The organism is Pseudomonas sp. JL3, assembly GCF_031570575.1.
In the GTDB taxonomy this organism is placed as follows: Bacteria; Pseudomonadota; Gammaproteobacteria; order Pseudomonadales; family Pseudomonadaceae; genus Aquipseudomonas; species Aquipseudomonas cucumis.
In genome coordinates this window covers 460,906-687,796 of the sequence record NZ_JAKWJK010000001.1, presented here as the reverse complement: position 1 = coordinate 687,796, position 226,891 = coordinate 460,906, and the positions used below count along the sequence as shown (strand labels likewise).

General features: G+C 58.9%; 209 protein-coding genes and 8 pseudogenes (1 of these 217 cut by a window edge). 111 read left to right on the top strand and 106 right to left on the bottom strand.

Annotated features, from left to right (window positions below):
* The 3 genes from MMG91_RS02965 to MMG91_RS02955 all read left to right on the top strand — a co-directional run.
* A protein-coding gene (locus MMG91_RS02965) for a cytochrome c biogenesis protein DipZ (RefSeq protein ID WP_310658682.1) crosses the window boundary here: on the top strand, positions 1-1,013 show its 3' portion. Its footprint begins 199 nt before the window's first position; only the last 1,013 of its 1,212 coding nucleotides appear in the window; the start codon falls outside the window, past its left edge; it ends in the stop codon at positions 1,011-1,013.
* 188 nt (positions 1,014-1,201) lie between these two features.
* Entirely contained in the window at positions 1,202-1,474 is a 273-nt protein-coding gene (locus tag MMG91_RS02960) for a DUF4242 domain-containing protein (protein ID WP_305449244.1), read from the top strand.
* A gap of 38 nt (positions 1,475-1,512) precedes the next feature.
* Positions 1,513-2,325, top strand: coding sequence for a class I SAM-dependent methyltransferase (locus MMG91_RS02955; RefSeq protein WP_310658681.1), 813 nt, complete (start codon positions 1,513-1,515; stop codon positions 2,323-2,325).
* Positions 2,326-2,399: 74 nt separating this feature from the next.
* On the opposite strand, the gene MMG91_RS02950 is transcribed toward MMG91_RS02955, so the two are convergent.
* The 3 genes from MMG91_RS02950 to pcsA all read right to left on the bottom strand — a co-directional run bounded on the left by MMG91_RS02950 (position 2,400) and on the right by pcsA (position 4,646).
* The gene (locus MMG91_RS02950) at positions 2,400-3,326 is read right to left on the bottom strand and encodes a universal stress protein (RefSeq protein ID WP_310658680.1); all 927 of its coding nucleotides are present in this window, start codon (positions 3,324-3,326) and stop codon (positions 2,400-2,402) included.
* A gap of 199 nt (positions 3,327-3,525) precedes the next feature.
* The gene (locus tag MMG91_RS02945; protein ID WP_305449247.1) at positions 3,526-3,912 is read right to left on the bottom strand and encodes a DUF488 domain-containing protein; all 387 of its coding nucleotides are present in this window, start codon (positions 3,910-3,912) and stop codon (positions 3,526-3,528) included.
* Between the two features lie 11 nt (positions 3,913-3,923).
* Positions 3,924-4,646 carry a phosphatidylcholine synthase gene (gene pcsA / locus MMG91_RS02940; protein WP_007895999.1) on the bottom strand — a complete coding sequence of 241 codons (723 nt, stop codon included), beginning with the start codon at positions 4,644-4,646 and terminating at the stop codon, positions 3,924-3,926.
* A 274-nt stretch (positions 4,647-4,920) separates the two neighbouring features.
* Here pcsA and MMG91_RS02935 point away from each other — a divergent pair, with 274 nt between their 5' ends.
* Complete coding sequence (locus MMG91_RS02935; protein ID WP_310658679.1) at positions 4,921-5,703, top strand: tellurite resistance TerB family protein; 783 nt, start codon at positions 4,921-4,923, stop codon at positions 5,701-5,703.
* Between the two features lie 38 nt (positions 5,704-5,741).
* Here the strand turns inward: MMG91_RS02935 and MMG91_RS02930 are convergent, their stop codons facing one another.
* Complete coding sequence (locus tag MMG91_RS02930; RefSeq protein WP_310658678.1) at positions 5,742-6,194, bottom strand: cupin domain-containing protein; 453 nt, start codon at positions 6,192-6,194, stop codon at positions 5,742-5,744.
* A gap of 193 nt (positions 6,195-6,387) precedes the next feature.
* Here MMG91_RS02930 and MMG91_RS02925 point away from each other — a divergent pair, with 193 nt between their 5' ends.
* The 4 genes and pseudogenes from MMG91_RS02925 to MMG91_RS02910 all read left to right on the top strand — a co-directional run.
* The gene (locus tag MMG91_RS02925) at positions 6,388-7,773 is read left to right on the top strand and encodes an iron-containing redox enzyme family protein (protein ID WP_310658677.1); all 1,386 of its coding nucleotides are present in this window, start codon (positions 6,388-6,390) and stop codon (positions 7,771-7,773) included.
* A 27-nt stretch (positions 7,774-7,800) separates the two neighbouring features.
* Entirely contained in the window at positions 7,801-8,802 is a 1,002-nt protein-coding gene (locus MMG91_RS02920; protein WP_310658676.1) for a class I SAM-dependent methyltransferase, read from the top strand.
* Entirely contained in the window at positions 8,774-9,940 is a 1,167-nt protein-coding gene (locus tag MMG91_RS02915; protein WP_310658675.1) for a carboxylate-amine ligase, read from the top strand. Before MMG91_RS02920 ends, MMG91_RS02915 begins: the two co-directional genes overlap by 29 nt.
* An 82-nt stretch (positions 9,941-10,022) precedes the next feature.
* Positions 10,023-10,142 (top strand): annotated as a pseudogene (locus tag MMG91_RS02910) (hypothetical protein); the annotation flags it as partial.
* Between the two features lie 91 nt (positions 10,143-10,233).
* On the opposite strand, the gene MMG91_RS02905 reads toward MMG91_RS02910, so the two are convergent.
* The 5 genes and pseudogenes from MMG91_RS02905 to tnpB form a co-directional block, all read right to left on the bottom strand.
* Entirely contained in the window at positions 10,234-10,623 is a 390-nt protein-coding gene (locus MMG91_RS02905) for a DUF1850 domain-containing protein (protein WP_310658674.1), read from the bottom strand.
* Positions 10,620-12,647 carry a TRAP transporter permease gene (locus MMG91_RS02900; protein ID WP_310658673.1) on the bottom strand — a complete coding sequence of 676 codons (2,028 nt, stop codon included), beginning with the start codon at positions 12,645-12,647 and terminating at the stop codon, positions 10,620-10,622. Before MMG91_RS02900 ends, MMG91_RS02905 begins: the two co-directional genes overlap by 4 nt.
* 81 nt (positions 12,648-12,728) lie before the next feature.
* A complete protein-coding gene (locus MMG91_RS02895) occupies positions 12,729-13,682 on the bottom strand; it encodes a TAXI family TRAP transporter solute-binding subunit (RefSeq protein WP_052965149.1) in 954 nt (317 codons plus the stop codon).
* Positions 13,683-13,825: 143 nt separating this feature from the next.
* Positions 13,826-14,744, bottom strand: a pseudogene (locus MMG91_RS02890) (transposase).
* 81 nt (positions 14,745-14,825) lie between these two features.
* Positions 14,826-15,161 (bottom strand): IS66 family insertion sequence element accessory protein TnpB, encoded by a 336-nt coding sequence (gene tnpB / locus MMG91_RS02885; protein WP_310658672.1) that lies wholly within the window; start codon positions 15,159-15,161, stop codon positions 14,826-14,828.
* 283 nt (positions 15,162-15,444) lie between these two features.
* Here tnpB and MMG91_RS02880 point away from each other — a divergent pair.
* A pseudogene (locus MMG91_RS02880) lies at positions 15,445-15,525 on the top strand (universal stress protein); the annotation flags it as partial.
* Positions 15,526-15,595: 70 nt separating this feature from the next.
* Here the strand turns inward: MMG91_RS02880 and nhaA are convergent.
* Entirely contained in the window at positions 15,596-16,783 is a 1,188-nt protein-coding gene (nhaA, locus tag MMG91_RS02875) for a Na+/H+ antiporter NhaA (protein ID WP_310658671.1), read from the bottom strand.
* A 330-nt stretch (positions 16,784-17,113) separates the two neighbouring features.
* Here nhaA and MMG91_RS02870 point away from each other — a divergent pair, with 330 nt between their 5' ends.
* The 5 genes from MMG91_RS02870 to ligD all read left to right on the top strand — a co-directional run bounded on the left by MMG91_RS02870 (position 17,114) and on the right by ligD (position 27,704).
* On the top strand, positions 17,114-19,258 hold the full coding sequence (locus MMG91_RS02870; RefSeq protein WP_405046514.1) for an LTA synthase family protein: 2,145 nt from the start codon (positions 17,114-17,116) through the stop codon (positions 19,256-19,258).
* 400 nt (positions 19,259-19,658) lie between these two features.
* Positions 19,659-22,391, top strand: coding sequence for a cation-transporting P-type ATPase (locus MMG91_RS02865; protein ID WP_310658669.1), 2,733 nt, complete (start codon positions 19,659-19,661; stop codon positions 22,389-22,391).
* A gap of 127 nt (positions 22,392-22,518) precedes the next feature.
* Positions 22,519-22,953: a universal stress protein gene (locus tag MMG91_RS02860; RefSeq protein ID WP_310658668.1), complete on the top strand. Its 435-nt coding sequence runs from the start codon at positions 22,519-22,521 to the stop codon at positions 22,951-22,953.
* A gap of 622 nt (positions 22,954-23,575) precedes the next feature.
* The gene (locus tag MMG91_RS02855) at positions 23,576-24,952 is read left to right on the top strand and encodes a nodulation protein NfeD (RefSeq protein ID WP_310658667.1); all 1,377 of its coding nucleotides are present in this window, start codon (positions 23,576-23,578) and stop codon (positions 24,950-24,952) included.
* Between the two features lie 139 nt (positions 24,953-25,091).
* The gene (gene ligD, locus MMG91_RS02850; RefSeq protein ID WP_310658666.1) at positions 25,092-27,704 is read left to right on the top strand and encodes a DNA ligase D; all 2,613 of its coding nucleotides are present in this window, start codon (positions 25,092-25,094) and stop codon (positions 27,702-27,704) included.
* Positions 27,705-27,748: 44 nt separating this feature from the next.
* Here ligD and MMG91_RS02845 read toward each other — a convergent pair whose 3' ends face one another.
* The 6 genes and pseudogenes from MMG91_RS02845 to MMG91_RS02820 all read right to left on the bottom strand — a co-directional run bounded on the left by MMG91_RS02845 (position 27,749) and on the right by MMG91_RS02820 (position 31,783).
* On the bottom strand, positions 27,749-28,030 hold the full coding sequence (locus MMG91_RS02845; protein ID WP_305506154.1) for a DUF3303 domain-containing protein: 282 nt from the start codon (positions 28,028-28,030) through the stop codon (positions 27,749-27,751).
* A 211-nt stretch (positions 28,031-28,241) separates the two neighbouring features.
* Positions 28,242-28,643 (bottom strand): hypothetical protein, encoded by a 402-nt coding sequence (locus MMG91_RS02840; RefSeq protein ID WP_095635167.1) that lies wholly within the window; start codon positions 28,641-28,643, stop codon positions 28,242-28,244.
* Between the two features lie 100 nt (positions 28,644-28,743).
* Positions 28,744-29,055, bottom strand: a complete 312-nt coding sequence (locus MMG91_RS02835) for a GFA family protein (RefSeq protein WP_310658665.1) — start codon at positions 29,053-29,055, stop codon at positions 28,744-28,746.
* Entirely contained in the window at positions 29,052-29,828 is a 777-nt protein-coding gene (locus MMG91_RS02830) for a nucleotidyltransferase domain-containing protein (RefSeq protein ID WP_310658664.1), read from the bottom strand. Before MMG91_RS02830 ends, MMG91_RS02835 begins: the two co-directional genes overlap by 4 nt.
* Positions 29,829-29,947: 119 nt before the next feature.
* Positions 29,948-30,707, bottom strand: a pseudogene (locus MMG91_RS02825) (transposase); the annotation flags it as partial.
* 158 nt (positions 30,708-30,865) lie between these two features.
* On the bottom strand, positions 30,866-31,783 hold the full coding sequence (locus MMG91_RS02820; RefSeq protein WP_305449276.1) for a LysR family transcriptional regulator: 918 nt from the start codon (positions 31,781-31,783) through the stop codon (positions 30,866-30,868).
* A gap of 115 nt (positions 31,784-31,898) precedes the next feature.
* Between MMG91_RS02820 and MMG91_RS02815 the strand changes: the two genes are divergently transcribed.
* The 3 genes from MMG91_RS02815 (at position 31,899) to fabV (ending at position 36,439) form a co-directional block, all read left to right on the top strand.
* The gene (locus tag MMG91_RS02815) at positions 31,899-33,092 is read left to right on the top strand and encodes a serine hydrolase (RefSeq protein ID WP_258700223.1); all 1,194 of its coding nucleotides are present in this window, start codon (positions 31,899-31,901) and stop codon (positions 33,090-33,092) included.
* Positions 33,089-34,279, top strand: a complete 1,191-nt coding sequence (locus tag MMG91_RS02810; RefSeq protein WP_310658663.1) for an MFS transporter — start codon at positions 33,089-33,091, stop codon at positions 34,277-34,279. The genes MMG91_RS02815 and MMG91_RS02810 overlap by 4 nt, the downstream gene beginning before the upstream one ends.
* Positions 34,280-35,242: 963 nt before the next feature.
* Entirely contained in the window at positions 35,243-36,439 is a 1,197-nt protein-coding gene (gene fabV / locus MMG91_RS02805) for an enoyl-ACP reductase FabV (RefSeq protein WP_310658662.1), read from the top strand.
* Positions 36,440-36,595: 156 nt separating this feature from the next.
* On the opposite strand, the gene MMG91_RS02800 is transcribed toward fabV, so the two are convergent.
* Positions 36,596-38,455: an ABC transporter ATP-binding protein gene (locus tag MMG91_RS02800; RefSeq protein WP_310658661.1), complete on the bottom strand. Its 1,860-nt coding sequence runs from the start codon at positions 38,453-38,455 to the stop codon at positions 36,596-36,598.
* A gap of 448 nt (positions 38,456-38,903) precedes the next feature.
* Positions 38,904-39,803 carry a LysR family transcriptional regulator gene (locus MMG91_RS02795; RefSeq protein WP_310658660.1) on the bottom strand — a complete coding sequence of 300 codons (900 nt, stop codon included), beginning with the start codon at positions 39,801-39,803 and terminating at the stop codon, positions 38,904-38,906.
* 190 nt (positions 39,804-39,993) lie between these two features.
* On the opposite strand from MMG91_RS02795, the gene MMG91_RS02790 reads away from it, so the two are divergent.
* Positions 39,994-41,022, top strand: coding sequence for an alpha/beta hydrolase (locus MMG91_RS02790; protein ID WP_310658659.1), 1,029 nt, complete (start codon positions 39,994-39,996; stop codon positions 41,020-41,022).
* Positions 41,023-41,068: 46 nt separating this feature from the next.
* Entirely contained in the window at positions 41,069-42,319 is a 1,251-nt protein-coding gene (locus MMG91_RS02785; protein WP_310658658.1) for an MFS transporter, read from the top strand.
* On the opposite strand, the gene phnE is transcribed toward MMG91_RS02785, so the two are convergent.
* The 5 genes from phnE to MMG91_RS02760 form a co-directional block, all read right to left on the bottom strand.
* On the bottom strand, positions 42,257-43,024 hold the full coding sequence (gene phnE / locus MMG91_RS02780) for a phosphonate ABC transporter, permease protein PhnE (protein WP_305506189.1): 768 nt from the start codon (positions 43,022-43,024) through the stop codon (positions 42,257-42,259). The two genes, MMG91_RS02785 and phnE, sit on opposite strands and share 63 nt — an antisense overlap.
* The gene (locus tag MMG91_RS02775; RefSeq protein ID WP_310658657.1) at positions 43,021-43,848 is read right to left on the bottom strand and encodes an ABC transporter permease subunit; all 828 of its coding nucleotides are present in this window, start codon (positions 43,846-43,848) and stop codon (positions 43,021-43,023) included. Before MMG91_RS02775 ends, phnE begins: the two co-directional genes overlap by 4 nt.
* Positions 43,842-44,639 (bottom strand): ATP-binding cassette domain-containing protein, encoded by a 798-nt coding sequence (locus MMG91_RS02770; protein WP_310658656.1) that lies wholly within the window; start codon positions 44,637-44,639, stop codon positions 43,842-43,844. The genes MMG91_RS02775 and MMG91_RS02770 overlap by 7 nt, the downstream gene beginning before the upstream one ends.
* Positions 44,636-45,487, bottom strand: a complete 852-nt coding sequence (locus tag MMG91_RS02765; RefSeq protein WP_310658655.1) for a putative selenate ABC transporter substrate-binding protein — start codon at positions 45,485-45,487, stop codon at positions 44,636-44,638. Before MMG91_RS02765 ends, MMG91_RS02770 begins: the two co-directional genes overlap by 4 nt.
* Before the next feature lie 235 nt (positions 45,488-45,722).
* Positions 45,723-45,941 carry a hypothetical protein gene (locus MMG91_RS02760; protein ID WP_305449287.1) on the bottom strand — a complete coding sequence of 73 codons (219 nt, stop codon included), beginning with the start codon at positions 45,939-45,941 and terminating at the stop codon, positions 45,723-45,725.
* A gap of 258 nt (positions 45,942-46,199) precedes the next feature.
* Between MMG91_RS02760 and MMG91_RS02755 the strand changes: the two genes are divergently transcribed.
* Positions 46,200-47,213, top strand: coding sequence for a GlxA family transcriptional regulator (locus MMG91_RS02755; RefSeq protein ID WP_192343501.1), 1,014 nt, complete (start codon positions 46,200-46,202; stop codon positions 47,211-47,213).
* A 97-nt stretch (positions 47,214-47,310) separates the two neighbouring features.
* On the opposite strand, the gene MMG91_RS02750 is transcribed toward MMG91_RS02755, so the two are convergent.
* Together MMG91_RS02750 and MMG91_RS02745 are read right to left on the bottom strand one after the other, a co-directional pair.
* A complete protein-coding gene (locus tag MMG91_RS02750) occupies positions 47,311-47,691 on the bottom strand; it encodes a RidA family protein (RefSeq protein ID WP_310658654.1) in 381 nt (126 codons plus the stop codon).
* A 32-nt stretch (positions 47,692-47,723) separates the two neighbouring features.
* On the bottom strand, positions 47,724-48,365 hold the full coding sequence (locus MMG91_RS02745) for an NAD(P)H-dependent oxidoreductase (RefSeq protein ID WP_310658653.1): 642 nt from the start codon (positions 48,363-48,365) through the stop codon (positions 47,724-47,726).
* Positions 48,366-48,459: 94 nt separating this feature from the next.
* On the opposite strand from MMG91_RS02745, the gene MMG91_RS02740 reads away from it, so the two are divergent.
* A complete protein-coding gene (locus MMG91_RS02740; RefSeq protein WP_310658652.1) occupies positions 48,460-49,314 on the top strand; it encodes a LysR family transcriptional regulator in 855 nt (284 codons plus the stop codon).
* 25 nt (positions 49,315-49,339) lie between these two features.
* Here MMG91_RS02740 and MMG91_RS02735 read toward each other — a convergent pair whose 3' ends face one another.
* On the bottom strand, positions 49,340-50,377 hold the full coding sequence (locus MMG91_RS02735; RefSeq protein ID WP_305449292.1) for an AraC family transcriptional regulator: 1,038 nt from the start codon (positions 50,375-50,377) through the stop codon (positions 49,340-49,342).
* A gap of 9 nt (positions 50,378-50,386) precedes the next feature.
* Positions 50,387-51,301 (bottom strand): GGDEF domain-containing protein, encoded by a 915-nt coding sequence (locus tag MMG91_RS02730; RefSeq protein WP_305449293.1) that lies wholly within the window; start codon positions 51,299-51,301, stop codon positions 50,387-50,389.
* Between the two features lie 438 nt (positions 51,302-51,739).
* On the opposite strand from MMG91_RS02730, the gene MMG91_RS02725 reads away from it, so the two are divergent.
* The 13 genes and pseudogenes from MMG91_RS02725 to MMG91_RS02665 all read left to right on the top strand — a co-directional run bounded on the left by MMG91_RS02725 (position 51,740) and on the right by MMG91_RS02665 (position 68,906).
* The gene (locus MMG91_RS02725) at positions 51,740-54,268 is read left to right on the top strand and encodes a TonB-dependent receptor (RefSeq protein WP_310658651.1); all 2,529 of its coding nucleotides are present in this window, start codon (positions 51,740-51,742) and stop codon (positions 54,266-54,268) included.
* Positions 54,269-54,331: 63 nt separating this feature from the next.
* Positions 54,332-56,245: a phytase gene (locus MMG91_RS02720; protein ID WP_310658650.1), complete on the top strand. Its 1,914-nt coding sequence runs from the start codon at positions 54,332-54,334 to the stop codon at positions 56,243-56,245.
* 96 nt (positions 56,246-56,341) lie between these two features.
* A complete protein-coding gene (gene tolQ, locus MMG91_RS02715; RefSeq protein WP_305449296.1) occupies positions 56,342-57,052 on the top strand; it encodes a protein TolQ in 711 nt (236 codons plus the stop codon).
* 13 nt (positions 57,053-57,065) lie between these two features.
* Entirely contained in the window at positions 57,066-57,512 is a 447-nt protein-coding gene (tolR, locus tag MMG91_RS02710) for a protein TolR (RefSeq protein WP_310658649.1), read from the top strand.
* Positions 57,509-58,303 (top strand): TonB family protein, encoded by a 795-nt coding sequence (locus MMG91_RS02705; RefSeq protein ID WP_310658648.1) that lies wholly within the window; start codon positions 57,509-57,511, stop codon positions 58,301-58,303. The genes tolR and MMG91_RS02705 overlap by 4 nt, the downstream gene beginning before the upstream one ends.
* A 317-nt stretch (positions 58,304-58,620) precedes the next feature.
* Complete coding sequence (locus MMG91_RS02700; RefSeq protein WP_310658647.1) at positions 58,621-59,343, top strand: DUF2238 domain-containing protein; 723 nt, start codon at positions 58,621-58,623, stop codon at positions 59,341-59,343.
* A 469-nt stretch (positions 59,344-59,812) separates the two neighbouring features.
* A complete protein-coding gene (locus MMG91_RS02695) occupies positions 59,813-61,201 on the top strand; it encodes a diguanylate cyclase domain-containing protein (RefSeq protein WP_405046508.1) in 1,389 nt (462 codons plus the stop codon).
* A 3-nt stretch (positions 61,202-61,204) separates the two neighbouring features.
* Positions 61,205-62,533 (top strand): glycosyltransferase, encoded by a 1,329-nt coding sequence (locus MMG91_RS02690; protein ID WP_310658645.1) that lies wholly within the window; start codon positions 61,205-61,207, stop codon positions 62,531-62,533.
* Position 62,534: 1 nt separating this feature from the next.
* Positions 62,535-63,497, top strand: coding sequence for a hypothetical protein (locus MMG91_RS02685; RefSeq protein WP_310658644.1), 963 nt, complete (start codon positions 62,535-62,537; stop codon positions 63,495-63,497).
* A gap of 6 nt (positions 63,498-63,503) precedes the next feature.
* Positions 63,504-64,619, top strand: coding sequence for an efflux RND transporter periplasmic adaptor subunit (locus MMG91_RS02680; protein WP_310658643.1), 1,116 nt, complete (start codon positions 63,504-63,506; stop codon positions 64,617-64,619).
* Between the two features lie 7 nt (positions 64,620-64,626).
* Complete coding sequence (locus MMG91_RS02675; protein WP_310658642.1) at positions 64,627-65,574, top strand: NAD-dependent epimerase/dehydratase family protein; 948 nt, start codon at positions 64,627-64,629, stop codon at positions 65,572-65,574.
* Positions 65,575-65,687: 113 nt separating this feature from the next.
* Positions 65,688-66,017 (top strand): annotated as a pseudogene (locus MMG91_RS02670) (glycosyltransferase); the annotation flags it as partial.
* Positions 66,018-66,035: 18 nt separating this feature from the next.
* Positions 66,036-68,906: a glycogen debranching N-terminal domain-containing protein gene (locus MMG91_RS02665; protein ID WP_310658724.1), complete on the top strand. Its 2,871-nt coding sequence runs from the start codon at positions 66,036-66,038 to the stop codon at positions 68,904-68,906.
* Between the two features lie 50 nt (positions 68,907-68,956).
* Here MMG91_RS02665 and MMG91_RS02660 read toward each other — a convergent pair whose 3' ends face one another.
* Positions 68,957-69,226 (bottom strand): hypothetical protein, encoded by a 270-nt coding sequence (locus MMG91_RS02660; RefSeq protein WP_310658641.1) that lies wholly within the window; start codon positions 69,224-69,226, stop codon positions 68,957-68,959.
* A 468-nt stretch (positions 69,227-69,694) separates the two neighbouring features.
* Here MMG91_RS02660 and MMG91_RS02655 point away from each other — a divergent pair, with 468 nt between their 5' ends.
* Positions 69,695-70,768, top strand: a complete 1,074-nt coding sequence (locus tag MMG91_RS02655) for a hypothetical protein (RefSeq protein WP_310658640.1) — start codon at positions 69,695-69,697, stop codon at positions 70,766-70,768.
* A 16-nt stretch (positions 70,769-70,784) separates the two neighbouring features.
* Positions 70,785-71,138: a DUF1428 domain-containing protein gene (locus tag MMG91_RS02650; protein ID WP_305421770.1), complete on the top strand. Its 354-nt coding sequence runs from the start codon at positions 70,785-70,787 to the stop codon at positions 71,136-71,138.
* A 13-nt stretch (positions 71,139-71,151) separates the two neighbouring features.
* On the opposite strand, the gene MMG91_RS02645 is transcribed toward MMG91_RS02650, so the two are convergent.
* Entirely contained in the window at positions 71,152-71,346 is a 195-nt protein-coding gene (locus MMG91_RS02645; RefSeq protein ID WP_305421769.1) for a hypothetical protein, read from the bottom strand.
* A 126-nt stretch (positions 71,347-71,472) separates the two neighbouring features.
* Between MMG91_RS02645 and thpR the strand changes: the two genes are divergently transcribed.
* On the top strand, positions 71,473-72,012 hold the full coding sequence (gene thpR / locus MMG91_RS02640) for an RNA 2',3'-cyclic phosphodiesterase (RefSeq protein ID WP_310658639.1): 540 nt from the start codon (positions 71,473-71,475) through the stop codon (positions 72,010-72,012).
* Positions 72,013-72,190: 178 nt separating this feature from the next.
* Here the strand turns inward: thpR and MMG91_RS02635 are convergent, their stop codons facing one another.
* The 5 genes from MMG91_RS02635 to MMG91_RS02615 all read right to left on the bottom strand — a co-directional run bounded on the left by MMG91_RS02635 (position 72,191) and on the right by MMG91_RS02615 (position 77,378).
* Entirely contained in the window at positions 72,191-73,288 is a 1,098-nt protein-coding gene (locus MMG91_RS02635; RefSeq protein ID WP_310658638.1) for a polyamine ABC transporter substrate-binding protein, read from the bottom strand.
* A 112-nt stretch (positions 73,289-73,400) separates the two neighbouring features.
* Positions 73,401-74,285 (bottom strand): ABC transporter permease subunit, encoded by an 885-nt coding sequence (locus tag MMG91_RS02630; RefSeq protein WP_305449310.1) that lies wholly within the window; start codon positions 74,283-74,285, stop codon positions 73,401-73,403.
* On the bottom strand, positions 74,282-75,163 hold the full coding sequence (locus MMG91_RS02625) for an ABC transporter permease subunit (RefSeq protein ID WP_305449782.1): 882 nt from the start codon (positions 75,161-75,163) through the stop codon (positions 74,282-74,284). Before MMG91_RS02625 ends, MMG91_RS02630 begins: the two co-directional genes overlap by 4 nt.
* Positions 75,164-75,192: 29 nt before the next feature.
* Entirely contained in the window at positions 75,193-76,335 is a 1,143-nt protein-coding gene (gene potA, locus MMG91_RS02620) for a polyamine ABC transporter ATP-binding protein (RefSeq protein ID WP_305449311.1), read from the bottom strand.
* A 281-nt stretch (positions 76,336-76,616) separates the two neighbouring features.
* Entirely contained in the window at positions 76,617-77,378 is a 762-nt protein-coding gene (locus tag MMG91_RS02615) for a gamma-glutamyl-gamma-aminobutyrate hydrolase family protein (RefSeq protein WP_305506228.1), read from the bottom strand.
* A 51-nt stretch (positions 77,379-77,429) separates the two neighbouring features.
* Here MMG91_RS02615 and MMG91_RS02610 point away from each other — a divergent pair, with 51 nt between their 5' ends.
* The 5 genes from MMG91_RS02610 to MMG91_RS02590 all read left to right on the top strand — a co-directional run bounded on the left by MMG91_RS02610 (position 77,430) and on the right by MMG91_RS02590 (position 82,886).
* Positions 77,430-77,582: a hypothetical protein gene (locus MMG91_RS02610; RefSeq protein WP_310658637.1), complete on the top strand. Its 153-nt coding sequence runs from the start codon at positions 77,430-77,432 to the stop codon at positions 77,580-77,582.
* Positions 77,583-77,657: 75 nt separating this feature from the next.
* Positions 77,658-79,034, top strand: coding sequence for a glutamine synthetase family protein (locus MMG91_RS02605; RefSeq protein ID WP_038983837.1), 1,377 nt, complete (start codon positions 77,658-77,660; stop codon positions 79,032-79,034).
* A 209-nt stretch (positions 79,035-79,243) separates the two neighbouring features.
* Positions 79,244-80,734: an aldehyde dehydrogenase gene (locus tag MMG91_RS02600; RefSeq protein WP_310658636.1), complete on the top strand. Its 1,491-nt coding sequence runs from the start codon at positions 79,244-79,246 to the stop codon at positions 80,732-80,734.
* A 52-nt stretch (positions 80,735-80,786) separates the two neighbouring features.
* Positions 80,787-82,070 carry an FAD-binding oxidoreductase gene (locus MMG91_RS02595; RefSeq protein WP_310658635.1) on the top strand — a complete coding sequence of 428 codons (1,284 nt, stop codon included), beginning with the start codon at positions 80,787-80,789 and terminating at the stop codon, positions 82,068-82,070.
* Between the two features lie 267 nt (positions 82,071-82,337).
* A complete protein-coding gene (locus MMG91_RS02590) occupies positions 82,338-82,886 on the top strand; it encodes a cupin domain-containing protein (RefSeq protein ID WP_008011722.1) in 549 nt (182 codons plus the stop codon).
* Positions 82,887-83,001: 115 nt separating this feature from the next.
* Here MMG91_RS02590 and MMG91_RS02585 read toward each other — a convergent pair whose 3' ends face one another.
* Entirely contained in the window at positions 83,002-84,828 is a 1,827-nt protein-coding gene (locus MMG91_RS02585) for a di-heme-cytochrome C peroxidase (protein ID WP_310658634.1), read from the bottom strand.
* 272 nt (positions 84,829-85,100) lie between these two features.
* On the opposite strand from MMG91_RS02585, the gene MMG91_RS02580 reads away from it, so the two are divergent.
* From MMG91_RS02580 to MMG91_RS02570, 3 genes are read left to right on the top strand one after another with little or no spacing between them, the layout of a single operon-like run.
* On the top strand, positions 85,101-86,096 hold the full coding sequence (locus tag MMG91_RS02580; protein ID WP_310658633.1) for an isocyanide synthase family protein: 996 nt from the start codon (positions 85,101-85,103) through the stop codon (positions 86,094-86,096).
* Positions 86,093-86,812 (top strand): HAD-IA family hydrolase, encoded by a 720-nt coding sequence (locus MMG91_RS02575; protein ID WP_310658632.1) that lies wholly within the window; start codon positions 86,093-86,095, stop codon positions 86,810-86,812. Before MMG91_RS02580 ends, MMG91_RS02575 begins: the two co-directional genes overlap by 4 nt.
* A 27-nt stretch (positions 86,813-86,839) precedes the next feature.
* Positions 86,840-88,600, top strand: coding sequence for an L-tyrosine/L-tryptophan isonitrile synthase family protein (locus MMG91_RS02570; protein WP_310658631.1), 1,761 nt, complete (start codon positions 86,840-86,842; stop codon positions 88,598-88,600).
* A 281-nt stretch (positions 88,601-88,881) separates the two neighbouring features.
* On the opposite strand, the gene MMG91_RS02565 is transcribed toward MMG91_RS02570, so the two are convergent.
* The 3 genes from MMG91_RS02565 to MMG91_RS02555 form a co-directional block, all read right to left on the bottom strand.
* Positions 88,882-90,423, bottom strand: coding sequence for a DNA polymerase (locus MMG91_RS02565; RefSeq protein WP_310658630.1), 1,542 nt, complete (start codon positions 90,421-90,423; stop codon positions 88,882-88,884).
* Positions 90,416-92,272: an RNA-directed DNA polymerase gene (locus MMG91_RS02560; protein WP_310658629.1), complete on the bottom strand. Its 1,857-nt coding sequence runs from the start codon at positions 92,270-92,272 to the stop codon at positions 90,416-90,418. Before MMG91_RS02560 ends, MMG91_RS02565 begins: the two co-directional genes overlap by 8 nt.
* Before the next feature lie 349 nt (positions 92,273-92,621).
* Positions 92,622-92,915, bottom strand: a complete 294-nt coding sequence (locus MMG91_RS02555) for a fructose-bisphosphate aldolase (protein WP_310658628.1) — start codon at positions 92,913-92,915, stop codon at positions 92,622-92,624.
* 591 nt (positions 92,916-93,506) lie between these two features.
* Between MMG91_RS02555 and MMG91_RS02550 the strand changes: the two genes are divergently transcribed.
* Together MMG91_RS02550 and MMG91_RS02545 are read left to right on the top strand one after the other, a co-directional pair.
* A complete protein-coding gene (locus tag MMG91_RS02550; RefSeq protein ID WP_310658627.1) occupies positions 93,507-93,896 on the top strand; it encodes a hypothetical protein in 390 nt (129 codons plus the stop codon).
* 15 nt (positions 93,897-93,911) lie between these two features.
* On the top strand, positions 93,912-94,334 hold the full coding sequence (locus tag MMG91_RS02545; RefSeq protein ID WP_305449325.1) for an HD domain-containing protein: 423 nt from the start codon (positions 93,912-93,914) through the stop codon (positions 94,332-94,334).
* A 32-nt stretch (positions 94,335-94,366) separates the two neighbouring features.
* On the opposite strand, the gene MMG91_RS02540 is transcribed toward MMG91_RS02545, so the two are convergent.
* On the bottom strand, positions 94,367-94,807 hold the full coding sequence (locus MMG91_RS02540) for a hypothetical protein (protein ID WP_305449326.1): 441 nt from the start codon (positions 94,805-94,807) through the stop codon (positions 94,367-94,369).
* Positions 94,808-95,045: 238 nt separating this feature from the next.
* On the opposite strand from MMG91_RS02540, the gene MMG91_RS02535 reads away from it, so the two are divergent.
* Positions 95,046-95,249, top strand: coding sequence for a hypothetical protein (locus tag MMG91_RS02535; RefSeq protein ID WP_305449327.1), 204 nt, complete (start codon positions 95,046-95,048; stop codon positions 95,247-95,249).
* Between the two features lie 177 nt (positions 95,250-95,426).
* Here the strand turns inward: MMG91_RS02535 and MMG91_RS02530 are convergent, their stop codons facing one another.
* Positions 95,427-95,645, bottom strand: coding sequence for a PLD nuclease N-terminal domain-containing protein (locus MMG91_RS02530; protein WP_305449328.1), 219 nt, complete (start codon positions 95,643-95,645; stop codon positions 95,427-95,429).
* 693 nt (positions 95,646-96,338) lie between these two features.
* Entirely contained in the window at positions 96,339-96,731 is a 393-nt protein-coding gene (locus tag MMG91_RS02525; protein ID WP_305506248.1) for a VOC family protein, read from the bottom strand.
* 244 nt (positions 96,732-96,975) lie between these two features.
* On the opposite strand from MMG91_RS02525, the gene MMG91_RS02520 reads away from it, so the two are divergent.
* Positions 96,976-98,304 carry an alkaline phosphatase D family protein gene (locus tag MMG91_RS02520; RefSeq protein WP_310658626.1) on the top strand — a complete coding sequence of 443 codons (1,329 nt, stop codon included), beginning with the start codon at positions 96,976-96,978 and terminating at the stop codon, positions 98,302-98,304.
* A 421-nt stretch (positions 98,305-98,725) separates the two neighbouring features.
* Here MMG91_RS02520 and MMG91_RS02515 read toward each other — a convergent pair whose 3' ends face one another.
* Positions 98,726-99,559, bottom strand: coding sequence for an NAD(P)H-dependent oxidoreductase (locus tag MMG91_RS02515; RefSeq protein ID WP_310658625.1), 834 nt, complete (start codon positions 99,557-99,559; stop codon positions 98,726-98,728).
* 70 nt (positions 99,560-99,629) lie between these two features.
* On the opposite strand from MMG91_RS02515, the gene MMG91_RS02510 reads away from it, so the two are divergent.
* From MMG91_RS02510 to MMG91_RS02490, 5 genes are all read left to right on the top strand, one after another.
* The gene (locus MMG91_RS02510) at positions 99,630-100,538 is read left to right on the top strand and encodes a LysR family transcriptional regulator (protein ID WP_310658624.1); all 909 of its coding nucleotides are present in this window, start codon (positions 99,630-99,632) and stop codon (positions 100,536-100,538) included.
* A gap of 111 nt (positions 100,539-100,649) precedes the next feature.
* Positions 100,650-101,438, top strand: a complete 789-nt coding sequence (locus MMG91_RS02505; RefSeq protein WP_310658623.1) for a DeoR/GlpR family DNA-binding transcription regulator — start codon at positions 100,650-100,652, stop codon at positions 101,436-101,438.
* A gap of 60 nt (positions 101,439-101,498) precedes the next feature.
* Positions 101,499-101,735: a hypothetical protein gene (locus MMG91_RS02500; RefSeq protein WP_305449332.1), complete on the top strand. Its 237-nt coding sequence runs from the start codon at positions 101,499-101,501 to the stop codon at positions 101,733-101,735.
* A 129-nt stretch (positions 101,736-101,864) separates the two neighbouring features.
* On the top strand, positions 101,865-102,107 hold the full coding sequence (locus MMG91_RS02495; protein WP_310658622.1) for a hypothetical protein: 243 nt from the start codon (positions 101,865-101,867) through the stop codon (positions 102,105-102,107).
* Positions 102,108-102,179: 72 nt separating this feature from the next.
* A complete protein-coding gene (locus tag MMG91_RS02490) occupies positions 102,180-102,578 on the top strand; it encodes a DUF5329 domain-containing protein (protein ID WP_310658621.1) in 399 nt (132 codons plus the stop codon).
* A 15-nt stretch (positions 102,579-102,593) separates the two neighbouring features.
* Here the strand turns inward: MMG91_RS02490 and chrA are convergent, their stop codons facing one another.
* Positions 102,594-103,952, bottom strand: a complete 1,359-nt coding sequence (gene chrA, locus MMG91_RS02485) for a chromate efflux transporter (RefSeq protein ID WP_310658620.1) — start codon at positions 103,950-103,952, stop codon at positions 102,594-102,596.
* Positions 103,953-103,987: 35 nt separating this feature from the next.
* On the bottom strand, positions 103,988-104,839 hold the full coding sequence (locus tag MMG91_RS02480) for a CAP domain-containing protein (protein WP_310658619.1): 852 nt from the start codon (positions 104,837-104,839) through the stop codon (positions 103,988-103,990).
* Positions 104,840-105,028: 189 nt separating this feature from the next.
* Between MMG91_RS02480 and MMG91_RS02475 the strand changes: the two genes are divergently transcribed.
* From MMG91_RS02475 to MMG91_RS02460, 4 genes are all read left to right on the top strand, one after another.
* Complete coding sequence (locus MMG91_RS02475) at positions 105,029-105,649, top strand: cell wall hydrolase (RefSeq protein WP_310658618.1); 621 nt, start codon at positions 105,029-105,031, stop codon at positions 105,647-105,649.
* Positions 105,650-105,788: 139 nt separating this feature from the next.
* Positions 105,789-107,504 carry an amidase gene (locus tag MMG91_RS02470; RefSeq protein WP_310658617.1) on the top strand — a complete coding sequence of 572 codons (1,716 nt, stop codon included), beginning with the start codon at positions 105,789-105,791 and terminating at the stop codon, positions 107,502-107,504.
* 823 nt (positions 107,505-108,327) lie between these two features.
* A complete protein-coding gene (locus MMG91_RS02465; RefSeq protein ID WP_310658616.1) occupies positions 108,328-109,656 on the top strand; it encodes a potassium transporter TrkG in 1,329 nt (442 codons plus the stop codon).
* Positions 109,646-110,341, top strand: a complete 696-nt coding sequence (locus MMG91_RS02460) for a TrkA family potassium uptake protein (protein WP_310658615.1) — start codon at positions 109,646-109,648, stop codon at positions 110,339-110,341. The genes MMG91_RS02465 and MMG91_RS02460 overlap by 11 nt, the downstream gene beginning before the upstream one ends.
* A 48-nt stretch (positions 110,342-110,389) precedes the next feature.
* Here MMG91_RS02460 and MMG91_RS02455 read toward each other — a convergent pair.
* The 3 genes and pseudogenes from MMG91_RS02455 to MMG91_RS02445 form a co-directional block, all read right to left on the bottom strand.
* A pseudogene (locus tag MMG91_RS02455) lies at positions 110,390-110,524 on the bottom strand (twitching motility protein PilT); the annotation flags it as partial.
* A gap of 20 nt (positions 110,525-110,544) precedes the next feature.
* Positions 110,545-111,024 (bottom strand): VOC family protein, encoded by a 480-nt coding sequence (locus MMG91_RS02450; RefSeq protein ID WP_310658614.1) that lies wholly within the window; start codon positions 111,022-111,024, stop codon positions 110,545-110,547.
* A gap of 109 nt (positions 111,025-111,133) precedes the next feature.
* Complete coding sequence (locus MMG91_RS02445; protein ID WP_310658613.1) at positions 111,134-111,433, bottom strand: hypothetical protein; 300 nt, start codon at positions 111,431-111,433, stop codon at positions 111,134-111,136.
* 149 nt (positions 111,434-111,582) lie between these two features.
* Here MMG91_RS02445 and MMG91_RS02440 point away from each other — a divergent pair, with 149 nt between their 5' ends.
* On the top strand, positions 111,583-111,975 hold the full coding sequence (locus tag MMG91_RS02440; RefSeq protein WP_310658612.1) for a GFA family protein: 393 nt from the start codon (positions 111,583-111,585) through the stop codon (positions 111,973-111,975).
* 115 nt (positions 111,976-112,090) lie between these two features.
* Here MMG91_RS02440 and MMG91_RS02435 read toward each other — a convergent pair whose 3' ends face one another.
* From MMG91_RS02435 to MMG91_RS02425, 3 genes are all read right to left on the bottom strand, one after another.
* Complete coding sequence (locus MMG91_RS02435) at positions 112,091-113,017, bottom strand: sugar ABC transporter substrate-binding protein (RefSeq protein WP_052962983.1); 927 nt, start codon at positions 113,015-113,017, stop codon at positions 112,091-112,093.
* 98 nt (positions 113,018-113,115) lie between these two features.
* Complete coding sequence (locus MMG91_RS02430; RefSeq protein ID WP_305449344.1) at positions 113,116-113,904, bottom strand: TIM barrel protein; 789 nt, start codon at positions 113,902-113,904, stop codon at positions 113,116-113,118.
* Positions 113,901-114,923: a Gfo/Idh/MocA family oxidoreductase gene (locus tag MMG91_RS02425; protein ID WP_305449345.1), complete on the bottom strand. Its 1,023-nt coding sequence runs from the start codon at positions 114,921-114,923 to the stop codon at positions 113,901-113,903. The genes MMG91_RS02430 and MMG91_RS02425 overlap by 4 nt, the downstream gene beginning before the upstream one ends.
* Positions 114,924-115,123: 200 nt before the next feature.
* Here MMG91_RS02425 and MMG91_RS02420 point away from each other — a divergent pair, with 200 nt between their 5' ends.
* Entirely contained in the window at positions 115,124-117,145 is a 2,022-nt protein-coding gene (locus MMG91_RS02420) for a sigma 54-interacting transcriptional regulator (protein WP_310658723.1), read from the top strand.
* 16 nt (positions 117,146-117,161) lie between these two features.
* On the opposite strand, the gene MMG91_RS02415 is transcribed toward MMG91_RS02420, so the two are convergent.
* Complete coding sequence (locus MMG91_RS02415) at positions 117,162-118,211, bottom strand: LacI family DNA-binding transcriptional regulator (protein ID WP_310658611.1); 1,050 nt, start codon at positions 118,209-118,211, stop codon at positions 117,162-117,164.
* A gap of 182 nt (positions 118,212-118,393) precedes the next feature.
* On the opposite strand from MMG91_RS02415, the gene MMG91_RS02410 reads away from it, so the two are divergent.
* From MMG91_RS02410 to MMG91_RS02390, 5 genes are all read left to right on the top strand, one after another.
* A complete protein-coding gene (locus MMG91_RS02410) occupies positions 118,394-119,506 on the top strand; it encodes a fatty acid desaturase family protein (protein ID WP_310658610.1) in 1,113 nt (370 codons plus the stop codon).
* Positions 119,507-119,542: 36 nt separating this feature from the next.
* Positions 119,543-119,863, top strand: a complete 321-nt coding sequence (locus MMG91_RS02405) for a MocE family 2Fe-2S type ferredoxin (protein ID WP_123359818.1) — start codon at positions 119,543-119,545, stop codon at positions 119,861-119,863.
* Between the two features lie 18 nt (positions 119,864-119,881).
* Positions 119,882-121,123: an FAD-dependent oxidoreductase gene (locus MMG91_RS02400; protein ID WP_310658609.1), complete on the top strand. Its 1,242-nt coding sequence runs from the start codon at positions 119,882-119,884 to the stop codon at positions 121,121-121,123.
* A 1-nt stretch (position 121,124) separates the two neighbouring features.
* On the top strand, positions 121,125-121,973 hold the full coding sequence (locus tag MMG91_RS02395; protein WP_305449349.1) for a sugar phosphate isomerase/epimerase: 849 nt from the start codon (positions 121,125-121,127) through the stop codon (positions 121,971-121,973).
* A gap of 110 nt (positions 121,974-122,083) precedes the next feature.
* Complete coding sequence (locus tag MMG91_RS02390; protein WP_310658608.1) at positions 122,084-122,905, top strand: AraC family transcriptional regulator; 822 nt, start codon at positions 122,084-122,086, stop codon at positions 122,903-122,905.
* A 57-nt stretch (positions 122,906-122,962) separates the two neighbouring features.
* Here the strand turns inward: MMG91_RS02390 and MMG91_RS02385 are convergent, their stop codons facing one another.
* Both MMG91_RS02385 and MMG91_RS02380 read right to left on the bottom strand, forming a co-directional pair.
* Entirely contained in the window at positions 122,963-123,472 is a 510-nt protein-coding gene (locus tag MMG91_RS02385; protein WP_310658607.1) for a DUF417 family protein, read from the bottom strand.
* Between the two features lie 709 nt (positions 123,473-124,181).
* The gene (locus MMG91_RS02380; protein WP_310658606.1) at positions 124,182-125,009 is read right to left on the bottom strand and encodes an AraC family transcriptional regulator; all 828 of its coding nucleotides are present in this window, start codon (positions 125,007-125,009) and stop codon (positions 124,182-124,184) included.
* 96 nt (positions 125,010-125,105) lie between these two features.
* On the opposite strand from MMG91_RS02380, the gene MMG91_RS02375 reads away from it, so the two are divergent.
* Positions 125,106-126,062: a threonine dehydratase gene (locus MMG91_RS02375; RefSeq protein WP_305449353.1), complete on the top strand. Its 957-nt coding sequence runs from the start codon at positions 125,106-125,108 to the stop codon at positions 126,060-126,062.
* A 390-nt stretch (positions 126,063-126,452) separates the two neighbouring features.
* Here the strand turns inward: MMG91_RS02375 and MMG91_RS02370 are convergent, their stop codons facing one another.
* Complete coding sequence (locus MMG91_RS02370; protein ID WP_310658605.1) at positions 126,453-126,935, bottom strand: cupin domain-containing protein; 483 nt, start codon at positions 126,933-126,935, stop codon at positions 126,453-126,455.
* A gap of 113 nt (positions 126,936-127,048) precedes the next feature.
* Here MMG91_RS02370 and MMG91_RS02365 point away from each other — a divergent pair, with 113 nt between their 5' ends.
* A complete protein-coding gene (locus MMG91_RS02365) occupies positions 127,049-127,192 on the top strand; it encodes a hypothetical protein (RefSeq protein ID WP_310658604.1) in 144 nt (47 codons plus the stop codon).
* Between the two features lie 13 nt (positions 127,193-127,205).
* Here the strand turns inward: MMG91_RS02365 and arsN2 are convergent, their stop codons facing one another.
* The 5 genes from arsN2 to MMG91_RS02340 form a co-directional block, all read right to left on the bottom strand.
* The gene (gene arsN2 / locus MMG91_RS02360; protein WP_305449355.1) at positions 127,206-127,676 is read right to left on the bottom strand and encodes an arsenic resistance N-acetyltransferase ArsN2; all 471 of its coding nucleotides are present in this window, start codon (positions 127,674-127,676) and stop codon (positions 127,206-127,208) included.
* A 63-nt stretch (positions 127,677-127,739) separates the two neighbouring features.
* Positions 127,740-128,927 (bottom strand): MFS transporter, encoded by a 1,188-nt coding sequence (locus MMG91_RS02355; protein ID WP_310658603.1) that lies wholly within the window; start codon positions 128,925-128,927, stop codon positions 127,740-127,742.
* A gap of 61 nt (positions 128,928-128,988) precedes the next feature.
* Positions 128,989-129,687, bottom strand: a complete 699-nt coding sequence (locus MMG91_RS02350) for a dienelactone hydrolase family protein (RefSeq protein ID WP_310658602.1) — start codon at positions 129,685-129,687, stop codon at positions 128,989-128,991.
* A 47-nt stretch (positions 129,688-129,734) separates the two neighbouring features.
* Positions 129,735-130,250 carry a DoxX family protein gene (locus MMG91_RS02345; protein ID WP_310658601.1) on the bottom strand — a complete coding sequence of 172 codons (516 nt, stop codon included), beginning with the start codon at positions 130,248-130,250 and terminating at the stop codon, positions 129,735-129,737.
* A gap of 124 nt (positions 130,251-130,374) precedes the next feature.
* Positions 130,375-131,004: a ferric reductase-like transmembrane domain-containing protein gene (locus MMG91_RS02340; RefSeq protein ID WP_310658600.1), complete on the bottom strand. Its 630-nt coding sequence runs from the start codon at positions 131,002-131,004 to the stop codon at positions 130,375-130,377.
* A 229-nt stretch (positions 131,005-131,233) separates the two neighbouring features.
* Between MMG91_RS02340 and glsB the strand changes: the two genes are divergently transcribed.
* From glsB to MMG91_RS02320, 4 genes are all read left to right on the top strand, one after another.
* Complete coding sequence (gene glsB, locus MMG91_RS02335) at positions 131,234-132,142, top strand: glutaminase B (protein ID WP_305449359.1); 909 nt, start codon at positions 131,234-131,236, stop codon at positions 132,140-132,142.
* Between the two features lie 88 nt (positions 132,143-132,230).
* Positions 132,231-133,349 carry a DUF3616 domain-containing protein gene (locus MMG91_RS02330; protein ID WP_310658722.1) on the top strand — a complete coding sequence of 373 codons (1,119 nt, stop codon included), beginning with the start codon at positions 132,231-132,233 and terminating at the stop codon, positions 133,347-133,349.
* Positions 133,350-133,430: 81 nt separating this feature from the next.
* Complete coding sequence (locus MMG91_RS02325) at positions 133,431-134,933, top strand: aldehyde dehydrogenase family protein (RefSeq protein WP_310658599.1); 1,503 nt, start codon at positions 133,431-133,433, stop codon at positions 134,931-134,933.
* Between the two features lie 153 nt (positions 134,934-135,086).
* A complete protein-coding gene (locus MMG91_RS02320; RefSeq protein ID WP_305449361.1) occupies positions 135,087-135,419 on the top strand; it encodes a BON domain-containing protein in 333 nt (110 codons plus the stop codon).
* 72 nt (positions 135,420-135,491) lie between these two features.
* Here MMG91_RS02320 and MMG91_RS02315 read toward each other — a convergent pair whose 3' ends face one another.
* Both MMG91_RS02315 and cynS read right to left on the bottom strand, forming a co-directional pair.
* Positions 135,492-136,151 carry a carbonic anhydrase gene (locus MMG91_RS02315; RefSeq protein WP_310658598.1) on the bottom strand — a complete coding sequence of 220 codons (660 nt, stop codon included), beginning with the start codon at positions 136,149-136,151 and terminating at the stop codon, positions 135,492-135,494.
* 105 nt (positions 136,152-136,256) lie between these two features.
* The gene (cynS, locus tag MMG91_RS02310) at positions 136,257-136,724 is read right to left on the bottom strand and encodes a cyanase (RefSeq protein WP_305449363.1); all 468 of its coding nucleotides are present in this window, start codon (positions 136,722-136,724) and stop codon (positions 136,257-136,259) included.
* 117 nt (positions 136,725-136,841) lie between these two features.
* On the opposite strand from cynS, the gene cynR reads away from it, so the two are divergent.
* Positions 136,842-137,747, top strand: a complete 906-nt coding sequence (cynR, locus tag MMG91_RS02305) for a transcriptional regulator CynR (RefSeq protein ID WP_310658597.1) — start codon at positions 136,842-136,844, stop codon at positions 137,745-137,747.
* On the opposite strand, the gene MMG91_RS02300 is transcribed toward cynR, so the two are convergent.
* From MMG91_RS02300 to MMG91_RS02285, 4 genes are all read right to left on the bottom strand, one after another.
* Positions 137,733-138,032: a hypothetical protein gene (locus tag MMG91_RS02300; protein ID WP_305449365.1), complete on the bottom strand. Its 300-nt coding sequence runs from the start codon at positions 138,030-138,032 to the stop codon at positions 137,733-137,735. The genes cynR and MMG91_RS02300 overlap by 15 nt on opposite strands.
* Before the next feature lie 126 nt (positions 138,033-138,158).
* Positions 138,159-138,488: a hypothetical protein gene (locus tag MMG91_RS02295; protein WP_310658596.1), complete on the bottom strand. Its 330-nt coding sequence runs from the start codon at positions 138,486-138,488 to the stop codon at positions 138,159-138,161.
* Positions 138,489-139,030: 542 nt separating this feature from the next.
* Positions 139,031-139,567: a GNAT family N-acetyltransferase gene (locus tag MMG91_RS02290; RefSeq protein WP_310658595.1), complete on the bottom strand. Its 537-nt coding sequence runs from the start codon at positions 139,565-139,567 to the stop codon at positions 139,031-139,033.
* A gap of 240 nt (positions 139,568-139,807) precedes the next feature.
* Positions 139,808-141,757 (bottom strand): DNA topoisomerase III, encoded by a 1,950-nt coding sequence (locus tag MMG91_RS02285; protein ID WP_310658594.1) that lies wholly within the window; start codon positions 141,755-141,757, stop codon positions 139,808-139,810.
* A 229-nt stretch (positions 141,758-141,986) separates the two neighbouring features.
* On the opposite strand from MMG91_RS02285, the gene MMG91_RS02280 reads away from it, so the two are divergent.
* Positions 141,987-142,349, top strand: a complete 363-nt coding sequence (locus MMG91_RS02280; protein ID WP_205888645.1) for a DUF427 domain-containing protein — start codon at positions 141,987-141,989, stop codon at positions 142,347-142,349.
* A gap of 66 nt (positions 142,350-142,415) precedes the next feature.
* Here the strand turns inward: MMG91_RS02280 and MMG91_RS02275 are convergent, their stop codons facing one another.
* Together MMG91_RS02275 and MMG91_RS02270 are read right to left on the bottom strand one after the other, a co-directional pair.
* Positions 142,416-144,038, bottom strand: a complete 1,623-nt coding sequence (locus MMG91_RS02275) for an MFS transporter (RefSeq protein WP_310658593.1) — start codon at positions 144,036-144,038, stop codon at positions 142,416-142,418.
* 154 nt (positions 144,039-144,192) lie between these two features.
* On the bottom strand, positions 144,193-145,842 hold the full coding sequence (locus MMG91_RS02270; protein ID WP_310658592.1) for a GMC family oxidoreductase N-terminal domain-containing protein: 1,650 nt from the start codon (positions 145,840-145,842) through the stop codon (positions 144,193-144,195).
* Between the two features lie 133 nt (positions 145,843-145,975).
* Here MMG91_RS02270 and MMG91_RS02265 point away from each other — a divergent pair, with 133 nt between their 5' ends.
* Complete coding sequence (locus MMG91_RS02265) at positions 145,976-146,860, top strand: LysR family transcriptional regulator (RefSeq protein ID WP_305449369.1); 885 nt, start codon at positions 145,976-145,978, stop codon at positions 146,858-146,860.
* 159 nt (positions 146,861-147,019) lie between these two features.
* Here the strand turns inward: MMG91_RS02265 and MMG91_RS02260 are convergent, their stop codons facing one another.
* From MMG91_RS02260 to MMG91_RS02230, 7 genes are read right to left on the bottom strand one after another with little or no spacing between them, the layout of a single operon-like run.
* Positions 147,020-148,438, bottom strand: a complete 1,419-nt coding sequence (locus MMG91_RS02260) for an ATP-binding protein (protein ID WP_310658591.1) — start codon at positions 148,436-148,438, stop codon at positions 147,020-147,022.
* A complete protein-coding gene (locus MMG91_RS02255; RefSeq protein WP_305449373.1) occupies positions 148,435-149,097 on the bottom strand; it encodes a response regulator in 663 nt (220 codons plus the stop codon). The genes MMG91_RS02260 and MMG91_RS02255 overlap by 4 nt, the downstream gene beginning before the upstream one ends.
* A gap of 11 nt (positions 149,098-149,108) precedes the next feature.
* Positions 149,109-149,753 (bottom strand): tetratricopeptide repeat protein, encoded by a 645-nt coding sequence (locus MMG91_RS02250; RefSeq protein ID WP_305449374.1) that lies wholly within the window; start codon positions 149,751-149,753, stop codon positions 149,109-149,111.
* Positions 149,750-150,559 carry an SDR family oxidoreductase gene (locus MMG91_RS02245; protein ID WP_310658590.1) on the bottom strand — a complete coding sequence of 270 codons (810 nt, stop codon included), beginning with the start codon at positions 150,557-150,559 and terminating at the stop codon, positions 149,750-149,752. Before MMG91_RS02245 ends, MMG91_RS02250 begins: the two co-directional genes overlap by 4 nt.
* Positions 150,546-151,220 carry a TenA family transcriptional regulator gene (locus MMG91_RS02240; protein WP_305449376.1) on the bottom strand — a complete coding sequence of 225 codons (675 nt, stop codon included), beginning with the start codon at positions 151,218-151,220 and terminating at the stop codon, positions 150,546-150,548. Before MMG91_RS02240 ends, MMG91_RS02245 begins: the two co-directional genes overlap by 14 nt.
* The gene (locus MMG91_RS02235; protein ID WP_310658589.1) at positions 151,217-152,698 is read right to left on the bottom strand and encodes an AMP-binding protein; all 1,482 of its coding nucleotides are present in this window, start codon (positions 152,696-152,698) and stop codon (positions 151,217-151,219) included. Before MMG91_RS02235 ends, MMG91_RS02240 begins: the two co-directional genes overlap by 4 nt.
* Complete coding sequence (locus tag MMG91_RS02230; protein WP_305449378.1) at positions 152,688-153,365, bottom strand: thermostable hemolysin; 678 nt, start codon at positions 153,363-153,365, stop codon at positions 152,688-152,690. The genes MMG91_RS02235 and MMG91_RS02230 overlap by 11 nt, the downstream gene beginning before the upstream one ends.
* Positions 153,366-153,552: 187 nt before the next feature.
* On the opposite strand from MMG91_RS02230, the gene MMG91_RS02225 reads away from it, so the two are divergent.
* Positions 153,553-154,125 carry a cytochrome b gene (locus tag MMG91_RS02225; RefSeq protein ID WP_310658588.1) on the top strand — a complete coding sequence of 191 codons (573 nt, stop codon included), beginning with the start codon at positions 153,553-153,555 and terminating at the stop codon, positions 154,123-154,125.
* Here MMG91_RS02225 and MMG91_RS02220 read toward each other — a convergent pair.
* From MMG91_RS02220 to MMG91_RS02210, 3 genes are all read right to left on the bottom strand, one after another.
* The gene (locus MMG91_RS02220; protein ID WP_310658587.1) at positions 154,106-155,212 is read right to left on the bottom strand and encodes a DNA alkylation repair protein; all 1,107 of its coding nucleotides are present in this window, start codon (positions 155,210-155,212) and stop codon (positions 154,106-154,108) included. The two genes, MMG91_RS02225 and MMG91_RS02220, sit on opposite strands and share 20 nt — an antisense overlap.
* 135 nt (positions 155,213-155,347) lie before the next feature.
* Positions 155,348-157,156, bottom strand: coding sequence for a monovalent cation:proton antiporter-2 (CPA2) family protein (locus MMG91_RS02215; RefSeq protein WP_310658586.1), 1,809 nt, complete (start codon positions 157,154-157,156; stop codon positions 155,348-155,350).
* Positions 157,157-157,273: 117 nt separating this feature from the next.
* A complete protein-coding gene (locus MMG91_RS02210) occupies positions 157,274-158,164 on the bottom strand; it encodes a LysR family transcriptional regulator (protein WP_007895093.1) in 891 nt (296 codons plus the stop codon).
* A gap of 168 nt (positions 158,165-158,332) precedes the next feature.
* Here MMG91_RS02210 and MMG91_RS02205 point away from each other — a divergent pair, with 168 nt between their 5' ends.
* The 6 genes and pseudogenes from MMG91_RS02205 (at position 158,333) to MMG91_RS28880 (ending at position 165,323) form a co-directional block, all read left to right on the top strand.
* Entirely contained in the window at positions 158,333-159,415 is a 1,083-nt protein-coding gene (locus tag MMG91_RS02205) for a 4-oxalomesaconate tautomerase (RefSeq protein ID WP_305449382.1), read from the top strand.
* A 47-nt stretch (positions 159,416-159,462) separates the two neighbouring features.
* On the top strand, positions 159,463-160,782 hold the full coding sequence (locus MMG91_RS02200) for a dicarboxylate/amino acid:cation symporter (RefSeq protein WP_310658585.1): 1,320 nt from the start codon (positions 159,463-159,465) through the stop codon (positions 160,780-160,782).
* 134 nt (positions 160,783-160,916) lie between these two features.
* On the top strand, positions 160,917-162,221 hold the full coding sequence (locus MMG91_RS02195) for a CitMHS family transporter (protein WP_305449384.1): 1,305 nt from the start codon (positions 160,917-160,919) through the stop codon (positions 162,219-162,221).
* 94 nt (positions 162,222-162,315) lie between these two features.
* Positions 162,316-163,569, top strand: coding sequence for an OprD family porin (locus MMG91_RS02190; protein ID WP_310658584.1), 1,254 nt, complete (start codon positions 162,316-162,318; stop codon positions 163,567-163,569).
* A gap of 80 nt (positions 163,570-163,649) precedes the next feature.
* A pseudogene (locus MMG91_RS28885) lies at positions 163,650-164,465 on the top strand (cache domain-containing protein); the annotation flags it as partial.
* Between the two features lie 36 nt (positions 164,466-164,501).
* Positions 164,502-165,323, top strand: a complete 822-nt coding sequence (locus MMG91_RS28880) for a methyl-accepting chemotaxis protein (RefSeq protein ID WP_405046513.1) — start codon at positions 164,502-164,504, stop codon at positions 165,321-165,323.
* A 10-nt stretch (positions 165,324-165,333) separates the two neighbouring features.
* Here the strand turns inward: MMG91_RS28880 and MMG91_RS02180 are convergent, their stop codons facing one another.
* Both MMG91_RS02180 and MMG91_RS02175 read right to left on the bottom strand, forming a co-directional pair.
* A complete protein-coding gene (locus tag MMG91_RS02180) occupies positions 165,334-166,398 on the bottom strand; it encodes a sensor domain-containing diguanylate cyclase (protein WP_310658582.1) in 1,065 nt (354 codons plus the stop codon).
* 216 nt (positions 166,399-166,614) lie between these two features.
* Positions 166,615-167,076: a hypothetical protein gene (locus tag MMG91_RS02175; RefSeq protein ID WP_310658581.1), complete on the bottom strand. Its 462-nt coding sequence runs from the start codon at positions 167,074-167,076 to the stop codon at positions 166,615-166,617.
* 272 nt (positions 167,077-167,348) lie between these two features.
* Here MMG91_RS02175 and MMG91_RS02170 point away from each other — a divergent pair, with 272 nt between their 5' ends.
* A complete protein-coding gene (locus tag MMG91_RS02170) occupies positions 167,349-167,687 on the top strand; it encodes an FKBP-type peptidyl-prolyl cis-trans isomerase (RefSeq protein ID WP_018929733.1) in 339 nt (112 codons plus the stop codon).
* 246 nt (positions 167,688-167,933) lie between these two features.
* Here the strand turns inward: MMG91_RS02170 and MMG91_RS02165 are convergent, their stop codons facing one another.
* A complete protein-coding gene (locus MMG91_RS02165; protein ID WP_310658580.1) occupies positions 167,934-168,269 on the bottom strand; it encodes a hypothetical protein in 336 nt (111 codons plus the stop codon).
* Positions 168,270-168,509: 240 nt separating this feature from the next.
* On the opposite strand from MMG91_RS02165, the gene MMG91_RS02160 reads away from it, so the two are divergent.
* Complete coding sequence (locus MMG91_RS02160; RefSeq protein WP_217854637.1) at positions 168,510-168,785, top strand: metal/formaldehyde-sensitive transcriptional repressor; 276 nt, start codon at positions 168,510-168,512, stop codon at positions 168,783-168,785.
* Positions 168,786-168,796: 11 nt separating this feature from the next.
* Positions 168,797-169,726: a CDF family Co(II)/Ni(II) efflux transporter DmeF gene (gene dmeF, locus MMG91_RS02155; RefSeq protein WP_310658579.1), complete on the top strand. Its 930-nt coding sequence runs from the start codon at positions 168,797-168,799 to the stop codon at positions 169,724-169,726.
* A gap of 8 nt (positions 169,727-169,734) precedes the next feature.
* Here dmeF and MMG91_RS02150 read toward each other — a convergent pair whose 3' ends face one another.
* The gene (locus MMG91_RS02150; RefSeq protein WP_310658578.1) at positions 169,735-170,841 is read right to left on the bottom strand and encodes a cytochrome P450; all 1,107 of its coding nucleotides are present in this window, start codon (positions 170,839-170,841) and stop codon (positions 169,735-169,737) included.
* A gap of 81 nt (positions 170,842-170,922) precedes the next feature.
* Here MMG91_RS02150 and MMG91_RS02145 point away from each other — a divergent pair, with 81 nt between their 5' ends.
* Positions 170,923-171,687, top strand: a complete 765-nt coding sequence (locus MMG91_RS02145) for a metalloregulator ArsR/SmtB family transcription factor (RefSeq protein ID WP_310658577.1) — start codon at positions 170,923-170,925, stop codon at positions 171,685-171,687.
* Here MMG91_RS02145 and MMG91_RS02140 read toward each other — a convergent pair.
* A complete protein-coding gene (locus MMG91_RS02140; RefSeq protein ID WP_310658576.1) occupies positions 171,684-172,292 on the bottom strand; it encodes a LysE family translocator in 609 nt (202 codons plus the stop codon). The two genes, MMG91_RS02145 and MMG91_RS02140, sit on opposite strands and share 4 nt — an antisense overlap.
* 105 nt (positions 172,293-172,397) lie before the next feature.
* Between MMG91_RS02140 and MMG91_RS02135 the strand changes: the two genes are divergently transcribed.
* Positions 172,398-173,324: a LysR substrate-binding domain-containing protein gene (locus tag MMG91_RS02135; protein ID WP_310658575.1), complete on the top strand. Its 927-nt coding sequence runs from the start codon at positions 172,398-172,400 to the stop codon at positions 173,322-173,324.
* On the opposite strand, the gene MMG91_RS02130 is transcribed toward MMG91_RS02135, so the two are convergent.
* The 6 genes from MMG91_RS02130 to MMG91_RS02105 form a co-directional block, all read right to left on the bottom strand.
* Positions 173,314-173,655 carry a hypothetical protein gene (locus MMG91_RS02130; RefSeq protein ID WP_310658574.1) on the bottom strand — a complete coding sequence of 114 codons (342 nt, stop codon included), beginning with the start codon at positions 173,653-173,655 and terminating at the stop codon, positions 173,314-173,316. The genes MMG91_RS02135 and MMG91_RS02130 overlap by 11 nt on opposite strands.
* A gap of 135 nt (positions 173,656-173,790) precedes the next feature.
* Positions 173,791-174,810: a branched-chain amino acid aminotransferase gene (locus MMG91_RS02125; protein WP_007937620.1), complete on the bottom strand. Its 1,020-nt coding sequence runs from the start codon at positions 174,808-174,810 to the stop codon at positions 173,791-173,793.
* Positions 174,811-174,978: 168 nt separating this feature from the next.
* Complete coding sequence (gene lpdA, locus MMG91_RS02120; RefSeq protein ID WP_310658573.1) at positions 174,979-176,361, bottom strand: dihydrolipoyl dehydrogenase; 1,383 nt, start codon at positions 176,359-176,361, stop codon at positions 174,979-174,981.
* A gap of 3 nt (positions 176,362-176,364) precedes the next feature.
* Positions 176,365-177,633, bottom strand: coding sequence for a dihydrolipoamide acetyltransferase family protein (locus MMG91_RS02115; RefSeq protein WP_310658572.1), 1,269 nt, complete (start codon positions 177,631-177,633; stop codon positions 176,365-176,367).
* On the bottom strand, positions 177,634-178,692 hold the full coding sequence (locus MMG91_RS02110) for an alpha-ketoacid dehydrogenase subunit beta (RefSeq protein WP_033054499.1): 1,059 nt from the start codon (positions 178,690-178,692) through the stop codon (positions 177,634-177,636).
* A 1-nt stretch (position 178,693) separates the two neighbouring features.
* Positions 178,694-179,929, bottom strand: coding sequence for a 3-methyl-2-oxobutanoate dehydrogenase (2-methylpropanoyl-transferring) subunit alpha (locus MMG91_RS02105; protein ID WP_008071303.1), 1,236 nt, complete (start codon positions 179,927-179,929; stop codon positions 178,694-178,696).
* A gap of 185 nt (positions 179,930-180,114) precedes the next feature.
* Between MMG91_RS02105 and bkdR the strand changes: the two genes are divergently transcribed.
* Entirely contained in the window at positions 180,115-180,603 is a 489-nt protein-coding gene (gene bkdR, locus MMG91_RS02100; RefSeq protein WP_017339472.1) for a Bkd operon transcriptional regulator BkdR, read from the top strand.
* 101 nt (positions 180,604-180,704) lie between these two features.
* Here bkdR and MMG91_RS02095 read toward each other — a convergent pair whose 3' ends face one another.
* Positions 180,705-181,568: an MBL fold metallo-hydrolase gene (locus MMG91_RS02095; RefSeq protein WP_305506356.1), complete on the bottom strand. Its 864-nt coding sequence runs from the start codon at positions 181,566-181,568 to the stop codon at positions 180,705-180,707.
* Positions 181,569-181,731: 163 nt separating this feature from the next.
* Between MMG91_RS02095 and MMG91_RS02090 the strand changes: the two genes are divergently transcribed.
* From MMG91_RS02090 to nahK, 4 genes are all read left to right on the top strand, one after another.
* Positions 181,732-182,538, top strand: a complete 807-nt coding sequence (locus MMG91_RS02090) for a sulfite exporter TauE/SafE family protein (RefSeq protein WP_310658571.1) — start codon at positions 181,732-181,734, stop codon at positions 182,536-182,538.
* A 209-nt stretch (positions 182,539-182,747) separates the two neighbouring features.
* A complete protein-coding gene (locus tag MMG91_RS02085; RefSeq protein WP_305449402.1) occupies positions 182,748-183,932 on the top strand; it encodes a porin in 1,185 nt (394 codons plus the stop codon).
* A gap of 271 nt (positions 183,933-184,203) precedes the next feature.
* A complete protein-coding gene (nosP, locus tag MMG91_RS02080; protein ID WP_310658721.1) occupies positions 184,204-185,367 on the top strand; it encodes a nitric oxide-sensing protein NosP in 1,164 nt (387 codons plus the stop codon).
* Positions 185,336-187,930, top strand: coding sequence for a hybrid sensor histidine kinase/response regulator NahK/ErcS' (nahK, locus tag MMG91_RS02075; protein WP_310658720.1), 2,595 nt, complete (start codon positions 185,336-185,338; stop codon positions 187,928-187,930). The genes nosP and nahK overlap by 32 nt, the downstream gene beginning before the upstream one ends.
* Positions 187,931-188,082: 152 nt before the next feature.
* Here the strand turns inward: nahK and MMG91_RS02070 are convergent, their stop codons facing one another.
* From MMG91_RS02070 to MMG91_RS02045, 6 genes are all read right to left on the bottom strand, one after another.
* Positions 188,083-188,748 (bottom strand): response regulator transcription factor, encoded by a 666-nt coding sequence (locus MMG91_RS02070; protein WP_030129370.1) that lies wholly within the window; start codon positions 188,746-188,748, stop codon positions 188,083-188,085.
* A 57-nt stretch (positions 188,749-188,805) separates the two neighbouring features.
* Complete coding sequence (locus MMG91_RS02065; protein ID WP_310658570.1) at positions 188,806-189,363, bottom strand: PQQ-dependent catabolism-associated CXXCW motif protein; 558 nt, start codon at positions 189,361-189,363, stop codon at positions 188,806-188,808.
* A gap of 240 nt (positions 189,364-189,603) precedes the next feature.
* Entirely contained in the window at positions 189,604-190,395 is a 792-nt protein-coding gene (locus MMG91_RS02060; protein ID WP_310658569.1) for an ABC transporter permease, read from the bottom strand.
* Positions 190,392-191,129 (bottom strand): ABC transporter ATP-binding protein, encoded by a 738-nt coding sequence (locus tag MMG91_RS02055; protein WP_310658568.1) that lies wholly within the window; start codon positions 191,127-191,129, stop codon positions 190,392-190,394. Before MMG91_RS02055 ends, MMG91_RS02060 begins: the two co-directional genes overlap by 4 nt.
* Positions 191,126-192,085 (bottom strand): YVTN family beta-propeller repeat protein, encoded by a 960-nt coding sequence (locus MMG91_RS02050; protein ID WP_310658567.1) that lies wholly within the window; start codon positions 192,083-192,085, stop codon positions 191,126-191,128. Before MMG91_RS02050 ends, MMG91_RS02055 begins: the two co-directional genes overlap by 4 nt.
* Before the next feature lie 37 nt (positions 192,086-192,122).
* A complete protein-coding gene (locus MMG91_RS02045; protein WP_310658566.1) occupies positions 192,123-193,307 on the bottom strand; it encodes an ABC transporter substrate-binding protein in 1,185 nt (394 codons plus the stop codon).
* 160 nt (positions 193,308-193,467) lie between these two features.
* Between MMG91_RS02045 and MMG91_RS02040 the strand changes: the two genes are divergently transcribed.
* The 13 genes from MMG91_RS02040 (at position 193,468) to MMG91_RS01980 (ending at position 206,891) form a co-directional block, all read left to right on the top strand.
* Entirely contained in the window at positions 193,468-193,596 is a 129-nt protein-coding gene (locus MMG91_RS02040) for a hypothetical protein (protein WP_305449409.1), read from the top strand.
* A 103-nt stretch (positions 193,597-193,699) separates the two neighbouring features.
* Entirely contained in the window at positions 193,700-194,161 is a 462-nt protein-coding gene (gene pedF / locus MMG91_RS02035) for a cytochrome c-550 PedF (RefSeq protein ID WP_052963467.1), read from the top strand.
* 3 nt (positions 194,162-194,164) lie between these two features.
* Positions 194,165-195,043, top strand: a complete 879-nt coding sequence (locus tag MMG91_RS02030) for an ABC transporter substrate-binding protein (RefSeq protein WP_305449410.1) — start codon at positions 194,165-194,167, stop codon at positions 195,041-195,043.
* The gene (locus MMG91_RS02025; protein WP_310658565.1) at positions 195,040-195,789 is read left to right on the top strand and encodes a quinoprotein dehydrogenase-associated SoxYZ-like carrier; all 750 of its coding nucleotides are present in this window, start codon (positions 195,040-195,042) and stop codon (positions 195,787-195,789) included. Before MMG91_RS02030 ends, MMG91_RS02025 begins: the two co-directional genes overlap by 4 nt.
* Positions 195,790-195,804: 15 nt before the next feature.
* Positions 195,805-196,743: a quinoprotein relay system zinc metallohydrolase 1 gene (locus MMG91_RS02020; protein WP_310658564.1), complete on the top strand. Its 939-nt coding sequence runs from the start codon at positions 195,805-195,807 to the stop codon at positions 196,741-196,743.
* A gap of 261 nt (positions 196,744-197,004) precedes the next feature.
* Positions 197,005-198,780, top strand: a complete 1,776-nt coding sequence (locus MMG91_RS02015; protein WP_305506380.1) for a PQQ-dependent methanol/ethanol family dehydrogenase — start codon at positions 197,005-197,007, stop codon at positions 198,778-198,780.
* A 170-nt stretch (positions 198,781-198,950) separates the two neighbouring features.
* Complete coding sequence (locus tag MMG91_RS02010) at positions 198,951-200,471, top strand: aldehyde dehydrogenase family protein (RefSeq protein ID WP_310658563.1); 1,521 nt, start codon at positions 198,951-198,953, stop codon at positions 200,469-200,471.
* A gap of 256 nt (positions 200,472-200,727) precedes the next feature.
* Entirely contained in the window at positions 200,728-200,799 is a 72-nt protein-coding gene (gene pqqA, locus MMG91_RS02005; protein ID WP_010455123.1) for a pyrroloquinoline quinone precursor peptide PqqA, read from the top strand.
* Positions 200,800-200,853: 54 nt separating this feature from the next.
* Positions 200,854-201,768 (top strand): pyrroloquinoline quinone biosynthesis protein PqqB, encoded by a 915-nt coding sequence (pqqB, locus tag MMG91_RS02000; RefSeq protein ID WP_310658562.1) that lies wholly within the window; start codon positions 200,854-200,856, stop codon positions 201,766-201,768.
* Positions 201,769-201,895: 127 nt separating this feature from the next.
* Positions 201,896-202,648, top strand: coding sequence for a pyrroloquinoline-quinone synthase PqqC (gene pqqC / locus MMG91_RS01995; protein WP_310658561.1), 753 nt, complete (start codon positions 201,896-201,898; stop codon positions 202,646-202,648).
* Positions 202,645-203,778, top strand: coding sequence for a pyrroloquinoline quinone biosynthesis protein PqqE (pqqE, locus tag MMG91_RS01990; protein WP_310658560.1), 1,134 nt, complete (start codon positions 202,645-202,647; stop codon positions 203,776-203,778). The genes pqqC and pqqE overlap by 4 nt, the downstream gene beginning before the upstream one ends.
* Before the next feature lie 238 nt (positions 203,779-204,016).
* Positions 204,017-205,180 carry an alcohol dehydrogenase-like regulatory protein ErcA gene (gene ercA / locus MMG91_RS01985; RefSeq protein ID WP_310658559.1) on the top strand — a complete coding sequence of 388 codons (1,164 nt, stop codon included), beginning with the start codon at positions 204,017-204,019 and terminating at the stop codon, positions 205,178-205,180.
* Positions 205,164-206,891 carry a NahK/ErcS family hybrid sensor histidine kinase/response regulator gene (locus tag MMG91_RS01980; protein WP_305449419.1) on the top strand — a complete coding sequence of 576 codons (1,728 nt, stop codon included), beginning with the start codon at positions 205,164-205,166 and terminating at the stop codon, positions 206,889-206,891. Before ercA ends, MMG91_RS01980 begins: the two co-directional genes overlap by 17 nt.
* Here MMG91_RS01980 and MMG91_RS01975 read toward each other — a convergent pair.
* The 7 genes from MMG91_RS01975 to MMG91_RS01945 all read right to left on the bottom strand — a co-directional run bounded on the left by MMG91_RS01975 (position 206,876) and on the right by MMG91_RS01945 (position 214,048).
* Positions 206,876-207,751 (bottom strand): aldose 1-epimerase, encoded by an 876-nt coding sequence (locus MMG91_RS01975; RefSeq protein ID WP_310658558.1) that lies wholly within the window; start codon positions 207,749-207,751, stop codon positions 206,876-206,878. The two genes, MMG91_RS01980 and MMG91_RS01975, sit on opposite strands and share 16 nt — an antisense overlap.
* Positions 207,752-207,871: 120 nt before the next feature.
* Complete coding sequence (locus MMG91_RS01970) at positions 207,872-209,152, bottom strand: TRAP transporter large permease (protein WP_310658557.1); 1,281 nt, start codon at positions 209,150-209,152, stop codon at positions 207,872-207,874.
* Positions 209,153-209,680, bottom strand: coding sequence for a TRAP transporter small permease (locus MMG91_RS01965; RefSeq protein WP_305449422.1), 528 nt, complete (start codon positions 209,678-209,680; stop codon positions 209,153-209,155).
* Positions 209,681-209,756: 76 nt separating this feature from the next.
* Complete coding sequence (locus tag MMG91_RS01960; RefSeq protein ID WP_310658556.1) at positions 209,757-210,740, bottom strand: TRAP transporter substrate-binding protein; 984 nt, start codon at positions 210,738-210,740, stop codon at positions 209,757-209,759.
* A gap of 59 nt (positions 210,741-210,799) precedes the next feature.
* Entirely contained in the window at positions 210,800-211,693 is an 894-nt protein-coding gene (locus MMG91_RS01955) for an SMP-30/gluconolactonase/LRE family protein (RefSeq protein ID WP_310658555.1), read from the bottom strand.
* 46 nt (positions 211,694-211,739) lie between these two features.
* A complete protein-coding gene (locus tag MMG91_RS01950) occupies positions 211,740-212,552 on the bottom strand; it encodes an NAD(P)-dependent oxidoreductase (protein ID WP_310658554.1) in 813 nt (270 codons plus the stop codon).
* Between the two features lie 200 nt (positions 212,553-212,752).
* Entirely contained in the window at positions 212,753-214,048 is a 1,296-nt protein-coding gene (locus MMG91_RS01945) for an OprD family porin (protein ID WP_310658553.1), read from the bottom strand.
* A 239-nt stretch (positions 214,049-214,287) separates the two neighbouring features.
* Here MMG91_RS01945 and MMG91_RS01940 point away from each other — a divergent pair, with 239 nt between their 5' ends.
* Complete coding sequence (locus tag MMG91_RS01940; protein ID WP_007899508.1) at positions 214,288-214,908, top strand: TetR/AcrR family transcriptional regulator; 621 nt, start codon at positions 214,288-214,290, stop codon at positions 214,906-214,908.
* A gap of 111 nt (positions 214,909-215,019) precedes the next feature.
* Here MMG91_RS01940 and preA read toward each other — a convergent pair whose 3' ends face one another.
* The 3 genes from preA to hydA all read right to left on the bottom strand — a co-directional run bounded on the left by preA (position 215,020) and on the right by hydA (position 219,194).
* Positions 215,020-216,294: an NAD-dependent dihydropyrimidine dehydrogenase subunit PreA gene (gene preA, locus MMG91_RS01935; protein WP_310658552.1), complete on the bottom strand. Its 1,275-nt coding sequence runs from the start codon at positions 216,292-216,294 to the stop codon at positions 215,020-215,022.
* Positions 216,295-217,662, bottom strand: a complete 1,368-nt coding sequence (locus tag MMG91_RS01930) for an NAD(P)-dependent oxidoreductase (protein ID WP_310658551.1) — start codon at positions 217,660-217,662, stop codon at positions 216,295-216,297. It abuts the gene before it with no gap.
* Positions 217,663-217,754: 92 nt separating this feature from the next.
* Positions 217,755-219,194 carry a dihydropyrimidinase gene (hydA, locus tag MMG91_RS01925; protein WP_310658550.1) on the bottom strand — a complete coding sequence of 480 codons (1,440 nt, stop codon included), beginning with the start codon at positions 219,192-219,194 and terminating at the stop codon, positions 217,755-217,757.
* Positions 219,195-219,814: 620 nt separating this feature from the next.
* On the opposite strand from hydA, the gene MMG91_RS01920 reads away from it, so the two are divergent.
* Together MMG91_RS01920 and MMG91_RS01915 are read left to right on the top strand one after the other, a co-directional pair.
* Positions 219,815-221,299, top strand: coding sequence for an NCS1 family nucleobase:cation symporter-1 (locus MMG91_RS01920; protein WP_310658549.1), 1,485 nt, complete (start codon positions 219,815-219,817; stop codon positions 221,297-221,299).
* Positions 221,300-221,428: 129 nt separating this feature from the next.
* Entirely contained in the window at positions 221,429-222,712 is a 1,284-nt protein-coding gene (locus MMG91_RS01915; RefSeq protein ID WP_310658548.1) for a Zn-dependent hydrolase, read from the top strand.
* A gap of 41 nt (positions 222,713-222,753) precedes the next feature.
* Here MMG91_RS01915 and MMG91_RS01910 read toward each other — a convergent pair.
* A pseudogene (locus tag MMG91_RS01910) lies at positions 222,754-222,879 on the bottom strand (DUF6691 family protein); the annotation flags it as partial.
* 76 nt (positions 222,880-222,955) lie between these two features.
* On the opposite strand from MMG91_RS01910, the gene MMG91_RS01905 reads away from it, so the two are divergent.
* The 4 genes from MMG91_RS01905 (at position 222,956) to MMG91_RS01890 (ending at position 226,396) form a co-directional block, all read left to right on the top strand.
* On the top strand, positions 222,956-223,390 hold the full coding sequence (locus MMG91_RS01905) for a carboxymuconolactone decarboxylase family protein (RefSeq protein WP_310658547.1): 435 nt from the start codon (positions 222,956-222,958) through the stop codon (positions 223,388-223,390).
* 3 nt (positions 223,391-223,393) lie between these two features.
* On the top strand, positions 223,394-224,287 hold the full coding sequence (gene sigJ / locus MMG91_RS01900; RefSeq protein ID WP_310658546.1) for an RNA polymerase sigma factor SigJ: 894 nt from the start codon (positions 223,394-223,396) through the stop codon (positions 224,285-224,287).
* A 169-nt stretch (positions 224,288-224,456) separates the two neighbouring features.
* Complete coding sequence (locus MMG91_RS01895) at positions 224,457-225,953, top strand: helix-turn-helix transcriptional regulator (RefSeq protein ID WP_310658545.1); 1,497 nt, start codon at positions 224,457-224,459, stop codon at positions 225,951-225,953.
* 194 nt (positions 225,954-226,147) lie between these two features.
* Positions 226,148-226,396 carry a DUF1652 domain-containing protein gene (locus tag MMG91_RS01890; protein ID WP_310658544.1) on the top strand — a complete coding sequence of 83 codons (249 nt, stop codon included), beginning with the start codon at positions 226,148-226,150 and terminating at the stop codon, positions 226,394-226,396.
* The last annotated feature ends 495 nt before the right edge of the window (positions 226,397-226,891 follow it).

Sequence of the window (226,891 nt, the reverse complement as noted above, 5' to 3'; positions counted from 1 at the left end):
CCGGTCGCCATGTGGCGCTGATCGTGATGGTGCTGTTTGCCCTGTCGCTGATCTCCGCCCGCATTGGTGGCTGGCTGGCGCGCCCGTTCGTACTGCTGGGCAATCGCATCGATCCCAACACTCGCAAGATGTCTGGCCCGTTAGGCTCGGTAATGATCGGCGTCGCCACGGGCCTGCTCTGGGCGCCGTGTGCCGGGCCGATCCTCGGGGTGATCCTCACCGGCGCCATGCTGCAAGGCGCCAACGCTCACACCAGTCTATTGCTGTTGGCGTACGGCCTGGGCAGCGCGTTGTCCCTGGGGACTTTGATCTTCGCCGGTCGCGGCCTGGTCAATCGCTTGAAACCGTCGATACCGGTCACTGGTTGGCTACGTCGCGGCACGGGGGTTGCGGTGTTGGCCGCTGCGGCGGCTATCTCCACCGGCGCCGATAACACACTACTCGCTGGCACCTCATCCGAAGGCGTCACCACGGTTGAACAGCATGTGCTGCAAACCGTACCGAAAGTAGTCGATTATTTCATCAGCAAGGTCAAGGCCGACTCAACCATGGATTCAGCCAAAGGCCGGATGCCGTCACTTTCCGGCGCGGTCGAATGGCTCAACTCGCCAGCGCTGAGCAACGATTCCCTGCGCGGCAAAGTGGTGCTGGTGGACTTCTGGACGTACGACTGCATCAACTGCCAGCACACCTTGCCCTACGTAAAGGACTGGGCGAAGAAATACGAAAAGGATGGCTTGGTCGTGATTGGCGTGCACACCCCGGAATACGGGTACGAACGCATCATCGACAATGTCCGCGATCAGGTGAAAAAACTCGGCATCACTTACCCGGTGGCGATCGACAACAACTACGCGATCTGGCGCGCCTTCGACAACCAGTACTGGCCCGCTCACTACCTGATCGATGCCAAAGGCCAGGTGCGTTACACCCACTTTGGCGAGGGACGGTACGAGACTCAGGAGCAGATGATTCGGCAATTGCTGGAAGAGGCCAAAGCGCCTGCCGCGTAACCCGTTTTCGGCGACGCAAGGCGATCTGTTAATGCGGCGTTACAGCTAGGTGACCACGCATCGGAGAATGCCATATTTGGGGAATTCTCCGGACGATCGGCAGGACGCCAGCGTATCCGGGAGCGATAGTTTGTGGACGACGGGATCACTGTCGACCCTGTCATCACAAACAAGAAAAGGAAGTTGCCATGCCTAAATACATTATTGAACGCGAGCTTCCAGGTGCTGGCGGACTGCCGCAACAGGAACTCAAAGCGATCTCGCAAAAGTCCTGCGATGTGTTGCGCGAGATGGGGCCAGAGGTGCAATGGCTGGAGAGCTACATCACTGGCGACAAGATTTACTGCGTGTACATCGCGCCGAATGAGGGCCTGATCAGGGAGCACGCCAAAAAGGGTGAATTTCCCATCAACAGCGTTTCCCGGGTGATGAACATCATCGATCCCACCACGGCGGAGTAAGCCGGGGACGCGTTCCAACCCGTAACGGAGCAGACTTAATGAGTACCCCCATTGACCTCACTGCCCTGAAAAACCGTCAAATGGCCTCGTGGGCCAGCGGCGACTACGCCGTGATCGGCACCACCTTACAGATCGTCGGCGAACAACTGGCCGAGGCCTGCGACCTGCTCTGCGATGAGCGCGTGCTGGATGTCGCCGCCGGCAACGGTAACGCAACGCTCGCCGCCGCGCGCCGGGGATGCAAGGTCACGTCCACCGACTACGTGGCCAAGCTGCTTGAACGCGGCGAAGACCGCGCACGGGCGGAACACCTGGACGTGACCTTTCAGGTGGCCGATGCCGAGGACTTGCCGTTCGAGGACGCCAGTTTCGATGCGGTGCTTTCAACCTTTGGTGTGATGTTTACGCCGGATCAGCCCAAGGCTGCAGCGGAACTGGCGCGGGTGTGCCGTCCTGGCGGGCGGATCGGCCTTGCCAACTGGACGCCTGAAGGTTTCATCGGCCAACTGTTCAAAACCCTGGGCCGCCACATGCCGCCACCCATGGGTGCTCAACCACCGTCGAACTGGGGCTCCGAAGCCTGGTTGCACTCACAGTTCGATCAGCGCGACTTTCAGATGCAGGTGACACGGCGGTTGTTCAACTTCCGTTATCGCTCCGCCGCGCACTTCATCGACACTTTCCGCAGTTGGTATGGCCCGATTCACAAGGCCTTTGCGACCCTGCCTCCCGAAGGGGTCGCAGCCCTGGAAAAAGACCTGACTGAACTGCTGAATCGCCTGAACCGGGCGGGGGAGCGGTCACTGGTGGTGCCCAGTGAATACCTGGAGGTGGTGATTACATGGCGTTGAAACGACAACACAAATCCCTTGTGGGAGCGGGCTTGCTCCCACAGGGGTATGTGCAGACTATCTGACCAGCCCAATCACTCATCCAGCCGCTCGGTGTACACCACCCACACACTGCACGGCATTTTGTACAGCAGATGCTCCACTGTGCTGCCGAGCAGCCGGCCCATGCCGCGATGGCCGACCCGGCCCATGACAATCACGTCGACATCATGGGTATCGGCGTAGCGGGTCAGCACCTTGGTCGGGCTGCCCATCAGCATGTGCCGTTGCTCCGGGGCGATGCCGTTGCGCGCGGCCAATTCGTTGAAGGCATCCTCCTGGAAATTGAACAGGGTCTTGGCCTTGTCCGAAGCGAAAAACGCCGAACCGTTTTCGAAGCTGAACTCGTCCGAGCTGATAGACGAAAGATCATAGGCGTAGACCACGTCGAGCTCGGCATTGCAGGCACTCGCCAGTTTTGACGCTTCGTGCAGGATCCGGTCGTTGAAGCTTTTGTATTGATCATCGTTATGGAAGGGGTCGACCGCCGCAACGATCTTGCGCGGCAACGCATGCTTGGCATGGCTGACGAAGTGCAGCGGTACCGGGCATTCGCGCAGCAGATGCACGTCGAGGGGGGTAAACACCAGCCGCGACAGCCGTGATTGGTGTTCCAGCGCCTTGATCAGCACATCCATCGGCTGTTCTTTGAGGTGAGTCAGGATTTCTTCCAGCGGATTCTCGACCCAAGTCACCTCCGTGGTGACGTGAACACCGATCTTGCGCAAGGGGCGGGCCTGGTCCTCAAGCCACTGGCGGTGGCGCTCGACGTACCCCAGACGCATCTGCTCCAGGGCCTTTTCATTGACCATGCCGGCAGTCGCCAGGCCTTCCAGATAGTCGAAAGCCACGATATGCAGGGCCGCATCCTCGGCCTTGGCCAGCGCCGCGGCCCGGTCGAAGGCAGGGCTGTGTTCCATCAGGGGCGAGGCGACCAGCATGAAACGTGCTTGACCAGACATGACAAACCTCCCGTGGGTAAACGAGCAGACGACGGTCTCCCTGAGGTTGCGATGGGAGAGCGCCTGTGCGCCCGACGTATGGTCATTCGAAAGCCATTCAATCCTCTAAGTATTGACCATGTTCAACCTCTCGTCCGCAGGCCGGTGCGGGCTGAAGTTAGTGCTCAGAGATGTCACACAGGGGATTTGGGTGTTCACCCTAAACAACCTTTGCACCCCGGGCCTCCAGCAATTCCCGTAATACGGAACGGTGGCAGTGTGCTTCTTCCTCGCAATAACACCCCACGGCCAGTGACGTTTGATGGGAGAGGGCGGCAAGCAGGTCGAGCATCTGACTGGGCGCGGGGTGGTTCATCTCTGCCTTGAATTTGCGCTTGAAGGCTCCCCAGGCTTTGGCATCTTCAGCTGCTTTGGCTTCGGCGACCAATTCGGGGCTGGGGGACAGCAGCGGTTGCCACACGTCGTAAAAATCCCGACTGGCAAATTCGGCTTTCGGCACACCCCGAGGCGGGCGGCGTACCGTGCCCAGGCGCAGCCCTTCATTCGCGGTGCGGGGTGAGCCGAGCTGGACGATGTGGATGGGCATGATCGCAGTGCCTATTTGAGCCGCGAACCGTCGAACCACTCCAGCGCCGTGCGCCAGAAGCAGATCCCCAGGAAGTACGCCGACATCAGCAGCCACAAGCCCATCACCAGCGGATTGATGACCGGGTGGTTGACCACCAGCGACAAGCTGCACAGCAGCCAGATGGCGGTCACGGCAATGTTGATCGGCATGAACCGGCGTACGCGGAATGGGTGCAGGAATTTCATTCGGGTCACGGTCAACAGCGCCAGGCCGATGACGGTGAGTAAGGTGATCCACGGCGATGGGTCGATGATGTACAGGCACAGCGCAACCACGTTCCATGCGGCGGGGAAGCCCTGGAAGTAGTTGTCCTTGCTCTTCATGTTGACGTTGCAGAAGCAAAACAGCGACGACACCAGAATCAGCGACACAGTCAGCAGCAGGGTGTAGTCCGGCAGCGGGATGTAGCGGTAGATGAACAGTGCCGGGATAAACACATACGTCAGGTAGTCGATCACCAGGTCGAGGATCGAGCCGTCGAAACTCGGCAGCACCGACTGCACATTGACCTTGCGTGCCAGCGCGCCGTCCAGACCGTCGACGATCAGCGCCACGCCCAGCCACAGCAGGCAATTGGTGGGCTGGTTCTCCAACAAGGCGAGGGTCGCGAGGAAGGCTGTGACCACGCCAGTGGCGGTAAAACCATGGGCACCCCATGCTTTGAGCCTGGCAATGTGTACGGTGGATATCACGGGGGTGTTCTCCAGAAAGTGAAGCAAGCCAGTTATCACCCTCCTGTTGAGGGCGTCGGCAAACCGGGTCGGGTTGCAGGTATCGACCGGATTTTCGGGAATAAGGTTCACCACCTATGAATCTTAGCCGCCGCGCAAAAAAATACCCCGCAAATTCCTGGCTAGCCTCGCTCTCACAAGTTGCGCAAGTTAACTGACGGGTATTAGGGAGTGTCAGCTTCTGTCAGGAGTATAAATGGGCACCTTTTAACGTCAGCCAGACGGAGTTGGCGGAATGTCGGGCGAAGACTATCGTTGCCTGACTGAGTTTCTGCCCATTATTGAGGACGTCGTTATGAACACCAGCGATTTGCTTGAGCAATTACTGCGGGCCGGCCGGGGCTCACAGGCGCAACAAGGTGGCGGTGCGGCGTCAGCTCAAGGAGGCTTGGGCGATCTTGGCGGGTTGCTTGGTGGTCTGTTGGGGCGCGGCGCGGGTGCCGGTGCGGGCGGCGGAGGCTTGGGTGGTTTGCTCGGTGGTCTGCTGGGCGGCGGTTCACCCATGGGCGGTTCGACGCCAACGCGTTCGGGCGGCACAAACTACGCGGCGTTGGCTTCTTTGGGAATGATGGCGTTCCAGGCGTATCAGGCCTGGCAACGCAGCCAGGCCTCGGCACCGCAACAGGCACCGCGCACCGTTGACTTGTTGTCTGGCCCGGAAATCGAGGACCACAGCCACGCCATCCTTCGCGCCTTGATCGCCGCCGCCAAGGCCGATGGCCGCATCGATGATGCCGAGAAACAGCTGATTAGCACCGAAATCGGCCGCCACACCGACGATTCGCAACTGCAGCAATGGCTCGATGACGAAGTTGCCCGGCCGCTGGATGCCGCCGATGTGGCGCAGTCCGCCCAAGACTCGGGCATGGCCGCCGAGATGTACCTGGCCAGCGTGATGTTGGTGGACGATCAGCAGGACGCCGAACGCAATTATCTGGATGAATTGGCCGCTGCGTTGAAGATCGATCCAGCGTTGCAGCTGCATCTGGAGCAGCAGGCCAAGGGCGGTGCGGCCTGAACATTCCTCCTGTAGGAGATGGCGTATGCGGCCAGCTCCTACGTGTGTTCTGGTGATTTCGTCAGCAGAAACGTAACGCCGAAGCCTTCGGATATCTCCAGTATCCGAGGCAGGTCTTCGGGCACTTTGAGCTGATCCAACGCCGCAAAGAACTGACCGCCGCGTGGATCGGAAACCACGCCGATCATTTTCGCGGTAGGGCTGATGTTCTTGTAGGCATGGATCGACCCTGCGGGGATGTGTATGTAACCCCCGGTCGAGAGGGTGGTGGATTGCCCTTCGACGGTCACTTCAACCTGCCCATCGATGACATAGAACGCTTCGTCCCAAGGGTGAAAGTGCAGCGGTGGCCCGCCACCCTGCACACCTTCCTGGATGTGCATCTCAAAGGGTTTGGTCAGATCGCCACCGGCAAGAATAGTGATGGTCTCTCCAACAACTTTGACCGGCGTGGGCGTTTTCCCGGCTTCGATGACGTGAACCGTTCGCATGATTTGCTCTCCGAGGCATGAATCCCCCTGCGCTGAGTATATTCCCTGCGCCACGAGCCAGTGCCGCGGCGCTGGCCCGTCTGTCCGGCCAATTTCAACGCCAATGGAATTTTTTTCAGGCACCGCCGCTCTGCTGATAGAGACGTGCTGATCCAGCGTCCTGCCACTGGCTTCAGAGCGAGAAAATTATTTTATGACTGCCCTGACACGACTTGAATCCCGGCCTGCCCACGAACACGCGATAACTGCCGCTGACGGCGTAAAGTCGCTCTACGAACAGTTGTTGCTGAGCGACGATGACGCGCAAAAACACGCGCTCGCCCGGCGCTTTCTGCAAGAGCAACTGGAGCAAGCGGCGCTCCTGCCTGAACAGATGCCACAGGACCTCTCGGCCCTGCAACACTGGGTCGAACAGCACAGCGTCGACGTGGCCCGGCAGTACGCCGATTACCTTCAGCAGCGCAAGGCGGGCGGGGCGCGACAGTTCTTCAGCAACAAGGCCCATGCGCTGTTTTTCCTGCAGGCGGTTGCCCCGACCAAACTGGTGGACGGCGCCTGGCTTTATGGCCTGTTGCGGCACTGGCGCGACCCACGTTTTGACGGCCTGTTGTGCACTTATCTGGAGGAGTTGGGCGAGGGCAATCCGGCGCAGAATCATGTGGTGATCTACCGCAAGCTGCTGGCTGAACATGGCCTGCAAGACACCGCTGCGATCGCCGATGAGCGCTACCTGCAAGGGGCGATTCAACTGGCGCTTGGCTATTGCGCCGACGAGTGCTTGCCTGAAGTGATCGGCTACAACCTCGGCTATGAGCAGTTGCCGCTGCACTTGTTGATCAGCGCTTATGAACTCAGCGAACTGGGCCTCGATCCGCTTTACTTCACGCTCCACGTGACCATCGACAATGCCAGCACCGGGCATGCTCACAAGGCGGTGCAGTCGGTGCTGCAGTTGCTCCCGGTGGAAGGCGACCGTGATGACTTTTTGCGTCGGGTGGCGCTGGGTTATCGGCTCAATGATGTGGGGCAGGGCAGCCGGGCGATTATCGAGTCGTTCGACCTCGACGGTGAAGTACTGGGCATGCTTGAACGCAAACGCCCGTTCGGCCAGCACATGCATTCCGATTACAGCCGCTTTGAAGGCAAGACCGTCAATCAATGGCTGTCTTCGCCGGAACAGTTGCCAGGCTTGCTGGCGGCCATGGAAAACAAAGGCTGGATCAAGCGCCACCAGGATCCGCAGGCCAGCCGTTTCTGGCAATTGATCGACGGCGCCGGAGCGGCGATGTTCGGCGTATTCAGCCCCTACGAAAAACAGTTGCTGCATGACTGGATTGCCGGCAACTGGAAGCCGGAGTATCCAGTTGCTGCGGTACGGCGCGGCAGCAGCGTTACGGCGCAGATATCAGTGCCGGACAGCGACCCGGATATTCAGCGCCTGCAAACCGCGCTGAATGGTCTGAGCGGGCACGAGCAGATGTCGGTGTTGTTGCCGTGGCTCTCGCCCCATCGGCATGCTCATCCTGCTGGTCTGTTGGCGACGCGCCGGTTTATCGAACTCAAATCCAGCCTTCTCTAGAACGCCATTTATCAACGGGAGCGGTTTATGAGTCAGGAAGAACAACTGTCTGCCGCCGACCTGGCGCTGGTGCAACTGGGACGGCGCTTGCAGGCTGACGGTTATCGATTCATCACCCCAACGCCTTTGACCCATCAGCGGGTCAACACCCGCGCCGAAGGCCGGCGGGCCGAGAACCTGCGCGATGTTTTTGGCTGGTCGCGGCCGTTTGAACCCGGGCTATTGTCAGCGGATGAACAACGCCAGTTGCAACAGGCGCAGGTGCTGGAGGAGTGCAGCGGGCGGCTGAAAAGTCGGGTGCGCTGGTCCAGCCTCGACGACTTGCTGTTCGTGCATTCGGCCTTTCCGACGGAGGCCGCCGATTCGGTGTTTTTCGGTCCAGACACTTATCGTTTCGCGCAACTGATTCATGCCCATCTGCAGCAGAATTTCGCCCTGATCAGGCGCGCCGTGGACATCGGCTGCGGCGCCGGTGTCGGTGCCATTCTGATTGCCCGCGCCCGTCGCGAAGCCGAAGTGTTGGCGCTGGACATCAACCCGGAGGCGCTGCGCATGACGGCCATCAACGCCGCGCTCGCCGAAGTGGCCAACGTCAGCGTCGAGGCCAGCGATCTGTTGCAGGATGTCGACGGATACTTTGACCTGATCGTTGCCAACCCACCCTACATGGCCGACCCGGCCGAGCGTGCTTACCGGCATGGCGGTGGCGCGTTGGGCGCGGAGTTGTCACTGCGGATTGTCGAGCAGGCACTCGGTCGGTTGGCGCCGGGCGGCTCGTTGCTGCTGTACACCGGCGCGGCAATGGTCGATGGCCGCGACCCATTTCTGGAGGCCCTCGCTCCGCGTCTGGAGGCACCGGGGTTCGGCTGGACGTATCGCGAACTCGATCCCGATGTGTTCGGTGAAGAGTTGTTGACCCCAGGTTATCAACGGGTGGAACGGATTGCCGTCGTCGCGCTGACCGTGACGCGTCTCGGCCCAGGCATTGGGGGAAACGTTGATGAGCAGGCGCCTGAACTTCGGGATTGAAGAAGAATACTTCCTCACTGACCTCGTCACTCGGCGTATGCCCGGGCAACCCGATGCCCAGGCGATCGAGGCGTGCAGGGCGGCGTTGGGCCAGTCGTTCGCCTATGAAATGTTCCAGGGGCAGATTGAAGTCGCCTCACCGGTTTTCAGCAGCTTGCCGGACGCCGCCGATTACCTGGCCACCACCCGCAGTGCCCTGAGACGTGCTCTGGAGCCGTTCGGCCTGGGCCTGCTCTGCGCCGGCAGTCACCCCTTGGCGGATTGGCGGATTCAGCAACCGACCGACCAGGCGCATTTCCATCAGCTGTTCGATGATTACCAACGAGTGGCCCGGCGCAGTGTGTTGTCCGGGCTGCACGTGCACGTCGAAGTGCCCGGTCATCTGGACCGTATCCGGGTCATGAACGAAGTCTTGCCGTGGGTACCACTGTTGTTGGCGCTCAGTACCTCTTCACCGTTTTGGGAGGGTGAGGACAGCGGTTTCATGAGCTATCGCCAAGTCGCCTGCGACGAGTGGCCGCGCATGGGCATTCCGGAGTTTTTCGAGGATCAGGATGCGTTCGATGACTACGTCGCGCTGATGACCCGGACCGGCTCGATCCGGCAACCCAGCGACTGTTGGTGGAGCGTGCGCCCGGCCTCGCGGTTTCCCACGCTGGAGCTGCGCATCACTGATGCCTGCCCACGGCTGGATGACGCGCTGTGCATCGCTTCGCTGTTTCGCCTGATGGTCGCTGACGCCATCGCGCAGCCGCTGCCCGGGGCGAAGTTCACTCGCGCGGCTTACTGGGTCCTCAAGGAAAACCGTTGGCGCGCCAAGCGCTACGGCATTCACGGCACCTTCATCGGCAAGGACCACGAACCGACGATCTCGGTCGAGCAATGGCTGGCCCTCGCGCAAGTGACGTTTGCCGAAACCGCGCAGCAACTGGGCGTGCAAGACGTCTTCAAACAGGCCCGGCGCATGCTGATCGAAGGCACCAGCGCGGATCGGCAACGGTACGCGGTGGAACAGGCATTGCGCGACGGACGCTTGATGCCCGAGGCGTTGGCGCGAGCTGTCGATCAACTGCTGATGGAAACCGGCGAGCAACCTTGCGCCAGCCCGCTCCCGCAACGAGCGGTAGGTGAGCCATGAACAAGAACCTGGACGATTACAACCGGATGCGCGATTTCTCGGCGACCTCGGAACCGTGTTAGAGGCGGGCCTGACACCGGTGATGTTCCTGCCGGCAATGATCAGAGCCGCCATGCCTTGGCTGATGATACTGTTCCTGTTCCTGATTACCTACGTGCCTTGGATCTCCCTGGCTTTACCAAACTGGCTGGGCATGAGCTGATGCCTCCCTGTCAGGGTGCTGGATATTGGTCATCACTAGAATAGGGCTTTCACTTAGACAACTTTCTGTCTTCTGGTCACTCTTATTGTTTTCACGAGCCTGTCCAGCAAACCCATAGATCCACTGACGAGGGATTGCTGGCGGGTGGCCCTAGCCACTCGCTCATCTCGTGACAATGCTGATCGAAGCATAACTGGTAGTCACCTGCTTCCGGGGTACGTCCCAGACTCAACGGTTGCATGGGCGGCAGGTGGCGCTGATAGTGCCAGCTACCTTTTTCCAATCTAGCCTCTGCGGGAATTTCCATGCCTGCGCCATTTCCTTTGACCCTTGCCTCCATAAGAACGAGCCCTTGCTCCGAGACACGGTAATCTTCTTCCCAACGAACTTTTTCGATTGTGTGATTCCAAGCCAGTGTAAAGCTTGAGATTGGGAGTTGGGCCCAGGCAACTCCCGCCAGACCCAGGCACAAGCCGATCATGCTCTGGCCAGTCCGCCACGGCGAGACCGCCAGACATGCTGAAGTATCAGCAACACACCCAGCACAAAACCGATTTCGTCGGTCAACGGCAGCGCAACGACCAACAAAGCACCTGCCGCAAAGCACAATAAACGCTCCCAAACCGGCATTTTCTGTTGCAGATAACCTGTGGACGCCATTCCCCAAAGGCCAACGGCCAACATCGTCTTGACCAACATATAGGCAGTCATCCACAAATTGTCGCCTTGCATCATGAGCGCAGGGTTGTAGACCGCCATGAACGGAATGACAAAGCCAGCCAGTGCAATACGAACCGCCCACAGACTGATCTTGAATCCTGTTTCCTTGGCGATGGGCGCTGCGGCAAAGCATGCCAAGGCAACCGGTGGGGTAAGGTCTGCAAGAATTCCGAAATAGAAAACGAACATGTGCGACACGATCAGCGGCACACCCAACTCAAGCAAAGCGGGTGCTGCAATTGAACTGGTGATGATGTAGTTGGGAATCGTCGGGATACCCATACCCAACACCAGGCACGTAACCATCGTCAGTATGAGTGACAACAACAAGTTATCCCTCCCAATAGCCAGTATGTAACCGGCGAAGGTCGAGGCTATGCCCGTCAATGACACTACACCGATGATGATTCCCACCAGCGCGCAAGCAATCCCGACCGGCACAGCATGACGAGCACCTTCGACCAAAGCATGCAGGCAAATACTCAGGGTTTCTCGTCCTCCCTGGCTGAACCAGCAGATGACCACTAACGTGGCGATCACCGCAAAGATCACGCCGATACCCAGCTGGAAAAAACCGACGCAGAGCACACCAAGCGCGATCCAGAACGCGCACCGCATCGCGAAACTGGACACCCGAAGAATGATTGCCGAACCGAGAATAACGATGGCTGTCAGCGCCAGGCCCACCATTCCTGAGAATAGAGGGGTACGTCCGGAAAACAGCAGGTAGACCAGGACAAAAAGCGGAATCAGCAAATACCAGCTTTCCTTTACCGCACCCCATGCGCTGGGACATTGGTCTTTGGGCAACCCCTTAAGGTCAGAGCGTTTTGCCTCAAGGTGAACCATCCAGAACACCGAACCGAAATACAGCATGGCTGGTACTAAAGCAGCTTTGGCGATCTCTACAAACGGGACATTAATTGTTTCCGCCATAATGAAGGCGACAGCCCCCATCACAGGCGGCATCAGTTGGCTGCCCATGCTCGAAGTCGCCTCTACGCCGCCAGCAAATGCTGCCTTGTAGCCGAAGCGCTTCATCAATGGAATCGTGAACTGTCCTGTCGTAACAACGTTGGCAATGCCTGAGCCTGTAATCGTCCCCATCAAAGCCGATGACGCGACCGATACTTTTGCCGGCCCCCCGAGTTTGTGGCCAAACAGTCCCATTGCGAAATCTGTGAACAATTTGATCATGCCCGCCTGTTCGAGAAAGGAACCGAACAAAATGAACAGGAAAATATAGGTAGCGGAAACGTAGGTTGGTGTCCCGTAGAGACCTTCGGTGCCGAATGACAACTGGTTGACGATTTGATCGAAACCGTAGCCTCGATGTGCCAAGTCGCCTGGGAGGTACTCACCCAATAGACCGTATGCCAAAAACAGTCCACAGATGACAGGCAATGCGATACCCATCACCCGACGAGCCGCCTCAAACACCAATGCGATCAATACCAGCCCAACCACCATGTCTGCAGATGTCAGGTCACCTGAACGCTGGATCAAATCAGCCTCGAAGAACCATTGATACAAGGCAGTGGTAATCCCAGCGAGGCTCAATATCCAGGCCAACGGCTGCCAAGGACGTGCTCTGCCATACGCCGGGTAACTCAGAAACACCACCCACAGCAGGAAACCAACGTGCACCGCGCGCAGCACCTGGCTGGAAACAGGCGCAAACGCAGCGGTGATAATCTGGAAAACTGAAAACAACAACGCCACGTAGAACAGCGTCTTAGGCCAGTCGCGTGGGGTGGCGGCTATGCCATGATGATCTTCGCTCATTGGGTACCTGCCTCAAAACTACATAGAAGGGTACGAACCGCTCTATCGCTCTAGCGACCATCCCCGTGGCGCATTTTTTTATTACAGCGCTCCAGCTTCCTTGTAGTAGCGCTCGGCGCCGGGGTGAAGTGGAATGGGCAGATTCTTGGCAGCGTTTTGCAACTTGATATCCTTGGCCGCTGAGTGAGAATTACCTAAGCGAGTGAGGTTTTCGAACATCAGCTTGGTCATCTGGTAGGCAACGTCATCCGAAACGTCCTCGCGTGTCACCAAAATATTAGTGATCGCCACCGTAGGCACTGATTCGGGCTGTCCGTCATAGGTGTTGGCTGGAATTTGTGCAGGCTGATACGCGGCATTGCCGATTTTCGAAACCACATCAGGAGGGATGGAGACGTAGTTCAATGGCATGGTTGAGGAAAGGTCGCGGATGGCCGCCATTCCTAACCCAGAGGATTGGAGCGTGGCATCCAATTGACGGTTTTTGATCAGCTCGACAGACTCCGCAAAGGGTAGGTATTGGACTTTGCTCATGTCTTCGTATGTCAATCCCGCAGCTTTGAAGATCGCACGCGCGTTCAGTTCGGTACCGGATTTCGGGGCGCCGACGGAGATGGTTTTCCCTTTCAGATCCGCCAGGGTTTTGATGCCGGACTCTTTATTCGCAACAATTTGAATGTAGTTCGGATAGGCTCCTGCGATTGCTCGCAACTTTGTCAGCGGGGCCTTGAATCCGGCATCTTCCACGCCGTTTTTTGCATCAGCCACAGAGTCCCCAAGCGCTAGAGCGAGCTCCCCACGACCGACTTGTAGAAGGTTGAGATTTTCCACCGAGGCTTTGGTCGCTTGTACAGAAGTCTTCGCCCCGGGGATCCCATCGCTGTAGATCTGTGACAGCCCAACCCCAATAGGATAATAAACCCCGCTCGTACCACCTGTAAGGATGTTTATGAATACAGGTGCGGCGTTAGCTGCGCACGAGACTGTCAACGCAGCGGTGGCGGCAAAGACGCTAAAACGTTTGTTTACTCGCATGGAAAATTCTCCGTCTTGTTATGGCTTTATGCAGAGTCTTTCTACTGTAGTCGAAATCAACGCCTTGAGTGGGAAGCTGAGTTGGCCTAATAATTTTGGGCATCTCAATCGGCGTATGCGTCTGGGCATCCCGTCTTGCGCAACTAAACCGGTCGCCACCTATGCGGCAGCAGTTGCGCAATCTCACTTGCCCGCTGCGTCGGCAGGCGCGTGAGGACGTCCTTCAAATAAGCGTACGGATCATGCCCGTTGAGTCGCGCCGACTGGATCAAACTCATGATCGCCGCTGCCCGTTTGCCGCTGCGCAGTGAACCTGCAAAGAGCCAGTTCTTGCGACCCAACGCCCAGGGTCTGATCTTGTTCTCGCACCAATTATTCCATTGGGCCAGAGTCGAGCGGGCGATGGCCAAACCGGCTCGACCGAAAATCGATTCCTGGCGGTAGAGCGGTAAATGATCCGCGAACTTGGCGATCATGACATGGGCCAACAGCCCTGCGGTCGGGATGCCCTTGTCGATGACTTGCGCCGGTACCGGTGCCTGGATCAGGGGTTCGCACTGATCGCAGACCCATTTGCCGCGGATGTGCCGTTCAACGGTGAACACGCCGGGCGTGTAGTCGAGTTTCTCGCTGACATCCTCGCCGATACGCTTGAGAGCGCAGCCGCACTGGCAGTGGCTGTTATCGGGTTCGTGGTGGATCAGAGTGCGCGGAAACTGCGGCGGCAAGGCGGTGCATTTAGGTTTTTGCCGAACCTCAGTCGAAGCGGGAGCAAGTTTCAGCGCTTCAAGTTCAGCTTCGATGGCCGCAATGTCGGTGTCGATCAGGTCATCAAGCAGGTTGGCTTGATCCGGGCTCAGTTGCTCGCTGCGCTTGGCAAACTTGAAGCGCTTGCTGCGCAATCTCGTGGGTCAGCTTTTCGATAACCGTTTGGTCGCGGTGGATTTTCTTGCCCATTGTCTCGACTTTCTGATCGAGACTCTCGACACGCTGCCTCAACTGCGCCACCAGAGCGCGCAGCTGTTCAGGGTTTAGTTGGTCGAGATTGGGTAACGAAGTCATACCGCCGATTTTGCCAGAGCAGGCTAAAACCGACGATAGGCTCATCGGACAATTACACGGCCAGGGTGGTCATGGCAGATGTTATACGATGGAAATCGCGTTGCCAGGCCCGACTCTTTGCCATGGCAAGCCCAGTACCAGGGCATGTAGTTGTTCGGCACCCAATTCCATCTGAGCGCCGTGCCGAGAACCCGGCCAGAAGAACTTGCCCTGGTGCAGGCGGCGGGCCGCCAGCCAGATGCCCAGCCCGTCGTGCACCAGCACTTTCATCCGATTGGCGCGGCGATTGGCAAACAGATAAGCACTGTGCGGCTGCGCCGCACCGAACACCGCCACCACCCGCGCCATCGCGGTGTCGGTGCCGGCGCGCATGTCCATGGGCTCGGTGGCGAGCCAGATGGTGTCGATGCGGATCATCGCAGCAGATCTCGCAGAAAGGTGGCGCAGGCGACAGCGCTTTCGGTCGGCCAGTTCACTTTGACGGTGCCGCGCGGGTGTGGGATTTCCAGACAGATAGTTGATGACGCGTAATCCGACTTTGTCCCGATAGCCTGCAAGGGCAGAGGAGTGAAAGCAGGTTGCAGCGTCATGGCTTTCTGCGTTTGCACTCGAATCCATTTATGGACGAGGTTCGCGTTGAGGCTGTGGCTCAGCGCAACGCTGGCAATCGAGGCCCCGGGCAGGGCTCACTCTTGAATGACGCATTCGTCAGTTTCTGGTCGGCAGTACGACTACGACGATGCTTCGAACAGCTACCATGCCTGTGTTGTTGCTTCGCTAAGACCGTTCTCTAACCACAGTATTTCTTTGCTTCGAGAAATACGGTGGTCATCTCAAGCGAGGCTATTTGGCTACGGCAGCACCCGCTTGGACGCTGCTGCGGCGAGGACTATAACGCCACCAATCGCAGCCAGAATCGAACCGATCAACACCCCAACTTTAACTTCATTGATCAAATGAGGTGATCCAGGGAACGCCAGATTGCCAATAAACAGGCTCATGGTGAATCCGATTCCGCACAAGAGCGCCACGCCGTACAGCTGCAACCAGTTACTACCCTCTGGCATCTTGGCCAAGCCCATACGAATAGCCAGTGCAGCCAATAGAAAAACACCGACCTGCTTGCCCACCAACAAGCCCAGCGCTACACCCAGCGGAACCGGGTCGACCAGGTTCTCCATGGAAATACCGGCCAATGAAACACCCGCATTGGCGAAGCCAAAAATAGGTACTACGGCAAACGCTACCCATGAGTGCAGCTTCTCTTCGAGGAACAGCAACGGGGAACGAGCTTCTTCTTCCGGCGTCCCCATGGGAATGCACAGTGCCAGTGCGACACCCGCTAGCGTGGCATGTACCCCCGATTGCAGAACGAAGAACCACAACACGCCCCCGACCAAGAGATACAGAAACAGTCGTCTTACGCCCAATCGATTCATTGCTATCAGAATGACCAGGGTCGTTAGCGAGGCCAGCAACATCGGCATGGAAAGGCCCGATGTATAGAAAAAGGCAATGATCACCACAGCACCGAGGTCGTCAATAATCGCCAAGGCCGCGAGGAACACCTTCAGCGAAATAGGGACTCGCTTGCCCAACAGCGACAAGACACCCAAGGCAAAGGCGATATCGGTAGCCGCAGGGATGGCCCATCCGCCCATGGTCTTAGGATTACCCCAGTTGATCGCGATGTAAATGAGGGCGGGAACAACCATGCCGCCCACAGCAGCAAAACCCGGCAAGGCGCGCTGGCTCCAGGTGGAAAGTCCACCGGCCAGCGCTTCTCTTTTAATCTCGAGGCCAACCATCAGAAAAAAGATTGCCATCAGGCCGTCATTAATCCAGTGCTCGACGGACAGGCCAGACCAGACAGTGTGCAGGAGCGCGAAGTAATTCTCGGATAGAGGCGAGTTAGCAACAATCAGAGCCGCTAGAGCAGCCGCCACCAACACAAGGCCTCCAGCGGCTTCCGAGGAGAGGAAACGGGCCAGAATTGCAGCTGCCCTAGGGGTTACGGCTGTAGTTTGATGCTTGGTCATCAACGTCCTTGGGATCACTTAAAAAGTAATATATTAACATCTGGTCTATACAAACAAGGCTGAGTTAAACAGCCTGAACAGTGATCAACGCTGCTACCAGGTAATACATGCTTCTCCAGCGCTCAGGAATGAGGCCTAAGACCAACAGCTATCTGCATGCGTAAAAATACCGCAGGTCTCCTTTGAATATCCGGGTCAGTCTCCCCATCAGTTGATACCATCCAGCACACTTATATGAAGATACAATGACTGGAAGGTCTTTTTGTGAACATCATCCGGCACTGGTTACGCCAACCCCACACACGCCTTATCGCCCTGATCGGATTGGTAATGATCGTGCCTTTGTGTCTGCGCGCGGCACTGGGCTGGTCGCATCCACTCGGTTACCTTTCAGATTTGGGCATTGCGAGCCTGCTCATCGTACTCCTGCATCGCCGTCCTTGGTGGTTAGCACTTCCAGTGTTGCTGGCTTGGGGACTTATGACGCTGGCGACTGCCGAACTGGTCAGCGCCGTGGGTAGGCTTCCAAACGTTTCAGACCTGTACTACCTGATCGACCCTCAGTTTTTGGAAAACTCTACCGGTGGTGGTTTCGCCCAGCCGTGGCTAGCCGCCACCCTGTGCCTTGGACTGGTGATTTGGCTGATAACGCATTGGGTGGGGAACTCCACTCCTGCTCCGGGCTTACCACGAAGCGTGTGGGCAACACCGCTGCTGCTATTAATCGCCCATTGGGGCGCTCAGCACCTATATCCCTCCGAAGAAGACCAGTGGCGCTTGTTCAACCTCCCGCATCAGTTGCTGGCCGCGAGCATTGGCGATGTGCAAATGCGTGCAGAAGAATGGTTGGAGGGCGATGTAGTCGAAGTCCCCCCACAAATGGCGGGGCTCACTCAACTCGATCTGGACGGACAGCAACTACTTGCGGCAGCGGGGCGTGCGCGCAACGTGTTGATCATCGCGCTGGAAGGTGTGCCTGGTGCTTACGTCGGCATTAACCGCCAGGCCCTGCACAGCAGCTATCAAGAAAATCTTATGCCCAATCTCAGTCGCTGGGCAGAACGCGGCATGAATACACCGGACTATGTGCTGCACAGCCACCAAACCATTCGTGGCCTGTACGCAATGCTCTGCGGTGATTACGACAAGCTGGACAACGGCACGCCCAAGGGGGTCGAAATGTTGACCCAGAACGAACGCAACCAAGCGTGCCTGCCGGCCCAGTTGCGAAAAAACGGGTTTGCCACGCACTACCTCCAGGGTGCGGGCCTGCGCTTCATGGCCAAAGACAAGATCATGCCGCACATCGGCTTCGATACTACCCATGGCTTGGAATGGTTCACTAACAGCAACTATCTGGAGTTTCCCTGGGGCAAAGATGACAAGGCGTTCTTCGAAGGGGCACTGGACTACGTCGGCCAGCTGAAAAAGCAGAAAAAACCGTGGATGCTGACGCTGCTCACCGTTGGCACCCACCAACCCTATTCAGCCCCTGAAGACTACCTGCAGCGCTATGACACCCCCAAGCAGGCCGCAGTCGGGTATCTGGATGATGCCCTTGGGCAATTCCTCAACGGCCTGGAGCGTCAGGGCATCTTGAAAGATACCTTGGTGGTGATTACCTCGGACGAATCCCACGGCATTGAGGGTGTGCGCCTGGCATCCTCCTGGGGCTTCAACCTGATGCTAGCGCCCGAGCAGGGTCAGTTGCCCAAGGTGAAGTCTGGGGTCTACGGTCATGTCGATCTGAGTACCTCTATACTCGACTATTTCGCCTTGCCAGTCCCCTCCGCCTTGAGCGGTCGCTCCCTATTTCGTGACTATGAAACGGGCCGCGAGATCATGTCTTTCACCAACGACAAGCTTCGCTATCACGATGGCCAGGGAACGTTGACCGAATGCGACTTTCAACAGCGCTGTCGGTTTTACGCCAGCAAAGGCTTTATTGCCGAGCGTGCGGCCTTGACTGGTCAGTACGGCGGTAAACGCGCCCGACAAATCACAGCAAGAGCGACGGCGCTGGATCATTCGTTGCTCCGGACACCGTTGAACCAGCACTACCAGTTCGGCAGCCCCACCATCATCCCGCTTCAAGCGCAGATCAAGGATGACTGGGCCGATAACCTGATCGGTGCTCAGTATCTGGAAATGCCTAAGGGCTCGCACACTCGCGTTCGCCTGACCGTGCGCTCGGTAGATCCACAACAGAACGCCTACATATTGCTCAAGGCCAAGGAGCTGGAGCAGGATGTCCAGCTGGGCCTGCCAGCCGAAATGGTCGTCACTGCAGACCAGCCACTGGAGATGGACTTCAGCTTTGACAATCCGCAGTCGCGTAAGGCGTTTTCGTTCCACTTGTTGGGCTATGGATTGGGGGCCGTTGAAGTGAGCGACTTCAGCGTGATTACCGAGTTGCCAGAAGCACTAGAGGTACTGGATGAGAACCCGGGCGACAGCAGTGCTCAATCAAGCTAGGTGCCGCCGTATGGTTGCACTCCTACTTTGAGTGCAACCAATATGCGGACTGTAACGCGATGATTTATCAAAGTATTACAGTAACTGCATTCCAAACTTTTAACAGATCAAAACTTACTAAAAACAATATCAGGGCGCTGACACCATAAATCACAAGAGACTTAGATCGAAGAATAGATTGCTTGGTAAATATCTTGTCACACTACCGACTGCCAACAATTTGATTTAAGTCAATAATCATCAAGCGCTTGGTTGCATAGGTCTTTTAGTTCGTATCAGCTAGATGGCAGAGAGAATGTAAGAACGACGAACGAGCTTTCAGCATTCTGATATAGCCACGCCCGCTCATGACCACCTCAGCCCGTTTCAGTTGAGCTGTGCGCACAGGAGATAATCATTGATGAATCAGGTGGTCGACGCAGCAGCTGAGCAAACACCAATCCCCCCGCATTCCGTGGCCTGGCACTCCCTGCCTGCAGAGCAGGTGACGAACCTGCTTGAGGTCAATGAGCATGTCGGGCTGGACGCCGCCGAAGTTCAAGCCCGGCTTGACCGCACTGGTTTCAATCGCTTGCCAGAAGCAGCACGGCGACCCGCATGGCTGCGATTCTTGCTGCAATTTCACAACATTCTGATTTACGTGCTTCTAGGATCCGCTGCGATTACCGCGATGCTGCAACATCTGTGGGATACGGTGGTGATTCTGGCGGTGGTCATTGCAAACGCAATCATTGGCTACGTCCAGGAAGGCAAAGCGGAAAAAGCCATGGACGCTATCCGGCAGATGTTGGCACCGCATGCAGCAGTGCTTCGTGCAGGCGAACGCCTGAGTATTGTGGGCGAGGAGTTGGTGCCTGGCGATATCGTATTGCTGGAGGCGGGAGACAAAGTCCCAGCTGATCTGCGCCTGCTGCACGCGAACAGACTACAGATTCAAGAAGCCATTCTTACCGGTGAATCCGTACCAGTAGAAAAACACACCGAACCGGTGCCCCTTGCTGCAGCACTGGGTGATCGTACCTGTATGGCGTTCAGCGGTACGCTCGTGAGTTGCGGACAAGCAAAAGGGATTGTAGTTGCGACCGCTGCAGCAGCCGAAATTGGACGCATCAGCAGCCTGCTGTCTGGAGTAGAAACGCTGACCACACCGCTGGTGCAGCAAATGAACGTATTTGCCCGCTGGCTGACGATCCTGATCCTGTTAATCGGTGGTCTGTTGCTCGTGTTCGGCCATTATGTCGGGCACTACGCATTCACCGAGATATTCATGGTCGTGGTGGGGATGTCGGTAGCGGCGATACCTGAAGGGCTACCCGCCGTCCTTACTATTACGCTGGCTGTCGGAGTACGGGCAATGGCTCACCGCAACGCCATCGTGCGTCGCCTGCCTGCCATCGAAACGCTAGGTTCGGTATCCGTCATCTGCACTGACAAGACTGGCACGCTCACCCGCAACGAGATGATGGTGGCGTCGGTAGTGACCAGTGATCTCAACTTCACGGTCGACGGTGCAGGTTATCAGCCTGCGGGAAACATGAACCTCGCTGATCAGTTGATCGACACAGCGAATCACCCGACGTTGGCAGAATTAGGGCTGGCCGCCAGTCTCTGCAACGATGCCGTGCTGAGCCTGCATGAAGACTTATGGAAGGTCGAGGGGGACCCGATGGAGGGTGCCTTGCTGGCGTTTTCCGCAAAAACCGGAATCGATAGCGATGAAGAGCGTCGCACCTGGACCCGCACCGATGCCATCCCATTTGACGCGAAACATCGCTTTATGGCGACGTTGCATCACAACCATGATCGGCATGCCTCCATTTACGTGAAAGGCGCGCCGGAGCAGATTCTGGCTATGTGCACGCAGCAGCGGGTCAACGATGGCGGGACTGACCTGCTCGATGCTGACTATTGGCACGAACAGGCGAATACCATCGCTAGCAAAGGGCAGAGGGTATTGGCATTTGCAATGAGATCGGTACGGCCCGAACACACCGTGCTGGAGTTTGGTGACGTACATAAAACATTGACCTTGCTAGGCATGGTCGGAATGATTGACCCGCCTCGACCAGAGACGATACAGGCTGTCAGGCAATGCCAGGCGGCGGGCATTGTCGTGAAAATGATCACCGGGGATCACGCCGGCACCGCCTCCGCCATTGGCGGTCAGATTGGTTTGGAAAATCCCGAGAAGGTACTGACCGGCATCGATCTGGACACCATGAATGATGTCGTCCTCAAGGAAGCGTTAAAGGACGTCAATATCTTCGCTCGCACCAGCCCGGAACATAAACTCAGGCTGGTGATGTTGCTGCAATCGAACGGCATGACAGTCGCCATGACCGGCGATGGCGTCAATGATGCACCAGCACTAAAGCGAGCCGATGCCGGTATCGCCATGGGTGGAAAAGGCAGTGAAGCCGCCAAGGAAGCCGCAGACCTGGTGCTGGCCGATGACAACTTCGCGTCGATCGTGGCTGCGGTTCGCGAGGGGCGGACGGTCTACGACAACATCAAGAAAGTGCTGAGCTGGACGCTACCCACCAATGCTGGCGAGACCATGACCATCATCGTCGCGCTGCTTTTGGGTATTACGCTGCCGGTGACGCCGATCCAGATTCTGTGGATCAATCTGATTACCGCAGTGACGCTAGGCATCGCGCTGGCGTTCGAACCCACCGAAGAAAACACCATGCGCAGGCCACCCCGTTCACGGCAAGAGCCCCTTATAAGCGGTGCTTTAGTCTGGCATATGGTGCTTGTTTCTGTTCTGTTTCTCTGCGGCGTGTACGGTATTTTTTCGTATGCGCTCGACCGTGGCTACTCCGTGGAGTTGGCCCGAACCATTGCGGTCAACACGTTGGTTGTGATGGAAATATTCCATCTATTCTTCATTCGCAACCTCTACGGCACGTCGCTTACCTGGAAGGGCGTTCGAGGAACAAGAGTCGTGTGGATGACTGTCGCGGTGATTACCTTCGCTCAGTTCGCCATCACATATGCACCCCCGTTGCAAAAGGTTTTTGCAACTGAAGCGATCCCCTTCGTTGATGGCCTACTGATCATCGGCGTGGGTGTTGCGCTCTTTGCCATTATCGAGATCGAAAAACAGATTCGAATCCGTTTATCTGAGTAGTACTCGGTTGCAAACTGGTTCCATACTATTGGAGCGGGATCTGAAATGTCCCCCAAGCTCCAAGCTGGTTTGCATGGGGACAGCTGGAGGACAAGCCTCTTCAGGCCTCTGAAAAAAGGATCTAGCAATGCATAAAATTCTTATTGCTGTCGACGGTTCCGAGCATTCAGAGCGCGCGGTGCGTTACCTCATCGGACTGATCCAGGATGGTGGATTGCTGGGGGGAAGTGTTGAGGTACATCTGGTGAATGTGCAGCCACTGTTACCGACACGAGTTGCACAAGACATGGCAGGGGATGAACTGGATCGCTACTACGATGAAAAAAGTGCTGAAGATTCACAAAAGGCAATCGCTCTTCTGAAGCAAGAAGGCATTGCGTTCACATTCCACACGCTGCGGGGTGACGCGGCCAGCAAAATCGTAGTCGCCTCACAATCTTTAGGATGTGACAGCATCATTTTAGGTTCACATGGTAACGGTTTCCTGGCAGGAATCTTTCTGGGGTCCGTTGCGGCTAAAGTGGTTCAGCTCTCGAGCATTCCTATCACGCTAGTAAAATAAGGGTTCGTGAGTTGCTTGATCACTCGGTGCCTTAGCCAGGCTTTCAAAAACCGGCTTAGGGAAAAGCTATTGATCGGGCCTAACCCGCAGGACCATAAATCCTTTTGCTCATCGGAAATCTGGTTGACAACTTTTGAATTGAATGCGGAATCGACAAAGTCTTTACAGCGACCAGCCATCAACTAGCCTAGAAATAAGGTTCCAGGTCCTCTGTGTTATGGGCGAAGTCGCATCGGGCACCCGAAAGGGTGGCCGGCCCTCGTGGTCGGTACGCCAACCTTCGCGGCTTTGCCCCCCATTTGCCTGGAGAGCAGCGCTCTGTATTTTCGATAGAGTTCCATGAGCGAACGATCCTCTGTAATACCTCAATATCTGTGAAAGCAACGTCCAGCCGCGGCTGATGCCACAGTCTGCGCTAGCCAGCCAGGCGAACTGTAGCCGCGACGTTTATCAGTTAACGCCGACGAGTCAGCAGCATGATCGCTCTGATCGATCTAATGTTCAGAATCGCCCCTATCTGCATAGGCAACGGACTAACCGTTGCTCCTGCATCGCCCATGACTGACTCAACTACGCTTTAAGTGAGGGTTGCAGGCTGTCATCCCCGCAACTGGGAGGTCCCATGAACAGTCACTGGTGGTGCCGCCTGCTCTTGTTAATGGTGCTGATCGGGTTACCGACGGGTTCGACGACGGCTGCAGGCAGTGTCGTGGTATTGACCGTCAACGATGCGATTGGTCCGGCCAGTGCCGACTATGTGGAGCGCGGCTTGGCGCGTGCGGTCACCGAAGGCGCGCAGTTGGTCGTTATCCGCCTCGACACCCCCGGCGGGCTGGACACTTCGATGCGCTTGATCATCAAGGCGATTCTGGCCAGCCCTCTGCCAGTGGCCAGTTTCGTCGCCCCCAGTGGCGCACGTGCGGCCAGCGCCGGCACCTATATCCTATATGCCAGCCACATTGCCGCCATGACCCCGGGCACCAATCTGGGCGCAGCTACGCCGGTGCAGATCGGCGGCCTGCCCGGGACCGCGCCCGAATCGCCGGACCCACCCACCACCGACAAGAATTCTCCGCGGGAGCTGCAGGACACCTTGACTCGAAAACAGATCAACGATGCGGCGGCTTACATCCGTGGCCTTGCGCAACTACGCGGACGCAATGCCGACTGGGCCGAACAAGCTGTACGGGAATCGCTCAGCCTGTCGGCCCACGAAGCGCTCAAACTCAAGGTGGTCGATTATGTGGCCAATGACGTGGCAGACCTGCTCAAGCAACTGGACGGCAAGAGCCTAAATGTTGCCGGTCAAACGCTGAGGCTGAGCACCGCCGGGGCTGCGCTCATCGACCATCCGCCTGATTGGCGCACACAACTGCTGGCGGTGATCACCAACCCCAGCGTGGCGTTGCTGCTGATCATGTTCGGGGTCTATGGCTTGATATTCGAGTTCATGAACCCTGGGTCGGGCGTTGGTGGGGTGCTAGGTGGCATCTGCCTGTTGCTGGGGCTGTATGCCCTGCAACTGTTGCCCGTGAATTACGCCGGGGTCGGACTGATTCTGCTAGGGATCGCCTTCATGATCGCCGAGGCGTTTCTACCGAGTTTCGGTGTGATCGGCTTCGGTGGGGTGGTTGCTTTTGTAGTCGGCGCAGTGATTTTGATAGACACCGATGTACCGGGCTTCGGCATTCCGTTGACGCTGATCATCGGCATGGCACTGATCAGCGCCCTGTTGCTGATGACTCTGGTCGGCATGGCGCTCAAGGCCAGACGCCGTGCTCTGGTCAGCGGCGATGCAGGCTTGGTCGGCAGCCTGGCGACGGTGACGGGGCTGCTGCCGGGTCTGCCCATGAGCGGCTGGGTGCAACTGCAGGGCGAAAAATGGCAGGTTCAGAGCAACTTGCCCCTGCACTTGGGCCAACAGGTCCGAGTGGTGGCGCGCACCGGGGTGATGCTGGATGTCATTGCGCTGGATGAAACGCCACCGCGAGAAGGTTAATTCAAGTCCCTCGAAGCGGGCTTTGGCGTGCTGCCAGCCCTGCGCTGCATCCGCCAAGGGCGGCGGAACCTTCTCATACCTGACAAGGGTCACAAGCAAATAGCAGATCGAATTTTGTCTTCACTCCCGTGGAGCTCACATGGAAAAGCCACTCGAAAAGTACCGTGACATGAGAGACTTCGAAGAAAGTCCCGAACCCCCCGGTATTGCCAAACCTGCGAGAGGCAAACGCAAGGGCCAAGCGCACGCGCTACAGTATTGCATTCAAAAGCATGACGCCTCACACCTGCATTATGACTTTCGCCTGGAACTCGATGGCGTGCTGAAAAGTTGGGCCGTGCCCAAGGGTCCATCGCTGGACCCCAAGGTCAAGCGCCTGGCCATTCACGTCGAAGACCATCCGCTGGATTACGCCACGTTCGAGGGCTCCATTCCCGAAGGGCATTACGGCGCCGGTGATGTGATCGTCTGGGACCGTGGGGTGTGGATTCCCCAGGACGATCCGACCAAGGCGTACACCAAGGGCCGGCTGAAATTCGAGCTGAAAGGAGAAAAGCTTGGCGGCCTGTGGAACCTCGTGCGCACGCACATGCCGGGCAAGCAGGAACAATGGTTTCTGATCAAACATCAGGACAGCGCCGCCAGACCCGACAGCGAATACGACGTGGTCACCGCCGAGCCGGACAGCGTGCTCAGCGACCGCACCATCGTGGAAAAAAAGCACGCCGCTGAAAAGCCCAAACCGATCAAAAAAGCCCCGGCCAAGGTGCGTAAGGAAAAGTCGACACAACTGACGGGTGCGCGCAAAGCCAAGCTGCCGGAGCTGCTCAAACCTGAACTGGCAACGCTGGTCGAATCCGCGCCGAGCGGCGAGTGGAGCTATGAGATCAAGTTCGACGGCTACCGGGTCATGGCGCGCATTGACCACGACGAGGTCAAACTCTTTACCCGCAACGGTCACGACTGGACCCACAAACTGCCGAAACAGGCCCAAGCGCTGGCGGCGTTGGGCCTGGAATCGGCGTGGCTCGACGGCGAAATGGTGGTGGCCAACGAGCAGGGCGTTCCGGATTTTCAGGCGCTGCAAAACGCGTTCGATTCCGGCCGTAGTGGCAACATTGTTTACTACCTGTTCGATTTGCCCTACCTCAACGGAGTGGACCTGCGCGAAGTGCCTGTCGAGGAGCGCAGGGCGGCGCTGGCGACCGTGCTCAAGCCCAATGAAAACCCGCTGTTGCGATTCTCCGACGCCTTCGGCGAATCCCCGGAGGCTTTGCTCAACAGCGCCTGTGAAATGCAGATGGAGGGGCTGATCGGCAAACGCCTGGGGTCACCTTACGTGTCTCGGCGCACGAGTGACTGGATCAAACTCAAGTGCAAGCATCGGCAGGAATTCATCGTGGTCGGCTTCACCGACCCCAAAGGCGCGCGCAGTGCTTTTGGCGCGTTGCTGCTGGGGTTGCACGACCGCGACAGCGGTGAGTTGCGCTACGCCGGCAAGGTTGGCACCGGGTTCAACGAGGCAACCCTTACGCGCATTTACGAACAACTGAAGCCCTTGCAGACGAAAAAACCATCGGTGGTCAATCCGCCCAGCGGTTTTGAAGCCAAAGGTGTGCATTGGCTCAAACCCACACTGCTGGCGGAAGTGGCCTTTGCCGAAATGACCAAGGAAGGCTCGGTGCGCCACGCCGTATTCCATGGTTTGCGTGATGACAAGCCTGCCGAAGACATCACCGAGGAGTTGCCGAAAACCGTGAACACTTCAGTCTCGAAAGCAGCGAAGAAGAAATCCGTCGCTGAGAAGCCTGACACCGCCGACCCAAAAACCGCCCCGTCGACTGCTGCGCCGTCGCAGATCGGCCTGGCCGGTGGCAAGGTGCGCATCACGCACCCGGACCGGGTGATCGATGCCAGCAGCGGCACCACCAAGATGCAACTGGCGGAGTACTACGCCAGCGTCGCCGAATGGATTTTGCCGCAACTCAAGGACCGGCCCGTGGCGCTGGTGCGCGCGCCGGACGGCATCGCCGGCGAACTGTTCTTTCAAAAGAACGCCGAACGCCTGGCCATTCCAGGGATCGTTACCCTGGACAAGGAGCTGACGGGCCAACCGGTGATGATCATCAACAACGCCAAAGCACTGATCGGCGCGGTGCAGATGAGTACGGTGGAACTGCACACCTGGAATGCCACGTCAGTCGATTTGGATAGACCTGATCGCTTTGTCCTCGATCTCGACCCGGATCCGGCGTTGCCCTGGAAAAGCATGATCGAAGCGACTCAGCTAACCCTCACGGTGCTGGATGAACTGGGCCTCAAGGCGTTTCTCAAAACCAGCGGCGGCAAGGGGATTCACCTGATCGTACCGCTGACCCGCAAACACGGCTGGGACGAGGTCAAGGACTTCAGCCACGCGATTGTCAGTCACATGGCCAAATTACTGCCGGATCGCTTTTCTGCAGTGTCCGGACCGAAAAACCGCGTCGGGCGTATCTTCATCGACTACCTGCGCAACGGTCTGGGCGCCACCACTATTTGCGCCTACGCCGCGCGCGCACGTGAGGGGTTGCCGGTGTCGGTGCCGATCTTCCGCGAGGAGGTGGCCGAGCTCAAGGGCGGCAATCAATGGAACGTGCACAACGTGCATGAACGCCTGGCCGAGATCGGTGACGAACCCTGGGCCGACCTGAAGAAAACCCGACAGACGATTACCGCCGAAATGCGGCGGCGGGTGGGGATGAAAAAGTAGTGATTCAGAAGGAAGGCGGCGAGGGTCGCTCGCCGCCTCGACGACTACTGTTTGCCGACTGCGGCAGCCAGCAGCGGAGCCACCTGTTCATCGGTCAATGCCGCGTGGACTTCCATGCTCATGAGGTCGCTCCATTCCAGCACCCACTTCTGTATCGACACCGGATCACTGGCCTCAGCAACGCCAAAACCGCTCGCGCCGCCGACGGCATGCCAGCGCCCCAGCATCTTGACGCCTTCGGGTGGCGCGCCACCGGTCTTGAGAAAACGTTCAATCGTGTTGTTACGATGCTGCGGACTAATGGACCAACTGACGATGAATAACATTTGCCACCTCCTGCTACGGATTGGCACCTTTATGTTCGCGTACCTGGCTGGCGCCGGGGCCACGGTCACGCGTTTTTTTTCAGCTCCATCCTGGCTGGCCTGAAACGCTTGCTCCCATGAAAAGGCATAGCAGCGGCCCGCGCTTGGCGTACGACCGCTGATCCTCTTTCAGGCATTTGAAACGAACATATCGGGATAACAGCGCAAACCATCAGGCATCACGCAGCAAGTCGTTGGCATTGAGCAGTTCGTAGGCAATCTCCGGGCGCTTCTCCAGCCCTCGACGAATCGCTGCCGGAATCGACTGACGGGTTTTACGACACAGACCCGGCAGCTCGCCGAGGGTGATGTTGATGCCGCGCATGGTGCGCACTTCATTGAAGCCCGGGACAATCTCCACACGCAGACCCAACTGTTCGTACATCCGCCGTTGCAGACGCTCCAGATCGCTCAGGCTCTGGAGATTCTCCAGGCGTTCGATCAGGCGCTTTTCCTCCGACCGGGTCAGGCTCAGGATGCGCAAATCCGCGCCCGGGGTTTCCAGCAACGGCTCACGCTCACAGATGCAGGCACCGGGCGGGCAGGGTTGGCGGATAGGAAGAGAGGTCGTCATGGGGTTCAATCATAGAGCGCTATGGTCGGGTTTGCCCATGGGGTTGTTGTGCCGTTGAGCGCGATGTCCACATCCCGGGCTTGCTGGCCTCGGCTATGTGTTATCGCGGCTCTTGTATTTCGTACAAAGACGCTTTCGAGGATACGCAGGCATGTTTCTGCTTTTCGGCCAGGAATGGCGTATCCAGCGTACCTATCGCGACCGAAATCCAGTCCGGAAACGATCCTTTCGAATCAGACCAGAGCAGCGAGGAGCCACAGTTGGAGCAGAACTGTTGCGTAACGCCTTCGGACGATTGATAACCCTTGAGCGTCTCTGCGCTCGCCATGATCGAAACCGCTGACCTGGGAACGCTGGCATACAGATAGGAGGGTGGGGTTTGGGGAATGGTTGCTTTCGACTGTGGATTCAACCGGTTTCTGAAGCCATCCAGATCAAAAAATTACGCAACTGAGCCGTAAACTCTTTTGGCTTGGCGTACGGGTTCCTTGCCTGGGACAAGAAAAAAAACATCTGCATTCTCATACACGGGTAATGCTGAACAAACAGCTCGACATGTTCTTCCAGTGTTTGCGGCCACATCAGCTCCTGTTCAGAGCGAAGTACTTGAGTTGACCGGATGAGTTTGCGCGAGGCTTCGCGTTGCAAGCGTAGCGATTGCGTCGGTGTCGCCGCCTGATCGATAAGATCGGCATACCGGGTCAGTACGGATTCGAAGTCACCATTTATGGCAATGGCGATATCACGCGACGGCTTGAACCGGTCGAAGCGCCTGGTCAGATCATTGCCCCATAAGCAACGACAGTGATGCTTGAGCCAATACCCCCAGCTCAATCGATTGTCAGCCGCCAATACTTCAGAACGACTACCGATATCGAAATCGATCTTGATGATTTCGGTATGCCGACTTTCCAGCGTGCGCCTTTTCGACTCCAGCATTTCCAGATCCTGCGACGCAGGAGGGCTGTGCAGGATAAGGGTTAGATCCAGGTCGGAAACCCCCGGCACGGCGTCGCCTCTAGCGACGCTGCCATAAAGATAAATCCCGTCGAGCAGAGGTTCCGACCGAGTGAGCGTCATGCAAACATCCGTCAGCAAATCCTGAAACTGTGACTGCACTTCGACGTTGGGCACGGTGAGGATATAACCGTCTGCATCAATGCCACCAGGATGGAATCGTTCCATGAAGCCGTCCGTGAGTTGTGTTCAGAGAGGTATTTTAACAGAGCCAATAGTGTCGGCTTCTGGCCCAGAGTGTGTAAAAACGCTCATGGCCTCATCGTCTTGGATCATCGACCTTCGTTGGTCCGCTGTCTGCACGTTGTAGCCGACGATTCCGGTGCCGCGCGTCATTATGGAGCGAGCGTCTGGATCGGTCAGTGAGACCTGTTTATCCGGGGATTCGTTGAGCTGGATTTCGATCGCTTGAAGCTCCTTCATTTGAGTTTTGAGCTTGGCGATTTTCTCTTCCAGCCGCACGGTGCTGGGCTCAGTAGCTGTGGGCTCCTGTCGATCGGCAGCATCGAGTGCCGCCAGGTAACGGTTGATACTCGATTCAATTTCTTCCATCCGCCGCTTTAGTTTGGCGCTGGTGAAATTGCGGTCACGGTTGTTGACTGCCTTGAATTTGCTGCCGTCGATGGCCACCAGATTTTCTCCGAACAATCCCAACCGCTGACACAGCACAACGAACTGGCGACAGACGCCTCGGATGGCCTTGCTGTTGTCTTTTCGGAAGTTCGCGATGGTCTTGAAGTCCGGCATCAAACGCCCGGTCAACCACATCAGCTCAATGTTGCGTTGAGCTTCTCGTACCAGCCGCCGGCTCGACTGAATGCGGTTGAGGTAGCCGTAGATGTAGATCTTCAGCAGGATTGCAGGGGGGTAAGCCGGCCGGCCTGTGTCAGCAGGAATAGCACCATCAAAACCCAGATTGACCAGGTCGAGTTCATCGACAAAGACGTCGACTACGCGCACCGGATTGGTATTGTTGACGTAGTCGTCGAGGCTTTCGGGAAGTAAGGTGCTTTGGCCTCGATGTTCACCTTGGATAAAGCGCTTCATGGGCGATCTTTGCGATGAAATCCCCAGAAATCATAGCAAGGGTTCAAGAAAGCGTTTTTACACACTCTGGGCCGATTGCGGCCTGTCGTGAAGGGCTGCAAACGACTGTGGATTCAACCGGTCGATGCAACAGATTGGCTAAATCGTTCAGCGGACGTTTAGATTAGTGAAAATAAATCCGTCCCCTTTCTCCCCGGAAAAACCCGGGCGCAGAGGAAGTCGACGAATACCCGCACCTTAGGAGAAGGGTGTTTACTGGAAGGCCAGAGTAAATGAAACTCGCCATTGCGCTCTGTGTGCTCTGGCAAAACGGTCCACAGCTGCCCCTCGGTGAGCGCCTGCCTCACGGAGAACTCCGGCAGATAGGCGATGCCCAGTCCCCGCAAGGCAAAGCATAAACGGGTTTCGATGGTGTTGCAGATCATCGAAATGGGCAAGGATAACTCGGGCTCCTCAGCAGTACGACGCAAGGCCCAGGTTTCCAGCTTGCCGCTATTGGGGAAACGGTAGTGCAAGCAGCTGTGCTGCAGCAGATCGGTTGGTACTTTTGGCGTACCACGCGCTGCCAGGTAGTCCGGCGAGGCGACCAGCAACGAACGGAATGAACCGAGCTTACGGGCCGATAAACGCGAATCCGTAGGCGCGCCGGTTCTGACCACGACGTCGAAACCTTCCTCGATCACATCGACCAGGCGGTCGCTGAAGTCTAGGTCCAATTCAATGGCCGGGTACTCACGCATAAAGTCGCCGAGCACCGGATGTACCAGCGAACTGACCAAGGGCAGGCTGACCCTCAAGCGTCCACGTGGAGCGACGCTGGCTTGCGACAGTTCCAGTTGAGCCGCCTCGATTTCTGCCAGAATCCGACGGCTGCGCTCCAGAAACAGCATGCCTTCGGCAGTCGGCGTGACGCTGCGCGTGCTGCGGTGAAACAGGCGAACACCGAGCTTCTCTTCCAGCCGCGCCACGCTCTTGCCGATGGCCGACGCCGACACCCCCAGCATTCGGCCGGCCGCAACGAAACTGCGATTTTCAGCGACCTGCACAAACACCACAAAGCCATTCAAGCTGTCCATGCTGCCCTCCATTGCGGATGTTCTGCTCCGCATAAAATGGAACTCTACCCCAGTTTTTCTTTAATCCTAGACTTTCTATCGTGGCGGGGCTCTCCACTCTCAGAAGGAACTGCGCATGACCCTCCCCGAAATCGCTTTATCCACGGGCACGCTTTCACGTCAATTGTCCGCGCGCATTGAAGCAACGGTCCAGCAAGCGCTGGAGCAGCAGCGACTGGTTGGCGCGGTGGTATTGGTGGCCCGCGATGGCGAGTTGGTCCATCGCCAGGCGGCCGGCTGGGCCGACCGCGAGAAGCGGTTGCCGATGAGCGTAGAGGCGGTGTTTCGCTTGGCATCGGTCAGCAAACCTATTGTCTCGACGGCGGCCCTGGTGTTGGTAGCGCAAGGCCGTCTCGGTCTGGATGACAGCGTTGAGCGGTGGTTGCCCGAGTTTCGGCCACAGTTGGCTGATGGACGTGCTGCCCGCATCACGGTGCGGCATTTGCTTAGTCACACGGCGGGGCTTGGCTATCGCTTTTTCGAAGCCGATGCGCATGGCCCCTATGCACAGGCCGGTGTCTCGGATGGTATGGATGCGTCCACCGTCAGCCTCACCGAGAACCTGAGCCGCATCGCCAGCGTGCCGCTGCTGTACGAGCCCGGCACGGCCTGGGGCTATTCGGTGGCAACCGATGTACTAGGTGCGGTGATTCAGCGGGTGCAGGGCGAGCAACTGGCTGATGCGGTGCGCCAGCTCGTGACTGATCCGCTGCGCATGACCGATACCGGCTTTGCCGCGCTGGACCCATCGCGCGTGCCTACCGCCTACGTCAGTGCGACTCCCGAGCCCCATGCGCTGGCCGAAGGCGAAATCGTTTCTCCGTTCGAGGGGGCGATCGGCATCCCGTTCAGCCCCGCCCGCATCTTCAACCCGCAGGCGTTTGCGTCGGGTGGTGCCGGTATGGCCGGAACAGCCGAGGACTTCCTGCGCCTCCTTGAAACATTGCGTCGCGGCGGCGGTGAGCTGCTGTCCACGGCACTCGTCGAGGAGATGGCACTCGATCAAACCGGCGGCCGGGAATTACCCGCTGCACCGGGGTTCGGCTTTGGTCTGGGGTTCTCGATACTGCGCGATCCGGCCTTGGCGGTCACCCCCGAGTCGCCAGGCACCTGGCGTTGGGGTGGCGCCTATGGCCATTCGTGGTGTGTGGATCGACAGCAGAAGCTGAGTGTCGTCGCCTTCACCAACACGTTGTACGAGGGCATGTCGGGACGGTTCGTAACCGACCTGCGGGACGCGGTATACGGCGTCGCGGAGCTAGGCCAATGAACTCGGAAGTGCAGGATCGCATGCCTTATGCACCCTTGTTGGCGCTGGCAATGGCCGCCTTCATCACCATCCTTACCGAAGCACTGCCGGCTGGTCTGCTGCCGCAGATGGCACAGGGGCTGGCCGTCTCCGAGGCGTGGGTCGGGCAAACCGTCACCGCCTATGCCATTGGATCGCTAATGGCCGCCATGCCGTTAACGGCGGCCACACAAGGATTTCGTCGCCGTCCCTTGCTACTCGCTGCCATCGCCGGCTTTGCCATTGCCAACACGGTCACGACGTTTTCGACCAGCTTCACGTTGACGATCGCGGCGCGCTTTCTGGCCGGCGTTGCGGCGGGGCTACTGTGGGCGTTATTGGCCGGCTATGCCGCGCGCCTGGTGCCCGAACACCGCAAAGGCCGCGCCATCGCGATTGCGATGGTGGGCACACCCCTGGCGCTCTCGTTGGGCATCCCGGCCGGAACCTTTCTGGGCAACGTCCTGGGATGGCGCATGTGCTTCGGCATCATGAGCCTGCTGGCCGTGCTGCTGATGGCATGGGTGCGCTTCAACGTGCCGGACTTCGCCGGAAAGGCTGAACAAAAACGTCTGTCGCTGCGCTATGTATTCACACTGTGGGGCATTCGCCCCGTGCTCTTCGTGGTACTGGCGTTCGTCCTTGCGCACAACATTCTCTACACCTACATCGCCCCGTTTCTGCAAGTGGCCGGCCTGGGGGCGCAGACGGATGTAGTACTGCTGGTCTTCGGAATCACATCGCTGCTGGGAATCTGGATTGTTGGGCTGTTAATCGACCAGTACCTGCGTGCGCTGACCCTGGCGAGTACCGCATTGTTTGGCATTTCAGCGATGGTGCTGGGTATAGCAGCCACCGAACCCGTTGCCGTTTTCGTAGCGATTGGCGCGTGGGGATTAGCCTTTGGCGGTGCCGCAACGTTGTTTCAAACGGCATTGGTCCGAACTGCTGGCGATGCGTCAGATGTCGCACAATCCATGCTCGTGACTGCTTGGAACATCGCAATTGCTGGCGGGGGCATTGTGGGAGGTCTACTACTCGACCGACTCGGCGTAGAAGCATTCCCTCCTGCATTACTGGTGCTGTTGGTGGCCACGCTGATGGTGACGTGGTCGGCCAAGTTGCGCGGGTTTCCCGTGGTGCAGGGGGTGAAAACCGATGCAATTTGAATGTGCTGATGTGGTAGCAGGCAGCGGCGAACCTCGTTAACAGCGCATCCCAAAGCTTTTGGACGGAAGTGGGCCGGCATGACAGCTATCGCCAACCTTTGCCGCGTGGCTCGAAAAGGTCTGCATAGCCCCTTGAGTAGTGTCTGTGCGAGATCTGCAATCCATACCCAGTGTCTGCTTCTGGCCGATAGTTGCTCGTCAGAAAGGGCCGAAATCGACCCGGAGCAGTCATTCGCAAGGTTGAAAAAATTGGCCGGTTGTAAGTGGGAAATATACAGAAGAGGGGGGGGCGCCGAGTGCATTAGAAAGCTGCATCGTGAGCGTCCATAGCTTCCGTCAAGCACCGATACCCATCGCTCCGATCGCGCGGCGAAACCTCGATAAATAGCTCAATCAACTGACTATCAAGGAAGGTTTGATTAGAGGTGTCCAATGGCAGGTTAAAAAAATCAGCGCTTTGTACTGTGTACAGTGAGGTTTGGAGATTCAAAAAACAGACGTATCTCACTGCTGCCGAATCGCTGAGCCGGCGCCATGTGATGATTTGCTGGTAGGTGTCTCCACGAAAGCCCATGTTCATTTACCCTCTTACTATGCTGGAACGCAGTAGGTGAAGGTATAGCAGTTACATCTCACTCTTTGCTCTGGCTACGCGTAAGTCTGTAGATCCTTGGGCATCGATGGCGGTTTCTGGCCGTAATCGGCGAAGTCTGAATAACCGCTTTTTTGGCCGTTTTCTGCCTGTCACCAAGGGCTGTATCCGACCCAACTCGGACATTCAACACTGAGTCTGTAACTGCCGAAGACGACGTCCTGCCACGATACGACGGTGTGTGCGGACGCAGCCGGCGGTAGGGGCACCAACCGCAGCAGATCATTCACCGTGACGCTTCAGCTTTCCAGGCGTCTATGACTTTTATAGCCAGTGTTGGCTCTCTACATTTTGGAAGAGGGAGATCTTTTATGATCATCAAACCGCGCGTTCGCGGCTTTGTCTGTGTGACTACTCACCCCACTGGCTGCGAAGCCAACGTCAAGAATCAGATCGACTACGTTACCGCAGAAGGATTGATCTCCGGGGGGCCAAAGAACGTACTGGTGATTGGTGCGTCGACCGGATACGGACTTGCTGCGCGGATAACGGCAGCTTTTGGTTGTGGCGCCAGCACTCTCGGTGTGTTTTTCGAACGTGAAGGCGAGGAGGGCAAGCTCGGCACCGCCGGCTGGTACAACACAGCGGCCTTTCACACGTTTGCCGAGTCCGAAGGCCTCTACGCCAAGAGCATCAACGGCGATGCTTTTTCCGATGAGATCAAACAGAAGACTATCGACGTTATCAAGCGCGACCTCGGGAAGGTCGACCTGGTTGTTTACAGTCTTGCCGCACCGCGCCGGACACACCCCAAGACGGGTGAAGTATTCAGTTCTACTCTCAAGCCGCTCGACAAGGCCGTGACCTTGCGGGGCCTGGATACGGATAAGGAAGTGGTCAAGGACACCACGCTACAACCCGCGGCCCAAAGCGAAATCGATGGCACGGTGGCCGTGATGGGCGGCGAAGACTGGCAGATGTGGATCGATGCCCTGCACGAAGCGGGTGTTTTGGCTGATGGGGCGAAAACGACCGCGTTCACTTACCTGGGCGAAAAGCTGACTCATGACATCTACTGGAATGGCTCCATTGGTGCGGCCAAGAAGGACCTGGATCAGAAAGTCCTTGGTATCCGTGAACGATTGGCTGTTCTGGGGGGCGACGCGCGGGTCTCGGTATTGAAAGCGGTGGTTACCCAGGCAAGTTCAGCTATCCCGATCATGCCGCTGTATCTGTCATTGTTGTTCAAAGTCATGAAGGAGCAGGGCACACACGAGGGATGCATCGAGCAGGTCTACGCGCTCTACAAAGACAGCTTGTACGGCCATTCTCCAGTTATGGATCAAGAGGGCCGCCTGCGCGCGGACTACAAGGAACTGGCTCCCGAAGTCCAGGACCGGGTCAAGCAACTCTGGGATCAGGTCAGCAATGACAACCTTTATGAACTTACTGATTTTGTCGGTTACAAGGCGGAGTTCCTGCGTCTCTTCGGTTTCGGGATCGAAGGAGTGGACTACGAGGCTGAGGTAGATCCGGATGTCAAGATCTCCAACCTGTTCCAGGCTTAGGTCGTAAGTATGGATAGCTGCCTCGATGCCCCATGCAGAGGCAGCTGCTGCCCAAGAGGGGTTGTAACGGGATGTCTGTTTTTGGCCGATTGCTGACTGTCGCGAGGGGCAGCAATCGACCCAGCCGCTTGCAGATCATCCCCGGGCTGTTCACGCTCATACCTGATCCATAGCCTCGGTCATCCCCCGATCCTCACCCAGGAACCCGCCACTCTGATGGTGCCACAGCCGCGCATAGATGCCGTTCTTAGCGAGCAATTCGGTGTGGGTGCCCTGTTCGATGATGCGTCCATCGTCCATGACAATAAGTCGATCCATTGCCGCAATCGTGGACAGCCGATGGGCGATGGCGATTACGGTTTTTCCCTCCATCATTTCATCGAGGCTTTCCTGAATGGCCACTTCGACTTCCGAGTCCAGCGCGCTGGTAGCCTCGTCAAGTAGCAGGATCGGGGCGTTCTTGAGCATCACTCGGGCAATCGCGACGCGCTGGCGCTGGCCGCCAGAAAGCTTGATGCCGCGCTCGCCCACCAGGGTGTCGTAGCCGGTATGACCTTGCCGGTCGCTCAGTTGGCTGATGAACCCATCAGCTTGAGCATTGGCCGCGGCACTGCGGATTTGTGCGTCGCTTGCATCGGGTCGGCCGTAGGCGATGTTGTCGCGAATGGAACGGTGCAGCAGGGAAGTATCCTGGGTGACCATGCCGATGGCGCTACGCAGGCTGTCTTGCGTCACGTGCGCAATGTCTTGCCCGTCAATGCGAATCTGCCCGCTGTCGACGTCATAGAAGCGCAGCAGCAAGTTGATGAGCGTGGATTTGCCCGCGCCGGAGCGGCCCACCAGACCGATTTTTTCCCCCGGACGAATGTTCAGGCTCAGGCCATCGAGCACTTGGCGTTCGCCATTGTAGTTGAAGCTCACGTTGTCGAAGGTTACCGCCCCGCCGGAGGTCACCAGGACGCCCGCGTCCGGCGCATCCTGCACCTTGGGGCCGCGGGTAAGGGTTGCCATGCCATCCTGTACGGTGCCGATGCTCTCGAACAGCGAGGTCATTTGCCACATGATCCAGTGCGACATGCCATTGATACGCAACGCCATGGCAGTGACTGCCGCCACGGCGCCTGCGCCGACCTCACCCTGGTGCCATAGCCACAGCGCATAACCACCTGCTGCCATGATCAACGCCACCACCAATGCCTGGTTGACGATCTCGAACTGGCTGACCAGGCGCATCTGACGGAAGCCGGTTTGCTTAAAGTCCTCCATCGCTGCACGCGCGAAGTGCGCTTCTCGATTGGAGTGGGAGAACAGCTTCACCGTAGTGATGTTGGTGTAGGCGTCCGAGATACGCCCGGTCATCATCGACCGCGCATTGGCCTGTTCCTGCCCGACTGCCCCCAAGCGAGGCACGAAGTACAGCATGGCCAGCCCGAACAACACGATCCACGCAACGAAAGGCAGCATCAGTTTCAGTGCGAAGCCGCCGGCCAGTGCAATGATTGCGATGAAATACACCCCGATCCCGGGTGCGATTTCGATAAGGGTGAACAGCACGTCGCGCACGGCCAGCGCAGTCTGCATCACCTTGGTGGTGACCCGGCCGGAGAACTCATCGGAAAAAAACGAAAGGCTTTGCCGCAGCATCAGGCGGTGGAAGTCCCAACGCAGCCGCAACGGCAGATTGATCGCCAATATCTGGTGCTGCACCATGGTACGCAACGCCACCAGTCCGATGCTGGCCACCATTACGATGCCCATGCCCCACAACACGCGACTTTCCTGCGCGGCCGCATCACCACCTGCCTGCCAGGTCGAGAGCAAATCCACGACCTGCCCAAGGAAAGAAAACAACCAGGCTTCGTAGATCGACACACCGGCACTGAGCAGCGCAAACGCAAGGATATAGCGGCGGGCGCCCCGTGTGCACGCCCAAAGGAACCGAGCCAGGCCCTCGGGTGGCGGTGGTACCTCGTCGGGCGGGAAGGGGTCGAGTCTTTGTTCAAATGCGCGAAGCATGGTGGTCTCCGAAACGATCAAGTTAAGGAGATTCTGCCATCTAAAGGTTACTTTGAGGGGGATGTGGAGTAGCGGGCATGGCTCTACAGGCATGTTGCCCTGAAAGTTGGATTGCCGAGTGGGGGAACTCAGACAATGTTTAAATCCAAGTCGGCGAGGCCAAGACGGGCGGTCTCGGAGCGCCGCTCTCGACTCAAGTGAGTCATTCGTGACAGGCAGAAATCGGCCAAAAAGCAGACACTGGCCAGACACACAACGCTGTAGGCGCGTTGCGCCCACGCCGCGGGGATAAGGTAAATATTCCTAACCATTGCAGCCTTTCAGACTGCGCAAAGCTCGACTCAAAGGGGCCCCGCCGCGATTTTGTGGCGCTTCGCACCGTCGGTGGCGGTCATCCAAACGACTCTCAGATAATGGAGATCCATATCCCTCCATCCCATGCGCTGCGTTAAAAGAAAGCCTCACCTCGAAGAGCCTTCAGAACAAGCGAAAAGGCCGGAGTTGGCAAACGACGACTTGGGTAGTACAGGTGATAACCCGAGAACAAAGGGCACCAGTCTTCCAGTACCCGCACCAAGCGGCCATCCTCAATGTGCGGGGCAAATTCTTCTTCCGGTAAATAGGCGATGCCTAAGCCGTTAACTGCCGCAGCCGGGACGTGTGCGCTTGTGTTCACAATGACCTGGCCAACGACACGCACGTTGACCTTGCGACCGCGTTTTTCGAACTCCCAGGCATCAAGTCCGCCAAGGGTTGGATAGCGTATGTCGATACAGCTGTGATTCACCAGATCCTGCGGCTTCTTTGGCGCACGGTTGCGTGCGAAATAGGAGGGCGATGCCACTGCAGCCATCCGTACTTCGGGCCCGATTGGAACGGCGATCATATTTTTATCGACGGTGTCGCCAAATCTGATGCCCGCATCGAAGCGGTCAGCAACGATGTCTCGGAAGCCATAGTTGATATCGAACTCAACCTTGATATCGGGGTATTCAAGGAGCAAAGGCGTGAGCCGCGGAAGGAGGATTGTCTTCAGGACAAAATCACCGCAGGTAATGCGCACCGTGCCTGCAGGCTTGTCACGAAGCTCAGTCAAAGCATCCAGCTCGGCCTCGATCTCGTCGAAACGATGACCAATGGCTTGCATCAGGCGTTCACCCGCGCTGGTCGGCGAAACGCTACGAGTGGTGCGCGTCAGTAGACGAATCTTCAGCCGCTTTTCAAGCCCGGAAACGGTCTGGCTCAGCGCGGACTGTGTGACACCCAAGTGGGCAGCCGCTCGGGTAAAGCTTCCCTCCCTGGCGACCGTCACAAAGGCCAGAAGGTCGTTCAGATTATGTCGTGGCATCAAAGGCGCCTGGATAAATTGATTAGCTATGCTTATAACTTCAACAAGCTTTCATTAGATTATCAAGCATGACGTATTCCCTGAGAATAGGGCAAGTCTCACCTGTAATCACAGGCATGGCTCATACCACTCGCTGATCCAGACCCGGCAACCAGGTTGATCAGCACCTATTCACGGATGGGAGCACCTCATGAAAAAACTCGTTATCTTGCTCGGCCTTCTGATGGCGTCGCTCTCCGCACTGGGAGCAGACATGTCTAACGGAGCTGATAATTTTTTCAAAAGCGAGAAGGTCACAATGCAGAAGGTGACCTTCAAAAATCAGTACCAGATGAAAACGGCAGGGAATCTGTTCGTCCCTAAAGATCTGAAGCCCGGTAGCAAAAGCGCAGCGATCATCGTTGGTCATCCCATGGGCGCGGTCAAAGAGCAGAGTTCGAACCTGTATGCCCAGAAACTGGCGGAGCAAGGTTTCGTGACCCTTGCCATCGATCTGTCGTTCTGGGGCGAAAGTGATGGGCAACCGCGCAACGCGGTTTCGCCGGAAATCTATGCTGAAGACTTCAGTGCCGCCGTGGATTACCTCGGCACACAGACCTTCGTTGATCGGAACCGGATTGGCGTCCTGGGCATTTGCGGTAGCGGGAGCTTCGTCATCAGCGCTGCCAAGATCGACCCTCGGATGAAGGCCATTGCCACGGTCAGCATGTATGACATGGGCGCGGCCAACCGAAACGGCTTGAAGCATTCCGTCACTGTCGAGCAGAGGAAGCAAGCTATCGCCGCTGCTGCCGAGCAGCGTTATGTCGAGTTCACCGGTGGCAAAACTGAGTACACCAGCGGAACTGTCCATGAGCTGACGGACAAGTCCAACGCTATCGAGCGCGAGTTCTATGATTTCTACCGCACGCCACGCGGTGAGTTCACTCCCAAAGGCCAGTCACCGTTGCTGACCACTCACCCGACGCTGACCAGCAACGCCAAGTTCATGAACTTCTATCCGTTCAACGATATCGAGACGATCTCGCCGCGGCCAATGTTGTTCATCGCCGGTGAGAATGCTCACTCGCGTGAGTTCAGTGAAGAGGCCTATCGACTGTCGAGTCAACCCAAAGAGCTTGTCATCATTCCAGGTGCCGGCCACGTGGATCTCTATGATCGGGTCGATCTTATCCCGTTTGCCAAGCTGTCTTCGTTCTTCCAGACCCACCTTAAGTGACACCGCGAATTCAAGCGTTGGGGCTTCACGTATTGGAGGACATTAGATGAGCAGCACCACCTTACCTCTTCAAGCAGCGAGCCGACAGGTATGGGGAGCCGTCCTGGCGATGTCGCTGTGCGCCTTCGCCCTGGTGACTTCGGAGTTTCTGCCGGTGAGCTTGCTCACACCGATTGCGACCGATCTCGCGCTGACAGAGGGGCAGGCCGGGCAAGCGATTTCAATTTCTGGCCTCTTCGCGGTCGTCACCAGTCTTTTCATCTCTTCAGTCATTCGCCAGCTCGACCGGCGGCCCGTTTTGCTTTTCCTGACAGCCTTGATGATTGCCTCTGGCACGCTCGTCGCCTTTGCCCCGAACTACTCGACACTGATGGTGGGTCGAGCCATTTTGGGGATCGCTATTGGTGGCAGTTGGTCAATGTCGACCGCCGTCATGATGCGGATTGCCCCCGAGAGTTTTGTGCCTAAAGCCATCGCTTTGATCCAGGGCGGTACCGCACTTGCCACTGCGGTCGCAGCACCCATTGGCAGTTTCATGGGCGGGCTGATCGGCTGGCGAGGTGCATTTTTCTGCGTGGTTCCGCTCGCCGCTCTGGCGCTCTGTTGGCAAGCATTCACGTTGCCGAAAATGCCTGGTCAAAATGAGTCTGGCTCTGCACTTGAAGTGTTTCGGCTGTTAGGTAATGCCAAAGTCTCGCTGGGCATGGCGGCAGTGGCATTTTTGTTTATGGGGCAGTTCACGTTATTCACCTATCTGCGTCCGTTCCTGGAGTGGGTGACCCGCGTTGATGTGTCTGGGCTCTCCCTGCTATTGCTGATTATCGGTATGGCCGGATTGGTGGGCACGACGGTGATCGGACCGGTGTTGAACAAAAGCCTTTATCGAGTGCTGATGATCATTCCACTCCTGATGTCGGGGATTGCTGCGGCTCTACTTGTTTTCGGCAGCTCGATATGGGCGACAGCCGTTTTACTGGGTGTGTGGGGCCTGATTGCTACGTGCGCGCCTGTGGGCTGGTTCACATGGCTATCACGCACGCTTCCACAAGATGCCGAAACGGGAGGCGGTCTGATGGTGGCGGTGATTCAGTTGGCTATCACACTCGGCGCGACGGTAGGTGGGTTGCTATATGACGGCGTTGGCTACCAGGCTACGTTCATCGCGAGTGGAGTATTTCTTCTGGTGGCTGCCGTGCTTGCACTGTTCGTATCGCGAGCGGATCTGCCCCCCATTTCAGGCCTTGACCCAGCGCTGACGGCTCCAGCTGCTCAATGTATCGACGGCAAATACCAGTAACAGCATGGCCAGAATCACCGTGCTGGCTTGCGCTTCCTGGAACAGGCTGAGGCTGACATAGAGCATCTGCCCCAAACCTCCGGCGCCGACGAAGCCAAGCACACTGGCCATGCGGATATTGTTTTCCCAGCGGTACAGGATGTAGGCCAGTAACTGTGGCAACAGGTTGGGCAGTGTGCCGTAGCAGAAAGCCCAGACGGCGTTGCCGCCCTGCAGGCGGATGGCTTCGGCCGGTTCTGGTGGGGTGTTTTCCAGTGCTTCGGCGAACAGCCGGCCGAGCACGCCGGTGGTGTGCAGGGCTAGTGCCAGGGTGCCGGCATTGGGGCCGAGCCCGGCGGCAAGGACCATCAGCGCGGCCCACACCAGTTCCGGAACCGCGCGCAAGGCGTTGAGCACCAGGCGCGACGCGCTCTGCAGTGGCCAGCCGAAACGCCCCGCCGCGGGCAATGCCAATAGAAGACCGAATACCGCCGCGAGCAGGGTGCCCAGGGCGGACATGGCAATGGTTTCCAGGGCGCCGTGGCCGATCGCTCGCAGATGACCCGGGCTCAGGTCCGGGCTGAGAAAGCGCTGCGCATAAGCGCCCATCTGCTTCAGGTTGCCGCTGTCGCCGAGTTCGCCGAGGTTGATGCCCAGGTAGTCGAACGAGGCGACAACCGCTGCACCGATGCAGAGCAGCAGTGCCAGGTTGATCAGGCGATTCATGTCAGCCTCCAGCGCAGCAGACGGCTGAGTTGATCGGCGAGCAGCACCAGCACGAGGAACGTCAGTAACAAACTGGCCACTTCACCGCCAGCGAACATGCGCAACGACAGATCCATTTGCTGGCCCAGACCGCCGGCACCGACAAAGCCCATCACCACCGAGGCGCGGATGGCGCATTCCCAGCGGTACACCGTGTACGAGAGCAACTCCGCAGCGACATTGGGCAGGATCCCGTAGCAGAAGGCTGCGAGCCGACCGCTGCCCGATTGCAGTAGCGCATGGGCAGGGCGCTGGTCGACCGACTCGAAAATTTCCGCGTAGACCTTGCCCAACATGCCGCTGTAAGTAATGGCAATGGCCAGCACCCCGGCCGTCGGGCCGAGGCCGACGGCGCGCACGAACAGCAGGGCCCAGACGATTTCCGGCACGCTGCGCAGGAAAATCAGTAAACCGCGTATGGGCCAACGCAGCAGTTGGCCCCAATAGCTCGGGTGGCCGGCACGGGAGGCAGCAGACAGCGACAGAGCACGACTGGCCAACAGGCTGGCGGGGACTGCCAACAGCAACGCCAGGGCCATGCCGGCCGTGGCGATGGCCAGAGTCTGCAGGGTGGCTTGCAACAATAGCTCAATGAACTCTTCGCCATGGGCCGGTGGCCAGAAGGCGGATACAAATCGGCCCATCTCGCTCTGACTGTCACTCGCCACCAGCACGCCGAGGTCCAACTCGCTGAAGTGGATGCCCGGCCACAGCAAGGCAAGGGCCAGCAAGGTGAGCAGCAGCCGGGGCAGGGTGGCGGGATCACGGGTATCACGGGTCAGCATCGGGGAATCTGCACACTCAAGGGTGCCGGAGCAATCGGTGGGGACAGCAATTGTTCGTTGGCGTAGAGCTTGTCGAGCAACTCACGGTCGACTTCGCTGGCCTGAAGGTCGAACAGGATCTGTCCATCACGCAAGCCGATGATGCGCGAAAAATGCGCCAGGGCCAGCTCCACCGCATGCAGGCTGGCGACCAGGGTGACGTTGTGCTGCCGGGCATGGCGACAGAGCACCGAAAGCGTGTGCTGGGCCAACACGGGGTCCATGGCCGATACCGGCTCATCGGCCAGCAACACCTCGGGCGCTTGGTACAACACGCGGGCAATACCCACGCGCTGCAACTGTCCACCGGACAGTTGCAGGCATTGCGCGAACAACTTGTCACTCAGGTCCAGCCTGGCCAATGCCGCGCGTGCGCCCGGAATATCCAGTGGATGCAGCAGGTTCAACAGGCTCCTGCCCAAACCCCACTGCCCCAGCTTTCCGGCCAGAACCGCAGTGATCACGCGCTGGCGCGGTGGTAGGGGAGGCGACTGATGGATCAGGCCGATGCGCGCGCGCAGACGCTGACGCTGACGGGCAGAAAGCTGCCAGGCGTGCTCACCGAGCACCTGCAGCTCGCCGTTGCCCGGCCGCAGGGCGGTGGCCAGCAGGTTGAGCAGGCTCGACTTGCCCGCGCCAGACGGGCCGATGATGGCGACCTGTTCGCTGGCACCAATGTGCAGGTCCACGCCACGCAACGCCTGGACGCCGTTGGCGTGGGTAAGGCTGACCTGGGTCAGACGCAATGTCATTTGAGCAGTTCGGCGGCGAGGGCGGCTTCCTCGATGCCCTTATAGTTCTCAGGCTTGGTTTCGATGAATCGGCTGGCGGCTTGCAGATCCAGAATCTCCTTGTCCGCAGGCTTCGCCGGATCGAGCGCCAGGAAGGCTGCCTTGATCTTGGCCGCCAGCGCCGGGTCGAGGGTTCCGCGCACCGTCCAGTTGTAGTCGAAGTAGGCCGGGGTGGTCGCAAACACTTTGACCTTGGTGGTGTCGACCTTGCCGGCGGCGACCAGTTTTTCCCACACGCTGGCGTTCAGTACGCCGGCGTCGACCTTGCCGGCCTGGACCCAGGCGACAGTGGCGTCATGGGCGCCGGAGTAGCCGACGCGACTGAACCAGGTTTCAGGCTTGATGCCGTCCTTGAGCATAAAGTAGCGCGGCATGAGACTGCCCGACGTGGAGGACACCGAGCCGAATGCAAAGGTCTTGCCCTTGAGGTCGGCGAGGGATTTGACGGCAGGGTCGGCGGTGATGAATTTGCTGGTGAATTGGGCGTCCTGTTCGCGCTGTACCAGCGGAATGGCATTGCCGGTTTTCAGGCGTGCCTGTACGAACGTGAAGCCGCCCAGCCAGGCCAGGTCGATGCGGTCGGTGGCCAGTGCCTCGACCACGGCCGGGTAGTCGCTGACGGGCACGAACTCAACCTTCATGCCCAACTGTTGTTCCAGATAGGCACCAAGCGGCTTGAACTTGCGGAGCAGTTCGGTAGGGGCTTCATCGGGAATCGCGCTGACTTTCAGCGTATCGGCGGCCTGCGCCAACAGGGTGCAAAATGACAGGGTCAAGCCGATGGCCAATGCCAGGGTACGCTTGAGCATGGAAGATCTCCGGTGTATTAACGAAAGAATGTCGAGGCGCCAAGCATGACTGGCGCTTTGTGAGGGTAGACGAAAGGAGCGATATTGACCGGTTTTGGCCCAATTGCAATCTGTTGCATCGACCGGTTGAATCCACAACCCGAAACGGTCAATTATCGGAGCGCATAACCCCGTTTGTGAGATCACCCTCGGCCAGCATTTGCATCATGATGTTTCTCGCCCCTCCGGCATTTGGTTAATTACCGTCCGCCACTTTACGCTCTATCTCCGCTATTTTTCGCCTGAGCTCTTCAGCCTCCTGCTCCTGGTTTTGCGCTTCATCCAGACTTTCGGCGTCACTGTCGCGGTCCTCAAGCTCGCTTTCGACCACATCGTCGGGTTTGCCAGCCGTATCGGCAGGCGGGACGTTCGAGGTCGTTTCTGATTCGTCGTCATTAACATCGTCATTGTTCATTTCGCTCACCTCCATTGGCCTACACATTAGATACAGCGGTATGAAGGGAGTTCGGGTTTTCAAGAATTTGTGGCTGGGTCCGGATCACCGGCCACAACACCATTTTCGTCGATGATAAAGATCCGCTTCGTCACGGCTTTCAACTGGCCTGATCGGTCGCATAATGGTGCTAGGGCTTTTTCAGCTTCTGCAGGTAGCATGACGCTTTATAAGCGCACCAAATGACAGATTGGCTAACGTAACCGAGTGGGTCGAACATTGATCGAACGACGTCAATTCAGCGGAGGCATGAAAGGGAAAAACCTCCGCTATCTGAACGAAAATCCTGGCGAGCCTGCTCGAATGACTCGAGCAGGCTTTTTGCTGCTCGAGCATTTCTCGCTGCCCGCGTTCACGCAAGCGCTGGACACGATTGTCACCGCGAATCTTTTGCGCCCCGGCTTGTTCTCTTCCCGGACGTTCGGCTTGAATGAGGGGGAGGTCATCAGCGACCTGGGCCTGGTGATTCGGCCGGATGCACGCATCGATTCTTCCGCCATTCACAATCTGGACCTGCTGGTGATTTGCGGCGGCTACAGGACAGAACTGAAGGCGACTGATGAGTTCATCAGCCTGTTGCGAGCGGCGGCAGATCAAGGTGTCATTCTGGCCGGGTTGTGGAATGGTGCATGGTTCTTGGGCAGCGCAGGTTTGCTCGATGGATACCGTTGCGCCATTCACCCCGAACATCGTCCCGCACTCGCGGAAATCTCCAAGGCGACGCATGTCACCAGTGAGCCCTATGTCATCGATCGAGACCGGCTCACCGCTTCCAGTCCCTCTGGGGCATTTCATATGGCGTTGGACTGGATCAAAGAACTGCACGATAAAGCTCTGGTCGAGGGTATCGAGGACATTCTTGCTTTCGAGGAGTCTCGCTACCGGCGCATCAAACCGGCTGAAAATATTTGTGTGAGCGCGCCATTGCGAGAGGTGGTCAAGCTGATGGACGCCAACCTCGAAGAACCTCTGGAGCTGGAGCAACTGGCGGTCTACGCGGGCCGTTCCCGGCGACAACTCGAACGCTTGTTCAAGGAACAGCTCGGGACAACCCCGCAGCGATATTACATGGAGCTGCGCATCACCGAAGCGCGTCGACTCCTTCAGCACACAGAGCTGTCACAGGTAGACGTGCTGGTTGCCTGTGGCTTTGTGTCGCCCAGTCATTTCAGCAAGTGCTATAGCTCGTATTTCGGCTACAGGCCTTCCAAGGAAAAACGGCTCGTTAAATAATCACTGCTTTTTTGCGTACCGGTGAGGATCTCCCTGAATGAGTGATGCCCGGTGGCGAACGCTCGTTGGAGCAGGGCCACCGGACATGTCCGCAGATTCAGCCCTTGGCCGCCATCGCGGTCACTTCCACGCGCATGCCTTCGACCGCTAGGGACGCCACGCCAACGGCGGCGCGAACCGGCCATGGCTTGGCGAAGAAGCGCTTGTAGACTTCGTTGAAAGCGGCGCGGTCGGCCATGTCAGTCAGGTAGATGGTCAGATGCAGCACCCGGTCCATGGAACTGCCGGCAAGCTCCAATGCCACCTTGAGCGCTTGCAGGGTGCACTCGCTCTGCTCGGTGATGCCACCCAGCTCCAGACTGCCGTCGGCGCGGGTAGGGATTTGAGTAGAGACCAACAGGCCGCCGAAACCGGCGACGTCGGAGGAGATGGAGTCCGGGTCTGGGTCGGGAAGAAAGGTGATGTCGTGGTTTGCCATGGGGGATCTCTTGTTTGAGGTGGTAGGTCAGTTTACAGCACGAGACTATCTGCCAGCCTCATGGCCTGTTGAGTCGCAGTTTTACGCGCACTCAGGTCAACGTCTTCCCCCAGAATGGTCTTCTCGACAATCACCGAGTGCACATCGCTCACACCGATAAATTGCAGCCAGGCTTCCACGTAGGGTTTCTGAAAGTCGAAGCGCTCTGCTGGCGTGATCGACTGCGCCGAAAAATCCAGGCCGCGGGCGTACATCACCACGGCGGTTTTGTTGTACAGCATGCCTTCCAGACCGCGTTCCGGGTCGAAGCTGAATAAAATGTCTTTCTGCGACACCAGGTCGATGAAGTGTTTGAGTTTGTACGGGATGCTGAAATTCCACAGCGGTACGGACATCACCAGGACGTCTGCGCGGTGCAGGAACGCGGCCAGATCTTTCAAGGTGTTCCAGGCGTCTTGCTGCGCCGGAGTCAAGGGCGTGCCATTGAGCCCGGCGTATTTGGCGTCCATTGCCAGCTCGTCGAACTCCGGCAAAACCATGTTCCAAAGATCGAGGGTGATGATTTCGGTGTCCGGGGTGTTTTCTTGATAACGCGCAATGAAGCTGCGGGCGACTTCAAGTGAGGCCGAGCGCTGTTTGCGCGGGGAACATTCGATATGCAGAAGGGTGGTCATGGCATGTCTCGGGCGGGGAAGTTGGATCATTGCAACATAGTTTTATTTGGAATATAAATCGTGAATAAATAAGCCATTAATCACGAATAGAACTATGTTCGATATTCTGTTGTTAAAAACCTTTGTCACCGTCGTCGATGAAGAGGGTTTCAGCCGCGCAGCCGAAAAGCTGCACCTGACCCAATCTGCGGTCAGCGGTCACTTGCGGCGACTGGAAGAACAGGTCGGTAAACCGCTGTTGAAGCGTACGACCCGTTCCCAGCAACTGACGCCCGATGGCGAGCGCCTGATCGCTTATGCGCGCACGATCCTCGCGCTGAACCGTGATGCCTGGGCGCAACTGACGCGCACACCGTTTCACGGGCGGGTGCGAATCGGGGTATCGGAGGATTTTGTCGAACCGCGATTGCTGCGAGCTTTTCAGGATTTCGCGGCGCAGTACCCGGGCATGGAAATCGACGTGCAGGTGGGTATTCCTGGCACGTTGCTGAACCTGATGAAGCAAGGCCATCTGGAGCTGGTCATTGGTTCGCTATGCGAAACCAGCGAAGCGGGGTTGCTACTGTGGCAAGAACCGTTGGTGTGGGCCTGGTCGGCGCAACCCGTCACCCAGTTACCGACACCGTTGCCGCTGGCGCTGTTCCCTGAGCCCTGTCCTTATCGTGAGATAGCGCTGAGGCGGTTGGCGCAGGCGGGGATCGCCCAACGTGCGGCGATGTCATGCACCAGCACCGCCGTGTTGCGGGCGGCGGCGTTGGCTGGTTTCGCGGTGGCGCCCATGACGGTCAGTCAATTGGGGCAGGGACTGGCGGCTCTGGGTGCGGAACAAGGGTTGCCGGATTTGCCGGATGCGCAGTTTCGGTTGTTCACCTCTGCTGACGCGGATCAGACGATTGTGGCAGCGCTCACTCAGCTCATCGTGGAATATTGCTCCACGCGAAGGGCTTGACCGTCTGGGTCGATCGCATGACGCCTCAGCCGGTATTGAACAACTGACGGATCAGATTGGGCGTGCTGCCGGTCCAGCGCTTGAACGAGCGGCGGAAGTTTGCCGCATCGTTGAAGCTCAGGTACTCGGCCACGGCTTCATTGCTGAACCCCTTGATCTGGTACAGGTACAGGGCCACGTGTTTGCGCACCAAATCTACCTGCTGCTGAAAACCGGTGTCGTGTTTTTGCAGTTTGCGCTTGAGGGTGGCAGGGCTCATGGCGAAGGCCTGGGCGGCTTGTTCCAGGCTTGGGGTATGGCGCACGTGGCGCTGTAAATAGCGGTACATGCCGTCGAGAAAACTCGACGTGCAGCCCAATTGTTGCAGTTGCCCCTGAGCTTCCTGACGGGCGACCTGGCCAGCAATGGCCGACGCATCGGGCCATCGCCGGGCGAGAAATTCCCGGGGGATGCGCATCAGGTCCAACGGCCGGTTGAACTGAGTGTGCTCGCCCAAATGCACCCAATATTGCTCGACGTAACGGGGCTCGGCATGGCTGAAACTGCATTCCCACGGCAGACGCTGGCCGCTCAGCGCGCGACTCATGGCCACCAGCGAGGTCATGCTCGCTTCCAGCAGAAAACGCCATTGCTCGCCGGCCCCGCAACTGTCCAGCCAATAGAGATAGGCGTGTTTTTCATCCAGCACCAACCGCGGCGTCATTAGCGGGCTGAGCAGCGCCTGTTGCTGCACCAGGGTGTCGAGAGCCTGGTGCAGGTTTTGTGCATGGCGCAGGGCGTGACTGGCGGCGCCGTAGTGTCCAGGCAGCAGGCGTTGACCGAACAGAAAACTGCTGTCGTCGGCATCCAGCAAACGTCGGCTGTTGCCGATCAGCGCGAAAAACTGCAGGGGGCTGAGGCGGGTCTGACCAGCCAGAATGTCTTCATGGAACAGACCGGTGCCGCGCAGCAGACGATGACTGTCGATGTCCCGGGACAACGCCAGATCGATCAGGGTTGCCGGTTGATAATGCCCGGGGATGAAACGGCTGTCGGTTTCGTACCACGTGGTTTTCAGGGTCATGGCCGGGCCTCAAGCCGTTCTGGCCAGAGGCTGCTTGGCCCGGGCCAACGCCAGGTTAAGGCGCTTGAGCAGGGCGTCCGGCGACTCGTTCAGTGCCATCACCACCGCCGTGCTCGCCGACAGTTGCAAGCGCTCGCCGTGCTGTCGGGTTTTGTGTGCCAAACCCTGAACCGCTTGTTGCAGTTCCAGCGCCAGCAACCGTGCCTGGCTCTCGCCGGTATTGGGCAGCAGCACCACAAAACGGTCGCCGGCCAATCGGCAGAGCAAGTCCTGGCGTCGCAGATTGAGCAGCAGCAAATGACTGAGCGCTTGCAGCACGGCGTCGCCTTCGGCATGCCCGAAGGCCTGATTGATGGCCGAGAAGTTGTCCAGGTCCAGCGCCAACAGCGACAGCGGCTGTTGTTGGCTATGACTTTCCTCAAGGCTGCCGGCCAGTTGGCGCTTGAGGTAATCGGCGCCACCCAATGGCGTGAGTTTGTCGAACAAACGGTGCTCGCGGAACAGCCGCTCGCGTTTCTCCATCTGCGCGCTGATCGCCAGTTGCTCGCGGTGCCAGTGATAGATGCCGATGGTCAGCAGGATCATGCCGACCGGCATCGGCCCGGACTCGAGCCAGTGATCCCAGGTGATGCTGTCGGGCAGGCGAATGAACTCGTCGAGGCTGTCGATCCACCAGGAAAAAAAGATTCCGCTCAAACCCAGCGCCAGATAATTGGTGACGCGCCCGGCCGGCCGACTCTTGAGCACCAACCCCAGCCAGACCAACGCCAGCAGCGCCGAACCGCCTTCACCGACGATATCCAGCCAGACCCATTCGCTGACCGGTTTCACTTCGCCGCAGGCCAGATGCAGAAGCAACCCCAGGTTGGCGGCCAACAGCAGCAGGGCGAGTTTCCAACGGTGAGGTTTGAGCACTGAGAACATGGCCGCGATCCTTTGGCGAAGAAGCAATGCGCGCCAGCACAGCAGATGTTTGTGACAGTCGGGTGACTGGGTGGGAATGGGGCAGGGAGGTCGAATCAGCTCATGGTCCTGTGGGATTTTCTGGCGAGTGAGGACCTGTGGCGAGGGAGCTTGCTCCCGCTGGAGTGCGCAGCGCTCCCCAACTTCGGTGGATCAGGTAAAACCCATACGGCCGCTGCGCGACCGAGCGGGAGCAAGCTCCCTCGCCACAGAGTCCGTGCCGATCGGATGCAAACAAGTCATTTAAGCTCACTTCCCGCCCCGAAACCCCGCAAAACCCCGGTTTAGCGCACCTCCCGCCAACCCCTGTCACAGAACCGTCATCCCCCATCCCTAGCGTGCCCTCCCAGTTGCCGGGCCTCTTGCCTGGCGTTAACGGACTCTTGGGGGAGGACATTCATGTACAAGCGCAACAGCACCGCCGGAGTCGTCGGCTTCACGCTCACCGCCCTGGCCATGGCGATCGCCAGTGAACGCCTGAGCGCCGCCGAAACCGTGGCGAACACCGAACACGTCGAAGTGGTGGGCCAGGCGGCGAGCATTGATCAGGCGCTCAAGGAGCAGCGCAGTTCCGACAGCATCAAGAGCGTGGTGCATGCCGACGGCGTGGCGCAGTTGCCGGACGAAAACGTTGCCGAAGCGGTGCAGCGCCTGCCGGGCGTCAGCGTCGAGCGCGACCAGGGCGAAGGGCGGTTTGTCAGCGTGCGCGGCCTCGGTCCGGATCTGAACAGTGTGACCATCAACGGCACATTGGTGCCATCGCCGGAAAGCGAACGCCGGGCCGTGGCCCTCGATGTGTTGCCCTCGGAGTTGGTGCAATCCTTGTCGGTGATCAAAACCCTGACCCCGGACATGGACGCCAACTCCCTGGGCGGCACCGTGGATGTGAAAAGCCTATCGGCCTTCGACCACAAAGGGCTGTTCTACACCGGCAGCAGCGAAGCCAGTTACGACAAAAATACCCACCAGACCAGCCCGAAATTTTCCGGCGCCATCAGTGATCGTTTCAGCCTTGGCGACGGCATCGACAACTTCGGCGTCGCTGCGGCGCTGAGCTGGCAGAAGCGCGACTTCGGCTCGGACAACGTCGAAACCGGCGGCGCCTGGGACTTCGAGCAAGGCGCCAAATTGCAGGAGTTCGAGCAACGCGACTACGACATCAGCCGTGAGCGCGCCGGTGGCGGCCTGAACTTCGATTACAAACCCGACGACCTCAGCAGCTATTACCTGCGCACCCTGTACAGTCGGTACAAGGACAGCGAGACGCGCAATTCCACCAGCCTCGAATTTGCCGACCCGTTGGCGGCGGGGGAGTTGGGCGACGCCGAAGGCTCACGCAAACTCAAACAACGGGAAGAGACCCAGGAAATCCAGTCCTACGTATTGGGCGGCGAGCGTATGTTCGGCCTCTGGACCCTCAGCGGCCAGGCCGGCTACAGCCGCTCCAGTGAAGACAGCCCGGGCCACATCGCCAACGCCGCGTTCAATGGCACCGACGATTTCGCCGACAGCGGTTTCTACGACAACGACAAGCCTCGGTCCATCATCGGTCAGAGCTTCTACAACCCGGACAACTTCAGTCTCGACAAGGTCGACTGGGAAAAACAGAAAACCACCGACACCGAGAAAAACCTGCGCCTGGACCTGGCCCGCGACTACGACCTCAGCGGCTATGCGTCCCAGGTCAAATTCGGCGGCAAGGTCAGCCGCCGCAACAAAGACAACAACCTCGACGCCTGGGTCTATGAAGATTTCGACGATCTGGGTTTCAGCGACGAGCAGCTCAACCTCAGCCGATTCCAGAAAGGCACCGTGGATTATCGCCTCAGCCAGTTCGGCCCGGGCATCAGCGGCAGCGCCATCAAGCAGTTGATCGGTGGCCTGAATCAAGCGGACTTCTATGACGAGACCGAATCGCGGGTCAACGACTTCAAGATCAGCGAAGACATCAACGCCGGCTACCTGATGAACACCATCGATATCGATGACTGGCGTTTCATTGCCGGCCTGCGCTACGAAGGCACCGAGTTCGAAGCCAAGGGCACCGGCGCCACCGATGGCGAGTTCCAGTCGACCGAGACCAAACGCCGTTATCACCACTGGCTGCCGGGCCTGCATGCGCGCTATCAACTGGACAAGAACACTCAGGTGCGCGCGGCCTGGACCAAGTCCGTGGTGCGCCCGACGTTCGGCCAACTGGCGCCGGGGTTTGTCATCGATGATGACGAGGCGACTTTCGGTAATCCGGACCTCAAGCCGCTGGAATCCAGCAACCTCGACCTGGGCATCGAGCATTACATGGGCCACGCCGGCACGGTCTCGGCGTTCGTGTTCTACAAAGACATCAAGAACTTCGTCTACAACACTGACCTGGCGGGCACCGGCGCCTGGGCCGATTTCTCCGAGGCCCATACGTTTGCCAACGGCGACAGTGCCAAACTCTATGGCCTGGAACTGGCCTATTCGCAGAAATTCGACTGGCTGCCGGCGCCCTGGAATGGCCTGCTGCTCGGCGCCAACACCACCTTCAGCCGCTCTGATGCCGAGATCGAAGGCTTCGACGCCGCCAGTGGTATCAACCGCAAGCGCAGCATCGATTTGCCCAATCAGTCCGACACCGTCGGCAACCTGATGCTCGGTTGGGAAGACGACAAGTTGAGCCTGCGCCTGTCGGCCAACTACAAGTCCGATTACCTCTTTGAGCTGGCCTCGATCAACGACAAGGCCCATGACCTGCACGTCGATGCCCAGACCTTCGTCGATTTCAGCGCGCGGTATTCGCTGACCAAAAACCTGCAAGTCAGCTTCGAGGCGCAGAACCTCACCGACGAGCCGTACTTCGTCTACACCGGCAGCCGTTCCTACAACGGCCAGTACGAAGAATACGGCCCGACCTACAAGCTCGGCCTGACCTTCACCCACTTTTAAGCCCCGGGGCGGCAGCCCGGTGCTGCCGCCATGATGGATGCACGACAAGGACTTTGCCTGTTCATGAGTATTTCGTGGTTACCCAAACACGGTCTGCTGACCACCCTGATCAGCTTGACCATCGGCCAGGCCATGGCGGCCGCGCCGAACCTGAGCCTCACACCCTGGGCGCCGAACCTGGTGGTCGACGCGGTCGCGTTCTTGCCCGTCGACCTGGGCCCCGAACGCCTGGCCGCCAGCGAGCGTGACGGCTTGCTGCTGCTCGACGCCCAAGGCAAAGAGCTGGCGCGGCTGAAAGGTTCGTTCAGCAGCCTGGACAGCCGCGCCGCCGGCCAACAAATCCTGGTGGCCAGCCTCGACAACGCCCGTCAACAAGCGCTGCTGGTCAGCCTCGATCCGGCCAAGCGCAGTTGGGGGCAACCGGTGTATCTGCCGACGCGGGATTACCCGGTGAACGGCTTGTGCCTGTACCGCGACGAAGCCAGCAACCTGTTCCTGTTTCTGGTGGGCGAGGAGGGCAAGGGTGAGCAATGGCTGGTGGGCAACGGCGCCACTTTGAATCCGCAACCGCAACGGGTGCGCGGTCTGCCGCTGCCGCCGTCGGCACAGTTCTGCCAGGTCGACGATGGCGCTAATCAATTGGTGGTCAATGAGGAGAACGTCGGTTGGTGGGCCTACCCGGCGCATGCCGAAGCCGATGTAACGCGCACACCGGTGGCCATGCGCGAACCGTTCGGCGAGATCAAACAGGCCGCGGGTGCAATGGCCCTGGTGCCGGGTGGCATCGTCGCACTCGATCCGAAAGCCGCGCAGTTGCATCTTTATCAGCAGCAGGGCGAACGCTGGGCGGCGCAGGCCACTTTGACGTTGCCAGGTATGAAGGAGCCGGAAAACCTTGCCCTGCGCCCAACAGCCAAAGGCTTGCAAGTACTGCTGCGCGACGATGATGACGGCCGCCTGTATCAGGGCGAACTCGACTGGCAAGCCACGCCGGTGCCCTTGGCGCCGGTGCTGGCGAACGTAAAAGCAATCAGCCAAAGCGACCCGGTCGGGCGCCAGGGCGATGCCGCGGATGATCCGGCGATCTGGATTCACCCGCAGCAACCCGCCCTGAGTCGAGTGCTGGGCACCAATAAAAAGCAGGGGCTGATGGCGTATGACCTGCAAGGCAAGCTGTTGCAGGAATTGCCGGTGGGGCGGCTGAACAACGTCGATATACGACCGAACTTCAAGCTCGGTCAGCAGACCGTCGACCTCGCGGTGGCGAGCAATCGCGATCACAACAGTCTCAGCCTGTTCAGCATCGACCGCACCAGCGGCGAACTGCGCGAAACCGGCGAGATTCCCACGCCGCTCAAGGACATCTACGGCATCTGCCTGTTTCAACCGGCCAGCGGCGAAATCTATGCGATCGCCAACGGCAAGGACGGCACCTTCCTGCAATACCGTTTGAGCGCGCCGGATGGCAGCGTACAGGGCGAGTTGGTGCGCCAGTTCAAGGTCGACAGCCAGCCCGAAGGCTGTGTTGCCGACGACCAGCGTCAGCGCTTGTTTCTCGGTGAAGAGGACGTCGGCGTCTGGGCCGTGGACGCCCGTACCGATCAGCCGGCGACGCTCAGCAGCGTGATCAAGGTCGGTGCGCAATTGCAGGCGGATGTGGAAGGGCTGGCGCTCTATCAAAGCGCGACGCAGGACTATTTGGTGATCTCCAGCCAGGGCAACGACAGCTATGTAGTGCTCGATGCCGAACCGCCGTTCGCGTCTCGCGGCGCATTCCGCGTCGGGCTGAACGCTGCGGCGGGTATCGACGGCGCCTCTGAGACCGATGGCCTGGAAGTCACCTCGGCCAACCTGGGCGGGCCCTGGAGCCACGGCATGCTGGTGGTGCAGGACGGCCGCAAACGCATGCCCGAGCAAACCCAGAACTTCAAATTCGTGCCCTGGGCCGAGGTCACCAAGGCGTTGAAATTGCCCTGATTCGGCCAGTCATCAACCTGTCATCACCATTTCATCGAATAGCTCAACGGCCGTCGCGCATCGACGGCCCGAGAGCGCCAGACAAGGAGTTTCACCATGCAAGCGACACTGGAACACATGACCATCTGGGGCCTGATCAGTGACGCCAGCCTGCTGGTCAAAGCTGTCATGCTCATCCTGTTGCTGGCGTCGGTGCTCAGCTGGTACCTGATCATCCAGCGCAGCGGCGTGCTGCAACGTCGCGAGCGGCAGCTCGACAACTTCATGCAGCGCTTTCGCAGCACTGCGGACCTGTTGCCGCTGTACCGCGAGACCGCACAGGGCACGGACAGCGAAGCCGGGGTCGAGCCGATTTTTCACGCCGGGTTTCAGGAGTTCAGCCACCTCAAACAGCACTCGGGGAATGCGGCCGACGTGGTGCTCGAAGGCGTTGAACGGGCATTGTACGTGGCCATCAGCGAGCAAGAAGTCCGCCTGGAGAAGGGCTTGCAGTTCCTCGCCACGGTCGGTTCCGTCAGCCCCTATATCGGCCTGTTCGGCACGGTGTGGGGGATCATGAATTCCTTCCTCGGCCTGTCCCAGGTGCAGCAGGCGACGCTGTCCACCGTGGCCCCGGGCATCGCCGAAGCGCTGATCGCCACGGCCATCGGCCTGTTTGCCGCCATCCCGGCGGTGATCGCCTACAACCGTTTTTCGGCGCGCAGCCAAACCCTGCTGACTCGCTACTACGCCTTCGGCAATGAATTGCAGGTGCGCTTGCATCGCACCTTGCATGGCACGCCGATGAACCTGGCCGTCGCAGCCTGAGAGGAGAATGCAGATGCTCGTCAGACCGCAACGCAAGCACGGGCCCAAGGCCGAAATGAATGTGGTGCCGTACATCGATGTGATGCTGGTGCTGCTGGTGATTTTCATGGTCACCGCACCGATGCTGACCCAGGGTGTGAAGATCGAACTGCCCAAGGTCGCCAGTGAAGCGTTGGCCACCGATACCCGCCAGCAAATCCTTACCCTGTCGGTGAAGGCCGAGGGTGGTTATTACTGGAACCTCGGCGGTGAACTGGATACGCAGCACCAGACCGACAGTGCGGTGGCGCTTGAGGAGATGCGCGCCAAGGTCGCGCAAATCGTTGCCGGACGCCGTGACACCCAGGTTTACATTCGCGCCGACAAGGACGCCGGTTACGGCAGTGTGGTCGCAGCCATGGCGGCATTGCAGCAGGGCGGTGTGAACAACCTCGGGCTGGTGACCGAGGCCCCGCAATGACGGCTATGATCATGCCCGGTCCATCCATGACGTTGCGTGGCGCTGCTCGCAGCGGGTTCTGGAAAAACAGTCTGGCGGCGAGCCTGGCGGTAGGGCTGCATGCCATCGTGCTGGCGTTGCTGCTGCACGGCTGGTCGCTGGAGAAACCTCCGGTCGAACAGCCAGCGGTGTTGAGGACGCAATTGGTGATGTTGCCACCGGCGCCGCAGCCACAGGCGCCTGAACCAGTAGCGGCGCCGACGCCGGAGCCGGTTGCCGAGGCGCCCATCCAACCCGTCAAACCTGCGATCGATCCGCAGCTCCAGGCGCAAAAGCTTGAACAGGCCGTTCTTGCGCGCAAACGCGTCGAAGACAAAAAACGCGAACTCCAGGCCGAGCAACAACGCCAGCGTCAGGAGACAGAAAAACGCACTCATGACCTCGAACAGCAGCGCCAGGCCCAAGAGCAGGCACAACGCGCCGAACAATCGCGCCTGGCCGCCGAGCGTGCGCGTCAGCAGGCCGCCCAGGTGGCTGCCGACAGCCGCCAATACCTGCCGCTGAGCAAGGAAGCGCCGGACTATCCGCAACGGGCGCTGGATAAAAACATCGAAGGTGATTGCACTGTGGAATACACCGTCAATCCGCAAGGCAGAATCGAGAACCCCAAGGTGCTGGACGGTTGCCATCCGTTGTTCATGCGTCCGTCGCTGACCGCCGCCAACACCTTCCGTTACCAGCCGAGAATCGTCGACGGCCACGCGGTTGCGGTGCCGGCCGTGCGCAACACCTTTCACTACCGGATCAAGTAAGCGGCGCCCCATAGCGGGTCGGCGTGCGGCTATGCGGTCGTGAGATGTCGTCGCGACCCCGCGAGGGTTTGCGCTGGTGCCACACGTTGCGCCTGACGTCGTGGTGCTGGCGTGGCGCCAAGCACCAACGCCGAACTCGACCACGATTCGCCGTCAGCGAGGAAGGCGAGCAGCGTCGCATGCTGCTACTCACCAGGCAGTGCGCCGGCCTCAATAAGCGTTGGAGGCGGGTATCGGGTCTCGATACCCGCCCAGAAAAAACGAACTTGCGAAGCGGCCGCGTCTCGAATTTAAAAGACTCGAGAAGAAGGCGCCCAATGAGCAAGTCGATAGGCGCAAAAGACCTGATTACCCACAGCAGACCTCTGTCGGTCATGACGCCCCAGGAGCACCCGCGATACGACCTGGTGCTGTTGATCGTGTTTCTTTTGATCGTCACAGCGCTGGGTATTTCCCCCCGTAGCCGAGTGGATTGGGTTCTTGAAAATCTGCTGGCCCTGCTGCTGGTGATGGTCCTGGTGGGCGTTTACCGACGGTTCCGTCTGTCTGCCGTCTCTATCAGCCTGGTGTTCGTGTTTCTCTGTATCCATGAACTGGGTTCGCACTACACCTACGCGCTGGTGCCCTACGACCGCTGGTGCTCGGCCTTGACCGGAGTCAGCCTCAACAAAACCCTTGGGTTTGAACGCAATCATTATGATCGGCTGGTCCATCTGACCTATGGACTCTTGATGGTCTATCCGATTCGGGAAGTGCTTGCGCGAATCACGCCGCTGCGGGGTTTCTGGGTTGGATTTGTCGCGCTGAATATCATTCTGTCGACCTCGGCGGTCTATGAAATCGTGGAATGGATAGGTGGGCAATTCCTGGGAAAAGACACCGCCAAGGCTTTTGTCGCTGCGCAAAATGACCCATGGGACTCTCAGGCCGACATGGCGCTGGCGGTTGGAGGTGCGTTCTTCACGCTATGGGTTGTGTGGTTCCGGCGCCGGTTGTTTTATCGAAATGTTCAATTAAATGTCTCCGAAGAAAATTCATAAAATTTATAGAGTGTTCTAATTGAATGATGTCGGTAAGCCGCTAATGTAAAGTTGATGTAACACTTGGAATGTGCGCGCAGTAGTTGTTTTGCCGACGAATAGCGTTGAACTTATTTGATCCTGGGCAGTATCAATGTCATTGCAATGTGCCTGTAATATGGCAGGTGTTTTTATCTGGTAACAAGACGCATTAAGGCGAGGTTGAATTGTGCTGTATGTTCATACAAATTACCTTGTTGTTTAGCTTGCTACAATAATAAGTTATTCAATTGTAAGGGTTTTATTATGGTTATTTGCTTAGTGTTTAATGTTATCAATAATGGCGAGTCATGATGTTTGGTGGCAATATTTTGGCGGCGCTAGTGTCAAAAAATAACTAGATAATTAGTCGGGCATTTTTCTGGCGGGGTGCTAGTGTTGGTAGTCTTGTGTTGGATCACACTTGGTTGCTTCTTAGGGGGAGTGCATCATGTCGACTCCAAATCCTCGTATTGCAGTTTTCGGTCATAAAGTTTCCAGTTCTAATATTCCAGAGATTGAACACTTTTCGGATCTAAGCAGTTTGTTGGCTGCACCCATATTCGATGTTCTATTGCTTGATATGCCAGCGGCTTATGCCGGGCGAGTGTTGCGCAAATTGCGCTCGACTCCAGCGTATCGCTACCAGCTCGTTTATTGCTGTCGAGACCAGGACAGCTGGTGTGAAGCGCTGGGCGATGGCCCATGCCCTGCCGAAACCAGCGAAATAAAAATGCTCTGGGAGATCTGGCGAGAACGCTTCAACCTGTTCCGGCAGGGTTCTGCGCCCGAGCGGTTTGAAGGTCGGGTGCTGTCGTGGCTGTGGTTACGCGCCGACGCCCATGTGTATGCCCTGCGCGACCCCGAAGTCCCCCAGCATTATCGCTATCCGCTGCTCGAGGCACTGGCGGATAGCGAGCAGGTCAACCCGTTTGTCTGGCTCAGTTTGATGGTGCAGCACGACTGGCTGGAAGAGGGCGTGCTGGTTGATCGGGTACGTCTGTGTTCGGACTGTGGTTCGGGGCGCCTCAATTACATTGATGTGTGCGCCGAATGCCAGGCGATGGACATTTCACGGCAACCTTCATTGCACTGCTTCACCTGTGGTCACGTGGGTCATCAGGAGTCGTTTCTCAAGGATGGCCTGTTGCTCTGCCCCAACTGCCTGAACCGTTTGCGGCACATCGGCAGTGACTACGACCGCCCCTTGGAAAATTACCGCTGCCGCTCATGCCAGGCGTTTTTTGTCGACGCCGATGTGCAGGCGCGTTGCCTGGATTGCGGCCTGTCCCACGCGCCCGACAAGTTGCGCATACGCGAAGTTAGAGACTTTCGCCTGGCGGAAGCGGGGCGCTTCCGGTGTCGCCAGGACTTCAATGATCGATCAATCAACCATTTCGGTCGGCTCAATTTGTTGGGCGGCAAGGATTTCTACGAGCTTTTGACCTGGCAGCTTCAGGTGGTGCGCCGTTACCAGCAACCGGCGTTCTCACTGATCGGCCTGCGCTTCGTCAATCTGGCCGGTACGCTGGCGCGTCTTGGCGAGCACCGCGGGCATGCCTTCATCGATAGCCTGACGGATCGGCTGAAGGAGTCCGTCAGGGAAACCGACCGCTGTTCGCGAAGCACCGAAGAGTTCTTCTGGATCATGCTGCCGCACACCGATAACAAAGGGCTGGAGTTTGTCACCCAGCGTTTGGGCCGGGTCGCCGAATTGTTTTCCGCACCGGAGGTCAGTGACATTTCCCTGCGCGTCGTCAGCTTCACTGCCCCCGGGGATTTGCTCGAACAAGAAGACGGCGAGCTGCTGCTGGCCCGTCTTGCCAGTGAGTTGATTTAAGCCATGAGCCCGTTGATGGAGCAACTCTACAGCCTGCTCAGTGCGATCATGGGGACGGACGGTTTGAGCCGGTTGTTCTACATGCTCTTTCCGTTGTTTCTGGTGTTTGAATTGCCGCTGACGATCATGGTGCTACTGGGCGTATTGCGCTGGTTTGCCCGTCGGCGCAGCAGCGTGCCGAAGACCAGTCTCTATCGGCCCAAGGTCTCTTGCATCATCACCTGCTACAGCGAAGGGATGGATGTCCAGACCACGCTGTTGAGCCTGTGCGAGCAGACATACCCCGGCCACATCGAGATGATTCCGGTGGTGGACGGCGCCACGGTGAATCAACCGACGCTCAGCGCCGTTCGCCGTTTTAACGTGGACCCGCTGTTGTACCCCCGGCGCCATTTGCGCCCGATCGCCAAATGGCAGAGGGGCGGACGGGTGTCGTCATTGAACGCCGGCCTGTCCCATGCCAGCGGCGAAATCGTCATGGCGCTCGACGGTGATACGTCCTTCGACAACAACATGGTCAGCGCCATCGTGCGCAATTTCGAAGACCCTTCGGTGCCTGCGGTCGCTGGCAGCCTGCGGGTGCGCAAAGTCTGGGGCTCCTGGGTCACGGCGATGCAAGCGCTGGAATACGTGTTGTCGATTCACATGTCGAAAATCGGCCTGGCCGAATGGAACCTGGTGAATAACGTCTCGGGTGCCTTTGGCGCTTTTCGCCGCAGTTTCCTGGTGAAAATCGGTGGCTGGAACACCCACACCGCGGAAGATCTGGACCTGACGCTGCGCATCAAAAGTTACTTCAAGCGACACGACTTGAAGATTCCTTTCGAGCCGGAAGCCATCGGGCACACCGATGCACCCGCGACCCTCAGGCAGTTTCTGATGCAGCGTTTGCGCTGGGACGGCGACCTGTTTTTTCTGTATGTCAGAAAGCACAACCACAACATCAACCCGGATTTACTGGGCTGGCCAACCTTCCTGATGATCCTGCTCAGTGGCTTCTTTTTCCAGTTGGTGCTGCCGTTCATCATCTTCATCTACACCTTGCTGGCGCTCTTCATTCTGCCGGGCAAGACGCTGTTGTTTCTGTTTGCTCTGATCTACCTGCTGTACCTGATGATCACCCTGCTGCTGTTCGGCGCTATGTTGTCGATGGTGTCCGACCGACCTCGACAGGACGTGACCCTGGGGTTGTTGGTGCCTGTCTTCCCTCTGTTCATGCTACTCATTCGGTGCTGGAGCGCAGTGGCCATGCTCAACGAGATGTTTCGTCGAGGCCATGAAGAGACCTCGATGGCGCCGTGGTGGGTTCTTAAACGAGCCACGAGGTTTTGATATGCGATCAGTACTTCTAGCCTTGACCCTGTCGCTGCCCCCAGCGGCACTCGTCGCACAACCGCTGCCCCTTCAGGACTTGATCGACAAGCAGCAATCGGACCCCATGTTTCGCGCCGGCGAGGCCGACCTGCGGCAACTGCGTTTCTTGCTGGCATCCACATCGGCGCCAGCGCCGAAGTCGGGGGCAGGGGCGCAGACGCGTTCGGGTAAGTGGTCCCAGGCCAGTTATGTCTGGGACAGCGAAGCGTTGCTCGATCCCGATCGGCGCGAGGCAGAGCTTCAGGCCCTGCGCAAGGCCGGGATGGAGAAGATCTACCTCGGCCTCAAGGCTGCACAGGTCAATGACTTGATCACGACCCGCCGACGGCTCGAACAACTGCTTGAGGACGCGGCCCGCGAGGATCTGCAAGTGAGTCTGTTGCTCGGCGATTCGAGCTGGATCGAGCCGACGGACCGTCACCAGCTCAGCGATTTATTGAAGAAGTTGAAGGGGCTTGCATTCAGCAGCTTGCATCTGGACCTCGAGGTCGAACAACTGGGCATGCCCGTCCCCGATCAGCGCCTGAAAAACTGGCTCGACACCTTACGCATGGCGTCCAGCGAGAGCCCATGGCCGGTGGAAATATCCAGCCATCATCGCTGGTTCGCAGAACCAAAACCCGGGCAAACCTGTGTGCCTTGCGCACTTCCCGAGGCCGGCGTGCATCAGGTCAGCCTGATGATCTACACCCGCAACCCGAAAAACAGCGCACGCATGACGGAGCAAATCGCCCAGCGCTGGCCGGCGCTGCAATTTCGTTTGGCCCAAAGCACAGAACCCGAATTGCCAGCCACGGAAAGCTGGGCGGGCGCATCGACTGAACAGTTGAAACATCAGGCCAGCGCCTGGCGCGAACAATTGCAACCGCGGGGGGTTGCCGGTATTGACTGGCAGGCCTGGCGAGACTTCCCAAAACGGTGAGCCGTCATGAAAATTCGTTTCGATAGTCGCAAAGAATTGAACCCCACCCAGGAGCAGGGTTTGAGCGTGCTGTACGCACCGGGCAAGCGCATGGCCTTTCGCGCACGCTGGTATTTGATTCTGTTGCTGGTCGCCAGCCCACTGATCTGGCTGGGTGGAAAACTGGCTTACAGCATGCTGATGATCGATGCACCGGCGCAATTGCGCTTGCCGATTTACGAGGTGCGCGCGCGCGATGCCGGCCGGGTCGATCAGCTGTTTGCAAAGGCGGGCGAGCAAGTCGAGGCCGATCAGATGCTAGTCACTCTGGACAACCCGGAATGGCGGGCCCGGCTGGCGCAACTGGCCGCCATGCCGACCAAGGCGACGGGCACAGGCACCGGCACTGCCCAATTGGGTGGCCGCGAGCGTCAGTTGCTCAAGACCCGAATCGGCAGGGCGGAACAAAAGATCAAGGAATTGGGGTACCTGGCTGACCGAGGCGCGGCGGCTCGCGGCGAGGTGCTGGCAGCGCAGTCGGAGCTCGACGGGTTTCGAGCGGACTTGTTGGCGTTTGAACGCCGCGAGCAACTGGCGCGTCAGCCCCCGCAAGGGCTTGAGCGAGAGATCATTCAGCAGAACGCCGAGCAGCAGTGGTTGAAGACGCGTCTCGCCGCATTGTCGATCAAGGCAGGACAGAGCGGCCGGATCGCGGAAGTGCTGGTGACTCCAGGTGAAAACGTCGGTGCCGGCACGCTGTTGATGCGCCTGGAGCGACTGGAGGACCCATTGCTTTGGATTTATCTGGAGCCGCTCAATATCAGTTACGCCGCGATCGGTCAGCCGTTGCGCGTGCGCATGCCGGATGGCCAGTGGTTGGCGGCTCACGTCGTGCAGGCGGTGGACAGCGCCGGCCGCACGCCGACTGTGCTGCGCGGCCCGTTTGCCGCCAGTGAAATGGGTTTGCAGGTCGCAGCCCGGTTCGATGACCCGCTGCCGTCGCGCTGGCGAATCGATCAACTGCCCTTGAATGTTCGTTTCCCCACCGATTGGCAAGAGATGTTCAGTGCCGGCCGGGCGTTGATGGAAAAAGTCGAGGGGCTCGTCGCGATGGATCGACCTACAACCACTACTCCAGAGTGAATTTGCCATGTCTGCTGATCGAATTCTTGTGACGGGTGGCGCGGGCTTCATTGGTTCGCACCTGGTCGAAGCCTTGCTTGAAAACGGCTATGGCGTTCGGGTACTGGATGATCTTTCAACCGGAAAACTGGCGAATCTGCCGGTGGATCGGGCGCATTTGAGCCTGATAGTCGGGGATGTCGCGGACGCGCCGACGGTGGAGCGCGCCCTGAAAGATTGCAGCGCGGTGGTGCATCTGGCCGCGGTCGCCTCGGTTCAGGCGTCGGTCGAAGACCCGGTCGCCACCCATCAAAGCAACTTCATCGGGACGCTGAACATCTGCGAAGCCATGCGCCAGGCCGGCCTGAGAAGGGTAGTGTTCGCCTCCAGTGCGGCCATCTATGGCAACAACGGCGAGGGCACGGCCATCACCGAAGACACGCCCAAAGCCCCATTGACGCCCTATGCCGCGGACAAACTGGCCAGTGAGCATTTCTTCGATTTTTATCGCCGTCAGCATGGTCTGGAGCCAGTGATTCTGCGCTTTTTCAACATTTACGGACCACGCCAGGACCCTTCATCGCCTTACTCCGGGGTCATCAGTATTTTCAGCGAAAGAGCCAAGAAACACCTGCCCGTCACCGTGTATGGGGACGGCGAACAGACCCGGGATTTCGTTTACGTGGAGGACCTTGTAAAGGTGCTGGTACAGGCGGTGAAAGAATCGGAGCCGAGCGGCGAACCGGTCAATGTCGGTTTCAACCGTTCCACCAGCATCAACCAGCTGGCGGCCGCATTGAGCACTCTGCTGGGGCGGCCTCTGGCGTTGAATTATGCTGCGCCGCGTTCTGGTGACATTCGCCATTCCCGGGCCGATAACAAGCGTTTGCTCGAACGTTTTCGGTGCACCGAGCCGACCTGTTTTGCCGATGGTTTGGGTCACTTGCTCAGAAGTCTGGAGAGCGGTGACCGGTGAGCACCCGGGGCGTATAACCGGATGGAACTGTTGTCGCAGGCGCACCGTCAATCGAGGATAAGGCCGCCGGACCTCAGACGCCGAGATGCAGGAGGCCTTTATCCTTCGACCCCATGACGGAGGGCCCCTCAATGAGGATCGCTCAGATCGCGCCGCTTACCGAACGTTGTCCGCCCCGTTTGTACGGTGGCACTGAGCGGATTGTGTCTTACCTGACCGAAGAGTTGGTACGACAGGGACACGATGTCACGCTCTTCGCCAGTGGCGATTCGCAAACCTCGGCACGCCTGGAACCAGGTGCGCCCCAGGCCCTGCGGTTCGATCCACGCGTCAAGGACGGGGCGGTTCATCACATTCTGATGCTCGATCAGGTCCTGCGGCAGGCGGATCAATTTGATGTGATGCATTTTCATGTCGATATCTTCCATTTTCCTATGATTCGACACTTGGTCGGGCGTAGCGTGACCACGCTTCACGGGCGTCTGGACATTGCGGACTACCAATCCTTTTACCCTCACTTTCCCGAGGTGCCGCTGGTCTCGGTGTCCAAGGCGCAACGCACCCCGGTGAAGGGTGACGTCAATTGGGTGGGCAATGTCTATCACGGCATTCCGGGGGATCTGCTGGCCTTCAACCCCGAGCCGATTGGCGATTACCTGGTGTTTCTGGGGCGCATTTCTCCCGAAAAACGCCCCGACCGGGCCATCGAGATTGCCTCCAAAGCCGGGCTGTCATTGAAGATCGCGGCCAAGGTCGACAAGGCTGATCAGGTGTATTGGGAAGAAGCCATCGCACCGATGATCGCCAGCCATCCGAATGTTGAATTTCTCGGCGAGATCGATGAATCCCAAAAGGCAGACTTGCTGGGCAATGCCCGCGCCTTGATCTTTCCCATCGACTGGCCCGAACCGTTCGGTCTGGTCATGATCGAAGCCATGGCCTGCGGCACACCGGTTATTGCCTTCGCTCACGGCTCGGTGCCGGAAGTGATCGACGAGGGTGTGTCCGGTTACATCGTCGATGGCGTCGCCGGGGCGGTGGCGGCAGTGCAGCGGTTGGGAGAACTGGATCGGCGCAAGGTGCGGGCCAGGTTCGACGAACGGTTCACGGTCGAACGCATGACCAACAACTATCTGGAGTTGTATCGCCACCTGACGGCGGGCAACACCTATGGCCATCCCTCCACACCCTTCGATATTCCGGCCACCGCGTCGCTGCAAGAGTTGCGTTTGCGTAACCTGAAAAACAACGACACCTTCGCCGTGTTCGATCCCAATGGTGACGTGTTGTTTGCAGACGACAGCCCACAAGGGATTTTCCATACCGATACCCGACACCTTTCCGGGCTCTACCTGACGCTTAACGGCGCGCGGCCGCTGTTGCTCAGTTCCACGCTGCGTGATGACAATGCGATGCTCACCTGCGACCTGACCAACCCGGATCTGTTCGACACTAGTGGTGAAAAAATCCTGCACCACGATTTGATCCATCTGCGCCGCTCACGGTTCTTGTGGAAGGGGTCCTGCTATGAACGCCTGACCCTGCGCAATTTCGACGACTCGCCCCAGCATCTGCAATTGAGAATCCAGTTCGCGGCCGACTTCAAAGACCTGTTCGAAGTTCGCGGTGCCCGGCGCCCGCAACGCGGAGAGGGGCATCGGGCAGAGATCACCGATGAAGAGGTCGTGCTTTCCTACACCGGCCTGGACCACAAACGGCGCATGACCCGTCTGCGTTTCGCCCCGGTGCCGGCCAGCCTGACCTGCGATTCGGCGTTGTTCGAGGTGCGGTTGGCCCCGGGGGAAAGCCAGTCGCTGTTCATGGACATCAACTGCGGCGTGCAAAATCCGCCGTTTACGGTGCGCCACGGGTTCTTCATTTCATTGCGCGATTCCCGGCGCGAGTTACGCACATTCTCTTCGCGGGCAGCCTCGGTGGTGACCTCCCACGATGTGTTCAACGAGGCGGTCAGCCGCAGCGTTTCCGACCTCTACATGCTCATGACTAAAACCCGCGAGGGGCTATATCCCTATGCCGGTATTCCATGGTTCAGCACCGTTTTCGGACGAGATGCGCTGATCACGGCATGGGAGATGCTGTGGTTCGATCCCGGCATTGCCAAAGGCGTGCTCGGGCATCTGGCCGTCAACCAGGCAACCATCGTCGACCCCCACGCCGACTCCGAGCCCGGTAAAATCCTGCACGAGATAAGGTTGGGAGAAATGGCCGAGTTAGGCGAGGTGCCGTTCCGACGTTACTACGGCAGCATCGACTCCACGCCGCTGTTCGTCATGCTGGCCGCCGCGTATCTGGAGCGCACCAATGACTTGGGCACACTGCGTCAGCTTTGGCCCAATATCGAAGCGGCGCTGAACTGGATCGAGGAGTATGGCGACCGGGATGGCGATGGTTTTGTCGAGTATGGCCGGCAGTCCGCCGAGGGGCTGATTAACCAGGGCTGGAAGGACAGCCACGATTCGGTTTTCCATGCTGATGGGCAACTGGCCGTGGGCCCGATTGCGATTGTCGAAGTTCAGGCCTACGTGTATGGCGCCTGGACTGGTGCCGCTAAAATCGCTCGTCGGCTGGGTGATCCGGACCGGGCCCAACGCTTGAAATACAAGGCTCAACGCTTGCGCGAAGAATTCGATAACCGCTTCTTCGACGAAGAACTGGGCACTTATGTATTGGCTCTGGACGGCAACAAAAAACCCTGTCGAATCCGCACCTCCAATGCCGGCCATGCGCTGTTTGCGGGCATCGCTTACCCGGAACGCGCGGCATCGGTCGTCAGCGCCCTGATGGACCGCTCATCCTTTTCCGGCTGGGGCGTGCGCACCGTCGCGTCTTCCCAGGCCCGCTATAACCCGATGAGTTACCACAATGGCTCCGTCTGGCCCCATGACAATGCCTTGATTGCCGCGGGCTTCGCCCATTACGGTTTTCGTCAGGATGCAGCGCGGATTTTCGAAGGCCTGTTCGCCGCGTCCACCTACATCGATCTGCGGCGCCTGCCCGAACTGTTCTGCGGCTTTGCCCGGCAACGCACCCAAGGGCCGACGTTCTATCCAGTCGCGTGCATGCCCCAGGCTTGGGCCGCCGCTGCGCCGTTGTCGATGATTCAGTCGTGCCTGGGGCTGAGCTTCAGGCCGAGGAAACTCAACATCCTGTTCGACGAACCGGTGCTCCCGGCGTTTCTGGACACCATCGCCTTGCGGCGTCTGGCATTGGGTACTGAATCTGTGGATTTGATGCTCAGGCGTTCGGGCAAGAACGTGATGATCGAGGTTCTCAATCGCCAAGGGCCGGTGCGGATCTTGAGCACCAGTTAGGGTGATGAGCGTGGGCTTTCGTATCAGGATTCTGAATATCACCCAGCGTGTCAGAAGGTGAATGCTTGCCCTGATCGTGACGAATGCCGGGTCATTTCAGTCTCCAGCAGATGCTCGACCAGCACGTCATTCAAAAAGCGGAATTGATCGTTGAGCCCGACCACTTCGTTACTGAAGTGATTGGCCGCTGCCGGCATCAGCAAGGCTTCGAAGTGCTTGTCGAACACCAGCGCGACCGCTTTGCGCGAGACGACCTGTTGCGAGTAATAGTTGCTGCCGAATACCGGAAAGCTCACGGCGAGGCTGACGGAATGAATCATGATTTCGGCTCCTCGGTTTGACCGATATCCAGCACAAAGCGGGAAAACAGGGTCAGGGTGACGGCCGTCAGGGCCAGGCAGGTCAGGAGATGGATCAACATGATTTGCCCCTCCGTGCGGGGTTTGAAATGGGGATGAGGTTGATCCTGCACCTGACGGTTTTTTTGCGGAAGGCATTCGCGGCGATGGTGAATATTGACGTGAATGATGGTGGCTATCTGCGCAGAGAAAGTAGGAGCCAAGGTCATCCATTGTGGCGAGGGAGCTTGCTCCCGCTCGGCTGCGAAGCAGTCGCAATAAAAGACGCCTGCGTTATATCTGGACCACCGCGGTGGCAGGTTTCAGGGCCGCTCCGCGCCCCAGCGGGAGCAAGCTCCCTCGCCACACCCGCCCCCGACCTATACTCAAATCAGCACGCTCTTTAGCGTCGGACACTTCGTTCGGCGAGAAATGTAGGACCCCGCGATCTTGAACCTGCGTTCGCTGATCGTCGCTGTGTTGATGATATTGGCGGGATGCGCCACGCCCACGCGTGCGCCGGTAGTCGTGGTGCCGGTGGTGGTGTCCCAGAGCACTTGGCAGCAGGTGGACCGGGAGATTGTCGCCGCTTCCCAGCAGGCCACCGAACAGGCCAGGGTTTACGCTCGCGGGTCCATGGAGCATTGGCGCACGCGGGTTTATCAGCAAACCGAAGAAGTGTTCATTCCGTGGTTCAGCAGCTACTGGACCCAGGAATGGCTGTCGATGAAAGTCAGTTGGTACGCCATCAACGCCGGGGACGAACAGGATGCCTCGGCCAAACGCCTGGCGGCCTATCTGCTGGAGCAATATCACCGGCGCGTGCTGGAACCGGTGGCGGTGGAAATCGAACCCGACGCGATTCTCGGCCAGGCGACAGAGTTTTATGTGCAGCTGATGGGTCAGCAACTCGAAGTTATTTCCAAGCGTCATGGCGTGCCCATGGCGCAGCTCAACAGTCGTGTCCAGAAAATTCCGGCTATTTCGCTGGGCCCACCGTCCACCCGTGACGCTTCGCTGTACCAGGTGGTGCATGCTGAACTGAGCAAATTACCGGCCTACCTGGCGCTGATCGAGAGAATCCATACGGCGGGCGGCGAGAAGGGCATTGCTTCGACGGACGCCGGCATGGCGCCGGTGGCCAAGCGTGCCAGTAAGCGAATAGAAGCCGAAATGGCCCCCCGAGGAGCGGCCAGTGCGGTGGCGGCAGTGGTGGGGAAGGCGGCCGGGGCGTTGATTTCCATGGGAGTGGCGGGGGTGCGCGCGATTATTCAGGCCAACGACCGGCCCGATAGCGAAGCGCTGATCCGCAGCAGCCTGGGCAATTCGTTCGACAAGGCGTGGGTGAAGCTGGTGGATAACCCCGCTACCGGCGTCATGGCCGGAACGCTGTACATGGCCAGGCAAATCGAGGGCAGCCTGGCCGCCACCATCGAACAGCCAGTCGAGCCGTCGGTCGATCAGAACGCGGGATCTGTCGATTTTAGCCACGTTGATTCGACTACCCAGCGGATCACCCCATAACCCGAGGAGAACGATCATGGCTTATGTCGATGGCTTCGTCGCTGCAGTACCCACCGCCAACCGCGAAAAATTCAAGCAACACGCGCAATCCGCCGCCGCGATCTTCAAGGAAAACGGTGCACTCAGCCTCGCCGAATGCTGGGGCGATGACGTGCCCGATGGCAAAGTGACTTCGTTCCCTATGGCGGTAAAACTCAAGGAAGACGAAACCGTGGTGTTTTCCTGGATCGTCTGGCCCGACAAGGCTACCCGTGATGCCGGGATGGCGAAACTCATGAGCGATCCGCGGATGCAACCCGACGTCAATCCGATGCCGTTCGACGGCCAGCGGGCGATATTTGGCGGTTTCGAGATGCTCGTCAAAGCCTGAGGTGGCAGCAGGATCACTCTGGCGTCGGGGTGGTCCTGCAGCTTTTGCGGTTACGAATCTCGCTGTCCGAGGGTCGCTCCTTGATGAACTCGAAGCGCGGCTCACCTTCGTTGTAGTGAACCAGCCAGCCCCATTCCAGCTCGAACTCATCCTGACCGGGCTTCGGTGGCACGGCCCACCATGGCTCTTTACTGATGATCTGACGCATGGCGCCCTCCCGTCGATTCGGTTGCTTCAACTATAACGCGCATGCCGGCACGTGCCAGAAATGCACTTGCTGACGTGGTATCCCTTTGTAAAATCAAAGGGTCCCCGAAGCCTTGAGGTGGCAGACATGAGCGATGAATCCCGTGAGCCGTTCAAGCGGCTGTTCTTCGCCCTGAACTGCGCCCCCGAACAACGCCGGGCCATCGCCCAATGGCGCAACGCGCTGGGGCTCAACATCGGGCGCCCGGTGCCGGCGGAGAACTTTCATCTGACGCTGCTGTTTCTCGGCACGGTGGGGATGGCGCAGATAGCGGGCGTCTGCGAGGCCGCCGCCAATGTGCGGATGCCCGGCGTACCGTTGACGGTTGTGCTTGATCGCCTGGAAGTCTGGCGTCGATCCGGGGTTCTGTTGCTGGCGCCCGCGCAGGCAGAACCGCAGTTGCTGCAGTTGGTGTATGCGCTGGAGCAGGCCATGTTGCCGTTTGGCTTTGAGGACACCCGTCGGGAATTTCGCCCGCATTTGACCCTGATGCGCGACTACCGGGCGCCGGTCCCCGAATCCGCTACGCCGCCAGAGTTTTTCCTGCGTGCTGACCGCTTCACCTTGTTCGAATCCCATAAAGGCCGCTACCGGGCGTTGGCCGAATGGCCGTTGGTTTATGCATAAAAAAGGCGCCCGAGAGCGCCTGAAATTCACCTTGACCGAGGAAGCCAGGTGAAGCCGTTCTTCTTCAGAAGCGTGCAGCGGTGGTAAGGCGCTGCGTGAACGGGAAATGGTTGAAACCTTGCCACTGATCGTTCCCACGCAGAGCGTGGGAACGATCAGTGAGGCGGGCAGGATGGGATTATTTACCGAGTTTCACCCGCGTCCAGCCCCGGGTCATCACCCGCTGAATACCGATCGGCATATCTGGAATCGCATACAACGTCGCCATCACCGCTTGCGGCGGGTAGGACCCCGGGTCGTCGCGAATGGCTTGATCCACCAGTGGCGTGGCCGCCGCGTTGGCGTTGCTGTAGCCGATGCTGTTGGTGACTTCGGCGATGATGTCCGGGCGCATCAGGAAGTTCATGAACAGGTAGGCATTGTCGACGTTGGCCGCGTCCCGTGGGATGGCGACCATGTCGTAAAAGCTGCCGGCGCCTTCTTTCGGGATGCTGTATTCGATCTTTACCTTGTCGCCGACTTCCTTGGCACGGGCCTTGGCTTGTAGCACGTCGCCGGAGTAACCGACGGCGACGCAGATATTGCCGTTGGCCAGGTCGGAGATGTACTTCGACGAATGGAAATAAGCCACCGACGGGCGAATCTTCATGAACAGCGCTTCGGCTTCGGCGATCTGCGCCTTGTCCTGAGAGTTCACCGGGTAGCCTAGATAGTGCAGGGCGGCCGGGAGCATTTCTGTCGGCGAATCAAGAAAGCTGATGCCGCAGGCTTTGAGCTTCGCGGCGTTTTCCGGTTTGAACAGCAGGTCCCAGGAATTCACTGGGGCATCAGTGCCCAGCACTTCCTTGACCTTGGCCGGGTTGTAACCGATACCGATCGAACCCCACATGTACGGGAAAGCGTGGCCATTGTCAGGGTCGCTGGCGGAGGCGTTTTTCAGCAGCACCGGGTTGAGGTTTTTCCAGTTCGACAGCTTCGATTTATCCAGCGGCTGATACACGCCGGCCTTGATCTGCTTGGCCAGGAAACTGTTGGACGGCACCACAATGTCGTAGCCGGATTTACCGGCCAGCAAGCGTGCCTCAAGGGTTTCGTTACTGTCGAACACATCGTAGGTCACGCGGATGCCGGTCTCGTCTTCGAACTTCTTGACCGTGTCCGGGGCGATGTAATCCGACCAGTTGTAGACGCGCAATACCTTGTCATTGGCCTGGGCACCGGTAGCCATCGCGCCCAATAAGGACAGTGTCAGCAGAGTCCTGCCAAACATTTTCATCGGTACAACTCCATTTTCTTTTTTATTCAAATACGCAAAGCAAAGATGCAGTGAACACAAAACCTGTGGCGAGGGAGCACGCTCCCTCGCCACAGTTAACTGAACCGCAGCACTAGGCCGTCGCTTCGACTCGCTGCTTTTTCGGTTGCTGCCAGGACTCGCTGGCGGTCTGGTCCATCGCTTCCTGAATCGCCCGTTTGCGGGTTGCTTCGGCCTTGCGGCTGAAGTACCAGACCAGGAACGTCACCAGCGACACCGCCAACAAAATCAGACTGGCCACGGCATTGATCTCAGGCTTCACGCCCAGACGCACCGCCGAGAACACTTCCATCGGCAACGTCGTCGAGCCCGGGCCCGAGACGAAACTCGCCAACACCAGATCATCCAGCGACAAGGCAAACGACATCATGCCGCCGGCCGCCAGTGACGGCGCGATCATCGGAATGGTGATCAGAAAAAACACCTTGAACGGGCGCGCGCCGAGGTCCATGGCCGCTTCTTCGATCGACAGGTCCAGCTCACGCAAACGCGCCGACACGACCACCGCCACATACGCTGCACAGAAGGTGGTGTGCGCAATCCAGATCGTGACGAGGCCACGTTCCTGCGGCCAGCCAATCAACTGCGCCATGGCCACGAACAGCAGCAAAAGCGACAGACCGGTGATCACTTCCGGCATCACCAGCGGCGCCGTCACCAAGCCACCAAACAGCGTGCGACCCTTGAAGCGCGTCACGCGGGTGAGCACGAAAGCGGCGAGGGTGCCCAGCGCTACCGCCGCAATCGCGGTGTAGCAGGCGATTTCCAGCGAGCGCACCACCGAGCCCATCAATTGCGAGTTGTCGAGCAGGCCGACGTACCACTTCACCGACCAGCCGCCCCACACCGTCACCAGTTTCGAGGCGTTGAACGAGTAGATCACCAGAATCAGCATCGGCAGGTAGATAAACGACAGGCCGAAAATCAGCATGAACTTTGAAAATCCGAAGCGTTTCATCCCCGTCCCTCCATCTCTTTGGCCTGGCTGCGGTTGAACAGCAGAATCGGCACAATCAGAATCGCCAGCATCACCACCGCCAGGGCGGATGCCACCGGCCAGTCGCGGTTGTTGAAGAACTCTTGCCACAGCACGCGGCCGATCATCAGGGTTTCCGGGCCGCCCAACAGTTCCGGAATCACGAACTCACCGACCACCGGAATGAACACCAGCATGCAACCGGCAATGATCCCGTTCTTGGCCAGCGGCACGGTGATTTTCCAGAAGTTGTTGAAGTTGCTCGAGCCCAGGTCCGACGCGGCTTCCAGCAAGCTGTGATCGTGTTTCACCAGGTTGGCGTACAGCGGCAACACCATGAATGGCAAGTAAGCGTAAACAACCCCAATGTAGACCGCCGTGTTGGTATTGAGGATCTCGATCGGCTGCGACGTGAGCCCGGTCCACATCAGGAACGCGTTGAGCAAACCGTTGTTGCTGAGGATGCCCATCCACGCATAGACGCGAATCAGGATGGCCGTCCAGGTCGGCATCATGATCAACAGCAGCAAAACGTTTTGCGTTTCCTTGTTGGCCTTGGTGATCGCGTAGGCCATCGGGAAACCGATCACCAGGCACATCAGCGTGCTTAAAAACGCGACCTTCAACGAGCCGAAGTAGGCCGAGATGTACAACTCATCCTCGGTCAGCAGCGCGTAGTTGCCGATGTTCAGCAGCAGCTGAAATTTCTGTTCGGCGAAGGTGTAGATCTCGGAGTAGGGAGGAATGGCCAGCGCCGCTTCCGAGAAGCTGATCTTCATCACCAGGAAGAACGGCAGCAGGAAAAACAGGCACAGCCACAGGAACGGAATGCCGATGACCAGTTTGCGGCCACTGGGCACCAGGCGCAGGAACTGCTGATTGAAGGTTCTCATGAGCGCAGTACCACGCCGCTGTCGTCTTCCCACCACACGAAGACCTGATCGTCCCAGGTCGGGCGCGCGCCACGGCGTTCGGCGTTGGCCATGAACGACTGGACGATCTTGCCGCCGGGCAGCTCCACGTAAAACACCGAGTGGCCGCCGAGGTAGGCGATGTCATGCACCTTGCCCTCGGACCAGTTGTAGCGAGTCTCGGGCTTGAGGGTGCTGACCAGCATTTTTTCCGGGCGGATGGCGTAGGTGATCGACTTGTCCTGCACCGACGTACTCACGCCGTGGCCGACGTATATCTTCTGTTGCAGATCCGGGCTGTGAATGATCGCGTGACCTTCCAGATCCTCGACCACGGTGCCGTCGAAGGCGTTCACGTTGCCGATGAACTCACAGACCATGCGGCTGACCGGGGCTTCATAGATGTCGACCGGGCTGCCGATCTGGGCGATCCAGCCCAGGTGCATGATCGCGATGCGTTCGGCCATGGTCATGGCTTCTTCCTGATCGTGGGTCACCATCACGCAAGTCACGCCGACGCGCTCGATGATTTCCACCAACTCCAGTTGCATCTGCGAACGCAGCTTTTTATCCAATGCACCCATCGGTTCGTCGAGCAACAACAGCTTCGGGCGCTTGGCCAACGAGCGCGCCAATGCCACACGTTGACGCTGGCCGCCAGACAACTGATGCGGCTTGCGTTTGGCGTACTGGGTCATGTGCACCAGCCGTAGCATCTCTTCGACACGGGCGTCGATTTCGCTGGCGGGCAAACGGTCCTGCTTGAGGCCGAAGGCGATGTTCTGCGCCACCGTCATGTGCGGGAACAGTGCGTAGGACTGGAACATCATGTTGATCGGCCGTTCGTACGGCGGCATGTCGGTGATGTCGACACCGTCGAGCAGAATCCGTCCTTCGGTCGGGCGCTCGAAGCCGGCGAGCATGCGCAGCAGCGTCGATTTACCCGAGCCGGAACCGCCGAGCAGGGCGAAGATTTCCCCTTGATGGATCTCCAGGGACACATCGTCCACGGCGGTGGTTTCGTCGAATTTCTTGGTAACGCGGTCGACTTTCACCAACACCTTTTTCGGTGCCTGGTGACCTTCAAGAGCCTTCCTGTAAATGCTGGAGGCGTTTGCCATATGAAACTCCCAACAGGTTTCAGTCGTCGGGCCAACGCGGCCTGACTTAAGAGTGGATTGCAAGCCCAAGCCGTACGGTGTCAGTCAGCCAGAACGCTCCCACAAGGGGATTTGCGTTTGAATCACTGGCCCATACCGATCGGGCTTATTCGGCACCGCCGTCCTGGCTGCCTGGTCGTACTTGTTGTTATTGCGGTTCATCTATTACGTGAGCGACCGGCGCGCAAAGGCACGCCCGCCAGACTCACGGGGGCAGTTAAATCGTTGAATGCTTTTTGAAGTCAGCGCGTATTACGCAGCGCCGCCCGTTGCCGGCACGCGTCGCCAAACGCCTGGAAAATACTCAAATAGGGGGGATTCGAAAGCACCTGCCATTCCGGGTGCCATTGCACGCCGACAGCGAAGGCCTTGCTGTGCTCGACAGAAATCGCCTCGATCAAGCCATCCGGTGCGACAGCCTCAGCGCGCAGGCCGGGAGCGAGTCGGTCGATGCCTTGGCTGTGAATCGAATTGACCTGGAACACCTGCGGCAGGTCCAGCGCTTCGAACACACCGCCCGGCTGCACACTCACCGCATGAGCAGGCGCGTACTGCACGGCCAGGTCCGGGTGATCCGCTTCGCGGTGATCGAGGTAGCCGGGCAGTTCATGCACCTTCTGATGCAGGCTGCCACCGAACGCCACATTCATTTCCTGAAAGCCCCGGCAGATGCCGAGCACCGGAACACCGGCAGCAATGGCTGCGCGCAATAAGGGCAGGGTGGTGGCGTCCCGTTGCGGATCGTGATCCGTACCGGGGGCACTGGCCGGGCCTTGATAGTGGAAGGGCTCCACATTCGATGGCGAGCCGGTCAGCAACAGACCGTCGAGCTGCGCGAGCAGGTCATCGATTTCGGTCAGATCGCCTAGGGAAGGAATGACCACTGGCAACCCCGAAGCCGCGACGCTGACAGCACGCAAATACTTGTCGCCGCTGACGTGGTAGGGGTGCAGGCCAATCTGTTTGATGCACGCAGTAACGCCGATCAATGGCTTGAATGCCATTTTTATCACCTCGAAGTTTCACACTTGAACGAGCTTTTCCGGAGCTTAGCCTTGTTGATTTTAATTAACAACTCTCATGTAAAAAATTCTAAACGCCGTACGTCTGGTGTCGAGGGTTTACGCGGCGCGCAAGCCTTGCTTGGCACCATGACGCCAAAAATAGGCCGAAAAATAAAGGCTAAAGGGGCTGGTGTTCGCTATTGACTTCACTTTGCCGTTCGGGTTGACTGGCTCTCGCAAGTGAAGTGAACATAATAATTAACAGCTAATAGGTGCATCATGTCGGTCCCTCTGCGTGCCGTTCAACTCAACGAAGCAAACGCATTCCTTAAGAAATATCCTGAGGTTTTGTACGTCGACCTTCTGATTGCGGATATGAACGGTGTGGTGCGCGGCAAGCGCATCGAACGCACCAGTCTTCATAAGGTTTACGAAAAAGGCATTAACCTCCCGGCGTCTCTGTTTGCCCTGGACATCAACGGCTCTACGGTGGAAAGCACCGGCCTGGGTCTGGACATCGGCGACTCGGATCGAATCTGCTTCCCCATCCCCAATACCCTCAGCATCGAACCCTGGCAGAAGCGCCCGACCGCGCAGCTGTTAATGACCATGCACGAACTCGAAGGCCAGCCGTTCTTCGCTGACCCACGTGAAGTGCTACGTCAGGTGGTGAGCAAGTTCGATGACATGGGCCTGACCATTTGCGCAGCGTTCGAACTGGAGTTCTATCTGATCGACCAGGACAACGTGAACGGTCGTCCGCAATCGCCACGTTCGCCGGTGTCCGGCAAGCGTCCGCACTCGACTCAGGTGTACCTGATCGACGATCTGGACGAATACGTCGACTGCCTGCAAGACATCCTCGAAGGCGCGAAAGAGCAGGGCATCCCTGCCGACGCCATCGTCAAGGAAAGCGCCCCGGCGCAATTCGAAGTGAACCTGCATCACGTCTCCGACCCTATAAAGGCCTGCGACTACGCGGTGTTGCTCAAGCGTCTGGTGAAGAACATCGCCTACGACCACGAGATGGACACCACCTTCATGGCCAAGCCGTATCCGGGCCAGGCGGGCAATGGTTTGCACGTGCACATTTCGATTCTCGACAAAGAAGGCAACAACATCTTTGCCAGCGAGGATCCCGAGCAGAACGCCGCACTGCGTCACGCGATCGGCGGTGTGCTCGAGACCCTGCCAGCGCAGATGGCGTTCCTGTGCCCGAACGTCAACTCGTACCGCCGTTTCGGCGCGCAGTTCTATGTACCGAACTCGCCAAGCTGGGGCATCGACAACCGTACTGTGGCGGTGCGTGTGCCCACCGGTTCGGCGGATGCCGTGCGCATCGAGCACCGAGTCGCCGGCGCCGATGCCAACCCGTACTTGCTGATGGCGTCGGTACTGGCCGGTATTCACCACGGCCTGACCAATCAAATCGAACCGGGCGCCCCGGTGGAAGGCAACAGCTACGAGCAGAACGAGCAAAGCCTGCCGAACAACCTGCGCGATGCACTGCGCGAGCTGGACGACAGCGAAGTCATGGCGCGCTACATCGACCCGCTGTACATCGACGTGTTCGTGGCGTGCAAGGAAAGCGAACTGGCCGAGTTCGAAAACTCCATTTCCGACCTTGAGTACAACTGGTACTTGCACACGGTTTGATGGGCTCAAGGATGAAATGTGGGTGTACACAAATCGTGTGTACACCACCAACCCCTGTGGGAGCGGGCTTGCCCGCGATGGCGTCATCACCACCAACATTAATGGCGCCTGATACACCGCAATCGCGGGCAAGCCCGCTCCCACAGGGATCGCATTTCAAATCTTTAGTTGGTCAACGATCATTTATTCCTCTGCGTAGAGTCACAACCATGACAAACACTCGCAGCGACTGGGAACAACGCTTCCAGTCCCTCACACTAGAAGGCCGCGCATTCATCGACGGCCAATACCGCCCGGCACTCAGCGGCGATACGTTCGAATGCATCAGCCCGGTCGACGGCCGTTTCCTGGCGAACATCGCCAGTACCGACGAAGCCGACGCCAATGCCGCCGTGCAGGTAGCACGCCGTACATTCGAGTCCGGCATCTGGGCCAAACTGCCCCCGGCCGAGCGCAAGCGCATCCTGATTCGCTTCGCCGATCTGATTCTGCAGAACCAGGAAGAACTGGCGCTGCTGGAAACCCTCGACATGGGCAAACCGATCAGCGACTCCATGAGCATCGACATTCCAGCGACCGCCAACGCGATCCGCTGGAGCGCCGAGGCCATCGACAAAATCTACGACGAAGTCGCCGCCACACCGCACGACCAATTGGGCCTGATCACCCGCGAACCAACAGGCGTGGTCGCTGCCATCGTGCCGTGGAATTTCCCGCTGATCATGGCCAGCTGGAAGTTCGCCCCGGCCCTGGCGGCAGGCAACTCGTTCATCCTCAAGCCTTCGGAAAAGTCACCCCTGACGGCGATCCGCATTGCGCAACTGGCCCTCGACGCCGGCATCCCCAAAGGTGTGTTCAACGTCCTGCCAGGCTTCGGTCACACCGTCGGCAAGGCGTTGGCGTTGCACATGGACGTCGACGTGCTGGCCTTCACCGGCTCGACCGCGATTGCCAAGCAACTGCTGATCTACGCCGGGCAAAGCAATATGAAACGCGTCTGGCTCGAAGCAGGGGGGAAGAGCCCGAACGTGGTGTTCGCCGATGCGCCAGACTTGCGTGCAGCAGCTAAAGCCGCGGTCAGTGCGATCGCCTTCAACCAGGGCGAAGTCTGCACCGCTGGCTCGCGTCTGCTGGTGGAGCGTTCGATTCGCGAGCAATTCATTCCACTGCTGGTGGAAGCACTGCAAGCCTGGAAACCCGGCCATGCCCTCGATCCTGAAACCACCGTTGGCGCAGTCGTCGATCAACGCCAACTGGAGAACGTGCTGCGCTACATCCAGATTGGCAAAGACCAGGGCGCGCAATTAATTGCTGGCGGCAATCGTACCCTCGCAGACACCGGTGGCCTGTACGTGGAACCGGCGATTTTCGACGGCGTGACCAATGCCATGACCATCGCCCGGGAAGAAATCTTCGGCCCGGTGCTGTCGCTGATCACCTTTGACACCGCTGAAGAAGCGCTGGCGATTGCCAATGACAGCATCTTCGGCCTCGCCGCTGGCGTGTGGACCAGCAACCTCAGCAAGGCCCACACCTTCGCCCGCGGCTTGCGCGCCGGCAGCGTTTGGGTCAACCAGTACGACGGCGGCGACATGACCGCGCCGTTCGGCGGGTTCAAACAGTCGGGTAACGGTCGGGACAAATCGCTGCACGCGTTCGACAAATACACCGAACTCAAAGCGACCTGGATCAAGCTCTAACACCTTTACAGCGGCGGTCGCCGGCACATGCCGGCGGCCCTCGGAGAAACGTATGAAACAAACCCATGTAAACAGCTACTACGCCGCCACCCGCAATCAAATCGGTGATTATCCGATTCTCGAGGAACTGGTGGAATGCGACGTCTGCGTGATCGGCGCCGGCTACACCGGGCTGTCCTCGGCGCTGTTCCTCAGTGAAGCGGGCTACAGCGTCACCATCCTGGAAGCCGCCAAAGTCGGCTTCGGCGCCAGCGGTCGCAACGGTGGTCAACTGGTCAACTCCTACAGCCGCGACGTCGATGTGATCGAAGAACGCTACGGCGACAAAACCGCCCAAGTGCTCGGCAGCATGATCTTCGAAGGCGCCGACATCATCCGTTCGCGCATCAAAGAGTACGACATCAAATGCGACTATCGCCCCGGCGGCATCTTCGCAGCGCTGAACAAAAAACAACTCAACGGCCTGGCCGAGCAGAAGAATAGTTGGGAACGCTACGGCAACAAAAACCTGAGAATGCTCGACGCCGCTGACATCAAGCGCGAAGTGGGTTGCGACAACTACGTCGGCGGCCTGCTCGACATGCAGGGCGGCCACATCCACCCGCTGAACCTGGCACTCGGCGAAGCCGCCGCGATCATCAGCCTGGGCGGCAAAATCTACGAACAGTCCGCCGCCGTGGAAATCACCTACGGCGAACCCATCACCGTGCGCACCGCCAAGGGCGTGGTGCGGGCCAAGTACCTGCTGATCGCCGGCAACGCCTATCTGCCGCAAGATCTCGACAACCGCGTGACGCGCAAAAGCATGCCCTGCGGTTCGCAAATCGTCGTCACCGAGCCGCTGTCCGAAAAAGTCGCCCGCAGCCTGATCACCAATAACTACTGCGTCGAAGACTGCAACTACCTGCTCGACTACTACCGCCTCACCGCCGACAACCGCTTGCTGTACGGCGGCGGCGTGGTCTACGGCGCCCGCGAGCCCGACGACATCGAGCAACTGATCAAACCAAAAATCCTCAAAACCTTCCCGCAATTGAAGGACGTAAAAATCGACTACCGCTGGACCGGCAACTTCCTGCTGACCATGTCCCGCATGCCGCAATTCGGCCGCATCGAAAAGAACGCCTACTACATGCAAGGCTACAGCGGCCACGGCGTCACCTGCTCACACCTGGCCGGCAAACTCATCTCGGAAATGATCCGAGGCGATGCCGAGCGCTTCGACGCTTTCGCCTCCCTGCCGCACATGCCCATGCTCGGCGGCCGCACCTTCCAGGCCCCACTCACCGCCATGGGTGCGGCGTATTACGCACTGCGTGATCGATTCGGTATCTAAACCTGACGCAATCCCTGTAGGCGCCGAGCTTGTTCGCGAAGACCACACCGCTTTCGCGAGCAAGCCCGCTCCCACAATTTCAGCACCACTACCCGTGCCAACGGCCGTTTTATCCGGTCGTTCATCGAACCTGCTGAGCAACACCCACAAACGTGATTTAATACCCGCCTTCCACGGTTCCGGGACGGGAAACGGCGTAATCCGCGGCCACCAGTCGCCCGCCACCCACCCCCATTACCCCTTAAGTATTCTTCGCATAAGGCTGTCATGGACACGGGCTCACGACTCAAATTAGTACGCGAAAGCTACAAACTGTCCCAGCGCGAGCTGGCCCGGCGTAGCGGCGTCACCAATGCCACCATCTCCCTGATCGAACAGAATCGTGTCAGTCCCTCCGTCAGCTCCCTGAAAAAACTGCTCGAAGGCATTCCCATGTCCTTGGCGGACTTCTTCACCTTTGATCAGCCGCCCCGCGAGCATCAGTACGTGTTTCGGGCTAATGAACAGCCGGATCTGGGGCGTCATGGGTTGCGGTTGTTGCTGATCGGGGCTTCGGTGCCGAGTCGGCAGATGCGGCTTTTACGCGAGCAGTACGCACCTGGGGCGAGTTCTGGTGAAGAGCCCATCGTGCATGCTGAAGGGGAGGAGTGTGGGCTCGTTACCCGTGGCACTGTTGAACTCACTGTTGATGGTCAGATTAGTGTGTTGAATGCCGGGGATGGGTATTACTTTCCGACGACGCTGCCGCATCGGTTTCGCAATATTGGGGCGGATGAGGCTGAAATCATCAGCGCCAACACCCCAGCTAACTTCTGATATCCAAAGCAAGCATTAAACCTGTAACGGCCTCCGCAGGGGCGACCACTACTTTTGGTCGCCCCTACTGGCGATTACCACTCCATGCCTCAGGTGAGGGCTTCTGCTACGCAGCTCAAAGTGACTTCAAGTAGTCGAGAAGCTGTGACCTTTGGATATCACTGAGGCTGCCCACGCCATAGTCATGGCCGGCGTTGCTATTGCCCTCAAGCTTGGTGTCGAAAAGAAACCAATTCTTGTCCGATTTCTCGGTCTTGAATCCCACCTTTTGATTATCGAATTCATTGGTCCCTGTATAAAAACTCGAGGGACGTTGACGGGGTGGCAGGAGAAGGTCGTTCAGGGTCGGCACAGAGCCGTTATGCAAATAGGGAGCGGTGGCCCAGATGCCGGTGAGGGGTCTTGCTTTATAGGCGAGAAGAGCAACTTTTTGGCTGTCACGGTAGCAGTTGATCAGCCGTAGCGCTTTCTCATCAACACTACTGAACATGGCATTGTCCCTGAGTCCAGGGACTTTTTGAGGTTTGGGATCTATTCCAAGCAATCCATCGAAAGCCAGCTCGACGACATCGCGTCCTTTGCCAAGTAATGTCTCCAGGACGGTCACACCCAGCATGTTGTAGAGAAGGTCATTTGACTGAATGGGCTCTTTTGATTTGTCGACTTTGGGATAACCCGCTAACACCCCAGCATCCGCTTTAAATTGATAGGCATTGCACGCCATCCAGGGGTCCGTGCTAATGGTCCTGTCATTTGGGCCCTGAGCATTTAAATTTTCATTCGCAGAGATTGGAACCATGACCGCTTTGATTGGCGTCGCGAGATCGTTTCTATCAAGGTGTGCATGGCAGCCGGCACAATTGTCCGTAAATAATTTGGCGCCTGACGAGAGGTCTTCTGGCAGCGACCCGGGCCACCGCGGAGGCTTCAGGCTATAAAGAGAATGTTCTAAAACCACCAGATTTTTCACGTTCACACTGGAGACAAATCCTGCCTTGGCCGGATTTTCTTTAACCGGTCGAATATCGGCGTACACGCCGATAGCCTCTCCAGCATTGCGCCCCAGACCTCCAACATCCAGGCCGTCGCCGCCTGGTATTAACGGGTTGATTTCTGCTTTACTGACCATTCCGTTCCATTGGAGGACGTTGTGTTGATGCGTATTCCAGAGAAATGGATAGCTTACCGGAGCATCAGAGGGGTTAGGGGTAGGCGGTTTCGCTTGGGTGACCTGACTGATCTTGTTGAAAATGTGGCCCACTGCATCAAGACGACCTGGGCCATATTGCAGATCTGTGGCATTCAGTGTCTCGTTTTGTGCATAAAACGCATTCAAGCTATCCAGGGATTTTTTCAGCCGGTGGCGATTCCCTTTCGACAGGTCATCCTTAAGAACATGCTTTGCAAAGCGTTCAAATTTTTCAGGGTCGGAAGCCGTTGTGCTTAAAGCCGCTCTCAACTCTTTAAAGAAATTTTGAAAGTCGGCGTTGGTTGGCCCGCCATTGATGACAAGATTCTGTCCTTCAAAATTGATTTGAGCCGTGTGACAAGCAGAGCAGTTCATCCCCACCCACGGCTCTTGCGTTCCTTGTCCAAAAAACCAACGGAGTTTCGTGAAAGACAGCTTGCTGTCGTGGCTATCATCCAAAACGAATCCCATCGGCAACGTAAGACGCTTACCTTTATAAGACGGATGATAAGGCGTGTAACCGTAGGCAGAGATCGTTTTGTCATTCATGAACCTCTCCTCTGAAGCGGGCTCTTCCAATGCCAGCGCCCAGGAGAGAGGGAGAATTCTCGATCCTTGTGAAAGATCATGCCAATTGGAGAGGGTGGTGTCATTCCATCCCTGATCCAGAATGTCGGCAGCCTGAGTCATTGAATTGCAGCCGAAAAACAACAATGCAGCGCAGGCAAACGGGGGGGCTTTTAGTTTGCTCATCAGATTCCCTTCTATTTGTAGTTTCCTGTTGGGACCCATCACGTTGGTAGCCAAAAGCTACCCGTCATGAGTGTAGCCACGAAAAAACAAAGCTCTTTAATTTTTGTTCTATGCAATTCGTATCGAGCCCCTCGACCACAAACCAGACCGCAATATTCCTGATTGCCACGATTGACAGCCCTCACGACTTGTAGGAATTTAGCCGCCCGCAGGTAAGGGATATCTGCTGATGGCCAAAAGATGGCCATTGTTCACCACACAAGGGATTGTCTATGCAAGGTTCAAACACCGTTGCTCAACAGGTGTGCGGTCAGCTGATGCACGAGCATCAGAACACTCCACACATGAATATTGCCCAGCAAATCCTCGAATGCCTGTTTCGACGTCGTAGCCTTGCCCCGGGGCAGGATCCCGAACTTTCGTTGCAGGTGCTGGAGCCCCATATGACGAAGGTCATGCAGGCGGTCGAGAGCGGTCGCAAGGTCGAAATGGTCTTGCCAGCCTTTCCCGGCAAGTCGCCCAGCCGCAAGAAAACCCTCAGCCATCTGCCTGATCTTGCTGAACATCATGCAATCGACGAGTTACACCGCCTGTGCAAGGAGATCCAGGAGATCTACACACCGGGGGCGCTGATTCATATCTGTTCCGATGGCTATGTGTTCTCTGACCTGGTGCATGTTCCCGATGCGGACGTCAAAGCCTACACCGACGCTATCCAGGACTATGCCGAACAGCACTATCCCGGCACGTTCGCCCATTTCGATCTCAGGGATGCCTATCCTCCGCTGGATTGTCTGGACGCCATGCGTGAGGAGATGATGATCGAGCACGGTCAGTCATTGATCTTGTTGCAGCAGCGCTTCAAGGATGATCCGCACATGATGTTGATGTACTGCGGCATCCATCGCTTTCTTTCCGAGGATTACTCGGGACTGAAAGTATTCGCCGGCATGAGCCTTAATGCGGTGAAGAAGGTCGCCAAACCGGCCTCGCAGCGGGTGATCCAGCGCAGTGAAGCCTGGAGTGCGCTGTTACAGGCGCGCTACCCGCATTGCCTGCGCCTGTCGATTCACCCGCAATTGGCGGTGTCGACGAAGATCGGTATTCGGCTGGTGCCAACCAGTGACCTGTGGCGTACGCCCTGGCATTCGGTGGCGATCAAGCGACGGGGTGTGGTCACCCTCGAAAAACGCAGCAATGTCGATGAACGCTACCACCGCTTAGTGTTCCGCAAGGGGCGTCCTTGTCACTACGCGAGTGCTCAATGATAGCGTCTCGGTTGCCGGTCGAAGCCGTACTCTTCGATTTGGATGGGACCCTGGTCGACACCTTGCCTGACATCACCTGGTGCCTGAACCAGGTATTGCTCGAGCACGGTTGTCCGACGCTGACTACAGAAACAGTGCGCGGTTACATCGGCGGCGGCACCACGGCGATGATCGAGCGAGTTGCCACGCAGTTTGGTGTCGCTGATGCGCTCGCCATGCACCAGCGCTATGTAGCGCTCTACCAAAACAACCTGGTTCAATTTTCCCGGCCATTCAGCGGCGTATTGGAATTGCTCGAAGGCTGTCGCCAGTTGGAAGTGCCGCTGGCAATCGTGACCAACAAGACCGAGGAAATGGCCCGGCAAGTAGCCGATGCACTGCTTCCACAGAATACCTTCGGGACGATTCTGGGGCATCGCGCGGGCAGGGCGCTCAAGCCTCAGCCAGATGTGGCATGGGAAGCCGCCCGGCGATTGTCGGTTGATCCGCAACGCTGTTTGTTCGTCGGTGATACCGAGATCGATCTGAAGACCGCCCGTGCTGCAGGCATGTACTCGGCGGCGGTCACCTGGGGGTATGGAATGACCCCTGCATTACAGGCCCAGGCCCCGAACTTCTGCTGCGAACAGCCTGCCGGGTTGTTGCGCATTCTGCAGCAAGTCTGCGGTACAGCACATGCGTTCACCGAGCATGGCGACACCGTTAAATCCTATTGATACACACACTCTCAAGGAAGTTGTTCTATGGAACATAGAGACGCCTGGATCGCTGCCGTCAGCGATTTGCTCGCGGGTTATCTGCTCAAAGGCACGGATGATTGTTTTGACACACAAGGCAGAGCGCATCTCGCGCTACGCCTGGGGCATTACTTCGATCAGAGCCTGCCGGTGCGTCTGGTCCTGCCGGGCTTTCCCTGCAAGTCACCAAACGCCATTGACCAGACATTCGGCGTGCTGCCGGACTACGGCGAGGTCATCGCCATCGAACGCCTCGACCAGCTCGGCCAGGCCATCGCCGCGCTGCACGCTCCGGGCTGTGTGGTGTCGATCCTCAGTGACGGCACGACGTTCAATGACATCGTCGGGGTGGCCGACGACGTTCGCGAGACCTACAACCGGGCTTTGCGTGAACTGTGCACCACCCATACGATTCAGTGGGTCAGCATGGAAGACCTGTTCCCACAGGCCCAAAGCGCCGAGTCGGTTCGTGCCAGCCTGATCAAGCAGGCCCGCTTGCCGTGGAAAAACCTTGGGGACCTGATCGAGCAGAGCCGCGATGATGAATCCCTCAGCCGGGCGCATGACAACCTCTGCAGTCACCTCTACAACGACCTGCGCCTGTGCCGTGAAGACGGACAGAGCGAGGACGAGTACCTGCAGCAAATCAACTTCAAAGCCTACCAAATGATGTATCGCGGGCAGGCATTGAATGCGGCAGTGGATCGTTTCTTTGGCGATGACATTCGATTGTCGGTCCATCAATACAGCAATGCCGGGCCCAAATTCACCTTCGGCTTGGCCGAAGGGCTGAGCCGCGTCGACAGCCCCTGGCATGCCGTGCCGGTGTGCAACCTCGACGGCAGCCAAACCCTTCGTGCCCGCGCCCAGGTCGACCTCGACCACCATGTGCTGGTCACTTATGAAGGGCGGCCATGGCTCTACCACCAAACAGAAAACCCGCAGGCCCAAGGCTTCGAATACGAACTGCAAAAACTACCGCTGTTTGGCCTGGTGGTGCGCGACCCGTTGGGGTCGGGTTTCGAACGACTGTCCACCGGCCTGCTGGAGGCGCTGGTGGAAACCTTCGGCTTCGTCTGCCTCAAGGGCTGTCGCTTCGACGATCAGGACAGTTTTGCTCGCAGCTGCGAACGCTTTGGCACGCTGTACGAATGGGCTTTCGGCGCCGTACACGTGGTCAAACCTGCGGACAAACCCCAAGGCGTGGTGCACTCGCTGGAAAAAACGCCTTTGCACTGGGACCTGAACATGCTGCCCGACAGCGACGCACAGGTTCAGCGCAACCCGAAATTCTGCGCCAGCAAATTCATGCTGTATTGCAAGACCGCGCCGCAGCCGGGCGAGGGCCAAACCACCATCGTCGACAGCCGAAACGTACTGCGCAAAGTCGGGCAGCAAGTCGCCCGACAATGGCAGGGCGTGAACATCACCTACTACACCAAAATGACCTACTTCGGCGGCTCGCCGCGCATGTACAGCCTGGTGGATCATCACCCCCGCAGCGGCGAACTCATCCTGCGTTACCAAGAGGGCACCGACTCGACACTGCAGACGCTTAGCCAGGCTGTGCAGGACCATGACGAGCAGGCTCAACAGGCGCTGCTCGAACAGGTCAACGCGCTGGTTTATGACCCGGAGTGTCTGATTGCTCATCAGTGGAGTGAGGGGGATTTGGTGTTGATCGATAACTATCGGACGTTGCATGGGCGGTTTCCGATGTCGGCGGCTTCCTCCTCGCGGGAGTTGTGGCGGGTGCAGGTTTACTGATCGTTGGCGTCTGGCAGGCCCTGGAGACAGGGCCTTCTTCGAGACATTTTTCCATCACTGCGCGATGAAGTCGCGAATCGCTCGAATAGTCTCTGTTGGCGCGTGCCGCCAACACCGCGGGGATGTCGCCGGCCTGGGGCTACTTGTCGTCGTCGCCGTCTGTGATCGACGACAAGCCAAAGACCCGACACCACGATATCCAATGAGTAAGTCAATGAAGTTGGGTTGTTCCATGTCGTTTATGTGGCTTATTTAAAGGAGTTTTTATCTGTGTAGATCAGTTATTCAAAGAAATCGCTAAGCGATGCCTTGCCAATAATTGCTCCCTGAAAATGCTCAGTCATTGTATCTGAAAATATTTTGGAAACTATTTTGGTGTCGAAGTCATTGCGATGTTGGAAAAGCACAGCATCATGCATCGGAACTTTGATTTCAATGCGAGACTCACTTCGTAGGTTCAGGAGAGCCTTCTTAAATATCAGCGATGCAGTGCCTTGAACAAGCTGGCTTACGGCAGACCTTTTTTCTTGCTCCGTCAATGGGCCTGTTCGATCACGTTTCATATGATTGCCAAGACAAGTACTTATACGACTGTGTTCCTTGAAGTCGGCTTGTACTGAGTTTTTCCATTTTTCAAAAATTTTAAATTTGTTAAAAAAATCTTTGACGGCTTGTCTTTCAGCGCCGTAACCACAAGCCGCATCATACAAGCTTTGCCTCCTCATTCCGTAGGCATACGATAGAAAAAGTCTTTTAGCCTCTTTGCGGTTAGTTTTGTTTTTGAATATATCCCCGGATGCTGTTTCGTAGAGGTCGCCATTCGCATAGAGCTCTAAAAGTTCCGGATCTCCAGATAGCGCTGCCATTATCCCCGCTTCATATTGTTCGAAGTCTATGTATGATAGTTGCTTGTTAGGGTCTGGGACTAGAATATTTCTGTGTTGCTTGGCTAGATTTTGCAGTGAAGGATCTTTGTAGTATATTCTTGATGTTATCGAACCGAATGTATCTGTTATTGGGTGTATTCTATTTTGGCTTAATGGTATCAGGTTTAACACTTTTCGGGATTTGGCGATTTTCATAAGCTTGAGAAGGTCAATTGCAAAATCATCAGGCATAGGTACAAACTTTAATACGTACTCAACGTTAACACCGGAAAAATCGTAACCCTTTGGTTCGAGGTATTCGATAATATCGTTATCTGTTGGGATTTCTAGTGGCATATTGTATTTGGCTGAGAATTTTTTTAGTGCCGTATAATATTCAAAATCTATATTGCTTTTGTGAGTGCGTAACTGGTCTGTGTCTATGGCGATGCCATCTGATGTAGCACGCGTAAGCTGTTCTGTAATGGGACGTTCAATTTGAATAAATCTATCCCATTCATTGAAGTCTTTTGCTGTTGCTTCTATGTGTTCAGATAATATTATAAGAGCGCTGCCGATGTTTTCGAGTACTCCGCAATCAACTTCAGAAGTTTTGTTGAATATAGATAGGTATTTCTTAATTGTCTCACTATCGGTGACGTGGCTTAGCGATTTCGCGATGTCTACTTTTTCCCTGGATTCTCGGTCTGACCGTTTGCCAGATGTTGAAATTCTCAGTTCTTCAATGTCCGTAATTGATTTTGGTAACTGCCTTGTTGCGCGGAATATAATAGGTGCGATTAGCCAGTAATCATGGCAAATTATTTCGTGGTCATCTTGAACCAATTCTTCTGCTGTCGTTTGTGTAAGTGTGCCACTGGACCATAGGTAAAATTTGTCACCGCCTTGCTCTGTATAATCTCGGATAAAGATTAGAGCTTTTTTATGATTATTCATATGGGCTTATTTCCTCATAAATACTTAGCGCGCTTATGGGCTCTCTTTCGGCTAGAGGGGTGCCATTTTCGAAGTATGGCTTTGCTCGAGAGGCGGTCCATTTAAGCTTTGTATCGAGTTGAGAAAGTAATGGAGCAATTTCGTCTTTGGTGAACTCGCTAGCGGCTAATAGAAAGTTTCTTTGGTGGTAGTAGGGCCAGCCATTGCTGAATATTTGGATCAGAGGCTTGAGATGTTCGGCTTCGTCTACACAGCGCAAATATATAAATATTGCTGAGCATTCGGGTTGAAGTAGTTCTGAGCTGATTTTTCTTTTGGCGAGTTCTATCGTGCCATCGTTTTTGTACTTCGCTTTTGCAAGCAAAAGCCATAGATGAAAATTTTGCCAAGAGTAAATTGAGCGGTCGTGATCTTGTAAATAAAGAAATAGCTTTTCTAGCTCTTGCGGGCTTGGAGTAAGTGTCCATAAAATTCGGCAGTATTGGTCTGTTGAAGCTGCGTGATCTTCAAGGGTTTCAATTAGCAGTGTTTTTAGGTCGTTTGCTAAATTGGTGTGTATGTCGAATATATTTGCTTCTGTCAGTTGTATTAAACGATTTATAGCAAAACGAAATTGTCGTGATTGAGATTGTTTTTGATCAATGCATTCGCGCAGTAATTGGTATATATATTTTGCAGATCTAGCTATTACTCGTCTGCTCCTGGATCTCCACATGCTATCGATGGTTTGGCTGCGGTCGTCAGAAGTTGGAAAGTTCTCGTTGATCTCTTCTGATGAGCTTTCATTGCTCAGGATTTTTGTTTTTCCTGAGTTTATATTCATTCCCACTGTTCTTAGTTGGTTTATGAGCTCGGTGAGCGCTTTTTTTGCTGCTCGCGGCGTTTCACATATTATTCTAATATCATCTACGTATCTGTAGTAGTCGTATCCAAGTTCGACCATTTTATGATCAACAGAGTTTAATACGACGTTGGCTATGAAAGATGAGGCGTCTCTATTTTGGGGGAGGCCATGTTTTTCGTTATAGCCCCAGCGAGATAGCAGATCGCAAAGAGTGTCAATTGCGTTGCGGATGAGTAGCTTTTTCGGTCCGTCAGTATTTATTTTTTCTATATTTCCTTCAAAGGCTGATTTTATTGTTTCTATTGATATGTTTTCGAAATAATTAATTAGGTCTGTAACTAATAGGGCTTGATTGCTTTGTAATGCTGTTCTAGTAATACCTTCGAAAGTGGTCCAGAGGTCAATGCGACTTTTGAATATGTATCGTTCAGAGTCTCTATTCTTGTTGAATCTGTGGCCGAGAACTCGATGTGATAACAATGGGTCGTAGAAAGGAATTAAGAATGAACAAATAGCTTGGTAAATGAATCGATCATAGAAGTCTGTCTCAAGAGAGTATCTTAATCCTATTCCCTTTTTTGGGATGTTGTAGACGGTTCTTTTTGTACCTAGGTACTTGCCGTTTCCATCTTGTATTAAAATTTGAAGTTTTTCATGTAAATGGATTTTGTTTTCAAATAAATCTCGGTGTTGAATTGCATCGGTAAACCAGTCGTCTCGCATGTCTTGATTTAGATGTTGTAGTACTGCATCTATTTCGATGTCGAACGCTAAGATTTTTGTTAATTCTTTCTTTTCTTCCTTTATGATTCCTTGATCTTTGCATTTTTGTATAAGTATTCGTAGTTTTTTCTGATTTTTTTTGCTGTTTAAAGTTGGGTTGTTGCTGTTTATTGCTTCGATGATAAGATTCAAATTTTTTGTTATATCGTTTTCTGATATTACTTCTTTGCCTTCTGTTGTGATTTCAACATCCTGTTTTCCATTTTCTTGTGTTTGCGACATATTTCATTCCTAAAATATTCGTAAATTCAGGTCCTGTATCACGTAGAGTGTCGCGGTATTTATAGATTTTTCAAGTCAATTATGAGCTATTTGGCGAGGATATTTATTTTTGCGGGATTATGATGCAAGTAGCGTGCTTGTTTTTTGCTGCAAAGGCTGACGAGTGCTGGGAGCCAAAACCGACCCAGCCCAGCAGCAATCAAAATTTCTAATCGATTAATTTGAACAATCGATCTGTATGAAATCGGAATGAAAAGGCGACTCAAGAACTGCCACCTTTTTGAAAAGTGAAAATAAAGGCAGGCAAAAACCCGCAAAAAATGCGGGTTTGTTTACGACTGAAATATGGTCACTGCCCCTTAGGTGCATCAAACCCACGCTGTTCAATCACCCGAAACACATCGCTCACATCCTGGACCAGGATCCGGGCGATGTTGGTGACGGTGTTGATGTCGTGCTCGGCGTAGTCGGGCAGGCTGGTGCAGGCCATGAGGTTCAGATATTTGAGGACGGCGCTGAGGCGTTCGCTAAGGCAGTTGTGGAGTTCGCGCAGTGGGGCGTCGGCGTCGATGAGGAGGACGGGGTGGTCGGTGGCGAGGTGGGACATTGGGGAGTAGTGGCGGAGCGGTTTGTTCATAGTCATAAGGTTGAACTCTTCAAAGGAAAATGAAGTGCCACCTTTCTGCTGCGAAACAAATGGGTGGCAGCTATGTGCGGGTTCGCAGACCGGAGAAGAGACAAAACCGGCAGACCCGAGGGTCTCCCACACACAGCCGCCATAAAACGTAACGGCGGCAAATTTTGCCACAGTTGTCATTTAACGGTGTGTGTCATCTTCTGCAGGGCTGCGAAACCCTATCGCCGAATGCGGTCAGCGACAGACCCACTCTAGGTAGCAATTTTGGTAGCCGCAACCGGGCTGTAGGACGCCCGGATGGTCGTTTTGGCGAGGTGGCTCTTCCCCGTTCTGTGTCGTAACGCAGTAAATTCGGGCGTTGCGATGGGTCTGAGGAAACGGGCTAGCAGGGTTTTGGGTTGCTTCGCAGCCCAGCGGGAGCAAGCTCCCTCGCCACAAACGGTTGTTTCCTACGAGATTCTCAGACTTCAAAATCCTGGCCGCGCGTTCATCGAACGATCAGGCGCGGCTTTTCGGTGGAAAGGACGCTTGCTTCCGTTCAGCATCCCCGCCGTCGTAGACTGAAAGCCAACGGGAATTCAAGGATCGAGCGCACCCATGATCGAAATCGGCAGCCGCAACAACGCCCCCACGCCACAGCACAAAACCCAGGACATTTACCTCTTCCACATTGACCTTTCCCGTCCGGACACACCTTTTTGTTTCGAGCAGTCCATCGGTGGCGGTCATTGCGAGCAGGGCGGAGCGGCGTGGTTGGCGGCGTCGGGACTTGAGGCCTGGCCGGGTGAGTGGCGTCTGCATGTGCAGAAGTCCGGTTGTGGCTGGGTCGCTGAGCTGGTGGACGGTCATCCGGGTGTTGATCAGGCGACGCTGGTATCGATGATTCTCGAACGCCATGCTGAGGGTGCCAAGCCTGTGGGGCGGTGGAGGGCGATTGCCGGGTGGTTCAAGCGCAACATTCATCTCACTGGCCGCTACGGCGTTTAACCCGAGGAGAACCCCATGAGTCAGACACTGGAACGCGCCATTGCCATCGCCGCTGCGGCGCATGAGGGGCAGGTGGACAAGGGCGGCGCGCCTTACATCCTGCATCCGCTGAAAGTCATGCTGCGGGTGAACACGCTGGAAGAGCGTATCGTCGCGGTGTTGCATGACGTGGTCGAGGACTGTGGCATCAGCTTCGACGATCTGCGTAACGAAGGTTTCAGCGAAACGGTGCTAATGGCAATTGCGTCGGTGACCAAGGTGCCGGACGAGTCCTACGAGGAGTTTGTCGAGCGCGTGGCGCAGAACCCGATCGGGCGGGTGGTGAAACTGGCGGATCTGGAAGAGAACAGCGACTTGTCGCGGATTGCCGAGCCGTCCTGGGAAGATCTGGAGCGCGTCGAGAAGTATCGGCGGGCGATCGGGGTGTTGCGTTCATAGAGTGGAATTCCAGATTTACTGCGTACTCATGCTTATAAAACGCCCTTCGCCGGCGATGAATCGGGCTTGGCAATCCAGCCGACATACGTGAGCCAGAGGCCGATCAGCACGGCGATGCCGAAGCCGACTTGCACCAGCAACGGCACCCTCGCCGATACAGCCACGCCACGTTCAATCAGTTGCGGCGCGGCCAGGAGTACAGCGCCGCGAAGCGCCAGGAACCAACCGAACAGGGAAATCGCAACCGCCGCGGCGCTTGACCAATATTGATGGAACGCGATGATCAGCAGGCCACCGAACAACAGCAAAGCGCCGGTAAACCACACCGTGAGCGGACTTGCGAAGAAGTCGGCCGCCAGTGGCCCCATGTCTGGCGCCCGCACGGCAATGATGCCGGTCACGATGACCAGCCAAGGCCCGATGACGCGTGCGAACGCGCGCGTGCGCGCTCTGGATTCTGCTGTGGCGGGCATGGGGGTTCCCTCGATCACGTCGCTCGGTGGTTAGGGAACTCTACACGCCATTTGCGGGCCTATCGAGTATGCGATTGGTCCCCGGCCTCTGGTGAAGGCCAAGGGTGGATAGTGGTTTCCGAGCGCAGGAGAGGAGCGCGCCAAGGCTGGCCGCCCCTTCAGGACTTCACACACTGGGCCGGCAAAAATAACGCTTTTGCTCGCCTGTTACGTTCATAGCCAGGTCGAGGAGAACAGCATGAAATCCCGGATCATTGGGCTGCGAGTGGCCGGTACCGTCTACGCACTGATGGCCTTGGCGCAACTGGGGCGCCTGATTATTCGCCCCGAGGTTCTCGTTAATGGGTATCCCATGCCCCTGTGGCCAAGCGTGCTCGCCTTGGTATTGCTCGTGGCATTGAGCGTCTGGATGTGGTCGCTCACACAGTCGCGAGCAGAGTGAGGCTGACTCATCCAGGCCGAACCGCGTAGTGAGTGTTGGCACGTTGCCGGCGTGCGTGCCGACCATTCCGGGATTTGCGGAGGGTGTTCCAGCCCGAAATGACAAAGCCCCAAATCATCAGGGCTTTGTCCTTTGAAATTGCGCACTTCGCAGATCGTTACCGCACGCCGTCCGGCGTTATTGTCTGGTCTGCGGTGAATGCGGGTTGTGGGCGATGTGCTTCGGTCCCGCCAAGGCCCATGCTATCAGCCCGAACAGCGGCACAAACACGATCACCACCATCCACACCAGTTTGTTGCTCGATTTGCCTTCGGCTTTACGCACTCGGTTAATCGCCCACAACTCAATCAGTACAAGTACTGCTGCGAGCACGATCCAGATTGTTTCGATTTGCATTCGTCACCTCCTGATAGTCATTCAGTTAGGCGAGCGGGTGGGGGCGGGGTTCATTAAATTTGGGGTGGCTTGGGAATTCAACGGTTTTTGAAATCGTGGTCCGTCTCGGTGTTTCGCACGGCGTTTCGGACTCAGTAGTTATTTTGTGCCCTGACAGTCTCGCGAGCGGTCTCAACGTGATTCGACTATTTCTGTCGACTGCCATTGCCTGACGATTGGATTTACGGATGAAACCAACGATACGACTCCCGTTTCACTCCAAGAAAATCATTGCCGTAACAGCCATGTTCCTGTCTCTCTCTGGTTGTGTCGGGGTGGTGGTTACAACGCCGGAACCGGAACGACCACGCATTCCCTTGACCTATCAGAAAACAGATGGCGACCTGACCACGCGTGCGTGGTGTGGCGTAACGTTATGGGCGGTGATTGTACCTGTTCCCTTGAAATTACCCGTCTGCAAGCTTCACGAGGGGCAGTCTTTAACATCGTCCTTTTATGCTTGCGGTCCACTAATGGCCCTGGGACCTATCTCTCATGGTTATCAGGGAAATGCCTTATGTGGGACATTTCACGGGTGGTGAACATGACAGTGGTGTTCGTGAAATACCGGGACAGACCACCATTTCTCCGCTCAACGATTTTTGAAGTCGTGGACTGTCCCGGTGTTTCGATACTCCTTTTTTTGCCTGTTGCTCAAGCCTGGACTGGAGTGCAAAGCTCCACCAGCGTGCCATCCGGGCAGCGAACGTAGGAGATGGTTTGCCCCCAGGGTTTGACGAGCGGGGCGGCTATTTCGGTGGCGCCGGCGTTCAGCGCTTTGGCGTGGGCGGCGGCGACGTCGTCGGTCACTAGGCCAACTTCCATACCCAATGGTTTGACGGAGGCATGGGCCGAGATGTGACCCGTACTGAAGTTCATCGCCGCGAGTTCGTCGGCGGCGAAGGCCAGAGCAGTTTCCCCTGTTTCGAGTTCGCCGTAGGTGTTGGATTCGTGGAGGAATCGGGTGGTGATTCCGAATGCTTTTTCAAAGAATTGCAGTGAGGTGGGGACGTCCGGGACGTAGATGATCAGGTAGCCGAATTTCATGTGCGAACATTCCTTGTCATGCCATTGGGCTGGCAAATCTAGCAGAAGTTGGAGGCAACTCGCTTGACTGATTCAAAACAGAAAAACCCGCAACTCAGTGCGGGTTTTTTTACGCTTGAACGGTGCGCGCTATCCCTTACACACCGGTAGCCGGTTTTCCCGTCTACGCGGCGGGTTTGATGTCTTAGTGGCGCAATACTGATTTATCGACTGAACTGCTGCTCAGTTTTCAGGAGGAAATCAGATGGCACGGCTCATTCTTGGTCATACCACCGATACGTCGATCAAAGTATGGGTACGCGCCAGCGAGCGTTGGCCGGTGGTCTTTGTTGATGTAGTGGATTGCGACAACAACGCGACAGGCCCCACCAAGATACTCGATGCCCAGCCGATGGAGTTCTATACGGGTGTTTTAGAGTGGAAAAAGCTCAATCCCGATACGCCGTATACCGTGAAGGTGGCCTTCGGCAAGAGCCGCGGTGCGGCAGCCGATGAGCGAGTTCGTGATGCCTATACCGAAGGGCGCTTTCGCACCTTTCCCGCAGTAGAGCAGACCGGGTCATTCTCCTTCGTGCTCGGTTCCTGCAATTTGCATTCGCTTGGGATTCTGGAGAGGCCCGACCGCGCCTGGGTCGAGATTTCTCGTGTGGCCAAAAACAACGACGCACGTTTCATGATTCATTGCGGCGACCAGATTTACTCGGACATTCCGCGCCAGCCCTCCATCGATGTGCAGTTCTTTCGCGACAAGTATCTGGATGCCTGGGAGGACTGTGTGCCCGCGCGCCGGACGCTGACAGAGTTGTCGCATTACATGATTCTTGACGACCATGAACTGATCAACAACTTCGACACCGCCACCGGCTCGTCGACGCAAGCGCTGGCGAACGCCGCCATCAAGGCGTATTGGGAATTTCAGCATTCGCACAACCCTTCGAGCCGTCATGCCGAGCATCATTACCACTACGAGTTCAACTACGGCGCGGTGAAGTTTTTTGTCATGGACACCCGTTATTACCGCAGCACGGCGCAAAGGCGTCTGCTCGATGAGGTCCAGGAAGACGACCTGTTGCGCTGGCTGTCGCGTTACCGTGACGACCTGAAGTTCGTTGTCACCAGCGTGCCGTTCGTGGGGGTGGTGAAAAATTCTGAAGGTGACAAATGGTCGGACCCTGCTTTCGAGGAGCAGCGAAGCCGCATCCTTGAGCATGTCCTTGAAACAAACGTGTCACGCCTGACCTTCCTGACGGGCGACATGCACACCTCTTATCACGCCACGCTGGAGGTTTCGCGCGGGGAGAAAAGTACGGTGATCAATGAGTTGATGTCCAGCCCGATAAACCAGTACACCCCCAACATAAGGCCTGAGCAGATCTACAACATGAACCACTCGCACACCCTGCCTAATGGAATTTCCACGCTGTCGTGTATCGATCCGGATTCCTTTTACGGTAGTCACTCGAATGTCATGGTGATTGATGTTGATATGACGTCAGCCAGGCAGACGGTGGGCTATAAGATTTTTCGAACAACAAAACCGAGTGCGGGGCCGAGTGGGAAATTCCATCCCTAAAGGGAAAGGAGAGATCCCTTGTGGTGAGGGGGCAAGCCCCCTCGCCACAATGGGTGTGGGCGCGCGCCATTATTATTTTTCAATCCTCCCACTGTTTCCTTGGAAGAGAATCGGTCTAAAAAGCCTGACCCAGGCCTCGAACGATTTGCTATTCTGAAGTTGTAGGTGAAGACGCAGACTGATGCGCAAAGGGATAGCGAGGAGGCGTGGGGCGCGCTCCCAAGGGTACACGGTTAGAAAGATCTCCGCGCTGAGATCCAGCCCTTATGCCGTGTGAGGCAGAACAGCCTAAAGTTAAAAATCCTGTTCTGTGAGAGGCCCGATAAACCTTGTAAGCCAGAGACCAGCACTGGCCACCTACATCGATTTCCAAAGCCCGCCTTGTGCGGGCTTTTTCGTGTTTGTGGGTAGCCAGTTTGTTCTACACGGCGCGCGCTTTTGCGGATGCGGCTCGCATGCCTGGCTCATCACGTTCCGCCTGTCTGACGTGAGCGGCAAACCCAGTCTGATCCGAAGCAATCTCCGCACGCAATGTCAGCTGCGGGATGTCATACGCCCCGGCATTCTGCGGTCGGAAAGGAATCGGTGCGGTCTTCCAGAGGTTATCAAGCCGTTGGCCGAGCGCATCGCAGGTCGTCGAAAATTTCGCTTCATCCATTCGGCTAGTCCGATAGATCACGAACGGTGGCAGCACGTCGAAGCCGGGGTAAAACAGTACGCCATGCTGAATCGGGAATAACACATCATCAATAGGCCCGTTGATGCCCCGGGGGCTGTAATGAGATTCCCATCCACCCGTGGTGACGATCAGCATCGCCCGTTTGCCCGCGAGTTTGCCTTCCCCGTAGCGGTTGCCCCAGCGCGTATCGGAATGTTCCCCTACGCCATAGGCAAAACCATAGGCATAGACGCGTTCCACCCAGCCTTTGAGGATCGCCGGCATCGAGAACCACCACAGCGGAAACTGCAGAATGACGGCATCGGCCCAGAGCAGTTTTTCCTGTTCGAGGACGATGTCCTGGCTTTGCCGGCCTTCTTCGAAGGCAAGTTTGGAGTCCAGGGAAGGATTGAACCGCGATTCGGCTTGCCGGCCGGGGCTGTCATCGGCATCCAGTGAGGCTTTCCAGTCCATTGCGTATAGATCGGAGACCTGCACTTGGTGGCCGGCAGCCTCCAGGCGTTTGACGGCAAAGTCTTTGAGCGAACCGTTCAATGATTTGGGCTCGGGATGGGCATAAACAAGCAGAACTTTCATGGCTGAGTCTCCAGTGTCAGGAGCCAGCAGAATCAGACTTTAGCCGGTATATTGGAAATGAATAACCAATATGCTAGGTATTATCGTGAATAATCTGCGACGTCTGGACATCAACCTGTTGCTGACCCTTGATGTCTTGCTCTCGGAACACAACGTGACCCGTGCGGCGCAACGGCTGAATTTATCGCAACCTTCGGTAAGTGTTCATCTCGCCAAATTGCGGGATATTTTCGCTGACCCGTTGTTACTGCCAGGGCCACGGGGTATGCGGCCCACGGCCCGAGCCGATGAGTTGCGTGAGCCGTTGCGCCAGGCACTGGAAGCCCTGGAGCGTGTCGTGTCACCCGCCAGCCCGTTCAACCCGGCCGAGGCCCGGCAGACGTGGAATGTCATGGCGTCCGACTACGGCGAGTCGACCCTTGTGTTGCCCGCGTTGGCCGGGCTGCGTTCGGCAGCGCCCGGCACGCGTTTGGCGGTGTTTGACCTGGTTCCTTCGCAGATCGCCAGACAAGCGGAGCAGGGGGCAATCGATCTGGCTTTTCATACCAGCGAAGACGCTCCCCTCGGCTTGCGGCGCCGATCGTTGTTTACCGAGCGGTATGTGTTGGTGGGCCGTGCCGGCCATCCGCTATTGAAAAAGCGACCGACGCTGGCGCAGTTCTGTGAACTCGACCACGTGATCGTGTCACGGGATGGTGGGGCGTTTCAGGGGGGCACCGACCAGGCGCTTTCGGCGGTAGGCATGACGCGCCGGGTGGTGCTTTCAGTTCCGCATTTCCTGTTTGTCCGGTCGGTGGTGGAGAGCACCGACATGGTGGCAATGCTGCCGTCGCGGTTGGTTCGCGATGTGCGTGAGCTGGAAGTGGTCGAGGCACCACTTGATGTCCCGGGTTACGAAATGTCGATGCTCTGGCCCGAGCGTGTTCATCGCGACCCTGCGCATCGGTGGTTGCGCGAGTTCATCGTGAATGCGTTGTGATTGATTTCAGTTAAGCGCAATCCCACAGGTTCCGCGCCTGGCATTGCTGCTGGTTGTGTTCATTCCGCTGCTTGGCTAATCTCGCACAAACACGCAAAAACAGGCATAACCATGCAAGCCGAGCATTCCATCGCCGAACTCCCGCAGCTGCGCCGTCAGAAAATCCTGTTGATCCTCGAACGCGACGGCAAGGTCATGGCCTCCGAATTGAGTCAGCATTTCGCCGTATCCGAAGACACCATTCGCCGGGATCTGTCAGAGCTGGCCAGCGCCGGGCTGGTGCAGCGGGTCCACGGCGGGGCGCTGCCGAGGCCCAAGGACACCGGCAAGGATTACTTCACACGGGTCGGCGAAACCGATGAGGTGAAAACCCGGCTGGCCCAACTCGCCGCATGCCGCGTCAAAGATGGTCAGATCGTGATTTTCGATTCCGGCAGCACCACGCTGCAGATCGCCCGCTCGCTGCCCGCTGACCTCTCCATCACGGCCATCACTGCGTCGCCGATGATCGCGATCACCCTCGCCGAATACAAAGGCATCACGGTGATCCTCGCCGGTGGTCAGCTCAATCCCGCGACGATGTCTTCCGGCGGGCATGAAACGGTGCGACTGATCGAGAGCATCAAGGCCGATCTGCTGTTCACCGGGGTCTGCGCCATTCATCCGGAAGTCGGCATCACTTCGCTGCATTTCGATGAGGTGCCGGTGAAGCAGGCGATGCTCGCCAGTGCTTCCCACGTGATTGCCGTCACCACCGCCGACAAATTGGGGGCGGTGGAGCCCTTCGTTGTCGCGCCTTGCAACCGCGTGCATACCCTGATCACTGAACGTCACCTGGCCTCGGGCAATGTCGAGGACTATCAAAAAATGGGGATCGAAGTGGTGCAGGTGAACGCTTAGTGGCCATGCGCTCAGCGATGTATGAGTTACGCTGATAGCTACGACGGGAGGAATGCAGCCATGACTGAGCGCCATATAATCCACTCGGAAACGCTATCGAACGGATGCACGATCAAGGTTAAGGCCGAGATATTGCGAGACGGTTCACTGGGGATGTTCATCGGTGTTTACCGGCCGGATGGTTCGGTCATCGTTGAGGACAACCACCCGTCACCGCATCTGCTGGACATGGAAGCCGCACTGGACTGGGCAATCGAAAAAGCCAAAACCATCGGCAACAGCCAAAGAACGTTATAAGGCCAGGCGATAACTGAATCATTGAACATCTGGAAGGTCGTATCTGCGGTTTGCACGCACTGCGAATGAATTCGTGGATAGCGTCAACTTATCCCCCGCAGCTCTGACCTTTGCTTTTAGGATGTTCAAATGAAGCGCATCGCGATAATGACCCTGACCATTGCAAGTACTCTCCTGCTGGGAGGTTGCTATCCTCACTGGGAAGATGGAGACAGGTACGACCGGGATCATGATCACCGTCGTGAATACCGTCGCGACCATGATCGGGGCTATGATCGAGACTATGATCGCCGTGACGACCGCGATTACGAGCGCCGTCGTTATCGCGACCGGGACCGGGACCGGGATGATGACGACCGGGACGACGATTGACACCTATCCATCAGGCTTCAGAGCGGTGGTTGGCACTGCTCTGATCGGCTGTTGGTCATGCGAGGTATAACCATGCGAACTCTGACCGAATCCATCGCTCGTACCTTTAGCCAATGGCTGATCGCGGCGAGTATCGGCCTGACCGTCATGGCGTTCAATGCCCAGGCACAAACCTCATCTCAGGCCACTCAGGAAATAAACGGCTTGCTGGACTTTATCGAGCACAGCGAATGCCGGTTTGTGCGCAACGACAGCGAATACCCCGGCCCTCAGGCCCGGGCGCATCTGGAGAAGAAGCTGGAGTACCTTGAAGAACACGACAAGGTAAACAGCGCAGAAGACTTCATTGAGCTGGCGGCCACCCAGAGCAGCAAGAGTGGCCTCGCCTATGAAGTGCGCTGTCCGGCAGGCATGCAACCGGCCAGTCTCTGGTTGAAGACCGAGCTACAGAGACAACGGCAGCCTCATTGATTCTGTCTCGATGCGCTAGCGCAGCAGATGCACCGCCAATCCAATCAGCCCGCAGCCCAGCAGCACCTCGATCACCCCCCGCTTGAAACGGAACAAGGCGATGGCCGCTGCAATGGCGATCAGCGCCGAAGGCCAGTCGAGTTGGCCGCTGAAGCCGTTGGGCCACAGCACGTGGTAGCCGAAAAAACACGCCAGATTCAGAATCACGCCGACCACCGCCGCAGTAATCGCGGTCAGCGGCGCGGTGAGCCTGAGTTCGTTGTGTGTCGACTCCACCAACGGGCCGCCGGCGAGAATAAACAGGAACGAAGGCAGGAAGGTGAACCAGGTCACCAGCGTGGCAGCGAGGGCGCCGGCCAGGAAAACATGATCAGGGCCGAACACCTGCTGAACATAGGCGCCGACAAAACCGACGAAGGCCACCACCATGATCAGCGGCCCGGGGGTGGTTTCGCCGAGTGCCAGGCCATCGATCATCTGCGTGGGTGTCAGCCAGCCATAGTGGCCGACGGCGCCCTGATACACATAAGGCAGCACGGCATACGCGCCGCCGAATGTCAGCAACGCCGCTTTGGTAAAGAACCAGGCCATCTGGGTGAGGGTGCCTTCCCAGCCGAACAGGGCTGTGAGAATTCCCATCGGCAACCCCCACAACGCCGCGCCCACCAGCAACAGGCGCAATAATTTAAAACTGCTGAAACGGGCGTGTTCGGGAGGCGGGGTGTCGTCGTCGATAAAAGCCGGGCCGAAGGACTTTTTCGTCGTACTGTGGCCCCCGGTGCGGAACCTCTCAGGCGCCAGTCGTCCGCCGAAATAACCGATAATCGCAGCGCCCAGCACAATCAACGGGAAGGGCACATTGAATACGAAGATGGCCGTGAATGACGCCGCGGCGATCCCCCACAGCCAGTTGTTCTTCAATGCCCGCGAGCCGATCCGGTGGGCCGCCTGCACCACAATGGCGGTCACGGCAGGCTTGATCCCATAAAAAAGCCCGGCCACCACCGGCACTTCGCCAAAGGCGATGTACACCCAGGACAACGCGATCAGGATGAACAGCGAAGGCAGCACAAACAGCGCGCCGGCAATCAGGCCGCCCCACGTCCGGTGCATCAACCAACCGATGTAGGTCGCCAGCTGCTGAGCCTCAGGCCCAGGCAGCAACATGCAGTAGTTGAGGGCATGCAGAAAACGCCGTTCCGAGATCCAGCGTCGGCGCTCCACCAACTCCTGGTGCATGATCGAGATCTGTCCGGCCGGCCCGCCGAAACTGATGAAGCCGAGTTTCAGCCAGAACAGAAACGCTTCCCGCAGGCTGATGGCCTCAGGCTTCGACAGGTCCTGTTCGACGGTCGAAGAGGGGGCTTTATTCAAATCACGATTCCTTTTTCAACGGTTGATTCAGGTCTTTACGGCGTGCCAAACATTGCCGTCCAGTAAATGCCCGCATCACTCTTCGGGTCGACGGCATAGGCCGCCCCCAGCTCGCGAAATTGCGGGTTCATCAGGTTGGCGCAATGGCCCGGGCTGGCCAGCCAGCCATCGACCACTTTGCGCACGGTGTCTTGCCCGGCGGCGATGTTCTCGCCGACCTGCTGACCGGCATAACCCGCCAATTCGGCCCGATCACCCGGCGTGCGGCCATCGCGGTCCTTGTGATCGAAGTAGTTATTGTTGGCCATGGCCCGGCTGTGGGTTTCGGCCGCGGACCCCAGTGTGGCGTTCCACGCCAGCGGCGTCGTGGCGGCAAAGGCTTGAGTGCCGCACTGACGCGTCTGAGCGCGGGCGCTGTTCATCGCTTCAAGCAGTTTCTGTCCCTCCGCCTGCCAGTCGCCCAAACGCCCGGTCAACAGCGGACGCGCCAGCACAATGCGCCATTCACGGCCATCGCGGCTGACGCCGATGTCGACGAATTGCGGGTCCAGCACTACTTGGCAGAAGCTCTCCTGAATCGCTTTCATGGCGGACGGCGCATCACGCGGGCCAGACAGGCTGATCGCCTGCACATTGACCATCGGATAAGCCGCTCGGGCCAGTGCCTGCTGCAAGTCACCGATACTGTTTGCGGACAGGACCAGGCGCGGATCGCTCGCCAGCGGCGGCAACTCCGAAGACGCCTGGCCGCCGCAGCGCTGCGCCTGGCTGCGGTAAACGTTGATCGACTCGACCAGCTGCGTTTCATCGACCGCCGACGCGGCGACACTGAACACCAGCCCGAATGACAACACGGCAAGATGCAAAACGGATGACAGGCTGCGCATGAAAATCTCCCTTGGACGGACTGCGTCCATGATGCGCGATTTCACCCCTGCGGACGCAATGCCTTTTTGCGCCGAAACGCGTTTATTGTCAGGCGGCTGGAATGAATAGCGACGACTACAATCACAGCAGGTCAGCGCTACAACGTCGCCGTTTCATTGCCCAAGCCAGTGTCATCGGAAGGATCGACCATGCGATTAAAATGGGTAGTCACCTGCTTCGCAATCATCCTTCTGTGCGGCCAGGTGTTGGCGACTGAGCAGGAGCAAAAACAGGAAGTGGCTGAAGACAAGGCGCAGGTCCTGGAAGAGAAAGCCGCCGAGAAGGACAGCGAGCTTGCGGTGCCCAAGTCCGCAGTCATTACCCCCTCCGAAGTGCAGGCGGTCGACCCGGCAGGCGCAGCCCCTCTGGACGATGCCATCACCTGCCTTGCACGCAGCATCTATTGGGAATCCAAAGGTGTGGCCGGTGCGGACATGGAAGCCGTCGCCAGCGTGGTCATGAATCGGCTCGGCCATGAGGGTTTTCCCGGAACGGTGTGCGCCGTGGTCAAGCAGGGTTCTGAAACGGGCTCCTGCCAGTTTTCGTGGTGGTGCGACGGACGTGCCGATCAGGTAAAGGAAGACGACGAATATGTCCTCGCCAAGGAAATCGCGCGCAAGGCGCTCAACAAGCAACTCAAGGACCGCACCCATGGTGCTTTGTATTTCCACGACAGAACGGTAAAGCCCGCCTGGGCGAAGAAATACACCAGGACGGCCGAGACCCGGAAGTTCCTGTTCTATAAACCTCGTGGCGGGACGGCGCAGTAGACGACCGCAAACCATCGCGGGTCCAGCCGCGCTGTCGCATAATGCCGCGCAATGACAACTGATATGAACACCAATTTCGAGATAAGTGATGTCCCTGAGCCCAACATCAAGTCACCCATCAGCCGCCGGTAGTAACAGCATGATCGAGGTCACCGAGGTTTCCATTGCCCAACTGCGTGCTGCGCTCGAATCGGGCCAGACGACGGCGGTTGAATTGGTCCAGGCCTATCTCGCCCGGATCGATGCCTACGACGGCCCTGACACGCCCACCGCCCTCAACGCCGTGGTGGTTCGCAACCCCGATGCACTCAAGGAAGCGCAGGCGTCCGATGCCCGTCGGGCCAAAGGCGAGACGCTGGGGCCGCTTGATGGCATCCCTTATACGGCCAAAGACAGTTATCTGGTGAAGGGGCTTACCGCAGCCTCTGGAAGTCCCGCCTTCGCGAACCTGATTGCTTATCGCGATGCATTCACCATCGAACGACTTCGTGCCGCTGGCGCGATTTGTCTGGGCAAGACCAATATGCCGCCCATGGCCAACGGCGGCATGCAACGCGGTGTCTACGGCCGTGCGGAGAGCCCGTACAACGCTGACTATCTCACCGCCCCCTTCGCATCGGGTTCATCGAATGGCGCGGGTACTGCAACCGCCGCCAGTTTCGCGGCATTCGGCCTCGCCGAAGAAACCTGGTCGAGCGGACGTGGCCCGGCGTCGAACAATGGTTTGTGTGCCTATACGCCTTCGCGCGGAGTGATCTCGGTGCGCGGAAACTGGCCTTTGACGCCGACCATGGACGTTGTCGTGCCGTTTGCCAGAACCATGGCCGACCTGCTCGAAGTGCTCGACGTGGTGGTGGCGGACGATCCCGACACACGGGGCGATCTGTGGCGGATGCAACCCTGGGTGCCCATCCCGAGCGTCGCTTCGGTGCGTCCCGCTTCCTATGGGGCGCTTGCCGCGAATACCGATGCCCTCGCCGGCAAACGCTTCGGCGTTCCCCGTATGTACATCAATGCAGATCCCGAAGCGGGCACGAGCGAGGCGCCTGGCATTGGTGGTCCGACGGGGCAGCGAATCAACACTCGTCCTTCGGTGATCGGGCTCTGGGAAGAGGCTCGCAAGGCACTCGAAACCTTTGGTGCCGAAGTGATCGAGGTCGATTTCCCGCTGGTCTCCAATTGTGAGGGCGATCGTCCTGGTGCGCCGACGGTGTTTAACCGGGGCCTGGTTTCCAAAGAATTCCTTCACCATGAGTTGTGGGATCTGACGGCCTGGGCGTTCGACGATTTTCTGCGTGCCAACGGCGATCCAAAACTCAATCGCCTGGTCGATGTGAACGGACCACTGATTTTCCCGCACGACCCAGGGACGCTGCCCAACCGGGAGGGCGACCTTGCCGCTGGCATGGACGAGTATGTGCGGATGGCCGAGCGCGGCATCACCCCTTGGGACCAGATCACCACGGTGCCTGACGGACTGCGCGGCCTTGAGCAGACCCGTCGAATTGATCTTGAAGACTGGATGGATCGGTTGGGGCTCGACGCAGTGATCTTCCCGACGGTGGCCGACGTTGGGCCGGCGAATGCCGATGTCGATCCGAAGTCTGCGGACATCGCGTGGAGTAACGGTGTCTGGGTCGCCAACGGCAACCTCGCCATCCGCCACCTGGGTGTTCCCACGGTCACGGTGCCGATGGGCGTGATGCCGGACATCGGCATGCCCGTCGGGCTGACCTTCGCCGGTCGTGCCTATGACGATTCGACGCTGCTGCGCTTGGCTTCGGCATTTGAGTCAACGGGGACGAAGCGATTGATTCCGCCTCGAACCCCACCGTTATCCGGTGGTCAGAAATAGGAAGGGCGGGATTGCGGCTCGGTACACGCTCCAATCCCGCCCGGTAACGGTAAGCCAGCCGCTCGCAAAAATATTTTGCAGCGCTGCCGATGCGTGTTCCCGGCAAAGGTGCAGTGCCTTGTCTTTCTAACGCAGTCCTGTCCAGGTTGAGAGGTGGATTTCATGAACAATATCATCTACATCGTCGGGGTAATTGTGATCGTCGTGGTTATCCTGTCGTTCCTCGGGTTTGCATAGCGTCGAAGACCGTCTTTATTCATCGTTAGTGATCGATTCTTCCTGACGTAGACGTCCGCCTCATCACCGCGTCTTCGATGGTGGCACGGGCGTCCCCCGTCACATGACGATGCCTATATCGTCCGCGACCTGCCGCGCGGCAGGTGCCGTCGACACAATACTGAGTCCAACCTGCATATCGAGAATCAACAGTGCGTACATCGTGCTTTTCCTTGCGTTTGGACCAGCGACACAAGGGCAAAAGAAAAGGTTCTTCCACCTGCCCCCGAGCCTCCTACATGGCTATCACCTTTCTTGAGTGATTGGCATAAAGCTTCGATACAAAGGGATCGGCAGCGCGTAAAAAAATAGTAAATTTTCGCCCCGCAGTCAGCCGTGCAATACATGTAGATATCGAATTCGGGGTAGCATCCGGTACCTGACTCGGCTCTTGCAGAAAAGAGCCTCTTGCTCCCGGGTTCGCGCCCGGCATGCAGGGTTATGTTCTGGAATAGCCTGTGAGCTACCGATGTACCTGTTTTGAGAAGCGGCCCTCGATGCGCGTAAGCACTCGCCCATGCCTCCCGACCTTGCTGGCGACCATTAAATGAAATCATTGCTTCATCCAGCCAGAGCTGTCGCTTTGGTTTTTCTGGCCGCAATACTCGTCGGCAGCGCTCTTTTGATGCTCCCGATATCCCACGCCGAAGGTAATGCTGCGCCTTGGATAACTGCATTCTTTACAGCGGTATCGGCCGTATGCGTTACCGGGCTGGTAGTGGTGGACACCGGTACTTACTGGTCAACCTTTGGTCAGTCGGTGATTCTTCTGCTGTTCCAGCTAGGCGGCTTCGGCATGATGACTGTGGCGACCTTGCTGGGCTTGATGGTCAATAGCTCCTTTCGTTTGCGCACCAAAATGGTCGCCCAGTTCGAGTCACGCTCATTAGGGTTGGGCGACATTGCCAGCGTGGCCAAACTCGTGCTGGTAGTGACGTTTGCTCTGGAGCTCATTATTGCCCTGTCGCTCACCCTCCGATTACACCTGGCCTATGACCTGTCATGGGCTGAAGCAGCGTGGAGCGGTCTGTTTCATGCCGTATCGGCATTCAATAACGCGGGCTTCTCCATCCATCCGGACAGCCTGATGCGCTATGCCACCGATGCATCTATCTTGCTACCGGTCATGACCGCAATTGTTATCGGTGGCATCGGCTTTCCCGTCCTGCATGACTTGCGTAGCAGATTTAACGATCCCCGCCATTGGTCACTGCATACCAAGCTCACTTTGATTGGCACGACAATACTGCTGCTGGGCGGTTTTTTCACTTTGCTGGTGTTTGAGTGGTCCAACTCGGCAACACTCGGCCCGATGCCGTTTGCCGATAAAGTTCTCTCGGCGGCATTTGCTTCTGTTTCTGCACGTACAGCCGGGTTTAACTCGATTGATATTGGCGCGCTGACCCAAGAGAGTTGGGCAATGCACTACTTCCTGATGTTTGTGGGGGGTGGTAGTGCGGGAACCGCTGGTGGTGTCAAAGTCGGTACCGCCGCCATCCTGGCCATACTGATTATTGCTGAAATTCGAGGCCACAGTGACAGTGAGGCATTTGGCCGGAGAGTCAGCGCCTCAGCTCAACGCCAAGCCATCACGGTGCTCATGCTTGGCAGTGCCATGATTGTGTTGGGGACGCTGGTTATCATGCGCGAAACTGATTTCCCCACTGACCAGATCATATTCGAAGTCATCTCTGCGTTCGGCACGGTCGGCCTTTCCACCGGAATCACTGGCAATCTACCTGAATCGAGCCAATTGATGCTGACTCTGCTGATGTATGTCGGGCGGGTCGGCACCATCACGCTTGCGGCGTCACTGGCACTGGGCGAGCACCGCATGCCTTATCGCTATCCAGAGGAGCATCCAATTGTTGGCTAAGTTTCTGTTTACGGAGCAGTTTTCTTTTTCTAAAGGCGATAGCGTTGTGGTGATCGGCCTCGGCCGTTTCGGCAGCTCTGTGGCCCAATCGTTGACGCGGTTGGGCCATGACGTCATGGGCATTGACAGGGATGCTGAACCTGTCCATGACTGGGCTGATCTCTTGACTCACACAGTCCAGGCCGACGCCACCAACCTCATGGTCTTGCGCCAACTGGGCGTTGCCGACTTTGCCCATGCTATCGTGGGGATCGGTACCGACCTGGCGGCCAGCCTGATGACCATCATGGCGTTGACCGAACTGGGCATCCAGGATATCTGGGTCAAAGCACTGAATGCCGAACATGGACATCTTGCTCAACGTATTGGCGCCCATCACGTTGTCTACCCGGAGGCGGATATGGGGGAACGTGTCGCGCACCTCATTACCGGGCGGATGATTGATTTCATCGAGTTTGATGACGGCTTTGCAATCGCCAAAATTCACGCCCCGCTGCCGACTCAAAACAACACACTTGCCGACGCCAATATTCGTGAAAAATATGGCGTAACGGTTGTAGGGCTCAAGCGCGCCAACGAAGACTTCCAGCATGCCACGCCTGGCACCCTGATCTTGCCGGGCGATTTACTCATCGTCTCTGGCTCGACTCATCTGATTCAGAAATTTGCGGGCCGCTCAAAATGATCAGAAGGGCCTCCTGGTTGCAAAGCGCAGCACCTATAGCAGCACCTATAAAGGTTGCGCACGAACCTTTAGCAGCGGGCTGATGCCCAGCGCTTCGAACTTGGGATACACCGCCAGCCGGTTACTGTTTAAGATCATACGTTCGACGCCCACCGACTCGCCGTTGAGCAGCACCAGTTCGAGTACGGACCTCTTCCAACGGGTTAACCCTTTAAAGCCGCTTCGATCGCAGCGATGTCGATCTTGCCCATTTCCATCATGGCGTTGAATGCGCGCTTGGCCGCTGCTCGATCAGGATCGTTTATCGCAGCTGTCAGAACCCGTGGTGTGATCTGCCATGACAGTCCCCACTTGTCCTGGCACCAGCCGCATACATTTTCCTGGCCGCCGTTTCCGACAATCGCATTCCACAAGCGGTCCGTCTCGGCTTGGTCGTCGGTCGCAACCTGGAACGAGAAAGCCTCGTTGTGCTTGATCGCCGAGCCTCCGTTCAGCCCCAGACAAGGGATGCCCATCACCGTGAACTCGACCGTCAAGACATCGCCCTGTTTGCCCGCCGGATAGTCGTCAGGCGCGTGAAGGACGGTTCCCACAGCGCTGTCCGGGAACGTCTTGGCGTAGAACGTCGCTGCTTCCAGCGCGGAGCCGTCGTACCAAAGACAAATCGTGTTTTTGCTGATCATCTCTGGGTTCTCCAAAATGGCGTGTTATTCAGTGCTCTCGGTCATGACCGACTGGCGTTTGTTTAGGCGATTGACCGCGAACAGAATGGACCGCTTCGATGACGCTTTATTAATTTTTGCACTCCGACAACACCACCTGGCAGGTATTGGGCGTACCACCGGATCGGCCGGCATAGCGGATGCAATTATCCATGGATTTTTTGCGAGCCATGCTCAAGGTATCGCCCCACGCCAGGCCGCCTTCGCCGGCAGTGGGTATCGCTTTTGCGTAGCAGCTTGAGCCAATGTTTGAGGCCGAATAGCGAGCCGTGGAAGCTTTGCCTGCACATCCCGCCATCAGCGCCAGGTTGATGGCGAGCAGGGAGGGCAGGACCCATGACGAGCATTGGTGCGCTGTTTTTCTGGTCATCCCGTTTCCCCTGAGGCTAGAGGCGTGTTTGTGCTTGTGCTCTACTTAGATTAGTCGACCCATGGCGGTGGCTTCGCTACTATTTTCGCAACCACTCGATAATTGGCGTTGCAAGGTCACAACCATCGCTTGATGAGAGGAGACGCAGCATGGACCGATTCACCGGCGGTTGCCTGTGCGGCAACGTCCGAATCGAGGCGTCGGGCCTCCCATACCGGGTCGGTCTTTGTCACTGTCTCGATTGCCGCAAACATCATGGGGCGCTGTTTCACGCCTCCGCGATATTCCCTCAGGACGCGGTAATGATCGAGGGCGAAACACGCGACTATGCCGGGCGGTTTTTCTGTCCCCGCTGCGGCTCCTCCGTTTTCGCCCGCACCGGTGACGAAATCGAAGTGAACCTGGGATCCCTGGATTCCCCTGACCAACTGACGCCAACCTACGAAAGCTGGATTATCCGTCGAGAATCCTGGTTGCCGCCGTTCCCGCTCACGCGACGATACGAGCGTGATCGTGAGGGCACGGGGCGTTTTGAGGAGTAGGTCGCGGCGCACGGTGCGAGGGCGCCCGGCCACGACCGCGATGTCGGGTAATGGTCGATTGCTGCCCGTCAACATGGTCAGCAATCAACTCGATTAACCACGCAACCGTTTGACCCTATTTATAATGCTGCTCAAACACTGCTACCTGCTCCGGCGTGATCAGTTGAAAGGGCACCCAGACATCCGTTTCGACCGGTTCCCCTTTGATCATTTTGATGGCCGCTTGCAGCGCGCTGGTCGCTTGCGCTTTGGGGTCTTGAAAGACGGAGGCTACGAGCATTCCGCGCTTGATGGCCGCGAGGCCGTCAGGCAGGCCGTCGATGCCGACAATTGCAATTTCGCCCTTGGCTTTGCCGGCTTGCTGCAGTGCCATGGCGGCGCCGATGGCCATCTCGTCGTTGTTGGCAACGATGGCATCGAAGCCGGTGCCGGCCAGCAGCCAGTTGCTGGTCAGGTCCATCCCTTTGTTGCGCTGCCACTCGGCACTTTGTTGTTCGACGATCTTGATCCCGGGATAATCCTTGAGCACCTGTTTGACGCCTTCGGTGCGGTCATGCGTGGAGTTTTGCGCCAGGTCGCCCATGATGATCGCGATGTTGCCTTTGCCCGCCATCTTGTCGGCCAGGTAGCGCATTTGCAGTTGCCCGGCCTCAACGTCGTTGGACGCCACCGTGACCACGCCTTTGGGCAGGACGCGTTCGTCCGGATGGCGGTTGACGTAGACCAGCGGGATTTTCGCTTCGACGGCGGCGCGAGTCATGTTGGCGGTGGCGGCGGTGTCCACGGGCAGGACGATGACGGCATCCACTTTCTGGCCGAGAAAGCCCTGAATCTGATTGAGCTGGCGAACCACATCGCCCTGGGCATCCTCGAACTGGATCTGGACGTTTTCCTTCCTGGCGGCATCTTCCAGGCCGCTGCGCACATAGGTCATGAAGTTGTCGTCAACCCTGGCAATGCTGACGCCAATGCGATAGCTGGCAGCGGCCCATTGGCTGAAGAGGAATAACAGCGTGGCAAAAAGAAGTGTGCAGCGACGCATGATGGTTTTTCCTTTTTGTTATGAGTTGAAATTCATCAAGATCAAACGTGGTGTTTCTGGCGCTCTCTGAATCAAACCCGTCGAGAGCGCCAGGGTCCTCAATCCAGCGTGAAGGCTTGTCGAAAGCGTTCAAGTGCCGCTTCGCTGTCGCCGCTGGCCCAGCCCTCGAGCCCGACGACACCGGTGTATCCCATGCGGAACAAGGCTTTGGCAATGGCCGGATAATGGATTTCGCCGGTGCCGGGTTCCATGCGGCCGGGGACATCGGCAACCTGGATTTCCCCGATGGCGCTGCCTGCGCGCTGGATCAGTTCGATCAGGTTTCCTTCGCCGATCTGGGCATGGTAAAGGTCCAGGTTCATCTTCAAATGAGGGCTGCCCACGGCCTCGATCAGCGCCAGGGTATCGTCGGCGCGAGCGAAGGGAGTGCCGGGGTGGTCCACCTCGGTATTGAGGTTTTCCAGCAAGAATACCCGGCCTGCGTCTTCGCCCAGGCGAGCGATTTTTTCCAGGGTCTTGCAGGCGCTCAGCCACATGCGTCCGGTGGTGTGGGCCACGGGTTTGACCGGCAAACCTTGGTCGCCCAGGCCAGTGCCATGCAGGTTGAGACTCGGGCAATTCAGTTGTGCGGCGACGGCCAGCGATTCTCGTGCGCTGTCGAGCAGGTGCTGGATGTCTTCGGGGGCGGTCAGGTTGCCCGAGATGTAGCCGGTCATGGAGGTGAAGTCAGCGCCCGTGGCGACAAGGGCCGGAATGTCTTTCTTCGTCCAGTCCCAGAGTTCAGCGCTGAAACCCAGCGCGTGAATGCGTTTGACGCGCTCTGTGAACGGCAAGTCGAGGAAGACCATTTCGGCACTGATCGCCAGTTTGAACGGTGTGAAACTCATGAATGGGCTCCTTGCACGCGCACAGGTTTGCCCTGCTGGAACGACTCGATACATGCGCGGGCAATGGCCAGTGCTGCCCGGGCATCTTCGCCGCTGGCGAGCGGTTTCTCACCGGTACGCAGACAGTCGACAAAGTGATTGAGTTCGGCCACATAGGCATCACGCAGCAGGTCGGTGTCCAGGCGCTGGGTGTCGGCCTGGATGCCATTGGCCAGATAGCGCACCAGGTCAGAGTCATTGAGGCTGCCCATGGTCAGCATGCCAGCGCTGCCGAAGACTTCCCCTCGAACATCGTAGCCATACACGGCCTGGAAGTTGGCCTCGGCCGTCGCGATGGCGCCGTTGTCGAAACGGATCGTGACCACGGCGGTGTCGAGGAAGCCCTTGTCCTTGAAGTCCGGTGCAATCAGGGCATCGGCCATGACAAAAACTTCGACCGCTTCGGCACCGGGATTGAGGTAGCGCAGGGTATCGAAGTCATGGATCAGGGTTTCGAGGAAAATCACCCACTGCGGCGAGGCGGCTGGATTGTTCAGCGCCGGGTCGCGGGTGAGCGAGCGCAGCAGTTGCGGCGTACCGATACGGCCTGCGACCACGTCCAGGTGGGCGGCCCGGAAGCTTTTGGCGAAGCGGCGGTTGAAGCCGACCTGCAGCGGCACGCGCGCATCGGCGGCTGCGGCGATGGCACGGTCGGCCTCATCGAGGGTGATGGCCATGGGTTTTTCACAAAACACGCCTTTGCCGGCCCGGGCCGCACTGATCACCAGTTCGGCATGGCTGCGGGCGGGGGCGGCAATCAAGACAGCGTCTATTTCCGGGTCATCGAGCAGTTGCTGTGGATCGGTATAGACCCGTTGCACACCCAACTCTGCGGCCAGGCGCGCGGCTTGACCGGGTGTAGGGTCGGCGATGGCGGCCAGGCAGGCGCCGGGAATGTGTCTGGCGGCAGTCAGGCCGTGAAAGCTGCCCATGCGGCCAGCACCGATGAGACCCAGGCGGATGATCTTGGACGTACTCATGAAATGACTCCCTTTTATTGTTGTTCAATGACTCGCAGCAGGAATGTTCTCGCTGGCGTAAATCAAGAGAGCAAGGGCTGTGCCAATGTATAAACGACTGATATTTAAGGAGTTAATTAATACTGATTGAAAGATGTGTTCATTCACATGACATGTCTACACTGACATGTCTAAAACGTGAACATAGAAGCGGATCGATGATGGTGAACCCACAGCTAACAGCCTTCAGCCCGCAAGACCTCGATTACATCACCGCGCTCGGGCCTGCATCGTTGAACGAAGGACCGATCGCCGAGCTGGACCAGGCTTGGCTGGCTTGCCTCAAAGGGCGCATCGATCGACCTGCGGGGGTCAGGCAGGTTATCTGGGACTCTTGGCTGCGCAGCGTTAGTGCCGGCCTCGATCCTGATGATGGTGAATACCGGTTTGTCGCCCCGGCTGTTCTGGCCGCAACGCTTGCGGCCAATCGCGCCTTGATTGCCGCGGCGGCGGAGGTCATGAAGGGATTGCTGGCTTACAACCCCAGGGGCCATATCAATCTGACCGATGCAGTAGGCACGACCCTGTATTTCTGCGGCCTGGACCTCACGCCTGTGGGCAGTCGACTGCTGGAGTCGGTGCAGGGCACCAACTGCACCGGGCTGGCGATTGCCGAAGATCGCCTGGTGTATGTGCTGGCCGAGGAAAACTTCGGGATCGGCCTGCGTCGGCGACGCATGCATTGTGCTGCCGCGCCGATCAGGGATGCGCAGGGCAGGACGCTGGCCATGCTGACCTTGACCGCCGAGCCGGGCTGGTTTCATTTCCATACCCTGGGCACCGTCCAGGCGGCGGCCGAAGCGGTCTCGCGGCAGATGGCACTTCAAGCTCTGCTGGAAGAACAGCACACCGTTCTCGAAGTGCTCAACGAGGGCCTTGTGGTGCTGGATGAGCGGGGCTGCATCAAGGCGCTCAACCGCTATGCTCGGCAATTGTTCCGCGTCGGCCGGGACCTGTTGGGCAGCCCCTTCCAGCGTCTGGGCCAGAGCGAACTGACCGATGAGATTCTGCTGCGCGGCGGGGAAGGGCAGCAGTATGAAGGGATAAGAGATCTGGATTGCACGTTTGAGTTGCATGATCGCAGCCTCTTGGCGTGTCTGGTGTCGGTGTGCCCACTGGAGCAGGGTGGGCGCATTGTTTCGTTGCGCGAGAACAGGCGCATCCGGGAAATTACCCGGCGGATTATCGGCACTCAAGCCAGCTACACCTTCGAGACCATTCAAGGCAATTCGCGAGCCATACAAGACGTGTTGCACCTGGGACGGATTGCCAGTCGCAGTGACTCGACCACGCTGATCCTCGGTGAGAGCGGTACCGGCAAGGAGCTGTTTGCCCAGGCAATCCATAATGCCAGCGAGCGTTGCAGCGGTCCTTTTGTGGCGGTCAATTGCGGGGCCATTCCGCGAGATCTGGTGCAGAGCGAACTGTTCGGTCATGTCGAGGGCGCCTTCACCGGATCGGCCCGTGGAGGCTCTGCCGGGAAGTTCGAACTGGCCGATGGCGGAACGATCTTCCTCGACGAAATCGGTGACATGTCTTTCGATGCCCAAGTCAGCCTGCTGCGCGTTTTGCAGGAAGGTGAGGTGACTCGTGTGGGCGCAAAAAAATCCCAGCAAGTGGATGTACGCATCATCGCCGCCACCCACCGCAACCTGAGCCAGGCGGTTGCCGATGGCGCCTTCCGTGAGGATCTTTACTACCGGCTCAATGTGTTGAACCTGACGGTTCCGCCGCTGCGGATGCGTCGGGAAGATGTTCCATTGCTGGCGCGACACTTTCTTAATCGTTGCACCCGATCGTTGCGTAAATCGGTGCAGGGCATCTCGCCAGAGGCATTGGATATTCTTTCGGCCTATAGCTGGCCGGGTAATGTTCGCGAGTTGGAAAATACCATTGAGCGCGCGACCAATCTGGCGGTAACCGAACTGATCCAGCCGGGTGATCTACCGCTTGAGATCAAGCAAAGGCTACGTCAGCCGGCGCCGGGAAGTGTGCCCGAACCCCGGGCTGCCCTGGACCTCGGCACCCATGAAATGAATGCGATCATCGCGGCCCTCAGGGATACCCGCGGCAACATTCGCCTGGCCGCGAGGCAACTGAATGTTTCTCGTGGCGGGTTGTACAACAAGATGAATCGATTCGGGCTGAGTGCCGATGCTTTTCGTTCGGAACCCAACCTCTGATGGGGGGCTCACACCGTCAGTGTCGGGCGTTCTCTGAGGTGATGATCTGCAATGGAACATGGATTCGATGCCGTATCGGATCGAAGTCCGGCGTGGTCTGCAGCTCGACCAGCAAATCGACCAGCGAGGTTGCCAGTAATCGCGGCTGGGAGTCGATCAGCAGGCTGATCAATCCCTGATCCAGGGCTTGTCGCGACAGCTCGGTCGACTCCTGCAGAATGCAGCACAGTGACGGCTGCTTCGGCAACTGCGACAGGGCATTGATGACCCCGTCGCCGCCACCGCCGACCACGCACAAACCGCGCAAGTCGTCATGCCGTGCCAGCAGGTCCAGCGTCGCCTCTTCGGTGATGTCGCAATTGTCCAGATTGATCACCGCTTCCAGCAGCCGCAACCCTGGGGCGCGCTCCGCCAGGTAGCTGCGCAACCCCTCGACCCGCGCCTGATGGCCAAGAAAACGGTGGCCGCCGAGCAACACCCCGACGCTGCCTTTGCGGGCGCCACACGTGTGAGCCATCAGCCAACCCATGGTTCGCCCAACCTCGTGATTATCCTGGCCGACGTAAGGCTCATCCGCCGTCTCATGAATGTCGGACAGCAGCGCGATCACCGGCACGCCGGCCTCTCTGATCTGCGCGATGGCGGCATTGATCTGCGGATGCGCGAAGCTGACCACCGCCAGACCATCGCACTGCACCGCCAGTTGTTCGATCTGGGCAATGATCGCCCTGGGCGTGCGATCGAAGACGTACTCGAATTGAATGCTCAGGTTGGCACCAGCCTGACGCTGCGCCGCTTCGGTGATGGCGGTGGCCACGTTGCCATAAAACGCCTGGGCGGTGCCGAGCAAGAGGATGCCGAAACGATAGGTGGGACGACGTTCGCGGATCCGCTGACCGATCAGCCTGGCAGCGAAATAACCGACCGCTTCGGCGGCCTGGAATACCTGCTCGGCGGTGTCCGGGTTGACCGGAGCCCTGGCGTTGAGCACCCGGTCCACGGTGGCGACGCTCAAGCCAGCGTGCTCGGCAACGGTGGCGATGGTTGGGCGTTTGTTGTTGTTCATGGCGGCCCCCGCAAACGCTTTGATAGAAAACTATCAAGCTTCAATGGGCCTGGATGATAGCTTGATAGGGAATGTATTCAAGGGCTTGAGGGTGATTTCTGCGCTCTCTATATTTTCTCCAGCGATGTAATCCCGCATCGAAGCAAGTGCCTAAAACAATCAAGCTTGCGGAGAACAATAAGATGCCTGAACAAAACGCAGCCTTTGAAAACCCCGGTAAACCCATGCCTCGGGATTATCGATTGACCGGCCCCGAAGCCGCCCGAGCGGCGCAAAAAGGCCTGGTATCGGCAAGCTGGTACCAATCCCCCATTTCTCGTAAACGCATGAAGGAATTGATGCAGCGCCGCGATGGCCCGGCCTTGCTTGATACCGCGATCTGGCTGTCGGCGATGGTCGTGACCGGGTTCGGCGGTTACTGGTTCTGGGGCTCCTGGGCCTGCGTTCCGTTCTTCTTCGTCTACGGGCTGCTCTACGGCACGGCGTCCAATGCCCGGTGGCACGAAGCGGGTCACGGTACAGCGTTCAAAACCCGCTGGATGAATGATGGGGTCTACCAGCTGTCGAGCTTCATGTTCATGTTCGAACCCCAAGTCTGGCGCTGGAGCCACGCACGGCACCACACCGACACCATTATCGTCGGCCGCGATCCGGAGATCGTCGAACCACGTCCGCCAAGCCTGATCAATATGGTGCTGAGCCTGTTCAGAATGCCTTACGCGTTGAACACGATGTGGTCAGTCTGCAAGCATGCGGTAGGGCGGATGGGTGAAGAAGAACAGACGTTCATCCCCGAATCCGAATGGCCCAAGGTGGTGAGGGATGCACGCGTCTGGCTAGTGATTTATGGGCTTACCGTGGGCGCTGCGCTGTACATGCAGAGCTGGTTGCCGCTGATGTTTATTGGTCTGCCGACCCTCTATGGCGGTTGGCTATCTTACCTGTTCGGGCTGTCGCAGCATGTCGGCCTGGCTGAGGACGTACTCGATCACCGCAGCAACTGCCGCACGATTTACATGAACCCGGTGCTGCGCTTCATGTACCTCAACATGAACTATCACCTTGAGCACCACATGTATCCAATGGTGCCGTTTCATGCGCTGGCGCAGCTTCACGAAGAGATTCGCCACGACTGCCCGCCGCCTTACACCAGCCTGTTCGAGGCCTTCAAGGAAATCATCCCGACCATCTGGAAGCAGCGCAAAGACCCGACCTATTTCGTCAGTCGCCCTTTGCCACAACGCGCAGCGCCGGCCGCCAACGTCCAGGCAGAGCCTGAAGTAACGCCGGCCTGACACCTTCCTGTCTGTACCACTACAAGAGAAAACGCCATGACCGATCAATGGATCGATGTATGTGCCGTGGGCGATATCGACGAAGAAGATGTCATTCGCTTCGACCATGGCCAGCACACCTATGCCGTCTACCGCTCCGCCGACAGCGAGTTTTTCGCCACCGCGGGCCTGTGTACCCATGAGTCCATCCACTTGGCCGATGGCCTGGTGATGGAGCATGTCGTTGAGTGCCCCAAGCACAACGGACGTTTCGACTACCGCTCCGGCAAGGCCCTTGGCGCACCGGTGTGCGTCAACCTCAAGACCTATGAAGTCCGGGTCGAGGCGGGGCGTGTGCTGCTCGCCATCACGGTTTAACTGCACGGAGTCTGTGCCATGAATCCTGCCAATGCTCCATTGATCATCGTCGGCGCCGGGCATGCGGGTGGCCGCGCGGCCCTGACCTTGCGCAGCGAAGGTTATAGCGGTCGCCTGATTCTGATAGGCGACGAGTCCCACCCGCCCTATGAACGTCCGCCGCTGTCCAAGGGGCTGTTGCAAGGCACGGTCGATCTGGCGGGTTACAGCCTGTGCGACACCGCCCAGCTCGCCGATCTGGACATCGAACACGTGGCCGGCAACCCGGTGAAACGCCTGGATCCGCCGCAGCATCGTCTGCAGCTGGCCGACGGCAGTTGGCTGCATTACACCCGTCTGTTATTAGCGACGGGAGGGCGGTCGCGCAGACTCGCCTCGGTGCCCGAGGATCTACTCAACGTGCTTTATCTGCGCACCCATGACGAGGCCCTGGCACTGCGCGCTTCGTTGCAGCCTGACACCCGGGTGGTAATCATCGGCGGCGGCTTCATCGGACTCGAAGTCGCCGCCACCGCCCGCGCTTTGGGTTGTACGGTGACCTTGCTCGAGGCCGGTCCGCGTTTGGCGGGGCGGGTGTTGCCGGAGCAACTGTCCAGTGTCCTACAGGAACTGCATCGCAGTCAGGGCGTGGATGTCCGGCTGAATGTGGCCATTGAGGCAGTGCAGGGCGTTACTCACGTTGAGTCCGTGCAACTGGTCGACGGCCAGTGGCTGCCCTGCGACCTGGTGGTGGTAGGCATCGGCATGCAACCCAATTCTGAACTGGCCGCGGCTGCAGGACTTGAGGTCGGCCAGGGCATCCGCGTCGATGCCCAACTGCGCACCAGTGCGCCGGACATCTTTGCGGCGGGCGATGTCTGTGAGTTTCGGCTGCACCCACAAGGCGTTTTCCAACGTCAGGAAACCTGGCGCAACGCCGAGACCCAAGGTCGTCACGCCGCCCTCAATCTGTTGGGCGGCGAGTTGCCCTTCGACGTCATTCCCGGTTTTTGGTCCGATCAATACGACTGGGGATTGCAGATCGTGGGCGTGATCGCAAACACACAACCCACCGCGAGCCGGACAACTCCCGGTGGCGGTTTCCTGTTGTTTTACCTCGATGCCGAACAACGTTTGCAAGGCGCTTGCGGCTGGGGCGAGGGGAATAGCATCGCCAAGGACATCAAACTGTGCGAACGACTGATTGCCCAACATAACCCCCTTTCGGTGAACGCTCTGGCCGACGCCGATGTACCGCTCAAACAACTGTTGAGGAACTGATATGCGTGAATTCCTGGTCTTTCAGTCCTTGTGGGCCATGCAAGATCACCGCGGCCAATGCGACCTTCCCCTGGAAGCGCAACTGGAGAAAATCGCTGCCGCCGGCTTCGACGGCATCACCGACCACTTCTGGGTGGCGCAACATGCCGAGCGCCTGCATGCCGCCGCCAAGGCGCAGGGCCTGCAAATCGAAGGTCAGGTGTTCCCCCGCACCGTGGATGATCTGGCGGCAGCGATCGATGTCGCGTCCCGCTACGGCTGCCACCACCTCACGCTGCAAGCAGACGTGAGGCCGCGCACGCTTAAGCAAGCTATCGAGCTGATCGAAGGCTGGCAGCATCTGGCCGAGCAGGTGGACTTTCCTGTCCTTCTGGAAACCCACCGTTATCGCCTCACCAGCGACCTGTTGTTCACCCTCGACATTCTCGCTGAAATGCCCGATCTCAAACTGTTGGCCGACTTGTCCCACTATGTCGTGGGCCGCGAACTGCCAGACCCGGCCACCGCCGAGGACGACGAACAGATCCAGACCATCCTGCGCCACAGTTGGGGTTTTCATGGGCGTGTCGCCAACGGCGAACAGGTCCAGGTGCCCCTGAGCTTCGCCCAGCATCGACCCTGGCTGGAGCGTTTCCTGGGCTGGTGGCGTTATGGGATCGAGGATTGGCTGGCCCGACCGAACACGCCCGACAGCTTGTCCTTCACCTGTGAACTCGGCCCACCGCCTTATGCCATTACGGGTGCCGATGGACGCGACATCACTGATCGCTGGGCGGAGGCGCTGATGCTCAAGCAATTGATGCGCGAGGTCTGGAGCGACTGCCAAAGGCGACCTCGCGATGGCCACTGATTGACACAGCGGCATATCGCTCCCCGGTAGTCACCTACAGGCCTGAACGGTCTGCGTGGAACAGTCGGTGCTACGATACTGATCGTCTATATCTTGCGATGAGATTCCGTATGGACCGCTTGTCTACTTTGTTGTCACAGTTCGGCGTGCGCGCAAACCTGTTTCACAGTGGCAAGCTTTGCGGTGTGGCGTCATACGATGGCGCTGACCAGCGCGGCCATATCCACCTGCTGCAGGCCGGTAGCGTCACTTTGCGGGGCCCTGATGGCCACGACCTGCTGCTTACCCGGCCCAGTCTGATTTTTCTGCCACGCCCAAGCCGGCATCAACTGATCCCGGATGAGCCCGAAGGGGCTCGACTCTTGTGTGCGTCAATGGAGTTTGATGGTGGTGTCGATAACCCATTGTCTGCTTCGTTACCCGATCTTCTGGTGTTGTCCCTGGATGAGCTGCCGCTGCTGGCCGATACACTGAGATGGCTGTTCGGTGAGGCGGCAGCCGGACATTGTGGCAGGGAAGCAATGCTTGATCGCCTATTCGAGCTACTGATCATCTTGCTGCTCCGACATCTGCTCGACCAACAGGCATTAAGTACCGGAATGATGGCCGGACTGGCCGATTCGCGGCTGGTGCGCTCTCTGGTGCAGATGCACAACGCACCTCATCGTGCCTGGTCAGTCGCAGAGCTGGCGAGCGAGTCGAACATGTCGCGCGCCGCCTATGCCGCGCATTTCCGATCCGTTATCGGGCAGACACCTGCAGATTATCTTCTGAGTTGGCGGATCAGCCTGGCGCAGAAACGTCTGCGTGAAGGCCGGCCGATTGCGCTGATCGCCGACGAAGTCGGTTATGAAAGTCCCTCGGCGCTTGCTCGTGCGTTTCGCCGCAAGACGGGCAGCAGCCCCCGGGACTGGATGAAATCGCTGACATAGGGAAATGGCCTGAAAGCATCGGACTGCTCAGGCCATCCATGGAGGGAAATGATCAGTTCAACGGGTTTCCAGCCTGGTTAGAGAATGACCCGCTACGAATACAGACGCGGCGAGCAACCCTATGTCTTTCAGGAGAAATTGGCCCGGTGCAACCGTAATGGCTGGGAAGCCGAGACCGGGTTCAACCACGCCAGGTGTCGAGAACATAAAGGTCAACGTGGTGAAAAACAGTCCGGCAGACAACGCTCCTCCAATTAAAGAAAGCTTGGGTGATAGCAGGCGACCTGCAATAAGAGCACCGATCGATATCTCCAGGACTCCGAGTAAGCGAGAAAAGACATCTACACTGAAAATGTCATAAACCCATCCCAATAGAGGGCTGTTGCTCACAAGCGGAACCAATCCCTGTGCCTCGTAATGCGTGAATTTCATGCCGTCGAACCAGAAGTAGATGATGGCGAGAGCAAAGTAAGCGCCGTAGGTTCCAATCGCCATGGTTTTAACCCCGAGCGATAGTCTGTTGGAAAAGCTGTTGTTGCCATGGCTGGTAATGTTCAAGACGTTCATTGGTGTGGGCTTCCAGAGGGTTGACTAAAGGGTTTGAAAACCCACGCGATAGACGTTGGGTGTGGGGATATTCTCGCCTCAGGCTTCACTCGCTTGGGTTCCGAACGTACAGCGTTCAGTGCAGATCGTCTAAACCCGCGGGTGGGCCGGCTCAGCAATGAAGAGGGTTATCGCCATGAACGAACAGCACTGCGATCTGCTGGAACGGGTACTGACAGCCCACGGCGGACAAGAACGCTGGAACAGCTTTGACACGGTGAGCGCCAGCATTGTGACCGGCGGTTCGCTGTGGGGCATGAAGGGGCTGACCCAGGATAGCGACTCGCGTCAGATGACGGTCTGGCTGCATGAGCAGAGAGCGTCGGTGATGCCTTTCGGCGCCCCGAACCAGCGTACGGCGTACACGCCCGATCGAATCGCCATTGAAACCACGGATGGCCAAGTGGTGGCGGAGCGCTCGGATCCGAGGGCGTCTTTCCATGACCACGCAGAAACGACACCTTGGGACCCGCTGCACCGGGCGTACTTCAACGGTTACGCGTTGTGGTCATACATGACGATGCCATTTCTGTTCATCTTGCCGGGTGTCAGGGTTGAAGAGGTCGACCCTTGGGAGGAAGGCGACCAACATTGGCGTCGTTTGCGGGTGCACTTTGCGCAGAACGTGGTCACGCACTGGCCTCAACCAAACGGCAAAACGGCCAATAACCTAGCTTTGATCGTACGTCGAACGCCTTCGAAATTGCGCTGGACTGACCCCAAGGCGTTGCTTGAAAGCGGTCGTCATGTGCGCTTGGGAGTTAAAGCCGCAGGTGAGTGCGATCTCCGACAGGCTGGCGGTCGAATCGCGCATCGATGCTCGGGCCTTGGCCAGGCGTCGGTCGATTAGATAGCTATGAGGGCTCTTGCCCGTCGCGTTCTTGAATGCGCGCATGAAATAACCCTCGGACAATTCAAGCAATCCCGCCATTGCCTGTATACCCAGTGGGCCGTCGAGGCCAGCATCAATGAATTCATCGAGCAGGCGCATCCGGCTGCCGGTTATAGAGCCTTGGGGCGGCGCCGACGATGCGTCGATGCCCGCCGCCCGTTCAGCCAATGCGAGTGCCCAGGCTTCCCAGTCGTCCTCCACGGAGCCCTGCAACAGCGCGCGGCGCATTTGCAGGGCGAGGTTAACGGCTGGCTGATCAATGCGATTGTTGAATGCCCGCTCACCCAGCAATGAAATACCGTCGGTGCGCATGACCCGCAGGTATTCACCGCCCTTGGGTGACTCGGACAACACATCACAGCCAGCGGGGACGAACGCCAGCCCATTGGGCATGGCATCGAAGGGGCGCACTCGGTCGCTGCCAATGGCGTGCAAGCCTCGTTGGCTGTCGAAGGCAAAGCCGATCGCTGCCTGGGTCGCAACATATCGGGTCGCGTAGGCGGCGCCGGGTAGCAATTCGATCGCCCACGGCCCTGCCTCGACACGACGAATCGGTTCAGGTACGAGCGAGGGCTGCAGACGGTTTCGAAGGCTCATGAACACCATAGTAGTGAAGAGGGGGCGTAAAAGTCAGGTCGGTTTTTTGAAAGCCGGCGTGACGTGCCCGTGCCTAGACTGGGAAAAGCCTCAGGAAGACAACTCATGCACAAACTGACTCGCGACGATATCGAACAAGCGGCCCGCCACGTATACCAAGTCATGCCTGCCACCGCCCAATACCCTTGGCCATTGCTGGCTGAGCGGTTAGGTTGCACTGTCTGGGTCAAACACGAAAACCACACACCTACAGGCGCTTTCAAAGTGCGGGGTGGCATTACCTTCTTGCACTGGCTGCGGCGCGAGCACCCAGGCGTGAAGGGTATTGTCTCCGCTACGCGCGGCAACCATGGTCAGAGCCTGGCGCTGGCGGCAAGCACGCTGGGTTTGAGGGCCTTGATTGTCGTGCCGGAAGGTAATTCGCTAGAAAAGAACAATGCCATGCGCGGCTTTGGCGGCGAAGTGGTTGAGTGCGGTCGCGATTTCGACGAGGCCCGTGAAGAGGCTGCACGTCTGGCGCAAGTGCATGACCTCTACCTGGTGCCGCCGTTCCACACCGAGTTGGTCAAAGGTGTGGCCACTTATGCGCTGGAGCTGTTCATCGCCGCGCCGGATCTGGATACCGTCTACGTGCCGATTGGCTGTGGATCGGGGATTTGCGGGGTAATCGCTGCCCGAGATGCGCTCGGCCTGAACACTCAAGTGGTGGGCGTGGTTTCCAAAGAGGCTGCGGCGGCGAAGTTATCGTTTGAAGCTGGGGCAATATGCGAAACCGCCTCGGCAAATACCTTTGCGGATGGCTTGGCCGTGCGTAAGCCAGTTCCCGATGCGTTCGCCATCTACGGGGCCGCTTCGGCACGAATCGTCTCTGTCAGCGAGGGCGAGATTGCCGAGGCCATGCGCGTGTATTACACCGATACCCACAACCTCGCTGAAGGGGCAGGTGCGGCCGCTCTGGCGGCGCTCATTCAGGAGCGTGAAATGATGCTGGGCAAAAGGGTGGGTGTGATTCTGTCTGGCGGGAATGTTGACCGGTCGGTGTATGCGAGCGTGATTGGGTGATTGCGAGCTGATCAGTGATTGGGCAACTTCGGAGCTGCTGGGTGTTTCGCCTGACCGCGAGGGTCAGGCTTTCATTCGACGATCACAAACCGTCATCAATAAGCCGACGCTCGACATCGCCACACTGATCAGCCGATTGGCCCAGGCGCTACGTGGTCTGACCCCATAAGCCTTTATAATGCTGCTCAAACGAACTGACCGATGCGATTCTGCTGCGCGGCGGGGAAGGGCTACGGGATTTGGATTGCACGTTTGAGCTGCATGATCGCAGCCACCTGGCGTGTCTGGTGTCGGTGTGTCCGCTGGAGCAGGGTGGGCGCATTGTTTCGTTGCGCGAGAAGAGGCGAATCCGGGAAATCGGATGCGCGAAGCTGACCACCGTCAGGGACGCTACATCTTGCTGTTCCTGGGATCGTCCGCCGGGTTGACGTAGGTGATCCCCCAAGGCCCCGTGCCGTGGAGTTGGAGTACGGTCTCCTGTTCTCGACTGGCGCCGTACATCGACATTCCGACGGGAATGATCAGGGTGTCACCCGGTTGATAGGCCTTGGTCCGCGCCGGATCGAATTTATCTCCGGTGGCGAAGTAGAAGATGCCCGAGATAACGGTTACGCGTTCGGTCACAGGATGGGTATGCACGCCGATTTTTGTATTTGCTGGCAGCTTCAAGCGCAGGGTGAAGGGCTCGGCGGCTTTCAGGTCTCCTTCAATCACTGCAATCATTGCGCCGGGCCCCACCGCCGGAGCGGCTTTCCACTGAAGTTCGGATGAGGTGGCGGCAATAAAACCTGTTTCCTCGGCCAAGGCGGTAGATCCCAGGGAGCCTGCGTTGAGCAAGGCCAGCAATACAGCGACAGCTTTGGGGGCGCTCATCAGGGTTTCCTCATGTCTGGGGGCTTTGGGTGTGTCGCAACAGAGGCAAACATCGCTTCAACACACAGGTGCAGAGCCTGCATGATCCAGTCATATATGATGACGGTAGCCGAATGCTGAAGCGCGGATATACCCATTGTGAACAGTGCTATAACGAACAGGTATGTGTTGTGGGCTTGCTCGGCTCTGCCGGGGTTGATGAAGAGGCGTTGAAGGCGCTGATTCGCGCCGCGGTGGCGTTTAACACGTCGGTGTGAGCGACTTACCGTACTATTCAGCCTTGGAGAGCCCTGACTCAGTCCGAAACGGAGCCTTTAAAGTTTTTCGTAGATAACTTGCTGACGCAGGACACAGATGCTGGAACTGAGCTGTTCGACTGATTACGTCAGGCGCTTCGCGCCTATCGAGCAGTTCATAGCCATTGGCTGCGAAAAAACCAGCCGCGCTTTGGGTCAGCAAGTGAAGTCGGATTGCGCCTTGGGAGATGGCATGGCGTTCCAATTCAGACAACACGGCTTTACCTAGCCCCTCGCCACGACGGGTCTCAGAAACGATCATTGAACGAAGCAACAGATCAGGACCAGAACCCTCCAGCCCTCCATAAGCAACCCGGTTCCCATCCACCTCGAAGTGATAAAACTGCAGCCCCGGTTCGCTGACATCATCGCAGGGCAGTCCTGCTTCACTCAAAGACTCACGGAGCTGATTCAAACCGCTCGGCCCTACTTTAATCATCTGCATCGTTTGCCCCATTAACAGGTTTTTGGCACTCAATGTTAGCGGGCTCAATCCTGGCACTCGCCCCTAAGGCTTACGCAACAGAAGCAACAGCAGCGCCGCAGCCGCCAGCCCCGCCCCGACGACGAAGGTGCTGGCTGAGCCCGAAGTCTCCCACAGCGCGCCCGCGAGCACACTGGCGATCAACAGACACACGCCGCTGATCAGATTGAATAGACCGAACGCCGTGCCTCTGAGATGTTCGGGCGCAGTGTCGGCGATCAGCGTCGCGAGAATCCCTTGGCTGAAGCCCATGTGCAGGCCCCACAGGGCCACGCCCGCGAGCATGGTCATGATCGAATCCGCTTGCGCCAATAACAGGTCCGCCAGGATCAGCAGGACGATGCCGATACACAACACTTTGGTGCGGCTGATCCGATCCGACAGCCAGCCGGCAGGGTAGGCGGACACCGCATAAAGCAGCGACATGACTACCATCACCATCGGCACCCAAGTGGCCGTCAGGCCTGTTTGTTGCGCCTTCAAAACCAGAAAGGCCTCGCTGAAACGGGCCAGCGTGAAGAGCCCGCCGACGATCACCACCCACCAATAATCGCGCGAAAAATCCCGCAGAACCTTCCAGTGAATAGGTGAGCGAAAGGCGCGTTCGCCAGCGACAGTGGTCGGCTCTTTGACTCCGCCGACAATCAGCGCCACTGATATCACCGCCGGGATTACCGCGAACCACAACACCAGATGGATCTGCCCGAGCCAAAGCATCAGCACGATAGCCAGGATCGGGCCAAGAATGGCGCCCACGGTGTCCATCGATTGGCGCAAGCCAAAGCAGGCGCCACGGATTTCGGTGGGTGCTATATCGGCGACCAGCGCATCTCGCGGCGCGCCACGAATGCCCTTGCCGATGCGATCCAGAAAACGCGCGGTGAACACTACATCCACCGAATGCGCGAGGGGAAAGAGCGGCTTCGACAAGGCGGCCAGACCGTAGCCCATCAACAGCAGCCCTTTGCGCCGGCCGATAAAGTCGCTGATGGCGCCGGAGAAGATCTTGGTCAGCATCGCGGTCGCCTCGGCGATGCCCTCGATCACGCCGACGGTCAATGCGCTCGCGCCCAAGGTCGTGACCAGAAACACCGGCAGCAGGCTGTGCACCAGTTCTGAAGACAGGTCCATGAACAGGCTGACAAAACCCAGGGCCCAGACCGTGGAGGGGATACGCAGTGAAGCCGGTCTGGGTTTTGAGGGGGTGTCCATGCGGGTTTCCGGGATTGAAAGCTCACTGATTGTTGATGTCGCCAACCCCGGCGATCAGGCCTTAAAGGTTCTGACTCAAAAAGAGCAACGTATTGCCATGGGCCTCAACCGCCGCCCGCTGGTTGTAGCTGTCACGGTGTGAGCAGTTGAAGCCGTGTTCGGCCCCCGGATACACCTCGATATCGACGTCATCGTTGAACTCGAAACGCTCGGCGATTTGTTTCACCGCGTCGATGGGGATGTGGCTGTCCTGTTCGCCGAAGTGCATCAGCATCGGCACCTTGATTTCATCGGCCCGATCCAGTTGGTTCTGAATGCCGCCGCCGTAGTAGGCGATCGCCACGTCGACGAAACCGTTGGCCGCTGTGTTGTATGACAGCATGCCGCCGAAGCAAAACCCGATGGAAGCGATTCTGCCGTCCAGCCCTGGCTGTGCTTTCAGGGCGTCGATGGCCAGTTTGATGTCGGCCTGCGCTTTTTTGCTGTCGGTGGCGTTCATCAGCTCGACGGCGCGTTTCCAGCTGGCTTCGTCGTAGCCCAGTTCGATACGGTGGCCGTGGCGCCAGAACAGATCCGGTGCGATGACCAGGTAGCCGTCGGCGGCGTATTGCTCGGCGACCGAGCGGATGTGCTCGTTGACGCCGAAAATTTCCTGAATCAGCACAATCCCCGGACCTTTACGGGTGTGGGGGATGGCCAGGTAAGCGCCGAATGTGCCCTCGGCGCTGGTGATCTCGATCCATTGGGTGGTCACGCTCATGATGGCTCCTTTACATAAGTTGGGTGGGTTATCGAGACGCTGGCGTATCAGCGGTGACTGTGCCGCCAGAAGTATCGAGCCAACAGCGCGTCCACGCTGAGTTTGCCGGCCCCCGAGAGCAACAACGGGATGAGGGCGGCGAGGTAGATCAGCGGCAGTTTGAAGTTGCCATGGCCTTTATTGCTGATGGCATAACCTTGGGCAAGTTCACTCAATGTAGACCAATCGGCTGGCCAGTGAACGGCAGCGGTCGCAACGATCGTGACTATGGTCAGAATAACCGTCGAAACCCGCGTTCCCAGGCCCACCAGCAGGGCGAGGGCGCAAATCAATTCGGCCCACATCGCCAGTTCCCAGTTCAGCGTGGCCGGCACGTGGTTGAAGGGAAACGGGAAGTTGTGCTGAATGTCGGCGAACCAGTTCTGACCGTTCCATTTTTCCAGGCCTGACTCGAAAAACTCCCAGGCCAGAAACAATCGCAAAGTCAGGGGGGCAATCCAGCTGCCGGCACGGTCGAGGTTCAGGTGCAGGCCTTTGATGGCCGACGAGAGAGAAGTGTTCATGGGCGTGAGCTCCGGGGATTCACTGTGGGAGCGAGCCTGCTCGCGATAGCTGGCTGACAGTCAACATTGATTTCGCCTGTTATGGCCTCTCGCGAGCAGGGGGATTGTTGGTGTTGTTGAGGTTTCATTCGGTCAATAGCGCATTCCGGGTCGACCGTTTGTACTTCAACGCAATCTTCCCCAGCAGCCGAATAACGATCGCCGAAAACATCAGGCCGAACGGCAGGACGTACCAGGCGCTCATGGGAATGCGTTTGAAGTTGGAGTAGGTGAAGACCGCCGCGAGCACCCACATGCCGCTGACGTGCAGGGCTTTCCAGGCCTTGGGGCCGATCAACCGAGCCGTGGTTTTGAACGAGGTTAGCGCCATCAGCAGAATGAACAGGTAACCGACCGAGCCCGGGATGTTGCCAACCGTGGTACGGCCGGGCCAGAACTCGGGGTTCAGTTGGCCATAGCTATAGATCAGGATGGCGTGGACCAGGTGGGAAAACGCGAAGGCCAGGCCGATGAAACGTCGTTCGCGCACCAACGAACGGGTGAAAGGCGAGGGCACCAGCACAGCCAAAGCCGAGGCGGTGAACGCGGCGAGAAACAGCGCAAACGAAGTGCGTGCGGTGGCGCGAATGGCGCTGCGAGTGGCTTCCACCAGGTCTGGGTTCAGCAACAGTATCAGGCCGGTCATCAACAGCACCAGCAAGGACAGCAGGCCAAACAGCGACCAGGCGTGGTAACGGGGAACTTGGGTCATCATGACAACACTCCTGAGCAAGAGCCGACCCGGTTTTACCGTTGGTCAGCGGACGCCAGGAGTGTTTCAACCGGGTGTGTGGGCGGTATGTCCGAAAGGTCGCCCGGCGCAAGTTCATGTATCCCGGGCCGCGACAGATACATTCCCGTACAAAACTGTGATTCAGCCCCGACCAGCAGCGTCTAGCGACAGTGTCCCCGCAATCCCATGGGGCGAGACTTCGGAACCCGGCATGCAAGCGCTGTTGAACGAGATCCTTGACGCAGTCCGACCGTTGATCGGTCAGGGCAAAGTGGCTGATTACATTCCCGCCCTCGGCACCGTGCCGTCCAATCAGTTGGGCATTGCCGTGTATGGCAATGACGGCGAGTTATTTTGCGCCGGAGACGCCGACACGCCGTTCTCGGTGCAGAGTATTTCCAAGGTGTTCAGCCTGGTACAGGCCATCGATCATTCCGGTGAAGCGATTTGGGAGCGCCTGGGCCACGAGCCGTCCGGGCAGCCATTCAACTCACTGGTGCAGCTGGAGTTCGAGCGCGGGCGCCCGCGCAATCCCTTCATCAACGCCGGTGCGCTGGTGATCTGCGACATCAACCAATCACGTTTTGCCGCGCCGGCGTTGTCGATGCGTGATTTTGTCCGGCGTTTGTCCGGCAACCCGAATGTCATGGTGGACGGCAAGGTCGCCGAGTCGGAATACCAGCATCGCGCGCGCAACGCGGCCATGGCTTATCTGATGCAATCGTTCGGCAACTTTCATAACGACGTCGAAGCCGTGCTGCGCAGCTACTTCAGCCATTGCGCGCTGCGCATGAGTTGCGTGGATCTGGCCCGGGCGTTCTGTTTCCTGGCCAACGACGGTTTCTGCAAACACAGCGGCGCCCAGATCCTTAGCGCCCGCCAGACCCAGCAAGTCAACTCGATCATGGCCACCAGCGGGCTGTACGACGAAGCGGGCAATTTTGCCTATCGCGTCGGTCTGCCGGGCAAGAGCGGCGTGGGCGGCGGGATTGTCGCGGTGGTGCCGGGGCAATTCACGGTGTGCGTCTGGTCCCCGGAATTGAACACTGCCGGCAATTCCCTCGCTGGCATGGCCGCGCTGGAATTGTTGAGTCAGCGGATTGGCTGGTCGGTGTTCTGATGGCCTGTCTTGACTAGCGCCCGATGACCGCTACCGTGAAGCAGGCATTCTTTGACTCACCCGAACGGGTGAAGGGGTGGGTGACTTCATGGTGAAATTCGGTTCCGCGGTTTTAGTCTTCAATGAGCCGGACGCTCATTTGCGCAAAGGGTTGTCCGCCGTGGTCCAGATTGGCAACACCCTGTGGGTCGGCAATGATGAATCCTTGACGCTGGAGCGCTTCACCCTGCGTGAGCGCGCTGGTGCGGGCGAGTTGTTGTTTGACCAGCACAAACAGTTCTCGCTGGGATCCCTGTTGGCGCTGCCGGTCATCCCTGAGGATGGCGAAGAATTCGTTGAGGCAGACCTGGAAGGCATGAGCTACGACCCCGACACGGGGTATCTCTGGATTGTGGGGTCTCACAGCCTGATACGGAAAAAAACCGATAGCACCAAGTCCCTGAAGAAAAACGCCGAGCGTCTGGCAACTGTCAGCCGCGATGGCAATCGTTTTCTCCTGGCCCGGATTCCGGTGATCGAAGAAAACGGGACGTTCACGTTGGTGAAGAGCACCGCCAGCGATGATCGAGTCGCTGCCCAATTGGCCGGCAATCGACTGGGTAACGAACTGCTCGATGAGCTCAAGGACGACGAGCATGTGGGGGCATTCCTGCACATTCCCGGCAAGGACAACGGCTTCGATACCGAAGGCCTCGAGATCAACGGCAAACGTGTTTTTATCGGGTTGCGAGGGCCTGTGCTGCGGGGCTGGACAATTATTCTGGAGGTCGAACCCGAGGACCATCACAAAGCCGCCCACACGCTGACGCTGAAAAAAATCGGGCCTGGAGGGCGAAAGTATCGAAAGCATTTTCTCCAGTTGGGCGGGCTCGGCGTCAGGGACTTGTGCATCGATGGCGACGACATGTTGATCCTGGCCGGGCCGACGATGAACCTCGATGGGCCTGTCAGCGTATTTCGATGGCTCGACGGCGCCAGGCCAACAGAGGAAAGTTTTGTCTTCAGCGAACAATTGACGCCGGTCCTGGAGGTTCCTTACGGGCAAGGCGAGGATAAAGGCCGCGATCATGCCGAAGGACTGACCTTTGTCAGCACTGCAGGCGTCGAAGAACCCTTGCTGCTGGTGGTCTATGACGCGAGCGCCGGGTGGCGCAAACAGGGGAGCAATCGCCTGGAGCAAGATGTATTTCGACTGGCGAAAAAGTAACCGACTGCGCCCCGGTGAATGACGCTTCACGGATTTTCCTATACATTTTCTGGCCGCTCCCCTGCATGGTGAAACCGCTTCATGTCTCTTGCGCTCGAACGTCTAGTCGCTGGCACGCCGATCCCTTTTGCCGGTAATCGTGTCACTGTCGTCAGCCCCGAACTGGCGGCGCGCTTTCAGCCCGGCGACCATCTGCTGGTGGAGCAGGTCAGCGGCGAATTGCTGCTGATCCCGGTGGCGGACCAGCAAGCGGCGGCGGTCGCCATCGAACGTGCCGAAGCGGCGTTCGCGGCGATGTCCGGCGTCTCGGATCAAGCCATCAGCGAGTTTTTCGATCGCTTTGCGCAACGCCTGGAAACCCCGGAATGCTGGGCCTTGATTGCGGCCGCCAACCTGACCGACATAGAGCGCGCCAAGGCGCGCGGGCGTTCCACCACGCGGTTGCTCGCCGATGAACGCATGCGCGGCGACATGATCGCCGGCCTCAGGGCCTGGCGTGATGCACCGGCCACCCGCGGCAAGGTTGTGAGTTGCGTCGAGCACGACGGCTGGAAAGTCGAGCAAGTGGTGTCGCCGCTGGGTATTGTCGCGTTCGTGTTCGAAGGCCGGCCGAATGTCTTTGCCGACGCCGCCGGTGTATTGCGCACCGGTAACACCGCGGTGCTGCGCATTGGCAGCGATGCGTTGGGCACCGCCCAGGCCATCGTCACCCATGCATTGAACCCGGCTCTGGCCGACGCCGGATTGCCGACCGGAGCAGTTTCGCTGGTGGAGAGCGTCAATCACGCCGCCGGCTGGGCGATGTTCGCCGACCGACGCCTTTCATTGGCTGTGGCCCGTGGTTCGGGACGTGCGGTCAGTCAGTTGGGCAGCATCGCGCAACAGGCCGGCACTGCCGTCAGTCTGCACGGCACCGGTGGTGCATGGCTTATCGCCGACAAGGACGCCGATGCCCAGCGCTTCGCCGCCGTGGTGCGCAACTCGCTGGACCGCAAGGTCTGCAACACACTGAACGTTTGCCTGATCCACCGCGATCGCGCCGCCGCACTGGTGCCGCTGTTTCTCGACGCACTGCAACAGGCTGGCACCGCTCGGGGCCAGGGCTGCAAGTTGCATATCGTCGAGGGTAGCGAGCAGCATTTGCCCACCGATTGGCAGACCGCGAGCGTCGAGGTGTACCGCGCCGAAGGCTATCAGACCGAAGCGTTGGCCGAACCGCTGCCCGAGGATCAATTGGGTCGCGAGTGGGAATGGGAAGAAACCCCGGAAGTCAGCCTGAAGATCGTCGACGACCTGGACCAGGCCATCGCTTTGTTCAATCGCTACAGCCCGCAATTCACCGTGTCGCTGATTAGTGAAGATGCCCCGGCGCAGGAGCGTTTCTACAACGCTGTCAACGCACCTTTTGTCGGCAACGGGATTACTCGCTGGGTCGACGGGCAGTACGCGCTAAACAAGCCAGAACTGGGGCTTTCGAACTGGGAGAGTGGGCGCCTGTTTGCACGCAGCGCGATTCTCTCGGGGGATGGCGTGTTCACCATCCGTAGCCGCATGACCCAGACGGATCTGTCGGTCAAACGCTGAGACGCTCCCACAGGATTTGCGTCGCTTTTATTAACTTGCCCGCATCAGGGACAGCCCTCCGACCGAGGGCAACGGCACGCACTATACTTAATATGTGTCCGTGTCTGCACGGGGACGGACAGCGCATCTGATTACGTGTGAGAGGATTGCGCCATGAAACTTCATTCCTTCCAACATTACTCCCATGGTCTGGAAACGGTCGTTCACGACGCGTGGATTACCACCCGGGTGAAGTCGGCCCTGACATTGGCCGATACCACCCTTGGCCTGAATGTCCATGTCAAAACCCATGCGGGCACGGTGGCATTGAGCGGTCGCGTCAACACCCATAGACAGTGTGAGCAGGCTGTTGCAGTGGCACGTTCGGTCCCCGGTGTCGTCAACATCGATGCCAGCGAATTGCTCACCCATGTGTTCACGCCAGGGCATCCTCCTGAAGCGCCCAACGCTGAAGACACGCCTGAGCGTCGGTCGGACGACAAATGACAGCCTTGTGAGCATCGCATTGGCGGTTATAACGCTGCGCCAAGCCTGGCGCAGCTTGTGCGTGCGACACCTTCAGGCGGCTTCAACCGTTTTGCCGTGCACGGCGCAAGTGCCCGGGTGTTCGGCCAGCGACACGAAACTGTGACTGTCGGTATCCAAGGCATCGACCGAACCGGTCTCAATGTCATAAACCCAACCATGCAGGTTCAGCAGGCCTTTTTTCTGGGCCAGACGCACGCTTGGGTGAGTCTGGATATTCGCCAGTTGGGCGATGACATTTTCCCGGACCATCGAATTCACCTTGGCTGCGTCGCTGGCGTGAGGGCGGGAATCGTTGATTACCTTGGCCGACTCGGCGTGTTGCAACCAGCCACTGACGGCGGGCAGGTGATCCATGCATTTGCACTGGGCGATGGCGGTCATGGCGCCGCAATCCGAATGCCCGCAGATCACGATGTCCGTCACACCCAATACCGCGACTGCATATTCGACCGTGGCCGACACGCCGCCGGGATGCGGACTGTAAGAGGGCACGATGTTGCCGGCATTGCGCACCACGAACAGTTCGCCGGGCTCTTGCTGGGTCAGCAGTTCCGGCACCACGCGGCTGTCGGAACAGGTGATGAACAAGGTGCCGGGATGCTGGGTGGTGGCCAGGTGTTTGAACAGGTCGGTACGTTGTGGGAAAGCTTCTTTCTGGAACTTCAATAAACCGTCGATAAGCGCTTTCATGGCGGACTTCCTTGCAATGAATGAGGGGGCGTAGCAGCTGCCGAGCCTGCGAGGCTGCGTTCGGCAGCTGCTACGGGGTATCGCTTGCTAAAGGTGGCCAGTTACTTAGAACGGACGCAGCGGCAGGAATTTGCCGTCCAGGGTAATCACGGCACGGGAACCGCCTTCCGGGTCTTCGACCTTTTTCAGGTCCAGCTTGAAGTTGATCGCGCTGATGATGCCGTCGCCGAACTGCTCGTGAACCAGGGCTTTGAGCGTGGTGCCGTAGATCTGGATCATTTCGTGGAAGCGGTAGATGGTTGGGTCGGTCGGGACACCCGAGAGGCTGCCGCGCAGCGGAATGATCTGCAGGCGGGCCACGGCGTCGGCGTCCAGTTCGAGTTTCTCGCCAATCACCTTGGCGGCGGCTTCCGGCAGCGGATGCTGGCCGAGCAGGGCTGCGGTGACGTAGGCCAGGCCCAGGCCGGTGCCGTCGGTCAGATCCTGCCAGGACAGATTTTTGCGCGCCTTGGCATCGAGGATCGAAGTGGTCAGGGCCAGACTTGGGTCCTGGTAAGCGTGGGACTGTTGCATGGTGTGACTCCTATCGGTTGTGGCTGGAAAGTGGAGCCATCTTCGGTCGATTGATCCATAGCGTCCAAGACCGATATACAATGCATCGCATAAGTCCTGCCTATAGATGGTGTACCCATGCTGCTCCGACATTTGCGCTACTTGCTGGCAGTCGCCGACCACGGTGGCTTCACCCGCGCCGCCGAAGCGTTGCACGTCTCTCAACCGACGCTGTCCCAGCAGATCCGGCAACTGGAGGAAACCCTGGGCGTCAGCCTGTTCGACCGCACCTCGCGCACGGTCAAACCGACCGATGCGGGGCTGGCCTATATCGAAAGTGCCCGTCGGGTGCTGGTGGAACTTGAAGCGGGGAAACGCGCACTGCATGACGTGAAGGATTTGTCTCGGGGCTCCTTGCGACTGGCCATGACGCCAACGTTCATGGCGTATCTGGTGGGGCCGTTGGTGCGCGACTACGTGGCGAAATTCCCGAACATCCATCTGCAGATTTTCGAGTTATCGATGGATGACATCGAGGCCGGGTTGCTCGATGACTCGCTGGACATTGCGATTGCTTTTACACCGGTGAGGAGCCCCGATATCGAGTGCGTGCCGGCGTTTGTCGAGACCTTGGGCGTGATGGTCGGGCGCAGTCATCCGTTGTACGAGCGCCAGAGCCCGCTATCGCCAAAGGAGGTGACGCAACTGGAGTTCGCGTTGCTGACGCCGGATTTCATCACTCGATCCTCCATCGACGGGTATTTTCGGCAACAGAACATCACGCCCAAAGTGGCAGTCGAGGTGAACTCGGTGAGTACGCTGCTGGAGGTCATTCGCCACGCGCCGATGGCCACCATCCTGCCGGAACCCATCGCCACTGCGGAACGGGCATTACGCAAAATTCCGCTGCTGGGGGAGGCGCCCAACCGAGGGGCCGCGCTGCTTCGGCGCAAAAACAATTATCACAGTGCGGCGTCGCTGGCCTTTATGGACCTGGTAATGGGTGCGGCTGCGGTCGAGTCGGCGAAGTCAGTCATCCACTGATTGGCACAGCCCATTGGGAGCCTTGCCGGTGGAGGACACGGTCACCGAATCGTCATCGGCGAGGATGATCGTAATCGTGATGCCCGAACCCTTGGCTTCGAAGCGGCGATCGTTGATGGCTTTGGTTTCCGCCACTTTACTGTTGATCAATACCGGGCCGTCCTGATCCGCATGGACGACGACTTTGCCGGGGCAGTCCACATCGAATGAGGGAATGCCAGGGAGGGTGTTCGCATGAGCAACATTCGCCATCGCGAACACTATGAATATCAGGATTTTGTTCATCGCAAGCCTCCAGAAATCCAGCAGGGCATAGGGTTAACCATAGCTTTGTTTGGTGCGCACGAGACAAACGAAAAGGCCCCGCTCGATATTCCGAGCGGGGCCTTCTTTCATTACTGAGAGGGGATATCAATACAACCGATCAATCACCCGAACTTCGTTCTGGTTCTGCAGCGAGGCCCACGCCTGATTCAGCGTTTGCAGCACATTACCGATGAAGTCCTTGTCGGCCGCGGCTTTTTTGCCGACATAACCCTGGCCGCGACGGTACATCTTCAGTCGGGCGAGCAGGTTCTGGTTGCTGCGGTCGAACTCTTCTTCGTGGGCATGGGGCGACAGGCAGTCGATATGAACCTGGCCCGATTTGCTGATCCACAGAATATGGCTGTCCTGGCTGTCTTTTTGCGCAGCGAACAAACGAGCCAGTTCATCGATAGTAGGTTGATTGTTCAGATTCATTGTAAGCCCCTTGACCATTTGGTGATCTTTCAAAGTTGATTCGCTAATACAAGTAGCCCATCGGTTAGTTGATCCCTGGCACCGAAACCAGGACGTCAGCGGTCGGCCGTCAATACGACGGGGTCCCGCGTCTGCTGCATGTAGTCGTGTTGAATAACTGCTACGCAATAGCGTCACAACGAAGAGAAGCAGCGAAAACCTGGAGGCCACTGCCGACATTTTCAGGGTCGGCCACAAGCTTCATGAGGATTGATCGCCAGCGCTTCTCGTCCTTTGTACTGGACGTTCAGGCCAGGTCAGCTTCTTCAATCTGCCTTGTGGGCAGCGTGTATCCGGGAAAAACAGCTCGGCGGTCAGACGAGCTTGCTCAAACGTGTTGCCTGTACTCCCGATCGGGGAGATGTCTGCATCATGCAAGGGCAAATCGGAGGCGTCAACGGTTTTGTAGTGATTATTTTTGTTCACTACATATTGTCGGACAAAGTGGTTTTGGAATTAGAAAGTCAAGCGTGCGTGATGGCTTTCACGGGCAAGCCTCGCTCCTAAGGGGGTTGTGCGGGTGCCGAAGGCTGCGATTTTTTAAAGCTGTAAACGGTGCATGGATAACCGTCGATCGGCAGGTGATGCAGGGTGAATTCACTGCCCATGAGATCAGGTATCACCCTGGCCCAGAACAGCCGCGCCGGCTGGTTGGCATCGATGTGGAAAATCTGCCATTGACCGGGGAACCGGTTCAAGAGGGCAGAGACGACAAACTTCGCGACGCCTTGGCCACGAAAGCGTCGACTGATAAAAAAGTAGCCGATGTTGTGTTCGGCGCCGACGATATGGGTTTCGTTATCCACGGTCACAAAACCGGCAAGCTCGCCGTCAACCTTGATCAGAAACGGTCTGGTTGCGGGATTGCGCCAGTAATCAAGCCTGGGCTGGATGTTGAAGAAGCCATGTTCCCCGAGTTTCAGCGGCAGCCATTCGCTGAAGTCATACACGTAGAACTGCATCAGGTTTTCGATGGTTTCCAGTTCGTCGCGCTGAGTGGCGTGCAGTTCTATCGCGGGCTGGCTTCTGATTGTCGTCATGGTCGTACCTTTCAGAAAGCAGGGCTGATGCCTGATGCGCAATCCATGTGAGGACGGGCTTACCCTAATGCCGGTAAGTTAAGACGCAGAACCTGAGCGAGGCTTGCCCGCGAAGAATGCACCGCGGTTTTTCAGGTCTTACGCGTCATCGTTCTTCGCGGGCAAGCCTCGCTCCTACAGGTTCCGCACTTTAATTGATGTTGAAGAACACTAGACCATTTCAGTTCGCTCGAACTGCCCTCAAGCCTTGCTCGCCGGTTTCGCCGCCCGTTTGGTACCGGTCGAGGGCTTGCGTTTGGCCGGTTTGCGTTTGTTTTTCCACGGTGTGGCGCCACGCCCGGCCGGGCTTGCCGGCCCGCTGATGGTCAGGTTCAGGCCAGCGCAACGTGCCACCTGCTTGCTCATCCACGCAGCCTGTTTGGTGACGAATTCTTCCAGGCTCATTTCACCGCTCTGCACCATGTCCAGGGCCTGTTCCCAGATCGCCGTGGTGCCGGGATCGGCAATCGCGCGCGGCACGGTGTCGATCAGGCTGAACGCTGCCGGCGTCGCGGCCAGGGCCTTGCCGTTCTTGATCAGGTAGCCGCGGTCCAGCAGGCCCTGGATGATCGAGGCGCGGGTGGCTTCGGTACCGATGCCGGTGGTGTCCTTGAGCTTTTGCTTGAGCAGTGGATCTTCCACCAGTTTGGCGACGTTCTTCATCGCCTTGATCAGATCGCCTTCGGTGAACGGTTTGGGCGGCTGGGTCCAGAGGTCCTTGAGTTTCACATCGGCCACCGCGCAGTCACGCCCTTCGGCCAGTGCCGGCAATGTTTGCGGCGCCGGTGCTTCGCGTCCCTTGGCAGGCACGAGGGCCTCGGGCAGGGCGCGTTTCCAGCCGGGTTCGACAATCTGCTTGCCCACGGCGCGCAAGGCTTCACCGGCACAGTCGAAGTCGGCCTGGGTCCGGTCGTATTCATGGTTGGGCAGGAACTGCGCCAGGTAACGCGCACGAATCAGGGTGTAGACCGCCCGTTGCTTGCCTGCCAGGCGGTCGAGGTTTTTCGCCGCAGCAGTGGGGATGATGCCGTGGTGAGCGCTGACCTTGGCATCGTTCCAGGCCCGTGAGCGGCGCTGGGGCTCCAGGTGTTCGTGCAAGGCGTTCAAGGCCGGGTCGGCCTGCCGGAGCGCCGCCAGAATACCCGGGGCTTCGCTGTGCTGACTCAGCGGCAGGTAGCCGCAGTCGCTACGCGGGTAGGTAATGACTTTGTGGGTTTCGTACAGCGCCTGGGCAATATCGAGGGTTTCCTGAGCCCCGAGCCCGAGCTTCTTCGAACAGACTTCCTGCAACGTGCCCAGATCGAACGGCAAAGGCGCGACTTCGTGCATCCGCTCGGTGCGCAGTTTGATCACCCGGGCGCTCGCCGCACCGCTAATGGCTGTAGCCGCTTTCTGAGCCAGCGCCTGATTCAGGCAGCGGTCCTGATCGTCGCAAGCGTCGGAGGCCGCACGCCACTGGGCGGTGAACGCGGCGCCGTCGTGCAGCAGTTGCACATCGATCGCCCAATAAGCGACCGGGACGAAATCGGCAATGCTGCGGTCGCGATCCACCACCAGCCGCAAGGTCGGCGTCTGCACCCGACCGACCGGCAACACACCCTGATAGCCGGACTGACGCCCCAGCAGGGTGAACAGCCGACTCATGTTCATCCCGATCAGCCAGTCGGCCCGGGAGCGCCCCAATGCCGAATGATAAAGGCTGAACGTCTCGGCCCCCGGCTTGAGCGCCGCCAGTGCCTTGCGGATCGATGCATCATCCAGCGCTGACAACCACAGTCGCCGGATCGGCCCGCGATAACGGCAATGCTCCACCAGTTCCCGGGCGATCATTTCGCCCTCACGGTCGGCGTCGGTGGCAATCACCAGTTCACTGGCCTCGCCGAGCAAACGCTTGACCGCCTTGTACTGGCTGGCGGTACGCGGTTTGACGGTCATCTTCCATTTTTCGGGAATGATCGGCAGATCCGCCAGCACCCAACGCTTGTAACGCGCGTCATAGGCATCTGGCGGTGCGGTTTCCAGTAGATGGCCGATGCACCAGGTCACCGTGACGCCCGTTCCCAGCCAGCAGCCGTCGCCCCGACGCTTGGCGCCGAGCACGGCCGCGATGTCTTTGGCCTGGGAAGGTTTTTCACAGAGGTACAGCTGCATAACCACCATCATCGATCAGTGTTCGAGAGGTGCACAGAATGGCGGCTGATGAGCGATGGAGCAATCTTTATCTGTATGGATGTACAGCCTAAGCTGTTGCGGGTGATGACAGCGGTCAATCCAGCGACTGAAGCACGCTCCGTTCGGCTGCGAAGTGCTCGCGATGCTTAAACATGGGGTATACCTGATGGGTCACGGATGCAGCGCAACAGCAGCAGAGGTCCTATCCATGAAAGCCCCTGGTCCCGGTAAACCCATCACCATCGAGCCCCAACCCGGCTGCGTGGTAGTGAAGTTCCATGGCATTCAAGTGGCGTCGTCCACTCGCGCGCTGGTCATGCATGAGACCAATTATCCTCCGGTGTACTACATCCCGCGGGAGGACATCGCTGAACAGTATTTCGCCCGCACCGACCACACCAGCTACTGCCCGTACAAGGGCGATGCCAGCTATTACAGCCTGCAGATCCCCGGACATGAAAGTGCCAATGCGGTATGGAGCTATGAGCACCCCAAGGTGTCGGTTGCGCAGATTGGCGGGTATGTGGCGTTCTATCCTGAGGAAGTGACGTTTGAGGTGCTCAAAACCTGATGTGCAGAAAGCATTTTGTGGCGAGGGAAGTTAATCCCTCGCCACAAACCAACCTCCCGTTAGCTTTCAGTTTTTATCCAGATCCACATTCTTCGTCTCCCGCAAACACATCATTCCCACCACCAGGCTCACCCCGGTAATCACCACCGGGTACCACAGCCCATAGAAAATATCCCCGGTGTACACCACCAGAGCAAACGACACCGTCGGCAGAAAACCACCGAACCAACCGTTACCAATGTGGTAGGGCAGGGACATGGAGGTATAGCGGATGCGGGTCGGGAACAGTTCGACCATCAGTGCCGCCAGCGGGCCGTAGCACATGGCGGAGATGATGATCAGTGCGACGATCAGCGCCACGATCATCGGTTTGTTGATCAACTGAGTGTCGGCTTGCGACGGATAGCCGGCCAGGGTCACCGCGCCGCGCAGGGCAGCCTCATCGTAGCCGTCGATTGTCACCTCGCCGATGCTGACCTGCACGGCGCTGCCGACCGGAGCCGCTTCGCTGTTGTAGGGCAGGCCCTGTTTGACCAGGAAGGTTTTGACCTTGTCGCACGGGCTATCAAATTTTGCCTTGCCCACCGGGTCGAACTGGAAGGTGCAGGTGGCCGGGTCGGCCAGCACGGTGATCGGTGCCTGGCGGCTGGCCTGGTCGATGGCCGGGTTGGCGTAGTGGGCGATGGACTTGAAGATCGGAAAGTACAGCGCGGTGGCCAGCAGCAGGCCGATCATCAGCACTGGTTTGCGCCCGACCTTGTCCGACAGCCAGCCAAAAAAGATGAAGAACGGCGCGCCGATGATCACGCTGACGATCAACAGACTGTTGGCCAGGGCCGGGTCCATTTTCAGGAACTGGGTGAGGAAGAACAGCACATAGAACTGTGCGGCGTAGAAGGTCACCGCTTGCCCGGCGTTGATGCTGAACAGCGCAATCAGCACCACTTTGAGGTTGTCCCATTTACCGAAGGAATCGCGCAGCGGCGACTTGCAGAGTTTGCCTTCCTCCTTCATTTTCACGAACGCAGGCGACTCGTGCAGGCTCAGGCGAATCCAGGTCGAGATGCCCAGCAGCACGATCGAAAACAGAAACGGAATGCGCCAGCCCCAGACTTCAAACTGGTCACCGGTGAAGTAGCGGCAGCCGAGCACCACCAGCAGCGACAGCAGCAAGCCGAGGGTGGCGGTGGACTGAATCCAGCTGGTGTGGAAACCGCGTTTGCCCATCGGCGCGTGTTCGGCAACGTAAGTGGCCGCGCCACCATACTCACCGCCCAGCGCCAGACCCTGGAGCATGCGCAGCACCACGAGGATGATCGGCGCGGCAATGCCGATGCTTGCGTAAGTTGGCAGCAAGCCGACACAGAACGTTGCCAGGCCCATGAGGACGATAGTCGCGAGGAACGTGTATTTGCGCCCGATCATGTCCCCCAGGCGTCCGAACACCAGCGCGCCGAACGGCCGCACGATGAAGCCAGCGGCAAATGCCATCAGTGCGAAGATGAACGCCGTGGTGTCGTTGACCCCGGCGAAGAATTGTTTGCTGATGACCGCCGCGAGGGCGCCGTAGAGGAAAAAGTCGTACCACTCGAACACCGTCCCCAAGGAGGAGGCGAAGATGACTTTCTGGGTTTCCTGACTGGTGCCGACGCTGCGGACGGCTTCCAGGGGCTGAACATGTTCTGACATATCGGTATCCCTCACAGTGATTGTTTTTGTTGTTCCACTGGTGTTGCGTGTTCCTTGTAGGGGGTGATGCTCGATGTCCGTGAATCTAATGCAATCCCTGTGGGAGCGGGCTTGCCCGCGATGGCGGTGGTTCAGTCAACAGTGATGTTGAATGTCACACCGTCATCGCGGGCAAGCCCGCTCCCACAGGGTTGGTGTTTACAACAGAATTGAGGATCAATTGCGCAGCTTTCTCGGCAATCATCAACGTCGGCGAGCAGGTGTTGCCCGAGGTGATGCGCGGCATGATCGAGGCGTCGGCGATGCGCAGGCCGGGAATGCCGTGGACGCGCAACTCGGCGTCGACCACCGCGTCTGCATCGTTGCCCATCCGGCAGGTGCCCACCGGGTGGAAAATCGTGGTGCCGATCCGGGCGGCGGCTTCGTGCAGTTGTTCTTCGCTCTGCAAGCTGGCGCCGGGCAGGTACTCGACCGGTTTGAAGGCTTGCAACGCGGGTGCCGAGACGATGCGACGGGTCAGGCGGATGGCATCGGCCGCCACTCGCAAGTCTTCGGGATGGCTCAGGTAGTTGGGTTGAATCAGCGGCGCTTCCCGCGGGTCGGCGGAGCGAATGTCGATCCGGCCACGGCTTTGCGGGCGCAGATCGCAGACTGAAGCGGTGAAGGCGGGGAAGGCGTGCAGCGGCTCGCCGAAACGCTCCAGCGACAAGGGTTGCACGTGGTATTCGAGGTTCGCCGACGTCTGCTCCGGCCCCGAACGGGCAAAGGCACCAAGTTGGCTCGGGGCCATGGACAGCGGGCCGCTGCGGTCATACAAATAACGCAGGCCCATGCCCATCTTGCCCCACAGCGTGCCGGCAATCTGGTTCAGGGTGCGGGCGTTTTCCAGTTTGTAGATCAGCCGCAATTGCAGGTGATCCTGCAAGTTGCCGCCCACGCCGGGCAGTTCATGGGCAACGCCGATGCCCAGTTTTTGCAGCAGCGGGCGAGGGCCGATGCCGGAACGCTGGAGGATGCCCGGTGACCCGACGGAGCCGGCACACAATACGATTTCCTTACGCGCCTTGAAGGTTTTCGCCTGGCCTTGCCAACGTGCGCTGACCGCCGAAGCACGGCCGTTTTCCAGCAGCACGCGGTCCACCTCGACGTCGGTCAGCACCGTCAGATTGGCGCGCTGGCGGATTGGTTTGAGAAATGCCTTGGCCGCGTTCCAGCGGATACCGGCTTTCTGGTTGACCTGGAAATAGCCGCAGCCTTCGTTGTCGCCCTGATTGAAGTCATCGATGCTGGCGATGCCGCTTTGCTCGGCCGCTGTGCGGAAGGCATCGAGGATCGGCCACGACAGCCGCTGGCGCTCGATCCGCCATTCGCCGGCAGCGCCGTGAAATTCCGAGTCGCCGGCAAAATGGTTTTCGCTGTGTTTGAACAGGGGCAGCACGTCTTGCCAGCCCCAACCGGCATTGCCCTCGGCCGCCCAGCCGTCGTAGTCGCCGGCCTGGCCGCGCATGTAGATCATGCCGTTGATCGAGGAACAGCCGCCGAGCACCTTGCCGCGCGGGTAGCTCAGGGCGCGGCCATGCAGGCCCGGTTGCGTTTCGGTCTTGAAGCACCAGTCGGTGCGTGGATTGCCGATGCAGAACAGGTAACCGACGGGGATGTGAATCCATGGGTAGTTATCGCGGCCGCCGGCTTCGAGCAGCAGCACGCGGTGTTGCGGGTTGGCCGACAGTCGATTGGCCAGCAAACAACCGGCCGGCCCGGCGCCGACCACGATGTAGTCGTATTCATCAAGGGAAGTCTGCATCCCTGACCTCGTATTGTTGTTCTTGTTGTCGGTCATCCTAGTTGTTAGCTTTCGTTAAAAGAATGTTAGTTTTTGCGCAGCTGCTGTGCGTTTTTAAACAGCGTCGTTAACGGCATAACGTCAAGGATGGTTCATGTTCGACTGGAATGACCTGCGGTTTTTTCTCGAATTGCAGCGCAGCGGCCGCTTGCTGACCGCCGCTCGGCGTTTGAACACCACCCACGCCACCGTGGCCCGGCACATCGAAGCCATCGAAAAAAGCCTCGGTACCGCGCTGTTCGTGCAGCATGCTCAAGGCTACGAATTGACCCCGGCCGGCGAAGCGCTGCTCAAACACGCCGAAGCCATGGAAAACGTCGCGCTGCTGGCGCAGGAAGAAATCACCCAATCATCCGCGCCGCTGGGCAAGATCCGCGTCGGGGTGACGGAGGGGTTGGGCATCATGTTCCTCGCCAACCGCATGAACGGCTTGTTCGAACGCTACCCGGGGCTGGAAGTGGAACTGGTGGCAGTGCCGCGCTTCGTCAGCATCCTCAATCGTGAAGCCGAGATCAGCATCCACCTGGAACGCCCGGCCGCCGACATGCTGGTCACCCGCAAACTCACCGATTACCGACTGGCGCTCTACGCCAGCCAGGCCTACCTGGACCGCTCGCCGCCACTACGCAGCCGCGAAGACCTCGGTCGCCATGCGTGGATCGGCTACGTCGACGACTTGCTGTTCAGCCAGGAACTGATGTTCCTCAACAGCTTCTGCCGCAACCCCCAGGTGGTCTTTCACAGCACCAGCGTCATTGCCCAGCAACAGGCCGCGCGCTCGGGCCTGGGAATCGCCGTGCTGCCGTGCTACATGGCCAGTACCGACCCCGAACTGGTGCCGTTGTTGCCGGACGAAAGCATCCAGCGCAGCTATTGGATCAGTACGCGGCGCGAGCTGCACAAGTCCGTGAGGCTGCGGGTGTTGTGGGATTACGTGGTGGAGTTGTGTGAGCGTGAGCAGGGGTTGTTGCTGGGATAATAAATATCAAAAGATCACAGCCTTCGGCAGCTCTTAAGGGAGAGGTGTAACAGCTGCCGGAAGGCTGCGATCTTTTGATTTTGGGAGAGTGTGTGCCAGACCTGACGCCTTCGCGGGCAAGCCTCGCTCCACAGGGGATTGTGTTTGGCACGCAGTCGCTCAGCCATTGGGCGGCAACTCTCGGGTGGTCCGTTGCACAGTGCTGTGGTGCTGGCCATCGGGAATCGACAGGGTCGCCCGTAACCCGCCTTCCGGCGGATTGACCAGCGTAATCCGCCCACCCAGCCGCGTCGCAATGGTGCTGACAATGGTCAGCCCCAACCCTGCGCCGCCGGTATTTCCACGGCTGTAAAAACGTTCGAACAACCGTGCGCGATCCGCTTCGTCGATGCCCGGCCCCTGGTCCTGGACGCTCAAGTTGTAGAACCCGTCCTCCTGGCTTAATTGCACGGTGATGACGCCATGCTCCGGCGAGAAATTCGCGGCGTTGGTGACCAGATTGTTCAGGGCGATGTCGATGTCGGCGGCGTCGGCGAGGACTTCAAAAGGCTGGTCATCGACGTCGAAGGCCAGTTCCAGGTTCCTGCTCAGTAACCAGGGCGTGAGCTGGGCCAGGCTGGCGCGCACGGTTTCGCTCAGATCAATACTGTGCAGCACCGGCGCCACGGCCTTGGGTTCGAGACGGGCCATGGTCAGCAGCTGATTGACCAGGCGGCTGGTGCGGTCGACCCCGGCAATCAGAAACGCCAGAGACTCACGACGCTCCTGTTCCGTGCCGGCTTCCAGCAGATTTTGCGCATGCACCCGCAGCACGGCCAGTGGCGTGCGTAATTCGTGGGCGGCGTCGGCAATGAAGCGCCGCTCGCGGCCCAGCACCTCTTGAATTTGCGCGAGCATGCGATTGAGCGCCGCTTGCATCGGTTCCAGTTCGCTGGGCAACGGGGTCAGTTGCAACGGCTCCAGAGAACCGCTGTGCCGTGCCCGCAACGTCGCCGCCATATCGGCCAGGGGTTTGAGCCCCCAGCCAATGGCCAGCCAGACCATGGCCGCCAATATCAGGCTGCCCAACACATTGGGCCACAGCGTGTGACGCACGATCCGGTCTACCAGGTCCGCACGCACGTCGTCCCGTTCACCGACCCAGATGCGCAGGTCATTCTGTTTGTCTTCGAGCATGAACACCCGCCAATGACGGTTGTGCAGATCCACCACATCACTGAAACCGGGCTTCGTCGGCGGCGCAGTGAAGGAGGGGGCACTGGCGGTGTGCACCAGCACTTCGCCCTTGCGATTCCACACCTGAAAGGCAATTTTGCTTTCATAGGGATGACCATCGACTCTCGGCACCGCTTCACTCAAGGCCTTGTTGAACGCTTGATACAGTTCGGCGTGTTCATTGCTGGCCAGCGGCATGCGCATCACACCCTGCAACAGCCGGGCGTTCTGGGCCAGTTGGGCGTCGTAGACTTCGGCAATCTCGTGATTGCTGTCGTGCAGGTTGAGCACGCTGATGATTGCCAGACCCGTGAGCATCAGGCCGATGATCAGCGTCAGGGTGCGACGCCGGATCGAAGTCATCGACGCTCCTCCACCAGGTACCCGACACCGCGAATGGTGCGGATCAGGTCGGTGGAGAATTTCTTGCGCAGGTGATGGATATGCACTTCCAGGGTGTTGCTTTCGGCTTCTTCGTTCCAGCCGTAAAGCAGTTGCATCAGGTGATCGCGAGTCATGACCCGGCCCGGCGGCGAAAGCAATTCGTGGAGCAATTTATATTCCTTGGGCGTCAGCGCCACCGGCTCGCCTTGATAACTGACCTGCTGGGTGCCGGGGTTCAGGCTGATGCCGGCGTGTTCGATCAGCACTTGGGCGCGCCCGGCGCTGCGTCGCAACAAGGCCCGCAGGCGAGCCTTGAGTTCGGCCAGGTCGAAGGGCTTGATCAGGTAGTCGTCGGCCCCGGCATCCAGCCCGGCGATGCGGTCTTCGGTGGCATCCCGGGCGGTGAGGATCAGTACCGGCAGGTTGGAGCCGCTTTCACGCAGGCGACGCAGCACTTGCAGACCGTCCATGCGCGGCAGGCCGAGATCGAGCACGGCCAGGTCAAACGTCTCGCTGAGCAGTGAATGCAAGGCACTGCTGCCGTCTTGCAGCCAGTCGACGGTGTAACCCTCACGGCCCAGGGCCTGATGAATGCCCTCGCCGAGGGCCACGTCATCCTCGATCAGTAATAAACGCACGCGGACTCCTGTCAGTTGAGTTTCTTGTTCACGTCCACCAGTAACGCTTCAATCTCTTTGCGCCGTCCGGCGTCGGCGCTTTCCCGACCAGGGCGGGGCGCCGCTTGCAAGGCTTTTTGCAGTGCTTGCTTGGCTTCACCATAGCGCTTTTGACGGTAAAGGTGATCGCCCCAAAAATAAAGACTGTCGATGCCGGCCGGGTTCAGTTGCAAGGCCTGCTTTAACAGTTGTTCGGCCTTGTCGGCATCGCCGAAACCGATGGGCCAGCCGGGCACGCGATCATACAACGCCGCAAGGCTGGTGTAGGCCGAGCCTTGCAGGGCCTTGGGATCGATGGTGAGGGCTTTCTCCAGATCGACTTTGGCGGCCTTGGCTTTGCTCAGGGCGCCGAGGCCACCCTGGGCGCCGGCCCAACTGCTGGTGACAATGCCGGACCAAATCCACGCTTCGGCCAGGGATTGGCGTTCCTGGGTGAACGCCGAGGCCTGGGTCGCGAGCTTTTCGAAGGCCGCGGTGCGCTGTTCGGCGGGCAATTCGTATTGAATGTGCGCCCAACTTTGCTGAATGCCATTGAGGCGCTGCTGATCGGCGGCGTCCAGCGCCCAGACGCTTTGGCTCAACGCCCCGAGCAGCAGGCAAGTGACGATTCTTTTCATGGTTTGAGGCTCTCGTTATCGGGCTTCTGACTGAGGCGACGGATCAGCGGCAACTGCTTGCGCAAGCCACGGTCCACCAGATGCGGCAACAGACTGTTCAGGCGAACGAAAAAGCGTTCCGGCCAGCCCAGGTACAAATCGCGCCGGTCACCGGCAATGGCGCGGATGACCGCCGAGGCGACAGTTTGCGGATCGTCGACATTGGCCTTGAGCGCATCGTTCAGCGCCTGGGCCGCCGGGCTGTTCATGCCGGTGTGGGTCGCCCGGGGGGCGACGTAAAGCACGTTGATCCGGGTGTCGGCCAGCTCCCGGCGCAGGGCTTCGGAGAAACCGCGCAGGGCAAATTTGCTGGCGCAATAGCTGGCGTAACCGGGGTAGCCAATGGAACCGTAGGTCGAGCCGACATTCACCACCATGGCGCTCTCGGCTTGTTTGAGCATCGGCAGCAAAAGCTTGGTCAGACAGATTGGCGCGCTGATATTCACCGCCAGCATCGCATTGATCTCGCTGTCATCGAGCTGTTCGAGCATGGCGAAGTGGTTGACCCCGGCGGCGTTGACCAGCAGGTTGATGCCGCCGATGGCTTCGGCCGCAGCCAGCACTTTGTGTCGGTCGCCGGGGACGGTCAGGTCAGCGCCGATCCAACACAGGTGCAGCGGGTAGCGTTCGAGCAAGGGCTCCAGCGCCTCCTGGTGCCGGGCCACGGCCAACACCCGCGCGCCACTGGCACACAGGGCGCTGGCGATGGCCAGGCCGATACCGCCGCTGGCTCCAGTCAAAACCACACGGGCTTCATGCAGCTGCATGCAGGTTCTCCCCATCGCGGGGCAAGCCGCGGAACATATCGGTATAGAGCTTGTACACGACCTTCGAAGCATGAATCACCGCGGCTTGATCCGCTGGGTCTTCGAGTGTGTTCATCAGTCGGCGGTAGGTTTGCATGTGTTCGATATCCAGCGAGCCGTGGGAACTCAGGTAGCTGAAGGCGGTTTCCGGCAGCGCCAGGTGCTCGCGGATGCTGCCGGCCGCATGGGTGGCCAGGGCAATGCTGGTGCCTTCCAGTACGTTGACCATGCCGAACAGGCCGACCGGGTTATCCCGGGCAATCAGGTCGTAGAGGAAGCTGACCATCAATTCGATCGGCAGCGATGGACGACCGTCACGCACCGCCTCTCTGTCGCCGCCACAGGCCTCGATGTCGTCAAGTACCCATTGTTCGTGGCCGTATTCCTCATCGATGTACTCGCATACCGCTTTACGCAACCATTCCAGCCGCTGCGGCAGCCGCGCGCCGCAGGCCATCATCAACGGCACGGTATGGCGCACGTGGTAGTAGGCCTGGGCGAGGAAGGCGCGGTAGCTCTCCAGGCTGACCTTGCCCTCAAGGGCATCGCGGATGATCGGCAGGTTGAACAACTCGTGGCGTTCCTGCTGGGTAGCGTCTTGCAAGGTGTCGAAAAAACTCATGATGCGGATTCCTCGGAAAGAACGGATTCAGTGAGCTGCGCCCGATAACGCTCGATGATGGCGTCGCGGCGCGGTCGGCCATTGGCGGTCAGCAAGCCATTGGCGGCGGAGAACGGTTGATCGAGACGAGTCCAGTGATGAACCTGGGCGTAATCGGGCAAGGCCTCGTTGGCCTGGGCCACGGCGGCGGCGAGCTCTTCATCGGTGCAGTCCAGCCGATGGGGCCAGAGCAGGGCGTGGTTGGTTGGCATCGCTTCGCCATAGACAAACGCCTGAGCGATGTGACGACGCTGAGTGAGTTCGGCCTCGACCCATTCCGGATTGACGTTGCGGCCGAAACTGGTAACGAACTGATGCTTCTTGCGCCCGTTGAGGTAAAGAAAACCTTCCGGGTCGAACTCGCCGAGATCGCCGGTCGGCCACCAATCATCACTGAAGGGGGCTTGCCCCAGATAGCCGAGCAGGGTTGAGCCCTTGACCAGCACTTCGCCGTCATCGGCCAGGCGAATCTCGACATGGGGCAGGGGCCGGCCGACACTGCCTGGGCGGCGCGCGCCTGGGCGATTGAGGCACACCACCGACGAGCATTCCGACAACCCGTAACCCTCATAGACCGGAATGCCGATGCGCTGGGCGCGATGCAATAATTCTTCGGAAACCCGCGCACCGCCCACAGCAGCAAAACGCAACGATTGGGGGTTGAATGCTTTTTGCTCGGCGGCGCTGGCCAGCATCAGCAGCAACTGCGGCACCAGAATCAGACTTTCCGGTTTTCGGGTGGCCAGACAACCCAACAGCCGCGGCACATCGACACCGCTGGCACCCTGAATGCCCAGGGTTTTCTGGCTCGGCACGCTCAAGGTCGCGCCGGCATACAGCGCGGCATAGCAGCCTAGGTTTTCCAGCAGAATCGCCAGGGGCAGCAGCGCCAGGTGATGCCGCGGATCGGTGGGCTTGCTCGCCTGATCCAGTTCACGGGCCACCCGCAAAAGGCTCTCGGCGCTCAGGCACACGCCTTTGGGCGTGCCGGTGGTGCCTGAGGTGAAGGTCAGTTTGGCGGTGCCTTCGGGTATCAGGTTCGGGCCGCTGAAGGTGCGACACCAGAATTCACCGTTTTTTTCGTAGCCCGCCGCTTGCAGTTCGGCTTCCAGTTCCGGTTCGGCAATCACCAGTTCGGCCTGGCTCTGTTGCAGGCAATGATTGCGTTGCGCCGGGCTGAAGAAGGGCGGCAACGTCAGGCAAGTCAGCCCTTCGAACAGGACGGCCAGGTCCCAGAGCATTGCCTCGGTGCCATTATCCAGGGCCAACGCGACCACCTTGACGTGCTCATCGCGCAGACGCTGTTGGCGGTACATGACCTCGGCGTACAGCGTGGCGTAGTCCAGTTTCAACTGATCGCCCCACAAGGCGATGGCGTTGGTCTTGCGTTCAGCGTGATTGCGCAGGGTCTGCTTGAACCGCTCCATTTCAGGCGACATGGGTGGACTCCTCAAGGGACGTCGGCAACCCCAGGCGATTGAACAGACCGATGTTGCGCAAATGGATGAAACCGGCGCGGATATTGCCGACATGCACCCATGGCTGACTCTCGTAATAACTGCCCCAGAGGTGACGGTCGTCGCCCAGCCGCGCAGGGTCGGCGGCGCAGAGCGTTACCGGCTTCAAGCCCAGGCGATGAAAACTGTTCACCAGCCCGATGTTGCCGGTGAACGCCACCCATTCCAGCCCGCCCATGGCCAACAGGTAGGTGATGGCGATGATGCTCAGGCGCGCGCTGCCGGTATCGCTGGCGGCGAGGTTCCCCACCTCGACAATACCGGCCCGGTCCACGGGTTGACCGGCAGCGTCGCTGATCAGCGGATCAATGGCCTCGTCCAGGTAACGCTCCAGAAACAAGGGCTCGGCTCCGGCCAGTCGTACGCCGGCCACCGCACACAGCGTGCCTGACGCATCGCTCATGCCGAACAGCTGCGGCATGAATTGGCGGATGTCGGCGCCGTGGGCCTTTCGAAAACGCTGCTGGATAAAGGTTTCGAAAGCCGGACGCTGGGGATCGTCCGGCAAGGCTCTGGCCAGACTCATCTGCGGAGTTTCGGCTTGGCCGAAGTGCAGGGGCAGAGGGATGTTCCAGTCGAAATCGGGCATGGGCAAGAACGCCTCCCTGAGTAAGTTTGGGAGGAGTATCAAAGGCAATTCTTAACGGAGTCTGAAGGTGGACCTTCAGACTGTCTTAAGACTGGACGGGCAGGGTGGCGCCGGTCGGTTCGACGAAACCGGATCCAGGCTGTACGAAATGAATCGGCAGCCGCCACTGATCTTCACGAGGCCCTGTATGACCCGAGATTCAGCAGTACACCGGTATGGAAAACTCTCGATCACCTTGCACTGGCTGATGCTGGCGCTGTTCGTCGGTGTTTATGGCTGCATCGAGATCAAAGGATTGCTGCCCCGTGGGCATGCCTTGAGGGGCCTGTTTCTGGGGCTGCACGGCGTATTCGGGTTGAGCATTTTTGCGCTGGTCTGGGTTCGCTTGCTCGGGCGCCTCACGCCCCGACCACCGATTACCCCGGTCCCGCCCACCTGGCAGACGGGCGTCTCGCACCTCATGCACCTGGCGCTGTATGGGCTGATGATCGCTACGCCGCTACTGGCCTGGTTGATGCTGGCCGCCGGGGGCAAGCCAATGCCGTATTTCGGTTTTTTCCTGCCGGCGCCGGTGGCGGTTGATCCCGATCTGGCCAAGCAACTCAAGCATTGGCATGAATTGCTCGGCAGCACTGGCTACTGGTTGATTGGTTTGCACGCAGCGGCGGGGTTGTTCCATCACTACTGGGTCCGCGACAACACGCTCACGCGCATGCTGCCGGGCGGCTCTGGTGTGGGCGTCAATGAGCGTCAGCGATAATTCGGAATTGGGTGCTGGCCAAGCGTTCGCCATTTACCAGAATGTGCACCGCGTGCCGGCCGGCATAGTGCCTGCGGGTGGTCAGTTCCTTGATGTGCTGACTGCGGCTGATGGCTTCGCTGGCATTGTCGGACAGCGTGAGGGCTTTAAGTTTGAACACCTTTGCCGAGGTGCTGCCGTTGGCTTTGACATAATCGATCGCGTAATCGATCACCAATCGCTGACTGTCCGGGACCGTGGACTTCACTCTGAAAGACAGGGTGATTTTCTCACCCAGGCGAATCACCGCCGGTTCGACCTTCACGTCAATGATTTCAACCTCGGGCTTGCCGCCTGCGCCAATGATTGCCAGCGCCCGCTTGTTACCTTGTTTGATCAAACTGCGCAGCGCGTGTCTGGCAATCCACGCCGTATGCTTGTTGTCCAGCGACCAACCCTCGATCAGCGCCAGGACCCACTCGGGATGATCCTTGGTGATGTCGTTGAGGTGGTTGGCCACGGATTTGCGTACGTAGAGGCTGTCGTCGGCCTTGAGGTTGTCGAGGATCGCAGCCGCCAGTGTAGGGTCGACCTGGACTTGTTCCAGGCGGAACGACCATGGCAGGCGCGGTCGGCTGCCTTCGCTCGCCAGGCGCCGGACGTGTTCGTTGTCATCCAGCGACCAATCGTGCATCAGCGCCAAGGAGCGTTCGATATCGCTGCGCAGAAAGTGCCGGATCGCAAATTCCGATGAGCCGAAGGACGTGAAATATTTGAGCGCATTCATCGACAGATCGAACGTGTGAGCGCCGTAGGTCGCGACGTAATGCGGCAAAAACATGCTGACGAAGGCGCTGTTCAGGCGCGGGGCGAGGGCACGCAGGACGTCCAGGGATTCTTCATAATCGAGTGGCAACACCGCGTGCAGGCATTCACTGACGCGGGCCATGCGTTGCATGACTGACAATTCCGCCAGACCGGTTTTGGCCAGTTTCAGGAAAGCCTTGGCATCGAAGCCGGGATAGACCGCGGTCATCTCGGTGGCGATGTGCGCGAGGCGTTCGGCGTTGAAGATTTCCTTCAGGGCGGGGGAGGTCTGGTCAGTCATCGTGGATTCCTTGTCAGATGATCATTCCCACGCTCTGCGTGGGAATGCATTCCGTGACGCTCTGCGTCACATTTCAAGAGCGGACGCAGAGCGTCCATGGCGGCATTCCCACGCGGAGCGCGGGAACGATCTGGATCAAACCTTACCCGCTTCCTCTTCCAACTGATCGGACTCAAACAGTTTTGCCAGTTCCGCCCGCGCTTCCTGCGCCGTTTGCATCACTTTGGCCGCATCGTCATACACCGCATGCTGGGCTTCCAGCACCTGTTCATCGTGATGGGTAAAGCGCTTGATCCGCGCATCTGCCTGGGCTTGGGTCAGACCCAGTCCAACCAGGGTCCGTCGGGTCATTTCCAGGCTGGAGTAATAGGTTTCCCGCACCGCCTGCGCCCCGACATCCACCAACCGGTGCACATGCTGACGGTTACGGGCGCGGGCGATGATTTTGATGTGCGGGTAGAGCTTGTGCACCACCTCGGCCGTCTTGATATTGGTGTCCGGATCATCGGTGGCAATCACGAAAAACTCCGCTTGCTCGACCTTGGCGGCGCTGAGGATTTCCGGGCGCATCGGGTCGCCATAGAACACCGGCACGCCGCCGAAGCTGCGGGACAGTTCGATGGTTTCCACCGAGGTGTCGAGGGCGATGAACTTGATGTTCTGCGCCCGCAGAATCCGCGCCACGATCTGCCCCATACGGCCCATGCCGGCAATGACCACGCGGGGTGTGTCGGCGTCGATTTCGCGGAACTTCTGCGGCACTTCCACCGGTTGAACCTTGGGTTTGACCAGTCGTGCGCAGGCCAGCAGCAACAGCGGCGTCAGTGCCATCGACAGGGTGATGGTCAGCACCAGCAAGTCGTACAGGCGCGGCTCGAACAGCCCCTGATCCCGGCCGATCTTGAACACCACAAAAGCAAACTCACCACCGGCCGCCAGCACAATCCCTAAACGAATCGCATCGACCTTGCCCAAGCCCCCGGCCAGTCGACCGACCACAAACAGCAGCGGCAACTTGATCGCGATCAGCAGCACCGTCAGCCCCAGCACCACAATCGGCGCACTGAGCAGCAAACTCAGATTGGCGCCCATCCCGACACTGATGAAAAACAGCCCCAGCAGCAGGCCTTTGAACGGCTCGATCTGCGCTTCCAGTTCGTGGCGATATTCGGAATCCGCCAACAGCAAACCAGCGAGGAATGCGCCAAGTGCCATGGACACACCGACCAGGTCCATCAACCACGCCGTACCGATCACCACCAGCAACGCAGTGGCGGTGGACACCTCGGGCAGACCAGTCTTGGCTACCACGCGAAACACCGGTCGCAACAGATAACGCCCGCCGATCACTACCACCGCGATACTGCCCAGCACCCGCAAACCGTGGTTCAAGTCCTCGGCGGCAGTGGTGGTGTGATCACCGCCGGCCAGCAGCGGCACCATCGCGATCAACGGGATCGCGGCGATGTCCTGGAACAGCAAAATCGCGAACGCCAACCGCCCATGGGGGCTGGTCAATTCCTTGCGCTCGGCCAGGCTTTGCAAACCAAATGCAGTAGACGACAACGCCAGGCCCAGGCCCAGCACAATGGCGCTGTTCAGGGATTGGCCGAACACGAACAATGCCAGCACACCAATCACCGATCCGGTCAGCAGCACCTGCGCCAGACCCACGCCGAACACCGATTTGCGCATCACCCACAAGCGTCGCGGCGACAGCTCAAGGCCGATAATGAACAGCAACAACACCACCCCGAGTTCGGAGATGTGGCTGACGCTTTGCGGGTTACCGATCAAGCCCAGCACCGACGGCCCGATGATCACCCCGGCAAACAGATAACCCAGCACCGCCCCCAGTTGCAGGCGCTTGGCCAAGGGGACGGTGAGCACCGCCGCGAATAAAAAGACGACAGCGGCTTGTAAAAGGTTGCCTTCGTGGGGCATGGCGAACTCCTGGGTGGGGCAGGCGAGAGCGGCGCTCGCCCGATTTTCAGCGGGGCGTCAGGATAAAGGCTGGCGTCTGTTCAGTCAGCAACGAGGTTGTTGATCGAGCTCCATGGCTCAGTGGGGCCATTGTTCGAGCAGAATCGAAACGAACTTCTCCGCCGCCGGCGATAACGATGCGCCCCGACGGTACACCAGGCCGAGTGTCCGGTTCACGACAGGATCGGTCAGCGGAATGCTCACCAGTGTCGGGTGATCCGCTGCCGGCATCGCGAGACTCGGCATGGCGGAAACCCCTAGCCCGGCTTCGACCATGCCCAGCGAGGTGGACAAATGCTGCACTTCATAAAACCACTGCGGACGCCAGCTCAGGCCCGACAGGGCGTGGTCCAGCAACATACGATTGCCGCTCAGGCGACCGACGCCGATCAACCGGTAATCGCTCAGTTCGGACCAGGTCACGGACGTCCGCTGGGCCAGTTCATGGTCGCGACGGCAGGCCAGGACAAAGGGTTCGTTGACCAGTGAAACGAATTCGATGTCCGGGTGCTGGCCGCTCATCATGTTGATGCCGAAGTCGGCTTCCCCCCGCAACACTGCTTCGAGCCCTTCATTGGCGCTGAGGTCGAGCAAGCGGATGCGGATTTTCGGATAGCGCTCGTTATAAAGACGAATCACCGACGGCAGGAAGTAAAACGCAGCGGTTGGAATGCAGGCCAGGGTCACCTGACCGATTTGCCGTTCGGCCAGCTCACGGATGTTCAGGATCGAGTCGTCGAAGTCATCCAGTAATCGACGAGCCTTGGGCAGGAAGTCGCGGCCGACGCTGGTCAGGCTGACCTTGCGTGTGGTGCGATCGAGCAACGTAGTCCCTAAACCCTCCTCAAGTTTTTTTATCCGCCGGCTCAAGGCTGGTTGCGACAGATGCAGTGCATCGGCAGCTTCGTGAAAACTCCCCAGTTCGGCGATTTTTACGAAAGATCGGATGTCCTGAAGCTCATATTCCATGTTTTATCTCGTTGGGGAGGGCGTTGGATCACGTTCTTGAACGTTAAAACTTTCTTTTGTGAAACGCAATAATTGCTCCGATCTTTGCATTGGAAACACAATTACTTCCCTGTCACTCTTGTTTGCAAGACATCAATTACCCCTATTGATTAACAAGAGTTAGTGGCCATGCAACGAATTCCTTGTGTGCTGATGCGCGGTGGTACCTCAAAGGGACCGGTATTTCTCGCCTGGGATCTGCCGGTTTCGGTTGAAGAGCGCGATGAGTTGTTGCTCTCGGTGATGGGCTCCGGTCACGAACTGGAGATCGACGGCATCGGCGGCGGCAGCCCGCAGACCAGCAAGGTCGCCATCGTCAGCCCCTCGTTACATCCCGATGCCGATGTTGATTACCTGTTCGTTCAGGTCATGGTGTCCCAGCGTCGGGTGGATACCGCCCCGAACTGCGGCAACATGCTCTGCGCGGTCGGGCCGTTTGCCATCGAGCAGGGCCTGGTCAAGGCGACCGATGAACTGACTCGCGTGCGGATTCGCAATCTCAACACCGGCACCTTCGTCACCTCTGATGTGCAGACACCAAACGGCAAAGTCAGCTATGAAGGCGACACCGCCATCGATGGCGTGCCTGGCACCGCGGCACCGGTTCAACTGACATTCCTTGACGCGGCGGGCAGCAAGACCGGCAAGCTGTTTCCAACCGGCAGCACCCAGGACTGGTTCGACGACATTCCGGTGACCTGCATCGACATGGCCATGCCGATGCTGATCATCGAGGCGCGTCACCTGGGCAAACGCGGCGATGAAACGCCGGCCGAACTGGATGCCGACAAAGACTTCATGCACCGTCTCGAAGCCCTGCGGCTGCGGGCCGGCATGGCCATGGGCCTGGGCGACGTCAGCGACAAGGTCATCCCCAAGCCTGTGCTGGTTGCACCGGCCAAGGCCGGTGGCACGTTGCAGGTTCGTTACTTCATGCCGCATAACTGCCACCGTGCGCTGGCCATTACCGGTTCCATCGGTCTGGCCACCGCGTGTGTCACTGAAGGCAGCGTTGTGGCACACATGCTCGGTCATACCGGTGGGCCGCGTCTGCAACAGGTGCGGATCGAGCACCCGAGCGGCGGCATCGATGTCGTATTGTCCTACACCGGTGAGAACGGTGAGACAATCCGCGCCTCCGTTGTTCGTACCGCCCGAAGGCTGTTTTCCGGCTTTGTGTATGCCCCGGTTTCCCAACGGCTCGCCGGGTAGCCTTCCCGCGCAGTCACTGTCGTTTTTGCATCAGAACAATTCTAAAAATGGGTGATGCCATGAAAGTTGTTAAATCGCTCTACTTCCAGATCCTCTGCGCCGTGCTGCTGGGCGTCGTGGTCGGACACTTCTGGGCTCAGCAGGCCATTGCCCTCAAGCCGTTGGGTGATGCCTTCATCAAGCTGATCAAAATGATGATTGCGCCGGTGGTGTTCTGCACCATCGTCACCGGCATCGCCGGGATGAGCGACAAACGCTCCCTTGGCCGCTTGCTGAGCAAGACCATGCTGCTGTTTCTCGGGCTGACGGTGATCAGTCTGATCATCGGCCTGGTTGCGGTCTACGTGTTCAAGCCGGGCGTGGGCATGAACATCGATCCGAGCCATTTGAGTACAGCGGGCCTGTCTCAATACACCGAGTCGGCGGCGAAGCTTGGGGTGGTCGAGTTTTTCATGCACATCATCCCCGACACCTTTATAGGTGCGTTCAGTAAAGGTGAAGTGCTGCCGGTGTTGTTTATCGCGGTGCTGTGCGGTTTCGCCCTGTCTTCCCTGGGTGAACGTGGCAAGCCAGTGCTCGACGTACTGGAAGCGGCATCGCAGATGGTCTTCAAGATTTTTTCCTACCTGATGCGTTTTGCGCCGATCGGTGCCTTCGGGGCACTGGCGTTCACCGTCGGACAGTACGGCATCACCTCGCTGGGTTCGCTGGCGAAGTTGATCATGACCTTGTACGTTGCCTGCGCCTTCTTCGTCTTTGTGGTGCTGGGAAGCATTTGCCGCGCCCACGGCTTCAGCCTGTGGAAGCTTCTGCGTTACCTGCGCGAAGAATTCCTGGTGGTGTTGGGAACGTCCTCCACTGAGCCGGTCATGCCACGCATGCTGGAGAAACTTCAGGCCCTGGGTTGCAGCAAGGGTGTAGTGGGGCTGGTGCTGCCGACGGGGTACTCGTTCAACCTCGATGGCACGGCGATCTACCTGTCTCTGGCGGTAATTTTCATTGCCCAGGCCTGCAACATCGACCTGACCATGACCCAAACCTTGACCATGCTGGCGATCATGCTGCTGTCGTCCAAGGGCGCGGCAGGGGTGACTGGCAGCGGTTTCGTGGCACTGGCTTCCACGCTCACGGTGATCCATGACATTCCGCTGGCAGGCCTGGCGCTGTTGATCGGGATCGACCGTTTCATGTCTGAAGCGCGGGCCTTGACCAGCCTGGCGAGTAACGCCGTGGCGACCGTGGTGATCTCTATCTCGGAGAACGCCTGCGACCGTCAGGTCCTGCTCGATACCCTGGACGGTAAAACACCAGCTGTCCCGGAGGGCGATCAAACCTGGGACCGCGTCGGGACCACCACGCACATTTAGTACTGCGTAAGCGCTGCAAACACTAACCTTTTTACTACCTGCTGCCGGACGTCGCCGATCGCGTCGCCTGGCGGGCTCGGGGTCGTTCGCCTGCGCGTCGGCCACGCATTCCATAACAACAAGAGAGTTGCCCTATGCTCGCCTTACTCGGTTTGGCCATGGTGGTTGTGTTCACCTTCCTGATCATGACCAAGCGTCTGTCACCGATCGTTGCATTGACCATTGTTCCGATCGTCTTTGCAGTCATCGGCGGTTTTGGTGGAACCACCGGCAAAATGATGCTCGACGGTCTGAAAATGGTTGCCCCGTCGGCAGCGCTGCTGCTGTTCGCAATTCTGTTTTTCGGTTTGATGATCGACTCGGGGCTGTTCGATCCGCTGATCCGCAAGATTCTCAAGCGGGTCAACGGCGACCCGATGAAAATCGCGGTCGGCACTGCGCTGCTGTCGCTGACTGTCGCCCTGGACGGTGACGGCACGACCACATACATGATCACCTGCGCGGCGATGCTGCCGTTGTACAAGCGCATCGGCATGAACCCGATGATTCTGGCGACCATTTCCATGCTGTCGCTGAGCATCATGAGCGGCATGACCCCTTGGGGCGGCCCGGCGACCCGGGCGATTGCCGCGTTGGGGCTGGATGCCGGGGCTTACTTTGTTCCGTTGTTGCCCACCATGATCGGCGGCGCTGCTTGGGTGGTATTCACCGCGTTCCTGCTGGGCCGCGCCGAACGTAAACGCATTGGCAACGTCCAGCTGCAAAGCGGCGGGAGTGATTGCTACATCAAGGCGATTCTTGAGGACACGCCGCACAAACGCCCGAAACTGGCCTATGTCAACCTGATGCTGGTGACGGCGGTGATGGTCGCGCTGGTGATGGGGATCATGCACTCGGCAATCCTGTTTCTGATTGGCTTCGTGCTGGCGCTGATGATCAACTATCCGCAACTGGACATTCAGAAAGAACGCATCCTCGCACACTCCGGCAACGCCATGACTGTAGTCCTGCTGGTGTTTGCGGCTGGTATTTTTGCCGGGATTTTCTCTGGAACCAAAATGGTCGACGCATTGGCGCAAACCCTGGTGGACTGGATTCCACCGTCCTGGGGGCACCTGTTCCCGCTGGTGGTGGCGATCACCAGCATGCCGTTGACCTTCGTGCTGTCCAATGATGCCTATTACTTCGGTGTGGTACCGATCCTCGCCAACGCGGCGGCAGCCTACGGGATCGACCCGGTGGAAATCGCCCGGGCGTCGATTCTTGGCCAACCGGTGCACTTGATGAGCCCGCTGGTGGCCTCGACCCTGTTGCTGGTGGGGATGGTCGATCGCGACCTGGGCGACTTCCAGCGCGCCACCTTCAAATGGGCGGTGCTCACTTCCCTGGTGGTCACAGCTTTAGCCCTGCTGACCGGTGCCTTGACGCTGTTCTCCTGATTCACCCCTGACTCGCCGCTGATAGAACTCCACGCTCCCGACGGCGGGCGCGCGGTCACGTGCATCCTTAAAACAACAATATGAGTAGTTCGACATGACCCATTTTCTGACTCGCGGGGCTTTTCTTCCTCTTCTGGGCGTGTTGCCGATGGCCGCTGCCGGTGCGAGTGATTTCATCGACGACAGCAAGTTGAAGCTGCAACTGCGCAACGTCTATTTCAACGAAAACTTTCGCGATGAACATGGCTTGAGTGCGCGTTCGGCCAGAACCGCCAAAAGTGAGCGCACCGAGTGGGCCCAGGGTTTCCTGCTGGATTTCCAGTCGGGGTTCACCCCCGGCACTATCGGTTTCGGGGTTGACGCATTGGGCCTGCTGGGTGTCAAACTCGATTCCGGGCGTGGCCGCAGTGGCACCGGTCTGTTGCCGGTACACGATGACGGCCGCGCCACCGACGAGTTCGCCAGTGCCGGGGCTGCGGCCAAGATCAAACTGGCCAAGACCACCCTCAAATACGGCACTCTGCTGCCCAAAACGCCGGTACTGATCTACAACGATGCGCGTTTGCTGCCGCAGACCTACGAGGGTGGACAAGTCACCAGCACCGATATCGAAAACCTGACCCTGACTGGCGGTCATCTGGACCGATTCAAGCTGCGCGATTCGACCGATAGCGTGTCGATTGTTCCTGACGGTTATTCAGGCGACAAAGGTGGCGATTTCACCTACGCCGGTGGTGATTACAAACTCGGCAAGAATACCCGTCTGAGTTACTTCTACGGTGAACTGGAAAACTTCTATCGCCAGAACTTTGCCGGCATCCAGCACGATCTGCCAATGGGGCCCGGGGTGTTGACCGGCGACTTGCGCTATTTCAACAGCAAGGACGCGGGCCGTGCCTACGCCTCGAAAATCGATAACGACATGCTCAGCGGTCAGCTGACCTACGCGGTGGCGGGGCACACCTTTGGCGGCGGTTATCAACAACTCAGCGGTGACGCCGGGCTGCCGTACATCAGCGGTGCGACGGTGTACTCGTTCAGCAACGTCGGCATCGGCAAGTTCATCGAAGAGGACGAGAAGACCTGGATGCTCAGCTACGGTTACGACTTTGCGCCGATGGGCATGCCCGGGCTGACGTTCATGACCCGCTATCTCAAAGGCAACGACGGCAAGTCCGACACCAACATCAAAGAGTCCGAACGCGACACGGAACTGGCCTATGTGGTCCAGAGCGGCACGTTCAAGGGGCTTGGCGTGAAGCTGCGCAACTATGTCTACCGCTCGGACTTCGCGCGTGGACGTGACAGCAACCGGATCTATTTCACTTACGACATTGCTCTCTGGTAACGGCGCCGGAAGGTGCTCGCAGCAGGCTGCGGGCGCCTTTTCAGTTAGCAGTCCAGGTCGCGCGACGAAGGAAACCGGATATGTCATTTAAACGAAAAATACTGCTGCTCACATTACTTCCCGTGGTGTTGTTCGCAGTGGTATTGAGTATCACCACCAGCAAGATTCTGCTGTCGTTGGCGGAGCAGGAAGTCACGCAAACCCGCGATCGGTTGCTGGCCGAGAGTCGGGCCAGGCTCGAAGATTATGCAAGCATCGCCCGCAGTTCCATAGCAGGGTTGTATAACAACGCAAACAGTGGCGACCTGCAAAGTCGGGCCCTGGCTATCAGCCAACTGTCGAAAATGAAGTATGGCGATGACGGCTACTTCATCGGCTACGACAGTCAAGTCGTGCGCCTGTTTCGCGGTGAAAGCAGCGAAGGTGTGGGTACCAACATGAGCGATCGAAAGGACCGCGACGGGGTTTATCTGAATCGCGAGATGGTCGCGGCAGCAAAGAACGACTCGCACTACGTCAACTACGCCGGGGCCTTGGTCAATACCGATAAAGTTGTGCCGAAACTGGCCTACAGTTTTTTCCTGCCCAAATGGGACATGGTAGTGGTCACTGCCGTCAATCTGGACAGCATTGAAACCCAGGTGGCGCAGGTTCGTGCGGACATCGACCGACGGGTGAGCAGTATTGTTTACGGGATCATCATGGTGGCCGTGGTGTTGCTGGCAATTATTGGCGTATTGGCGCTGCTATTGGTCAATGCCGGCCTGCGGCCGCTGACACTGATCCGCGACAGTCTTGACGAGATTGCTGCCGGTGAGGGGGATTTGACCCGACGCTTACCCGTCGGCAGCCAGGATGAGTTCGGCCAGTTGGCCGGTTCATTCAACGCTTTTATCGGCAAAATTCATGGGTTGGTCAGTCAAATCGTGGCAATGACCGGGCAATTGAGCAACGCTGTCGGGCAAGTGGCCAAGCAGGCCCGGCATATGGACCTGGCCATGGAGCAGCAGCGTCAGGAGACCGATCAAGTAGCGGCGGCGATCAATCAAATGTCGTCGGCGGCGCAGGAAGTCGCGGTCAGTGCTCAGAGTGCATCGGACGCGGCCATGGAAACCGATCAGCAGACTCGACGCGCCCGGCAAGTGGTTGACGGCAGCATTGCTCGTATTCAGGGACTGACGTTGGACCTGGGACGCAGCGGTGCGTCTCTGGACTGCCTGCAAAGCGACGTTTCGGCAATTGTCACGGTGCTCGATGTCATCCGTTCGATTGCCGAGCAGACCAATCTCCTGGCCCTGAATGCGGCCATCGAGGCCGCCCGTGCCGGTGATGCCGGGCGAGGTTTTGCGGTGGTTGCCGACGAGGTACGTGCTCTTGCCAGTCGTACCCAGCAAAGCACCCAGGAAATTCAGGCGATGATCGAGCGCCTCAAGCGAGCCACCAGCATCGTCGTGACCTCAATGCATCAATCCGGTGAAGCCGGGGAGGGGGCCAGCACTCAGGCTTATCAGGCCGGTGAGTCGTTGGGCAACATCGTCGAATTAATCGCCACTATCAACAGCATGAACGCGCACATCGCCAGTGCTGCGGAGGAGCAAACTTCGGTGGCGGAGGAGATTAACCGCAGCGTGCATCAAATCGCCCGGGCAATCGACAGCGTTGCCGATGAAACCCAGCGTGGCGTGCAGACGGTCAATGACCTCCACGGCATTGGGCGCGGCCTCGAAGTCCTGGTCAAACAGTTCAAGATCTGAGGCGCCTGCATCAGACCCGGCTCACCGTCTGACAGCCCAACCGATACTGATTATTCCCGCTGCGCTTGGCCTCATACATCGCCAGGTCGGCAATGTGAATCAACCGGTCCATGCTCGGTGCATGGTCCGGGAACACCGCGACCCCAAGGCTGCTGCCGATGTGGCGCTGGTCGTTGCCGATGGTCACCGGCGGTGCGAGTTCGATGAAGATTTTCTGGCAGATGCTGCGGGCTTCGTCTTGCAGGCTGTTGCCTTGGGGAAGTCCTTGCAGGATGACCACGAACTCGTCGCCGCCGATCCGGGCAACGGTGTCGGTTGAACGCAGGATTTTCTTCAGGCGTGTCGCGGTGGTGATCAGCACGCGGTCGCCGGCGGCATGGCCGTAGTGGTCGTTGATCGCCTTGAACCCATTGAGGTCGACAAACACCAGCGCCACCCGCGTGGCGCTGAGGCGGGCCTGCTCCAGGGCGTCGGACAAGCGTTCTTCGAGTACCAGGCGATTGGGCAGGCCGGTCAGCGGGTCGTAATGGGCCAAGTGTTGCAGATAACTGGCGGAGGCTTTTTCTTCGGTGATGTCGCGGACCACGCCCATCATCTTGATCGTTGCGTCATGCTCATTCTTGACCACATTGCCGGTCTCCCGCAGCCAGCGGATGCTGCCATCCGGCCAGACCACGCGGTATTCCTCGTCGTGGTTTTCGCCGGTTTCCAGGCAACGCAATTCACCGGCGCGGACCTTGGCCCGGTCGTCCGGGTGCACACAGGAACAGAACAGGGCGTAGGAGGGCGTTACCTCTCCGATCTTGAACCCGAACATCCCGTAGATTGCATCCGACCAATAGAGCTTGTCGGTATCAACCTCCCAGTCCCAGGTGCCGATGCGGGCGAAGTATTGGCTGCGTTTGAAACGCTCGGCGTCGCCCTCCTGGTGGATGCTTTGTCCTTCGGTGAGGCTGTCGATCAGCGCACGGCACTCGGCCAACTGCTTTTGCAACGAACGATCGCGCCAGATCAGCGCGATGATCAGCGCAAAGGTCAGTGAGCCGATGGTGATATCGATCCAGAGCTGACTCATTGAGGAATTGCGCTCATGGTGTATCGAACCGTGGGGGAGGTGGCGGGTATATTAAGGCTCTGTACGAAAAACTGCCTGCGTGTCGATCATGCTGCGTTAAAAACAGCCTCGGAATGCTCATTTACAACCCGTAAACTCCGCTTCATCGCCTGTTTTTGCCTTGCCTGATCGACACTTGGCGACTTTTCGTACAGACCCTGGCAAGCAGGAGGTGGGTCAGTGCGCCACTGACGGTTGGGTCGCGACCGAGACGGTGAAGGTCACGACAATCAGCACGACGAGTACCCAGAACAGCACCATGACTGTCAGCATGACGACCTTCAGGCTTTGATAAAGCCAGCGCAACCAATGGCCTTCGGGTTTTGCTTCTGAGCGGGTTCTGAGTACGCCTTTCAAATAGAAGCCGAGGAGGGCCAGCAGTGCGCCATCAATTAACAGCGCAGGCAGGCCGGCTTCGGGGAAAATGCTTCCCCACCGATAGAATGACGACCGGCTCAAGAACACCACATAACAAATGAGGCTGCCGTAGGGGCTGGCTCTCCACCATTTACCGGCCAGCGCTCCGACCATCAGGCACATAATCACCATGAACGGGTTGAGGAGAATATGGATCATCCACTCCAGTACGTTGGGGAAGTAGCCCGGGGAATGGATGCTGCGCCAGATGTGTTCAAACATTGTTCAGGCTCCTGCCTTCTATGGTGTAAGTGCTGCTTCGGTGCTTCCGTGCCGCTGCACGGTATCGGCGTATTGTCGGGTTACATAAGTCCTGTTGTGTAAATTAGGGGCTGTACGAAAAGTCGCCGAGTGGCGATCAGGCAGTTTTCGTACAGTGCCTGGTTCACGACCACTGCCAGATACAGAGCGAAACGGTTGCCAATAGCCTGCATTTCTGGGAAAACGGCGCCCATCAAGCCCGTTCGGGCAAGCGCACAGATTGAGTGAATGTCATGAATGATGAGTTGCAGGTAATCGACCTTGAAGTGGGCGACGGCAAAGCCGCTGTCAAAGGCGCGCTGATCACCACCCAATATCGGGGTTGGCTGGAAGACGGCACCGAATTCGATTCTTCCTACAGCCGGGGCAAACCTTTCCAATGCGTGATTGGCACGGGACGGGTGATCAAGGGCTGGGACCAGGGAATCATGGGCATGCAGGTCGGCGGTAAACGCAAGCTGCTGGTGCCGGCGCATCTGGCCTATGGCGAGCGCTCGATGGGGGCGATTACGCCGAATTCGAATCTGATTTTCGAGATTGAACTGCTGGAAGTGCTGACGCGGGATGATTGATGGGCGTGTGAGCTGAAACGATAAAACCCGCTGTCTCTGTGAGGAGATAGCGGGTTTTTTGATCGTTCCCACGCGCAGCAAAGGAATGCCTCACCGGACGCTCTGCGTCCGCTCTTTGGGACGCAGAGCGTCCCTGGCTGCATTCCCACGCAGAGCGTGGGAACGATCGGTGACGGCGGCTATTGCTGCGGGTCGATGTTCTTCAGCGCCCGGTTCACGGCAAATGCCCTTTTGCTGATGGGCGAGTCAGGTGAATGTCTCAATGTCATCAAGGGTGTCCGTCACGGTTCCTTCCAGGGAGGGGAAATTTTTCTTCACCTTCTCAAGGGCCGGAAGTACAACATCCAAGTCCAGATCACCCTGTCTGCGGGCTATGTGACCGAGCGCGGTGATGGCAGATGCTGCAACTGATTCGGACTCACTCTCGAGGTATTTCAGGCAGGTGTTCTGAGCCCAGGTCTTGTCTTGCTCATTCAGGCCAATAGAAATCAATGCGGCGGCAACGTTGGTTTCTACGTCGCTAGCTAGAAGCCTCGTCGCTTCCTCATGGCTCATTGTCGGATCTTGGTAGAGAAGGCTCACTTTTTAACTCCCTGAATGTTGCCTTTATGATCGGTTTTTCCTGCCTTGATCAGAGCATTTTGATCGTTCCCACGCGCAGCAAAGGAATGCCTCACCGGACGCTCTGCGTCCACTCTTTGGGACGCAGAGCGTCTCTGGCTGCATTCCCACGCAGAGCGTGGGAACGATCGGTCAACCTGACTTGCCAGCCCCGGCTATATCGGTAACCATGCACGCCATATAGGGGTAGGGGGTATACGTATGTCGCACATCCACGAACACAAAGACGACCTGCTAAATCGTGTCCGGCGTATTGCCGGTCAGGTCCAGGCGGTGGAGCGGGCGCTGGAGTCCGACGCCGAATGCGCCAAAACCTTACATCTGGTCGCGGCGATCCGCGGAGCGGTCAATGGTCTGATGGATCAGTTCATCGACGCCCACGCCCGTGAACATGTGGCGCATCCCGGACTCAGCGATGAAGCCCGCGCCGAAGGCGTTGAAGACTTGTTGCAAGCCATTCGCCGTTACTCGAAATAGAGGCCACCGCCATGTCACTGACACCTCAACCTTCGCGTTATGCCCACGACCACCTGTTTCTAGGGGCGGCCCACGATGACAATGCCCGCCGCACGTTGTGGGTAGTGGTCCTTACCTTCGTGATGATGATTGGCGAAATTGCCGCCGGGTACATCACCGGTTCCATGGCACTGCTGGCGGACGGTTTTCATATGGCGACCCACGCCGGGGCCTTGGGTATTGCCGCGGCGGCTTACGGTTTTGCCAGACGACATGCCAACAATTCGCGCTTCAGTTTCGGTACCGGCAAGGTCGGGGACCTGGCGGGTTTTGCTTCAGCCATAGTGCTGGGCCTGGTGTCGATCGGCATCGCTGGCGAATCCATCGTGCGACTGTTTCAGCCGACCACTGTGGCTTTCACCGAAGCGACGGTGATTGCGGTGGTGGGGCTGGCAGTGAATATCGTCAGTGCGTTTCTGTTGTCGGGCAATCATGGACATCACGGCCATGATCATCATGATCACAGTCATGCCCACGCTCATCATCACGACAACAATCTGCGTTCGGCGTATTTGCATGTCCTGGCCGATGCGTTGACCTCAGTGCTGGCCATCGTGGCATTGTTGGCCGGGCGCTACCTGGGCTGGGTCTGGCTGGACCCGGTGATGGGGATTGTTGGTGCCATCGTGATCGCGAGATGGGCATATGGCTTGATGCGTGACAGCGCCGCCGTGTTACTCGACACCACCGATGAACACGTCGCCGCCGAAATTCGTGAGTTGCTCGAATCGGCGGACGATGTTCGCATCAGTGACCTTCACGTCTGGCAAGTCGGCCCTCAGGCGCGGGCGGCGATTGTCAGTGTCGTGGCCGTGGCGGGTGTCAGTGCCGACGCCATTCGCGAACGCCTGGCGCCGGTTCATGAGTTGTCTCACCTGACGATCGAGCATCGCCACGCTTGAAGTGTCTTTCAGGCAAAGAGCGGAATGCGGCCGTTCAGGGAAGGGCGGTAGTGCCAGGTCAACCGGTCCAGCGCGGGTTTCATGGTCCGAATTTTGCTCAGCGTCGCACTGGCAATGCTCATGGCCAGCACCTGTCCCGGACATTGATGACGCCCCGCGCCGAAAGTGAAGCTGCGGCGGTTCGGGCGGTCGAGCAGGAACGTGTCGGGATCATCATTAAGTTGCGGATCGCGATTGGCCGAGGCCAACAGCACCAGAATGACGTCGCCGGGGTTCAGGCTGACACCATCGATTTCACACGGCGCGGTGACGAAGCGGCGGGTGTTTTGCACCGACGGGTCGAAGCGCTGGACTTCAGCGATCAGGTCATCAACTGGAGCCGAATCCAACTGTGGGTTTCGAATCAACGCCAATAGCGCATTACCGATCAGCCCGGCAGTGGCTTCACAGGTCTGGGAGAAAAGGCCAATCAGGTTGGCGATCAAGGTTTCAGGATCGGTCGATGTCGCCGCGAAACGCTGCCGGATACCGGTGAGCAGGGCGCTTCGATTGCTTGGGTCGTCCAGAAGCTCGATGAAATAGCCCTTCAGCTGTTCCGCCGCGACATGGGCAGCGTCCAGTTGCGCCTGATCGCTGAGTGGCGACAGGCAGGCGACGAAGTCGGCGGTCAGCTCGCTGATGGCCCGGCCCTGAGCCGGAGAGAACCCCAGCAACGCCGCCACCACACAGACTGGCCCGCGAAACATCGCCGCGTACAGCCCATCGGCGCCCGGAGTGATCAACCGAGCGCCGACCAATGCATTGACCTCGTTCACGTCGATCAACGCCAGCCCCGGCTCAATCGCCGCCCTCGGGCAACGCTGTCGTGCGCCCTCGTTCATCCGCATCAACTGACTGAACACCTTGCCGGCCATGCCTTGAGCAATGGCCTTGGGCACCGGCTCGTGGGACGGCCGCACATGACAGTCCGGATGCGCCAGCACGGCGGCAGCGGCTCGGGCGCTGCTGGCTACCCACAGTTTCAGTCCTTGATGAAAAACCAGCCCACCCTCGGCGCGCAATTGCGCGTAGTAAGGGTAAGGATCGGCGTGAGTCGCAGCGATGATCGGGTCCATGGGTCGCAGCCTTATCGGTGGTTGAGAAGTGTTGCTACTATCTCCAGTTCGAAAGGGCCTTGATTCGTCCGGGAGCGAAATATGAACGCAGAACAACACGACATTGGCGTCTCCCAAGTGGCGGCCGCGATTGCCGAGCCGGCCCGGACGAAAATCCTCTGCTCGTTGATGGACGGCCACGCCCGCACCAGCACCGAGCTGGCAGCGGTTGCCGAAGTCAGTGCCTCGACCGCCAGCGCTCACTTGGCCAAGCTAAAGGAACTGGCGCTGGTGCGTTTGCACGTTCAGGGTCGCCATCGCTACTACAGCCTCGCAGACAAACGCGTGGCCCAAGCGCTGGAAGCGCTGATGGTGATCGGCCAGAACGCCGCGCCGAGGTTCAACCCGCGCACCCCGGATCGCCTGCAATTTGCCCGCACCTGTTACGACCACATGGCCGGCACGTTGGCGGTGTTACTGCATGACCGGATGATCGAAGCGGGGTGGTTGTTGGAAACCGATGAGCAGGTTTATCGACTGAGCGAAAGCGGCGAAGCGTTGTTCGAAGGGTTGGGTATCGACGTCAATAACCTCAGCACCTTGCGCCGTCGCTTCGCCTGCCCGTGCCTGGACTGGAGCATGCGCCGGCCGCATCTGGGCGGTGCCTTGGGCGCGGCGTTGCTGCAAACGGCGATCAAACGCAAATGGGTGACGCAGGACCTGGACAGTCGGGCGTTGGCGTTGACGATGGTGGGGCGTAAGGAACTCAGTCGCCGCTTCGCCGTTGACCTTCCGGTTCAGGGAACGGCAGCACCACTCACATCCACCGAGAACAAGCGCCGCGCGATCGCCAGTCCTGCGGCTTAGCGACTGGCCGAGGCCATGAGCACGCCAAAGCCGGCGAAGGTCACGCCCGAGACTTTCGCGGTCAGCCAGGAACCCTTCGGGCTCGATAACCAGCCTTTGGCGGCATTGGCGAGCAAGGCATAGCCGCCATGCACCAGGATCACCAATACGCTGTAGGAAGCGACCAGTTTGAAGAACTGGGCGTAGAAGTGCGCCGAGGTGTCGATGAATTGCGGGAACACCGCCAGAAAGAAAAACACCGCTTTGGGGTTCAATAGCTGCATCGAAGCCGCTTCGAGGAAGCGATAGCCAGGGCTTGAGGGCCGCGTTTCAAGCAGCGTGCTGAAACGATCCGAGCGCCAGCTTTTGTAGCCCAGGTACAACAAATAGGCGGCCCCTGCGTACTTCAACGCGGTAAAGGCGTTCGCGGAGGTGCTGAGTATCAGGCCAACACTGGTGGCGCTGATGGCGGCGACGACGAACGCCCCCGACGCGATCCCCAGAATGCCCGGCACCGCTCCCGTCCAGCCGTGGCGCACTGCGTTGGACAGGGTCAGGACCACGCCAGGCCCCGGGCTCAAAATGGTCAGGGTGGCGAAAAGTACAAAGAGTCCGTAGCTGTTCATGTCTTGCTCCGTCAGGTGACGCTGGCTGCGTTCTGGCAGATTGGCGTGACGACGAGGGCGTGACAAACGCTTTAATTGCAGCGCATAGGTGACTAAATTAGACGCATGAAAAATCCACTACCGCCTCTTAATGCTGTTCGCGCCTTTGCCGTTGCTGCTCGTCATCAGAGCTTCAGCCTGGCGGCCGAAGAGCTGCATGTCAGCCACAGTGCCGTCAGCCGGCACATCAAATTGCTTGAGGAGTACTTGGGCGTGCTGTTGTTCGAGCGACGCATCCGTCAATCGGTGCTGACGCCGGCCGGCCAGCGCTTTTATGAGCAGGTCAGTGCCGGGCTGTCGCAGATCGCCAACGCCGCCGCTGCACTCAAGCAACATGCCTCGCTGCCTACCGTGAAGATCAATGTGCGCCCGTCCTTTGCCGTGCTTTGGCTGACGCCCAGGCTGGCGGATTTCATTGCGCAGCACCCCGGCATCAAACCGCAGGTGATTACTCAAACCCAGGCGCCCGATCAGGCACGCGACGGGTTCGATATCGTCATTCGCCGTGGTCGTGACGATTGGGCACCGGCGATTGAGGCGCGAGCACTGTTCGAAGACGAATTGTTGCTGGTCGCGGCGCCATCGCTGATCGAGCGCCTGCCGCTTGAAGACCTCACGTCCCTGAGCCGCCACACGTTACTGACCGCCAAGGCCCGCCGCGAAGACTGGCACAATTGGGCCATGCACTTTGACCAAAGTCAGTCAGCCGCTCAGGTCACCCGGCAGTTTGATCACATGCACCTGGTGCTTCAGGCCGCCGTGGAGGGACAGGGCCTTGCCTTGTGCCCGACCTCTTTGCTGGGCAACCATCTGTTGAGTGGACACCTGATCTGCCCGTTGCCCGAGTTGCGCATGCCGTTGCCGCGTTATTACTACGGTGTTGCGCTGGACGTGACCGCGCACGCACGGATCTTTGTGGAGTGGTTGTTTGCCCGGATTGCTCAGGATGAGCTGAGTTGGCAAACGCCTCGTGCCGTGACCGCTACGCCCTGAAGTCCCAGACGATCTCCACCACCCGCACTGCGAGCACCAGGTAAACCAGCCCCAGGATGATCTGAAACGCCGTGTGATACGGCAACCTGGACAGCCGGCGTATTCCGTCGCTGACATTGAGCAGCATCAGTACTGCCGACACCAGGATCAGCCCCCAACCAGCGAGGCTTGAAGCGAACAGTCCCATAAACACGTGATGGCCGCCGTGCAACGCGTTGGTGCCCGCCGCGAATAGCAGGGCACACACCAGCAGGTTCTTGATGTTGTCGAATACTTGCGTGGTGAAGTCGGTGTCCAGCAAGGCCAGATACTTTCGCCAGAGTTTTCCCATGGTTTTGGTGGCACCTGTTAGTGGCTGTTACACGTGGCAAGTCTAGTGACGTTTTCCACGAAACGCGGACGAAAAAAAGCCCGGCCTTCAACGTGAAGGCCGGGCTTTTGTGTTCAAACGGACAGTCGCGTCAAATCAAACCTTGACGATCCAGCCCGCTGGCGCCTCGATGTCGCCAGTCTGTACACCGGTCAGCTCTTTGTAGAGCTTCTGGGTGACCGGGCCGACTTCGGTCTCGCTGTGGAACACGTGCAGCTTGTCGTTGTAGCTGATGCCGCCGATCGGGGTGATCACCGCGGCGGTGCCGCAAGCGCCGGCTTCCTTGAAGTCGGACAGCTTGTCGATGAACACGTCACCTTCGACCACTTCCAGACCCAGACGGGTTTTAGCCAGCTCGATCAACGACAGACGGGTGATGCCCGGCAACACCGAAGGGGAATTCGGGGTGACGAACTTGTTGTCGTGGGTGATCCCGAAGAAGTTGGCCGAGCCGACTTCTTCGATTTTGGTGTGGGTCATCGGGTCCAGGTAGATGGCGTCGGCGAAGTGCGCCTTCTTGGCCTGGGAGCCTGGCATCAGGCTGGCGGCGTAGTTGCCACCGACCTTGGCCGCGCCGGTGCCTTGTGGGGCGGCACGGTCGTAGCTGGAGATCAGGAAGTTGTGCGGGGTCAGGCCGCCCTTGAAGTAGGCACCGACCGGGATGCAGAAGATCGAGAAGATGAACTCGGGCGCGGTACGCACGCCGATGTTGTCACCCACGCCGATCACGAACGGGCGCAGGTACAGCGCGCCGCCGGTGCCGTAAGGCGGAATGAAACGCTCGTTGGCGCGGACCACGTCCTTGCACGCTTCGATGAACTGTTCGGTGGACACCTGCGGCATCAGCAGGCGCGCGCAGCTGCGTTGCATGCGTGCGGCGTTCTGGTCCGGGCGGAACAGGTTGATCGAACCGTCTTTGCAACGGTAGGCCTTCAGGCCTTCGAAGCACTGCTGGCCATAGTGAAGGGCAGTGGAGCCTTCGCTGATGTGCAGCACGTTGTCTTCAGTCAGGGTGCCTTTGTCCCACTCGCCATTACGCCAGTGCGACAGATAGCGCTTGTCTGTCTTGATGTAGTCAAAACCCAGCTTGTCCCAATTGATGCTTTCGTTACCCATGACACCCTCTATCACTTAACAACCGTCGAAACGGTTCAAGGCTTCTGACATTTTTCTGGATGGGGACAACAATACTTCATTCCGGGCCCATTTCGCAGCCCGGATTGCAGTTACTGATCGTACTGATCGTTCCCACGCGGAGCGTGGGAACGATCAATCAGGTCCGGTTTACAGGTGCAACGCGTGGCCCAAAGCACGCAACGCAGCTTCCTGCACCGCCTCGCCGAGCGTCGGATGTGCGTGGATGGTGCCGGCGATGTCTTCCAGACGAGCGCCCATTTCCAGGCTCTGGCCGAACGCCGTCGACAACTCCGACACGCCTACACCGACAGCTTGCCAGCCGACGATCACATGATTGTCACGGCGCGCCACGACTCGCACGAAGCCGCTTTTCGACTCCAGCGTCATCGCCCGGCCATTGGCGGCGAACGGGAAGCTGGACACGATGCAGTCCAGCCCCGAAGCCTTGGCCTCGTCCGGGGTCTTGCCGACCACCACCAGTTCCGGGTCGGTGAAGCACACGGCCGCGATGGCGGTCGGGTTGAATTCGCGGTGTTTGCCGCTGATCAGTTCGGCGACCATCTCGCCCTGAGCCATGGCGCGGTGGGCGAGCATCGGTTCGCCGCTCAAGTCGCCGATGGCGTAGACGTTGCGCATGCTGGTCTGGCAACGGTTGTCGATCTTGATCGCCGAACCGTTCATGTCCAGATTCAAGGCTTCGAGGTTCCAGCCTTGAGTGTTGGGTTTGCGACCCACGGCCACCAGTACCTGATCGGTTGCAAGATTCAGGATGTCGCCGTTCGGGTCACGAACTTGCAGCGTATTTCCTTGTGAATCAAAGCCTTCGACGCTGTGTTTCAAGTAAAGCTTCACATCGAGTTGCTTGAGTGCTTCATGCACCGGATGGGTCAGTTCGGCGTCGTAGGCCGGCAGGATGCGATCCTGCGCCTCGACCACACTGACCTCGGCGCCGAGTTTGCGATAGGCAATCCCCAGCTCCAGGCCGATGTAACCGCCCCCGACCACGACCAACCGTTTCGGCACGCTTTTCGGCGCCAGCGCTTCGGTGGAGGAGATGATCGGCCCGCCAATCGGCAGCATCGGCAGGTTGACGCTTTTCGAACCGGTGGCCAGCACCAGGTGCTCGCACTGAATGCGCGTGTCGCCGACTTCAACGGTTTTGCCGTCGATCACTTTGGCCCAGCCTTGAATGACCTGGACCTTGTGCTTCTTCAACAGTGCCGAGACGCCGGTGGTCAGGCGATCAACAATGCCATCCTTCCATTCGACGCTCTTGCCGATGTCCAGGGTCGGCGCCGACACGCTGATGCCCAACGCCGAGTATTGGCTGTGATGTTGTGTCTGGTGGAACTGTTCGGCGACGTGGATCAACGCCTTGGATGGAATGCAGCCGATGTTCAGGCAGGTGCCGCCCAAGGATTCGCCTTCCACCAAAATGGTCGAAATGCCCAGCTGACCAGCACGGATCGCCGTCACATAACCGCCGGGGCCGCCGCCAATGATCAGCAGTGTGGTGTTCAAAATCTGCATGTCTTACTCCACAAACAAGGTGGCGGGTTGTTCGAGCAAGCCACGGATGGCCTGGATGAATTGCGCCGCGTCCATGCCATCGACCACGCGGTGATCGAAGGAGCTGGAGAGGTTCATCATCTTGCGAATCACGATCTGGCCTTTGACGACCATCGGCCGTTCGACGATTTTGTTCACGCCGACGATCGCCACTTCCGGCAGGTTCAGCACCGGGGTGCTGACGATGCCACCCAGGGCACCGAGGCTGGTCAGGGTGATGGTCGAGCCGGACAGTTCATCGCGGCTGGCCTTGCCAGTGCGTGCGGCGGTGGCAAGACGGGAGATTTCTGCGGCGCTGTCCCACAGGCTCCGGGCTTCGGCGTGACGCACCACCGGCACCATCAAGCCGATGTCGGCTTGGGTGGCGACGCCCACATGCACCGCGCCGAGGCGGGTAATGACTTGCGCTTCGTCGTCGTAACGGGCGTTGATCTGCGGGAAGTCGCGCAGGGCCACGACCAGCGCGCGAACCAGGAACGGCAGCAAGGTCAGCTTGCCGCGGGTCGCGCCGTGTTTTTCGTTCAGGTGTGCGCGCAGTTCTTCGACGGCGGTGACGTCGATTTCTTCGACGTAGCTGAAGTGGGCAGCGCGCTGGGTGGCGTCCTGCATGCGCTGGGCGATCTTGCGGCGCATGCCGATTACCGGGATTTGCTGTTCGTCGTTGCGCTGGGCGTAAGCGGCGGTGGCGGTCGATGCGTTCGACTGACCCTGAGCCAGATAAGCTTCGAGGTCTTCGTGCAGAATCCGCCCGGCAGGGCCGGTGCCACGCACCAGACGCAATTGAATACCGAGGTCCAGCGCATGTTTGCGCACGGCCGGGGAGGCCAGCGGACGCTCATCGGCCTCGCGCGCGACCATCGGTCCCTGGCATACGGCGGCCGGGCGAGGCGCCGCAACCACTTTGCTTTCAACAGCGGCTTCAACTTTTGGTGCTGCAACCGGCGCTTCTTTAACTGCGGCAGGCTGAGCCGACTCTTTAACGTTGCCCGCGCCTTCAACTTCAATGCTGATCAGAATGCTGCCAACCGCCATGACTTCACCAGGCTGGCCACCCAGGGCAATCACCTTGCCATGTACCGGGGACGGAATATCGACCATCGCCTTGTCGGTCATGACATCGGCCAGCACCTGATCCTCGACGACCATGTCGCCGACCTTGACGTGCCACTGAGACAATTCAACTTCTGCAATGCCTTCGCCAATGTCCGGCATCTTAATAACGTGCGTGCCCATTCAGACCTCCATAACCCGATGCAAAGCCGCGCCCACACGGGACGGACCAGGGAAATACGCCCACTCTTGCGCGTGCGGGTAGGGAGTGTCCCAACCGGTGACGCGCTCGATCGGCGCTTCCAGGTAGTGGAAGCAATGCTCTTGCACCAAGGCGACCAGTTCGGCGCCGAAGCCACAGGTGCGGGTCGCTTCGTGAACGATCACGCAACGGCCGGTTTTCTTCACTGATTTGACGATGGTGTCTAGGTCCAGCGGCCACAGGCTGCGCAGGTCGATGACTTCGGCGTCGATACCGGTTTCTTCAGCCGCCACTTGCGACACATAAACCGTGGTGCCGTAGGTCAGGATGGTCACGTCCTTGCCCGGACGGGTGATGGCGGCGACATCCAGCGGCACGGTGTAGTAACCGTCTGGCACCTGTGCGGCCGGGTGTTTCGACCACGGGGTTACCGGACGTTCGTGGTGACCGTCGAACGGGCCGTTGTACAGACGTTTTGGCTCGAGGAAGATCACCGGGTCATCGTTTTCGATGGAGGCGATCAACAGGCCTTTGGCGTCGTAAGGGTTGGACGGCATGACGGTACGCAAACCGCAGACCTGAGTGAACATCGCCTCGATGCTCTGGCTGTGGGTCTGACCGCCATAGATGCCGCCACCGCAAGGCATGCGCAGGGTCATCGGTGCGGTGAACTCGCCGGCCGAGCGATAACGCAGGCGTGCTGCTTCGGAAATGATCTGGTCCGACGCCGGGTACACGTAGTCGGCGAACTGGATCTCGGCCACCGGCCGCAAACCGTAAGCGCCCATGCCCACGGCGACGCCAACGATGCCGCTTTCGGAGATCGGTGCGTCGAATACACGGGAGGTGCCGTACTTGTTCTGCAGACCTTCGGTGCAACGGAATACGCCGCCGAAGTAGCCCACGTCCTGGCCGAACACCACGACGTTGTCGTCACGCTCAAGCATCACATCCATGGCCGAGCGCAGGGCCTGGATCATGGTCATGGTGGTCGTGGTCATGGCGGTTTCCAACTCGATTTTGTTGTTGTGATCGTTCATGTCAGATCCCCAACTCTTGACGCTGGCGCTTCAAGTGCTCCGGCATCTCTTTGTAGACGTCTTCGAACATGGTCGCGGCGCTCGGAATCTGGCCGCCGGCGAGGGTGCCGTACTGCTCGGCTTCTTTCTGCGCGGCGATCACTTCGGCTTCCAGCTCGGCGCTGACCGCGACGTGTTCCTCTTCGGACCACTGACCGATTTTGATCAGGTGCTGTTTGAGGCGCGCAATCGGGTCGCCCAACGGGAAGTGGCTCCAGTCGTCGGCAGGACGGTATTTGGACGGATCATCAGACGTCGAGTGCGGGCCGGCGCGGTAGGTGACCCATTCGATCATGGTCGGGCCGAGGTTGCGGCGCGCGCGTTCGGCGGCCCAGGAGGAAGCAGCGTACACCGCGACAAAATCGTTGCCATCGACCCGCAGGGAGGCGATGCCGCAACCGACGCCGCGTCCGGCGAAGGTGGTGGCTTCACCACCGGCAATCGCCTGGAAGGTCGAGATCGCCCACTGGTTGTTGACCACGTTGAGGATCACCGGCGCACGGTAGACGTGGGCGAAGGTGAGGGCAGTGTGGAAGTCCGATTCAGCGGTGGCGCCATCGCCGATCCAGGCCGAGGCGATTTTGGTGTCACCCTTGATCGCCGAAGCCATGCCCCAGCCCACGCCCTGAACGAATTGGGTGGCGAGGTTGCCGGAAATGGTGAAGAAACCGGCATCTTTTACCGAATACATGATTGGCAACTGACGACCCTTGAGCGGATCGCGCTCGTTGGACAGCAGTTGGCAGATCAGGTCCACCAGCGGTACTTCGCGGGCCATCAGGATGCTTTGTTGACGGTAGGTGGGGAAGCACATGTCGTCGATGTTCAAGGCCAGGGCCTGGGCGCTGCCGATGGCTTCTTCGCCAAGGCTTTGCATGTAGAACGACATTTTTTTCTGACGCTGGGCGACCACCATGCGGTTGTCGAAAATCCGGGTCTTGAGCATGGCGCGCATGCCTTTACGCAGGATCTCGACGGGTACGCCTTCAGCCCACGGGCCGAGGGCATTGCCCTGGTCGTCGAGCACGCGAATCAGGCCTTTGGCCAGGTCGGCGGTGTCGGCCGGTTCAACGTCAATTGGGGGTTTGCGCACCAAGCCTGCGTCAGTCAGATGCAGGTAGGAGAAGTCGGTTTTGCAGCCGGGGCGGCCCGAAGGTTCGGGAACGTGCAGGCGCAGCGGTTCGTACGCTTGGTTCATGGCTTCTACGCTCGATCTTGTGAATTTCTTGTAGTGAGCTGGCAGTCATTCTTCGGTAAAAGAATTCTTGTCCTACAACAATCATAGGCCGGCCCAAGAAGAATATTTCTCTCTGTTTCGTTGCGCCTGAGGTCATTTGAGGATAAAAAATCTGCATAAACATAAAAAACAGGTGGTTTTGTCTCATGCGCAAACTGGACCGTACCGATATCGGCATTCTCAACAGCCTTCAGGAGAACGCGCGCATCACCAACGCCGACCTCGCGCGTTCGGTGAACCTGTCGCCGACGCCGTGCTTCAATCGGGTCAAGGCGATGGAAGAACTGGGGCTGATTCGCGAGCAAGTGACGCTGCTGGATGCCGACCTGCTGGGGCTGCATGTGAACGTGTTCATTCACGTCAGCCTGGAGAAACAGGTGGAGGAGGCGTTGCAGCATTTCGAAGAGGCGATCTCGGATCGCCCGGAAGTGATGGAGTGCTATTTGATGGCCGGCGATCCGGACTACCTGATCCGCGTGCTGGTGCCGACCATTCAGTCGCTGGAGCGCTTCATGATGGATTTTCTGACCAAGGTGCCGGGGGTGGCGAACATCCGTTCGAGCTTTGCGCTCAAGCAGGTGCGGTATAAGACGGCGTTGCCGTTGCCGGCGAATGGCCTGACCCTGGCCAACTGATCGTTGCCGCCAGGGACGCTCCGCGTTCCGCTTCCGGATGTGACGCAGAGCGTCACGGGATGCATTCCCACGCGGAGCGTGGGAACGATCGATGGCGTGGGTCAGAGTTGGTTCAGGGGGATCTTCAGGTAAGTCACGCCATTCTCTTCCGCCGGTGGCAAATTCCCCGCCCGCACATTCACTTGAATCGCCGGCAACAATAATGTCGGCATGCCCAACCCGGCATCGCGCCGGGTGCGCATGGCGACGAATGCGGCCTCATCAATGCCATCGTGAATATGAATATTGCTTTTGCGCTGCTCGCCAACCGTGCTCTGGCATTGCGGGGCGCGACCCGGGGGCGGGTAATCGTGGCAGACGTAAAGCCGCACGCTGGCGGGGAAGGCCAACAGTTTGTGGATCGAGGCAAACATCTGGTTGGCGTTGCCGCCAGGGAAGTCGCAGCGCGCAGTGCCGACGTCTGGCATGAACAACGTATCGCCCACCAGAATCACATCGCCGTCGATCAAATAAGCCATGTCCGCCGGGGTGTGCCCGGGAACGTGCAGGGCCGTGGCCTTGAGATTGCCGATTCGGAATGACTCGTCCGGCGCGAACAGGTGATCAAACTGTGAACCATCGACGCTAAATCCCGGTTCGAGGTTGAACAGCGTCTTGAACACCCCCTGAACCTTGCTGATCGACTCACCAATCGCAATCTTGCCCCCCAGTTCCCGACGCAAATAAGGCGCGGCGGACAGGTGATCGGCATGGGCATGGGTTTCCAGCAGCCATTGCACCTGCAACTGGTGTTCGCGCACGAAGGCTATGATTTTGTCAGCCTGGACGGTCGCGGTGCGCCCGGCGGCGGGGTCGTAATCCAGCACCGGATCGACAATCGCGCAATGCCCGCCATCGTGCTCGTAGATCACGTAGCTGTAGGTCGACGATGCGGGGTCGAGGAAGGCTTCAATCAAGGCGGGCATGGTGGCCGTTTCTGTTTGGACAAGCCTTGAGGGTAGTTTCATTTTCCCTGCGTTGACCAGCCCCGCATCAATTCAATTAATGAAAAAAACTGTGCGGGCTCTATCCTGTCACTCAATCGATACCGGGCGTCCCCGGCCTTTTTTCGCGGATCATGAGTGTTTTATGTTGCTGGCAAGTTTTTTTGGCCTGGTCATGGGCCTGGTGCTCGGTTTGACTGGCGCCGGTGGCGGTATTCTTGCAGTGCCGGCCCTGGTGCTCGGGCTGGGTCTGACCATGACCCAGGCGGCGCCGGTCGCGTTGTTCGCGGTGGGCTGTGCGGCGGCAATCGGTGCGGTCGACGGTTTGCGCCATGGCCTGGTGCGCTATCGCGCGGCGCTGTTGATTGCTTTGCTCGGCGCGGTGTTTGCGCCGGTGGGTATCTACTTCGCCCATCAGTTGCCGGAAAAGATTCTGAAGGTGCTGTTCAGTTTGCTGATGATCATGGTGGCCTGGCGGATGCTGCGCCCGGAAAAGCTCGACGACGGCCCCAGCGATCACGGCCATGCCAATTGGGGTCAGAAAAACTGCATGCTCGATCAGCAGACCGGGCGTTTTTCCTGGACCGCCAAATGTACCGCGACCCTCGCCGCCCTCGGTGCGGTGACCGGCGTCGTCTCGGGGCTGCTCGGGGTCGGTGGTGGTTTTCTGATTGTGCCGGCGTTCAAGCAACTGACCGATGTGCAGATGCGCGGCATCGTTGCCACGTCGTTGATGGTGATCAGCCTGATTTCGATCATCGGGGTGATCGGCGCTTTTCACGCCGGGGTACGGATCGATGGTTTGGGCGGGTCGTTCATTGTCGCCAGCATCGTCGGGATGATCCTCGGTCGAAAACTCTGCGCGCGGGTGCCGGCCCGGGGACTGCAGATCGGCTTCGCCAGCATCTGCGTGGTGGTCGCCGCTTACATGCTGTTTAGAGCGCTCGCCTAGCGCGCACCGGTTCCTGTGGACGCCTGTGGGGGTCACAGGCTTACACCCTAAGTTCCGGGCCTGGCCGGCGGGTGGTCTTACGCCGAATTTGCCGCGCGCCACCGGCCTGCCCAAAGCACCTGACAATCGCCCCCAAGGCAGCGTATGACGCCGCCGGTCAGCTTTCGATAATCGCCTCCGACATCAAGTCCCCCGTTGCGGAGCGCGCCATGCACAACAATAAGAACTTCAAGCATCGTTTCTTGCCGGCCTTCATCGCCAGCCTGTCGTCCCTTGGTTTGAGCTCAATGGCCGAGGCCGAGATCATGCTGTACGACAAGGACCAGACCACGTTCTCCACGGATGGCTATATCAACGCCTTCTACGTCAACAGCGATGTGGACCGGGCTGGCGAGCAGTACGACCGGCGTCAGGCGCGGGTGAAGATGGGGTTTCTGCCCAACTACCTGGGTTTCAACATGGGCAAGCAGGTCGATGACCTCAAGCTCGGCGCCCGCGCCTCGTTCTGGGTGACCATCAACGACAGCGAAACCAACGGTACCGACACCGCCATCGACGTGCGGCAGTTCTACGGCACAGTGGCCAACCCGGAGTGGGGCGAGGTGCTGATCGGCAAGGACTTCGGCCTGTTTGCCCGCTCCAACATCCTGCTCGACGAACTGCTGGCCGGTTACGGGCAGGTCAGCGATACGTTGGGCCTGGTGGACGGCGGCGGGGTGTCGTTCGGCAACATCGGCAGCGGTTACCCGTACCCGTTCCCGACGTCGCAGATTACCTATCGCACCCCGGTGATGGACGGTTTGCGGGTGGCGGTGGGGATCATGGACCCGGTCGACACCAACGACAGCAGCGCGACGGGCAAGGCGTACCAGGAGAACCCTCGCACCGAGAGCGAGATCACCTATCAATTCGACGTCGGCGGGGCGAAGATTTACAGCTGGCTCAACGGCAGCTACCAGACTTCGGACAACACCGATTCCAGCGTCGAGTCCGTCACCTCCAAAGGCGTCGGTTACGGCGTGCAGGCGAAGATGGGCGGGCTGTCGCTGACCGGCTCCGGTTTCCAGGCCAAGGGCATCAACCCGTTCTTCACCAACAACGCCGGCGAACCGACCCTGCGCAATGTCGACAGCGACGGTTACCTGTTGCAGGGCTCCTACAAACTGGGCAAGAACCGACTGGCACTGTCTTACGGCAAGACCGAGGACGACGGCAACGGCGTGGTGGGCAGCGGTGCCGATTACGAGACTCGCGGCGTTGCGCTGTTCCATGACGTCAACGACAACCTCAAGCTGGTGGCCGAGTACAACCAGTTCGAAATCAACGGCCACGACACTAGCGCCCAGAATGAAGACACCGATACGTTTGCGGTGGGGGCGGTGTTGACCTGGTAGGGGCTGACTAACCACTACTTGTGGCGAGGGAGCTGGCTCCCGTTGGGTCGCGAAGCGGCCCCGATTCTGGTCGCGCATCGGCCAGTATTAGGGGACTGCTTCGCAGTCCAGCGGGAGCAAGCTCCCTCGCCACAATTGCGCTGGTGCGCCATTAATCAGACCCTCATTCTCATCCCATCGAACCACCCACCCACTACCCAAGTAGCATTCGTCGCAACCCGCTGACTTCGTACACTCGTGCCTCATACAGGCGCACCGGCGAGGGGCAATGATGCAGCAGGTTCACAACGACGGTGTAGTCAGTGCCATGTCCCAGGCCACCGATGCCCAGCAAGCGGCCCAGGACCTGGCGCGACAACTTTTGCACCCGCATTTGGGCTTCGTGCTGTTCTTCTGTTCCGCCGAGTACGACTTGCAGGCGCTGGGCCAGGCGTTGCAGCAGAGCTTCGGCGGCATTCGCCTGGTGGGCTGCACCAGTGCCGGCGAAATCACTCCCCAAGGTTATGGCCGCAGCTGCGTGACCGCGGTGGGCTTCGATCATAGGCACTTTTCCATTTCCACCGAACTGATCGATGAAATGGAGCATTTCAGCCTGATCGATGCCCAGCAAATGGTCGAGCGCCTGGTCAGTGGTTGTCGCAGCAACACCCTGGCGCCGATCAAGGGCAACAGCTTTGCCCTGACCTTGCTCGATGGCTTGTCCAGTCGTGAAGAAATGGTGCTCGCCGCCTTGAGCGCGGCGTTGGGCGATATTCCGCATTTCGGTGGTTCGGCCGGCGACGACAACTACCTGACCCACACCCACGTGTATTTCGGCGGCGAGTTTCACAGCGGCGCGGCGGTGGTGGTGCTGGTCAATACCTGGCTGGACTTCGAAGTGTTCACCACCCATCACATCCTGCCCAGGGTCGAAAAACTGGTGGTCACCGCCGCCGACAGCGCCTCGCGCCGGGTGTTCGAACTCAACGCCGAACCAGCCGCCGAAGAGTACGCCCGGCACATCGGCGTGGCGGTGGCAGACCTCGATTACCGAGTCTTTGCCGCGCACCCGTTGGCAGTGCGGATCAACGATCAGTATTACGTGCGGGCGATCCAGCAGGTTCATCCGGACCTGAGCCTGAGTTTCTACTGCGCGGTGGAAAACGGCATCGTCCTTACCGTCATGCGCCCCGGCCCCATGCTGCCGAACCTGCAAAACCTGTTCGACGGTTTGCAGGAACGTCTCGGCGACCTGCTGCTGACCATCGGCTGCGACTGTTTTCTCAGGCGCCTGGAACTGGAAGATGCCGGCAGTCTCGAGCAGATCGGCGCGTTCCTGCGGGAGCAACGGGTGATGGGTTTCAACACCTACGGAGAACAGTTCAATGGCATGCACATCAACCAGACCTTCACCGGGGTTGCCATTGCCCGAGGACGCATCCCTGGACAGCGTTGACCTGCAGGCGCAGATCGCCAGCCTGCGCCACGAAAACCACAAACTGCAGCGCATCAATGGCGCGCTGATCGAGCGCATCGAGTCCGGGATCACCCGGGGCAACGACCCGTATGCGGCGTTCCAGCATTCGGTAGTGCTGGCCGAGCAGGTGCGTGAGCGCACCGATGCCTTGAACCAGGCCATGGCCGAACTCAAGGCCGGCAATCACTTGCTCAGCGAAGCGCGGCTGCGGGCCGAAACCGCCCACCAACACTTGATCGACGCCATCGAAAGCATCTCCGACGCCTTTGTGCTGTTCGATGCCGAGCAGCGAATCGTGCTGTTCAACAGCCGCTTCAAGGCGTTCTGGGGCAACAGCCGCGTGCGGATCAACGCCGGGATGCGCCTGCGCGAGGTCAAACGCTTGATGACCTCGACCGGGCTGTTCAGCGAAGAGCCCCGGGGGCATGCCGATGAAAACCTGCTCTACCGCCTGCACAACGGGCGCTGGCTGCAAGTCAGTGAACGGCCGACCCAGGAAGGCGGGCGGGTGATCCTGTTCACCGACATTACCGACGTCAAACTCAGCGAAACCCTGCGCCGCGAGCAGGCCGTGGCGCAGAAGTCGCACTTGTTGCAACGAGCGGTCGACAACCTGTCCCAAGGGGTGGCGATGGTCAACGCCGAGGGCATTCTGGAACTGTGGAACCGACGCTTTCTGGAACTCAGCGGCCTGGCTCCGGTGGCGGCCCATCGGCCGTTCGCCGAGGTGATCGCCGACAGTGAACTGAACCTGCTGACCCCGGCCAGCCGCGATGCCAACGGGCGGTACGTGCAGGAATGCGAGCAGCGCCTGTACGATGGCCGGGTCCTGGAAATCCGCACTCATCCATTGCCCACCGGCGGTTTCGTCAATACCTTCACCGACATCACCGAACGTTATCAACACGCCGAAGCCCTCAGCGAAAGCGAGCGCTGGATTCGCCTGATCACCGACCATGTGCCGGCGCTGATCGCCTACCTGAATGCCGATCTGGTCTACGAATTCACCAATAAAGTCTACGAAGAATGGTACTGCTGGCCCCGGGGCGTGATGCTCGGGCAGAGCCTGCGCGAAGTGCACAGCGAACAGCACTATCAGCGCCTGGAGGCTTACGTGGCCCGCGCCCTGGCCGGCGAAAGCGTGACGTTCGAGTTCGCCGAAACCAACATCAACAATCAGGAGCGCTACATGCTGCGCTCCTACGTGCCCAATCGCCTGGCCACCGGGGAAGTGGTGGGGATTTTCGTATTGATCCGCGACATCACCGAGCGCCGCCGCACCGCCGAGGCGCTGCATCAGGCTTATCAGAACCTTGAATTGCGGGTGCGCGAACGCACCACCGAACTGACCACTCTCAATGACCAATTGCGGCGTGAAATCGATGAGCGCCGCCGAGTGGAGTCGCGCTTGCGCGAAGCCAAGCTCGAGGCCGAGCAGGCCAACCTGTCGAAAACCAAGTTTCTCGCGGCGGTCAGTCACGACCTGCTGCAACCGCTGAATGCCGCGCGGCTGTTTACCAGCGCTTTGCTGGAACGCCGGGAGCCGGTGGCCAACGAGAATCTGGTGCGCAACGTCAGCAATTCCCTGGAAGACGTGGAAAACCTGTTGGGCACCCTGGTGGACATTTCCAAACTCGATGCCGGGGTGATCAAGGCTGACATTGCACCGTTTGCCCTCAGCGAATTGCTGGAAAACCTCGCCGCCGAATACACCCAGGTGGCCCGCAGCGAAGGTCTCGAGCTGCATTTCATCCCGTGCTCCGCGTTGGTGCGCAGCGACATTCAGTTGCTCGCGCGGATCCTGCGCAACCTGCTGAGCAATGCCATTCGCTATACCTACAGCGGGCGAGTGGTGCTCGGTTGCCGGCGGCATCACCAGCGGTTGACGATTGAAGTCTGGGACAGCGGCATGGGCATTGCCGAAAACCGCCTGGAGGAGATTTTTCAGGAGTTCAAACGCGGTGACGTGCAACGCCCGGATCAGGATCGCGGTTTGGGGCTGGGTCTGGCGATTGTCGAGAAAATCGCCCGTATTCTTGGTCATCGCATTCATGTGCGTTCATGGCCGGGCAAAGGCTCGATGTTTTCCGTCGAAGTGCCTTTGAGCGCCACAGCGCCGAAGGCGTTACCGAATTTGTTGATGAGTGAACCGATGCTCGAGCGCCTGCGCGGTGCCCGGGTGTGGGTGCTGGACAACGACGCGGCCATTTGCGCCGGGATGCGCACCTTGCTCGAAGGTTGGGGCTGCCGGGTGATCACGGCGTTGTCGGAGGAGGACCTGGCGCGGCAAGTGGATAACTATCACGACGAAGCCGACCTGCTGATTGCCGACTATCACCTGGATGACGAGAAGAATGGTGTCGACGCCGTGGCCCGGATCAACGCCCGCCGCGCCTCGGCGATCCCGGCGATGATGATCACCGCCAACTACAGCAACGAACTCAAACAGCAGATCCGCGAACTGGGCCACACCCTGATGCACAAACCGGTGCGGCCGATGAAACTCAAGACGGCGATGAGTCATTTGCTCGGCAGGCCTTGAGTTTTCTTTGATCGTTCCCACGCTCCGCCGGCCTTGATCGTTCCCACGCTCTGCGTGGGAATGCCTCACCGGACGCTCTGCGTCCGCTCTTTGGGAGGCGGAGCGTCCCTGGCTGCATTCCCACGCGGAGCGTGGGAACGATCGATGTGAGCTCAACGCCGAAGATACGACCCGAAATCAATATCCCCGGCACTCAATATCGCCTGCACCCGATTGTGCACATTGAGTTTGCGCAAGATCGCCGAGACATGAGCCTTGACCGTGGTTTCGGCGATTTCCAGGGTGTAGGCGATCTGTTTGTTCGATTCACCTTTGGTCATGCGTTCCAGCACCAGCAACTGCTTGCGGGTCAGCGCCTGGAGCAATTCGGGCGGGAAGCTCGGGGTGTCATTCATCCGGCGATGGGTGGCGCTTTTTTGCGTGCGGATGATGTCCGGCGGCAGGTACACATTGCCATTGAGAATCTGCTGGATCGCCTCGGTCATCTGTACCCTTGGCGATGACTTGGTGATGAACCCCACTGCGCCATAGGTGATGGCTTGCAGCACGATCTGCTTGTCCTGTTCGGCCGAGACGATCACCACCGGAATGGTCGGCGCCTCGTTGCGCAGGTTGATCAGGCCATTGAGGCCGTGCATGCCAGGCATGTTCAGGTCGAGCAGGATCAGGTCCAGGTCATCGTGTTCCTGGGTCAGGGCCAGGGCACTGTCGAGGTCCGCGGTTTCCATGACCTCGCTGCCGGGGAAACCGTCGCTGATGACGTTATGAATAGCTTCGCGAAACAGCGGGTGATCGTCGGCAATCAGAATTTTGTACATGGCCTTTCACCTCATTATTTTTTTGATCAGGGTGTGGCAACAACGCAAGCGCTCAAGTCAGGGAAAGGGCTCGGGCCGGGCCGGCGTCAGGGGCAGATTTGCCGCTTGCCACGCATCCAGTCCGTCGCGGTACCAATACAGTGTTTTATAGCCCATGGAAGCGGCGCGTTTTACCGCGTTCCAGCTCAACCAGCAATCGGAGCGGCAGTAAAAGACCAACGGTCGCGTCAGATCGCCCGCCGTCAATTGCTGCAGATGGCGCGAGAAATAATCCTGCCACGGGGGCGTCAGGTCGCCGTCACCGGTATTGGCCAGCCAATGGCTGCCGGGCAGGTTTTCGTGGGGCTCGTCTTCGATGAAACGGCCTTGCAGCCATTGCCGGCGGTAGACATCGATCAGCAGCGGTTGCGGCGTCTGCTTGAGCAGGTTTTGCAGGGCGGGCGTGTCGATGATACTCGCGCCCTGGAGCTGGGTCGGGGTCGGGCTGCGGTATAAACCGATGCGATAACCTTCGGCGGAGAACAGCGCTGTTTCGGCTTGCGCGGCGCCCAGCAACAGGCTCAACGACAGCGCGGCGAGGGAAGGGCACAGCAGAACACATCGTGCACGCGGCATGGGGTTCAGTCCTTATAGTTATGAACCCATTACATGCCAGTAGCGGTGCGTTGTGAATGCGACGATAGACAGGTAAACCAGTACTAAAGTAGTAATTTTGCCCGTTGATCGTTCCCACGCTCTGCGTGGGAATGCCTCACCGGACGCTCTGCGTCCGCTCTTGGGACGCGGAGCAGTCCCTGGCTGCATTCCCACGCAGAGCGTGGGAACGATCCGGTTGCCGGGTGCTGATCGGAGTCGTCAGTTGGTTTTGCGCAGGGCCGCATGCTGCGGGTTGAAGGTGAGTACCGCCAGCAGGGCAAACACCAGCGTCAACCCCACGCACACCGCCAGCGCCAACGGATTGAAGCGTTCATACAGCGCAAACCGCACCAGTTCCACCGCATGCGTAAACGGGTTCAAGGCACACAGCCAATACAACCACTCGCTGGAATCGCGCATTTTCCACAGCGGATACAGAGCCGACGACAGGAAAAACAGTGGGAAGATCACGAAATTCATCACCCCGGCAAAGTTCTCCAGTTGGCGGATGGCGTTGGACAGCAACAGGCCCAGCGCACTGAGCATCAACGCCACCAGTAGCAATGTTGGCAAGGCCAGCAACAACCCCATGGCCGGCGGTTGCACGCCGTACAGCCAGGCAATCGCGAGAAAGGCGTACACCTGCAACAGCGAAATCAGCGACGTCGCCAGCAATTTGCTGCACAGCAAGAAGGTGCGGGGCAGGGGGCTGGTCAGCAGCACGCGCATGCTGCCCATCTCCCGGTCATACACCATCGACAACGAACCTTGCATGCCATTGAACAACAGGATCATGCAGGCCAAGCCCGGGATGATGTAAACCTCATAGGGAATGTAAGTGTCGTAGGGCTCGATGATGGCGATGCCGAGTGCCGCGCGAAAACCGGCGGCGAACACCAGCAGCCACAGCAACGGCCGCACCAGCGCGCTGAGAAACCGCGTGCGCTGCAACACAAAGCGCAGCCATTCGCGCAGTACGATACCGCTGAAACATTGCCAGTAAGCGTTCATTGGACGACTGCCCCTGAGGAGGTGGTCAGGTGAGCGAAGGCCGATCCGAGGTCGCCGCCATGTTCCAGGCTCAGTGCATCAGCCTGCCCGCTGGCCACCAGACGGCCTTGATGCAGGATCAGCAAGTCGTCGCTGGGCTGCACTTCATCCAACAGATGAGTAGTCCAGAGCACGCTGATGTTCTGCTCGCGACACAGGCTGCGGATGTGCTGGTTGAGCGCCAGGCGGCTGGCCGGGTCGAGGCCGACGCTCGCCTCGTCGAGCAACAACAGGCTTGGCTCGTGCAGTAACGCGCGGGCGATTTCCACCCGCCGGCGGTGGCCGCCATTGAGTTCGCGCACCCGTTCGCGACGGCGTTCGGTGAGGGCCTGGCGTGCCAGTTCGGCGTCGACCCGCAGCCCGGTCTGGCGTCGAGACAAGCCATGCAGCGCGGCGTGATAACGCAGGTTTTGCTCGACGCTGAGGTCCAGATCCAGGGTGCTTTGCTGAAACACCACCCCCAATTGCTTTAACGCCGGACGTGCCGCGTTGCGCAACGAACAGCCGCCGACCCGAATATCACCGCGCTGCACATCATAAAGGCGGGTGAGCAGGGCGATCAGGGTCGACTTGCCCGCGCCGTTCGGTCCAAGCAGCGCGGCAAAACGCCCGGGTGCCAGATTGAAACTCACCTGACGCAAGGCCTCGCGCTGGCCGTAAGCGAAGCTCAGGTCGCTGACTTCAAGGGCGTTCATGGCGTCACCACCACGCCCCACGGATAGCGCCCCACCTTCACGGATTTGGTCACCTTGAGGCTGGCAACATCGATCACCGACACATCGCCACTGACGCCATTGGTGGCCAGCAATTGCCGTTGATCCGGGGTAAACGACATCTGCCAGACCCGTCGGCCTACCAACAGGTAATCAAGTATCTCGAAGGTCTTGGCGTCGATCACCGCCACATGGTTGGCCGGGCCGAGGGCGACGAAACCGTACTTGCCGTCGGCGCTGAGTTTGATCCCCACTGGCTGGACCTTGTCCGGGTGCACGCCCTTGATCTGGAAGGTCAGGGTCTTGAGGATCTTGCGGCTGGCGACGTCGAGAATCGTCACCGTGCCGCCGATTTCCGCCGAAGCCCAGAGCTGCGAGCCATCGGGATTGAATTCGACGAAACGCGGCCGCTGATCGACCAGGGTATTGTCGGCCAGGGTCTGGGTGCTGGTGTCGATCCAGTGCAGCATGTTGGTGGTTTCACTGGTGTTTACCGCCCACTTGCCATCGGGGCTGACGGCCATGCCTTCGGGCTCGACGCCGACGTTGATCTGCCCGAGCACTTTGGAAGTTTCGGTGTCGATCACCGTCACCAGCGCGTCGTCCTCGTTGGAGACGTACAACCAACGATTGTTGGGGTGCAGGGCGAATTGCTCAGGGTCCTTGCCCGAGGGCAGTTCCTTGATGATCTTGCGCGTGGCGACGTCCATCACCTGGACCCGGTCCGAATCGCTGGCGCAGATGTAGAGCAGTTTGTTGTCGTGGGACAGCAACAGGCCACGCGGGCGCTGGCCGACGGGCAGGGTGTCGGTGACTTGCAGGGTCTGCATGTCGATCAGGCTCAGGCTGTTGTCCTTTTCGTTGGAGACCCAGGCGGTGCTGGCAGCGGCGTGCCCGGCGGCGAGCAGCAGGGCGCAGGAAAGCAGGGTGCGGCGCATGGCAGATTCCTTATTGTTGTTGTCGTGAAAAAGGCGATCAGAGAAAGCGGCAGCTAACCTCGACTTTGTCGTAACCCAGGCTGTCCATTTCATTGACGGGGTGCAGGAAACCGTCTTGCGGCGAGGTGCTGACCAGCGCCCGGGGTTGCACGATGGGGATCGGCTGGCGCAACTGACCGTTCCACGGCCGATAACTGAGCTTGCGACCCTTGAAGCCGTCCAGCGGCAATTGATCGCTGATTTCAAGCGTACGAATCGCCATGGCATCGGCCTGACGCAGTTTGCCCACCGCACTGGCGATGCTGCGCACGGCCATCCAGGCGGCGAAATCCCGGTCGTTCATCCAGCGCCCGGCCAGGGCTTCGAAGCGCTTCTGCAACTGCGCGGCGCCGTAGGTTTCCACGGACTTGTGCCAGCCCACCGGGGTCAGGCCCTGGGTGCCGGCGACCGGCCGTGGGAACCAGGTCTGGTAGGGCACGTACTCGCCGAAGTCACCGCGTTCATCGGCCACCAGCACCACGTCGTACTCGGCGGTCTGGGTGAACAGCGGCATGTCGGCCTGGGCGCTGCGGCGCTGGTCGTTATCGAAGCTCCAGGCTTTTTCCGCCACCAGTTGCAGGCCGAAACGTTTGGCCGCCCGCCGCAGGGCGGCGGCATAGGCTTGATCGTCCGCAGTGGGGCCGACGATCAGCAGCGCCCGTTGCCATTTACGCAGCACCAGAAATTGCGCCAGCGCATCGGCCAGCATTGCGCGGCTTGGCAGGCTGTGCAGCACGTTCGGCAGGCAGTCGGTGCTGCGCAGGCTGTCATCGGGGCTGCCGGCATTGAACAGCAGACTGTCGGGTAGCACGGCGCTGAGTCGGCGCAGGGTTTCCACCGGTGCATTCACCACAAACAGGCGCAGGCCCTGTTCGTGTTGGGTTTTGGCCGCTTCGATCAGCGCATCCGGATTGTCGACGCTGGCGCTGACCAGGCTGTAGCTGTGATTGAGAAAGCGCCCGGTGCTGTTGCTGTCAGTGATCGCCAGTTCGGCGCCGCGCAGGCCGGCATCGGTGGGTTCGGGAATAACGTTCGACAGCAACGGACCGGGGTCGGGGCGATAACCCAGGTAGCCGATTCGCACCCGCAACGGTGCATCCGCCGCCTGACTCTGGGTCGCCACCCCGGCGGCGCAGGCAATCGCCAGCAGGTAGATCAAGGCGTAAGGGGCGAGCTGGCGCATAAAGGCACTCCATCACAGGTAGCGTCAGCATAGGAACCCTGGACGGGCGGGGAAATATGCAGAAAGTACCGATGGGCCAGTACCAAGGTAGTAACTCACCCCAGGCGGCGCGGTTTTAGCATGGGCTACAACGGCCATCACTCAAGGGGGGAGATTGACCATGCGAATTCTCAAAGCACTGCTCCTGCCATTTTTGCTGATCCTGACCCTGATCGGCGTCGACAAGCTTCACGGCGCGCGCCCCGTATTGGGTGGGCCTGCGCCGCAAGCCCTACTACCAAGGGAGTAGGCCGCGACCACCAAAGCAGCATGGGGTTGGCGCAAAGCCGTTCCTAAGATGGGTGCCATAGCCTCTTCAAAGAGGTTTTGCGTGCAATCTTGAGGGCATAACAATGACAACAAAACGCAACGCCTTGCTCGTTGCCGGACTGCTGGCCGGTTTTATCAGCGCAGGTTCCGTCTGGGCCCACGGCAACGTGGTACCCCAAGCCGTCGAAACCCAGGGACTGACCCCGATCAAGGATGCCGGTGTGCAGGTCGATGCCGATGGTTGGGCGGCGGCGAACCCTTATCGTTCCTCCCCGGAACGGGATAAAGCCGTGCAAATCGGCTCTTCGGCCTACAACCAGAACTGCGCGGCCTGTCATGGCCTGGAAGCCAAGTCCGGCGGCATCGCCCCTGACTTGCGCATGCTCGACGTCGGCGAGGCCGGTGATGAATGGTTCGTCGAACGCGTGCGCCATGGCGCCGTGCGTGACGGCCGGGTGTACATGCCGAAGATGGCCGACTACTTGAGTCAGGAAGCCTTGTGGGCGGTGCGCACCTACCTGGACAGCGTGCACGTCGAGGAGTGACCCATGCGCCTGCTCGCGGTGTTGATCAGCGCTGTGTGGCTGTGCTGCCAGGCAGCGCAGGCACAGGTCCGGACCTATGACGAAATGATCGCCGCCGCCGAGCTGAAAGTCGCGGTCTACAAGGATTTCGCCCCCTACAGTTTCGAAGACGCCGGCCAGCCTCGTGGGGTCGATGTTGAACTCGCCCAGGCCTTGGCCAAGGCCATGGGGGTACGCCTGAAACTGATCTGGGCGCCCGCCGGGGAAAAGCTCGACGACGACCTGCGCGATTACATCTGGCGGGCCAGTCAGCTGCACAATCAGCAACTGGCCGACCTGATGATGCGCGTGCCGTACGATCGCGATTACTCACAGAAACGCAATGAACTGGGCGAACTGGAAAACGGCCATGTGGTGATGTTCGGGCCGTACCAGACCGAACAATGGCAAGTGGCTTATGACCGTCGCCGGCTGGATTCGGTGGCCAGCGTCGCGGTGTTTCAGCAACACCCGATTGGCGTTGAAGTCGACAGCGTGCCGTCGTTTTACCTGACCTCGGCGTTTAACGGCATGCTCGCCGCCAAGACTCGCCATTACCCCGGCGTGCCTCAGGCGTTTGCCGCGATGAAGGCCGGTGAAGTCGACGCGGTGATGGCCATGCGCGGGGAGATCGACTGGCAAGTTCATCAGGCCGCCGACCCGCAAGTGGCGCTGGCGGAAAACGCCTATCCGAACATGGGCAAGCAGCTTTGGGAGATCGGCATGGCGGTGCATGAAAGCAACCGGCAACTGGCCTATGCCGTTGAAGAGGCGCTGGAAGCGTTGATTCTCGAGGGCACGGTCAAAAGCATTTATGCCCATTATGGCCTGCGGTATGACGTACCCGAGATGTATCAACAATGAACTGGCGCGCGCGTTGGCTGTTGGCCTGTTGGTTGCCCTTGGCCGCGCAGGCGGTTGAAGTCGATCCGGTGCCCTCGGTGATGTGGGCGTTCTATCACAAGCAGATGCTCGGCGACGCACCATTCGTGTTCGACGAGCGGGTCAAGTTGCTCGCGCCGCCATTTGCCGAAGACGCCCGGCAAGTGCCGCTGGAAATCGACGCCCGGGCGTTCAAGGGCGAAGTGGTGCGAATCCTCGCCTGGGCCGAGCTCAATCCACTGCCGAAAATCGTCGACTTCGAACCCTTGACCGGTGTGCTGCCGTGGCTGTCGATTCGCATCCGCGTTGAACAGGCCACGCCATTGCGCGCGGCGGTACTGACCCGCGACGGGCTGTGGCATGTCGGCTCGACCCTGATCGACGCGGCGGGCGGTGGCTGCACGGCGCCAAGCGTGGTGCGCACCCAGCCGGGCTGGGAAGAACACATCGGCGAAGTGCTCGGCGGTCGTTATCCCCGTGGTGAGTTCAGTCGCGTGCGTTTGCAGGTGGCGCATCCAATGGATAACGGCATGGTCGGCGGCATCCCGGAGTTCTTCATCAGTCACGCAGAGCTGCGCGATCAAAATGATCAACTGCTGGCGCGTCTGGAGTTATTCCCGGCGGTCAGCGAAAACCCCAACCTGGCTTTCGACATCGAAGGCGCAGGGCAGACGCGCCTGATGCTGCGCGACAACAGCGGCAATCAATTCGATGCGGCCATACCCTGACCCAAGGAGCGTGTGATGCGCTGGATGCTGCTGTTGTTCATCAGCCTGAGCCTGCCGGTCTTGGCCGATCCCGATTACGCACTCAAGCCCCGGCAGATCGCCGAAGACACCTGGTTGCTGGAAGGCAGCACCGACAATTTCACCAAGAGCAACGGCGGCAACATCGTCAACACCGCGTTCATCGTCACCGAACAGGGCGTGGTGGTCATCGACACCGGGCCGTCGAAACGTTATGGCGAAGCTCTGCGCAAAGCGATTGCGGCGACTACCGATAAGCCGGTGATCCAGGTGCTGCTGACCCATCACCATCCCGATCATGTGCTGGGTAATCAGGCTTTCACCGATGTGCCGATCGGCGCCTTGGCCGGTACCACCGAGCTGTTGCGTCAACAGGGTGATGCCATGGCCGAGAACATGTATCGGCTGGTGGGCGACTGGATGCGCGGCACCGAAGTGGTGTTGCCGACGCAGACGCTGATGCCAGGTGTGCAAAGTTTTGGGAATCACGATTTGCGCCTACTGAGTCTGGGTGGGCACACCGGCGCGGATCTGGCTATTCTCGACCAGAAAACCGGCGTGCTGTTTGCCGGGGACCTGGTGTTTTATCAACGCGCCCTGACCACGCCTAACAGTCCAGGGCTGTCGGTGTGGCTGGCGGACATCGCGACCCTGCAAGATTTGCCGTGGACGCTGGTTGTCCCCGGCCATGGCCCCGTGGCCACGGATACAAAACCGTTCGAACAGATGCGCGATTACCTGACCTGGCTGGACCAGCTGATGCGCGACGGCGCCGCCCATGGCAGCGACATGGCCGAGATGATCCGCAGCCCCATCCCCGAGCGTTTCGCCGGGATCAGCCTGAGCCGCTATGAGCTGATTCGCAGCGTCAGCCATTTGTACCCGCGTTACGAACGGGGGCAGATGAGGCGGGTGGATTCCGCCGCGGGCAAGTGATGATCGTTCCCACGCTCCCGCGTGGGAATGCAGCCCGGGACGCTCCGCGTCCCTTCCGGAGCCGAACGCGGAGCGTCCGTTGAGGCATTCCCACGCAGAGCATGGGAACGATCAATCCTGTGTTCATCTCCTCCGACCCGGTACTAAGGAACTAGCAATCTCCGCACTGCGGGTAATTGTTGCAAGGGCGGCGGCGCCCAAGAATCTGCACCAGACCGGGAAAATTTCCCGGGTATAACAAAAACCGCAGAGGCAGCCGTCATGACCCAACCCGCACGTCGCCAACCCTTCGTTTTGAGCATGCTGCTCAGTGCCATGCTGTTGTCCGGCCAGGCATTGGCCGCAGTCTCCGATCAAGACATTCTCCAGGACCCGAAGAACCCGGAGCAGGTCGTCACCAATGGTTTGGGCGTCCAGGGTCAGCGCTACAGCCCGCTGGACACCCTCAATGTCGACAACGTGAAGGATCTGCGCCCGGTCTGGGCCTTTTCGTTCGGCGGGGAAAAGCAGCGCGGTCAGCAAGCGCAGCCGATGATCAAGGACGGCGTGATGTACATGACCGGCTCCTACTCACGCGTATTCGCGGTGGATGCGCGCACCGGTCGCAAGCTCTGGCAATACGACGCACGCCTGCCCGATGACATCCGCCCGTGCTGTGACGTGATCAACCGTGGCGTGGCGCTGTATGGCGATCTGGTGATTTTCGGCACCCTCGACGCCAAACTCGTGGCCCTGAACAAGGACACTGGCAAAGTCGTCTGGAGCAAGAAAGTCGCCGACCACAAGGAGGGCTATTCCATCAGCGCCGCGCCGTTGGTCATCAACGGCAAATTGATCACCGGCGTGGCCGGTGGCGAGTTTGGGGTGGTGGGCAAGATCGAAGCCTACGACCCGAAAAACGGCAGCCTGCTGTGGAGCCGACCAACCGTTGAAGGCCACATGGGTTATGTCTACAAGGACGGTAAAGCGGTAGAAAACGGCATCTCCGGCGGCGAAGCGGGCAAGACCTGGCCGGGGGACCTGTGGAAAACCGGCGGCGCGGCCCCTTGGCTGGGCGGCTACTACGACCCGGAAACCAATCTGCTGCTGTTCGGCACCGGTAACCCGGCACCGTGGAATTCGCACCTGCGCCCTGGCGACAACCTTTACTCGTCCTCGCGCCTGGCGCTGAACCCGGATGATGGCACCATCAAATGGCACTTCCAGAGCACGCCCCACGACGGATGGGACTATGACGGCGTGAACGAACTGGTGTCGTTCAACTACAACGAAGGCGGTAAGGAAATCAAAGCCGCTGCCACCGCGGACCGTAACGGTTTCTTCTACGTGCTGGATCGCACCAACGGCAAATTCATCCGCGGCTTCCCGTTCGTGGACAAGATCACCTGGGCCAGCGGCCTGGATAAAACCGGTCGGCCGATCTACAACGAAGCCAGCCGTCCGGGTGCGCCGGGCTCCGAAGCCAAAGGCAGTTCGGTGTTCGTCGCGCCGGCGTTCCTGGGGGCGAAAAACTGGATGCCGATGGCCTACAACCGCGACACCGGCCTGTTCTATGTGCCGTCCAACGAGTGGGGCATGGACATCTGGAACGAAGGCATCGCCTACAAGAAAGGCGCGGCGTTCCTCGGCGCCGGTTTCACTATCAAGCCATTGAATGAAGACTACATCGGCGTGCTGCGCGCCATCGACCCGAAAACCGGCAAGGAAGTCTGGCGCCACAAGAACTTCGCGCCGCTGTGGGGCGGGGTGCTGACCACCAAGGGCAACCTGGTGTTCACCGGTACGCCGGAAGGTTTCCTGCAGGCGTTCAATGCCAAGACCGGCGAAAAAGTCTGGGAATTCCAGACCGGTTCCGGCGTGCTCGGCTCGCCCATCACCTGGGAAATGGACGGCGAACAATACGTCTCGGTGCTCTCCGGCTGGGGCGGCGCGGTACCGCTGTGGGGCGGCGAAGTGGCCAAGCGCGTCAAGGACTTCAACCAGGGCGGCATGCTCTGGACCTTTAAACTGCCCAAAGACCTGGTTGCCAAGCATTAACCCAGGCAACCACAAACCTGATCGTTCCCACGCTCTGCGTGGGAATGCATCCCGGTACGCTCTGCGTCCCCGCCAGAGCCGAACGCGGAGCGTCCGTTGAGGCATTCCCACGCAGAGCGTGGGAACGATCACCTACTACCCAATAGCATCGACCCAGACAGAGGCCCACCATGATCTACGCACAACCCGGAACACCCGGCGCCGTCGTTTCCTTCAAACCGCGCTACGGCAATTTCATCGGCGGCGAATTCGTTGCCCCAATCAACGGCGAGTACTTCACCAACACCTCACCGGTCACCGGTGAAGTGATCGCCGAGTTCCCGCGCTCCAGCGCCGCCGACATCGAAAAAGCCCTCGACGCCGCTCATGCCGCCGCCGATGCCTGGGGTAAAACCTCGGCGCAGGATCGTTCACGGGTGCTGCTGAAAATCGCCGACCGCATCGAGCAGAACCTGGAAATCCTCGCCGTCACCGAAACCTGGGACAACGGCAAGGCCGTGCGCGAAACCCTGAATGCCGACGTACCGCTGGCCGCCGACCACTTCCGTTATTTCGCCGGTTGCATCCGCGCCCAGGAAGGCGGCGCCGCCGAGATCAACGAACTGACCACCGCCTATCATTTCCACGAACCATTGGGCGTAGTCGGGCAGATCATCCCGTGGAACTTCCCGCTGCTGATGGCCGCCTGGAAACTCGCCCCGGCCCTGGCTGCCGGCAACTGCATCGTGCTCAAACCCGCCGAACAAACGCCGCTGTCGATCATGGTGTTCGCCGAGCTGATCGCCGACTTGCTGCCGGCCGGCGTGCTGAACATCGTCCAGGGTTTCGGTCGCGAAGCCGGTGAGGCGCTGGCCACCAGCAAGCGCATCGCCAAGATCGCCTTCACCGGTTCCACCCCGGTGGGCGCGCACATCATGCATTGCGCGGCCGAGAACATCATTCCAAGCACCGTTGAACTGGGCGGCAAGTCGCCGAATATCTTCTTCGAAGACATCATGAACGCCGAGCCGCAGTTCATCGAGAAAGCCGCCGAAGGCCTGGTGCTGGCGTTCTTCAACCAGGGCGAAGTCTGCACCTGCCCGTCTCGCGCACTGGTGCAGGAGTCGATCTACGACGACTTCATGAAAGTGGTGATGCAGAAGATCGTCAAGATCAAGCGCGGCAACCCGCTGGACACCGAAACCATGGTCGGCGCCCAGGCGTCCGAGCAGCAGTACGACAAGATTCTCTCGTACCTGAAAATCGCTCAGGAGGAGGGCGCCGAACTGCTCACCGGCGGCGCGGCCGAGCGCCTTGAAGGCGATTTGTCGACTGGCTATTACATCCAGCCGACCCTGCTCAAGGGTCACAACAAAATGCGTGTGTTCCAGGAAGAAATCTTCGGCCCGGTGGTGGGGATCACCACCTTCAAGGACGAAGCCGAAGCCCTGGCGATTGCCAACGACAGCGAGTTCGGCCTGGGTGCCGGTCTGTGGACCCGCGACATCAACCGCGCCTACCGCATGGGCCGGGCGATCAAGGCCGGGCGCGTCTGGACCAACTGCTACCACCTGTACCCGGCCCATGCCGCGTTTGGTGGCTACAAGAAGTCCGGTGTCGGCCGTGAGAACCACAAGATGATGCTCGACCATTACCAACAGACCAAAAACCTGTTGGTGAGCTACGACATCAATCCGCTGGGGTTCTTCTAGCCCGCCAGAACACCATTGAAACCTGTGGGAGCGGGCTTGCCCGCGATAGCGAACTGTCAGTCAACGCATGTGTTGAATGTGACACCGCCATCGCGGGCAAGCCCGCTCCCACAGGGTTATGGGTGTACTTGAAGACCGCGCAACACCCCCTACCAACGCACCCCACAACCTCCTTCGAAAGTAGCATTCGGTCATCTCTTCTCCCGTGCATTAATGGCTTTACCGGAATCATCCGGCACAAGAAGAGGATTGACCCATGTGGAATAAACCCGCGTTTACCGATCTGCGCATTGGCTTCGAAGTGACGATGTACTTCGCCAACCGTTGATTGATCGCCCGGTCAGCCGTCGCGTTGGCCGGGCCTGCCTTCTGGAGGCATACCATGCACATCCGCGTTCTCGGTTCCGCCGCTGGCGGCGGTTTTCCGCAATGGAACTGCAACTGCCGTCAATGCGCCGCTGTGCGCAACGGCAACCTGCGCGCACAACGCCGCACGCAGTCGTCCATTGCCCTGAGCGACGACGGTGTGGAGTGGGTGCTCTGCAATGCTTCACCGGATATTCGCGCGCAACTCGAAAGCTTCCCGGCCATGCAACCGGCCCGACGCTTGCGTGACACGGCGATTGCCGGTGTCGTCCTGCTGGACAGTCAGATCGACCATTGCACCGGGCTGTTGAGCTTGCGCGAAGGCTGCCCGCATTCGGTCTGGTGCACCGAGCGGGTTCATGAAGACCTGAGCAGCGGCTTTCCCCTGTTCACCATGCTCAAACACTGGAACGGTGGCTTGCAGTGGCAATCCATCGAACTGGATCGCGAGCCGTTCAGTATCGCGGCCTGCCCACACCTGCAATTTCGCGCGATTCCGTTGGTCAGCAATGCACCGCCGTATTCGCCCAACCGTGGCAACCCGCAACCGGGGGACACCATTGGCCTGTTCATCGAAGACCTGCGCAGCGGTGCATCGGTGTTCTATGCGCCGGGGCTGGGGCAGATCGATGCCGAGGTATTGAGCTGGATGCAGCGCGCCGACTGCCTGCTGCTGGACGGCACGCTGTGGCGCGACGATGAAATGCACGTGTGCGAAGTCGGCCAGAGCCTGGGCAGCGAGATGGGCCACCTGCCGCAAAGCGGCCCCGGCGGCATGCTCGACGTGCTGGAGGGCTTCAATCGCCAGCGCAAGGTGCTGATCCACATCAACAACACCAACCCGATCCTCGATGAAGACTCGGCCGAGCGCGCCTTGCTGGAGCGGCGCGGGATTGAAGTGGCTTATGACGGCATGGACATTGTGTTGTAGCTGAAGGCCCTATCGCGGGCAAGCCCGCTCCCACAGAGATCACCTAAATCCTGTGGGAGCGGGCTTGCCCGCGATGAGGCCCGACCAGACACCGCAGAACCCAACGGTTATTCCCCGGAGAACCGCAATGACTGACTCCCCCATGACCCCCGCCGAATTCGAAGCAGCCCTGCGCGCCAAAGGCGCCTATTACCACATCCACCACCCATTCCACCAAGCCATGTACGCCGGGCGCGCCACCCGTGAGCAGATTCAGGGCTGGGTCGCCAATCGCTTCTATTACCAGGTGAATATTCCCCTGAAGGACGCGGCAATCCTCGCCAACTGCCCGGATCGCGACGTGCGCCGGGAATGGCTGCAACGGATTCTCGACCATGACGGCGTCCCCGGCAGTGAAGGCGGCATCGAAGCGTGGCTACGACTGGGCGAAGCAGTGGGGCTGGATCGCGAACAAATCCTCTCGCAAGAGTTGGTGCTGCCGGGCGTACGTTTTGCCGTGGACGCCTACGTCAATTTCGCCCGTCGCGCTTGCTGGCAAGAAGCGGCCAGCAGCTCGCTGACCGAACTGTTCGCGCCACAGATTCACCAGTCTCGACTCGATGCGTGGCCCACCCATTACCCATGGATCGACCCGGCCGGTTACGACTATTTCCGTACGCGTCTGAGCCAGGCCCGGCGTGATGTCGAGCATGGTTTGCGCATCACCCTGGCGCACTACATCACGGTCGAAGGCCAGCAACGCATGCTGGAGATTCTGCAGTTCAAGCTCGATGTGCTGTGGAGCATGCTCGACGCGATGAGCATGGCCTATGAGCTGGATCGCCCGCCGTATCACACCGTCACCACCGAGCGGGTCTGGCACCGGGGGATCGCCTTGTGAACCGGATCGAACAGCAACCCGGTCCACCGCTATGGTTGCTGGCAGAGCTGACCTATCGCTGCCCGCTGCAATGCCCGTATTGCTCCAACCCGCTAGACTTCGCCCAACAGGGTGAGGAGTTGAGCACAGAAGAATGGATTCGGGTGTTCCGCGAGGCGCGGGAGATGGGCGCTGCGCAACTGGGTTTCTCCGGGGGCGAGCCGTTGGTGCGGCAAGACCTGGCCGAGCTGATCAAGGCGGCGCGGGACATGGGTTACTACACCAATCTGATCACCTCAGGTATCGGCCTGACCGAACAGAAGGTCCGCGATTTCAAGGTTGCCGGGCTGGACCATATCCAGATCAGCTTTCAGGCTGCCGACGAACAGGTGAACAACCTGCTCGCCGGCTCGCGCAAGGCCTTTGCCCAGAAGCTCGCCATGGCCCGGGCGGTGAAGGCCCAGGGCTACCCGATGGTGCTGAACTTCGTCACCCATCGGCACAACATCGACCAGATCGCGCAGATCATCGAACTGTGCCTGGAGCTGGAGGCGGATTTCGTCGAGTTGGCGACGTGCCAGTTCTACGGTTGGGCGGAACTCAACCGCGTCGGCCTGTTGCCGACCCGCGAACAATTGCAGCGCGCCGAGCGGATCACCAACGAGTATCGCCAGCGGCTTGAAGCCGAGGGCCACCCGTGCAAGCTGATTTTCGTCACCCCTGATTACTACGAAGAGCGCCCCAAGACCTGCATGAATGGCTGGGCCAACCTGTTTCTCGACATCACCCCGGACGGCACGGCGTTGCCTTGTCATAGCGCCCGCCAGTTGCCGGTGCAGTTTCCCAACGTGCGCGAGCACAGCATCGCGCACATCTGGAACGACTCCTTCGGTTTCAACCGTTTTCGCGGCGATGACTGGATGAAAGAACCGTGCCGTTCCTGCGATGAAAAGCACAAGGACCTCGGCGGCTGCCGCTGCCAGGCGTTCATGCTCACCGGCGATGCCGCCAATGCCGACCCGGTGTGCAGCAAGTCGCCGCACCACGACGTTATTCTCAAGGCCCGGGACGAAGCCGACGCGCCGGGGCAGGGCATGGAGCACCTGACCTTGCGCAATGAAAAGGCTTCGCGGCTGATTTATCGTGGATGAGTTGTGAACACAGAGCCCTGTGGGAGCGGGCTTGCCCGCGATGAGGCCAGCACATTCAACATTGATGTTGACTGTAAAACAGCTATCGCGGGCAAGCCCGCTCCCACAGGGATTTTCAGTGAATCTGAAATCGGAGTGCGCCCCCGGGCTGGCTCGCTATCCATTGGTCTGATTGCATTCGCAGCCGGATGCGTTAGTGTGGACTTTACCTTTCAAAACAATAAAAACAGGCTTTCCAATGAGCCAGAATCTCAGCCAGCTGCGTAAATTCGTTTCGCCTGAAATCATCTTTGGTGCCGGCTGTCGGCACAATGTCGGCAACTACGCCAAGACCTTCGGCGCCCGCAAGGTGCTGGTGGTCAGCGACCCTGGGGTGATTGCCGCCGGTTGGGTCGCCGATGTCGAGGCCAGTCTGCAAACCCAGGGCATTGATTTCTTTTTGTATAGCGACGTTTCGCCCAACCCGCGGATTGAAGAGGTCATGCTCGGCGCCGAGCTGTACCGGGAGAATCACTGCGATGTGATCGTGGCGATCGGCGGCGGCAGTCCGATGGACTGCGGAAAAGGCATCGGCATCGTCGTCGCCCACGGGCGCAACATCCTCGAATTCGAGGGCGTGGACATGTTGCGCATGCCCAGTCCGCCGCTGATCCTGATCCCGACCACCGCTGGCACGTCGGCCGACGTGTCGCAGTTCGTGATCATCTCCAACCAGCAAGAACGCATGAAATTTTCCATCGTCAGCAAGGCCGCGGTGCCGGACGTGTCGCTGATCGATCCGGAAACCACCCTGAGCATGGACCCGTTCCTGTCGGCCTGTACCGGCATCGACGCGTTGGTCCATGCCATCGAAGCCTTTGTCTCCACCGGTCACGGGCCGCTCACCGACCCCCACGCGCTGGAAGCGATGCGGCTGATCAACGGCAATCTGGTGCAAATGATCGCCAACCCCAGCGACATCGCCCTGCGGGAAAAAATCATGCTCGGCAGCATGCAGGCCGGGCTGGCGTTCTCCAACGCGATCCTTGGCGCGGTGCACGCCATGTCCCACAGCCTCGGCGGGTTCCTCGATCTGCCCCATGGCCTGTGCAACGCGGTGCTGGTGGAACACGTGGTGGCGTTCAACTACAGCTCGGCGCCGGAGCGCTTCAAAGTGATCGCCGAGACCTTCGGTATCGATTGCCGTGGCCTCAATCACCGGCAGATTTGCGGGCGTCTGGTCGACCACCTGATCGCCCTCAAGCACGCCATCGGCTTCCACGAAACCCTGGGCCTGCACGGGGTGAGTACGGCGGACATTCCGTTCCTGTCGCAACACGCCATGCACGACCCGTGCATCCTTACCAACCCGCGCGAATCCAGTCAGCGCGACGTCGAGGTCGTCTATGGCGAAGCCCTCTGACGAGCAACAACGGGCGCTGGCTGGATTACTCGGCTTAGGCAACCACTCGGCGCGCAAGAGTCATTACCCGGAACTGGCCGCGCGCCTGGATGAACTGGAAACCGAACGCAACCGCTACAAATGGCTGTTCGAAAACGCGGTGCACGGGATCTTCCAGGCCAGCCTGCTGGAAGGCATGCGCGCCGCCAATCCGGCCCTGGCGCGGATGCTCGGCTATCAAAACCCGCAGGAGGTGCTGTTTTCCCTGACGGACCTGGCGGGCACGTTGTTCGTCGGCGGGGCACAAGAGCTGGAAAGCATCGGCGAAATCCTCCAGCGCGAGCGCAGCCTGCTGGGCTATGAAACTCAGCTGCGGCGCAAGGACGGCAGCGTCCTCGACGTATTGATGAACTTGCTGCTCAAGCCGGATCAGGAAGGTTTGGTGGAGGGCTTTGTCGCCGATATCACCGAACGCAAACAGGCCCAGGAGCGCTTGCAACAGCTCAATGATCAACTGGAGCAACGGGTCACCGCGCGCACCAATGAGTTGCTGGACGCCAACCGCAATCTGCACCAACAGATCACCGAGCGTAAACAGATCGCCGAAGCCTTGCGCGACGCCCGTGATGCCGCCGAGGCGGCCAATCGCAGCAAGGACAAATACCTCGCCGCCGCCAGTCACGACCTGCTGCAACCGCTCAACGCCGCGCGTTTGCTGATCTCGACCTTGCGCGAGCGCAAGCTGCCCGACGTCGAGCAGGTGCTGGTGGAGCGCACGCATCAGGCGCTGGAAGGGGCCGAAGACTTGCTCACCGATCTGCTGGATATTTCCCGCCTCGATCAGGCTGCGGTGAAGCCGGACATTGCCCTGTACCGCCTCGACGAATTGTTCGCGCCACTGGTCTCGGAGTTTCAGTCGGTGGCCGCGGCAGCCGGGTTGAACCTGCGGGTGCACATGGGCGATTACGCCATTCATACCGACTTGCGGCTGATGACGCGGATTCTGCGCAACTTCCTCAGCAATGCCTGCCGCTACACCGACGAAGGCTGCATTCTGCTGGGGGCAAGACGCCGGGGTGATGCGCTGCGTATCGAAGTCTGGGACACCGGGCGCGGGATTCCTGCGGATCGTCTTGACTCGATCTTCCTCGAGTTCAACCAACTGGACGTCGGGCGCGCCGCCGATCGCAAGGGTGTGGGCCTGGGGCTGGCGATTGTCGAACGCATCGCCAAGATCCTCGACTACAGGATTCAGGTTCATTCGCTGCCGGGGCGCGGTTCGATGTTCAGCATCGAAGTACCGATTTCCCATGAGATCCCGCTGCCGATCAGCCAGGCCGCACCGCAGCCGAGTACCGGCAACCCGTTACCGGGCCGGCGGCTGTTGGTGCTGGACAACGAAGTCAGCATTCTTGAAAGCATGAGCGCGCTGCTCGGGCAGTGGGGCTGCGAGGTGGTCACCGCTACCGACGAGGCCACCGCGTTGGTGGCTTTGCAGGGACAGGCGCCGGAACTGATTCTGGCGGACTATCACCTGGATCACGGGGTGGTGGGTTGTGAGGTGGTCCGGCATTTGCGCGAGCATTTCAGCCAGGCGATTCCAGCGGTGATCATCACCGCCGACCGCACCGACCAGTGCCGGCGCTCATTGCAGCGCCTCGACGCGCCGCTGCTGAACAAACCCGTGAAGCCCGGCAAGTTGCGCGCGGTGCTGACTCAGCTATTGGCGTAGCGATAGCGCAGGCTGAAACCGAGCTCGGCGGATTGGCCTTGCTCCAACAAACGCAACCCTGGCCGACCCGGCAAGTGATGGGCGTTGACCGGGTGACTCACCGGTTCAATACAGAAAAATTCCAGGCCCACGGGGCAGTAGAGCAGGCAGTAGTCGCTGCCGGTGGCCTGGCATTCCAGTTCATAACCCAGCTCGGGTTGCTGGATCAGGCAGTGGCCGTCCCATTCGCAAAAGCCGTTGTCCACTAGCGTTTCGGGTAATGCCCGGAGCTGGCTGAAGTCCCAATCCTTGGGTATCGAAGTGAGTTGTGTTGGCAGTTTTGTGCTGTCGCACAACCAGACCTGTCGCGCCCGCGCCTGCAACCGAGTGCCTGCAGTGCGCGGGAAGTAGGGGTGCAAACCGAGCCCATGCCAGGCGGCGTGTTCGGCCAGATGAGTGACCTGTAAACCGATGCTCAGCGTGCCCTCGCTCAGATGGAAACGTTGTCTTGCGCGATAAGCGAAGGGCGTGGTGCTGTCGAGTTGCAGGACGATTTCATCGCGGCTGTGCGAGACGATCTGCCACGGCTGTTGCCAGGCACTGCCGTGAATCGGCAAGGGATCGGTGAGGCTGTTGGGCGTCAGTGCGAGCCAGCCATCGGGGCAGTCGAAACCACCTTCGGCAATGCGGTTCGACCACGGTGCCAGGGGATAGCAGGCAAGTTTGCCGGGCAGGCCGGTGTTCAAGGCGTGGTGGTCACTGTGGCGCAACAGCGGTTGGCCGGTGCTGCTCACGGTCCAGTTGACGATGCTCGCCCCGAGTTCCGGGGCGAGGGTGAGGCGGGTGAGTTCGTCTTCGAGTTCCGGGAGTGTTGGCGTCATGTTGACCAGCGATATGAATGTTTGTGGGACATGAATGAATGAGGCTTTTGTAGGAGCCAGGCTTGCCGGCGAAGGCGTTCTTGAGTACGCCTTCGCCGGCAAGCCTGGCTCCTGCAGGGGTCACAACACCAAATGCGGCAACCACAGCGAAATGGCGGGAATGTAAGTCACGGCCAGCAGTACCAGGAACAGCAAGGCATAGAACGGCAGCAGCGCTTTCACGGTGCTTTCGATACTGACCTTGCCCACCGCCGAGCCGACAAACAGCACCGCGCCCACCGGCGGTGTGATCAAGCCGATCCCCAGGTTCACCAGCATGATCATGCCGAACTGCACCGGGTCCACGCCAATGCCCAGAATCACCGGCATCAGAATCGGCGTGAGGATCAGGATCAGCGGCGCCATGTCCATCACCGTGCCGAGCAACAACAGCATCACGTTGATGCACATCAGGATCACGTAACGGTTGTCCGACAGGGTCAGGAACATCGTGGTGATCTTCGCCGGGATCTGCATCAGCGTCATGATGTAGCCGAAGCTGGCGGCGAAGCCGATCAGGATCATCACGATCGAGATAGTGCGCACCGTGCGGTGCATCAACTTGGGCAGCTCGCTCCATTTGTAGTCGCGGTAGATGCACATGGTGACGAAGAACGACCACAGCACCGCGATTGCCGCCGATTCCGTGGCGGTGAAGATGCCCGAGAGAATGCCGCCGAGAATGATGACCATCGCCATCATGCCCCACATGGCTTCACCGCAGATTTTCAGCGCCTGCCGCATGGGGATGACTTCGCCCTTGGGGTAGTTGCGTTTTCTGGCGAAGATCAGGCACAGCACCATCAGGCACACGCTCATCATCAGGCCCGGCACCACGCCGGCCATGAACAGCGAAGCGATCGAAACGGTCCCGCCGGCGGCCAGCGAGTAGAGCACCGAGTTATGGCTGGGTGGCGTCAGCAGGGCTTGCACCGAACCGCTGACCGTCACGGCGGTGGAGAAATCCCGCGGGTAGCCGCGACGTTCCATTTCCGGAATCAGCACCGAACCGACCGACGCCGTGTCCGCCACCGAAGAGCCGGAAATCGCGCCGAAGAAGGTCGAGGCCATGATGTTCACCAGCGACAACCCGCCGCGCACGAACCCCACCAACACTCCGGCGAACGCCACCAGTCTGCGCGACATGCCGCCTTCGGCCATGATCGCGCCGGCGAGCACGAAGAACGGAATCGCCAGCAACGAGAATTTGTTAACGCCGCCCGCGACCTGAATCATCAGCGCCTGGAACGGGATGTCGATCCACCACGCGCCGATCAGGGCAGAAAGCCCGAGGGCGTAGGCGACCGGCATGCCGATCAGGATCAAGGCGATAAAACTGCCGAGCAGAATCAGAGCGTCCATTTATGCGGCACCTTCGCTTTCTTCAACCAGGTCGAAACGCACGACCCGACGGTTGCTCTGGTCACCGAGCAAGAGTTTTTCCAGCACGAAAATCAGCGTCAGCACACCGCCCACGGGGATCGGCATGTAGGTGATGCCCACGCGCAGGGTGGGCAGAGAGCTCATGAACTGGTTCCAGGTGGACAGGCAGAGCTTGGTGCCCCAGATGGCCATGAACAGGCAAATGGTCGCCATCAGCAGTTGCGAAACGATGCTCATGGTCTTGCGCAGTTCGGGGGGCATGCGGTCGGTGAGCATGGCCACGGCCATGTGCGCTCCGGCGCGATAACTGGCGGCGGCGCCGATGAAGGTGAAGACCATCATCAGCAAAATCGCGGTGGGCTCCGGCCAGCTAGAGCCGGTGCCGAGGACGTAACGGGCGAAGACGCCCCAGGGGATGATCAAGGCGATGGCCAGGACCGACAAGCCCGCGACCCAGATGCAGGTCATGTAAATCCTGTCGTTGATGCGCAGCAGCAGATTCTTCATCGGGTTTCACCGTAACCGGGCGCCGCTGACGATTCACTCGTCAACGGTGCCGAGCCTTTCATGAATGCAGGGAGGGTTACTGAAAGGCTTCGATGCGCTTGATCAGGTCGGCGTAAGGCGCGCCGTATTTTTCCCGGACCGAAGCCGTGGCTTCATAGAAAGGTTTTTTGTCGACGGTGATAAACTCGACGCCGGCAGCCTTGAGTTTTTCTTCGCTGCTGGCCGACTTCGCATCCCACAGCGTGCGCTCCTGGGCCTGTGCGGCTTTGGCGGCTTTTTTCACCAGCACTTGCTGGTCGGGGCTGAGTCTTTCCCAGGTGATTTTCGACATCACGATCGGCTCGGGCAGGATCAAGTGCCCGGTCAGGCTGTAGAACTTGGCGTTCTGGTAGTGGTTGTGTTCGAGCAGGGTCGGCGGGTTGTTTTCCGCGCCGTCGATGACCCCGGTCTGCAATGCACTGAAGATCTCGCCGGTATCCATCGCGATGCCATTGCCGCCCATGGCGTTGATGGTGTCGATGAACATCGGGTTACCTTGCACGCGGATTTTCATGCCTTTGAGGTCGGCGAGGCTGCGTACCGGTTTTTTGGTGTAGATATTGCGCGTGCCGCCATCCATCCAGGCCAGGGCGACCAGGTTGAATTCGGAGTTAGTGATCTTGTCGAGGATCTCGTCACCCACCTCACCGTCGATGACTTTGCGCATGTGCGCCTGGTCGCGGAACACGAACGGCATGTTGAACACGTTCACGTCCGGCACCACCGGCCCGACGATGCCGAGGCTGACCCGGGCCATCTGAATGGCGCCGACCTGGGCCTGTTCGATGACCTCTTTTTCCGAGCCGAGCACACCGCCGGCGAACATCTTGAACGTCAGTTTGCCGTTGCTGTCGGCCACCAGGGTCTTGCCCAACTGTTCTTCGGCGACCACGGTCGGGTAACCGGCGGGATGGATGTCGGCGAATTTGATTTCCAGCGCCTGGGCGGCGCTGCTGAGGGTGAAGGTGAGTGCTGCAGTGATGGGAAGTGCAGCGGCGAGCAAGGTACGTTTGAAATCCATGGGTGTGTCTCCAGTCTTGTTGTTTTTTTTATGCAAGGCACAGCGATGCAGCAGAGGGGTTAAAACAATTCGTTGAACACCGGTTCCGGCAAGCCTTTGACGCCGGGGTTGAGGGCGAACACGCCGCCGGCCAGCGACTGTTCGTCATGGTCGTCAGCGGGGCGTATCGAGGTCACAAACAGGGTGTCGAGCTGGCTGCCACCGAAGGCGCACATGGTCGGTTTCTTCACCGGCACGGGGAGCGAATGATCCAGTCGGCCATCGGGGGTGAAGCGGTGAATCAGCCCGGCGTCATTGGCGCAGATCCAGTAGCAACCTTCGGCATCCACCGCCGCGCCATCGGGGCGGCCAAGGAAGTGATGCATGTCGACGAACAGTCGACGATTGGACGGTGTGCCGCTGTCGATGTCGTAATCGAAGGCCCAGATCTGCTGCACGTTCGGGTGCGAATCCGAGAGGTACAGGGTCTTGCCGTCCGGGCTGAAGCCCAGGCCGTTGGGCACGATGAAACCGCTGAGCCGGGCGTCGAGCGGCCCGGGTTGTCCGGCACTGTAGCGATAGAGCGTGCCGTCGGCGGCGTTGGCGCCCATGTTCAGCACCATGCTGCCGGCCCAGAAACGGCCCTGACGATCACAGCGGCCATCGTTCAGGCGCATGTCCGGGCGGGCGTGGTCGACGTGGGCCAGCAGTTCGCTGTCGAGGCTGCCATCGTTGTGTGGGTGCAGGTGAAAGAATCCGCTTTCCATGCCGGCGACCCAGCCACCCGCGCTGTGACGAGCGATGCAGGCGAGCATTTCTGGGGCTTTCCAGGCGTGAACGTGCCCGCTGTCGGCATTCCAGCGCTGTAATCCACCGGCCGGAATATCGACCCAGTACAGGGCGTTTTCCTCGGGGACCCACACTGGGCTTTCACCGACCGCATTGCGGGCATCGACAATCAATTCGGCTTGCATGGCAACGCATTCCCTTGGGTTGTTTATGGAGGGGATTGGCGAGGGTTCAGTCGCCGAACGGCCCGGCCGCGACAAAGGCGCCGCCCTGATAGACCCGGACCGGATCATCCTCGGCGGGCATTGGTTGGGCTTCGACTTTTTCGCGGAACACTTCGGACGTGTCCTGTGGCGCATAACCCAGATGTGCGGCAAACCGGTTGTCCCACCAGACGCTCTTGTTGTCGGACATGCCGTACACCACGGTGTGGCCGACATTGGGGGTGTACAAGGCGCGTTCGAGCAGTCGGGTCATGTCGTCGAAACTCAGCCAGGTGCTCATCATTCGGCGGTTCTGTGGTTCCGGGAACGAGGAGCCGATGCGGATGCTGACGGTCTCGATGCCATAGCGATCGAAGTAGAAACTGGCCATGTCTTCGCCGTAGGACTTGGACAAACCGTAGTAGCCGTCCGGTCGGCGAGGGGAGTGGGCGTCGAGGGTTTCGTCCTGCTTGTAGAAGCCGATGACATGATTGGAACTGGCGAAAATCACCCGCTTCACGCCATGGCGACGGGCCGCTTCGTAGATATGGAACACGCCGCAGATGTTGGCGCCGAGGATCTCTTCGAACGGACGCTCTACCGACACGCCGCCGAAGTGCAGGATTGCATCCACGCCTTCAACCAGTTGATGTACCGCTTGCTTGTCGGCGAGGTCGCACAGCACGACTTCTTCGCGATCATCAATGGCTGGCGCCATGTCGACGATGTCCGACAGACGGAGTACGTTGGCGTAAGGTCGCAGGCGTTCGCGCAGGACTTTACCGAGGCCACCGGCGGCGCCGGTCAGGAGCAGGCGATTGAATGGGGGTGTGGTCGTCATGTGAATCCCTGCACAGAAAATTGTTGTTATTGGGCTTGTTGTAGGTTGTCGTATGACTTGCTGAAGTATTGTTGGGCTTTCCGATGCTTGTCAACGCGACTTTGGTTGAAATTGACGGAGGGTCATGTTCATCCGATGAGCGCGCTCACCTGTGGCGAGGGAGCTTGCCACAGGGTTCTATGCCGCCAGCAATGTCCGCCTTACAACAACGAAATCGGGTAGCTGATAAAAATGCGGTTTTCATCGAATTCGTTGGTGCTGAAATCGCGGCGGATGGTTGCATTGCGCCATTTGACGTTGAGGCTCTTCAGTGCGCCGCTTTGCACGGTGTAAGCCAGTTCCGATTCGCGACCCCATTCCTTACCATCGGTGATCGCCCCGGTGTGCACGTTATCGCCGCTGATGTAGCGGTTCATCAGCGTCAGGCCGGGGATGCCGAGGGCGACGAAGTTGTAGTCGTGGCGCACCTGCCAGGAGCGTTCCTTGGCGTTGTCATAGCTGGCGTTGTAGCTATCGTTGGCCAGCGTGCCGCCGCTGGTGCCGTTGACGCGCATCCAGGCGCTGTCGCCGCTGAGTTTTTGCAGGCCGACATAGAAGGTGTTGCCGCCGTATTTGGCCGAGAGCAGGGCGAACGCGGTTTTGTTGTCGAGGTCGCCGGCCAGCGCGCTGCCGTCTTCCTTGCCGATGAAGTAACCGAGGTTGGCACCGAGCGTCCAGTCGCCGATTGGCTGGCTATGGCTCAGGTTGAAATACTGCTGCTGATAAATGTCGCTGAGTTCCGCGTACCAGACGCCGACCTGAGTGCGCTTTTCATTGAACGCATACTCGCCGCCACCGAAGTTGAAGCGGTCGGAGGTGAACGCGCCTCTGCCGTTCATCGACATATCTTCCATGCTTGCGTCATTGCGCGGGCTGTTGCCGCGGAACTGGCCGCCGTAGAGCGTCATGCCGCTGATTTCGGTAGAGGTGACCTGGCCGCCGCGAAAGGTTTGCGGCAGCGAGCGACCATCGTCAGAGCGCAGGATCGGCAACACCGGCGTCCATTCCCCGACCTTCAATTCGGTTTTCGACACCTTGGCTTTCAGCGCCACACCCAGACGACCGAAATTGTCGGCGGGGCGGCCGTCATCATGGATCGGCAGCAATTGCGTGCCGCCCGTGCCCTTACCGCCGTCGAGTTTCTGCGAGTACATACCGAGCACATCCACGCCGAAACCGACGGGGCCCTGAGTGAACCCGGATTTGGCGTCAAGGATGAAGTTTTGCGTCCACTCTTCAGCCTTGCCCTGGGCATTGTTCGGGTTGGTGAAGTTGCGATTGATGTAGGCGTTGCGCAGGTTCAGCGTGACCTTGGCGTCATCGACGAAACCTTCGGCCTGGCCGGTCATGGGCAGGGCGAAGGCCAGACTGCTGCAACCGATCAGGCTGAGGGTATGGCGACGGGAGAAGGTGGGGCGAGGGGTGCTGGTGAAGGAATTGCGGGCGAGTCTGCTCACAGTAACGCTCCCTGGTTTTTGTTATTTTTGTTTTTGTTATACGTCGTCGTACAACACTGGCGGCGATTATTTGCGAGGCTTTGAGGGAATGTCAATCACAAGTTATACGATGACTTGTTGAAGGCCATCAACACCGACCCACCGAGCCGCAAGACCGCTGTACGAAGTTTCGTTTTCCCCTGTCGCCCCGATCCAGAGCGGATGCTAGTCTTGACCAACGCTGTTGTCAGGGAGCCCTCATGGGCAATCACAAGATCGAGATTCGTCGCAGTAACGTCGAAAAGATTCTGTTGGGGGCTGAAAAAGTCTTCGCCGAAAAAGGTTTCGGCAGCACCGCCATGGCCGACATCGCCGCCGAAGTACAATTACCGCGTTCCAACCTGCATTACTACTTCAGTACCAAGAGCGAGCTGTACAGCGCGGTGCTCCTGGGGTTGCTGGAAGTCTGGAAGCAGGACGCCTTGTGCTTCGAGATGTTCGACGACCCGCGCGTGGTGCTCAGCAGTTACATCCGCGCCAAGATGAACCATTCCCGCAGCCGCCCTTACGGCTCGAAAGTCTGGGCCAACGAAATCATCCACGGTGCGCCGACACTGGGTGAGAAACTGGACGCGAGCCTGTACGACTGGGCCAAGATGAAAGAAGCGAAAATTCGCCAGTGGGTGGAGGACAAACGCATCCTGCCGGTGGAGCCTTCCAGCCTGCTGTACATGATCTGGGCCTCGACCCAGCACTACGCCGACTTCGACCATCAGGTGAATATTCTTAATGATCACCAGCCGCTGTCGGACATGCAGTTCGAGCGGGCGGTGCAGACGGTGACCAGTGTGATCTTGCGGGGGATCGGGTTGGAGCCGTAACCAGATCATTCCCACGCTCTGCGTGGGAATGCAGCCCGGGACGCTCCGCGTCCCAAGAGCGGACGCAGAGCGTCCATTGAGGCATTCCCACGCAGAGCGTGGGAACGATCATCAAACGGAAACGTGATACGGATTGCGCGGATCATGGTTCCAATCCAGAAACGGCTTGCCCGTATCCATCGGCACCATCTCAATACAATCCTGCACCGGACACGTGATCTGACACAGATTGCACCCCACACACTCATCATCAATCACTTCATACTTATGCGTACCGTCCGCCTGTTTGAGGCTGGCAATCGCCTGGTGCGAGGTGTCTTCGCAAGCGATGTGGCAGCGACCGCAACCGATACACGCCTCCTGATCAATCTTCGCAATCACCTGATAGTTGATGTCCAGGTACTTCCAGTCCGTGGTGTTGCCCACCGCACGCCCGGAAAACTCCGACACGCTGGCGTAGCCCTGACTGTCCATCCAGCGTGACAAACCGTCCTTCATCTCCTCGACAATCCGGAAACCATACAGCATCGCCGCCGTGCACACCTGCACCGCGCCGCTGCCCAGCGCAATGAATTCCGCGGCATCGCGCCAACTGCCAATCCCGCCAATCCCGCAGATCGGCAAGCCCTGGGTCTGCGGATCGCGGGCGATTTCGGCGACCATGTTCAGCGCAATCGGCTTCACCGCCGAGCCGCAATAACCACCATGGGTGCTTTGGCTGCCGACGGCGGGATTGGCGACCATGCGTTCCAGGTTGACGCTGGTGATCGAGTTGATGGTGTTGATCAGTGACACCGCATCGGCCCCGCCCCGATAAGCGGCACGGGCGGCGACGCGGATGTCGGTGATGTTCGGCGTGAGCTTGACGATCACCGGCAGCGAGCAATAAGTCTTGCACCAGCGGGTGACCTGCTCGACGTATTCCGGAACCTGGCCGACCGCCGCGCCCATGCCACGTTCCGGCATGCCGTGGGGGCAGCCGAAATTCAGCTCGATGCCATCGGCCCCGGTGGCTTCCACCAGCGGCAGGATGTTTTTCCACGACTCTTCGACGCAGGGCACCATCAGCGACACGATCAGTGCGCGGTCCGGCCAGTCCTTTTTGACCTGAGTGATTTCCCGCAGGTTGATGTCCAGCGAGCGGTCGGTGATCAGCTCGATGTTGTTAAAGCCCATCACTTCACGGTTGGCCCCGAAATGCGCCGAGTAACGCGACGATACGTTGACCGCCGCCGGGTCTTCACCCAGAGTTTTCCAGACCACGCCACCCCAGCCAGCCTCGAACGCGCGGACCACGTTGTAGGCTTTGTCGGTCGGCGGCGCGGAGGCCAGCCAGAACGGATTGGGGGCCTTGATGCCGGCGAAAACAATCGAGAGATCGGCCATTTACGCAGCCTCCACGTTGAGCATGAGTTGAGCATTGATGGCCTCGGCGGCCAGCTTGCCGTGCTGCACGGCCTGCACGGTAAGGTCCTGATCGAGGCTGGTGCAGTCGCCGCCGGCATACACACCGGGAATGCTGGTACGCAGCTGTTCGTCCACGAGGATGCGGTCGCCCTGACGCTTGAGCTCACGGGCCAGCGGGTCGGCGAGGGCGGCGGTATCGAAGGTCTGGCCGATGGCTTTGAAGATCGCATCGGCGGCCAGTTCAAAGGTTTCGCCGGTGGTTTGCAGGCGACCTTCCACCAACCGGGTGCGGGCGAAGCGCATGCCGCGCACCTGGCCCTGATCGTTGAGCAACACTTCTTCGGGTTGCGCCCAGGTCAGCAGCCGCACCTGATTGGCCTTGGCGATGTCCTGTTCGTGAGCGGTGGCGCCCATGTCCTCGACGCCGCGGCGGTACACCAGATTCACATCGCGAGCGCCGAGGCGAGCCATTTGCACGGCCATGTCGATGGCGGTGTTACCGGCACCGAGGACGATGCAGCGCTCGGCCAGTGGCAGTTGCGTCAGGTCATCGGCCTGGCGCAGTTCGCGGATGTAGTCGGTGGCGGCGAGCAGGCCGGGGGCATCCTCATGGGCCAGTCCCAACTGTTTGCTGGCGGCCAGACCGAGGCCGAGGAACACCGCGTCGAATTGCTGATGCAGTTCGCTGAGGGTCAGGTTGTCGCCGAGTTTCTGCCCGTGGCGAATCTCGATGCCGCCAATCCCCATCAGGAATTCCAGCTCCTTCTGCGCGTAATCGTCCACCAGTTTGTACTTGGCGATCCCGTATTCGTTGAGGCCACCAGCCTTTTCCCGCGCCTCGAAAATCACCACGTCATGGCCGTGCATGGCGCTACGGTGCGCGCAGGACAAACCGGCCGGGCCGGCACCCACCACGGCGATACGCTTGCCGGTTGAGGCGGCGCGCTGGAACGGGTGTTCGCTGAAGTGTGCGTTGTCCACGGCATAGCGTTGCAACAGGCCGATCAGCACCGGCGCGCATTCCTGGGCGTTGTTGCGCACGCAGGCTTGCTGGCAAAGAATTTCCGTCGGACAGACTCGGGCGCAACTGCCGCCGAGGATGTTGGCCGAGAGGATTTTCTGCGCGGCGCCCTGAACATTTTCCTGATGGATATTGCGGATGAACGACGGAATATCAATGTCGCTCGGACAGGCATTCACGCACGGCGCGTCGTAGCAATACAGGCAGCGCGACGCTTCCAGATGCGCCTGACGGTCGTTGAGTGGTGGCGCCAGATCGGTGAAATGGCCGGCGAGGGCGGCCGCGTCCTCATGGGGATGCGGGAGGTGGTTCAGGGTCTTGATCACGGTGTTGGCCTCACGGTTATTTGAGGTACTGCCTCTGGTGGGCTGATCGTTCCCACGCAGAGCGTGGGAACGATCGGGTCGGGAGTACAGGTTCAGCGTTTCACTGCTGTCGGCTTATTCAGCTCAGCCCGCTTGCTCAGCAAATCAAACACCGCTGGATACGCCGGCCGTTCGACATACCGACCGGCACCACGCTCGGCCCGCAAATCACCGTCGGCCCACACCACTCGACCCTGGCTGACGGTGTGGCTCGGCACGCCGCGTACGGTCTTGCCTTCGAAGATGTTGAAGTCGACTTGCTGGTGATGGGTCTTGGCTGAAATCGTTCGTGTACCTTCCGGGTCCCAAAGCACCAGATCCGCATCGGCGCCCACGCGGATCGCCCCTTTGCGCGGATAGAGGTTGAAGATCTTCGCGGTGTTGGTGGAGGTGAGGGCAACGAAGTGCTGCATTGACAAGCGCCCGGTGTTTACCCCTTCATCCCAGAGCACCGCCATGCGGTCTTCGATCCCGGCGGTGCCGTTGGGGATCTTGCTGAAGTCGTCACGACCGGCGGCTTTTTGCTCGGCGCAGAAGCAGCAGTGGTCGGTGGCGGTGGTGTGCAGGTTGCCCGATTGCAGGCCGTGCCAAAGGGCTTGCTGATGGCCGCGTGGACGGAAGGGCGGGCTCATCACGTAACCGGCGGCGGTTTGCCAGTCCGGGTGTTGGTAAACGCTGTCGTCCAGCAGCAGGTGCCCGGCCAGCACTTCGCCGTAAACCGGTTGGCCCTTGCTGCGGGCATAGGTGATTTCGTCGAGGGCCTCCTTGGTCGAAACGTGGACCAGGTACAGCGGCGTGCCGAGGGTTTCGGCGATGCGGATCGCCCGGCTCGCGGCTTCACCTTCCACCTGCGAAGGCCGCGACAGCGGGTGCGCTTCCGGCCCGGTCATGCCCTGGGCCATCAACTTGCGTTGCAGGTGATAGACCAGCTCGCCGTTTTCCGCATGCACGGTCGGCACCGCGCCCAATTCCAGGCAACGCTCGAAACTCGCCACCAGCGTATCGTCGGCGGCCATGATTGCGTTCTTGTAGGCCATGAAATGCTTGAAGCTGTTGACCCCATGATGGCTGACCAACTCGGCCATTTCTTCGCGGACCTGTTCGCTCCACCAGGTAATGGCGACGTGGAAACCGTAGTCCGACGCCGACTTCTCCGCCCAGCCGCGCCATTGATGAAATGCCTCCATCAACGATTGCTGCGGGTTGGGAATCACGAAGTCGATGATCGAGGTGGTGCCGCCGGCAAGCCCCGCCGCGGTGCCGCTGAAGAAGTCTTCGCTGGCGACCGTGCCCATGAAGGGCAACTGCATATGCGTGTGCGGGTCGATGCCGCCGGGCATCAGGTATTGGCCGCTGCCGTCGAGCACTTCGGCATCGGCGGGAACATCGAGGTTTTCACCGATGGCTTTGATCACGCCCTCGGCGCAATAGACGTCGGCGCGATAACTTTCATCATGGGTAATAACGGTGGCGCCACGGATCAACAGAGACATTCCGAGTTCCTCGCAGGCATGACCGACTGATGCCGGTTCTAGATGTTTTTATATGAAGCAGACGCCAATCGGTGTATTCCTGTCAGCGCTGTCAAGAATAGACGCTAGCTGCAGTTTGTCGATTGAGCAAGAATATTTTTTATAAGCTTATGTCTGTTTTAACTGATTGAAAAATAACGATAAAAAATGAAAATCACCAAAATGGTGAGGCATCTCACCATTTTGACGCACTTGACAGGTTCGAAATATGGTCAAGATTTTCTATGTGAAATCAGCCGCTTGAGGATGGTCTATGGTTGAGGCGCAGTATTAAAAAAAATTCGACGCACCAGATTGAGTCCTGACTGTTCGGACAACTTGCCTGACATTCGGCCTGAGTGGCATGGCAACTCACCGCGGATTCAATGGTTAGATAAATAAAGCTGATTAACATCAGTTGGTTAGCGAAATTTTATGGCACTGCCCGATACGTAAGCGGGGCACCCGGCACGTTTATTGATGCCGCCGCTGACACCTTGGCCGGGCCATAAAAGTTGTCAGTTTCTCCGGCCATCGTCCGGCTCGCGCGCGTTGCGCCAGCCCTGATGAGCAAAAATAATCAAAAGAACAGTGGAGCGGCCATGCAACAGATCAGATCGCAAGTGACCGAGCGCGACGGCTTGTTTGAGCTCGAAGCCGGCAGCGACGTCCTCGACAGTCCCCGTTACAACCACGACATGGCACCGACCAAGGTGCACGAACGAACCTGGAACAAATGGCACATCACCGCGTTATGGGTCGGCATGGCGATCTGCGTGCCGACTTACACACTCGGCGGCGTGCTCACCGCCTATTTCGGCCTGACCGTCGGCGAAGCGCTGCTGGCAATTCTGTTTGCCAACATCATCGTGCTGATCCCGCTGACCCTTAACGCCTTTCCCGGCACCAAGTACGGCATTCCGTTTCCGGTGTTGCTGCGCTCATCCTTCGGCATTCTCGGTTCCAACATTCCGTGCCTGATCCGCGCCTTGGTGGCGTGTGGCTGGTTTGGCATCCAGACCATGTTCGGCGGGCTGGCGATTCACCTGTTTCTTGGCTCGGTGTTCGATGGCTGGAAAGCCCTTGGCGGCACCGGTGAAGTGATCGGTTTCATGGTGTTCTGGGTCTTGAACCTGTGGGTGGTGATTCGCGGCGCGGACTCGATCAAATGGCTGGAAACACTGTCCGCTCCGTTACTGGTTCTAGTCGGTGTGGGGCTGCTGGTGTGGGCGATGCCGAACGTATCAATGAGCGAATTGATGGCGATCCCGGCCAAGCGTCCGGAAGGGGCCAGCGTGGTCAGTTACTTTGCCGCCGGGCTGACCGCCATGGTCGGGTTCTGGGCGACCTTGTCCCTGAACATTCCGGACTTTAGCCGCTATGCAAAAAGCCAGAAGGATCAGATCATCGGGCAGATTATCGGCTTGCCCCTGACCATGTTCCTGTTCGCTTCCCTCGGCGTGGTGATGACGGCCGCTTCGGTAAAACTGGTGGGCGTCACTGTCTCCGATCCGGTCACCCTGATCGGCCATATCCAGAGCCCGGTCTGGGTCGCCCTGGCCATGGCGTTGATCATCATCGCCACGTTGTCCACCAACACCGCGGCCAACATCGTGTCGCCGACCAACGACTTCCAGAACGTTGCGCCCAAGATCATCAACCGCACCAAAGCGGTGATCCTCACGGGGTTGGTCGGCTTGGCGCTGATGGCCCATGAACTGTTGAAGAAACTGGGGCTGATCGTCTCGGATTTGAGCCTGGAGACGGTGTATTCCAACTGGTTGCTCGGCTATTCGAGCCTGCTGGGCCCTATCGCCGGGATCATGGTGGTGGACTATTTCCTGATCAAGAAACAGCAACTCAATCTGGCCGGACTTTACCGCGATGACGTTTACCCGGCGTGGAACTGGTTCGGTTTTATCGCGTTCGGCGTGCCGGTGGCGTTGACGCTGCTGTCGCTGGGCAGCGATGCATTCAGCTGGTTTTACAGCTACGGCTGGTTCACCGGCTCGGCCCTTGGTGGGCTGATTTATTACGGGTTGAGCGTGATGCGGCCGAGTCCGACTGCTGTGAAGTCGGCGGTGTGATCGTTCCCACGCTCTGCGTGGGAATGCAGCCCGGGACGCTCCGCGTCCCAGAAGCGGACGCAGAGCGTCCACGGATGAATTCCCACGCGGAGCGTGGGAACTATCAGAAGAAAAACTGAGGAGATCACCATGAACGCTGCCCTAGACGTTCTGCAGTCCACCCATCAGCACATCAACCGCGACCGTCTGTGGCAGTCGCTCATGGATCTGGCCAAACTCGGTGCCACGGTCAAGGGCGGTGTCTGCCGATTGGCCCTGACCGACCTCGATCGCCAGGCCCGGGACATTTTCGTGAACTGGTGCGAGGAAGCCGGCTGCACCGTCAGCATCGACGCCGTCGGCAATATCTTCGCCCGTCGTCCGGGGCGCAATCCGAACCTGCCGCCGGTGATGACCGGCAGCCACATCGACACACAACCCACCGGTGGCAAGTTCGACGGCTGCTTCGGCGTGCTGGCCGGGGTCGAAGTCTTGCGTACCCTCAATGACCTGGGCGTGGAAACCGAAGCGCCACTGGAAGTGGTGGTCTGGACCAACGAAGAAGGCTCGCGTTTTGCCCCGTGCATGATGGGCTCTGGCGTGTTCGCGGAAAAATTCACCCTCGAAGAAACCCTGGCCAAAGTCGATGCCGAGGGCGTGACCGTCGGCGAAGCCCTGAACGCCATTGGCTATGCCGGGCCGCGCAAAGTCAGTGGCCACGCCGTGGGTGCGTATTTCGAAGCGCACATCGAGCAAGGCCCGATTCTTGAGGATGAGCGCAAAACCATCGGCGTGGTGATGGGCGCCCTCGGGCAGAAATGGTTCGACCTGAAACTGCGCGGCGTCGAAGCCCACGCCGGCCCGACACCGATGCACCTGCGCAAGGACGCTCTGGTCGGCGCCTCGGTGATCGTCGGAGCGGTCAATCGCGCCGCCCTCGGCCATCAACCCCACGCCTGCGGCACCGTCGGCTGCCTGCAAGCCTACCCCGGCTCACGCAATGTGATTCCCGGCGAAGTGCGCATGACCCTGGATTTCCGTCATCTGGAACCGGCACGCCTGGACTCGATGATCGCCGAAGTCCGCGAAGTCATCGAAACCACCTGTGAAGAACACGGCTTGACCTTCGAACTGACCCCCACCGCCGACTTCCCGCCGCTGTACTTCGACAAAGGCTGCGTCGAAGCGGTACGCGGCGCGGCTCAAGGGCTCGGTTTGTCGCACATGGACATCGTCAGCGGGGCAGGGCATGACGCGATCTTCCTCGCCGAACTCGGCCCGGCCGGGATGATCTTCGTGCCCTGCGAAGGCGGCATCAGCCACAACGAAATCGAAAACGCCGCGCCGGATGACCTCGCTGCCGGGTGTGCGGTGTTGTTGCGGGCGATGCTGGCGGCTTCGGATGCGATTGCCAGTGGCAAGCAGGCGGCTTGAGGCATCGGTTGTTCGATAGCCTCATTGGGTTGGCGGGATGCTCAACGGCGGGTTTGCAACGCTTTGAACATCAGCATCCCCGCCAGCATGGCGATGACGAACACCCAGGCCTGCCAGTGGCCGGTCGGTAGCAACACCAGCGCCGGGCCGGGGCAGATGCCGGCAAGCTTTTGGGTACCCGCGTCACAAAACCGAATCCTCAATCGTCATCTTGTTGAACCCCTCAATTAGCGGAGCAATACGATGTCGTCCAACACCCAACCGGTCAATCTGCTGCAATCCATCCCTCAGGTTTTCGAAAGCCTGACCCAAGTCCACGTCTCCCTCGACAGTCATGACCTGGACCCGACCCTCAAACACCTGCTGCACCTGCGCGCCTCGCAAATCAACCAATGCGGTTTCTGCGTGAAGATGCACACCCGCGAAGCGCGCGAGGCCAATGAAACCAACGAGCGCCTGGACCGCCTGATCGTCTGGCGCCATGTCAGCGATTTCAGTGCCTCGGAACGCGCCGCCCTGGCCTGGACCGAAGCCCTGACCGTACTGGATGAGAAGACCGATTACGCCAGCCTGCGCGGCGACTTGCGCGAGCATTTCAACGATGCGCAGATCGGTGCCTTGACGGCCGAGATCGGCATGATCAACCTGTGGAACCGATTGCAGGTGTCGAGGCACTGATCGATGAACTCCGCTGAAAACGCCGCCGCTGTGTTCGAACAGCGCCGGCCCTTTTTGCTCGGTCTGGCGTATCGCATTCTCGGCTCGCGCACCGAAGCCGAGGATGTGGTGCAAGAGCTGTTCATCAAATGGCTGGAGGCCGACCGGGCCTCCATCGCCACGCCGGCCGCCTGGCTCACCACGGCCTGCACCCGGCACTGCATCGACCTGCTGCGCTCAGCGCACACGTCACGGGTCGATTACATCGGCACCTGGCTACCGGAGCCGATCCACACCACCCACCAGCATTCACCCGAACACATGCATGAACTGGCCTCGTCATTGTCCACTGCGTTCCTGCTCTTGCTGGAACGGCTGACCCCCAAGGAACGCGCCGCTTACTTGCTCTACGAAATCTTCGACATGGATTACGCCCAAGTGGCGGAGGCAATCGGGGTCCAGGAAGCGACTTGCCGCAAGTTGGTATCCCGGGCCAAGGCCGGTCTGGGTAGCGGGCAAATCCGCTATCAGCCGGAGCCGGCGCGTCAGGGCCAGTTGCTGAGCGCCTTCCACAGCGCCATCGCCAGCGGCTCGACTGCATCCCTGACCGCGCTGCTGGCCGAAGACGTCGAACTCTGCGCCGACGGCGGCGGCAAGGCCTCGGCCATCCGCGAAACCCTGTTTGGCATCAACAGTGTGCTGAATTTCATCGGTCAGTCGTTGCACGTCTATTGGCAGACTTGCGAATGGCTGCCCAGCGAAATCAATGGGGCACAAGGCGTGATCATCAAGGCGGACGGGGTCATTACTGCTTCGATGACGTTTGGGTTCGACGAAGCGGGGCGGGTGAGGCGGATTTTTATCATGCGTAACCCGGATAAGTTGGCGGGGTTGCAGGGTTCGTTGGCTGTGCAGTAATTCAGTGCAGGCACTGATCGTTCCCATGCAGAGCGTGGGAACGATCGAACGGGTGAAGACCTGTAGCAGAGCGTGATGCCGGGGATGTTTGCTGCACTATCCCAACCCCCCGCGGTCGTAATCTTCACAGGGCAGCGCGTAACGGCGCTGCCGCAATTGTGGAGATCCAATGAGCCAGGACGTCCTGACCACCGAAACCAATCGCCGCCAGTTGCAGCAGATCATCGCCGGCCTGTCCGATGGGGTGATTCTGCTGGAACTCGACCAGACCATTCTCTGGGCCAATGACGCCGCGCTGGCCATGCACGGTGTCAGTCGGATCGGTGAGCTGGGCGCCAATGCCAGGGAGTACGCGAAGCGGTTTGCCTTGCGCTATCGCAACAATCACCCGGTGGCGACGGAGAATTATCCAATCAGCCGCGTGGCCCGCGGCGAGATGTTCAGCGATGTGCTGGTCGAGTTGACGCCAGTCGAAAACGATGAGCACACCTGGGTCCACAGCGTGCGCAGCATGGTGCTGGCCGACCGCGCCGGCGAGCCGGAGTCGTTGGTGCTGATCATGAACGACGTCACCGAATGGGCCAGCGCCGAGCAGCGTTTCGAAACGACCTTCAACGCCAACCCGGCCCCGGCGGTGATCTGTCGCCTCAGCGATTTGCGCTATATCAAAGTCAACCAGGGCTTCCTGGGAATGACCGGTTATGCCCGTGATCAAGTGATCGGCGCTTCGACCTATGAACTGGATGTGCTGGAGCGCGCTGAAAACAAGGACCTGGCCAAGCAGCGTTTGCGTGACGGGGCAACCATTCCGCAGATGCAGGCCGAACTGCAATTACCCGACGGTGGCAGCAAACAGGTGATCGTTGCCGGGCAGCCGCTGGAGTTCAACGACGAAGCTTGCATGCTGTTTTCCTTCGTCGACATGGAGCTGCGGCACAAGGCCGAAATAGCCCTGCGCCAGAGTGAGGAACGATTCGCCAAAGCCTTTCGTCTCACCCCGGTGCCGATCCTGGTATGCAGCGCCGGCGATCAAGTGGTGATGGACGTCAACGAAGCCTTCCTCGACACCCTCGCGTGCCCCAGTGAAGAGGTGCTCGGCAAGACCGTGGCGCAACTCGGCTTCATCGATGACGCGGGCGCTCGCACGCGCCTGTTTGCGGCCCTGGAGAAAACCGGGAGCGTGGATCGCGTCGATGTCAGGGTGCGCAGGAAGGATGCCGGGGTGATCGATTGCGCCGTCTCCGCAGACACTGTGAATATTCAGGACGGCGCTTGCTACCTGCTGGTGTTGATGAACATCACGGAGCGCAAACGTACCGAGCTGGAGTTGGTGTCGGCGATTGAAGAGGTGATGAAAGATGCTTCCTGGTTCAGCCGCACGCTGATCGAGAAACTGGCCAATGTGAAGAGTGTCAATTCTCCGCAATTGCCCAGTGTGTCGTTTACCGAACTGACCGCCCGGGAGCGCGATGTGCTCGGCCTGATTTGTGAAGGCCTGGCCGACAAGGAAATCGCCGCGCGCCTGAAACTGGCGCCTAATACCGTGCGCAATCATGTCTCGACGGTGTATTCCAAACTCGACGTGCACAGTCGCAGTGAAGCGATTGTATGGGCTCGTGAACGGGGTCTGTTCTCCAGCGAGAGGCGGCCCAAGGGACAACGTTAAGATGCAAATGCACTAGTTGGGATGGTGCATTTTGATGTGTTGCTGAGGGGGGTGGTTTTTCTAGGCTGTCAGGGTGCGATACGTGGCTTCGGGTCGGTATCGCTTCCTCTTCGATGCAGCTAAAGGAACAACCACATGGGTGCGAACAGATCAAGCGTGAAGTCGATTTTGCGCCGTCGCCAAGGTGACTCAGGATGAATTATCTGGCGCAATTACGTACGCAGCTGGAGCGCAGCTTTTCGCCGTTGGCCTGTGAGTGTGCGCTCACGGGGGATAATTCGTTGACGGTGAAGCTTTATCACCCGGCAACGGGGCAGGTGGATCTGGTGGTCAGTGGGTTGAGCGTGGCGACGCTCAGGACGCCGGAAGCGGTGGCGGCTTTGGTTGATGAGTTGCGGTATGAGCTTGAGAGTAGTGGCCTGCATCGCTCCAGTGCTTTATAGGCGCTGGCTTGTCTCTCGCAGATGTCCTCCGATCCACTGCGGGAGCGGGCTTGCTCGCGATGGCTATTGAGGTAGGTCAAAAGCCAAAGCCAGTCTATCCGGTGTTTTTCTGGCATTGGCGGGTGGCTGGGCTATAAGGAATGCGAGGTATTTCTTTTCTGTGACGGGGCCGCGAGGTGTGCGGTGTGGTTTTTGTGTCGCGGAAAATGTCGATTACTTACCGCGGGTCAGCCTATGAACAGTTTTGGGAAAAGTGTTTTTTCGCCACTGTCGCTCGCACTCTGCGTGGCGATTCTGGGTGGTTGCGCCAGTCCGCCGCCGCCGCCACCTGCTGCGCCGCCACCGCCACCGGTTCGTACCTGTCAGACCTCCGAAAACACCGATGTGCAGGGTGAGATGAGGGCTGAAGGGCAGGTGACCCGGACCACGACCCTGACCCGTTGCGTTACTCAGTAAGCCTGCTCCGGTGTGATGGCGTGTACCGCCAGTGGTCCT

What these genes read in the sequence shown, in the direction of transcription:
- ercA (WP_310658559.1), top strand. Translation starts at nt 204,017, where the DNA reads ATGAGCCAGAATCTCAGCCAGCTGCGTAAATTCGTTTCGCCTGAAATC.
- MMG91_RS02340 (WP_310658600.1), bottom strand. Translation starts at nt 131,004, where the DNA reads ATGATGACCCAAGTTCCCCGTTACCACGCCTGGTCGCTGTTTGGCCTG.
- MMG91_RS02945 (WP_305449247.1), bottom strand. Translation starts at nt 3,912, where the DNA reads ATGCCCATCCACATCGTCCAGCTCGGCTCACCCCGCACCGCGAATGAA.
- MMG91_RS01905 (WP_310658547.1), top strand. Translation starts at nt 222,956, where the DNA reads ATGTCGTCCAACACCCAACCGGTCAATCTGCTGCAATCCATCCCTCAG.
- MMG91_RS02685 (WP_310658644.1), top strand. Translation starts at nt 62,535, where the DNA reads ATGCGATCAGTACTTCTAGCCTTGACCCTGTCGCTGCCCCCAGCGGCA.
- MMG91_RS02935 (WP_310658679.1), top strand. Translation starts at nt 4,921, where the DNA reads ATGTCGGGCGAAGACTATCGTTGCCTGACTGAGTTTCTGCCCATTATT.
- preA (WP_310658552.1), bottom strand. Translation starts at nt 216,294, where the DNA reads ATGGCCGATCTCTCGATTGTTTTCGCCGGCATCAAGGCCCCCAATCCG.
- MMG91_RS02415 (WP_310658611.1), bottom strand. Translation starts at nt 118,211, where the DNA reads ATGAACAACAACAAACGCCCAACCATCGCCACCGTTGCCGAGCACGCT.
- MMG91_RS01890 (WP_310658544.1), top strand. Translation starts at nt 226,148, where the DNA reads ATGAATTATCTGGCGCAATTACGTACGCAGCTGGAGCGCAGCTTTTCG.
- MMG91_RS02195 (WP_305449384.1), top strand. Translation starts at nt 160,917, where the DNA reads ATGCTCGCCTTACTCGGTTTGGCCATGGTGGTTGTGTTCACCTTCCTG.
- MMG91_RS02090 (WP_310658571.1), top strand. Translation starts at nt 181,732, where the DNA reads ATGTTGCTGGCAAGTTTTTTTGGCCTGGTCATGGGCCTGGTGCTCGGT.
- MMG91_RS02815 (WP_258700223.1), top strand. Translation starts at nt 31,899, where the DNA reads ATGACCCTCCCCGAAATCGCTTTATCCACGGGCACGCTTTCACGTCAA.
- MMG91_RS02795 (WP_310658660.1), bottom strand. Translation starts at nt 39,803, where the DNA reads ATGCCACGACATAATCTGAACGACCTTCTGGCCTTTGTGACGGTCGCC.
- MMG91_RS02010 (WP_310658563.1), top strand. Translation starts at nt 198,951, where the DNA reads ATGATCTACGCACAACCCGGAACACCCGGCGCCGTCGTTTCCTTCAAA.
- tolR (WP_310658649.1), top strand. Translation starts at nt 57,066, where the DNA reads ATGCTCGTCAGACCGCAACGCAAGCACGGGCCCAAGGCCGAAATGAAT.
- MMG91_RS02095 (WP_305506356.1), bottom strand. Translation starts at nt 181,568, where the DNA reads ATGCCCGCCTTGATTGAAGCCTTCCTCGACCCCGCATCGTCGACCTAC.
- MMG91_RS02660 (WP_310658641.1), bottom strand. Translation starts at nt 69,226, where the DNA reads ATGATTCATTCCGTCAGCCTCGCCGTGAGCTTTCCGGTATTCGGCAGC.
- MMG91_RS02260 (WP_310658591.1), bottom strand. Translation starts at nt 148,438, where the DNA reads ATGACTTCGATCCGGCGTCGCACCCTGACGCTGATCATCGGCCTGATG.
- MMG91_RS02565 (WP_310658630.1), bottom strand. Translation starts at nt 90,423, where the DNA reads ATGAATAATCATAAAAAAGCTCTAATCTTTATCCGAGATTATACAGAG.
- MMG91_RS02705 (WP_310658648.1), top strand. Translation starts at nt 57,509, where the DNA reads ATGACGGCTATGATCATGCCCGGTCCATCCATGACGTTGCGTGGCGCT.
- nhaA (WP_310658671.1), bottom strand. Translation starts at nt 16,783, where the DNA reads ATGACCAAGCATCAAACTACAGCCGTAACCCCTAGGGCAGCTGCAATT.
- pqqB (WP_310658562.1), top strand. Translation starts at nt 200,854, where the DNA reads ATGCACATCCGCGTTCTCGGTTCCGCCGCTGGCGGCGGTTTTCCGCAA.
- MMG91_RS02895 (WP_052965149.1), bottom strand. Translation starts at nt 13,682, where the DNA reads ATGCGAGTAAACAAACGTTTTAGCGTCTTTGCCGCCACCGCTGCGTTG.
- MMG91_RS02180 (WP_310658582.1), bottom strand. Translation starts at nt 166,398, where the DNA reads ATGAGTCAGCTCTGGATCGATATCACCATCGGCTCACTGACCTTTGCG.
- MMG91_RS02925 (WP_310658677.1), top strand. Translation starts at nt 6,388, where the DNA reads ATGACTGCCCTGACACGACTTGAATCCCGGCCTGCCCACGAACACGCG.
- MMG91_RS02845 (WP_305506154.1), bottom strand. Translation starts at nt 28,030, where the DNA reads ATGTTATTCATCGTCAGTTGGTCCATTAGTCCGCAGCATCGTAACAAC.
- MMG91_RS02245 (WP_310658590.1), bottom strand. Translation starts at nt 150,559, where the DNA reads ATGCAGCTGCATGAAGCCCGTGTGGTTTTGACTGGAGCCAGCGGCGGT.
- MMG91_RS02400 (WP_310658609.1), top strand. Translation starts at nt 119,882, where the DNA reads ATGAATCCTGCCAATGCTCCATTGATCATCGTCGGCGCCGGGCATGCG.
- MMG91_RS02315 (WP_310658598.1), bottom strand. Translation starts at nt 136,151, where the DNA reads ATGAAAGCGCTTATCGACGGTTTATTGAAGTTCCAGAAAGAAGCTTTC.
- MMG91_RS02930 (WP_310658678.1), bottom strand. Translation starts at nt 6,194, where the DNA reads ATGCGAACGGTTCACGTCATCGAAGCCGGGAAAACGCCCACGCCGGTC.
- MMG91_RS02190 (WP_310658584.1), top strand. Translation starts at nt 162,316, where the DNA reads ATGACCCATTTTCTGACTCGCGGGGCTTTTCTTCCTCTTCTGGGCGTG.
- MMG91_RS02775 (WP_310658657.1), bottom strand. Translation starts at nt 43,848, where the DNA reads ATGCTGACCCGTGATACCCGTGATCCCGCCACCCTGCCCCGGCTGCTG.
- MMG91_RS02915 (WP_310658675.1), top strand. Translation starts at nt 8,774, where the DNA reads ATGAGCAGGCGCCTGAACTTCGGGATTGAAGAAGAATACTTCCTCACT.
- nosP (WP_310658721.1), top strand. Translation starts at nt 184,204, where the DNA reads ATGCAGCAGGTTCACAACGACGGTGTAGTCAGTGCCATGTCCCAGGCC.
- MMG91_RS28880 (WP_405046513.1), top strand. Translation starts at nt 164,502, where the DNA reads ATGACCGGGCAATTGAGCAACGCTGTCGGGCAAGTGGCCAAGCAGGCC.
- cynR (WP_310658597.1), top strand. Translation starts at nt 136,842, where the DNA reads ATGCTGCTCCGACATTTGCGCTACTTGCTGGCAGTCGCCGACCACGGT.
- MMG91_RS02900 (WP_310658673.1), bottom strand. Translation starts at nt 12,647, where the DNA reads ATGAGCGAAGATCATCATGGCATAGCCGCCACCCCACGCGACTGGCCT.
- MMG91_RS02390 (WP_310658608.1), top strand. Translation starts at nt 122,084, where the DNA reads ATGGACCGCTTGTCTACTTTGTTGTCACAGTTCGGCGTGCGCGCAAAC.
- MMG91_RS02175 (WP_310658581.1), bottom strand. Translation starts at nt 167,076, where the DNA reads ATGTTTGAACACATCTGGCGCAGCATCCATTCCCCGGGCTACTTCCCC.
- tolQ (WP_305449296.1), top strand. Translation starts at nt 56,342, where the DNA reads ATGCAAGCGACACTGGAACACATGACCATCTGGGGCCTGATCAGTGAC.
- MMG91_RS02575 (WP_310658632.1), top strand. Translation starts at nt 86,093, where the DNA reads ATGATAGCGTCTCGGTTGCCGGTCGAAGCCGTACTCTTCGATTTGGAT.
- MMG91_RS01895 (WP_310658545.1), top strand. Translation starts at nt 224,457, where the DNA reads ATGAGCCAGGACGTCCTGACCACCGAAACCAATCGCCGCCAGTTGCAG.
- MMG91_RS02560 (WP_310658629.1), bottom strand. Translation starts at nt 92,272, where the DNA reads ATGTCGCAAACACAAGAAAATGGAAAACAGGATGTTGAAATCACAACA.
- MMG91_RS02145 (WP_310658577.1), top strand. Translation starts at nt 170,923, where the DNA reads ATGAACGCAGAACAACACGACATTGGCGTCTCCCAAGTGGCGGCCGCG.
- MMG91_RS02635 (WP_310658638.1), bottom strand. Translation starts at nt 73,288, where the DNA reads ATGAAAATGTTTGGCAGGACTCTGCTGACACTGTCCTTATTGGGCGCG.
- MMG91_RS02865 (WP_310658669.1), top strand. Translation starts at nt 19,659, where the DNA reads ATGAATCAGGTGGTCGACGCAGCAGCTGAGCAAACACCAATCCCCCCG.
- MMG91_RS02445 (WP_310658613.1), bottom strand. Translation starts at nt 111,433, where the DNA reads ATGACCAGAAAAACAGCGCACCAATGCTCGTCATGGGTCCTGCCCTCC.
- MMG91_RS02680 (WP_310658643.1), top strand. Translation starts at nt 63,504, where the DNA reads ATGAAAATTCGTTTCGATAGTCGCAAAGAATTGAACCCCACCCAGGAG.
- fabV (WP_310658662.1), top strand. Translation starts at nt 35,243, where the DNA reads ATGATCATCAAACCGCGCGTTCGCGGCTTTGTCTGTGTGACTACTCAC.
- MMG91_RS02585 (WP_310658634.1), bottom strand. Translation starts at nt 84,828, where the DNA reads ATGAGCAAACTAAAAGCCCCCCCGTTTGCCTGCGCTGCATTGTTGTTT.
- MMG91_RS02570 (WP_310658631.1), top strand. Translation starts at nt 86,840, where the DNA reads ATGGAACATAGAGACGCCTGGATCGCTGCCGTCAGCGATTTGCTCGCG.
- MMG91_RS02030 (WP_305449410.1), top strand. Translation starts at nt 194,165, where the DNA reads ATGCGCCTGCTCGCGGTGTTGATCAGCGCTGTGTGGCTGTGCTGCCAG.
- MMG91_RS02070 (WP_030129370.1), bottom strand. Translation starts at nt 188,748, where the DNA reads ATGTACAAAATTCTGATTGCCGACGATCACCCGCTGTTTCGCGAAGCT.
- MMG91_RS02490 (WP_310658621.1), top strand. Translation starts at nt 102,180, where the DNA reads ATGCGAACTCTGACCGAATCCATCGCTCGTACCTTTAGCCAATGGCTG.
- MMG91_RS02290 (WP_310658595.1), bottom strand. Translation starts at nt 139,567, where the DNA reads ATGACGACAATCAGAAGCCAGCCCGCGATAGAACTGCACGCCACTCAG.
- MMG91_RS02020 (WP_310658564.1), top strand. Translation starts at nt 195,805, where the DNA reads ATGCGCTGGATGCTGCTGTTGTTCATCAGCCTGAGCCTGCCGGTCTTG.
- pedF (WP_052963467.1), top strand. Translation starts at nt 193,700, where the DNA reads ATGACAACAAAACGCAACGCCTTGCTCGTTGCCGGACTGCTGGCCGGT.
- MMG91_RS02215 (WP_310658586.1), bottom strand. Translation starts at nt 157,156, where the DNA reads ATGCCCCACGAAGGCAACCTTTTACAAGCCGCTGTCGTCTTTTTATTC.
- MMG91_RS02605 (WP_038983837.1), top strand. Translation starts at nt 77,658, where the DNA reads ATGTCGGTCCCTCTGCGTGCCGTTCAACTCAACGAAGCAAACGCATTC.
- phnE (WP_305506189.1), bottom strand. Translation starts at nt 43,024, where the DNA reads ATGAATCGCCTGATCAACCTGGCACTGCTGCTCTGCATCGGTGCAGCG.
- MMG91_RS02840 (WP_095635167.1), bottom strand. Translation starts at nt 28,643, where the DNA reads ATGACGACCTCTCTTCCTATCCGCCAACCCTGCCCGCCCGGTGCCTGC.
- MMG91_RS02860 (WP_310658668.1), top strand. Translation starts at nt 22,519, where the DNA reads ATGCATAAAATTCTTATTGCTGTCGACGGTTCCGAGCATTCAGAGCGC.
- MMG91_RS01940 (WP_007899508.1), top strand. Translation starts at nt 214,288, where the DNA reads ATGGGCAATCACAAGATCGAGATTCGTCGCAGTAACGTCGAAAAGATT.
- sigJ (WP_310658546.1), top strand. Translation starts at nt 223,394, where the DNA reads ATGAACTCCGCTGAAAACGCCGCCGCTGTGTTCGAACAGCGCCGGCCC.
- MMG91_RS02385 (WP_310658607.1), bottom strand. Translation starts at nt 123,472, where the DNA reads ATGAACGTCTTGAACATTACCAGCCATGGCAACAACAGCTTTTCCAAC.
- MMG91_RS02580 (WP_310658633.1), top strand. Translation starts at nt 85,101, where the DNA reads ATGCAAGGTTCAAACACCGTTGCTCAACAGGTGTGCGGTCAGCTGATG.
- bkdR (WP_017339472.1), top strand. Translation starts at nt 180,115, where the DNA reads ATGCGCAAACTGGACCGTACCGATATCGGCATTCTCAACAGCCTTCAG.
- MMG91_RS02830 (WP_310658664.1), bottom strand. Translation starts at nt 29,828, where the DNA reads ATGGAACGATTCCATCCTGGTGGCATTGATGCAGACGGTTATATCCTC.
- MMG91_RS02740 (WP_310658652.1), top strand. Translation starts at nt 48,460, where the DNA reads ATGTTCGATATTCTGTTGTTAAAAACCTTTGTCACCGTCGTCGATGAA.
- MMG91_RS02545 (WP_305449325.1), top strand. Translation starts at nt 93,912, where the DNA reads ATGAGTCAGACACTGGAACGCGCCATTGCCATCGCCGCTGCGGCGCAT.
- MMG91_RS02365 (WP_310658604.1), top strand. Translation starts at nt 127,049, where the DNA reads ATGCTGAAGCGCGGATATACCCATTGTGAACAGTGCTATAACGAACAG.
- MMG91_RS02205 (WP_305449382.1), top strand. Translation starts at nt 158,333, where the DNA reads ATGCAACGAATTCCTTGTGTGCTGATGCGCGGTGGTACCTCAAAGGGA.
- MMG91_RS02220 (WP_310658587.1), bottom strand. Translation starts at nt 155,212, where the DNA reads ATGACTGACCAGACCTCCCCCGCCCTGAAGGAAATCTTCAACGCCGAA.
- MMG91_RS02810 (WP_310658663.1), top strand. Translation starts at nt 33,089, where the DNA reads ATGAACTCGGAAGTGCAGGATCGCATGCCTTATGCACCCTTGTTGGCG.
- MMG91_RS02265 (WP_305449369.1), top strand. Translation starts at nt 145,976, where the DNA reads ATGTTCGACTGGAATGACCTGCGGTTTTTTCTCGAATTGCAGCGCAGC.
- MMG91_RS01955 (WP_310658555.1), bottom strand. Translation starts at nt 211,693, where the DNA reads ATGCAAGCCGAATTGATTGTCGATGCCCGCAATGCGGTCGGTGAAAGC.
- MMG91_RS02150 (WP_310658578.1), bottom strand. Translation starts at nt 170,841, where the DNA reads ATGGACCCGATCATCGCTGCGACTCACGCCGATCCTTACCCTTACTAC.
- MMG91_RS02650 (WP_305421770.1), top strand. Translation starts at nt 70,785, where the DNA reads ATGGCTTATGTCGATGGCTTCGTCGCTGCAGTACCCACCGCCAACCGC.
- MMG91_RS02135 (WP_310658575.1), top strand. Translation starts at nt 172,398, where the DNA reads ATGAAAAATCCACTACCGCCTCTTAATGCTGTTCGCGCCTTTGCCGTT.
- tnpB (WP_310658672.1), bottom strand. Translation starts at nt 15,161, where the DNA reads ATGATCCGCATCGACACCATCTGGCTCGCCACCGAGCCCATGGACATG.
- MMG91_RS02275 (WP_310658593.1), bottom strand. Translation starts at nt 144,038, where the DNA reads ATGTCAGAACATGTTCAGCCCCTGGAAGCCGTCCGCAGCGTCGGCACC.
- MMG91_RS02750 (WP_310658654.1), bottom strand. Translation starts at nt 47,691, where the DNA reads ATGGCAAACCACGACATCACCTTTCTTCCCGACCCAGACCCGGACTCC.
- MMG91_RS02375 (WP_305449353.1), top strand. Translation starts at nt 125,106, where the DNA reads ATGCACAAACTGACTCGCGACGATATCGAACAAGCGGCCCGCCACGTA.
- MMG91_RS02060 (WP_310658569.1), bottom strand. Translation starts at nt 190,395, where the DNA reads ATGAACGCTTACTGGCAATGTTTCAGCGGTATCGTACTGCGCGAATGG.
- potA (WP_305449311.1), bottom strand. Translation starts at nt 76,335, where the DNA reads ATGGCAAACGCCTCCAGCATTTACAGGAAGGCTCTTGAAGGTCACCAG.
- MMG91_RS02770 (WP_310658656.1), bottom strand. Translation starts at nt 44,639, where the DNA reads ATGACATTGCGTCTGACCCAGGTCAGCCTTACCCACGCCAACGGCGTC.
- MMG91_RS02440 (WP_310658612.1), top strand. Translation starts at nt 111,583, where the DNA reads ATGGACCGATTCACCGGCGGTTGCCTGTGCGGCAACGTCCGAATCGAG.
- MMG91_RS02730 (WP_305449293.1), bottom strand. Translation starts at nt 51,301, where the DNA reads ATGTTCTCAGTGCTCAAACCTCACCGTTGGAAACTCGCCCTGCTGCTG.
- MMG91_RS02050 (WP_310658567.1), bottom strand. Translation starts at nt 192,085, where the DNA reads ATGCGCCGCACCCTGCTTTCCTGCGCCCTGCTGCTCGCCGCCGGGCAC.
- lpdA (WP_310658573.1), bottom strand. Translation starts at nt 176,361, where the DNA reads ATGCAGATTTTGAACACCACACTGCTGATCATTGGCGGCGGCCCCGGC.
- MMG91_RS02240 (WP_305449376.1), bottom strand. Translation starts at nt 151,220, where the DNA reads ATGAGTTTTTTCGACACCTTGCAAGACGCTACCCAGCAGGAACGCCAC.
- MMG91_RS02870 (WP_405046514.1), top strand. Translation starts at nt 17,114, where the DNA reads ATGATCGTGCCTTTGTGTCTGCGCGCGGCACTGGGCTGGTCGCATCCA.
- MMG91_RS02800 (WP_310658661.1), bottom strand. Translation starts at nt 38,455, where the DNA reads ATGCTTCGCGCATTTGAACAAAGACTCGACCCCTTCCCGCCCGACGAG.
- MMG91_RS02085 (WP_305449402.1), top strand. Translation starts at nt 182,748, where the DNA reads ATGCACAACAATAAGAACTTCAAGCATCGTTTCTTGCCGGCCTTCATC.
- MMG91_RS02025 (WP_310658565.1), top strand. Translation starts at nt 195,040, where the DNA reads ATGAACTGGCGCGCGCGTTGGCTGTTGGCCTGTTGGTTGCCCTTGGCC.
- MMG91_RS01920 (WP_310658549.1), top strand. Translation starts at nt 219,815, where the DNA reads ATGCAACAGATCAGATCGCAAGTGACCGAGCGCGACGGCTTGTTTGAG.
- MMG91_RS02675 (WP_310658642.1), top strand. Translation starts at nt 64,627, where the DNA reads ATGTCTGCTGATCGAATTCTTGTGACGGGTGGCGCGGGCTTCATTGGT.
- MMG91_RS02735 (WP_305449292.1), bottom strand. Translation starts at nt 50,377, where the DNA reads ATGACCCTGAAAACCACGTGGTACGAAACCGACAGCCGTTTCATCCCC.
- MMG91_RS01970 (WP_310658557.1), bottom strand. Translation starts at nt 209,152, where the DNA reads ATGGACGCTCTGATTCTGCTCGGCAGTTTTATCGCCTTGATCCTGATC.
- MMG91_RS02555 (WP_310658628.1), bottom strand. Translation starts at nt 92,915, where the DNA reads ATGACTATGAACAAACCGCTCCGCCACTACTCCCCAATGTCCCACCTC.
- MMG91_RS01950 (WP_310658554.1), bottom strand. Translation starts at nt 212,552, where the DNA reads ATGACGACCACACCCCCATTCAATCGCCTGCTCCTGACCGGCGCCGCC.
- MMG91_RS02055 (WP_310658568.1), bottom strand. Translation starts at nt 191,129, where the DNA reads ATGAACGCCCTTGAAGTCAGCGACCTGAGCTTCGCTTACGGCCAGCGC.
- MMG91_RS02700 (WP_310658647.1), top strand. Translation starts at nt 58,621, where the DNA reads ATGAGCAAGTCGATAGGCGCAAAAGACCTGATTACCCACAGCAGACCT.
- MMG91_RS02510 (WP_310658624.1), top strand. Translation starts at nt 99,630, where the DNA reads ATGCTAGGTATTATCGTGAATAATCTGCGACGTCTGGACATCAACCTG.
- MMG91_RS02725 (WP_310658651.1), top strand. Translation starts at nt 51,740, where the DNA reads ATGTACAAGCGCAACAGCACCGCCGGAGTCGTCGGCTTCACGCTCACC.
- MMG91_RS01960 (WP_310658556.1), bottom strand. Translation starts at nt 210,740, where the DNA reads ATGGATTTCAAACGTACCTTGCTCGCCGCTGCACTTCCCATCACTGCA.
- MMG91_RS02520 (WP_310658626.1), top strand. Translation starts at nt 96,976, where the DNA reads ATGGCACGGCTCATTCTTGGTCATACCACCGATACGTCGATCAAAGTA.
- MMG91_RS02855 (WP_310658667.1), top strand. Translation starts at nt 23,576, where the DNA reads ATGAACAGTCACTGGTGGTGCCGCCTGCTCTTGTTAATGGTGCTGATC.
- MMG91_RS02270 (WP_310658592.1), bottom strand. Translation starts at nt 145,842, where the DNA reads ATGCAGACTTCCCTTGATGAATACGACTACATCGTGGTCGGCGCCGGG.
- MMG91_RS02110 (WP_033054499.1), bottom strand. Translation starts at nt 178,692, where the DNA reads ATGAACGATCACAACAACAAAATCGAGTTGGAAACCGCCATGACCACG.
- MMG91_RS02535 (WP_305449327.1), top strand. Translation starts at nt 95,046, where the DNA reads ATGAAATCCCGGATCATTGGGCTGCGAGTGGCCGGTACCGTCTACGCA.
- MMG91_RS02115 (WP_310658572.1), bottom strand. Translation starts at nt 177,633, where the DNA reads ATGGGCACGCACGTTATTAAGATGCCGGACATTGGCGAAGGCATTGCA.
- MMG91_RS02320 (WP_305449361.1), top strand. Translation starts at nt 135,087, where the DNA reads ATGAAACTTCATTCCTTCCAACATTACTCCCATGGTCTGGAAACGGTC.
- MMG91_RS02600 (WP_310658636.1), top strand. Translation starts at nt 79,244, where the DNA reads ATGACAAACACTCGCAGCGACTGGGAACAACGCTTCCAGTCCCTCACA.
- MMG91_RS02105 (WP_008071303.1), bottom strand. Translation starts at nt 179,929, where the DNA reads ATGAACCAAGCGTACGAACCGCTGCGCCTGCACGTTCCCGAACCTTCG.
- MMG91_RS02430 (WP_305449344.1), bottom strand. Translation starts at nt 113,904, where the DNA reads ATGAGTTTCACACCGTTCAAACTGGCGATCAGTGCCGAAATGGTCTTC.
- MMG91_RS02210 (WP_007895093.1), bottom strand. Translation starts at nt 158,164, where the DNA reads ATGGAATATGAGCTTCAGGACATCCGATCTTTCGTAAAAATCGCCGAA.
- MMG91_RS02225 (WP_310658588.1), top strand. Translation starts at nt 153,553, where the DNA reads ATGACCCGAGATTCAGCAGTACACCGGTATGGAAAACTCTCGATCACC.
- MMG91_RS02280 (WP_205888645.1), top strand. Translation starts at nt 141,987, where the DNA reads ATGAAAGCCCCTGGTCCCGGTAAACCCATCACCATCGAGCCCCAACCC.
- MMG91_RS02785 (WP_310658658.1), top strand. Translation starts at nt 41,069, where the DNA reads ATGAGCAGCACCACCTTACCTCTTCAAGCAGCGAGCCGACAGGTATGG.
- MMG91_RS02530 (WP_305449328.1), bottom strand. Translation starts at nt 95,645, where the DNA reads ATGCAAATCGAAACAATCTGGATCGTGCTCGCAGCAGTACTTGTACTG.
- MMG91_RS02015 (WP_305506380.1), top strand. Translation starts at nt 197,005, where the DNA reads ATGACCCAACCCGCACGTCGCCAACCCTTCGTTTTGAGCATGCTGCTC.
- dmeF (WP_310658579.1), top strand. Translation starts at nt 168,797, where the DNA reads ATGTCACTGACACCTCAACCTTCGCGTTATGCCCACGACCACCTGTTT.
- MMG91_RS01915 (WP_310658548.1), top strand. Translation starts at nt 221,429, where the DNA reads ATGAACGCTGCCCTAGACGTTCTGCAGTCCACCCATCAGCACATCAAC.
- MMG91_RS02405 (WP_123359818.1), top strand. Translation starts at nt 119,543, where the DNA reads ATGACCGATCAATGGATCGATGTATGTGCCGTGGGCGATATCGACGAA.
- MMG91_RS02765 (WP_310658655.1), bottom strand. Translation starts at nt 45,487, where the DNA reads ATGCTCAAGCGTACCCTGGCATTGGCCATCGGCTTGACCCTGTCATTT.
- MMG91_RS02645 (WP_305421769.1), bottom strand. Translation starts at nt 71,346, where the DNA reads ATGCGTCAGATCATCAGTAAAGAGCCATGGTGGGCCGTGCCACCGAAG.
- MMG91_RS02615 (WP_305506228.1), bottom strand. Translation starts at nt 77,378, where the DNA reads ATGGCATTCAAGCCATTGATCGGCGTTACTGCGTGCATCAAACAGATT.
- MMG91_RS01975 (WP_310658558.1), bottom strand. Translation starts at nt 207,751, where the DNA reads ATGACGCCAACACTCCCGGAACTCGAAGACGAACTCACCCGCCTCACC.
- MMG91_RS02500 (WP_305449332.1), top strand. Translation starts at nt 101,499, where the DNA reads ATGACTGAGCGCCATATAATCCACTCGGAAACGCTATCGAACGGATGC.
- MMG91_RS02300 (WP_305449365.1), bottom strand. Translation starts at nt 138,032, where the DNA reads ATGAACAAAATCCTGATATTCATAGTGTTCGCGATGGCGAATGTTGCT.
- MMG91_RS02200 (WP_310658585.1), top strand. Translation starts at nt 159,463, where the DNA reads ATGGGTGATGCCATGAAAGTTGTTAAATCGCTCTACTTCCAGATCCTC.
- thpR (WP_310658639.1), top strand. Translation starts at nt 71,473, where the DNA reads ATGAGCGATGAATCCCGTGAGCCGTTCAAGCGGCTGTTCTTCGCCCTG.
- MMG91_RS02630 (WP_305449310.1), bottom strand. Translation starts at nt 74,285, where the DNA reads ATGAAACGCTTCGGATTTTCAAAGTTCATGCTGATTTTCGGCCTGTCG.
- MMG91_RS02690 (WP_310658645.1), top strand. Translation starts at nt 61,205, where the DNA reads ATGAGCCCGTTGATGGAGCAACTCTACAGCCTGCTCAGTGCGATCATG.
- MMG91_RS02470 (WP_310658617.1), top strand. Translation starts at nt 105,789, where the DNA reads ATGATCGAGGTCACCGAGGTTTCCATTGCCCAACTGCGTGCTGCGCTC.
- MMG91_RS02250 (WP_305449374.1), bottom strand. Translation starts at nt 149,753, where the DNA reads ATGAAAAGAATCGTCACTTGCCTGCTGCTCGGGGCGTTGAGCCAAAGC.
- MMG91_RS01980 (WP_305449419.1), top strand. Translation starts at nt 205,164, where the DNA reads ATGGCGAAGCCCTCTGACGAGCAACAACGGGCGCTGGCTGGATTACTC.
- MMG91_RS02905 (WP_310658674.1), bottom strand. Translation starts at nt 10,623, where the DNA reads ATGATCGGCTTGTGCCTGGGTCTGGCGGGAGTTGCCTGGGCCCAACTC.
- MMG91_RS02350 (WP_310658602.1), bottom strand. Translation starts at nt 129,687, where the DNA reads ATGAGCGTGACCACCCAATGGATCGAGATCACCAGCGCCGAGGGCACA.
- glsB (WP_305449359.1), top strand. Translation starts at nt 131,234, where the DNA reads ATGCAAGCGCTGTTGAACGAGATCCTTGACGCAGTCCGACCGTTGATC.
- MMG91_RS02285 (WP_310658594.1), bottom strand. Translation starts at nt 141,757, where the DNA reads ATGCAGCTGTACCTCTGTGAAAAACCTTCCCAGGCCAAAGACATCGCG.
- MMG91_RS01965 (WP_305449422.1), bottom strand. Translation starts at nt 209,680, where the DNA reads ATGAAGAATCTGCTGCTGCGCATCAACGACAGGATTTACATGACCTGC.
- MMG91_RS02590 (WP_008011722.1), top strand. Translation starts at nt 82,338, where the DNA reads ATGGACACGGGCTCACGACTCAAATTAGTACGCGAAAGCTACAAACTG.
- MMG91_RS02425 (WP_305449345.1), bottom strand. Translation starts at nt 114,923, where the DNA reads ATGAGTACGTCCAAGATCATCCGCCTGGGTCTCATCGGTGCTGGCCGC.
- cynS (WP_305449363.1), bottom strand. Translation starts at nt 136,724, where the DNA reads ATGCAACAGTCCCACGCTTACCAGGACCCAAGTCTGGCCCTGACCACT.
- MMG91_RS02235 (WP_310658589.1), bottom strand. Translation starts at nt 152,698, where the DNA reads ATGTCGCCTGAAATGGAGCGGTTCAAGCAGACCCTGCGCAATCACGCT.
- MMG91_RS02695 (WP_405046508.1), top strand. Translation starts at nt 59,813, where the DNA reads ATGTCGACTCCAAATCCTCGTATTGCAGTTTTCGGTCATAAAGTTTCC.
- MMG91_RS02160 (WP_217854637.1), top strand. Translation starts at nt 168,510, where the DNA reads ATGTCGCACATCCACGAACACAAAGACGACCTGCTAAATCGTGTCCGG.
- MMG91_RS02170 (WP_018929733.1), top strand. Translation starts at nt 167,349, where the DNA reads ATGAATGATGAGTTGCAGGTAATCGACCTTGAAGTGGGCGACGGCAAA.
- MMG91_RS02475 (WP_310658618.1), top strand. Translation starts at nt 105,029, where the DNA reads ATGCGATTAAAATGGGTAGTCACCTGCTTCGCAATCATCCTTCTGTGC.
- hydA (WP_310658550.1), bottom strand. Translation starts at nt 219,194, where the DNA reads ATGTCTCTGTTGATCCGTGGCGCCACCGTTATTACCCATGATGAAAGT.
- MMG91_RS02495 (WP_310658622.1), top strand. Translation starts at nt 101,865, where the DNA reads ATGAAGCGCATCGCGATAATGACCCTGACCATTGCAAGTACTCTCCTG.
- ligD (WP_310658666.1), top strand. Translation starts at nt 25,092, where the DNA reads ATGGAAAAGCCACTCGAAAAGTACCGTGACATGAGAGACTTCGAAGAA.
- MMG91_RS02595 (WP_310658635.1), top strand. Translation starts at nt 80,787, where the DNA reads ATGAAACAAACCCATGTAAACAGCTACTACGCCGCCACCCGCAATCAA.
- MMG91_RS02140 (WP_310658576.1), bottom strand. Translation starts at nt 172,292, where the DNA reads ATGAACAGCTACGGACTCTTTGTACTTTTCGCCACCCTGACCATTTTG.
- MMG91_RS02465 (WP_310658616.1), top strand. Translation starts at nt 108,328, where the DNA reads ATGAAATCATTGCTTCATCCAGCCAGAGCTGTCGCTTTGGTTTTTCTG.
- MMG91_RS02480 (WP_310658619.1), bottom strand. Translation starts at nt 104,839, where the DNA reads ATGCGCAGCCTGTCATCCGTTTTGCATCTTGCCGTGTTGTCATTCGGG.
- MMG91_RS02550 (WP_310658627.1), top strand. Translation starts at nt 93,507, where the DNA reads ATGATCGAAATCGGCAGCCGCAACAACGCCCCCACGCCACAGCACAAA.
- pqqC (WP_310658561.1), top strand. Translation starts at nt 201,896, where the DNA reads ATGACTGACTCCCCCATGACCCCCGCCGAATTCGAAGCAGCCCTGCGC.
- MMG91_RS02380 (WP_310658606.1), bottom strand. Translation starts at nt 125,009, where the DNA reads ATGGTGTTCATGAGCCTTCGAAACCGTCTGCAGCCCTCGCTCGTACCT.
- MMG91_RS02540 (WP_305449326.1), bottom strand. Translation starts at nt 94,807, where the DNA reads ATGCCCGCCACAGCAGAATCCAGAGCGCGCACGCGCGCGTTCGCACGC.
- MMG91_RS02920 (WP_310658676.1), top strand. Translation starts at nt 7,801, where the DNA reads ATGAGTCAGGAAGAACAACTGTCTGCCGCCGACCTGGCGCTGGTGCAA.
- MMG91_RS02125 (WP_007937620.1), bottom strand. Translation starts at nt 174,810, where the DNA reads ATGGGTAACGAAAGCATCAATTGGGACAAGCTGGGTTTTGACTACATC.
- MMG91_RS02355 (WP_310658603.1), bottom strand. Translation starts at nt 128,927, where the DNA reads ATGGACACCCCCTCAAAACCCAGACCGGCTTCACTGCGTATCCCCTCC.
- MMG91_RS02950 (WP_310658680.1), bottom strand. Translation starts at nt 3,326, where the DNA reads ATGTCTGGTCAAGCACGTTTCATGCTGGTCGCCTCGCCCCTGATGGAA.
- MMG91_RS02230 (WP_305449378.1), bottom strand. Translation starts at nt 153,365, where the DNA reads ATGCCCGATTTCGACTGGAACATCCCTCTGCCCCTGCACTTCGGCCAA.
- MMG91_RS02370 (WP_310658605.1), bottom strand. Translation starts at nt 126,935, where the DNA reads ATGAGCGCCCCCAAAGCTGTCGCTGTATTGCTGGCCTTGCTCAACGCA.
- MMG91_RS02330 (WP_310658722.1), top strand. Translation starts at nt 132,231, where the DNA reads ATGGTGAAATTCGGTTCCGCGGTTTTAGTCTTCAATGAGCCGGACGCT.
- MMG91_RS02045 (WP_310658566.1), bottom strand. Translation starts at nt 193,307, where the DNA reads ATGCGCCAGCTCGCCCCTTACGCCTTGATCTACCTGCTGGCGATTGCC.
- arsN2 (WP_305449355.1), bottom strand. Translation starts at nt 127,676, where the DNA reads ATGCAGATGATTAAAGTAGGGCCGAGCGGTTTGAATCAGCTCCGTGAG.
- MMG91_RS02505 (WP_310658623.1), top strand. Translation starts at nt 100,650, where the DNA reads ATGCAAGCCGAGCATTCCATCGCCGAACTCCCGCAGCTGCGCCGTCAG.
- MMG91_RS02525 (WP_305506248.1), bottom strand. Translation starts at nt 96,731, where the DNA reads ATGAAATTCGGCTACCTGATCATCTACGTCCCGGACGTCCCCACCTCA.
- MMG91_RS02450 (WP_310658614.1), bottom strand. Translation starts at nt 111,024, where the DNA reads ATGATCAGCAAAAACACGATTTGTCTTTGGTACGACGGCTCCGCGCTG.
- MMG91_RS02345 (WP_310658601.1), bottom strand. Translation starts at nt 130,250, where the DNA reads ATGAACACTTCTCTCTCGTCGGCCATCAAAGGCCTGCACCTGAACCTC.
- MMG91_RS02420 (WP_310658723.1), top strand. Translation starts at nt 115,124, where the DNA reads ATGGTGAACCCACAGCTAACAGCCTTCAGCCCGCAAGACCTCGATTAC.
- MMG91_RS02955 (WP_310658681.1), top strand. Translation starts at nt 1,513, where the DNA reads ATGAGTACCCCCATTGACCTCACTGCCCTGAAAAACCGTCAAATGGCC.
- MMG91_RS02435 (WP_052962983.1), bottom strand. Translation starts at nt 113,017, where the DNA reads ATGCGTCGCTGCACACTTCTTTTTGCCACGCTGTTATTCCTCTTCAGC.
- MMG91_RS02515 (WP_310658625.1), bottom strand. Translation starts at nt 99,559, where the DNA reads ATGAAAGTTCTGCTTGTTTATGCCCATCCCGAGCCCAAATCATTGAAC.
- MMG91_RS02820 (WP_305449276.1), bottom strand. Translation starts at nt 31,783, where the DNA reads ATGGACAGCTTGAATGGCTTTGTGGTGTTTGTGCAGGTCGCTGAAAAT.
- MMG91_RS02760 (WP_305449287.1), bottom strand. Translation starts at nt 45,941, where the DNA reads ATGAACAATGACGATGTTAATGACGACGAATCAGAAACGACCTCGAAC.
- MMG91_RS02325 (WP_310658599.1), top strand. Translation starts at nt 133,431, where the DNA reads ATGTCTCTTGCGCTCGAACGTCTAGTCGCTGGCACGCCGATCCCTTTT.
- MMG91_RS02295 (WP_310658596.1), bottom strand. Translation starts at nt 138,488, where the DNA reads ATGAATCTGAACAATCAACCTACTATCGATGAACTGGCTCGTTTGTTC.
- MMG91_RS02745 (WP_310658653.1), bottom strand. Translation starts at nt 48,365, where the DNA reads ATGACCACCCTTCTGCATATCGAATGTTCCCCGCGCAAACAGCGCTCG.
- MMG91_RS02410 (WP_310658610.1), top strand. Translation starts at nt 118,394, where the DNA reads ATGCCTGAACAAAACGCAGCCTTTGAAAACCCCGGTAAACCCATGCCT.
- MMG91_RS02720 (WP_310658650.1), top strand. Translation starts at nt 54,332, where the DNA reads ATGAGTATTTCGTGGTTACCCAAACACGGTCTGCTGACCACCCTGATC.
- MMG91_RS02790 (WP_310658659.1), top strand. Translation starts at nt 39,994, where the DNA reads ATGAAAAAACTCGTTATCTTGCTCGGCCTTCTGATGGCGTCGCTCTCC.
- MMG91_RS02065 (WP_310658570.1), bottom strand. Translation starts at nt 189,363, where the DNA reads ATGCCGCGTGCACGATGTGTTCTGCTGTGCCCTTCCCTCGCCGCGCTG.
- MMG91_RS02960 (WP_305449244.1), top strand. Translation starts at nt 1,202, where the DNA reads ATGCCTAAATACATTATTGAACGCGAGCTTCCAGGTGCTGGCGGACTG.
- MMG91_RS02395 (WP_305449349.1), top strand. Translation starts at nt 121,125, where the DNA reads ATGCGTGAATTCCTGGTCTTTCAGTCCTTGTGGGCCATGCAAGATCAC.
- MMG91_RS02130 (WP_310658574.1), bottom strand. Translation starts at nt 173,655, where the DNA reads ATGGGAAAACTCTGGCGAAAGTATCTGGCCTTGCTGGACACCGACTTC.
- MMG91_RS02040 (WP_305449409.1), top strand. Translation starts at nt 193,468, where the DNA reads ATGCGAATTCTCAAAGCACTGCTCCTGCCATTTTTGCTGATCCTGACC.